The organism is Streptomyces gilvus, assembly GCF_022513565.1.
Classification (GTDB): Bacteria; Actinomycetota; Actinomycetes; order Streptomycetales; family Streptomycetaceae; genus Streptomyces; species Streptomyces gilvus.
Map to the genome: position 1 here is coordinate 572,230 of NZ_JAKWBE010000001.1, position 227,083 is coordinate 799,312.

Genomic DNA, 227,083 nt, shown 5'->3' on the forward strand with positions numbered 1-227,083 from the left:
ACTCCTCGACACCGGGGTCTTCGACGAGGACCGCTACTTCGACGTCTTCGTCGAGTACGCCAAGGCCGGCCCCGAGGACCTGCTGATCGAGATCGGCGTCCACAACCGCGGCCCCGACGAGGCGACCCTGCACCTGCTGCCGACCCTCTGGTTCCGGCACACCTGGTCCTGGGCGGGCGGAGACGCCGTACCGAGCCTGACCAAGACCCCGGACGGCATCCGCGCCGACCACGAGGAACTGGGCCCGCGCTGGCTCTACCACGACACCGACGCCACCGCCCTGTTCACCGAGAACGAGACCAACAACGAGCGCATCTTCGGCAGTCCGAACACCACGCCCTACGTCAAGGACGGCATCGACCGCTGTGTCGTCCACGGCGACACCGCTGCCGTCAACCCGGCACAGACCGGCACCAAGGCCGCTCTGCACACCGTCCTGACCGTCCCCGCCGGTGCCAGCGCGACCGTCCGGCTGCGCCTCAGCGACCGTGAACTCGCCGACCCCTTCGGCGACTTCGGCACGACGATGGACGCGCGGCGGACCGAGGCCGACGCCTTCTACGACAGCGTCCTGCCCGACACCATGGGCGAGGACGAGCGGCGGGTCGTGCGGCAGGCGCTCGCCGGGATGCTGTGGAGCAAGCAGTACTACTACCTGGACGTCGAGCGCTGGCTCGCCGAGCACGGCGTGGACCCCCTGGCCGCCGACCCCCGCCTGCGCAACAGCGCCTGGTACCACATGGTCAACGACGCGGTCATGTCGATGCCGGACACCTGGGAGTATCCCTGGTTCGCAGCCTGGGACCTCGCCTTCCACACCATCGCCCTGTCCATGGTCGACATCGGCTTCGCCAAGTCCCAGCTGGAACTGCTGCTGCGCCGCCTGTACCTGCATCCCAACGGCCAGATCCCCGCGTACGAGTGGAACTTCGGCGACGTCAACCCGCCCGTGCACGCCTGGGCGACCCTCTTCGTCTACGAACTGGAGAAGCACCGCACCGGGAACGCCGACCGCGCCTTCCTGGAGAACGCCTACCAGAAGCTGACGAAGAACTTCACCTGGTGGCTCAACCGCAAGGACGTCGACGGCAACAACGTCTTCCAGGGCGGCTTCCTCGGCCTGGACAACATCGGCGTGTTCGACCGCAGCGCCCCGCTGCCCACCGGCGGTCACATCGACCAGGCCGACGGCACCGCCTGGATGGCCCTGTACTGCCAGAACCTCCTGGAGATCGCCATCGAACTCGCCGTCGACAACCCGGTCTACGTCGAGCAGGCACAGATGCTGTTCGAGCACTTCGCCTGGATCGCCGTCGCCATGAACCGCATGGGCAAGGACAACACCAGCCTGTGGGACGAGGAGGACGGCTTCTTCTACGACGTGCTGCGCCTGCCCGACGGCAGCGCGCAGCCGATGAAGGTCCGCTCGCTGGTCGGTCTGATCCCGCTGGCGGCGACCAGTGTGATCGGCGGCCGGGCCCACCGGGGCTTCCCCGAACTGGTGCAGGGAGCACGGGAGTTCATCAAGCGGCACCCGGCCGTCGAGGCCTTCGTCGACCAGAACGTGCGGGCGGCGCCCGACGCGGACGGCCGCTACCTCTTCGCCCTGTTCGGCGAGGACCGGCTGCGCCGCATCCTGGCCCGGATGCTCGACGAGGAGGAGTTCCTCGGCCCGCACGGCATCCGGTCCCTCTCCCGCTGTCACGCGGCCCACCCGTACACCTTCGACGTGCACGGCGAGACCTACGGCGTCGGCTATCTGCCCGCCGAGTCGGACTCCGGCATGTTCGGCGGCAACTCCAACTGGCGCGGCCCGGTGTGGTTCCCGATGAACCTCCTGCTGATCCGCGCTCTGCTGAACCTGCACGCCTACCACGGGCCGGACTTCACCGTGGAGTGCCCGACCGGCTCCGGGCGGCAGATGAACCTCTACGAGGTCGCCCGCGAGATCTCCGACCGCCTCACCGCCACCTTCCTGCGCGGCGAGGACGGCCACCGGCCCGTGCACGGAGCGCAGCCCAAGTTCGCCAAGGATCCGCACTGGAAGGACCTGATTCTCTTCTACGAGTACTTCCACGGCGACAACGGCGCGGGCCTCGGCGCCTCCCACCAGACCGGCTGGACCGGGCTGGTCGCGGCCACCGCCACCGTGTTCCGCACGATCAGCGCCGACGACTGGCAGCGCGGCGGCCGCGACTCCCTGCGGCCGCGCCACGAACGGTTCACGACCGACGAGGGGGAGCCCTTCTCATGACGGTGATCCACGAGATCAACACCCTCGTCTGGCTGCGCGAGCTGAGCACCCGCTACGACCGTCCGGTCACCCTGGGCGACGTACCGGAGGAAGCCTGGGACGAGGTCACCGTGCCGGGCGTGGACACCGTGTGGCTGATGGGCGTGTGGGAGCGCAGCCCCGCCGGGCTCGCGATCGCCCTGCGCGACGAGTCCCTGCTCGCCTCCTTCCGCCGGGCGCTGCCCGACCTCACCGACGCGGACATCGCCGGATCGCCGTACTGCGTACGGAACTACGTCGTCGACGCCTCCCTCGGCGGACCGGACGGCCTCGCCGGGGCGCGCGCCCGACTCGCCGCGCGCGGCCTGCGGCTGATCCTCGACTACGTCCCCAACCACGTCGCCCCCGACCACCCCTGGCTCACCGAACGCCCGAACTGCCTGATCCGGGGGAGCGCGGACGACCTGGCCCGCTCGCCCGAGGCCTACCTCCAGGCCGCAGGGCAGATCTACGCCCGCGGCCGCGACCCCTACTTCGCGCCCTGGCCCGACGTCGTCCAGCTGGACGCCTTCAGCGACGACCTGCGCGCGGCGACCGTCGACACCCTCGTCTCCATCGGCGACCAGGCCGACGGCGTGCGCTGCGACATGGCGATGCTGCTGATGAACGACGTCTTCGCCAAGACCTGGGGCGATCGCGTCGGCCCGCCGCCCGCCGAGGACTTCTGGCCGTACGTCGTCCCGCGCGTCCGCGCCCGCCACCCGGACCTGCTGTTCGTCGCCGAGGCCTACTGGGACCTCGAATGGGCGCTCCAGCAGCAGGGCTTCGACCACTGCTACGACAAGCGCCTCTACGACCGCCTCCTGCACGAGGACGCCGACGCGGTCCGCGCCCACCTCCAGGCCGGCCTCGGCTACCAGCGCGGCCTGGTCCGCTTCCTGGAGAACCACGACGAACCCCGCGCCGCCGCCACCCTCCCCGGCGACCGGGAGCGCGCCGCGGCGGTCACCGTCGCCACCCTTCCGGGCGCCACCCTCTGGCACGAGGGCCAGTTCGAGGGCCGCACGGTCCGTCTTCCGGTGTTCCTCTCCCGCCGCCCCGAGGAGCCGGTCGACGAGCAACTGCGTGCCTTCTACGCCCGGTTGCTCCCGGCGGCCGCCGCCGTGCGCGACGGCGAGTGGCGCCTGCTCCCCGTCACCGGCTGGCCCGACAACGACACCCACCGCAACCTGCTCGCCTGGTCCTGGACCGGCCCCGGTACCCGCCACCTCGTCGTCGTCAACCACTCCGACGCCCCGGCTCAGGGCCGGGTCCCGCTGCCCTGGCCCGACCTGGCCGGAGCATCGCACCGGCTCACCGACCTGCTGACGGACGTGACGTACGACCGCGACGGCGACGCGCTGCTCGCCCCCGGGCTCTTCGTCGACCTGCCCGCCTGGCACTCCCACGTCCTGAGCGCGGCCTGACGGGGGGCCGTGATAGACAGCGACCATGATCTGCTCACGCACGACCGGCGGTGGCCTGTGACCGCCGGCATCGACACCCCGGACCACCGCGGCCGCACCGGCCTGGACCAGACCGGCCTCGACCTGACCGGAAACCCGCGCGTGAGGGTGCGCGAGGTGAAACTGCTCTCCAGCCACTGGTACGTGGAGCGGGCCACCACCTTCGACTTCCAGCACGCCGACGGCACCTGGAGCAGCCAGCAGCGCGAGACGCACGACCGCGGCAACGGAGCCACCATGCTCCTGTACGACACCGAGCGCGAAACCGTCCTGCTCACCCGGCAGTTCCGCTTCCCCGTCTATGTCAACGGCCACCCCGACGGCATGCTGATCGAGACCCCGGGCGGGCTGCTCGACGACGATGACGAGCACCCCGAACTCACCGCCCGCCGTGAGGTGGTGGAGGAGACCGGGCACACCATCGGCGAGGTCCAGCACGTCTTCGACGTCTACATGAGCCCCGGTTCGGTCACCGAGCGCGTCAGCTTCTTCGCCGCCGCCTACGGACCCTCGACCCACACCCACGCGGGCGGCGGCCTGGAGGAGGAGGGCGAGGACATCGAGATCGTCGAACTGCCCTTCCGGCGGGCCCTGGAGATGATCCGCACCGGCGAGATCAACGACGCCAAGACCATCATGCTGCTGCAGTGGGCCGCTCTCGAAGGGCCCTTCGCGAAGGGTTGACCTCAAGCGCACTTCAAGAGGAAGACTCCCGTTCGTACCCGGAAAACCCGGGCACGAACGGGAGGACACACCCATGAAGTACCGCACGATCGGAACCGACCCGGCGCACCGCCGCGAGGTCAGCGTCCTCGCGCTGGGCGCCATGCTGTTCGGCTCCCGCACCGACGAGAAGACGTCGTACGCCCTGCTCGACCGGTTCGTCGAGGCGGGCGGCACCTTCATCGACACCTCCGACAACTACGCCTTCTGGGAGGACGGCGGCCAGGGCGGCCAGAGCGAGGAACTCCTCGGCCGGTGGCGGCGCAGCCGCGGCGTCGGCGACGAGATCGTCATCGCGACCAAGCTCGGCGCCCGGCCCCTCGCTCCCGGCACCAGCTACGTCGACAACCCCGAGGGCCTGTCGGCGAAGGTCATCCGCGAGTCCGCCGAACGCAGCCGCGAACGGCTCGGCGTGGAGAAGCTGGACCTGCTGTACGCGCACATCGACGACCCGACGGTTCCGCAGCGCGAGACCGTCGAGGGCTTCGCCGAACTCGTCGCCGAGGGCACGGTCGGTCTGCTCGGGGTGAGCAACCAGGCCGTGTGGCGGGTGGAGCGGGCCCGGGCGATCGCCGCCGCGGCCGGGCTTCCCGGCTACCAGGTCCTGCAGTACCAGCACAGCTATCTGCGCCCCCGCACGGACGTGCCGAGCGACCTGTTCCCCGACGGCAGTCTCGGCGCCGTCGACCCGCAGCTGCTGAGCTATCTGCGGGCCGAACCCGGCCTGACCCTGGTCGCCTACTCACCGCTGCTGAAGGGTGCCTACGTCCGCCCGGAGCGGCTGCCGCACGACTACGACCACCCCGGCACCCCGCCCCGGCTCGCGGCCCTGCACCAGGTGGCCGAGGAGACCGGCGCGAGCGTCAACCAGGTCGTCCTCGCCTGGCAGCTGGCCTCGGACATCCCCACCGTCCCCCTGCCCGGCGCCTCCTCACTCGCCCAACTGGAGGAGAACCTCACCGCCGTCGACCTGGAACTGACGGCAGACCAGCGGTCCAGGCTGGACGCGGCGAACTGAACACGATCGGGCAGTGCGTGCCACTCGGCGGCGCCGCCGCGGTCGGTGACCCGGGCCTGCCGGGTATGCGTTGTACACGTGACAGACCCGAAAAATTCACTGAAGCTTTAGCCAAGGGTTATGAACGACCCGGGCGGATTTCCGGTCCATACGGTGGGGGCCGTTCTCGAGAGACGGGGGAATCTTGCTTATCAGGGGGACCGACCTGGTCGAACGGGGTGAGGGACAGCCGCAGGCCGTGTGGTGGTGGCGGGCACTGCTGTTCCTGTGGCGCACCCTGCGCCGCGAGTGGAACGGCATCATCGTCGACCCGGTACGGCAGCTGAGACGCCGCGGCCTGCCCGCGCTGTCGCTCGCCTTCCTCGCCGCCTTCGGCGTCATCTTCTTCCACGCGATCGCCCAGCACCCGGCCGGCGCGACCGCCGTACGGCTGCTCGGCGGCGTCTACGCCGACCTGCCGCTGTGGCTCGCACTGCTGCGCACACCCGTGTCGCTGTACGTGCCCGCCCTCGACCTGCCGGTGTGGGCGGGCATCACCCAGCTGTTCCTGGCCTTCGCCCTCGCCGAACTCGCCCTCGGCCGCGCCAGAACCCTCCTCATCTCCTACGTCACCACCCTGGCCGGCACCCTCACGGTCCGGGTGATGCTGGCGATCGGGCCGGGCTGGCACGGCATCGGCCTGCCGCCGGAGATCGGACAGGTCCTCGACACCGGCCCGTCCGCCGCCGTGGTCGGCCTGTTCACGTACATCTCCGTCGTCCGCCGCGCCCCCATCGTGTTCACGCTGACCGGCGGCTCGATGGTCTGGGAGTCGATCGCCGTGCCCAACCTGGCGGGCCGCGAGCATCTCATCGCGGTCGCGGCCGCCATCGTCCTGGCCCTGATCCACGAGCGTGGCCGCCTATGGCGGAACGGCGGACCGTCCTCCCCGGCCGCCCCCGGTTCCGTACCGGCCCGGTGCTCCACGGGCGGTCCCTCACTGCTGCCGTGAGGGCGGGCGAGGCGTCGGCCGGGAAGAGCCGGCCGCCGGCGCCGACGACCGTGGGGAGGGTGACGAGCCGGTACTCGTCGACCAGGTCCTCGGCCATCAGCACGCGGGCGACGCCGAGACCGCCCATGACGATCACGTCCCGCCGCTCCCGCTCGACGGCCGGCAGTACGCCACCAGCTCGCCCCGGTACGGCTCAAGGTCCATGGGGTTCATCATGGAGCCATGAGTGGACTCCCCACCGCACGCTCCGTCCGCAGCACCCCCGAAGGCCTCCTGTGGGAGCCGAGCGAGCGCCGGGTGCGAGGCCGCAAGGGCGACGTCACCGTCGTCGACAGCCGGCACCCCGTCCTCGTCTGGGAACCGTCCCTGCCCGTACCGCAGTACGCCTTCCCGCGCGCCGACGTACGCCAGGACCTGCTGCGCCCCGCGAAGAACCCCCGCACCGGCTCGCACACCGGATCGACGGTCTTCTACGACCTGGAGATCGACGGCGAACTGCTGGAGAACGCCGCCTGGACCTTCCCCTCCGCCGACCTCGCCGACCACATCGCCTTCGAGTGGTTCCGGCGCAGCGGCAAGGGCCTCGACCACTGGTACGAGGAGGAGGAAGAGATCTTCGTCCATCCACGGGACCCGCACAAACGCGTCGACGCCCTCGTCAGCGGCCGCCACGTCCAGGTCGAGGTCGACGGCACCGTCATGGCCGACACCCACCGGCCCGTGCTGCTCTTCGAGACCGGCCTGCCGACCCGCTACTACATCCCGCGCGAGGACGTCCGCATGGACCTGCTCACCCCCACCGACCACCACACCGGCTGCCCCTACAAGGGCACCGCCGAGTACTGGTCGTCACCCGGCGGCGCGAACCTCGTGTGGAGCTACCCGGAGCCGCTGCCCGCCGTGGGCGCGATCAAGGGCCTCTTGGCCTTCTTCAACGAGGCGGTCGACATCACCGTGGACGGGGAGCGGCTGGAGCGCCCCGTCACACCGTTCAGCGCGCTGTTCACACCGAGCAGCCCACGTGGGCCAGCGCCTGCCTGAGCAGCACCCCGTGGCCGCCCGGCATCTCGCTCTGCACCGCCTCCGACACGGCCTCCTGCGGGCTGAACCAGACCAGGTCCAGGGCGTCCTGCCGGGGCCGGCAGTCACCGGTCACCGGGACCACGTAGGCCAGTGACACCGCGTGCTGACGCGGGTCGTGGTACGGCGTGACGCCCTGGGTCGGGAAGTACTCGGCGACGGTGAACGGCTGCAGCGAGGCCGGGATCCGGGGCAGCGCCACCGGGCCGAGGTCCTTCTCCAGGTGGCGCATCAGGGCGTCCCGGACGCGCTCGTGGTGCAGCACCCGGCCGGAGACCAGGGTCCGGCTGACCGTCCCGTCCGGCCCGATGCGCAGCAGCAGGCCGACGCTGGTGACTTCGCCGCTGTCGTCGACGCGCACGGGCACGGCCTCGACGTACAGGATCGGCATCCTGGCACGCGCCATCTCCAGCTCGTCGGGGGAGAGCCAGCCGGGCGTGGTATCGGTCATGTCAGACATTGCTTGATCATACTTTCAGGAGGCGCCGGGCAGGCGGTATACCCGGCGTGCGTTGTGTGCTCCCGCCCACTCCGCCAGGCGCAGCGCGTCGGGCAGGTCCAGTTCGTCGTCGTCCACCCGTTCCTGGAGCAGACCGGCCAGGGCCCGGCGGAAGGACAGCGCGCCCAGACAGTGGAACTCGGCCACACCGTACGCGTCCGAGCTGTACAGGAGTTTGCGGAAGGGCGTGATCTCGAGGGCCTCTTCCAGCACGGCACGTGCCCGCGCCGGGCCGACGTGGTGCAGGGCGAGGCCCACGTCCAGGTACACCTGCTCGAAGACCGCCGCCAAGTGGGCGGCCTGGCGCTGGTAGGGCCAGCAGTGCAGCAGCAGCACCGGGATCGTGCCGGCGGTCAGGTGCAGCCAGTCGGTGAGGTGGGCGGGGTCCGAGCGGTGCAGCCGGATGTCGTTGTCGCCGAGACCGACGTGGAGTTGCAGCGGCAGGCCCAGGTCGACCGCGGTCCACAGCAGATGCCGTACGAGCACCGGGTCCGCCAGCCGTCCGGAACCGCTCGCGAGCAGGCGCCGGGCCGCCTCGGTGACCTCCGCGTCCGAGGGGCGGGCCGGGTCCAGGTCGAAGCCGGTGCGGTAGGCGGCCACCGACTTCACGCCGACCACGCCCGGCCGCCGTACCGCCTCCAGCGCGGCCACCCGGAAGCGGTCCGCGTACTCGCCTGGCTCGACGCCCTGGGCCGCCACCTCCTCGGCGACGTTCTCCAGCCGCACGATCTCGTACGCCGTCCCGCCCACGGGCTCCACCAGTTCGGCGGGGGTGGTGAGACGGTCCGGGGCGTACCCGGTGTCCACGCAGAACACCTCCGTCCCCGCGGCGGCCAGGAAGCGGCGGTGCACCTCGCCGGGGCCCAGCTCGACGCGCCGCGCGAGATAGGCGTCGGGCCGCGCGTGGCGCGGGAGGTCCAGCAGGGGAGCGCAGTGGCGGCGGATCGCGATGCCCACCGGACTGTCGAAGGTGGAGATCCCGGGCCAGGCCCCGCCCTCGGTGATCAGCGTCTCGAAGGCCTGCCGGTCCAGGTCGCCCGTGACCACGCCGTGGCAGTGGTGGTCCACCAACGGCAGCGCGTCGAGGGCTTCTTGGACGGGACCGGAGGGCATCTCAGTACTTCCAGCGGTAGGCGGCCGCCACCTGCTCGTCCTCGTAGCCCTCGACCGCGGCGATCTCCCCCTGGCGTACGGCGATCACGGCGTCCGCGAGGACCGGCCCGAGCGCGGCCCGCAGCCGTTCGTCCGTGCGGAACTCCTCCACCGCCTCCCGCAGCGAGGCCGGCAGCCGGCGCACACCCCGGGCCGCCGCCTCGGCCTCGCCGAGGTGGGCCGGGTCGCCGGTGATCTCCTCGGGGAGCGGCGCGAACGAGGTCACTCCGTCCAGGCCGGCCGCGATGACGCAGGTCAGGGCGAGGTAGGGGTTGGCGGCCAGGTCGACCGGCTTGACCTCCAGGTTGGCGGCCCGCTCGCGCAGACCCGCGGTGCCGGTGACGATCCGCACCGCTGCCTCACGGGTCTCGCGGCCCCAGGCCGTGAACACCCCCGCCCACTGCGAGGGTTTGAGGCGCAGATAGCTGGCGGGGCTCGGCGCGGTGACGGCGGTGAGCGCGGGGAGGTGGGCGAGGACGCCCGCCGCGAAGGACTCGGCCTCGGGGGTCATGCCGTGGCGGCCGTGACCGCCGGAGTGCAGGTTGACGCCGTCGCGCCACGCGGAGAGGTGGAGGTGGCCGCCGTTGCCGACGCCCTGAGCGAAGACCGCCGGGGCGAACGACACCACGAGCCCGTGGCGCCCGGCGACCGCCCGGATCGTCTGCCGCACCAGCACACTGCGGTCGGCGGCGGCCACCGGGTCGAGCGCGCCCACCGAGATCTCGAACTGCCCGGCCGCGTACTCCGGATGGAGCTGCTCCACGTCCACGTCCTGTGCCGCCAGCGCGGCCAGCAGATCGGCGCCGTAGTCGCTCAACTCGACCTGCCGGGCGGCCCCGTAGGCCGGCCCGTGCAGCGCCGGGACGAAGTCCCCGGTGGCGGACGGGCCTTGGCCGACGGCCCACTCGATCTCGATGCCCGCCTCGAAGGACAGCCCGTGCCGTTCGGCGGCCTCGGTGACCAGCCGGCGCAGGACCGTGCGCGAGCACCCCGGATGCGGCTCGCCCTCCTGCGTGATCCGGTCGACCGGCGCCCACGCCCAGCCGGGCTGCCCCGCCAGGACGACGAGGTGGTCGAGGTCGGGGTAGAGCCGCAGATCGCCGTCGGGGGAGCCGAGGACGTCCGTGGTGACGATGGAGTCGTTCGCCAGGAAGGTGTCGAACACCGGTGACATGCCGACGCCCCAGGCCGCGGCGGAGGCGAGCTTCGCCGTGGGGATCGTCTTCACCCGGCCGATGCCGGCCGTGTCGACGTAGGCCAGCACGACGCCGTGCACGCCCTGCCCGGACAGTTCACCGCTCAGGGCCCTGGCCCGGTCGACGTCGCCCGGGCGGCCGCCGGGGACGGGATCGGTGAGGGTGGTCATACGTCCTCCACGGTCGAGACGTCCGTCAGGGTTTCACGGCCACCGCGCCGTACTGCGGGACCGCGGCGGGGGAGTCCGCCTCGGCGCGCCACCGGGAGCAGGACACCAGGCCCGGCTCCAGCAGGTCGAGTCCCTCGAAGAAGGCGGCGATGTCGGTGCCGGTGCGGGCGGTGATGGGCGGGGTGGCGTTCTCGTTCCAGAACTTCATCGCCGGGATCTGGCCCTCGCCGCCGAGTTCCTCGTCGGTGGTCGGGTGGGTGAGGGCCAGGTAGCTGCCGGAGGGGACCGCGGCCATGATCTCCCGTGCGATCTCCCGCGCCTTCTCCACGTCCAGCACGAAGTTGAGGATGCCGAGCATCATCACGCCGACGGGCTTGGTGAAGTCCAGGGTGGCGGCGGCGCGTTCGACGATGACGGCGGGGTCGTGGACGTCGGCCTCGATGTAGTCGGTGACGCCCTCGGGGGTGCCGGTCAGCAGGGTGCGGGCGTGCGCGAGCACGATGGGGTCGTTGTCGACGTAGACGATGCGCGCGTCCGGGGCGATGCGCTGGGCGATCTGGTGGGTGTTGTCCGCGGTCGGCAGCCCGGTGCCGATGTCCAGGAACTGCCGTACCCCGCGCTCCTCGGCGAGGAACCGCACCGCCCGGCCCAGGAACCAGCGGTCCGCGCGGGCGATCTCCCGGATGACCGGGAACATCCCGGCGACCTGCTCGCCGACCTGCCGGTCGACCTCGTAGTTGTCCTTGCCGCCGATCCAGTAGTTCCACACCCGCGCGTTGTGCGCCACACCGGTGTTCAGCCTGGCCGACCCGCCCGAAGGGGTGTGGCTCTCACTCACGACTCAGCTCCTCCTCGCACCGCCCGCGGCTGTCGCCGCCATTGTGCCGCCCGGTGATCACACTGTCCCGGGATCGGCTGATCAGGCGTGCGGAATCGGCCAGTCGCCGTCCGTCAGCGGGTGCGGCCGGGGCCGGGGGCCGGGGTCTTGCCCGCCTTGACCTGCTTCAGCCGCTGGGCGCCCTCCCGGACGGCCAGTTCGAGGGAGTCGTGCGCGCCGCCGGTCAGACCGCCGGCGGTGACGGTGATGGCGTCGTTGCCCACGCGTACGGCGGCCACGTCCAGGGTGAGCGTGGCGGGTTCGCCGTTCGAGGTGCCCTGCACCGTCACGTTCAGGCCCTGCCGGGCGTCACCTTGGGTGGGTACCGAGGAGGTGGTCACCTGGACCGTCCGCTTGCCGCCCTTGGCGTCGGTCGCGGTGAACTGGTCGCACTTGACCGGCAGCGTCTTCATCCAGCCCAGGGCGGCGCTCAGACGGACGGGGTTGTAGGCGGCGACCTGGTACAGCAGCCGGGAGTCGCCCTGCTGGAACCCGGCCAGCGCCGAGGCGCCCGTCGGCTTGCCCAGCAGATCGTCGTCGTAGAGGGAGTCGAGCAGCCGCTGGCAGTCGGCGGCGTTGGTCTTCGCGGTCAGGAAGGCGGCGACGTCGACCTTGCCGACGAGGAGGGTGTCGCCCCAGTGCTCGGCGCCCTTGGCCGGGGTCCAGCCGCCCTCCAGGTCCGTCATGGTGATCAGCGCCGCCTCGGCGCCGGCCTGGGTGAGCCGGGCGGACGGCGTCGAGGTGGGCGCGGACGCCCGGGCGAGGGGCGAGGCGGCGAGGTCGGTGGGCGTGGCACCCCCGCCCGCGCCGTCGCCGCCGTCCGAGCAGGCCGCGGTGGTCAGCAGCGCGCCCACGGCCAGCGCGGAGGCGAGCACACGGACGGGCCGTGACGGACGTCGGATCATGACGGAGGCCTCCTGAGCAACAGACGGTTCACGCCCCAGCGCACCACCCCCCACCCCGACCCACCAGCGCACCGGTCCGGACGGGTGAGCACCGCCCCGCCGTCCGGCGGGGCACGGGGCTGGTGGAGCTGAGCGCTGCCCTCCGCCCACCGGTCCTGAGGCTGGAGGGTGAGTGCCGTCGAGGGCGCACCGGTCTGGGGGCGTGAGGGCCGCCCACATCCACCGACCGCGCGGCTGGGTGCCGCCCGTCTGTGCACCGGTCCGGGCGGGTCGGCGCCACCGTCGCCCATCGGGGTACCGGTCCCGGAGGCGTGCCGCCGCCCACTGCTGCTCGCCACCCGGTCCGGAGGGGTGAGGGCCGCCTTCCGCCCACCGGGTCTTGAGGCTGGGGGGTGAGTGCCGTCGACCGGCGCACCGGTCCGGGGATGTGAGGGCCGCCCGCTGGCCGCGCGGCTGGGTGCCGCCAGTGCGCACCCGTCCGGGCGGGTCGGCGCCACCCGTCGCCCATCGGGATACCGGTCCCGGAGGCGTGCCGCCGCCCACTGCTGCTCGCCACCCGGTCCGGAGGGGTGAGGGCCGCCTTCCGCCCACCGGGTCTTGAGGCTGGGGGTGAGCGCCGTCGACCGGCGCACCGGTCCGGAGCTGTGAGGGCCGCCCACACCCGCCGACCGCGCGGCTGGGTGCCGCCAGTGTGCACCCGTCCGGGCGGGTCGGCGCCACCGTCGCCCATCGGGGTACCGGTCCCGGAGGCATGGCGCCGCCCGTTGCTGCTCGCCATCCCGGTCCGGAGGGGTGAGGGCCGCCTTCCGCCCACCGGGTCTTGAGGCTGGGGGGTGAGTGCCGTCGACCGGCGCACCGGTCTGGAGCCGTGAGGGCCACCCTCCGCCCACCGGTCCTGAGGCCGGAGGGTGAGTGGCGTCGGCTGGCCCACCGGGGCTTGAGGCCGGAGGGTGAGTGCCGCCCGCCGTCTACCGGCGCACCTGCCCGCGCAGGTGACGCCGCCCACTGCCCACCGCCCGCCGACCGCGCGGCTGGGTGCCGCCCGCCGGCGTACCGGGTCGGGCGCGTGAGTGCCGGCCACCGCCTGCCGGCGCATCTGCCCGCGCAGGTGAGCGCCGCCCACGACTCGCCGGTCCCACTGCTGGGTGCCCCCACCGCCCGCCGGCGCACCGGTCCGGAGGGGTGGGTGTCGGGTGCTGCGACTCGAACGCTCCGTCCCGCGTGCCCGGACAGCCGGGTGCGATGACACTGGCCCCATGCCGACCCCTCCCACGGAGTGATGCGTGCTCCCCGGATTCCTCGCCCGCGTGGCCCAGTTGCTGGTCGGCCGCCAGGGGCGGTCGCTGCACCTGCGGGCGGCCGGTGGTGCGACGGTCGTGCTCGGGGTGGTGATGCTGGTCGGCTCCTGGGCCGTCGTCGTCGCCGAGGACGGCGCGCCCCGCGCCAACCTGAGGACGTATCCGCAGGCGCTGTGGTGGTCGATCGAGACGGCGACGACCGTCGGATACGGCGACTTCTACCCGGTGACCCTCGGCGGCCGGATCATCGCCGCCGTCGTGATGATCGTCGGCATCACGACGTACGGCATGGTCACCGCCGCCCTGGCCACCTGGTTCGTCGGCCGGGAACAGCAGCGGCGGCACCATCTCGCCCGTAGCGCCGAGGAGTTGGGCGAGGAGACCGCCCACGCCCTGCACGAACGCTTCGACCGGCTGGAGCGGTTGATGGCGGGCAAGGGCGAACGGGGCTGAAAGCGCCCGGACCACCCGCGCGTACCCCCGCCCTGTGACGGACGGGACACGTGAGGTAAGGTCCCTGCGGTTTACGGGCGGAGTCGTAAGGGGGCCACGGAGCCATGGAATCCCACCTGGTCGACATAGGCGGCGCGGCCTCGGGCGAGGCGCGGCTCGAGGAGCTCGCCCCACAGCCGCTGCTGACCCGGGACTACGAGACCCGGCCTGCGCTCGTCTACGAGCGACTGCGCGACCTGCACGGCCCGGTCGCGCCGGTCGACCTGCTGGGCGTGCCCGCCTGGCTGGTGCTCGGCTACCGCGAGTCGCTGCAGGTGCTCCAGGACGACGCCGCCTGGCCCAAGGGGCTGGAGAACTGGCGGGCCCGCTCCGAGGGCCGGGTGCCCGCCGACTGGCCGCTGGGCCCCTCCCTGGAGGTCAACCACGTCCTGATCCAGGGCGGCCCCGCCTACCCCGCCCTCCGCTCCGCCTGGGACACCGCCCTGCGCCCGTTCCAGGACCCGCGCCAGCCGCAGGCGAGGCGCCTCAGGAACGCCGTCACGGGCTACGCCGACGAGCTGATCAGCCTCCTCGCCCAGGGCGGCCGCACCGGCCACGCCGACCTCTCGGCGCAGTTCTCCCGCCCGCTGCCGCTGATGGCGGCGAGCCATCTGCTGGGCTTCCCCGGCTCCCAGGGCGACGACGCGCTGATGGACATGTGGCGCGTCCTCGACGCGGGACCGGACGCCGAACCCGCCCTGGAACGCCTGCTGGTGACGCTCGGCGAGCTCGCCGCCGCCAAGATCGAGAAGCCGGGCGACGACTTCCCCTCCCTCCTGGTCGCCGCCCACCCCGACCTCCCGGTCGACGCGCTGGCCCGGGAGCTGTTCATGCTGCTCGGCATGACCTCCGACCACGTCGGCATCCTCATCTCCAACACCGTCGTCGAGGTGATCTCCGGCGACCGGGAGGGCGGGGTGCGCAGCGCGCTGTCCGCCGGGATGGTCCGCGAGACCATGAACCGGGTCGTCATGCGCAAGCCGCCGCTGGTCAACTTCGTGCCGCGGTTCGCCGCCGAGGACACCCGGCTCGGCAACTACACGATCCGCGCCGGGGACCCCGTGTGGGTGTCCTCCGCCGCCGCGCACGCCGACCCGCTGTTCGCCGGGCAGATGACCACGGGCTCCAGCATCAGCAGCCGGGCCCATCTCTCCTGGGGCGCGGGCCGCCGCCAGTGTCCCGCCCGCGAGCTGGCCTCCACCATCGCGATGGCCGGCGTGAGCCGTGTCTTCGAACGCTTCGACCACCTGGAACTCGCCCTGCCGGTCGACCAACTCCCGTGGCGCTCCTCGCCGTTCATGCGCGGCCTGCGCTCCCTGCCGGTGCGGTACGAACTCGCCGGGCCGGTGCCGGCCCGCCCGCCGGTGCCGGTGACGGACGTCCCGGGTGCCCCGGACGTCCCCGACGCGCCTGCGGGGCCGGACCAGGCGGCCAAGCGGCGGTCCTCGCTGTGGCGGTACCTGGCCGGGCTGATCCGCTCGAACGGCTGATCCGCCGGGGCTCGTCAGGGCTGGGCATGGCCGTTCCACCAGGCCCAGGCCGCGATCTCGACCCGGTTCCGGAGCACAGCGCCGTACACGTACGCGTCGAGGTCGAAGGGTCAACGGAGCGGGTGCGGCCGAGGCCCCCAGGGCGACCGCGGCGGTCGCGCCCCCGGTCACTCCGACGACGACCTTGCTGCGCTGCATCACGTACTCCTGACGGCTGAGGGGCCGTGCCCCGACGGTGCGGACTCCACCCTCGGCCCTGGACGCCGGCGCGCACCTCGGCCGAAAGGCCACACCCCGTTGACCGAACGCCCGATCCCTGGTGCCGTGGGCGGCCGGGGCTGTTCAATGGTGCTGCACATTCCGCGCCGTGAGAGGAGCCGCCGTGTCCCCCGCCGCCGTGCCGCCCGTCGGGGCGCGCATCCGGCAGGCACGCCTGGCCAGGGGCGTCAGCCTGCGGGCCCTCGCGCGGGAGATCGGCGTCTCCGCCAGCCTCGTCTCCCAGATCGAGACCGGCAAGAGCCAGCCCTCCGTGAGCACGCTGTACGCCATCACCACCGCCCTGTCGATCTCCGTCGAGTCGCTCTTCGACGCGTACGAGGACCAGGGCGCCCTCGCCCCCGCGGCGACCGCGTCCGGCGCCCCCGCCACCGTCCTGCACGCCCTCGCCGCCTTCGCCGCCGACCCCGGCCGCCGCATCGGCCCCCTGGTCACCGGCGGTGAGCGCGAGACACTGGAGCTGGACTCGGGCGTGGTGTGGGAGCGCCTCGGCCATGTCCCCGGCACCGACGTCGACTTCCTGCAGGTGACCTACCGGCCGGGCGGTTCCTCCTCCAGCTCCGGCGGTCTGATGCGGCACGCCGGCACCGAGTACGGCTATCTCGTCTCCGGCGAGCTCGTCCTGACCCTCGGCTTCGACGAGCACACCCTGCGCCCCGGCGACGCCGTCTGCTTCGAGTCGACGACCCCGCACCGCTACCGCAATGATGGAGCTGAGCCGGCCGTCGGCGTCTGGTTCGTGTTCAGTCAGGGTGTTCAGTAACACTTGACAGTCGCGGACGGCGGTCGTCTACTCCCCAGTGGGGGTGGTCGCCATGGCGATCCGCACATATGGACCCAATGCCGTCGACTGGGAAGAGCGCGTCGACCTGGACCGGCTGCGCAAGCAGCGCCTGGCCCGGCTCCACGACACCCTGAACCGCTCCTCGCTGGGCGCGGTGCTCAGTTTCGACTTCGCCAACATCCGCTACATGACCGCCACGCACATCGGCACCTGGGCGATGGACAAGCTGATCCGCTTCGCCCTGCTGGTACGCGGCGGCGAACCGGTCGTCTGGGACTTCGGCTCCGCGGCCCGCCACCACCAGCTCTACAACCCGTGGCTGGACTACAGCGACGGCAAGGGCGGCCCGCCCACCGGCGCCCGCGCCGGGATCTCCACCCTGCGCGGAGCCTTCCACCCGGACGCCGGGATCGCCGAGGACGTGGCCCGCAAGATCGCCACCGAGCTGCGCGAGCACGGCCTCGCGGACGAACCGCTCGGCGTCGACGTCGCCGAGATGCCGGTCCTCACCGCCCTGCGCGCCGAGGGCATCGACGTCGTAGACGGTCAGCAGGTCTTCCTGGAGGCCCGCCGCACCAAGACCGGCGACGAGATCTCCCTGCTCACCCAGGCCTGCGCGATGGTCGACGCGGCCTACGAGGAGCTGTACGGGTATCTGAGGCCGGGCGTGCGCGAGAACGAGTGCGTGGGACTCGTGAGCAAGGTGCTGTACGACCTCGGCAGCGAGTACGTCGAGGGCGTCAACGCCATCTCCGGGGAACGCTGTTCACCCCACCCGCACGTCTACAGCGACCGCCTGGTCCGCCCCGGCGACCCCGCCTTCTTCGACATCCTGCACAGCCACCTCGGCTACCGCACCTGCTACTACCGCACCTTCGCCGTCGGCAGCGCCTCCCGCGCCCAACGCGACGCCTACGTCCGCTGCCGCGAGTTCATGGACGAGGCCATCGCCCTCGTCCGCCCCGGCGCGACCACCGCCGACATCGTCCGGGTCTGGCCGCGCGCCGAGGAGTTCGGCTTCGCCGACGAGACCGCCGCGTTCGCGCTGCAGTACGGCCACGGGGTCGGCCTGTCGATCTGGGAGAAGCCCATCTTCAGCCGGCTGGTCTCCCTCGACCACCCCGAAGTCCTCGAAGAGGGCATGGTGTTCGCCCTGGAGACCTACTGGCCGGCCGCCGACGGCTGGTCCGCGGCCCGGATCGAGGAGGAGCTGGTCGTCACCGCCGACGGCTGCGAGGTCATCACCAAGTTCCCGGCCGAGGAACTGCTCGTCGCGGGCCGCAAGTACTGGACGGTCGGCGGCGAGCTGAACACCCGGCGCGAGTCCCAGTCCCATCTCAACACCCGGGACCGCTGATGGAAGCGACGGAACTCCTCAGCCTGTACGAGCGGATGGCCCTCATCCGCCGCACGGAGAAGGCCGCGCACGACCTGTTCATGTCCGGCCTGGTCAAGGGCACCACCCATCTGGCCGCCGGGCACGAGGCGATCGCGGTCGGCGCGAGCGCCGCCCTGCGCCCCGACGACTACGTCTTCGCCACCTACCGCGGCCATCACCACGCCATGGCCCGCGGCGCCACGCCGGAGGAGTGCCTCGCCGAACTCATGAGCCGGGCGACGGGGCTGTGCGCGGCCAAGGGCGGCTCGATGCACCTCACCAAGGCGTCCGCGAACATGCTCGGCTCCTACGCCATCGTCGGCGCCCACCTCCCCATGGCCGTCGGCGCCGCCTGGTCGGCCCGGCTGCGGGGCACCGGACAGCTCGCGGTCGCCTTCTTCGGCGACGGCGCCACCAACATCGGCGCCTTCCACGAGGCGCTCAACCTGGCCGCCGTGTGGAAGCTGCCGGTGCTGTTCGTGTGCGAGAACAACCTGTACATGGAGTACACGCCGATCGCCGACGTCACCGCCGTGGCCCGCCCCGCCGCCGACCGGGCGCCCGCCTACGGCGTCCCCGGCGAGGTCGTCGACGGCAACGACGTCGTCGCCGTACGGGAGACCGTGGCCGCCCTCGCCGAGCGGGCCCGTGCGGGAGACGGGCCCGCGATCGTCGAGGCCGAGACCTACCGGCACTTCGGGCACAGCCGCGCCGACCCGGCCGCCTACCGGCCGGCCGAGGAGGTCGAACGCTGGCTCAAGCACGACCCGTTGGACCTGGCGCGCGGACGGCTCGCGGAGCTGGGCGTCGACGAGCAGACGCTCAGCGCCGCCGACGAACGCGCCCGTGACGCCGTACAGCGGGCGGTCGACGCGGCGAAGAACGCGCCGCCGCCGGATCCGCGGGAGGCGCTGACCGACGTGTGGGCGGACGGAGGTGCGGCATGGCGGACGTGATCACCTACCGGGAGGCCGTCGCCGAGGGCATCGCCCGTGAGATGCGCCGGGACCCGGCCGTGGTCTGCCTCGGGGAGGACATCGCCGAGGCGGGCGGGGTGTTCAAGACGACCGTCGGACTGCTGAAGGAGTTCGGGCCCGAGCGGGTGTGGGACACGCCGATCTCCGAACAGGCCATCGTGGGCGCGGCGATGGGTGCCGCGATGACCGGGATGCGGCCGGTCGCCGAGATCATGTTCTCCGACTTCCTGGCCTGTTGCTGGGACTACCTCGCCAACGAGATACCCAAGGTGCGGTATATGACGGGCGGTCAGGTCACGGTCCCGCTCGTCGTGCGCACCGCCAACGGCGGCGGCCTCGGCTTCGGCGCGCAGCACTCCCAGGCCACCGAGAACTGGGCGCTGACCGTCCCCGGCCTGAAGATCGCCGCCCCGGCCACCCCCGCGGACGTCGTCGGCATGATGGCGGCCGCGATCCGCAGCGACGACCCGGTCGTGTTCTTCGAGCACAAGGGGCTGCTGGCGAGCAAGGGCGCCCCGCCGCCGCCCGGCCATGTGGTGGAGCTGGGCCGCGCCGCCGTCGTCCGCGAGGGCGCCGACGTCACCCTGGTCGCCCTCGCCTCGATGGTGCCGGTGGCCCTGACCGCCGCCTCGCGGCTGGCCGCGGAGGGCATCGACGTCGAGGTCGTCGACCTGCGCAGTCTGATCCCGCTGGACACCGCGACCGTCCTCGCCTCCCTGGGAAGGACCTCGCGGCTGATGACCGTCGAGGAGAACCCGTACCAGGGCGGCTGGGGCGCGACCCTCGTGTCGGTCGTCGCCGACGAGGGGTTCGGACTGCTGGACGCGCCGGTGCGGCGGATCGCGGCGGAGTGCGTCCCGCTGCCGTTCGCGGACGCCCTGGAGGAGCAGGTCATCCCCACCGTAGACAAGGTCGTGGCGGCCGTGAGGAGCCTCGCCGCGTACTGAACACCCCTGAGGAGGAAGCGCGATGACCGATCGGACACTCCTTCGCGCCGGGCACGTCATCTCGATGGACCCCGCCGTCGGGGACCTGCCGCGGGGGGACGTCCTCGTCGAGGACGGCAGGATCGCCGCCGTACGGCCGGAGATCAGCGCCGACGCCGAGGTGCTCGACATGACCGGCAGGATCGTGATCCCCGGGTTCGTCGACACCCACCGTCACACCTGGGAGGCGCCGATCCGGGGAGTCGCCCCCGACGCCACCCTGGACGACTACTTCGTGGACATCCTCGACACCTTCGCCCCGCTCTACACCCCCGAGGACGTGTACGCGGGCAACCTCGCCGGCGCCCTGGAATGCCTCAACGCCGGGATCACCACCCTCGTCGACTGGTCCCACATCAACAACACCCCCGAGCACCCGGACGCCGCGGTCCAGGCCCTCACCGAGACCGGCATCCGCGCCCAGTACGCGTACGGCAGCGCCAACACCTCCCTCGCCGACTACTGGTTCGAGAGCAAGATCGCGATTCCCGGCGACGACGTCCGCCGGATCCGGGCCAAGTACTTCGCCTCCGACGAGGGTCTGCTCACCATGGCCCTGGCCACCCGCGGCCCCGGCTTCTGCCTGAACGACGTCGTCGCCTCCGAATGGGCCCTCGCCCGCGAACTGGACATCCCGATCACCGTGCACGTGGCGATGGGCCGCCTGGCCGGCCGCTTCGGCATGGTGAAGCAGCTGAACGACCTCGGTCTGCTCGGCCCGGACACCACCTACATCCACTGCTGCTACCTCCACGAGGACGAGTGGCGGATGGTCGCCGACAGCGGCGGCACGGTGTCCGTCGCGCCGCAGGTGGAGACCCAGATGGGGCACGGCTGGCCGCCCGTGATGAAGGCGATCGAGCACGGCCTGCGGCCCTCCCTGAGCATCGACGTCGTCACCACCGTCCCCGGCGACATGTTCACCCAGATCCGCGCGGCCTTCGGCGCCGAGCGGGCCCGGGTCAACGCGGACTGCTGGCAGGCCAACATGCCGGTTCCGAGCACTATGTTGACGGCACGTCAGATGCTGGAGATCGCGACCCTGAACGGCGCGCACGTCGCGGGACTGGAACACCGCACCGGTTCCCTGACCCCCGGCAAGCGCGCCGACGTCGTCGCCGTCGACGCCACCGCGCTGAACGTGGCGCCGGTGCACGACCCGGCCGCCGCGGTCACGCTGTCGGCCGACGTGTCCAACGTCGACCTGGTCATGGTCGACGGAGTGATCCGCAAGCGGGACAGGAAGCTGACGGCCGACGTCGCACGGGCCCGGCGCCTGGTCGAGGAGTCCCGTGACCGGCTGCTGGCCGCGAAGGAGGCGAAGAAGACGGCATGACACGGCACTTGGTGCGCCGGGCCGCCGACCTGCCCACGCCGCTCTTCGACCGGCTCGACCACCGGCGCACGACGCTGGTCGGCGAGGAGGACGGCAGCGTGCACACCGGCTTCGGGCTGAACGAACTGCGGCCCGGCGGCCGGGTGCGGGCCCATGTCCACTCCTACGAGGAGAGCTTCCACGTCCTCGACGGGACCGTGGTCCTCGACCTGCCCGAGGGCACGTACCTGCTGGAGGAGGGCGACTACGGCCTGCTGCCGACCGGCGTCCCGCACGCCTGGCGCGGCGCCGGGGACACCGTCGCCCGCTGGGCGGACATGCTGGCGCCGGTCCCACGGGCCCGCTACGGGTACGACACCCAGACGGTGCCCGAACTGCCCGCGCGCGACCCCGCCCGCATCGACGTGCGCGACCCGCGCACCCGCCTGTTCGGCCACTTCGAGCCCGCCCAGATGGACCCCGGAAAGCAGTCCCAGGACCTCCTCGCGGTCTCGGCGAGCATGCGCACCGCCCTGCTCGTCTACAGCGGCATCACCGTGAAGACGATGGTCGACAGCGACCTCGGCGCGGTCGCCTCGACCATGTTCATGGTCCAGTACGCCCCGGACGGGGTCGCCGGCACGCACGACCACCCCTTCGAGGAGACGTACTTCTTCCTGGAGGGGGAGGCCGAGGCGGTGTTCGACGGGGAGATCCACCGGCTCGGACCCGGCGACTGCGCCTGGGCGGGCGCCGGTTGTGTGCACGGCTTCTCCAACACCGGTTCCGGACCCCTGCGTTGGCTGGAGACCCAGGCGCCGCAGCCACCGCCCCGCCACTCGTACCGGTTCACCCGGGACTGGGAGTATCTGAGGGAGGCCCTGGAGTCATGAGCAGTGTGCTCGTCGTGGGCGGTACGTCGGGCATCGGCCGCGAGTTCGCCCGGGTCCGCGCGGAGCGGGGCGACGAGGTCGTCCTCACCGGCCGGGACGCCGAGCGGGCCGCCGCGGTCGCGAAGGAGACCGGCGCCCGCGGCCTCGCCCTCGACCTGTCCCGGCCGCGTGAGATCGCCGAGGCGCTGGCGGACGTCGGCCGCGTCGACCACCTGGTCCTCGCGGGCGTCTCCCGCGACGAGAACCGGGCCACCGACTACGACATCACCGCGGCCCTGCGCCTGGTCACCCTCAAACTCGTCGGCTACACCGAGGTCGTGCACGTGCTGCGGCCCCGGATGACCGACGACAGCGCCATCGTGATCTTCGGCGGACAGGCCAAGGAGCGCCCCTATCCGGGCGCGACGACGGTGGCCACGGTCAACGCGGGCGTACGGGGCCTGGTGAACACCCTCGCCGTCGAGCTGGCGCCCGTCCGGGTCAACGCGGTCCACCCCGGGGTGGTCGGCGACAGCCCGTACTGGAAGGCGAAACCCGAGGAGGTGCTGGCCGCGCTGCGCGCCAAGACCCCGACCGGGCGGCTCGCCACCATGGCGGACGTCGTGGACGCCGTCGACTTCCTGCTGCGCAACCGGTCCGTCAACGCGGTGGAGTTGAGCGTGGACGGGGGGTGGCTGCTCGGATGACCGAAACCCCGCCCACTGCCGACGCGACCCGCACCGCACCGACAGCCGACGTGCCCCGCACCGGACCGGCGGTCGCCGTGATCGGCACCGGCCGGATGGGCGCCGCCATGGCCGTCCGGCTGCGTGCGGCCGGCTTCCCGGTCACGGCGTACAACCGCACCCGCACCAAGGCCGAGGCCACCGGGGCGGCCGTCGCCGCCACACCCCGCGAGGCAGCCGCCGCCGCGGACGTCGTCCTCGTCTCGCTGGCCGACGACAGCGCCGTCACGCAGGCGTACGGCGGCCCCGACGGCATCGCCGCCGGTGTCCGTCCCGGCACGGTGGTCCTGGACACCAGCACCGTCGCGCCGGACACGGTCGCGGCGCTGGAGCCCCTGGTCGCGAAGGCGGGCGGAATCCTTCTGGACGCCCCCGTCTCCGGCAGTGTCAGCGTCGTCGAGCGGGGCGCGCTCACGGTCATGGTCGGCGGCGACATCGCGGCCCTGGCGCGGGCCCGGCCCGTGCTGGACGTGCTGGCATCCCATGTCGTCCCCCTCGGACCGGTCGGCACCGGTGCCGCGATGAAGCTGGCGGTCAACTCCCTTCTCATGGGCCTGAACCAGGCCCTCGCGGAGGCCCTCGTCCTGGCCGAGCGGGCGGGGGTGGACCGGGAGTCGGCGTACGAGGTGTTCGCCTCGGGCGCCGCCGGGGCGCCGTTCGTGCGCTACAAGAAGGACGCGTATCTGCGTCCGGACGGCACCCCGGTCGCCTTCACCCTCGACCTCGTCGCCAAGGACCTCGACCTGGCCCTCGCTCTCGCCGAGCGCGTGGGGGCGCGGGTGCAACAGGCCTCCGTCAACCGGCAGTTGGTGGGGGAGGCCGTCGAGAAGGGCTTCGGCGAGCGGGACCTGAGCGCGCTCGCCGAGTTCCTGCGCGGCGGCCTCAGCGCTTGAGGCCGACGCCGCCGTAGAGCGACACCGGGCCCTCGCCGTCCGGTGTCTCCTCCACCGCGAGCTCGGGGTGCCAGTCGACCAAGGACACGATCCCGGGGTCGACGACCTCAAGGCCCTTGAAGAATCCTGCGGTCTCGTCCTGGGACCGGGCCACCAGGGTCACCCCGCCCGCCGCGTACGCCTCGACGCCCCGTCGCACCTGCTCCGGCTCGAAGTCGGCGGTCAGGGCGGACAGCACCAGGAAGCTGCCCGGCGCGAGGGCGTCGACGAGGGTGCCCACCAGGTCGTAGGCGCCGTCCTCGTCCGCGACGAAGTGCATCAGGGCGATCAGGGACAGCGCGATGGGGCGGTCGAAGTCCAGGACGCGGGCCGCCCGTTCGAGGATCGCCGCCGGATCGCGGACATCGGCCTGGAGGTACTCCGTGACGCCCTCCGGAGTGCCGTGCAGCAGCGTCTCGGCGTGGGCGAGGACGATGGGGTCGTTGTCGACGTAGACGACCCGGGCGTCCGGCACGCTGCGCTGAGCGATCTGGTGGAGGTTGGGCCGGGTGGGGATGCCCGTGCCGATGTCGAGGTACTGGCGGATTCCCGACTCCTCGGCGAGCAGCCGCGTGGCCCGCCGCATGAACCGGCGGTTGGCCCGCGCGACCCGCGGCGCACCGCTGTCGATCGACATGATCCGCCGGCCCAGCTCCTCGTCGACCGGGTAGTGGTCCTTGCCGCCGAGGAACCAGTCGTAGACCCGGGCCGGGTGCGGCCTGGCGGTGTCGATGCGCCGGGCGGCCGGCTCGGTCCCCGTCACGTACTGCTCCTCTGCTCGCGTCGTCCGACAGTCCGACAGGACGTTCGAGCAGTCTGGCACGGTCACGCGGCGCGACGGAGACTGTCTTCGGCCACCTCCTTGTCCAGCGCGGCCCGCACCAACGCGGCCGCCAGAACGGCCGGTTGGGTGTCCCCGGCGAGCTTCACGAGCCGGTCGGGATTCTTCGGCAGCCCCAGCCGCTCCGCTCCGTCGAGCGCCTTGCGGTCCAGGTAGGGCCACGTCCGGCCACACCCGCTGGACCTCGCGCAGGAAGATGTCCGCGCCGGCCGGCCCGATCCCGGGTATCTCCTGCAGCAGCCGCCGCAGTTCACCGACGTCGCCGTCCGCCTCCTCGCGCATCCGGCGCAGATCACCGCCCCACCGGTCGAGCAACAGCCGTGCTCCGTCGTCGAGTTGGGTGGCCGTGCGCTCGTCGTAGCGCCGGTATCCGCCCCGGCCGAGCGCGTCGACGCGCTCCTGCCAGTCGGCCTCGGCGGTGCGCCGCGGATCGCGCAGCCCGGCCCGGGACAGCTCCCGGGCCGTGGCGAGCGCGATCGACCCGCGGATACGGGCGCTGAGCAGCAGCGCGAGGACCAACAGCCGGTACAGCGGCTGCGGGGTGTCCCGCAGCGTGATGCCCGCCTCCTCGGCGAACGTCCGCCCGTGCGCGCCCACCAGCTCCCGCACCAGACGCCGTTGGTCGGTCACGGCCTGAGCGGGTCGTGCCCGAGCGTCATCAGCAGGTGCCGGCGCCGGGTCTCCTCCGGCTCCGGCTCGTTCTCCACCTCGGCCTGCGCGGTCACCGTGTCCACCACCTCGTACATCACCTCGATGTCCTCCTCGGTGAGGTCGGTGCGCCGCTTCTGCAGGATCGCCAGAACGTGCCGGCCGGTGGGCGAGCCCGCGTGCTCGGGCAGCGGCTCGGTGCTCTCGTCGGCGTCGCTCACCCGCAGCCAGGCGGCGAGCTCCTGCGAGGTCATGTTCACCACGCGGTGGAAGTCCTCCCACAGCGCGTCGAGTTCGAGGGCGTCGGTCATCGCGTCCCCTTTCCGTGCGTACGTGCTCGGCCGCGCCCCGCTCAGTCCTCGCGGGGGAAGTTCTCGGCCTCGAACATCCACCGCTGCTTCTCCAGGTCGGCGGTGATGGCGATCAGCAGGTCCTGGGTGACCGGATCCGGCTCCTCGGTCGCGGCGATCCGCTCGCGCAGCCGCCCGATGGCCGCCTCCAGCGACTCCACCACCAGCCGCACGACCTCGGTGTCGCGCTGCCAGCCGTCCTTGGAGCCCGGCAGGGTGTAGGACGCGGCGATCGTCTCCGGCCGGCCGTCGGGCGGCAGGCCCAGCGCGGCGGACCGCTCCGCCACCGTGTCGGCGTACGTGCGTGCCATGTCCACGACCTCGTCGAGCTGCAGATGGATCGAACGGAAGCGCGGGCCCACGATGTTCCAGTGCGCCTGCTTGCCGATCAGTGAGAGCCCGAGGAGATCGACGAGTGTGCTCTGCAGCGCCTCACCGGCGACCTTGCGGGCCGGCTCGGGCAGCGTGCTCTTCACCACGGTCATACGGTGCTTCTCCTTCTGGCGTCGGTCGTGCCGGTACGGAGCAGTGCGACGCGTTCGGCCTCGTGGGTGCCGCCCCAGACCCCCGAGAGCGGCCCGCTGGCGAGCGCGTAGTCGAGGCACTCGACGGCGACCGGGCAGCGGGCGCAGACACGTTTGGCGGCGGCGATGTCCCGCAGCGCCGGTCCTTCGGTGCCGACGGGGAAGAACAGCTCGGGGTCCTCACCCACGCAGGCCGCCCTGCGCAACCACTCCATGCGGGCGCGGGTGCCCCGGGGCCCGCGCGGCAAACGCCACGCATGTCCGTCTCAGCCCTTGACCACACCGTCCAGGAAGCGGACGAGCTCCGCGAAGACCTCGGCCCTGTTCGTCTCGTGGAACACCTCGTGCCGGGCGCCCGGGAAGACCCGCTCGGTGAGGACGCCGCCGCTCAGCCGCTCCACCCCGACCCGGCTCCCGGCGAGCGGCACCAGCCGGTCGTCGTCGCCGTGCAGCCACAGCACCGGCAGCCGGCCGACGTCACCGCCCTCGGCCACCCGCCGGAGCGTCCGCGCGAACGCCTCCACGGTCGGCCGCTTCATCGGCCCGTGCCACACCAGCGGATCCGCCCCGTACGCCGCCCCGACCGCCGGGTCCCGGGAGAGCGCGGCCGGACTGATCGGCGTGTCCGGGATCTCGTCGAGCGCGAGCAGCCGCCCCGGCAGCGCCCAGGCCCCGATCACCGGCCCGGACAGCACGAGGGCGGCGAGCTCGTCGCCGTACCGCTGGGCGTACCGGGCGGCGATCAGCCCGCCCATCGAGTGCCCGACGAGCACGACGGGCAGCCCGGGGTACGCGGCCCGGGCCGGCTCGGCCACCGCGTGCAGGTCACCGACGACCTCCTCGAAGTCCTCGACCAGCACCCGCTCACCGTCCGACTTCCCGTGCCCGAGATGGTCGGGTCCGAAGACGGCGGCCCCGTGCCGCCCGAGCACCCCGGCCAGTTCCTCGTACCGCCCGATGTGCTCCCCGTAGCCGTGCGCGATCAGCGCCAGGTACCGCGGCCGCTCATGGGGCCACTCACGGGCGACGAGGGCGCCCCGGCTCCCGGCCAGGACGTGCTCGCGGGCATCGGCCATGTCTCCTCCAGCTGAAGGGGCGGGGAGTCCCGTCCTCGTCGGCGGCTCCCGGAACGTCGGGGCACCCGGAACGTGGGGTGCCAACCAGCGAGACGGTACTTACCGCACCGGTTGTCCGCACATAGCATCGGTTCCCGCATGAACACGATGACGCTCTGGCACATAACCGGCTGGGAGTTCGCCGCCCTCGCCTGCGCCGCCCTCCTCGTCGGCTTCTCCAAGACCGCCGTGAGCGGCGCCAACACGGTCAGCCTCGCCATCTTCGCCGCGGTGCTGCCCGCCCGCGCCTCCACCGGCGTCCTGCTGCCCATCCTGATCGTCGGCGACGTCCTGGCCGTCCTCACCTACCGCCGGCACGCCCACTGGCCGACCCTCTGGCGTCTGTTCCCGGCGGTCGCCGCGGGCGTGGTCGTGGGCACGCTGTTCCTGGTGTGGGCCGACGACCAGGTCGTACGGACGTCGATCGGCGCGATCCTGCTGCTCATGGCCGGGGTGACAGTGTGGCGGCGGCGCACGGCGCAGACCGAGGACGAACCGGACTCGGTGACCACCCGGACCGGCCGCCTCAAGGCCCGCTCCTACGGCGTCCTGGGCGGCTTCACCACGATGGTCGCCAACGCGGGCGGCCCGGTGATGTCGATGTACCTGCTCTCCGCCGGCTTCCGCAAGCTCGGCTTCCTCGGCACGTCGGCGTTCTTCTTCCTGATCGTCAACGTCTCCAAGGTTCCCTTCAGCGCCGGGCTCGGCCTGATCGACGGCCACTCGCTGCTCCTCGACGCCGCGCTCGCGGTGTTCGTCGTGCCCGGCGCGTTGCTCGGCAAATGGGCTGTGAACCGCATCAACCAGCGGCTTTTCGAGCAACTCGTGATCGCGGCGACGGTCATCGGCGGACTCCAGCTGCTCCTGCGCTGAGACGGGAATGCGACGGGGGCCGGTGCTGTTACACCGCATGTGATTGACATGCCTGGATCAAAGATTCGGGCGTGGGCGAAGGGAGGACCTCATGGCACGCAGTACCGCGCGCCCCGTCGTCAAGCTGAAGTCGACGGCCGGAACCGGTGTCACCTACGTGACCCGCAAGAACCGCAGGAACGACCCCGACCGGCTCGTCCTGCGCAAGTACGACCCGGTGGCCGGCGCGCACGTCGAGTTCCGCGAGGAGCGCTGAACCAGCCGGAGCGGGCCCGCACCGTCGGGCCCGCGGTCCCCGAGGAGGTAAACCCCGTGAAGCCCCGCATCCATCCCGAATCCCGGCTCGTGGTCTTCCGCGACCGCGCCGCGGACACGGCGTTCCTGACCCGCTCCACCGCCGACTCGTCCCGGACGATCGAGTGGGAGGACGGCAACACCTACCCCCTGATCGACGTCGAGATCTCGTCGGCGTCCCACCCCTTCTACACCGGCAGGGCGCGGGTCCTGGACAGCGCCGGCCGAGTCGAACGCTTCGAGCGCCGCTACGGCCGTACCGCCGCTGCCCGCGCCTGACGCGTCCGAGGAGCGACACGAGCACGAGGAGGACAGCCCCATGAAGGTGCGCAAGTCCCTGCGTTCCCTCAAGGCCAGGCCCGGCGCCCAGGTGGTGCGCCGACGCGGTGTGGTCTATGTGATCAACAAGAAGGATCCGCGCTTCAAGGCCCGCCAGGGCTGACGCGGACAGCTACGGCCGCCCGGGCACCCCTGCCCGGGCGGCCGTTCCTCGTCCCCCATCTCGTACGCTCCCTCCCATGTCCCCGCACGTCCTCGTCCTCGGCGGCACCACCGAGGCCCGCGAACTGGCCGCCGTCCTCGCGGCACGGCCCGGCGTCCGCGTCACCACCTCGCTCGCCGGGCGGGTGAGCCGGCCGGGCGCGCTGGCCGGGGACGTACGGGTCGGCGGGTTCGGCGGGGCCGAGGGGCTCGCCGAGTGGCTGCGGGAGCAGCGGGTGGACGCGCTGGTCGACGCCACGCACCCGTTCGCCGGGACGATCACCGCGAACGCCGCGCGGGCCGCGGCGGCCACCGGCGTGCCCGCCGTCGTGCTGCGCCGCCCGGGCTGGCGGCCCACCCCCGGCGACCACTGGCACCCGGTCCCGTCCCTGACCGCCGCCGCCGACCTGCTGCCCCGCCTCGGCAGCCGGATCTTCCTCACCACCGGACGCCTGGGCCTGGCGGCCTTCGCCCACCTGGGCGACCTGCACTTCGTCGTACGCTCGGTGGAACCGCCCGAGCCGCCCCTGCCGCCGCACACCGAAGTGCTGCTGGGGCGCGGCCCGTTCACGGTGGCCGACGAGACCGCGCTCCTTCGCGAGTACCTGATCGACGTCCTGGTCACGAAGGACAGCGGGGGAGCGGCGACGGCGGCGAAACTGACCGCCGCCCGCGAACTCGCCCTGCCCGTCGTGGTCGTAGAACGCCCACCGCTGCCGGACGGCGTCACTCCCGTACCCGACGTGGCCGCGGCCCTCGACCGGCTGGGCCTCAGCCTGTCGTGACGGACGCCCGCATACGGTCGATCACGCGCAGCACCTCGGCGCGGTTCTTGGCGCTCTTGATCCACGCGGGAAGCCGCGCGACCAGCGTCATCTTCCGCCCGGTGTCGTACCAGGGCGCTCGTTCCCGCAGGTCGGCGGCGACGAACCGCCTGATGAGATCCAGGTGTTCGAGGTTGTACGCCCACAGCTCACCGTGCCGGGTGTCGGCTCGCAGCCACAGCGGAGGCCGGTGACAGGTCCGGCTCGCGCGCGCCGACGGGCGGGAGGGGCCGATGTCGATCCGGGACAGGCCGCAGGACCGGCAGACCACACGCCGTTCCGGGTACGTCACCCCGCGGGCGTCGGGCGTGCGGCCCGGCCGCCGCCCGTAGTGGGCGACGCGGTCGCAGCGCGGGCAGCGGACGAGCAGCGACGCGCTGAAGTCGTACACCGTGCTGCGCGGGTCGTGGAACCGGACGGGTGAGGCGGACATGCGCCGTGTATGACCACCGCCGCGTCCGCGCGGCACGCGTTTTTCCGGGGCCGCCTTGAGACGGCCGACCCGCGCGCCGTGCCCCGAGACCGGACACGGTCGCGGGCAGCGCCGTGCCCACGCGCCTGTGCCGGACCGTCCGCTCGGGTGGGCCCCGCCTAGCGCTCCCCGGGATGTCTGCGCAGCAGATACGTGTCCATGATCCACCCCTTGCGCTCCCTGGCCTCGGCGCGCAGCCGCTCGATGCGCGGCGCGGCCTCGGCGATCGGGCCGGAGGCGAGGATCTCGTCGGGGGTGCCTATGTAGGCGCCCCAGTAGATGTCGATGTCCTGGTCCGCGTACTGGCGGAAGGTCTGGTGCGCGTCCAGCATCACCACGACGTCGTCCACCCCCTCGGGGAAGCCCTCGGCGAGCCGCCGTCCCGTGGTGATCTGGACGGGCCGGGCGACCCGGTTGAGCCCGGTCCGGTGCCGGGCGACCAGCGCCGAGACACTGCTGATGCCGGGCACGACGTCGAACGTGAAGTCGACCGCGCCCCGCTCCAGCACCTCCTCGAGGATCCCGATCGTGCTGTCGTACAGCGCGGGGTCCCCCCACACCAGGAACGCCCCGGTCTCCTCCTCGCCCAGCTCCTCGGCGATCAGCCGCTCGTAGATCCCGGCCCGGGCGCTGCGCCAGTCGCCGACGGCGGGGGAGTACGCCGCGCCGCCCGCCGTGCGGTCCCGCTCCGGGTCCCGCGCCTCGACCACCCGGTACGACGCGCCGTCCGGCAGGTGCGCCTCCAGCATGTCCCGGCGCAGCCGCGTCAGGTCGCTCTTCACCTCGCCCTTGTCCAGGACGAAGAACACGTCCGTGCCGCGCAGCGCCCGCACCGCCTGCAGGGTCAGCTGGTCGGGGTCGCCCGCGCCGATACCGATGACATGAATCTTTCGCACGCCCCGAGTCTGCCGCACGGCACTGACAACGCGGACACCGCGTCGGGTCGGGTGAGCAGGAAGGACGGCCGCCCGCCTCGGATCATCCCCGAAGGCCGGGGCATGCGCGTCGGCGCGTCATCCGCGAAGCTGGGGCCGACCGCGCGCGTCATCCGCGAAGCTGGGGCCGACCGCGCGCGGGTCGTTCGTGAAGCCGGGGCTGGGCGTTCGCGGTCGCCCTGAAGCCGGGGTCGGCCGGTGGGGGGTCAGCCCCGAGGTGGGGCCGGGCGTTCGCGGGCGAGCCCTGTGGTGGGGGCCGGGCGTTCGCGGGCGAGCCCTGAGGCCGGGGTACGTCGTTTGCGGGCGAGCCCTGAGGCCGGGGTAGGCCATTTGCGGGTCAGTCCCGAGGTGGGTTCGGCCGCTCAGGGGTTCTCCGCGAAGCCGGAGTCGGCCGCTCACCGGTCATCTGCGAAGTCGGAGTCGGCCTCACTGGTCATGCGCGAAGTCGGAGTCGGCTGTTCTCCGGTCATCCGCGAAGCCTCGGAGCCCGCTCCGCCGCGTCGATGATCTCGCCGCCCCGCTCGACTGCCTCCGCCAGCTCCCGGGCCCAGTCCGCCAGCGACGGTAGATCCATCCCGTACGGCACCGGCCGCCCCGCGTCCGCCGCCCACTCCTCCACGGCCTCGGCGCCGCGCCGCAGCAGTCGGGGACCGCCCGTGAGGTTGCCCCGGGCGGAGTGCGTGAGACCGACGGCGAGCTGGGCGAGCCCCCGCCACAGCTGCCGTTCCTCCTCCGGCCCCGACTTCCAGGCGTCCTCGAACACCTCGTGCGCGTGGAACGGCTTCCCCGCGTCCAGCAGCTCCTGCGCCTCGGCGACTGTTTGCAGCGGAGTCCGTACGACCCCCTCCGGCTGCCGCTCCACCCCGGCCGCGCCGTACGGCAAGGGCCGCCCCAGCCCGTCCCGGGGCCGGGCGTTGCGGGCCCGGCCCTCCCCGTCCCGGTCCCGTCCCGTCACCGACCGCCCTGCGGATGCGCTGCCCATACGCCGATTGTGCCGCGCCCGGCGGCCCGCTTCGGGGCTGCCCCCGTCGTGGGGTAAAGTGCTGTTCACGTGATCACGCGGTCCACCGCGCGGCACGCACCGGGACGTGGCGCAGCTTGGTAGCGCACTTGACTGGGGGTCAAGGGGTCGCAGGTTCAAATCCTGTCGTCCCGACGGTGCGAAGGGTCTTCGCAGGCGAGAGCCTGCGGGGGCCCTTTTCCGTATGGCCGGAGGAGAGCCAGGGCCGTCCGGACGCGGGACGCGGTGATCTCCGCCGTACCGCACCGCGCACTCGATTTGCGATCTTCATTGGATCACTCTTTGCTGGAATGGTCCGATCAAGCGGGACTGCTTGAACTCCCTCATCACCGCCCACGGCCCGTGGGCGTGCCGGTCTCATGAGCGCTGAACGGGCGCCCGGCCTCGTGGTCACGAGCAACTGTCGATACTCCCGGCCGCGCCGTGCGGTCGTGCAGGGCATGCGGAGGCCGAAGATGGAACAGGAACCCAAAGCCACCCCGCAGCAGTATGCCTCCGACGACGAGGAGCGGTTTCGGCTGCTGTTGAAGAACTCCGCGGACATGGTCTTCCGCCGGAGCATCGAGGGTGTCTTCCTGGAGGTGTCCTCTCCCGGCCAGGCACTGTTCGGCAGGCCGGCCGAGCAGATCGTGGGAACGCCGGTGGGCTCCTGGGTGCATCCGGGAGACATGGAGGAATTCGAGTGGTCCGAGCGGGATCTGCAACGCGACGGCCGAGTGGTGGTGTGTTTGCGGCTGCGTCATGCCGACCGGCACTGGATGTGGACGGAGACGACGTCCTGGGTGGTGCGGGACTCCGCGGGGGAGCCGCTGGAGGTGCGCGGTTTCATCCGTGAGGCGGAGGGCCAGCGGCGCAGGGCGGAGGCGCTGCGGCTGTTGCAGGAACAGGCGCGCTCGGTCATCGACACCGCTCGCGACGCCTTCGTCTCCATCGACGAGGACGGTCTGGTCATCGACTGGAACCAGAGCGCCGAGCGGTTGTTCGGCTTCAGCCACCGCGAGACGATGGGCCGTCCGCTGACGGAGACGATCATTCCCGAGCGGTACCGCGCCGCGCACGCGGCGGGCCTGCAGCGGGTTCTGGCGGGCGGGGAGGCCCATGTGCTGGGCCGGCGGATCGAGTTGAGCGCCCTGCACCGCGACGGACACGAGATCCCGATCGAACTGACGGTGTGGCGGCTGAAGTCGGCGAAGGCGCGCTGCTTCAACGCCTTCGTCCGGGACATCAGTGAGCGCAAGCACACCGAAGCCGCCCTGGCGGAGGCCCGCGACCAGGCGATCGCCGCATCCCAGGCCAAGTCGCAGTTCGTCGCCTCGATGAGCCACGAGATCCGCACCCCCATGAACGGGGTCATCGGACTGAGCAACCTGCTGCTGGGCACCACGCTCGACCCGGAGCAGCGCCGCTACGCGGAGGGCATCCAGGCGGCCGGCACGGCGCTGCTGTCGCTGATCAACGACATCCTGGACTTCTCCAAGCTCGAGGCCGGCAAGGTCGAGTTCGAGCAGGCCCCCTTCAGTCCCCAGGTGCTGGTGGAGGAGGTCATCTCGCTGGTGGCGCAGACCTCACAAGCCCATGGTCTGGAACTGATCAGCGACTGCCGTCCGGGACTGCCCGCCATGGTGCTCGGCGACGCCGGCCGACTGCGGCAGATCCTCCTCAACCTGGCTTCCAACGCGGTGAAGTTCACCGAATCCGGCGAGGTCGTGCTCCGCGTCCAACCGGCCCCGCCCCGGCCCCCCGCGGAGCACGCGCCGTGGCTGCGCTTCGAGGTGGCCGACACCGGCATCGGCATCGCCCAGGCGGATCAGGATCGGATGTTCGACGCCTTCTCCCAGGCGGACGCCTCCACCACCCGCCGCTATGGAGGCACCGGACTGGGCCTGGCCATCTGCCGCAGGCTCACCGAGGCCATGGGGGGCTCCATCGGCGTCACCAGCCGGCCCGGCGAGGGCAGCACCTTCTTCTTCACGGTGCCGGTACGCGCGCTCGACACCCCCGAGGAGCCCCCGGCCCCACCGCAGACCGACTCGCTGCGCGGGCTGCGGGTCCTCGTCGTCGACGACAACGAGACCAACCGGCTCATCCTCGACACCCAGTTGCGCAGGTGGGGCATGCAGCCGACCACGGTCGTCGGCGGCCCCCAGGCGCTGGTGGTCCTGCACGAGGCAGCGGCCGCCGGCCGCCCCTTCACCCTGGCCATTCTCGACATGCACATGCCTGACATGGACGGTCTGGAACTGGCTCGCCGGATCACCACCGACCACAACTTCGCCCGCATGCGGCTCATGCTGCTCACCTCCGGAAGCACGCTGTCCCCCGCCGAGCTGCAGGCCGCCGGGATCGCCCTCAGCCTGCCCAAGCCCGTCCGCGAAGCGCAGCTCCTGAAGGTCCTGGTCGAACTCGCCGGGCGGACCTTTCCGATGGCCACGCCGGCCGTTGCGGCGCCCGCCGCGGCCCCGACCGCTCACCGAGGTCATGTGCTGCTGGTCGAGGACAACGAGATCAACCAGATGGTCGCTCAAGGCATGCTCACCCGGCTCGGCTTCAGCGCGGACACCGCCACCGACGGCGTCGAGGCACTGCGCATGGTCGAGGAACACGGCTACCAGGCCGTGCTCATGGACTGTCAGATGCCCCACATGGACGGCTTCACCGCCACCCGGGAACTGCGCCGCAAAGAACGGGGCACCGGCTCTCACGTCCCGGTGATCGCCATGACCGCCGGCGCCCTCGCCGAGGACCGGGAACGGTGCACGGCCGCGGGCATGGACGACTACATCTCCAAACCCGTCAGCCCCGAGGAACTGGAACAGGTCCTCACCCGATGGGTCCGTCCCGACGATCAGGAACAGCCGGAACAGCCGGCACCGCCCGAGGAGGACCTGTACACCTCCATCGAGCAACGGCTGAACGAACTGCGCGGCGGCGGCACCGAGGCCGAGAACGGACTGGTGGCCCGGCTGGTGGACCACTTCCTCGCTCGGGCACCCGAGATGGTCGGCGGACTCTTCCACGCGCTCGACCGCCACGACACTCAGCAGATCGCGGACCAGGCCCACAGCCTCAGAGGCGCCGCGGGCAACATCGGGGCTCAATGCCTCGCCGACTGCTGCCGGGAGCTGGAAGAGCAGGCAAGGGCCGGCGACCCGGCCTCACTGGCAGACACCGCTCCCCGTCTCCAGGAAGCACTCGACCGTACGTGCCGCACCCTGGAGACGCTCCGCGACCACTCCCCCGGCCACAGACCTGGATAGGAGTGCCCGTGGGCAGAGTTCACCTCCGGTTGCCTTCCCGCCGCCATGCGTTGGTCTGGGCGTACGCGGCGGCGGGGAGCGCGGTGATCGTCACCTATCTCGTCATGTCCTCCGCGGAGCGGTATCTGCTGCCCGAACTCGTGTCCGGCTCGGTGGTCCTCGCGATCCTGGTGGGAGTGGCCAGGAACACGCCGCCCTCGGTCGTTCCGTGGTATCTCCTCGCGGCGGGCATGGTCCCGTACGCGGTCGCGGACACGATCTGGGGCCTGTATCAGACCCGTGGCGAGGAAGTTCCGTTCCCCGGCGTGGCCGACATCCTCTATCTGACCAGCTACGCGTTGTTCGCCGCGGGCCTGGTGACGCTGGCCCGGCAGCAGACGGGCCGGCTCCACTGGGCGGGGCTGCTGGACGCGGCGATCGTCACGCTGGGGTTCGGGATTCTGGTCTGGTCGTTCGTCCTCGCGCCGTACCTGCGCAGCGGGCTGTCCGCGTGGCAGCTGGTGTTCTCCCTCGCCTATCCCGTCGCCGACCTGGTGCTGTTGTCCATCACCGCGCGGCTGATGCTCACCACCGGCACGTACACACCGTCCTTCCTCCTGTGCATCGGATGGCTGCTGCTCCTGCTCGCCGCCGACGGCCTCTACTACGGGACGCTCGCGACGAACGGGACCGCGATCGCGGAGAGTGTGTCCGAAGTGGGGTGGATGGTCTCAAGTCTGCTGCTCGGAGCCGCCGCGCTGCACCCGTCCGTCGCCCGGCCCACACGGTTGGTGACCGACCAGGAGAGGCTGTGCAGCCGGCGCCTGTCGACCCTGGTCGCCCTCATCCTGATGGGGCCGCTGATCGTGCTGGTCGACGTCGGCGGCATCCGGGACCGGCCCGTGGACGTCACGGTGATCGTCAGCATGATGGCCTGTCTGTCCCTGCTGCTGGTGCTGCGCGCCGCGATCCTGGCCCAGCACGCCCACAGCAGAGCCGTCCAGGCGCGCACCCAGACCCTCGTCCTCGCGGCCTCACTGCGCGAGCAGGCGGAACTCCAGAAGCAGTTGAGCCATCAGGCGACCCACGACCCCTTGACGGGGCTGGCCAACCGGGCGCTCCTGAACGAACGCATGCAGGTCACTCTCGGCCGGTGCTCCGTCTTCTCCTCCGCCGGACTACTGATGCTCGATCTCGACGGTTTCAAGGAGGTCAACGACACGCTGGGGCACTCGGCCGGCGACGAACTGCTGATCGACGTCGCGCAGCGGCTGACGAGCAGGGTCCGTGACCAGGACATGGTGGCCCGACTCGGAGGGGACGAGTTCGCGCTCGTTCTGGAAGGAGTGGACGCGGAAGCACTGCGCGACTTCACCCTGCGGATCCTCGATGCCTTCCAGGACCCGTTCGTTCTCCCTTCCGGCCAGGCGGTCCGTGTGACGACGAGTATCGGCGCACGGAGAATCACCGGGCCGACCGCGCCCACGGAGGCGCTGCGGGACGCCGACACCGCCCTGTACCGGGCCAAGGCCGCGGGCAAGAACCAGGTCGCGTACTTCGAGGCCCCGCGGTCCCCCTCGCCCCGAGCGCAACATGCCCAAAGACGGAGCCGAGGACCCGGAGCCCCCGGGATCTGACCGATCGTGCCGTACAGGTCATATGTGGTGAGAATTTACAAAAGATCTTATTGTGTTGATGATCCATCTTTGTGGTGGGCTGAGTGCCGCGGCCCAGGCGCCCCCGGGAGGACCCATGGCTCGTGTCCTGATAGCCGACGACGACGCGGACATACGGGACCTGGTGGCGTTCAAGCTGACGCAGGGCGGTCACCAGGTCACGGTCGCGCCGGACGGTATGGCCGCTCTCAAGGCGGTGCGTGAGGAGCCGGTGGACCTGGCGCTGCTCGACATCCGGATGCCGGGGATGTCCGGCCTGGACGTCTGCCGGGAGCTGCGCGCGGCGCCCGAGACCGCGACACTCCCCGTCATCCTGATCACCGCCCGGTCCCAGGAGGGGGACGTTGAGGTGGGTTTCGCGGCGGGCGCCGACGACTACATCATCAAACCCTTCAGCCCGCGCGAGCTGTCCAGCCGGGTCACCGCGCTGCTCAACCGGGTGGAGCGGTGATCCCCCCCGGTGTCGTCAGGGCCGCGTTGCTCGGCTTGTCGGCCGTCTTCGTGGCACTGAGCCTGCTGATCGTCTGCATTCGCGGCGTGCGCGTCTACCGGCAGCGCAGACGCGAGCGGATCGCCGCACCCGTGCGTGGTCTCCTGCTGCAGCTGCTGTGCGCCGACGAGGACGACCAGAGCGAGCTGCTGCACCAGCTCACGCAGATCGACAAGCGGACGTGGAGGGCGCTGGAACCGAGCCTCACCGCACTGCTGGGCAAGGTCGCCGGAGGAGCCCGTACGACGCTGATCAGCCTCTACGAGCTGCGCGGAGCCGCCGGGGACGCCGTCGCCGCGCTGGGCAGTCACAGGGCGGCCCGGCGTGGGCGTGCCGCGCAGGTGCTCGGTCAGCTCGCCCACCGTCCCGCGGTGGCACCGCTGTGCCGACTGCTGGCCGATCGCGACCCGGAGGTTCGCCTGGCCGCCGCGCGGGCCCTGGGCCGCATCGGGGATTCCGCGGCCGTGCCTCATCTGCTGGAGTGCCTCCAGGGGCCACGGCCGGTACCGCCCGGTGTGGTCATGAGCGCGCTTGTCTCGCTGGGGCCCGAGTCCCAGCCACGGGTCTCGGCGGGGCTCCGGATGGAGCCCCTGGCCAGAGCCGTGGCGATCGAGGTCCTCGGGGCGACGGGCGCGGTCTCCCGTACCTCCGAGATCGCCCGCGCACTGCGCGAGGACCCCGAGATCGAAGTACAGATCAAGGCGGCACGCGCGCTCGGCCGACTGGGCATGCCCGAGGCACTGCAGCCGCTGCTGGCGGCGCTCGATCCCGATCGGCCGGTCTCCCTGCGCACGGTGAGTGCCGGGGCCCTCGGCAATCTGGGGGCCGTCGTCGCCGAGAGCCGGCTGGTGGAGCTGCTGGACGACCCGAACACCCATGTCGCGGCCACCGCGGCTCGCGCACTGCTGCGGCTCGGTCCGGTCGGACAGGGCGCGCTGCGCACGGCGGCCGATCACGCGGGCGGACGGGCCGCCGCCCAGGCCAGGGCCGCTCTCGCGGAGCTGGCCGTCGGCGGCGCACGCCACGGTGTCCGCGTGGAGGTGGCGCTGTGAGCCGAGTGGGTGCCGAGCCGTGGGCGACGCTGCTGGACGCACTGCACAGCCTGGTCGCCGTCTGCGACCACATCGTGATCATCTACTTCCTGAGCATCAACACGTGCTACCTGGTGTTGATCCTCGTCGCTCTCCGCGAGTTCCTCAGGAGGCAGGGACGGGCCCCCTTCGCCGGCTACGACGACGCCGTCACCAGCCCGTTCACCCCGCCCGTGTCGGTGATCATGCCCGCCCACAACGAGGCGGTCGGCATCGTCGAGGCGGTCCGCGCCATGCTGCTGCTGCACTACCCGGTCTTCGAGGTCGTCATCGTCGACGACGGCTCCACCGACGGCACGCTGGACGCCCTGCGGGAGGCCTTCGACCTCGCCGAGGTGGAGCACGTGATGCCCGACGACGTGCCCGTACGTGGCCGGATCACGTCGGTCCACCTGCCCAGGGGCGGCCCGGTGCCCCTCCTCGTGGCCCGCAAGGAGAACGGCGGCAAGGCCGACGCGCTCAACGTGGGGATCAACCTGGCGCGCTACCCCCTGGTGTGCATGGTGGACGCGGACTCGATCCTCGACTCGCAGGCGCTGCTCGCGGTGGCCAAGCCGTTCAGCGACGACCCGATGCGGGTGGTCGCCTCCGGCGGCGTGGTCGGCCTCGCCAACGGCTGCACCGTCGTGGGCGGACGGGTGGTCGAACCGCACGTACCTCGCGAGCTGCTCGGTCGCGTCCAGGTCGTCGAGTATCTGCGCGCCTTCTTCCTCGGACGCACCGGGTGGTCCAAGCTGGGCGGCCTGCTGATCATCGCGGGCGCCTTCGGTCTCTTCCGCAGGGACGTGGTGGTGGCGGCCGGAGGGATGGATCCGGACTGCATCGGCGAGGACGCCGAACTGGTCATCCGCCTCCACCGGCACCTGCGCGAGGAGGGCCGCGACTACCGCATCGTCTTCGTCACCGAGCCGATCTCCTGGAGCGAGGCACCCACGCAGCGGAGCGTCCTGGCTCATCAGCGCCGACGCTGGCACCGTGGCCTGACCGAGATCATGCTCAAGCACCGCCGCATGATCGGCAACCCCCGCTACGGCCGCATCGGCCTGCTGGCACTGCCCTTCCACGTACTCTTCGAACTGCTGGCGCCGGTCGTGGAGCTCGCCGGAGTCGTCCTGGTGCCGTTGGGCGTCCTGCTCGGCGCGGTGAACGCCGACTTCCTGTGGCGGTTCCTGCTCGCCGCCTACTTCTACGCCGTCGTGGTCAGCCTGGTCTCGGTCGCGGTGGAGGAGTCCGCCTTCCACCGGTTCACGCGGTGGCGGGACGTCTGGGGCAGCCTCGTCGGTGTGGTCGCCGAGAACATCGGATACCGCCAGATGACGGCCTGGTGGCGGCTGCGCGGCATGTGGGACGGGCTGCGTGGCTCTCCCCAGGTGTGGGGTTCCATGACCCGCGCCGGCTTCGCCTCTTCCGGTGAGGCGGAGGACAGCCAGGTGAAGGCGGGCGGAGGCGATCGTGCATGAGGATCGCTCACCTGCGGCGCGCTGACCGGGTGGCCGGTCGGCTCGGCCTGGCCTTCGGACTGCTGGCCCTTCTGGTCGCCCTGTGCGGGGCCGGTGCGATGACCGGCGCCCTGCTCCTGGAAGGCATCCAGCACCGGATCACCGACCGGCTGGATCCCACCGAGGACGACAACCTGCGTCTGCTCGACGCGGGCGTGAGCGCGCAGCGATCGATGCGCGGCTATCTGATCACCGGCGAGCAGAGCGAACTCGCCGCCTTCCGCGCGGCCCGCGCCAGGATCCCGCTGCTCCTCTCCGACATCCGGGCACACGACGTGGCGGACGAACGCGCCGTGGCGGCGCAGCAACGGCAGGTGGAGGCATATCTGCGGGTCGCCGAACGGCAGGCGCGCGCCGCCCCGAGGAGTGCTGGGGCCGCGGCGCTCACGCGCGAGGCAAGCCTGCGTTTCAACGCGTTCGAGCACGCCAACGGCACTCTGACCGACCAGTTGACAGCGGACGAGCAGCGCCAGCAAGAGCGGGCCGACACGGTGACGCGGGCCGGCCTCGCCGGTCTCGGCGCTCTGGTGGCCGTCGCGGTCGCCGGGGCCGTGTACACCTCGATGCGCACCACCCGCGCCCTGACCCGGCCGCTGCTGAGCACCGAGCGGACGCTCGGCCGGCTCGCCGCGGGAGAACACTCGGCCCGGGCGGAGGTGACGGGGCCGCGGGAGATCAGGGCGGTGGCGCGGTCGGTGAACGAACTCGCCGAGGAGGCCGACCGGTTGCGCGCGGTCGAGGAGGAGCGCAGGCAGCTGTCGGGGATGGCCCGGGAAGCCGGGATCCGGATCAGGGCCAAGCTGGACGTCGACCACGTGCTCGACGCGGCGTGCACAGGGGTCGGCGAGGGGCTGGACGCCGACCACGTCTTCGTCCTGCTCGCCGAGGAGGGCGGCGGCACGGTGCCCGTGGCGCGCGCCTGGAGCGCCTGCCGGGGCCTGCTGCCCGCGGGGGAGCAGCCCATCCCGCCCGTACCGCTCGAGGTGGTCCACGACCACTACCGGAGAGGCACGAGCTGGTGCCTGAACGGGCCGGCCGCCCTGCTGAGCGAGGGCGGGCCGCTGCCCGGCGGGCCGGGGTCCTTCGGCGCGAGCGGACTGCCTCCGCAGGCCCGGGCCGCCGCGAAGAAGCTGGGCCTGGCCTGCGTGGTGGTCATCCCGATCGGCGTCGGTGAACAGGCGATGGGCGCCCTCTTCCTCGCCCGCACCCGGCCGGAGCGCCCCTGGCGTCCGGTGGAGATCGAGATCGCCGAGTCGATGGCCGCCGGCGTCGGCAGGGCGCTGCACACCGCGCTGCTCTACGAGCAGGAGTCCCGTCTGGTGGAGAAGCTGCGCGCCCTGGACCAGGCCAAGAGCGACTTCCTGTCCACCGTCTCCCACGAGTTGCGCACTCCGCTGACGAGCATCGTGGGATGCGTCGAACTGCTGCAGGACGAGGACACCGGTCCGCTCACCCCGACCCAGGCGCACATGCTGGACGTCGTCGACCGCAACGCGCAGCGGCTGCGGGCGCTGATCGAGGACCTGCTCACCCTCTCCAGGATCGAGTCGGGAGTGTTCATCACCCGGAAGGCACCGGTCGACCTGCGCCGGCTGGTGGTCGCCGCGGCCGACGCGATCAGGCCGAGCGCCGAGGCCGCCTCGGTCTCACTGCGGACGCGGTGCCCGCAGCAGCCGCTGATCCTCGAGGCGGACGGTGAGCAGTTGGACCGGGTGCTGATGAACCTGCTGTCCAACGCAGTCAAGTTCACCCCCGACGGAGGGACGGTGACCGTATGCGCGGACGTCCAGGACGGAACGGTGGTTCTGAGCGTCAGCGACACCGGCATCGGCATCCCCGCGGCCGAGCAGGACAAGCTCTTCCAGCGGTTCTTCCGTGCCTCGAACGCCGCCGACGCCGCCATTCCGGGAACCGGGCTCGGACTGACCATCGTCCGGACGATCGTGGCGAACCACGGCGGCGGGACCGAGGTCCACTCCGAGGAAGGCCGGGGGACCACGATCACCGCTCGGCTGCCGCTCGTCGGCGGCGACCGCTCGGCCGACACCGACACCACCTGACCTACCAGCTGCGTTCCCTGCGGAGGGCTGCGTCCGCCAGCGCGCGGATGTGCACGCCCTGGAGGAAGAGGTCGTAGAACCACTCGGGTATGACCAGCATGGACAGCATGGCCGTGCGCCACCCACGCCCTTTCACGGTGATCGCACGTTCTATGGCGTAGAACCCCGTGAAGGCCAGCCAGAAGGGGGCGATCCTGACGCCGGCGCCCGTCGCGGCGAACCAGAGCACCGACCCGACGTAGAGCGCCGAGACCGCGGCCCCCAGGAACGCGACCAGCTGCCTGACCCAGCCTTCGAGGGTGTGGCGCGTAAGGCCGTAGTCGAAGAGGTTCTCGAGTGCTCCGCGCTTCCACCGCAGCCGCTGCTTGCCGAGATCCTTCCACGTCACCATGACCTCGGTGGTCATGGTGGCTCGGGACGGGGCGACGATGCGCCACCCCTGGTGCTTCAGCGCCAGCGTGAGCTCGTTGTCCTCCGTCAGCACCTTGGTGTCGTACACGCCGTCCGCCGCCGGCAAGCGTCCGTCGCCGCGAGCGTCCAGGACGTCCCGCAGGGCTTCCACCTTGAACAGACAGGCCGTGCCCGTCAGGCAGAGCACCTTGCCGCTCTTGCGTTTCGTGTCACGGGCGTATCGGGCGTACTCGTTCCGCTGGAAGACGCCGCACAGTCCGCCGCCCGCGCGTCCGCGGAAGTTCCCGCCCACGGCTCCGTACCCCTGCAGCAGCTTCTTGTGGGTCACTTCGATGAAGTGGGGATCGAGATACGTGTCGGCGTCCTGAACGAGCACCGCGTCCTCGTCCGAGAGCGTGGGCAGCAGCTTCGCCAGCGCTCCGTTGAGATTGCCGGCCTTCTTGTGCTTGTTGCCGACGGAATGCCAGACCTCGGCCCCGGCTGCACGGCCCATGCGTTCCAGTGCGTCGGTGTGCTCCTTGTCCCGGTGCGGGTCGAGGGTCACGACGATGCGGTCCGGAGGCCGCGTCTGGTTCCTCAGCGCCTCGAGGACATGGCCGAGAGAGTCCACCTCCCGATAGGCGGGCACGAGCGCGACCACCTTCGGCGGCGTCACTCCCGACAGTTCGCGGTCCTCGCTCCGGTTCATCGTGTCTGCCTTCCAGCCGATGTGACATGGCTCTGCGCCATGGAGCTCTGTATATTTACGGCGTATACATACACTTTCGGGTCGAATGGACGGGGTGTCAACACGAGCGGCGCTGAGGGGCGAGTCACCGGGAGGCACGGCATGGCCAGGAGAGGGCAGCGGCTGAGCCGTGAGCGGGTGGTCGCGGCGGCTTTGGCGCTGGTGGACCGTGAGGGGCTGGCGGCCTTGAGCATGCGCCGCCTCGGTGCCGAACTCGGCGTGGAGGCGATGGCGCTCTACCGGCACGCGGGGAGCAAGGACGCCCTCCTGGACGACCTGGTGGAAGTGCTCTACCTCGAACTGGAGCAGCGTCTGGCCCTCGCTGAGGAGGCCGGTGACGTGCCGGGGGTGCCGAGGTGGCGCTCCGAGCTCCATCGGATCGGACGGGCGACGTACGACGTCTGCCTGGCGCATCCCGGGGCGGTGCCGCTGCTCTCCGCCCGCATGCTGGCGGCTCCTCGGACCGGCCGGCCGCTCGTCGTCGTCAGAGGTCATGACAGGGTGCTCGCCCTGCTGGCCGAGGGCGGACTCGACGATGCCCGGGCGGCGGTGGCCTTCCGCGCCTTCACGGGATGGCTTCTGGGCTATGTGGCGGTGGAGTTGTGCCCTGCGTCGGACGGTCCCGACGAGCCCGATCCCGTGGTCCGGCTCGGCTTGCGGCACGTACCGCCCGACGAGGTGCCGGGGCTGCGGGTGGCCCTCGTGCTGGCCGAGCGGGGCGGGCCGGAGGGCCTGGCGGCCGGGCTGGACGCACTGCTCGACCACCTCGCCCGGCCCGGGGGGCAAGGGCCGGAATGATCGTCGCGCTCCTCGCTTGACGGGCTGTCCCTATGGGGCGAAGCTGTATGTATACGCCGTAAACAGGGTGCAGGGCGACTGAGACTTCGACGGGCGCCTTGTTGCCTGGCCCCAGCCCACTTGCGGCCCCGATTCCGCTCCAGACGCGGATTGGCATTGGCCGCATCGACTTTTGAAGGAGAAAACCATGGCGGACTACACGGGCGCCGGAACCGCGGCATCTGCCGGAGTGGGGGCAGGAGTTCTGCCCGTTACCGGCGGTGTGGACAGCATGTGGTTCTGGGTGGTGATGTTCGTGCTCGTCTCGGCAGGCTTCGCGGCGCTGAGGCTGGTTCCGCGAAAGAAGAACGACGACGATGCCTGACCGAGGGCGCACCCCGCCCGAGCGGATCGCCGGTCGCGGTGATCCCAGGAAACCGTGAGGCGTCTTTCATGCGGAAATTCATGCGCTTCGCTGGGATTGCGCTCATCCTCGCCGGTGTGCTTCTGGGAGGATTGAGGATTTCCCAGGATCGGCGGCAGACGCACGAGTACAGCCAGGCGCAGGGTGAAATGCGTCGCCAGCTCTCACAGGTGGTGCGAAAAGAGCCCCGCCCTCGTGAAGGGGAGCCTGTCGCGGTGCTCAGGATTCCGAAATTCGGGGCCGGATATCGTCCGGTCGTCGTCGAGGGCGTGTCGCAGCAGGATCTGGCAAAAGGACCCGGCCACTACACCGGGAGCGCGATGCCCGGCCAGATCGGCAACTTCGCGGTCGCCGGTCACAGAACAGGCTGGGGGCAGCCCTTCAACCGGCTGGGCGAGCTGAAACCCGGCGACTCGATCGTCGTCGAGTGGCGGGGACGGGACCTCACCTATCGCGTCACGGGGACGGAGAGGGTGAAGCGGACGCAGGTCGGCGTCGTCCTGCCCGTGCCCGACAGGCCCGGGGTGAAGCCGGACAAGGCGCTCATCACCCTCACCACCTGCACGGACCGCGATCCCGTCAGCCGCAGGTACCGGCTTGTCCTCGTTGTCCGGGGCGAACTGAGCGCGCGGTGACAACGCGTGCCGGTCCCTGGGCGTGTGGAGGACTGATCCCCGCTACGGGCGTGTGAAGCGGTCGAGCAGTGCGTCGAGGCCGTCGGCCAGCCCCTCGGGTCCCCCTCGTTCCGCGAGCGAGGGGGCGGTCTCCCGCAGCGTCGGCAACTCCTGCGGTGACAGGCGGTGCAGGCCGAGCCGGAAGGCGGGATCGGGTTCGTCCGGGTTGTCGACCATGGGCTGGAGCTCGACCGAGACATAGCCGAGGAGCCAGGCGGTGAAGGCGCGGAAGATGCCCGACGCGCGGGTCTCGTCGAATCCTGCCGCCCGCAGCAGGGCGAGCAACCGCTCGTGGTTGCGCAGCACGGCATTCGGCCGCTGCGCCAGGGGGACCGCCAGCATGCGCGTGGCGAGCAGAGGCACCGCTTGGGGATGGGCGAGGCACACGTCGTAGGTCGCCCGGGCGATCCGGCGCAGCTCGGCACGCCAGTCCGACGGGTCACCCGCCAAGGCCTCCGGCTCGGCCCCCAGCCGTTCCTCCAACTCGAGGTACAGCGCCTCGACCAGCCCGTCCAGGAGGGCGTCCTTGCTGGATGCGTACCGGTACAGAGCCATCGCCTCCACGCCGAGTTCGGCGCCCAGGCGGCGCATGCTCAGGGCCGAGAGCCCCTCCCGGTCGACCAGCTCCAGCGCGCTGGCCAGTACCCGTTCCCGGTTCAGCCGGCCGTAGCGGCCGCGGTCACTGGCGCGGCGCGCGGGGCTGCCCGCCGTGTCCTTGTCTCGTGCCGGGGCCTCTTCCTTGGCCATGCGTCGCCTCCAGAGCGTCCGATCGCGCAGTGCTCGTACTCGTGTTGACTCTATGCCCTCATGGATGCAGTCTGTATGTATACATCGTAAATGTACGCTCTCGGCGTACGGGGGAGCATCCTATGACTGTTCACAAGCTGCGGCCCCGGCAGGAGTCGATCGAGCGCGCTCGGCACGTTCTCGAACGTGCAGGCGAGCCGGATGTGCCCTTCGCCGTCACGCGGATCACCCCGGAGGCCCGACGGGCGGCGCAGCGTGTGCTCGCCTCCGGCTGGGTGACCACCGGACCCGAGACGCAACACTTCGAGCGCGAGTTCGCGACCTACGTCTCGGCCGCGCACGCTGTCGCGGTGAGTTCCTGCACCGCGGCGCTCGAACTGGCCCTGCGCGCCCTGCGACTGCCGGCAGGCGGCGCCGTGCTGGTCCCGGCCGTCACCTTCTGCGGTGTCGCCCAGGCCGTGCTGCACGCCGGACTGCGGCCCGTGCTGGTGGACGTCGATCCCGCCACCGGGATGCCGACGCCCGCGACCGTGGCCCGGGCGGCCCGTGCGTGCGGACGCTCTGACGCGATGATCGTCCTGCACTACGCGGGGGCCCCGGCCCCCGTCGCCGAGCTGGCGGATGCCGCCCGGCTGCCCCTCACGCACGTCATCGAGGACGCCGCGCACGCCCTGGGCACGTCGGTGGGCGACCGGGCCGTGGGCGGTCTGTCGCGGGCGACCTGCTTCAGCTTCTACGCCACCAAGAACCTGCCCATCGGCGAGGGCGGCATGGTCACCACCGACGACCCCGAGTTCGCCCAGCTGATCCGCCGCGCACGGCTGCACGGCATGTCCGCCGACGCCTGGCGCCGGAACCTGCCCGGCGGAAGCTGGCGGTACACCGTCGAGGAAGCCGGCCTGAAGGCCAACATGACCGACGTGCAGGCGGCCATCGGGCGGGCCCAGCTCCGGCACTTCGACAGCTGGCAGAAGCGGCGGCAGGCCCTGGCCGAGCGGTATGACGCGGCCCTGGAACCCGTCCCAGGACTCGCGCCGCTCCAGGCCACCACAGCGGGGCGACACGCGCGTCACCTCTACGTGGTGCGCGTGCTGGAAGAGTACGGAACCAGCCGCGACGAGCTGATCGAGCGACTCGCGGAACGTGGCATCGGCACCTCCGTGCACTTCATTCCCCTGCATCACATGCCGTACTTCCGGCAGACGGCGGTCATGCCGCCGGGCGGCCTCCCGGGTGCCGACGCACTGTTCCCACAGCTGCTGTCACTGCCCCTGTACCCGGCCCTCACCGACCGGCAGGTCGACCGGGTCTGCGCAGAGCTGGTCCGGTGGGCCGGGCCGTGTCGGCCGGCCGGCCTGCGCACCCTCGTGATCGGCGCCGGAGAAGCCGGACGGGAACTGGCCCGGGACCTGGCACACACCCCGCAGTTCGGGCTCGACCCGATCGGCTTCCTGGACGACGACCCGGTCAAACGCCGTGTCGCCGCCGTCGGGGAACTGCCCGTCCTCGGAGATCTGGACGACACCCGCACGGCCGTGCTCGAGCATCGCGTCGAGGCCGTCGTGGTCGCCATCCCCGACCTGGACCCGGATCGATTCCGCCGAGTCGCAGCGGCCGCCGAGACCGCCGGGGCCAGCGTGCGGTACCTGCCCTCGTTCGTCGCCGCGCTCCAGCGCGACGTGGTGGGCAGCGACATGCGCTCCCTGGACGTACGCGAGCTGATCGGCCGCGCCGAGATCCACGTGGTCGGCCCCGAGACACGTTCGGTGATCGCCGGGCAGCGGGTTCTCGTGACGGGCGCGGGAGGCTCGATCGGCAGCGAACTGTGCCACCAGGTGCGCGCGTTCGGCCCGAGCCGGCTGTTCCTGCTCGACCACGACGAGTCGAACCTCCACCGGCTGCAGCTCGAGCTCTACGGCGATGCCCTGCGGGCCGACGACGTGGTCGTCTCGGACATCCGGGACCGCGCACGCATCGACCAGGTCTTCCGCGAGCTGCGCCCCGACGTGGTCTTCCACGCGGCCGCCCACAAGCACCTCCCGCTGCTCGAACTCCACCCGGGAGAAGGTGTGAAGACGAACGTCCGCGGAACCGAGAACCTGGTGCGCGCCGCCGCGGCCGTCGGCACGGCGCGCTTCGTCCTGATCTCCGCCGACAAGGCCGCCGACCCGGTCTCGGTGCTCGGCGCGACCAAACGGCTGGCCGAGCTCGTCGTGCAGAACGGCCAGCAGGACGCCCCGCCGGGAACCCTGTTCACCGCCGTCCGCTTCGGCAGCGTCCTGGGCACCCGCGGCTCGCTGCTGTCGTTCGTGGCCCAGCAGTTGGGCGCAGGCTGCCCGGTGACGGTCACCGACCCCGAGGCGACCCGGTTCTTCATGACCGTGGAGGAGGCCGCCGGCCTGGTCCTGGAGGCGGCCCGTATGACACAGGGCGGCGAGGTGTTCGTCCTGGACATGAGCGGTCCGGTACGCGTCGTGGATCTGGTCCGTATGTTCGCCCGTTCCCTGCACTTCCCCGACGTCGATTTCCGGTACACCGGACTGAGGCCCGGCGAGAAGCTCAGCGAGACGCTGTTCGCCGCTCACGAACGGCACACGGCCACCTCCCATCCGCGCATCCTCGCCGCGACCCCCACCACCCGGAGCACACCGCTGGCGCAATACCTTCCCGCCCTCTACACCGCGGCGGAGTGCAGTGACGACGAGGGTGTGCGCCGTGTGCTCGCCGCCATCCTCCCGCAGTTCCGCGCCGCCGGGCGGGCCCACCCCGCGCACGCCGCGCTGGCCGATCCGTACCCGGACGACTTCTGATGTCCGCGCACCGCCGCTGGCCCGAATGGGCGCCGAGGCCGGTCACGAAGAGGCGCCGCCTCCTGCGCACGCTCCTGCTGCTCGGCCTCGCCGCCGTACTCGCGCTGGTCGGCCTGGGTGCCGGGACCGTCTGGTGGGGCACCAACCACTACGGCGACCAGGTCGCCCGTATCCCCCACGCCTTCCCGACGGGGCCACGTCCCGGAAAGGTGGCCTCGCACAACGGCGGAACGACCTTCCTGCTCGCGGGGGTCGACAGCCGCTCCAGGCGGCCGACCACCGGCAGCGACGCCACCACGCGGCTGTGGAGGTACGGCGCACAGCGGAGCGACACCATGATGCTGGTGCACCTGAGCGGCGACAAGCGCACTGTCCACGTGATGTCCATTCCGCGGGACAGCTGGGTGCCGATTCCGGGCCATGGCTCGGCGAAGGTCAACGCCGCGTTCTCCTGGGGCGGTCCGCCTCTCATGATCCAGACGGTGGAACGGCTGACCAGGACTCGCGTCGACCACTTCGGTGTCATCGACTGGCACGGCTTCAAAGCCCTCACGGACGCTGTCGGCGGCGTGCGCATCACCGTGCCGGCGGACTCCTACGACCCTGTGCTGCAACGGCACTTCGCCGCCGGTACCCACGTCATGCACGGCGACGAGGCGCTGGCGTACGTCCGGCAACGTCACGGTGTGCCCGGCGGCGAACTGGACCGGATCAAGCACCAGCAGCAGTTCCTGCGCAGCCTGGTCGGCGAGATGCGCGGAAAGGTCAGCCTCACCGACCCCTTCGGCACCGCCCGGATGCTCGACGCGGTCACACGCACGGTCAGCGTGGACGACCGGATGTCCAACGGTGATCTGCGCGACCTGGTGATCGGCCTGCGCCACCTGAACGAGTCCGACGCCCGGTTCACCACCGCGCCCATCGTCCATTCGGAGATGATCCGCGGGCAGTACGCCCTGATCCTCGACCGGGCAAAGCTGCGGGCCCGTTGGCAGGCGGTCGAGAAGGGTTCCTGATGACCCGTCGGCCGTCGCCCCGGTCGTCGGCGCGTTCCCGGTCCGGGACATGAAGACCGCGAGGCCGCGCCGAGTGAATTCCACCCGTTCGCCATGAACCGCTCTGCCGTGTTCACCCGCCGGACGCAACATCGTTGGCCGCTTCGAGCCGCTCACACCAGGCTGGGCCGGGACCGATACGCGCTGTATGCGCCTCCCCGCCCGAAGGACGTGAGAAGCAACCGTGCGAAGACGCCGACGACTGCGGTTTTCCTTTTTCCGATCCGTTCTCCGGTGTGCCGTCACCGCAACCCTCGCATTGGCCGGGCTCATCGCGCTCCCGGCCACGGCTCAGGCGGCAACGCCTGCCTTCGTCCAAGGCAAGGCGTTCTCCACCTCCAGCCGGGTCCCCTCCCTGTCGGTCGTGCTGCCTGGGCAGGTGGGGTCCGGGGACCTGCTCGTCGGCTGGTTCGCCGAGTACAACGCCCAGGGAACGGTGCATGTCTCGGACAACGTCAACGGCGCCTGGACCCGGGCGCCGGCATCGACCGCCTTCCAGAACGACACCGGCGACATCGCCCTCTACTACGTCCAGAACACCAAGCCGGCAGCGGGCGGGCTGACCGTCAGCGTGTCCGCAAGCGCCAACGCCTATTTCCAGGGTTCGCTCGCCGAGTACTCGGGCGTCGCGATCGCCGGACCACTGGACCAGATCGTGTCGAACCGAGGTGTGGGTACGGCTGTGGACACCGGGCCGACCGCCGCCGTACCCGCCGGGGAGCTGGTCTTCTCGGCACTCGTGACCGGCAACAGCCCGGGCAACGTCACTCCCGGGGCGAGCCAGGGCGTCAACTACACGCCGCGGGCACGCACGACCTCGGGATCGGCCTTCGAGCAGGACATCGCCTCGGCCGTAGCAGGACCGCAGAAGGGCACAGCCATCCTCGCCAACACGGCTGACTGGTATGCCGTGGTCGCGACCTTCCGCCCGGCTTCGTCGGAAACGCAGGCCCCCACCGTCCCCCAGGACCTGCATGCCACCAGCGTCGCCGCGACGAGTGTCAGCCTCACCTGGTCCCCGTCGACGGACGACGTGGCCGTGACCGGCTACACGGTGTACCGCAACGGCACTCCGATCGCGACTCCGGGGCCCAACACGACCTCGTACACCGACACGACCGTCGTGGGCGGGGCGACGTACAGCTACACGGTCGACGCCTTCGACGGCGCGGGGAACCACTCGGCCCAGTCCCCACCGGTCCAGGTGACGACCCCCGCCTCCGCGCCCGCGTTCGTCCAGGGAGCCGCCGACTCACCGGGGACGAGGACGACTTCGACGACACTCACGCTCCCCTCTCCGGTGGCGGCGGGCCATCTCCTCGTCGGGTGGTTCGCCCAGTACGACGCACCCGGGCAGGTTCAGGTGTCGGACAACGTCAACGGCGCCTGGACCCGGGCGCCCGCGTCCGAGCACTTCAACAACGGGGGCGGGGACCTCGCGCTGTACTACGTGCAGAACACGCGGGCGGCGGCTTCACTGACCGTCACCATGAGCGCCTCCGGCCCGACCTACCTGCCGAGCGTGGTCGCCGAGTACTCGGGCGTGGCCACCTCGAACGCTCTCGACCAGACGGCGGTCGGCCGGGGGAACGGCACCGCCGCGGACTCCGGTCCGACCGCCTCGGTCCCCGGCGGCGAGCTGGTCGTCGGCGCGATGATCACCGGTGGTCAACCGCTCACCGTCACCCCGGGCAGCAGTCAGGGGGTTCCCTTCACCCTGCAGGTGTACAACGGCAGCAGGTCGTGCACCATCGAGGGCATTCTCTCCGGTGCGCCCGGCCCGCAGAACGCACGCTTCGGCCTGGCCACCTCGACGGACTGGTACGCGGCCGCCGCGACCTTCCGGGCCGCCTGACACAGCCGGCTCGGCTCTCCGGCCCGCGCCGACGCGCGGGCCGGAGAGCCGTTCAGACCCGCGACACGCGCGAGACGCCGGCCTCGACGCGAGCTGAGCGACCGTCGGCGAAGCGAGGCAGGCCCACGCACAGCGCCCGCACCACCAGCCGCACGTCCGTCGCGAGCCGGCGATCGCGCAAGTAGGCAAGGTCCAGGGCGAGCTTGGTGTGCAACTGCCTCTCCACGTAGAGCTCCTCGGCATGGCCGGGAACGTCCAACTCGCCGCCGCGGTTGGCCACGTACAGCGCGCCCGGGCCGATGATGCCCGGCCGGTCGTCCAGCAGCCGCAGCTCGCCCCGGGTGTAGAACGGCAGGAAGCGCTCGACCTCCGGTCGCGGACCGACCAGTGTCATGTCACCGCGCAACAGGTTGACCAGCTGCGGGAGTTCGTCGAGGCGGCTGCGGCGCAGCCACCCCCCGACCCGCGTCACCCGGGGGTCCGTGCTGCCGCTCACCGCGGGCCCCGCGCGGTCGGCGCCGACGGACATCGAGCGGAACTTCAGGATGACGAAGGGCCGCAGCCCCCGGCCCGCGCGCCACTGCCGGTACACGACAGGCCCTCGGCTGGTGCACCGCACCAGAACGGCGACCAGCGTCATCGGCACGAGCAGCACCACCAGCAGTATCAGGGCCACAGAGATGTCCACCGCGCGACGCAGCCGGCTGTCCCCGCGTACCTGCGGCCCGGCCGGCTCCGGCCGGATCCACCCGGACACCATCATCACCACATCTCCCGCAGTACCTGGAAGGGTTCGGCTGCCGGGCGCCCGACCCGGCTGCCCCAGTACGCCGCGCGCTCCTGCAGGGCGCGCAGCGACCGGGGGTGCGGATGATCCCGCAACTCGGTCTCGTAGCAGCTCATCGCCTCGAGCTTGACCTGGAGCGTGCGCGTGACGTCCACGTAGAGCGACGGCGTGAACGCGTCGTCGGTCGACCACGCCCACTCGGTGGACGACGGCGTCTCGAACACGGCGAACCTGCGCAGCCCGGGCAGCACATACGGGCGGCAGGCCGTCCACGCGGCGCGGGCCACCACCCCGTGGTCGGAGTTCACGTCGCCCGGGAAGTGCGTGTAGACCAGGTCCGGGCGCAGCGCGTCCACCGCCGTCTCCACCTGCTGGACCACGTCGATCAGGGGCAGCGTGTCCAGCCGCTGGTCGGGCAGGGACCACAGGTCCAGCGAGGCCAGCCCCAGCACCTGCGCCGACCGCTGCGCCGACTTCGCGAGATCCTCGGCGAGCCCTTCGCGGTACCGGCTCGAGGCCCCCTCGGTGAGGACGATGCCGTGCACCGCGTCGCCGTCCCGGACGTGCCGGGCGAGAGTGCCGCCCGCCCCGAGGAGTTCGTCGTCGGGGTGTGCGGCCAGGACGAGTACGGTGCTCATCGCGCCACCCCCTCGGGCCGCGGACCCTCGCCGAGCACCCAGCGGGCCACTCCCTCGGGCACCGCCTCGAACCGGTCGCCGGGCCTCACACCGGTCCGCAGGGACCAGGGCGCCGCGGGGTGGGGCGGCTCCGAGGGGCCGCTCATCCTGGTGACCAGCACCCCGCCGGTGCGGGTGGCCACAAGAACACCGCGGCCCGGTTCCACGGCGAGCACCGAGCCCGGCGGCCCGCCGGGCTCGGCACCGCTGGGCGGGCGGGTACGCCAGATCATCACCCGCTCACCGTCCAGTACGCCGAACGCCCCTGGGTACGGCGTGGTCAGGGCCCGCACCCAGTCGTGCACCGCGGACGCCGGGCGGTTCCAGTCGATGATCCCCATGGCGGGAGTGCGGCGGGGCAGCACGTCTCCCTCGGCGGGATCCTGCGGGCGGCGCGGCGCGGTGCCGGTGAGCAGCGCCGGAAGATGCGCGAGCAGCATGTCGGCACCGGCCTGCGCGACCCGGTCGTACACCGTGCCGCAGGTGTCCTGCGGCCCGATGGCCACGGCGCGCTGGTCGACGATGTCGCCGGTGTCCACGCCGGGGTCGAGCATCATCATCGTGTTGCCGGTGACCTGCTCGCCGCGCAGGATCGCCCAGTTCACCGGGGCGCGACCGCGGTGGCGCGGCAGCAGGGAGGCGTGGAAGCCGACGCAGCCGTATCGCGGGACGGAGAGCAACTCGGGCCCGAGCAGCCGGGTCCAGCCGACGACGACCATCAGGTCCGGGTCCAGCGCCTGGATCCTCGCCACCGTCTCCGGCGTGTTGAGGTCGCTCTCGCGCAGCAGTGGGACCCCGGCGGCCCGGGCGGCCCCGGGCAGATCGGCGGCGCCCGACAGCCGGTGCCGGTTCTCGTCAGGCGGCGTGATCACGGCCGTGACGCGGACCAGCGGCGACCGAAGCAGGGCCGTCAGCGCCGCCTGCGCCTCGTGCACGGCGCCGATGAAGACGACGCGGCCGGGTCGGTGTACGGCGGAGGACCGATAGGACGGGTTGCGCATAGCGGCTCCTTCGGGTTCGGGTGCGCGGCCGGGCCACGAAACGGGTGAGGGTCACGAGTACTGCGGTGGTGACCAAGTACGCGATGCTGGACGCCACGGCCGCACCGACAGCCCCGTACCGGGGGATGAGCAGCCAGTCCAGTACGACGGTGACGGCGACACCGGCCCCCATGCCCAAGGAGTTCATCCCGGGTCGGCCGACGCCGAAGAGATAGGCCGTGGACACGGCTGCCGCGCCTTCGACGGCCAGTCCGGCCAGCAGGATGCAGGCAGGCACAACGGCGCTGTCGAACTTCTGCCCGTACAGCAGCGGCAGCGCGATCACCGCGGCTCCCACCATCAGCGGCACCAGCGCGGCGGTGAGCGCCGTGGCCCGCGGCAGGAGGCGGCGTACCTCGTCACCCGCGCGCCGCGCACCGTCGCGGGAGAACCGCGGATAGAGCACGTAGTGCATGGCGAGGGCGGGCAGTCGCATCAGTTCGGCGAACTTGGAGGCGACGGCGTACACACCGAGCACGGCGGGGCCGGACAGCGCGTCCACGATGACGAAGTCCAGCCGGAGGTTGACCAGCAGCAGCACGTTGCCCAGCTGGCCGCGGGCACCGTAGCGCAGAACCTCCCGGGCGAGCGGCCGCGACGGCCGGCCCCAGCGGTGTCCGAATCCGGTGCGCGCCAGCCTGCCCAGCGAGGTGACCGTGGCGGCCGTACCACCGACGAGGAGCCCGGCGACCACCGCGTCGGCGCCGCGCAGTCCGACCAGCAGGGCGGCGCCGTAGGCGGGCAGGAAGAGGAACTCCTCCGCCACGATGACCAGGTTGGCCCCCCGCATGTCGGCTCGTCCCTGACAGCAGGCCTTGCCCCACACGGTGAGCAGCTGGGTGACCACGGTGACTGCCAGCAGGGTGAGCTGCCACACCGGCACGGTGGGGAAGAGCGGGGCGAGCAGGGGCACCGCGGCCAGCCACAGCAGCGCACCGGCGGCCGACCCGGCCGCGGCGAGCAGTGCCAGCGTGGGCCGCAGACCTGGATCGTCGTGTCGCTCGCCCGCCAGGAAGTACGCACTCGCCAGCGGCAGTCCGCAGCTGACCACGACCCCGGTCAGCCAGGGCAGCACCCGCAGCAGGGCGTACTCGCCGAGCACCTCGGCCCCGGACAGCCGGGCGACCAGCAGGCTCGCGACGAAGACCACCGCCACGGCGCTCCCCTGGGCGACCAGGTTGCCGACCATGCTGCGGCGCCCCAGCGCCGCAGACCGCTGCGTGGTCTCGTGGTTCTGCCCGGCGGTCCCGGTCATGGCAGCTCCCCGTGGGCGCCGGGGCGGTCCGGGCCGTCCGGTTCGGGTGCGGAGGCCAGTACGGCCACCATCGCGAGCAGCACCCAGAGGAACCGGAAGTGCAGGACCTCGTAGTACGCGCCTGCCACGGCCAGGCCCGCGAGCCCCGCGACGAGTCCGGCAGGCCGGGGCACCTGGGCGGCGAAACGCGAGCCGGGCGGGGCGCGCAGGGCTCGGGCGGACCGCCAGGCCGCCGACAGCACCAGGGTCAGCAGGCCGATCACGCCGAGCGGGCCGCGCTCGACGAGGGCCGCGAGATAGTCGTCGTGGGCTTCCTTGGCGTACGCGAAGTTCTGGTCGGTCAGGAGCTGTTTCGTCGTGCCGGGCCCCGAGCCCGTCAGCCAGTGCTCCTGGTACAGCTGGAGACTCTCGTGCACCAGGGTGCCCCGCTGCTCGCTGCTCGCCCCGCTGCGGCCCACGGTGTTCACCAGCTCCGTCTGGTTGGACAGCTGGGCCGCGTTCTGCAAGTGGGCGAGTGGAGCAGCGGTGAGCGCACCGCCCACCGCGAGGGCGATGGCGAGCACCACCGCGACCCCGGCCACCACGCCGCCCTTGCGCCAGGCGGTGTGCGCGGCGACGAAGACGAGACCTACGCCCAGCATGACGACACCGCCGTTGGACTGGCTGAGCAGCAGGGCCCAGACCAGCATCACGTATCCGAGCCAGCGCAGCGGCCGGCGGCGCGGGCACCGGGTGGCGTACACCATGAAGAGCGAGACCACCCAGAACGTGGCGGCGTAGTTGGGGTCTCCCAGGGTGAACAGCTTCCGGTCGCCCTCGGTCGCGGAGATCCCCTCGATCGCGCGGATGTGCGCGAGGCTCCCGACCACCAGGACGGACGCCCAGACCACGGCCGAGTACGCGAACGTCGCGGTGAACAGGCGCAGGACGCCCGGCCGGCGCGCGAGGTTGTACAGCGCGACGCACCACGCCAGGAGCAGGATCTCCTTGCTCACGTTCATCAGCGAGGTGCCCGGGAGCGGCCCGGCGAGGCCCGCGAGAGCGCCGCTGAGCAGCATGAGGGCGCCGGCCAGTGTGTAGGGGGCGCCGAGCCGCCGGCCGCAGGTGGCCGCCCACAGGACGCTCATCAGCACGGTGGCCAAGGTGAACACGTCCACCGGTGAGCTGTTGCCGGGGCCCGCGGGGCGCAGGACCGGCTGGAACACAAGCGCGACGCAGGCGACGAGGGCCGTGGTGCGGGTGAGCGTCTCGTCCCTGGCGGTGGCCTTGGCCCGCTCGGGCACGAAATCGGCTGCGGTGACGGTGGCCATCAGGCCTCCTCCCTGGTCAGGCGAACGAACGCCTGGACCTGCGCATGGGCGAACTGCGGATCCGTCGCCTCGGCTGCGACGGCCGCCAGCTCCGCCAGTACGGCGTCCCGCCCGCATGCGGGGGGCAGGCCGAGCCGGCGCAGCGCCGCCGCGAGGAAGCCGCGAACGAGGCGCGGATACCAGCCCGTGCCGTCCAGGGCGTAGGCCAGGGCTGCCCCCGGCTGCCCGGCGACGAGTCCCGGATGCCCGGGGACCGGGTGGCCCGGCCTGGTGCGGCGGTCGAGGTATTCGCAGTAGGCCACGACGAACCGCGCGGGATCGGTGAGGGGATTGCCGGCCGTCCTGGCGTGCTCCCAGTCGACGACTCCGGAGACCCGGCCGCCTCGCAGCAGGATGTTGCCGGGCCAGAAGTCCCCGTGTACGGCGGTCAGCGGGGCCGTGTGCCGTCGCAGCCGGCGGCGCAGCGCGTGCAGTCGCGCCTTCGCCCGCTCACCGTCCAGGCGCAGGTCCAGGACCGCGGCCGCACCGGAGGCGAGATCCAGCGGGGCCCGCTCGCCGGCGGTGGCCGACTGCAGCGCTGCCAGCCAGTCCGCCGCCGCGGTGAAGTCGGCGCGCACCGGGGCGGGTCGTGCGGTGTGTCCTGGGCGGTGGTAGGCGACCAGCATCGGCACGCCCGGCATGGCCGTCGTCGCCAGCGCCGGCCGACCCAAGTGGTGCAGCAGGCTCACCGCGGCGGGCACGGTGGGTCGGGTTTCGCCCAGCGGGAGCGTTGCCATGGCCCGCAGCTGCTCGGCCTCGCGGATGAGGCCCGGCACGCCGCCGGCACCCGTCGGGACCTTCACGGCCAGCGCGGGCAGCTCCGCATCGGGCGGGAACAGCAGCAGGACGAGACGGGCGTCCGGATCGTGGCTGTGGTCCAGGAGCACGAGGGGACCGGCAGCGAGCAGGCGGCCCATGTCGCTCTGCGCGGTGCCCGTCGGCGTGGGCTCCTGACCCGGACCTGGAACCCGCAGCCGCGGCACACAGCGCCGTGCCCCCGGAACGGCCAGCGCCGCGCGGGCGGCCGGATACACCCACCCCGGCAGGGACGGTGGTACGGCCAGCAGTGACTCACGCACGTACGACAGCACCGGCGCCCGGTCCTCGGCGACCACGACGGGGTGCCGCCGCGACGGCAGAGTGACGTATCGCCGCCCCGGCGGCAGGAGTTCGCGCCACATCCGGTCCCGGGGCGGTGCCGTGGCGGTCATGACAGCACCGCGAAGGGCCTGAGCCGGGCGACCGGCCGCACCAGGCCGTTGCCCGAGAGGATGGCGACCGCCGCGTCGACCCCGGCGTCGTCGAGCTGGGGCACGTTGCGCGGGGTGGCCCGGTCGTAGGTGAAGCGCATGGTGTGCCGGTGGCGGGGATCCGGTCCGCTGCGGCCGCTGCGTTCGAACTCACTGATGATGCTGCCGGTTCCGTGGCATGCGGTGTAGAGGCTGCGGCCGGCCTGCGGCGCCGGGACGCACAGGAACGACGAGGTGCGGTTGGTGCCGGGAACCAGCAGGGGCTGACCGGTCTGCGCGAAGGCGGGGTGGCCTGCCATCAGCTCCGGGGTCCAGGCCCTCGCCGCGTTGTGCCGGTGCACGAACGCCGGTGCGCCGTCCACGAGTTCCTCGTAGACGGAGTTGTGCGGTGAGTCCACCACGAGCCGCAGGCCGGCCCCGAAGGCGACCCGGGCGAAGGACCGCAGCGCGGCGTACGTGGCCAGCCGGTAGGCGAAGCCGTAGTTCATGGACAGCCGCTGGGCGAGCAGGACCCGGCGTCCCTCGTCACCCTCGATCGGCACCGAGGGGCAGCCGTGCCGGAAGTACGCCGTGTAGCGCTGTCGGGCCTCGGGCAGGCCGCCGGGCCTGAGCAGATGCGACAGCGGTTTCTGCACCGCCATCTCCGCGCGCAGCAGCCGGGAGGCCGCCTGACGTCGTGCGTACAGCTCGCCGATCTGGCCGGTCAGCACACCGCCGCCGTTGTGGAACTGCAGGGTCACCTGCCCCTGGTGCACGCCGAGCCGGTCGGCGATCTCCGGCTCCAGCACTTCCTCGACCTCCTGGAGTTCCAGGAAGTGCGTGCTCGGGCCGATGCCGCCGAACCGGAGCCGGGCCAGCTGCACACAGATCCAGGGCAGTTCACGACGGGCGCGGCGGGCGCCGCCGTACTCCTCCACCGGCAGATGTCCGAACTCCTCGATCCGCTCGATGTCGGCCGCGTCGATGCCGAACCGCTCGGCGGCGAACGGCGCGCCCTCGACGGCGGCCCGCAGCACTTCGGAGCGGGACAGCTCGAACTTCCAGCGCGGCGGGTCGGGGTACCGCTGCCTGACCCGCCGGTAGAACTCCTCGACGGCGGCCCGTGAGGGCCGTGGCACGTCGAGGACGGCGAGTGCCATGCCGCAGTTCAGCGCCGCGTCGGTGAGGGAGGGCCTGATCGCTCCCCGGGTGGCCACCGCGATGCTCGACGGCATCTCCGACTTGCCCTTGTGGCAGAAGTCGGGCAGCACTACCGGCGCGGCCGCCAGATCCGCGGTCTCGGTGCCTCGGCGGACCCGGTCGAGCAGCGTCGGGTCCGCCGGGGCCTCGGCACTGTCGAACACGGTGAGGTCGGCACGGGACTTGTCGGCCGGGCCGGTGATGATGTCGACATGCACGGGGACTCCTCGGTTCAGGACAGTCGGACTGGTCGGGTGTACGCGGAGGTCAGCTCCTCGCCCAGCGCCTTGACGCTGAACGCGTCACCGATCCGGGTACGCGCCTCGGCGGCCAGCCGGGCCGCCTCCAGCGGGTGGTCCAGCAGATGAGCGATCGCGGGAGCGAGCAGATCGGGCCGCTGAGGGGGAACGAGCAACCCCGTCCGACCCGGAACGACCACGTCGGGGACGGCGTTGACGGCCGTGGCCACGACGGGGACGCCGGTGGCCATCGCCTCGACTATGGCCACCGGGAGCCCCTCGTAGCGGCTCGGCAGGGCGAAGACGTCGAACGCCGGCAGCAGGTCCGGGACATCGGAGCGCTCTCCGGTGAACACCATCGAGACCCGCTCGCGAATGGCCAACTCCCTGACCTTTTCCGCCAGTTCTCCGCCGCCGATCCACACCCCGGTCAGCCCGGGCCGGTTCAGTACCGCCAAGGCGCGGACGAACGTCTCGGGGTTCTTCTGGTAGGCGAGCCGCCCGACGGCACCCACCACCGGGCCGGGGCCGGCCAGGCCGAGTGCCTCGCGGGCCAGGGCGCGTGTGGCCGGTGTCCTGGCCGGTGCGTCGAGGTCCACCGGAACGCCGATGGTGCGTACGCGTTCGGGGGACACCAGGCCGCGACGCACCACCTCGACCGACACGGCCGTGCCCACGCACAGCGCCACGTCGGTGAAGCGGCCCATCCGCCGCTCGATCGCGATGTACGCGGCGCGTCGCGCAGCGGACTCGAACTCGTGGTAGGGCAGCCCGTGGAACGTGTGGACGACGCGGGGCACCCCCGTCCGGTGCGCCGCCAGCCGCCCGAGTGTTCCCGCCTTCGCGCTGTGCGTGTGGACGACGTCGAAGCCGCGACGCGCGAAGAGGCGGGTGAGCCGGTACAGCGCGCGCAGGTCGTCGCCGGGGGCGATGGGTGAGCGCAGCGCGGGCTCGACGACCGTTTCGATGCCGGACTCGGAGGCGAGGCCGAGCAGCCGGTCTCCGCTTCCGGTGATGATCGTCGTGCGGTGGGCGGCCGGGTCCAGGGCCTGCGCGCCGCGCAGGGCGACGATGCCGGCTCCCGCCTCGAACCGGGTGATCACGGTGGCCACGTGCAGCGCGGTCATGGCAGTGCCTCCGCCTTCTCGGGAGCCTCTGCGATGAGGCGGTACAGCGTGGCGAGCCCCTCCTCCGGCCGGTCGCCGAGCACGAGTTCGTGTGCCGGCAGCCGCCGGGCCATGGTCTGAGCCACGGCTTCGATCGGCGGATGGGCCGGCCCCTGGCCGGTGCCCAGCGCGAGGGTGGCCGCGAAGGGCCAGTAACGGCGCAGCTCTCCGGCCATGTACGTGCCGGCGACCAGGCTGCGGGCGGCGTCCGCGGCAGCCAGAGGGCGCACCGCAGGACGTCCGGAGATCCTTCTGCGCAGAACCACCAGCCGGTCCGGGAGCAGGGCGTCCACCCGTCCGGGCAAGGAGCGCTCGGTACGCCCGTGGGCCATGTGCCGGCCTCCGCCGCCTTCGATGCGCATGGGCTCCACGAGTCCGTGAACCGTCCGGCCGTCGGTGACGCACACGTTGTCGGAACACGTGTGCTCACCGGACGCCACGGCGCCCAGCAGCAGCGTCGACCTGCCCGTCCCGCCGGGTCCGGCCAGCAACGGCACGGATGCACCGACCGTCACGGCGGAGGCGTGCATCGGTACCCGTCCGCGGCAGCCGGCCCACCACAGCGCCGGATACTGCAGCAGCGCGGCCCGGGCCAGGAGGTGGAAGCGCGAGCGCAACAGGCGGGCGGCCACGTGCTCCCGCACGGGGGGACGCCACCGGGCCTCCACCCGCAGGTGGTCGGTGGCGACCAGCCGCAGGTCGAAGCCGCTGCCGCAGGCGTTGAACAGCACCACCACGCCGTTTCGGGCGTAGGCGCCACGGGTGAGCGGCGCCCAGCCGCGGGTGTCGAAGGGGGTGCGCTGCGGCTGCACGACGACGTGTACGTCACAGGGACGTCCGTCGGCCGGCTGCCAGCCACCGGCGCCGCCTTCGGTCAGCAGCCGGGAGAAGGGGGCCCGGTGGTGGCAGTCGAGCAGGAGCCGTTCCCCTGCCTGGACCAGCATGGCGCCCATCAGTCGCCGTCCGATCCCGTGAACTTGGCGGAGCGGTCCTGACGCCGTGGCCGGGCGGGGTCGCCCAGGACGCCGATGACAGGCCAGCCGGTCGTCGCCGCGAGGTTGCGCACCCGGCGCAGCTCCGTGTACGGCGGAAGCTCGGGCTCCACCGCGACCAGTACATGACCGGCGCCGTCGGCGATGTCGTTCACCTGGTGCAGCGCACGTACCCGAACCGGCGCGACCCTGGGCCGGTTCGCGGCGGCGACCCGGGTGAGGCGCTCCGTCACGACCGAGCCCTCGTGGACCTCCGAATCCGATCCGGCAGCCGAGGCCGCGAGCCGGCCGCCGTTGCTCCCGGCGGTGGCCTCGTGGTTCTGGGCGAGCGTCCCGGTGCCTGCCGTACGCGGACCGGCCGCTCGGCTGTGACGCAGCCCGGTACCCGCGGGATGGCTGTCGACCCGTGCGAGCCGCTGCTCCAGCTCTTCGGCGAGGCCGGCCAGACGCGCCTCGCCGCCGGGCCCGGTCAGCACCACGACTCGTGCCTCGGCGCGGGCCACGGCCCGCCCCAGTGCGAGAACGGTCTCGGCTTCGATCGCGGGACCGGTGCCGGCCTTGCGGGTCCTGCGGGTGGGCTCGGGAAGGCGGCCCAGCACCGGAGCGTCGAGTTCCCGGCCGAAAGCGTGCGGGCCGCCCACGCGCGGTCGTACCGCCTCCAGCAGGGTCGCCATCAGCAGTCCGGCCACCAGCCCGATCGCCCCTGCCAGGGCCAGGTCGTTGGCGGCCAGCCGGGGTGCCGGCGCCGCGTCACTGGCCGAGGACAGCAGCGAGCCCGTACGGTCGCCCAGACCCGCGGCCTGGGCGCCGCGCAGGGAGCCCTGGATGTCGAGGATCTGCTGGTCCAGGGAGCCGAGCTGGGCGGTGAGCCGTCCCGAGTCCGCCGCGTTCTTGGCGCTCGGCAGCTGTGAGGCCACGCGGACCCGTTGCGCCTGGAGCGCGTGCTCGCGGTCGGTCAGCTGGGTCACCAGCAGGTTTCCGGAGCCGTTGAGGAAGCTCACGAGCTGCTCCGACAGGGAGCCCGCGAGTTTCTCCGCCGTCCGTGGATTGCGGTCAGTGACCTTGACGGTGAACACGGAGGAGCCGCCGAGCCGGGAGACCGTGGTCTCACGGGCCACCTCGGTCCTGCCGCGGTCGGTGACGTGTACCTGCTTCAGAGCCGGGCCGATGACCGAACCGCTGGTGACGACGGCCTTCACACGGCTCAGCATGGCGTTGGCCTCGACGTCGGTCGTGGGCAGTGTGGCGGATGCCTGGACGCGTGCCTTGGAAACGTACATCCGTGCGTTGCCGGCTTCGAGTGCGCCCACGACGAGCATCGGCAGGAGGATGCAGACCGCCAGAAGCCGCCAGTGACCGCCGAGTACGCGGCGCAGAGCTTCGTTGAATTCCATCGCATATCCTCATTAAGATCGCGAACAGTTGCATAGTGGGACTACGGGGATCTTCAGTGCGGTTCAGTGCCCGGAGGAGACATGCCGATGGCCGGCCTCGACACCCGCCGCGGACAGCGGCGGAGACTCCGGGCGATCTTCTCGACCGGTCTTCTGCTGGCGGCCACGGTCTCGTGTGGCCACGAGAAGTCCGCACGGCCGTTCCTCTCCGTGGCGCTCAACACCACGGATCCGGTCACGGCGCGCTACGGCTACTCGCTGATCGACGTGACCCCGGAGCGGGTCTCGAAGATCACCAACGATCAGCGCGCCCTGGTCTGGCTCGGCGGGTACGACAAGGTGCGCTGCGTCTGGAACTGGAGTGACGCGGAGGTCCGGCAGCGTTTCTCGCGCTACGACCTGGCCCGCTCCTCCCGGATCGTCGGATACTTCGTGGCGGACGAGCCCAACACCGACCTCAACTGTCCCGGTGCCGCGGCCGACGTGCGTGAGCGGTCGGCGCTGGTACGCTCCCTCGACCCGGACCACCGCCGTTTCACGCTGGTGAACGTGGACGATCCGCGTCAGTTCGCGTCGTTCCGCGGCACGACGGACGTGATGAGCGTCGACGTGTATCCCTGCCTGGTCGGCAAGCCGTGCGACTGGGCGCTGATCCCGCGGGCCCTGCAGGCGTTGCGCAAGGCGGGGGTCACCCGTTACATGGGCATGCTCCAGGCGTTCTCGTACCAGCAGTGGCGCTGGCCGACGGCGGCCGAGCTGACCGGGATGATCGCGCAGTGGCAGCGCTCCGACTGGCAGGGGCAGCTGACGTTCTCGTGGCAGTACAAGGGCGGCAGACTGGCCGACCACCCGGAGTTGCTCCGTGTGCTGAAGAGACTCAACGACGCACCGCATGAGCTGTTTCCGCTTCCGTGATCTGTGTGGGAAAGCCGGGAAGCATCCAGGCAAGGAGCCGGCGGGTCTCCACGCGGTCGTTGCGCTCCGCGGCCGCGTACAGCTCGTCCAATGGGCGCAGCGCGGCGACGAGGGCCGACCGGGAGGACGGCGTGGCGGCGAGGATCCGCTGATGCGGGGTCCGGTCGTACGCCTCCTGCGTGGAGAACAGGGTTTCGCGCATCTTCTCTCCGGGCCGCAGGCCCGTGAAGTGGATCTCGGGGTCCGGCACGTTCATCGCGCGGGCGAACTCGCGGACCAGGTCGAGAATGCGTACCTCGTCGCCCATGTCCAGGACGAACACCTCGCCGCCCGCCGCCATCCGGGCCGCTTCCAGGACCAGCCCGACGGCCTCCTCCACGGTCATGAAGAACCGCGTCACGTCGGGGTGGGTGACCGTGAGTGCCCTGCCGGAGCCCAACTGTTCGGCCAGTACCGACAGCAGCGAGCCGCGGCTGCCCAGCACGTTGCCGAACCGTACGGCGGTCAGGACCGTCGAGCCGCCCGCGTGTGACTGGACGATGAGCTCAGCGAGCCGCTTGGTGGCGCCCAGTACCGAGACCGGGTCGGCGGCCTTGTCCGTGGAGATCAGCACGAACCGTTCGACCTCGGCGGCGAGCGCGGCCCGTACGAGGTTCTCCGTCCCCAGCACGTTCGACTTCACGCCCTCGCAGGGGTGGCGCTCCAGCAGCGGCAGGTGCTTGTGCGCGGCAGCGTGCAGGACCAGTTGGGGGCGGAGTTCGGCGAAGACCCGGTCGATGCGGGCGCGGTCGCGGATGTCCGATATGACGATGTCGTCGTCGCGCAGCGCCTGGCCGTGCAGCTCGAGGCCGAGCCGGTGCAGATGGGATTCGTCGTGGTCGAGCAGGAACAGGCGGCTCGGCTCGAAGCCGTGCACCTGGCGGCACAGCTCGCTGCCGATGGAACCGCCCGCCCCGGTCACCAGGACGCGCTTCCCGGTGATGATCGAGCCGGTCCGGTCACTGACCACCGGTATCTCGGAGCGGCCTGTCAGCCGGCGCACATCGAGCGCGCGCATGTCGCCGCCGACGACGTCCCGGCGCAGTGCCGCGACGAACGACGGCAGGTGTCGTACGCTCGCGCCGTTCGCCTCCGCCGCCAGGGCGACGTCCCGGAAGAGCTGGGCGGGCAGCCCGGGGATGGCGATCACGACGACCTCGACGCCGTGTCGCACGACGGCCGCCGCGGTGTCGTCGAGCCGGCCCACCACCTTCACCCCGTCGATGCCGCGCTTGGCCGGGTTGTCGTCGAGAAAGCCGACCGGCAGGAGCCCGAAGCGCGAGGTGCGCAGCAGATCGCGGGTCAGTGCCCGGCCGGCCTCTCCGGCGCCCACGACCAGCGTGCGCAAGCCTGCGGTTACCGATGCGGTCATCACGGACTCCTTCGGTGGGGCCTGGCCGTACGTTTACGACGTATACATACACACTTGACCCATTTTGGCCGACCGTCAAGTGGGTGGGCTGTTGACCCGGGTCGACGAAAGGGGGAAAGATGTAAGTGTACGTCGTAAATATACAACTCAGCCCGTCGGGGGTGATCCGGTCATGACGACGACCCGAGTGCACGTGGGTTCCTGGCTCCATGACCGGATCCACATCGACGAGATCTCGCCCGGAAGGCATGACCACGAGCGGGTCCGGCCATGAACGCGCCCATCGAGGACTACGCCCTCATCAGCGATCTCGAAACCGCGGCCATGGTCGGCAGGAACGGGTCCATCGACTGGCTCTGTCTGCCCCGTTTCGACTCACCGGCCTGCCTCGCTGCACTGCTGGGCGGTCAGGACAACGGCTTCTGGCGGGTGGCTCCGGTGGCCGCGCCAGGGATCTGCACCCGCCGCGCCTACCGGCCCGACACGCTCGTCCTGGACACGTGGTGGGAGACCCCGACCGGCACCGTGCGCGTCACGGACTTCATGCCGCCGCGGGCCCAACTGCCCTGTGTCGTCCGCGTGGTGGAGGCCCTGTCGGGCTGCGTGACCGTGCGCAGCGAACTGTGTCTGCGCTTTCATCACGGCCGTGTGCTGCCCTGGGCCAGGAGCGCCGACGACTGCACCGTCGCGGTGGCCGGACCGGACGCCGTGTGGCTGGGCACCGAAGGGCCCGTGGAGCTGCTCGAACGGGAGCCCTCCACGGTGGCCGAGGTGACCCTCGCGGCTGGTCGGCGTGTCGCCCTCACGCTGGTCTGGGCGCCCTCGCACCGGTCCCAGCCGCCCGCGCCGCTCGGCGTTCCGGCGCAGTCACTCGTCGACGAGACCGCCGACTACTGGCGCAGCTGGGTCTGCCGGTGTCGCTACCAGGGACCGTGGCGGGACGCCGTGGTGCGCTCCCTGATCACCCTGAAGGCGCTCACCTACGCGCCCACGGGCGGCATCGTCGCGGCGCCGACGACGTCACTGCCCGGCTGCATCGGAGGAGAGCGGAACTGGGACCACCGGTTCTGCTGGCTCAGGGACTCCACGCTCACTCTGTCCTGCCTCCTGCGCAGTGGCTACTCCGAGGAGGCGACGGCATGGCTGGACTGGCTGGTGCGGGCCATCGCGGGAGACCTCGCCGACCTGCAGACCGTCTACGGTGTCGGAGGCCAGCGGCTGCTGCCGGAGACCGTGGCCGACTGGCTGCCCGGTTACGAGGGGTCGCGGCCCGTGCGATTCGGGAACTCCGCCGTCGACCAGTTCCAGCTGGACGTCTACGGCGAGGTCCTGGACACGCTGTACCTGTCCCTGCGGGCCGGTATCGCCATGCCCGCGCACGTGTGGGACCTCGTGCAGGCCATGATGGGCTTCCTGCAGAGGCACTGGCGCGAGCCCGACCGGGGGCTGTGGCAGGTGCGGGGGGAGCGACGGCAGTTCGTCCACTCCAAGGTCATGGCCTGGGTGGCCGCGGACCGTGCCCTGCGCATGGCGGAGCTGCTCGGCCGAAACGGACCCTCAGCCGAGTGGCGGGCCATGCGGCAGGAGGTGCACCGCCAGGTGTGCCGGGACGGCTGGGACGCCGGGCAGCAGTCCTTCGTGCAGTCCTACGGCTCCACGGCCCTGGACGCCTCGGCGTTGTTGATCCCCCGGCTCGGCTTCCTGCCCGCACGGGACCCGCGGGTGCGCGGCACCGTACGGGCCATGCGGCGGCTGGACGACGGTGGATTCCTGCACCGTTACGCGCCCAACGGCCGAGGCACGCACGGGGTCGACGGACTGCGCGGCCGGGAGGGCACGTTCGTCGCGTGCTCCCTCTGGTACGCGGACGCTCTCGCCGCGACCGGCCACCCCGAACGGGCCCGACAGTCCTTCGAGCGTGTTCTCGGGGTCCGCAACGACGTCGGACTGCTCGCGGAACAGTGGGACCCGGTCGCGGGACGCCAACTGGGAAACGCGCCGCAGGCGTTCAGCCACATCGCCCTGATCGAGACGGCCTTCGCCCTGTCGGCGGCGCCGTCCCCGATTCCCGGCGGTCATCCGGCGTCGAGCCGTCGTCGCCCCGGCCCGTCCTCGGGCGGTCGGTCCGGAGCGGGCCGGCCCTCCTGACGGATGTCTCACGCCGAACCGTCCCGAGGATGCCGGCGTCCGTGCCCGTCGTGGGCGATCCTCCTGTCGGGAGCGGTACCGCTCCCGACGACCGGGCCGTCGGCGGCCGCGGCGGCCGTCATGCCAGGACCATCCCCGCGCGGACGGCGACCGTCCCGCCGCAGGACGACTTCTCCCTCCTCCACCGTCATCGGCTCCGCGAACAGGAAGCCCTGCCCGTACCGGCAGCCCATGGCGGACAGCAGATCGCGTTGGGCCGCCGCCTCGATGCCCTCCGCGACCACCTCCAGTTCGAGTGTGGCGGCCATACGCACGATCCCCTCGACGAGTTTGACCTGCCGGGGATCGTGCGGGATGTCGTCGATGAACGACTTGTCGATCTTGAGTATGTCCAGGGGGAAGTCGTGCAGATAGCGCAGTGAGGAGAATCCGGTGCCGAAGTCGTCCACGGCGATACGCACACCGAGGTTCCGCAGGCCCCGGATGACCCCGTCGATCTGGTCGTCCCGCTGCATGAGGACGGACTCGGTGAGCTCCAGCCGCAGTGATCCCGGCACCAGGCCCGGGGTGTCGAGAGCCCGGGCCACCTCGTCGAGGAAGCCGTCGTCGCGCCACTGGCGGCCCGACACGTTGACGCTGACGTAGGGCGGTGACGACGGCTCGATCCGGCGCTGCAGCCGGGCGATGTCGGCGGCAGCGCTGTGCAGCACCCAGGCCCCCAGCGATGTGATGTGGCCGGTCTCCTCGGCGAGGGGGATGAACTGCTCGGGCGGCACCACCCCGTACTGCTGGTGCGTCCAGCGAGCCAGCGCCTCGAAGCCGACCACGTGGCCCGAGACGATGTCCACGACCGGCTGGTAGCTCAAGGCGAACTCGTCCTGGGCGAGGGCGTCGTCCAGCCGCACCCGCAAGCCCTGGCGCTCCGTCATGCGCGTCCGCAGTTGTGGCTGGAAGCGACGCCACCGGCGCTTGCCGGCGGCCTTGGCCGCGTACAGGGCGAGGTCGGCGAGGGCCAGCAGTTCCTCGGGATCCCTGGTGTCCAGTGCGGTGGCCACACCCACGCTGGCGGAGACGCTGACCGAGTCGCCCGAAAGATGGAAGGGCCGGCTCAACGACTGGACCACCTGCGCGGCCAGCAGCTCGGCGTCCAGCGGCTGCTTGGCGTCCTCCATCAGCACCGCGAACTCGTCACCACCCAGTCGCGCCGCTGTGTCGGTACGGCGCAGCGTCTCCGTCAGACGCTCTCCGACCCCTCGCAGCAGCCGGTCGCCGGCCGAGTGACCCAGTGTGTCGTTCACGATCTTGAAATCGTCCAGGTCGATGAAGAGCAGACAGGTCAGTGCCGGCTCCCGTTGCCCGCGCAGCAGGGCGCGTCCGGTCCGCTCCAGCAACAGGGTCCGGTTGGGCAGTCCGGTGACCGAGTCGTGGAAGGCCCGTTGGGTCAGCTCGTGCTCCAGTTGGCGCTGTTCGGTCACGTCCCGCATGGTGACGATCAGTCCGCCGACGGTCTCGTCCGCCCGCAGATCGCGGCAGCGCACCTCCACCTCGATGTGCCCGCCGTCGCGCAGCACCCACCAGTGATCGTGACTCTGGTGCAGCTCGTCGCCGACCAGTGTCGCCAGGGTCTTGTCCACCCTGCCGCGGTCCTGGGGATCCACCAGGTCCCGCAGCCGCCTGCCGCGCAGGTCGGAGCTGCCGAGGACGGCCAGCGCGGAAGGGCTGGCGTAGCGAACGGTCGTGTCCTCGTTGACGATCAGGATGACGTCCGAGGCGTTGCGCACCAGCGTGCGGAAGTACGCCTCGCTCTCCCTGCGGACGATCTCGCCGCGCAGCGCGATACGGTCGACCGCCAGTCCCGCGTGCGAGGCCAGGATCTCCAGCGAGCCGCGTACGTCGAAGAGCCGGCGCTCCGGTCCCGCGGCCAGCAGTACGTCCGGGAGCTCGCCGCCGGCCGGATGGTCGGGGTGGACCACCGGGCACACCAGAGCGGTCGGCAGTCCGCCGAGCCGCCCGGCGATGTCCGGTCCGAGCCGGTCGACGGTGCTGATCAGGGCACCGCTTCGCGGACCGTCGGAATCAGTGCTCCGCGCCAGGAGACTGTGGAGTTCCTGGGCCCGCTCGGCGGGCAGGACCAGAGTGCGGTGCGGAACGTCAGGGCCGAGCAGCGCGGTGACCGCGGTGTCGCAGGCCCGCGCGATCTCCTGGGCTGTCATGGCGGCCACCAGCGAGGCGGTCGCCGTACGCAGTGTCTGTTCCCTCGCCATGGCTTGCCGGTGCGCCGCGATCATGCTCGCGAGCCGCAGCATGACCAGCAGGAAGAGCACCGCGGAGAGGGCGGCCGGCACCGTCGCGTCGTGCGAGCCGCCCCTCCGCCCCTCCAGGAGGAGCACGCTGGGGACGATCAGTGTGGCCAGGGTGAGCAGCACGAGCCGAGGCCACTGCGGACGAGGGGACTCCGGCAGGGGCGCCGGCTCGGTCAGCCGGACCATGGAGGGATGGAGGGCGGCCAGCCCCCAGGCCGTGTAGAGCACGAGCCGGCCGGAGTTCAGCAGTACGTCGGGGTGCCACGTGACGTTGAGCTGCAGAATCCCGTAGGCGATGTCCAGGCACAGGAGCGTGACGGTGCCCACGGCCACCAGTTGGAGGGCGCGGTTGCGGCTGGAGGTCACTCCGGGGGAGACGAGGCGGGTCAGTATGGCCAGGACCAGGACACCGCCCACGGGGTAGGCGATGCTGATCACGCGCTGCCGCCACGTGCTCGAGTCCTGGGTGGCGAGTGGCTGCACCAGATAGACCCAGACCGGCAGAGCCAGCCCGGTGGTGACGATCAGGGCGTCCAGCCGGCTGGGCAGGTCGCGGCCGACCCAGCGGTAATGGACGAGGCCCAGGAGCCCGGCGGCGCAGAGCGGGTACACCGCGAGGCAGAAGGCGTCCGCGACGGAGGGGAACGGGTTGGACGCCCGGTGGTACTGCCCCCGCAGGTTGTAGTAGGCGTCGCCGACAGTGAAGGCCAGCAGCCCGGCGGCGAGCATGAGCCACGGCCACCGGTGCGCGGGTCCGTGGACACGGATGCCGGCGAGGACGGCCGCGGTGCCGCACAGGCCGATCACGACACACAGCACGGTGTGCGTGGCGGGAAGAGAGACATAGAGGCAAGTGAGACCCACGACCGCGGTGAGGTACGCGGCCATCAGCCGCTGGGTCTGCAGCATCGGCGAGAGCCTCCGGGGGGCGGGTCCCGGGCCGGGAACAAGGAGTCGGCCGGGCCTACCGCGCGCAACGCGACAAACTGGTATTTAATCCAATGATCTTAGGCATAAAAGACAGAAGGTCGCATCTCGTCCCCGGCTCCGCGCCGAAATCAGCTTCCCTTCGTCATGGGGCGTCGGGCGGAACCCGCATAGCCATCCGGATTCAGCCGTTGGAACCGCCACGCGTCCCGGCACACGTCGTCGACGTTCCGCACGGCACGCCAGCCCCAGGCGCGGGTCACCGCGCTCGCGTCGGCGACGCGGGCTGCCACGTCGCCAGGGCGCCGGGGGGCGTCCTCGTACGGGATGGAGGTGCCGCTTGCATGGGAGAACGCGGCGATGACGTCGAGGACCGAGCTGCCTTTGCCCGTGCCCAGGTTGAACACGTGCATGCCGGGTGCGTCGTCGAGGTGGTCGAGGGCCACGCGGTGCGCCTCGACGGTGTCCATGACGTGGATGTAGTCGCGGATCGCGGTTCCGTCGTGCGTGGAGTAGTCGGTGCCGTACACCGGGAGCCGCTTCTGGCGGCCGAGCGCCACCTGGGCCACGTTCGGCAACAGATTGTCGGGCGTCCCGCGCGGACTCTCGCCGAGCAGGCCGCTCGGGTGAGCCCCGGCCACAGCGAAGTGACGCAGGCACAACACCGTGTATTCGGGACGGCGGCGGCAGACGTCGGCAAGGATCTGCTCGCAGATCCAGGCCGAGGTCGCGAACGGGTCGACCGGCCGGGCGGGGGTGGTCTCGTCGAGCGGCCCCGGGCCTGCGTCGCCGTACACCGAGCCGGAGGAGGAGAACACCAGTTGGTGCACTCCGTGCTCGTGCATGGTCCGCAGCAACGTGGTCGTGCCGCTGATGTTGGAGTCGTAGTACTCGACGGGCTTGTGCAGGGAGCCGCTGACGGATTTGACCGCGGCGAAATGTACGACCGCGTCCACGGTGTGCCGGTCGAAGACCCTCGACAGGGCGTGCCGGTCACGGATGTCCAGCTCGTAGAGGGCCCCGACGAAGCGGCCGGCGATCCTCTCCACCCGGGTGAAGACCTGCGGCGTGCTGTTGGAGTAGTCGTCGACCACTATCAGCTCGTAGCCGTGGTCGAGAAGCGCGACGCAGGTATGGCTTCCGATGAAGCCGCCCCCACCGGTGACCAGGACTGTCGACGGTGCACTCATGGGCGCTCAGCCTTCATCATCACCGTACATTTACGACGTATGCATACGAGTCTGCCGCTCCTGCTCCGGTGAGTCAAGGCGGGCAGGTCCGCGCCTCTTCGGCTTCACGCCCGCACCAGCAGCTGGAAGTCGAACGCGTACCGCGACGCCCGGTAGATGTGGGTGCCGTACTCGACGGGGCGGCCCGTGTCGTCGTATGCCGTGCGCTGCATGGTCAGCAGGGCGGCGCCCTCCTGCTCGTCGAGGCGGCCGGCCTCCTCGGCGGTGGCGCAGCGGGCGCCGATGGTCTGGCGGGCGCTGTGCAGGGTGATGCCGGCGGTGCGCATCATCCGGTACAGGCCGGTCGACTCCAGCCGATCGGTGTCGAGTTCCAGGAGGGTCGCCGGGAGGTAGTTGGACAGCACTGCGACCGGCTGGCCGTGCGTCAGGCGCAGCCGCTCCAGCGCGATCACCTCGCTGCCCTCGGCGACGCCGAGCGCGGCCGCCACGTCGGCGCGGGCCGCCTCGCGCTCGTTGCGCACCACCCGCGTGGTCGGGCCCTGGCCGGCCGCCTCCAGGTCGTCGTAGAGGCTGGAGAGCTCCAGCGGGCGCTTGACCTGGCTGTGCACCACCTGGGTGCCGACACCCCGGCGGCGCACCAGCAGGCCCTTGTCGACCAGGGACTGGATGGCCTGCCGGACCGTGGGTCTGGACAGGCCCAGGCGGGTCGACAGGTCGATCTCGTTGCCCAGAAGGTTGCCCGGGGCGAGCGCCCCGTGCTCGATCGCCGCTTCCAGCTGCTGCGCGAGCTGGTAGTACAGCGGCACCGGGCTGCCCCGGTCCAGCGTGAAGTCCAGGGACTGGAGCGCGGGAGCGGTCGCGGCACGGGTTGCGCCACGGGTCCTCGCCATGGGCGCACCTCCCTCCGATGAGCCTGACGTGATGTCAGGAGTGGCTGGGGAAACCGAGGTTGATGCCCGAGTCGGCCGGGTCCGGCCAGCGCGTGGTGATCACCTTGCCCTGGGTGTAGAAGGCGATGCCGTCGTTGCCGTAGACGTGCAGGTCGCCGAAGAGGGAGTCCTTCCAGCCGCCGAAGCTGTGGTAGCCGACGGGGACCGGGATCGGGACGTTCACGCCGACCATGCCCGCCTTGACCTCCAGCTGGAAGCGGCGGGCGGCGCCGCCGTCCCGGGTGAAGATCGCGGTGCCGTTGCCCCAGCGCGAGCCGTTGATCAGCTCGATGGCCTCGTCGTACGACTCCGCGCGCACCACGGCGAGCACGGGGCCGAAGATCTCGTCCCGGTAGGCGTCCGCCGTCAGCGGCACCTTGTCCAGCAGCGAGACGCCGAGGAAGAAGCCGTCCTCGTGGCCCTCGACGGTGTACCCGGTGCCGTCGACGACGACCTCCGCGCCCTGCTCGGCGGCCGAGGAGACGTACGAGGCCACCTTGTCGCGGTGCTCGCGGGTGATCAGCGGGCCCATCTCGGAGGACGGGTCGTCGCCGGGACCGATCTTCAGGCTCTTCGCGCGCTCGGCGATCTTCGCGACCAGTTCGTCGCCGGTGTCGCCGACCGCGACCACGACGGACACGGCCATGCAGCGCTCGCCCGCCGAGCCGTAGGCGGCGTTGATCGCCTGGTCGGCCGCGAAGTCCAGGTCGGCGTCGGGCAGGACCAGCATGTGGTTCTTGGCGCCGCCGAGGGCCTGCACGCGCTTGCCGTGCTCGACCGCCTTGAGCTGGATGTACTTGGCGATCGGCGTCGAGCCGACGAAGGACACCGCCTCGATGTCGGGGTGCTCCAGAAGACGGTCCACGGCCACCTTGTCGCCCTGCACGATGTTCAGCACGCCGTCCGGCAGGCCCGCCTCGGAAGCCAGCTCGGCGAGGCGGAAGGAGGCCGAGGGGTCCTTCTCGCTCGGCTTGAGCACGAAGGTGTTGCCGCACGCGATGGCGAGGGGGAACATCCACATCGGCACCATCGCCGGGAAGTTGAACGGCGTGATGCCCGCGACCACGCCGAGCGGCTGACGGATCGAGGCCACGTCGACCCGGGTCGAGACCTGCGTCGACAGCTCGCCCTTGAGCTGCACGCTGATCCCGCAGGCCAGTTCCACGATCTCCATGCCGCGCGCGACCTCCCCGAGCGCGTCGGAGTGCACCTTGCCGTGCTCGGCGGTGATCAGCGAGGCGATCTCGTCGCGGTGCGCGTCAAGCAGCTCCCGGTACTTGAACAGGATCGCGGTGCGCCTGGCCAGCGAGGAGCTGCCCCAGGTCTCGAACGCGGCCTTCGCGGAGGCGACGGCGGCGTCCACCTCGTCGACGGTCGCGAAGCCGACCTGCTTCTCCTGCGCGCCGGTCGCCGGGTTGTAGACGGCGCCGAAGCGGCCGGAGGCGGACTCGACCGGCTTGCCGCCGATCCAGTGGGTGATGGTCTTCATGGTGCAAGGGCCTTTCGCGGGGCGGGGGTTCAGAAGTGGCGGCGCTCAGAGGTGGCGGCGCTGGTCGGCGACCTGGCGGTCGTACTCCTCACGGGCCCGTACGGCGGCCTCGCGGGAGGCGGTCGCGGCGACCGGCACGTCCCACCAGGTCTCCGCCGGGGGAGCGGTCGGGGTGGCGGTGTCGGTCTCGACGTAGACGCAGGTCGGGCGGTCGGAGGCGCGGGCCGCGGCGAGCGCCTCGCGCAGTTCGCCGACCGTCTTGGCGCGCAGGACGTCCATGCCGAGGCTGCCCGCGTTGGCGGCCAGGTCGACGGGGAGCGGGGCGCCGGAGAAGGTGCCGTCGGCGGCCCGGTAGCGGTAGGCGGTGCCGAAGCGCTCGCCGCCGACGGACTCGGACAGGCCGCCGATGGAGGCGTAGCCGTGGTTCTGGATCAGGACGAGGTTGACCGGCAGGCCCTCCTGGACGGCGGTGACGATCTCCGTCGGCATCATCAGATAGGTGCCGTCGCCCACCAGGGACCAGACCGGGGTGTTCGGAGCGGCCTGCTGGACGCCGATGCCGGCCGGGATCTCGTAGCCCATGCAGGAGTAGCCGTACTCCAGGTGGTACTGGCGCCGGCTGCGGGCCCGCCACAGCTTGTGCAGGTCGCCCGGGAGCGAGCCGGCCGCGTTGATCACCACGTCCTCGTCGCCGACGACCGCGTCCAGGGCGCCGAGCACCTGGGTCTGGGTCGGGACGGCGCTGTCGTCGGCGGCGGTGAGAGCGGCCTCGACGACCTGCTCCCAGCGCTCCTTGCCGGCCCGGTACTCCTCCTCGTAAACCGAGTTCACACGATGACCGGCCAGTGCCTCCGTCAACGCCGTGAGTCCCGCGCGCGCATCGCAGACGAGTGTCCGGGCGGCCAGCTTGTGAGCGTCGAAGGCCGCGATGTTGAGGTTGACGAAGCGGACGTCCGGCCGCTGGAAGAGCGTGTTGGAGGCGGTCGTGAAGTCCGTGTACCTCGTCCCCACGCCGATCACCAGATCGGCCGTGCGCGCGATGCCGTCGCTGACCGCCGTGCCGGTGTGGCCGATGCCGCCGAGGTCGGCGGGGTGGTCGTGGCGCAGCGAGCCCTTGCCCGCCTGGGTCGAGGCGACCGGGATGCCGGTCGCGTCCACCAGCGCCTTCAGCGCGTCCTCGGCCCGGCTGTGGTGGACGCCGCCGCCCGCGACGATCAGCGGACGCTCGGCGCCCCGGATCGCCGCCACCGCCTCGGCCAGCTCCCGGGGATCGGGGGCGGGACGCCGTACGTGCCACACGCGCTCGGCGAAGAACTCCTCCGGCCAGTCGTACGCCTCGGCCTGCACGTCCTGGGGGAGGGCCAGGGTGACCGCGCCGGTCTCCACCGGGTCGGCGAGGACGCGCATGGCGTTCAGCGCGGAGGGGATCAGGGCCTCGGGGCGGGTGACGCGGTCGAAGTACCGGGAGACCGGGCGCAGGGTGTCGTTGACCGACAGGTCCGCCTCCACCGGGTGCTCCAACTGCTGCAGCAGCGGGTCGGCGACGCGGGTGGCGAAGTAGTCGCCGGGCAGGAGCAGGACCGGGAGGCGGTTGATGGTGGCGAGGGCGGCGCCCGTGACCAGGTTGGTGGCGCCGGGGCCGATGGAGGTGGTGACCGCCTGCGCGGAGAGCCGGTCCAGCTGGCGGGCGTAGCCCACGGCCGCGTGCACCATCGCCTGCTCGTTGCGGCCCTGGTGGAAGGGCATGGTGTCCTCGCCCGCCTCCAGGAGGGCCTGGCCGAGGCCGGCGACGTTGCCGTGGCCGAAGATGCCCCAGGTGCCGGCGATCAGCCGCTGTCGTACGCCGTCGCGCTCGGTGTACTGGGCGGACAGGAACCGCACCAGGGCCTGGGCGACGGTCAGGCGGCGGGTGGGGGTGCTCATCAGGACTTCTCCGGTGCCGTGTAGAGGGGGAGGCGGGGGTCGACCGGATGGTCGGCCCAGGTGTCGCGGATCCAGGCGTGATCGGGGTGGTCGCAGATCAGCCAGGCCCGCTCGGGCTCGGGGCCCGCCATGACGTTGAGGTAGTACATGTGGTGGCCGGGCACGGCCATGGACGGTCCGTGCCAGCCGTCGGGGATCAGCACGACGTCGCCGTCGCGCACCTCCGCCAGGACGTCGGTGCCGTGTCCGTGTCCGGAGGGGGAGACGCGCTGGTAGCCGAGGCCGGGGATGCCGTCGTGGTCCGCGAACTCGAAGTAGTAGACCTCTTCGAGGACGGACTCCTCGCCCGGCCGGTGCTCGTCGTGCTTGTGCGGCGGGAACGACGACCAGTTGCCGCCGGGGGTGATCACCTCGACGGCGATCAGCTTGTCGCACTCGAAGACGCCCGCCGCGCCGAAGTTGTTGACCTGACGGGAGGAGTTCCCGGTGCCGCGCAGCTCCACCGGCACGGAGGAGGCCGGCCCGTAGCGGGCGGGCAGCCGGCGGGCGCAGCGCGCACCGGTGAGCGCGAACCGTCCGCCGCCGGCGCTCGTGACGGTCGTACGGGCGTCCCGCGGCACATAGGCGAAGTCGCTGACCGCGCTGAACACGCTCTCGCGGCCGGTGAGTTCGAAGGTGTCGTGGCCGAAGTCGTCGTCGGAGGTCACCGTGCAGCCGCCGCTCAGCGCCAGCACGATCCACTCGCTCTCGCCGGTGTCGAAGGAGTGCGTGCCGCCCGGCGGCAGCTCCAGCACGCGCAGGCCGGAGTGGCCCCAGCCGGCCTTCTCGGGGGTGACGTCCACGACGTAGGGGCCGCCGAGGGCCTTTCCGGCGGGAAGGTGGTGGGTCATAGGGCACTCCTCGTCCGTGTCATGTCAGCCGCGATCACAGCAGCCCGACAGCCGTGTCCACCGCGTTCTCCACGCTGCCCTCCGCCGGGTAGAGCAGCGACCGGCCGACGACCATCCCCAGCACCGTCGGCAGCCTGAGCGCCTTGCGCCAGCGCTCGTAGGCGCTTTCCTGGTCCTCGCCCACCTCGCCGCCCAGCAGGACCACCGGCAGGGTGGAGGTCTCCAGGACCTCGCCCATGGCGTCCGGGTCCTCGGTGACGGGCAGCTTCAGCCAGGTGTAGGCGGAGGTGCCGCCGAGGCCCGAGGCGATGGCGATCGACTTCGTGACGGCCTCGGCGGACAGGTCGTTGCGGACCCTGCCGTCGATCCGGTGCGAGACGAACGGCTCGACGAACAGCGGCAGCCGGCGCTCCGCCATGGCGTCGATCGCGCGGGCGGTGGACTCCAGCGTGGTCAGCGAGCCCGGGTCGGCGTAGTCGATGCGCAGCAGCAGCTTGCCCGCGTCGAAGCGGAGGCGGGCGATGTCCTCGGGGCGGTGGCCGGTGAAGCGGTCGTCCAGTTCGAAGGCGGCGCCCGCGAGACCCCCGCGGTTCATGGAGCCCATGACAACCTTGTCGTCGAGCACGCCGAGCAGCAGCAGGTCCTCCAGGATGTCGGCGGTGGCCAGCACCCCGTCGACGCCCGGCCGGGACAGCGCCACGCACAGGCGCTCCAGGAGGTCCCGGCGGTCCGCCATGGCGAGTGCGCGGCCGCCGACGCCGAGGGCGCCGCGGGCCGGGTGGTCGGCGGCCACGATCATCAGGCGGCCGCTCGCGGCGAGGAGCGGCCGGCGCCTGCGCCGGGCGGCCGCCTCGGCGATCGCCTCGGGGTGCCGGGCCCGGACCGAGACGAGGTCGGGGATGCTGAGGGTCAAGGAAGGCTCCGTTCAGGCAACAGGGGCTCGCGCCAGCAGGTCTTCGACCTCGGCCTCGGTGGGCATCGCGGAGGAGCAGGCGAGGCGGGAGGCGACCAGGGCCCCGGCCGCACCCGCGTACCGCATGGTTTCGGCCAACTCCCAACCTGACAGCAGCCCGTGCACCAGCGCTCCGCCGAAGGCGTCACCCGCGCCGAGTCCGTTGGCCACCTCCACCGGGACCGGCGGGATCTCGGCGGTGGTGCCGTCGCGGTGCACCGCCAGCACGCCCTCGGGGCCCTGCTTGACGACGGCCAGCTCCACGCCGGCCGCGAGCAGCGCCTCGGCGCAGGCCCGCGGTTCGCGCACGCCGGTGGCGACCTCGCACTCGTCGAGGTTGCCGACCGCGACAGTGGCGTGCCGAAGGGCCTCCGCGTAGTAGGGCCGGGCTTCCGCGGGATCTGCCCAGAACATCGGCCGCCAGTCGAGGTCGAAGACGGTGATGCCGGTCCTGCCGCGGGCCTTCAGGGCGGCCAGCGTGGCGGAGCGGCTGGGCTCCTCGCTCAGGCCGGTGCCGGTGATCCAGAAGACGCGGGTCGACCGAATGGCGAAGAAGTCCAGGTCCCCGGTGTGTATCTCCAGGTCAGGGGCCTTAGGCTGCCGATAGAAGTAAAGAGGGAAGTCGTCCGGAGGAAAGATCTCGCAGAAGGTCACCGGTGTCGGGTACGCGGCGACGGGCGCGACCCAGCGGTCGTCGACGCCGAACTCCTTCAGCGCCTCGTGCAGAAAGGCGCCGAAGGGGTCGTCCCCGGTGCGGGTGATCACCGCGGTGGACCGGCCGAGCCGGGCGGCGGCGACCGCGACGTTCGCGGCCGAACCGCCGAGGAACTTGCCGAAGGTCTCGACCCGAGGCAGGGCCACACCCGACTGCAGGGGGTAGAGATCGACTCCGATACGGCCCATGGTGATCAGGTCGAAGGGCTGGGCTGACGCGGTCATGCGTGCTCCTCGGACGGGACTGGGGACGCGGGTCCCAAGGGGCCTGCCGCCTCCCAGGTGTAGGCCCCGGACGAGGGCGCTGTCAATAGTTTGTACTTACATTCGGACTAGCTCGTGAAATGATGTCTTAACAAAGTATTGACAGCGGGCGCTACCGGGGGTTTGATCCCGTCCCAACGCAACCGCCGCGTTTGCGGCGGACGACCCGAACATGCCAAGATCCCGGGCCCTGGATCTTCGTGATCCCTCTCCTTTCCCCCGAAAGCACAGTGAGGTGCCAGGAAAGATGGACCGCTCTTCTCACCCCCGCTCCCGCAGACTCGTGCCCATCGTCGCGGTGGCTGCGGCGGCTGCCCTGACCCTCGCCGGCTGCTCCAGCAGTTCCGGGGGCAAGAAGTCCGAGGACAACGGCGCGGCGGCCTCCGCCGGCAAGGCCAACACCCCCCGCATGACCGTCGCGCTGGTCACGCACCAGTCGCCCGGCGACACCTTCTGGGACATCGTCCGCAAGGGTGCCGAGGCGGCCGCGGCCAAGGACAACATCAAGCTGATCTACTCCGCCGACCCGAACGCGGGCAACCAGTCCAACCTGGTGCAGAACGCGATCGACCAGAAGGTGGACGGCATCGCGGTCACCCTCGCGAAGCCGGACGCCATGAAGGCCGTTGTGGGCAAGGCGAAGGCGGCCAACATACCCGTCGTGGGCCTCAATTCCGGTGTGAGCGACTGGAAGAAGCTCGGCCTGCTGGAGTTCTTCGGCCAGGACGAGACGGTGGCCGGTGAAGCCCTCGGCAACAGGCTGAACTCCGAGGGCGCCAAGAAGGCCGTGTGTGTCATCCAGGAGCAGGGCAACGTCGGCCTCACCCAGCGCTGCGACGGTGTGAAGAAGACGTTCACCGGCAAGACGGAGGTGCTGTACGTCAACGGCACCGACGCGCCGTCCGTGAAGTCGACGATCACCGCCAAGCTGAAGCAGGACAGCTCGATCGACTACGTGGTCGCGCTCGGCGCTCCCGTCGCGCTGATCGCCGTGCAGTCGGTTTCCGACGCAGGGAGCAAGGCGAAGATCGCGACCTTCGACCTCAACAAGGACCTCACCGGAGCCATCAGCAAGGGCACGATCCAGTTCGCGGTGGACCAGCAGCCCTACCTGCAGGGCTACCTGGCGATCGACTCGCTGTGGCTCTACAAGAACAACGGCAACTACAGCGGCGGCGGTGAGCAGCCTGTGCTGACCGGCCCGGCCTTCGTCGACAAGTCCAACGTCGCCCAGGTCGCGCAGTTCGCCGCGAAGGGCACCAGGTGACGAGCATGACCCAGCACGCCGAGCCGGCGGTGAAGACACCGCCGGCCCCCGGCCCCAAGGCGACCGACGGCCGTACGGCCGAACGTCCCCTGGCCGTACGCCTGTTGGCCCGGCCCGAGGTGGGTGTGTTCCTCGGTGCCGTGGCGGTCTACGTGTTCTTCCTGATCGCCGCCCCGCCGGTGCGCGAGGCCAGCGCCATGGCGAACATCCTCTACCAGTCCTCCACCCTCGGCATCGTGACCATCCCGGTCGCCCTGCTGATGATCGGCGGCGAGTTCGACCTGTCGTCCGGCGTCGGCGTGATCACCTCCGCGCTGACCGCGAGCATGACCGCCTACCAGCTGACCCTCAATGTCTGGGTCGGCGTGTTCGCCGCGCTGATCGTCTCCCTGGCCATCGGCTTCTTCAACGGCTGGATGGTCGTCAAGACCGGTCTGCCGAGCTTCCTGGTCACCCTGGGCACCTTCCTGATCCTCCAGGGCGTCAACCTCGCGGTGACCAAGCTGGTCACCGGCAACGTCGCCACCGACGACATCAGCAACATGGACGGCTTCAACCAGGCCAAGGACGTCTTCGCCTCCAGCTTCGACATCGGCGGCGTGCAGGTGAAGATCACCGTGTTCTGGTGGCTGCTGTTCGCGGCGATCGCCACCTGGGTGCTGCTGCGCACCAAGTACGGCAACTGGATCTTCGCCGTCGGCGGCAACAAGGACTCCGCCCGCGCCGTCGGCGTCCCCGTGGCCTTCACCAAGATCTCCCTGTTCATGCTGGTCGGCTTCGGCGCCTGGTTCGTCGGCATGCACCAGCTGTTCTCGTTCAACACCGTCCAGTCCGGCGAGGGCGTCGGCATCGAGCTGATCTACATCTCCGGCGCGGTGATCGGCGGCTGCCTGCTGACCGGCGGCTTCGGCTCCGCCATCGGCCCGGTCTTCGGCGCGTTCATGTTCGGCATGGTGCAGCAGGGCATCGTGTACGCCGGCTGGAACCCCGACTGGTTCAAGGCCTTCCTCGGCGTCATGCTGCTCGGCGCCGTCCTGATCAATCTGTGGGTCCAGCGCACCATGACCCGGAGGTGACCCGATGACAGACAACGGAACCGGAACCCACGGAGCGATCCTCGCGGACACCCCGCCGGAGGGCGGGGACGCCTCGATCGTCGAACTGCGCAACGCGGGCAAGTCCTACGGCAACATCCGCGCCCTGCACGGCGTCAGCCTCCAGGTCCACCCCAGCCGGGTCACCTGCGTGCTCGGCGACAACGGCGCCGGCAAGTCCACCCTCATCAAGATCATCTCCGGGCTGCACCAGCACACCGAGGGCGAGTTCCTCGTCGATGGCGCCCCCGTCCGCTTCTCCACCCCCCGCGAAGCACTCGACAGGGGCATCGCCACCGTCTACCAGGACCTCGCGGTCGTTCCCCTCATGCCGGTGTGGCGCAACTTCTTCCTCGGCTCCGAGATGACCCGCGGCCCCTGGCCCCTGCGCCGTCTCGACATCGCGAAGATGAAGCAGACCGCCGACCACGAACTGCGCGAGATGGGCATCGTCCTCGACGACCTCGAACAGCCCATCGGCACCCTGTCGGGCGGCCAGCGCCAGTGCGTGGCCATCGCCCGCGCCGTCTACTTCGGCGCCCGCGTCCTCATCCTCGACGAGCCCACCGCCGCCCTCGGCGTCAAGCAGTCCGGCGTGGTGCTGAAGTACATCGCCGCCGCCCGCGACCGCGGCCTCGGCGTCATCTTCATCACCCACAACCCCCACCACGCCTACATGGTCGGCGACCACTTCAGCGTGCTGCGCCTGGGCACCATGGAACTGTCCGCCTCCCGCGACCAGGTCAGCCTCGAAGAGCTCACCAACCACATGGCCGGCGGCGCCGAACTCGCGGCCCTCAAGCACGAGTTGAGCCAGGTCCGCGGCGTCGACGTCGAGGAGCTCCCCGAAGCGGGGGACCTCACCGCGCCCGTGGCGGCGGGTCCGGAAGGGAAGGCCTGACATGGCCGGCGCCCTGGACCGCATCCGGGTCGGCTCGGCCCCCGACTCCTGGGGCGTGTGGTTCCCGGACGACCCGCGGCAGGTGCCCTGGGAACGCTTCCTGGACGAGGTCGCCGAGGCCGGCTACCCGTGGATCGAGCTGGGTCCGTACGGCTATCTGCCGACCGACCCGGCCCGGCTCACCGAGGAGATCGCCAAGCGGGACCTGAAGGTGTCGGCCGGCACCGTCTTCACCGGCCTGCACCGCGGGCCCGCCGTCTGGGACGCCACCTGGGAGCACGTCAGCCAGGTCGCCGCGCTCACCCGGGCGATGGGCGCCCGGCACCTGGTCGTCATCCCGTCCTTCTGGCGGGACGACAAGACCGCCGAGATCCTCGAACCGCCGGAGCTGACCGGTGAGCAGTGGGCGTACCTGACCAAGGGCATGGAGCGGCTCGGGTACGAGGTGAAGGAGGCCTACGGTCTCGACATCGTCGTGCACCCGCACGCCGACACCCACGTCGACACCGAGGACCACGTCGAGCGCTTCCTCGACTCGACCGACTCCGAACTGGTCAACCTGTGCCTGGACACCGGGCACTACGCCTACTGCGGCGGCGACAGCGTCAAGCTGATCGAGACCTACGGCGAGCGGATCGGCTATCTGCACCTCAAGCAGGTCGACCCGGAGATCCTGGCCGGGGTGCGGGCCGAGGGCACCCCGTTCGGGCCCGCCGTGGCGCGGGGTGTGATGTGCGAACCCCCGTCCGGCGTCCCGGAGTTGGGGCCGGTGCTGGAGGCGGCGCAGAAGCTCGGCGTGGAGCTGTTCGCCATCGTCGAGCAGGACATGTACCCCTGCGAGCCGGACAAGCCGCTGCCCATCGCGGTGCGCACCCGCAACTTCCTGAGGTCCTGCGGCGCCTGACCACCCGGAGGGGGACGACCATGATCCGGCACGAGATGCTGCGCGTCGCCGTCATCGGCACCGGGAAGATGGGCGCCGACCATGTCCGCCGTATCCAGGACATCACCAGCGGGGCCCGGGTGAGTGCCGTCGTGGACGTCGATGCGGAACGCGCCAAGGCCGTCGCCGCCCGCGTCGACGGCTGCACCGCCCACACCGACCCGGCCGCGGCGATGGCGGCGGCCGACGTCGACGCCGTGCTCATCGCCTCCCCGGGGCCCGCCCACGAGGCGGCCCTGACGGCGGCGTTCGAGCGGGACCTGCCCGTGCTGTGCGAGAAGCCGCTCACCCCGGACGCGGCCTCCGCCCTGCGTGTCATGGAGGCCGAGCAGCGCCTCGGCCACCGCCGGGTCCAGGTCGGGTTCATGCGGCGCTACGACGCCGAGTACCAGCGGCTCAAGGCCCTCTTGGAGACAGGGCAGCTGGGCCGGCCGCTGCTGCTGCACAACCGGCACCGCAACGTCGCGAGCCCGCCCGGCTGGACCAGCGAGATGCTGATCAACGACTCCGTGGTGCACGAGATGGACGTGACCCGCTGGCTCCTGGACCAGGAGATCACCGCGGTCACGGTGCTGCGCCCCACCCCCTCCGCGAACGCCCCGGACGCGGTGCAGGACCCGCAGTTCGTGGTGTTCGAGACCGACGGCGGCGCTATCGTCGACGTCGAGATCTTCGTCAACTGCGGCTTCGGTTACCAGGTCCAGGCCGAGATGGTCTGCGAACGCGGCACCGCCCGCGTCGGCGACGGCCACGCCCTGGTCACGAACATGGCCGGCCGCTGGGGCGGCACCATCGCCCAGGACTTCGTCGAACGCTTCGCCGACGCCTACGACCGCGAGGTCCAGGCCTGGGTCGACGCCACCCGCCGCGGCGAGGTCACCGGTCCCGGCGTGTGGGACGGCTACGCCGTCGCGGCGGTGTGCGAGGCGGGCGTACGGTCCCTTCAGGACGGCGGCCGGGTGCCCGTGGAGCTGGTGGAACGCCCGCCGCTGTACCGGGTCAGCCGAGCGCGCGGGTGAACACGACCCGCGGCTGACCGGGCCCGTTGTACTCCTCCTCGACGCGCACGCCGAAGCCGAGGCTGCGGTGGAAGGCGATCGAGCCCTCGTTGCCCACCGACGTGATCGCCTTCAGCCGCACCGCGCCCTGCCGCCCCGCGGCCTCGGCGAACGCGTCGTACAACGCGCGTCCCAGGCCCGTGCCCCGGGCGTCGTCCCGCGTGGCGACCAGGTGCACGTACCCCGTGCCGCCGGGCGTGACGAAGCCGATCAGATACCCGAGGACGCCCTCGTCCGAGCGGGCCACCAGACAGGTCTCCCCGAACTCGTGCACCAGCGGCAGCAGATGGAGCGCCCGCAGGTCACGCCCGCCCCAGTACCGGGCGTGATCCGCCAGCACCTGCTGGATGTCGGAGATCCGGGCGGGCGTGACGACGGCACTCATCTCAGCCGCCGACGACGGTGCGCGGCCGCGGCTCGAACCCCGCCGCCCGGTAGCAGGCGTCGATCAACGTCATCGTCGCCACCGCGTCCTTTGGGCCCAGCGGCAACGGGGCGCCGCCGCGCACCCGCGCCGCGAACGCCTCCAGCTGGTAGGTGTACGAGGACCGGGTGCCCAGCCGCTCGGTCCGCTCGCCCCGCGCCGTACGGACCACCACCCGGTCGTCCAGCTGCGGCAGCACGAAGTTCGGGGCGCTCACCTCGCCCTCGGTGCCGATGATCCGGCAGCTCATCTCCAGCTCGTCGTACGCCATGTGACAACGGGCCGAGCCCGTCGCCCCGTTCGGGAACTCCAGCTCGGCGTCCAGCCACTCGTCGACACCGGGCGCCCCCGCCCGTTCGCCGCCCCGCGCGGAGACCAGACGCGGGGCGCCGCCCGCCCACGGGGCCAGCATCCGCACGGCGTGCAGGCTGTAGCAGCCCAGGTCCATCACGGCGCCGCCGGCCAGGGCGAGGGACCAGCGGGGGTCGGCGTCCGGGGGAGCGGGGATGGCGACCAGCGTCTCCACCGCGCGCAGCTCGCCGATCTCGCCGCTCTCCACGATCTCGTGCAGGCGCCGGGTGACCGGGTGGAAGAGGTAGTGGAAGGCCTCCATGAACACCGTGCCGGCCTTCGCCGCCGCCTCCCGCACCTCGGCGGCCTCCTCGGCGTTGCTCGCCGACGGCTTCTCGCTCAGGACGTGCTTGCCGGCCGCGAGGGCGGCGAGGTTCCACGGGCCGTGCAGACCGTTGGCGAGCGGGTTGTAGACGACCTCGACCTCGGGGTCGGCGAGCAGGTCGGCGTAGGAGTTGACGACCCGCTCCACGCCGTGCCCGGCGGCGAAGGCCTCGGCGCGGGACCGGTCGCGGGCGGCCACCGCGACGAGGCGGTGCCCGGCGGCGCGGGCCGGGTCGATCAGGGCGCGCTCGGTGATCCGCGCGGCGCCCAGGACGCCGATGCGCAGGGGCTTGGCGACCGCTTCACTCATGACGGGTGTTCCTCCTTGATCCGTTGCCGCGGGTTCAGTGTGCCGGGGGGAAGTGCCGGCGGGCGAGGTCCTGGGCGTGGGCCACGGTGGACTCGATCAGCTCGAAGGCGGGCAGACCGCCGACGTGGTACGTGTTGGCGCGGCCCTGCAGCGCCTCCAGCCGCTCCAGGACGCCGTCGGCGAGGTCGGCGCTGCCGAAGTGCGGCATGAACGCCCACGCGCACCGCAGATGCACCTCCGCCAGCCGCCCGCCGAGCCCGGCGACGTCCTCCGGCAGCAGCGCCAAGACGTCCTCGGGACGGCCGTAGGAGTAGAAGGTCCGTACGTCGCTGCCCGGGTAGCGGTGGTGGTACGAGACGCAGTGGCCCGTCGCCTCCCGGCTCGCGGTGTGCCGGCCGAGGAAGTAGAAGGCGTCCTCGGGCAGGCCCGGCGCGGAGGCGAGGGTGGTGTGGTAGGCGTTGGCGCGCACGCGTCCGGCGAGGTCGCGCTCCTCCTCGGTGGCGTCCAGGACCGGCAGGATCCGGTCCAGCGGGACGGCCAGCACCAGCGCGTCCGCCGACACCGGCCCGGAGTCGGTGTGCACCCGCACCCCCTCGGCACGGCGCTCGACCGACAGCACGCGCACCCCGCACCGCACGTCCTTCAGCTCGTCGGCGACCCGCTGCCACAGCGCGCCGAACCCGCCCACCACGGTGAACGCGCCCGCGTGGCCCAGGAGACGGGGCCTTTCGGACAACAGGCCGGTCATCTCGGCGTACTTGACGAAGTACAGCGCCGGCACGTCGTCGTCGAGGTAGCCGTACCCGGCGGCCGTGTACCCGGTGCCGAACGACTCGGCCATGGACCGCAGTCCGTGCTCGGCCAGCCATGCGCCGACCGGGGCGGCCAGGGCCCGCGCGGAGTGCGCGAGCCCGGGTTCGGCGATGTGCGGGAACTCCCGTGCGCGCAGGGCCCGGTAGCGCGGGAGGGCGTCGTCGCGCAGGAACGCCATGGACTGCCGGGCGGCCTCGCGTCCCTCGGCTTCGAGGACGCGGTAGCGGCTGGTGCGCTCGGTCTCGACGCCCAGCTCCGCCACCAGCTCCGCGGTCCGCTCGTACATGGGGGTGCAGATGTGGCCGCCGAGGTCGTAGGCGTGCCCGTCGACGTCGACGCTGCGGCACTTGCCGGCCACGGTGTCCTGTTCCTCCAGCACGGTCACGCGGTGCCCGGCGCGCTCCAGTTCCCGGGCGACGGCGAGGCCGCTCGGTCCGGCGCCGACGACCACCGCGCTGCGGTGGCGGGCGGTGCCTTCGTAGGGCGGGGACATCGGCTTCTGGCCGGCGTTCATGGTCGTCGCTCCTCGGTTGGGCGGGACGTGATCCGTCCCATGGTCATACGGGGAGAGACGCGATGATGTTCCGGGTGCCTGAGCCGGCCGGCACCCGGAACACCGCAGCCGGGGCGGTGCCCGTCAGCCGGCGCGGACCTCGGCGATCGTCACCGACCGGTGCTCCTGCAGGGACAGCGTGCAGGCGTCGGCGATCCAGCCGGCCTCCAGGGCGTCCGCGATCGTGCACGGCGAGGGGATCCTCCCGGCCACGACCTCGGTGAACGCGGTGAGTTCGGCGCGGTAGGCCTCGGTGAAGCGGTCCATGAAGAAGTCGTGCGGGGTGCCCGCCGGGAAGGTCACGCCGGGCTCGACCGAGCGCAGCGGGAGCTTGTCCTCCAGGCCCACCGCGATGGAGTCCTTGAAGCCGTGGATCTCCATGCGGACGTCGTAACCCCGGGCGTTGTGGCGGGAGTTGGACACCACGCAGATGGTGCCGTCGTCGAGAGTGAGGATCGCGCCGGTGGTGTCGGCGTCGCCCGCCTCCTTGATGTACTCGGCGCCCCGGTTGCCGCCGACGGCGTACACCTCGACGACCTCGCGGCCGGTCACCCAGCGGATGATGTCGAAGTCGTGCACGCTGCAGTCGCGGAAGATGCCGCCGGAGGCGGCGATGTAGGCGGCCGGCGGCGGCGCCGGGTCCAGCGTGGTCGAGCGCACGGTGTGCAGGGTGCCCAGCTCACCGCTCCGCACGGCGGCGCGGGCGGCGACGAAACCGGCGTCGAAGCGGCGGTTGTAGCCGATCTGGATCGGCACGTCCGTGCCCTCGACGGCCTTGAGGACCTGGACGCCCTCGGCCATGGTCCTGGCCACCGGCTTCTCGCAGAAGACGGGGATGCCGGCCTCGACGCCGGCCAGGATCAGCCCGGGGTGGGCGTCCGTCGCGGCCGCGACCACGATGCCGTCGACACCGGCGGCCAGCAGGGCCTGAGGCGAGTCCACGACCTCGCCGCCGAACCGCTCCGCGGCGGACTTGGCGGCGTCCGCGAACGGGTCGGTGAGGACGAGCGACTCGACCACGTCGAGCCCGGAGAGGGTCTCGGCGTGGAAGGCGCCGATACGGCCGAGGCCGAGAATGCCGATACGCATGGGGTGCAGCTCCTTGAGTGGTTCTCGCGAGCGGAGAGGAGGGGGGTCAGTCGAGGCCGCCGAGGACGTTCTGGTCCCAGTCGATCACCGATCCGGTGACCACGCCCGAGCGGTCCGACAGCAGGAAGACCACGAAGTCGGCGATCTCGTCGGGCTGGCCCAGCTTGCCCATCGGCAGCCTGGCCGCGGCCTGCTCGCGCCAGTCGTCGCCGGCGCCGTGGAAGGCCTTCTGCGTGGCGTCCTCGCCCTCGGTCGCCGTCCAGCCGATGTTCAGTCCGTTGATGCGGACCCGGTCGAAGCGGTGGGCGTGCGCGGCGTTGCGGGTCAGGCCGATCAGACCGGCCTTGGCGGCGACGTACGGGGCGAGGAAGGGCTGCCCGCCGTGCGCCGAGGAGGTGATGATGTTGACGACCGTGCCGGGCGCCTTGCGGGCGACCATGTCCGCGACGGCGGCCTGCATGGCGAAGAACGGCGCCTTCAGGTTGATCGCGATGTGCTGGTCGAACAGCTCCGGCGTGGTGTCGAGCAGCGTGCCCCGGGAGGTGAGCCCCGCGGAGTTGACCAGGCAGTCGATCCGCCCGTACGCGGCGACCACGTCCTCCACGGCGGCCTTGGCCTGCCCGGCGTCAGCGAGGTCGGCGCGGACGAACATCGCCTTGCCGCCGGCGCCCGTCAGCTCGGCGACCAGCGCCTCGCCGGGCTCCGGCCGCCGGCCGGCGACGGCCACGACCGCCCCCTCACGCACGGCGGCCCGCGCGATGGCGGCGCCCACTCCCTGGCTGCCGCCGTTGACGAGGACGACCTTGTCGTCGAGAAGTCCCATGGTGTCTGCGTTGTCCTTTCGGCTCACGTCAGCTGGTCCGCCGTTCGCTGCCCGCCCGCAGCTCGTCGCGCAGGGTCCGCGGGGTCCAGGCCTCGGCGAGGGCCCGGCGTACGACGTCCGCCTGCGAGGGCGGGGCGAGGCCGTCCACCGGTGGGTCGCTGTCGAGGTTGGTGGGGAAGGGGTAGCCCTCGGCGCTCGCGGCGATCACGTTCTCCAGCCAGGCCGCGTCGGCGCCGTCCGCTCTGCGCCGCAGCAGCACCGGGTAGACGGCGTTCGTCACCGCCTCCCGGTCCACGGTCTCCATCGCGCGCCCGAAGGCCGAGGAGACCTGGAGCAGGTTGGCCATGCGCCGCACGTCCGTGGTGCGGTTGGTGCCGGCGGCGTGGAACAGCGCCGGGTTGAAGAAGGCGGCGTCGCCCTTGGCGAGCGGGAGCTGGACGTGGTGCTCCTTGAAGTACGTCTGGAACTCCGGCCGCCGCCAGGCCAGGTAGCCGGGCTCGTAGGCCTGCGAGAAGGGCAGGTACAGCGTCGGCCCCGACTCCACCGGCATGTCGCGGTGGGCGACCGCGCCCTGCAGGGTGAGCACGGGGGAGAGGCGGTGCACATGCGCCGGATACGCCGCGGCGGCCTCGTCGGAGAGGAAGCCGAGGTGGTAGTCGCGGTGCGCGGTCTGCGCGAGACCGCCCGGGTTGACGACGTTGACCTGCGAGGTCACCTGATAGCCGGGGCCCAGCCAGGCCTGCGAGACCAGGGCGAGCACGGGGTTGGCGTAGTAGTCGGCGAACGCCGCCGGGTCGTAGAGCGCCGCCTTCTCCAGCGCGTTCCACACCCGCTCGTTCGCGCCGGGCCTGGCGAAGTGGTCGCCGGCCGTCAGGCCCGCCGCGTACTGCTCGCGGATCAGCGCCTCGAACACCTCGGTGAGCCGGTCGACCACCGCCGCGTCGGGGAACGCCCCCCGGAACACCACGACGCCGGGGCCGTCGGTCAGCGCCCTGACCAGCTCCTCCTGGATGTCCCGGCGCTCCCGGGCCGCCCCGAGGCGCCCGGCGTCGTACAGCAGGACGTTCCGCTCCACCCCTGAGGCGTGCGGGTAGTCGGCGGGGTCGGCCGTCCGCTCGACCAGCGCGCGGAAGGAGTCGAGGTCGCAGTCCTGCTCGGACAGCCAGGCACGGCGGTGTACGGCGGTGAAGGACATCTGCGTCCTCTCGGTGACAGGGGCGACTCAGCGCTGCCATTCTTGTCAGCACAAACCCGTCGAACAACCAGCAGGCGGCCATCAAAAACCCCTCAAGGAGACCCGAGGAGTCACCGCATGGGCCATCCCTTCCCGATCCGGGAGATCGCACGTCAGGCCGGCCTGAGCGAGGCCACGGTGGACCGGGTCCTCAACGCCCGGGGCGGGGTGCGTGAGTCCACCGTGCGGGAGGTCCGGCAGGCCATCGCCGACCTGGACCGCCAGCGCACCCAGGTCCGGCTGCTCGGCCGGACCTTCATGATCGACATAGTGATGCAGACCCCGGAGCGGTTCTCCACCGCCGTGCGCGCCGCCCTGGAGGCCGAACTGCCCTCGCTGCACCCCGCCGTCGTGCGCTCCCGCTTCCACTTCCGCGAGACCGGCCCGGTGGCGGAGCTGACGCGGATCCTGGACCGGATCGCCCGGCGCGGCTCGCAGGGCGTGATCCTCAAGGCGCCGGACGTCCCCGAGATCACCGCCGCCGTCGCCCGCCTCGCCGAGGCCGGCATCCCCGTCGTCACGCTCGTCACCGACCTGCCCGCGACCGCCCGCCTCGGCTATGTCGGCATCGACAACCGGGCGGCCGGCGCGACCGCCGCGTACCTGATGGGCCAGTGGCTCGGCGGCCGGCCCGGCAACGTCCTCACCAGCCTCAGCAGCGGCTTCTTCCGCAACGAGGAGGAGCGCGAGATGGGCTTCCGCAGCGTCATGCGCGCCCGTCACCCCGAGCGCGCGCTGGTCGAGATCGCCGAGGGCCAGGGCCTGGACGCCACTCAGTACGACCTCGTACGGGCCGCCCTGGAACGCGACCCGGACATCCGGGCCGTCTACTCCATCGGCGGCGGCAACATCGCCACCCTGCGCGCCTTCGAGGACCTGGGCCGCGAGTGCGCCGTGTTCGTCGCGCACGACCTCGACCACGACAACACCCTCCTGCTGCGCGAGCACCGCCTCTCCGCCGTCCTCCACCACGACCTGCGCCAGGACATGCGCGAGGCCTGCCACATCGTCATGCGCGCCCATGACGCCCTGCCGCCCGCCGGACCCACCCTGCCGTCCGCGATCCAGGTGGTCACCCCGTACAACCTGCCCCCGCAGGCGACGAGTTGAGGCCGCGCGTGACCACCGTGACCGAAGAGGTGGAGATCGAGGGAGTCCGGCTGCTCGCCACCCTCACCCCGGGCGGCGAGATCGGACTGCTCGCCCTGCACGGCAGCAACGAGGGCGGTACGGCCGAACTCGCGCGGTCGGTCGCGGACCGCTGCGGCGCCACCAGCCTGGTCTTCACCCAGCCCGGCGTGCGCCGGCCGGTGCACATCCCGTCCCCGCGCATGGCCGTGGAGCACTGCGCGCTCCTGGGGACCTTCCTGGACCACGTCTCGGTCACGGTCTCCCTGCACGGCCACATGCGCCCGGCGACGCCCCGCTCCGTCTTCCTCGGCGGCGGCAACCGGTCCGCGGCACGGCTGCTCGCCTCCGGGCTGAGCGCCCTGCGACCGGAGTTCGACCCGGTCACCGACCTCGACGAGATCCCGCGCTCGCTGCGCGGGCTGCACGCCCGCAATCCGGTGAACCTGACCCGCCGGGGCGGCGTCCAGGTCGAACTCCCGCTCTCCGCCCGGACCGTGCGCTCCGGCGGCTGGGACCCCGAGGTCCCCGACACGCCCCCGCACCACGTCGTGGACGCCCTCGTCAAGGGCGTACGGATGCTCACAGAGTGATGGCGTACACCTTGCGCACCGTCTCGTGCACGGCCCACCTCGTCCGGCCGCCCGCGCACAGGACGACCCTGTCCCCGGGCCCCACCGTCTGTGCGGTATCCGCCCAGGTGGAAGGACACATCGTCGCGACTGGCGGGCCGCACGGCGCCGGGTGATCGTGGAGGGCATGGCGCAGAGCACGGCGGCCGGCTCCGGGCCGCACCGGCACGACACCCGCGAGACGGTCCTGTTCGGCGGCGTGTACGGCTCCGTCCTGGCCTGCTCCATGGTCGCGGCCCTCTCCCAGTACGGCCACACCTCCCGCGCCAGCCGCCGCTACGACGCCCTGTGGCTGCTGGTGACCGCGCTGGCCTCCGCCCTCGCGCACGGCTACGCCCACTACATCGCCGAACGCGAACCGCACCGCCGCTGGGACGCCGTACGCGCCCTCGCCGAGGAATGGCCGCTGGTCACGGCCGTCCTGCCGACGGTGCTGCTGCTCGCGGGCGCCGGCTGGGGCTGGTGGCCGCCGAAGGGCGTGGAGAACGCGGCGTTCGTACTGAACATCGTGCTGCTGTTCACCCTCGGTCTGGTCACCGCCCGCTTCTCGCGCCGCACCTGGCCGGTGTCCGCCCTCACCGGCGTGGGGGACGCGTTGCTCGGCGTGGTCGTCGTCGTGGCCAACGCCGTCATCAAGTGACCCAGTTCACTGTAGGGTCGTCCCCCGTGGGGACGGACATCGACGGCGCCATCGAGAGCAGATCGGCAGACGGACGCTGGCAGATCGAGGCCGATCTGCTGGACCTCAGACCTCCGCGGGACTACGACGCCTGGGAGTGCCTGTTCGGCGTGCGCGGAACGGGCGACGTGGAGCGCCCGCTCTTCGCCGAGCGCGGGATCCCGGCCGACCTCTCGGAGGAGGTGCGGGAGGCGGCGGTCGGCGCCTACCAGTACAGCCACACCTACGCCACCTGGGCCGAGGTCCGCGCCGTCGACTGGGACGCGCCGCTCGCCGCCCGGCCCGCCTGGAACCGGGCGCTCAGACGCGGCCCGGAGGGCGACGAGATCGTACGGGTGACTCCCCGCCTGCGTGAGGCGGCCGCCGACACCTTCGGCGGGGACCTGCTGCTCGCCCCCGCGGAGTGGCCGCCCGGCAGCCAGGTGCGGCTGGGCGACGCGGTGTACCGGCCCGTCCTGCTCACGGCCCGGCTGCTCGCGCCGCCGAACGAGGGATGCTGGTCGCAGGTGTGGAGCGCGATGCGGGCCCTCGCGGCCGAGTACGGCGACGAACAGGTGCGGCTGGTCGTCTGGTTCGGCTGACCGTCAAGCGGAGCCTCGTCCAGGACCTCACACGGACGGGTGATCCTCGCACGGCTGCAGCTGCCCCACAACGCCGGACGGCCGCCGTTCCGTGCGGGAACGGCGGCCGTGGGTGCGGCGGTTGACGGAGGGTCAGGCCTTGGTGGTCACGGCCTCGGTCTGCTCGTCCGCCTCGGCCGCCGTCGGCGCCGCCGCCTGACGGCGGGGGATGAAGGTGGCGAGGAGGAAGGCGAGCAGGGCGGCTCCGGCGCCGATGGCCATGACGACCTTGAAGCCGTTCTCCGAGGGGAGGGCGTGCCCGCCGAAGTCGGTGGTCATCTGGGCCAGGATCACACCGGCGAGGGCGCTGGCGAAGCTGGTGCCCAGCGAACGCATCAGCGTGTTGAGGCTGGTGGCGGCACCGGTCTGCGACGGGTCGACCGCGCCCATGATCAGGGCGGGCAGGGCGCCGTAGGTGAAGCCGACGCCGGCGCCGATGATGCAGGAGACCAGGATGAGGTGCCAGACCTCGCTCATCAGGAGGATGTTCAGGGCGTAACCGGAGGCCACGATCAGCGCGCCGATCATCAGGGTGACCTTGGGGCCCTTGGCCCTGGTGACGGCCGCGGACGCGGCGGACATGGCCATCATGACCAGGCCCTGCGGGGCGAGCACCAGGCCGACCGTCAGCATGGACTTGCCGAGGCCGTAGCCCGTCTGGGTGGGCAGCTGGAGCAGCTGCGGCAGCACCAGGGACATCGCGAACATCGAGAAGCCGAGGGCGACGGAGGCCAGGTTGGTGAAGAGCACCTGGGGCCTGGCGGTGGTCCGCAGGTCGACCAGCGGGTGCGCGGCCCTGAGCTCGTAGAAGCCCCAGCCGGCCAGGATCACCACGGCCGCGGCGCCCAGACCCAGCGTGGTGCCGGAGGTCCAGCCCCAGTCACCGCCCTTGGAGACGGCCAGCAGCAGCGAGACCAGACCGGCTGACAGTCCGAGCGAGCCGACCAGGTCGAAGCGGCCGCCGGTACGCACCTTGGACTCGGGCACGATCAGCAGCACCAGCACGAGGGAGACGGCACCCAGCGCGGCCGAGGTCCAGAACAGGATGTGCCAGTCCCACTTGTCGGCGACGAACGCGGCGGCCGGCAGCCCCAGCGCGCCACCGACACCGAGCGAGGCGCTCATCAGCGCGGTGGAACCCGCCAGCCGGTCGGCCGGCAGCGCGTCGCGCATGATGCTGATGCCCAGCGGCACCACGGCCGCGGCGAGGCCCTGCAGGGTACGGCCGATGATCATCGGGACCAGTGAGTCGGCGAGGGCGCAGACCACGGAGCCGGACACCAGCAGCACGATGCTGACCATCAGCATGCGCCGCTTGCCGATCATGTCGCCGAGCCGGCCCATGACCGGGGTGGCCACGGCGGCGGCCAGCAGGGTGGCGGTGACGGCCCAGGCGGTGTTGGACGCCGAGGCGTGCAGCAGGGTGGGCAGCTCGGGGACGATCGGGATGACCAGGGTCTGCATCAGCGAGACGACGATGCCGGCCAGGGCCAGGACCGCCACCACGGCGTTCGGCTCCGGACCCGCGTCGGCGGGTCGGGTCAGGGCGTCGGACATGGCTTGGCCTCCGGACAAGGGTTTGCTTGACTTACGCAAGCATAGAGGGGTTGATTGAGTTAAGCAAGCTAATGCCTGAGGGTCGCCGCGAGCGGCAGGTCGGCGACGACCTCGAAGCCCCCGAAAGCCCGCGGCCCCGCCCGGAGCCGGCCCCCGACGGAACGGGCCCGCTCCCGCATCCCGAGCGCGTGCCGTAACCGTGGCCCGGGGGAGAGGGGAGCCCCGGTCGTCCGTCGTTGACGACCGTCACCGTCAGCCGGTTGGGCCCGTAGACGAGCCGTACCTCCGCCGCGCGGACGCCGCCCTCGCCGCCGACGTGCTCGCCAACGCCGAGTTCCAGGAACACCTCCTGGGCGCCCGCCCCACCGAGCAGATCCAGCTCGACTCGGGCCGGATCGCGGCCCGTTGGCTGACCTTCAGCAACAAGTCGTACGACGTCGTCTACACCGAGGACCGGACCGGCTCCACCGGCCGGCTGCACCACATCGCCTTCGCGACCGACACCCGCGAGGACATCCTGCGCGCCGCCGATCTCGCCATCGACACGGGCGTGTTCATCGAGACGGGACCGCACAAGCACGCCATCCAGCAGACGTTCTTCCTGTACGTCTACGAGCCCGGCGGCAACCGGATCGAGCTGTGCAACCCGCTCACCCGTCTCGTGCTCGCGCCCGACTGGCCGCTGATCACCTGGACCGAGGAGGAGCGGAAGAAGGGGCAGGCCTGGGGACTGCGGACCATCGAGTCCTTCCACACGCACGGCACACCGCCGGTCGGCTGAGCCTTGGGCAAGTCGGTGCTGACGGAGGCGGAGGGCGCTCGCGGCCGGCCGATTCTCGGGTTCGACGTCGGATCGAACCGTGTCGTGCTGTGTACCGGGGGCCAGAGATGCGGGCGGGCGGTAGGGGAGTCACGCTCGGGGTATGACGGAGCGATGGGACGTGCGGCGGGCGGGGCCCGTCGAGGCGGTGCACCGGGTGCTGATGATTCCGGGGGGCATGGCCTCGACCGGGTTCTACGCGGATGTGATGGCCGAGCCCGCGCTCGCCGGGCTGGGCCTGGTCGCCGTGACCATGCCGGGATTCGCCGGGACACGGGCGCCCGGGGACGTCAGGATGGAGTACTACGCGGAGCTGATGGCACGGTTCGCGGCCGACAACGACTGTGACGTGGTCGTCGGGCACAGCCTCGGGGCGAACGTGGCGATCGAGATGGCCGCGGCCGGACTGTTCAAGGGACCGCTGGTCCTGCTGTCGCCGACCTTCTCGCGTGCGGACGAGGCGACGTTCCTCACGGTGATGAACGGGCTGGGCCGCGTGCCGCTGCTCGGGGCGGCCTCTTGGACGGGCCTGGTCAAACTGATGCCCAAGGCGATGAAACGGGAACTGCCCCCGCACCGGGCCGAGGAACTCCTCGCGGACGTGGCCGCCAACGATCCCGCCGTCTGCCGCCGGATCGTACGGCGCTACTACGAGTACCTGGACCGCCACCCGGCACTGGTCCCACGGCTGTGCGAGGCCGCGGTCCCGGCGTGGGTCGTGCGCGGCGACCGCGACGAGATCGGCCTGAGCGACGAGGAGCGGACAGAACTGGAGGCCTGCCCGCACGTGCGGATCGTCACCGTGCCCGACGCCGGCCACATGCTCGTGGTCCAGCAGCCCGAGCGGGTCGCCGCCGTCATCGCGGAGGCGGCGGCCTAAGCGCCCGCCATGGCCTCCCGTATATGACGGGCGATCAGGTCATAGGTCTCCCGGGCCCGTTGGCCGTCCGAGCCGTCGTAACCGTGATCGACCCCCGGTACATCGAGGTACTCCAGCAACGCTCCCGCCGTCCGCAGCCGATCGGCGTACCGCGCGCCCTCCGCCTTGAGCAGGTCCAGCTCGGCCGTGATGACCACCGTCGGCGCGATCCCCTTCAGGTCGGCCGTGTCCGAGGAGTGCGCGGGAGACACCAGCCGGTCGGTGCGCGACGCCGGGTCAGGGACGTACGACGTGTCGAAGACGTCGGCCATCCAGGGCCGCAGCACCGGCTTGGCGGCGGCGCTGTGCTTCTCACGGGCGTTCGTCGCCAGATCCAGCGGCGGATAGTGCAGGACCTGCAGGGCGATGGACGGCCCGCCCTCCTCCAGCGCCTGCCGTGCCACCGCCGCCGCGAGGCCGCCCCCGGCGCTCTGTCCGCCGACGGTGAGCCGGGCACCGTCCCAGCCGTGCTCCGCGCCGTGCTCGGCGAGCCACCGCACGATCTCGTACGCCTGCCGGGGCGGCGCCGGGAAGGGATGCTGCGGGGCGACGGCGTAGTCGACGTTGACGACGGCCACGCCCGCCTCGACGGCGAGGAAGCGGCACAGCGGGTCGTCGATCTCCGTCAGCGCCACGACATATCCGCCGCCGTGGAAGTTGACGTGGACGGGCGGTGTCCCTTCGACGGCCGGCCGGTAGACCGTGGCGCGGGCGGGACCGATCGACGTGGGGACGGTCAGCTCGCTGACGGTACGCGGATACTCGGGGAACCTCGCGTGGGACGCGGCGGCGGACCCGCGTCCGCCGGATCGCCGGTCGGCCAGCCGGGTCAGGCGCTGCATGGTTCTGGCGGCGACGGCGGCCACCGAGGGCCGGGCCAACAGGGACATACCGGCTCCCTTCGAGGGCGTGCTTGAGGGAACCGATCATCAGGATTCCTGCTGATCGGTGGAGGGGAACATAGCACGCCGACGTGGGGCGGACGTGCTCGTGGGGGCCGGGCCGCCGTCCCGCCCGCAGCCGCTCAGGGGCCCTCGGTCGCCGAACCGTTCCCGTCGTCGTGTCCGGTGTCGTGTCCGGCGTCGCCCTCCGCGAGCAGTCGGTGCAGCAACTCCTCGTCCTCGCGCGAGAGTTCGGAGACGAAGCGGCTCAGCACGGCCTCGCGGTCGGAGCCGTGTTCCAGCAGCGCGTGCATCTGCTCGGCGGTGTGGGACGCCTCGTCGCGCACGGGCGCGTACGCGTAGCCCCGTCCCGCGCGGTGGCGGACCAGCATCCCCTTGTCGTACAGCCGCGACAGGATCGTCAGCACGGTGGTGTAGGCGAGGTCGCCGGGCAGCCGGTCAAGGACCTGCCGGGCGGTCAGCGCGCCGTCGGCCGCCCACAGCGCGGCCAGCACGCCGCTCTCCAGCTCGCCGCGGGCCCGCCTGCCGGATGCCTCGCTCTCCCGGTCGCGCACCGCACCTCACCGTCCTCGGTCGCCCGGCGCCTCAGCCTACCCGCCGGTCTACTACGACTTGTACGAGAATGTACGGTGCCGGGCCGTTCGCTGATCAGCGGGCGGTGGTGCGGACCCCGTCCAGGGCGATGGCGAGCACGCGGTCGCGCTGGGCGTCGTCGTCGAAGGCCGTCGCCGTGATCCCGGCGACCATCCGCAGCAGGTCGACGAAGTCCATGTCCTTGCGGGCCTCGCCGGCCGCCTGCGCCCGTTCGAACAGCGGTCCGCCGGCCCCGTGCATCGACTCCCGGCACGCCTGGAAGATCTCCGACTCGTCGTTGAGCGCCTCACGCACCGCCCGCTTGGTCACCATGTACTCGGTGAACCGCCGCAGCCATGTCGTCAGCGCCTCCCACGGCTCGAGCCCGGCGACCTCATCGGCGACCCGGCACAGTTCGTCGACCTCGTCCGCGTACACGCTCTCGAAGAGGGCCCGGCGGGTGGGGAAGTTGCGGTACAGCGTGCCGATGCCGACGCCCGCGCGGCGGGCGATGTCCTCCAGGGACGCGTCCGCCCCGTGGGCCGCGAACGCCTCGCGGGCCGCGTCCAGCAGGGCGTCGAAGTTGCGTGCGGCGTCCTTCCGGTGCGGTCGCCGCGACGCCACGATCTCGCCGACGGGGAACGTCACGGATGCCTCCTGAACATGACTCTGGACGTGACTGATACGGAGGGTTGCCTCCGTTACTTGAAGCGGAGGTGTGCCTCCGCTAGAGTGGAGGCGTACCTCCACTTTAGCAGTGCGGGTGCGCCCGCCGTGGATCCACACGGCCCGCGCATCCACCCACCACCTTTCCTTTCCTTTCCTTTCCGCGACCGCTCACCGCGGCCGTCGGCGTGCCCGCAGCCGCCCCACCGGCGCCGGGCCCGTACGACCGTGGCCAGAGAACCCCGGCCGCACCCCGTTCGTTCGGAGAGGCACGTCCATGCCCCGCAAGTCCACCCGTCTCACCTTCGCGGTCCTCGCGACCGGCGCCGGTGTGTTCTCCATGCTGCAGTCGCTGATCGCGCCGGCCCTGCCGACCGTCCAGCACGCGCTGCACACCTCGCAGTCCACCGCGACCTGGGTGATGACGGCCTACCTGCTGTCCGCCTCCGTCTTCACCCCGATCCTCGGCCGCGTCGGCGACCTGGTCGGCAAGAAGCGCACCCTCGTCTCCGTACTGCTCGTCGTCCTGGCCGGCTGTCTGCTGGCCGCGCTCGCCCCGACCATCGGCGTGCTGATCGTCGCCCGGGTCGTGCAGGGCGTCGGCGGCGCCCTGTTCCCGCTGTCCTTCGGCATCATCCGCGACGAGTTCGAGGCCTCCCGGGTCAGCGGCAGCATCAGCAACCTGTCCGCCGTCATCGCCGCGGGCGGCGGCATCGGCATCGTCGCGGCCGGACCGATCGTGTCCGCGCTCGACTACCGCTGGCTGTTCTGGATCCCCGTGGGCGTCGTCGCGGTCACCGCGCTGATCGCCCTGCGCTACGTCCCCGAGTCGCCCAACCGGGCCCAGGGCAACGTCAGTTGGCTCGGAGCCGGGCTGCTGTCGGCCTGGCTGGTGGCGCTGCTGCTGCCGCTGAGCCAGGCGAGCGTCTGGGGCTGGGGCTCGATCAGGGTCGTCGGCCTGTTCGCCGCCGCGGTCGTGCTGTTCACCGCCTGGCTGCTGTCCGAGGCCCGCTCCCGCACCCCGCTGATCGACCTGCGCGTGATGCGGCTGCCCGCCGTGTGGACCACCAACGCCGCGGCCCTGCTGTTCGGCGCCGGCATGTACGCGCTGTGGTCCTTCCTGCCCGGCTTCGTCCAGACGCCGAGCTCCGCGGGATACGGCTTCGGCGCGAGCGTCACGACGTCCGGACTGCTGATGCTGCCGATGCTGGTGGCCATGTTCTTCTCCGGCATCCTCAGCGGCCGGCTGGAGCCCGTCGTCGGTGCCAAGTCCCTCCTCGCGACCGGTGCCGCGCTCGGCGCCGTCGCCCTCGGCCTGCTCGCCGCCTGGCATGACGAGCAGTGGCAGATCGCCCTGGTCTCGGGCGTGTTCGGCCTCGGCATCGGCCTCGCCTTCGCCTCCATGGCCAACCTGATCGTCGGCAGCGTCCCGGCCTCCCAGACCGGCGCCGCGACCGGCATGAACGCCAACATCCGCACCATCGGCGGCTCCATCGGCGCGGCCGTGACCAGCGTCCTGGTCACCGGGCACCTCCAGCCCTCGGGCCTGCCGTACGCCTCCGGCTACACCCACGGCTTCGCCCTGCTGGCGGCGCTGTGCCTGGCGGCGGCCCTGGCCGCGCTGCTGGTGCCGACGGCACGCGCGGGCCGCCCCGGCCCCACGGCCCGGGCCGCCTCCGTCCCGGCGGAGGCCGAGGTCGAGGCCGAGGCCGAGCCGCGGACGGTCACGTCCGGCTCCGCGAGCTGACGCCCGGAGCCACGCCCACCGGGCCCGGCGGGAACACCGTCCCGCATACGGTAAAGTTGACCTGCCTGATCGCCCGGGTCACCGTGCGAGAGGCACCGGGACGTGGCGCAGCTTGGTAGCGCACTTGACTGGGGGTCAAGGGGTCGCAGGTTCAAATCCTGTCGTCCCGACGGTGTTCACCAGCGGGTCTGCCGGAAACGGCAGACCCGTCGCCGTGTACGCCGGTGCGCTCGCACGTGCGCCGTCCAGGTCTCCTCGCTCGATGCGGCTCTGCAGTTCCTCCAGGGCCCACCGCGGTCCGGCCTCGCCGCGCGCCGCGAACGCGCGCTCGCGTGGCCACACGACGACCGCGGCCCTCCTGTACCAGTGATCCAGGGGGAACTGGTCCCTGCCGTACACCAGCAGCGCGTGCGGCTCGGCCCGCAGCAGGGTGGTCGCCGGGAGAGCGAGCTCGACCCGGAAATGCTCCAGCGCGCCTCTCAGCAGCGTCGGCCAGGAGGGGCCGGCCAGGGTGTGGAGTGACCCCCGGGATTCCGACCCCCGTAAGAGGTCGCCGGGGGGCGGCGGGCAGCCCATGGGACGGGTCCTTCCGCCGGGAGACGGAGACGCACATCGGTCCGGCGGCAGGACGACCGGGGGAGCCGCGCCGTCTACGGTTCAGGCGTGAGCCAACACGGAGCGGAAACGGCCGGAGTAGCCTTTCCCGGCCAGGCGATCGACCGGCGAGCGGTCGATGCGATCCTCGACGCCAACGCGGAAACGGCGCTGGTCGAGGCGCTGTTCGGCAGACTGGGGGTGACACGGGCCGCGGAGATCGACTTCGCGGACACCCGGGCAGGACAGCCATGCACCTATGCCGCGGGCCTGCTCTCGGCGTGGGGCCGGTTCGGTGAGCACGCCGACAACCCGGTGACGCTGGGCCACAGTCTCGGCGAGATGACCGCCCTGGTCTACGCCGGCGCCATCGACCCTCTCGACGGCCTTGAGCTGATGTTCGAGCTGGGGCAGGTCGGCCATGAGCAGGACCGTATACGTCCGAGCAGACTCGTCGTCCTGATGGGACTGGACCCCAGCGAGGTGGACTGGGTGTGCCGGCTCGCGGCGGCCGACACCAGCGGAGTGCTCGAACCGTCCGGATTCAACGGGCCCGCCCAGACGATCCTGTGCGGTGACGCCAAGTCCGCGCAACTGGCGGGTGACCTGGCCAGGAACCGTGGCGCGGTGGTACGGCTGCTGCCGATCCGCGGCGCCTACCACTGCTCGCTCATGGCGGAGGTACTGCCCCGCTGGCGCTCGGCGGTGGAGCGGGTGCGGTACCGGGATCCCCGTATCCCCGTGGTGTCCAGCGTGGACGGCCGGCGCCGGGTCAGCGCGGACGGACTGGCGGATCTGCTGACCCGGTGGCTGCTGCTGCCGGTGCGATGGAGCGACGCCATCACCGCGGCCGGAGAGGCCGGTGCCCGTGCGCTGTGGGACGCGGGCCCGGGGGACATCCTCCGCAACGTGGCCCGTCGGGGTTCCGCACTGCCCTTCGTACGCCTCGAATCGCTGGAGGTGCCATGAGCGGCCCCATGCTGCTCGCCTGGTCGGCCCGCGACGAGCGGGCGGAACCGAGACTGAGACGGAAGATACTCGACGAACTCGCCCGGCACCCGGGACATTCCGAGCGGCTGGACCGACTGCTCGACGACCACCGGGATCCGGACCTCCCCGTGCGCGGGGTGGCGGTGGTCAATGGTGCGGATCCCACGGATCCCACGGATCCCACCGATCAGGCGCTCGCGGCGGTCCGCGACGCCGCCGTGCGCACGGTCGCCCGGCACGGGCCACCTCGGCCGGTCGCCCTGATGCTGGACGGCCATGGAGCCCAGCACGTCCGCATGGGCGCCCAACTGTACGGGGCCGAGCCCGAGTTCACGCGGTGGATGGATCATGTGTTCGCCGCCTTCGGCGCGCACGGCGGCGTGCTGCGGACCGACTGGCTGGCGGAGCACCCCGTCATCCCCGTCGACGCCGCCGAACGCGGACAGCCCCTGCTGTTCGCCCTGGGGTACGCGCTCGCCCGTACTGTCGAGAGCTGGGGTGTGCGGCCGGCCGCGCTCGTGGGCCACAGTGTCGGCGAGCTGGCCGCGGCAGCGGTCGCCGGGGTCATCGACCCGGCGGACGCCGCGTCACTGCTCGCGGCGCGCGGCGCCGCCTACCGCGACGCGGTACCGGGCGGGCTGCTGGCCGTGGCGGCTCCCGCCGGGCAGCTGACCAAGTTCCTCGACGGCGAGGTGTGCGTAGGTGTCGTCAACGGGCCGCATCAGACCATGCTCGCCGGTACCGAGGAGGGACTGGACAGCGTGGCACCACGCCTGAAGGCGGCCGGGTACACCGCTATCCGGGCGCGGATCCCGTTGCCGTTCCACTCCCCGCTGCTCGCGCCGCTCGCCGAGACATCGCAGGCGGCTCTGGCAAGGACGGTGCTCCGGCCGCCAGGGACCGACGTCTACTCCACGATCACCGCGCGCCGGCTGCGGCCGGAAGAGGCCACCGACCCCGCCTTCTGGTCGGCGCAGGTGTGCCGCCCCGTGCTGTTCGGGCCGGCCCTCGACGCGCTGTTGAGCGAGCGGGACGTCCTCCTGATCGAGGCGGGCCCGGGCCGCATGCTGACGAACCTGGCACGGCGTCACGCCGCTGTCGTGGAAGGGCGCAGCGCCGTCGCCGCCATGCTGCCGCAGCGCCAGGGCGGGCCCGGCGCGGACCGCCGTGCGCTCTTGGACGCCGCGGCGGCCTGCTGGCTGGAGGGGCACCCCCTCGACTGGCGTGCCGTGTCCGTTCGGGGGGACGTCTCCCACTCCGGTAGGAGGCAGGGAGCCGTCCCGCCGACGGGCGACAGCCGTGACGTGCCCGCCTAGTGTCTTCCCTGTTCCGCGGTGGACCGGAAGTCGGGAGTACGACGACCGGACCCCCGGCCGCGGATGACAGTCCTGGGCCGACGCCCGGTGGATCTCGTGCACTTGGAATCCGGTTCCCGACTCGCCGGATCCCGCCTCAGCACCACTCGTCACCACGCTTCTCATCACCACGCGTCTCAGGAGGAGACATGCAGCGTTATGCCGTCACGTTCCGTGTTCGTCCCGGTACGGAGGAGGACGTCGCCGACCTGCTGGCCAGCTACGACCCGCCCAACCCGGAGATCGACGCCGAGACCCGGCTGCTGAGCACCTCGGTGTTCATGAAGGACCAGCAGATCGTGCGGATGATCGAGTTCGAGGGTGACTTCCGCAAGGTGATGGCCCACCTCTCGCAGGACCCCAGCATCCAGTACGTGGAGCGGGAGCTGGACAAGTACCTGGTCGACGAGGACCGCCGGGACATGTCCAACCCGCAGGGCGCCAAAGAGTTCTTCACCCGCGCGCTGATGCGGACCGTCACCACGCGCGTCCCCGAGGGCTACGGCACGGTGAAGCCGGCATGAGCGACTCACGCGTATTCCTGGTCACCGGTCCCACCGGGGACATGGGGGAGGCGGTGACGGCTCGGCTGGCCGCCTCCGGTCACCGGCTGATGCTGGCCGCCCGCAACGAGGCCCGACTGAAGGAGATCGCCGAGTCCGCGGATGCGGGCGACCGGATCGCCACCGTCGTAGCGGACACGACGGAGCCGCTGCGGGCCCGGCAGGCCGTCTCCGAGACGATCGACCGGTTCGGCCGTATCGACGGACTGGTCCATCTCGTCGGCGGGTTCCACATAGGCCCCGTCATGCTCACCGACCTCGACGCCTACCAGCGCATGTACCGGGCCAACGTGCTGTCCGCGGTGGCGGCCACGCAGGCGGTGCTGCCGCAGCTGGAGGGCGGCGGCCATCTGGTCTTCCTGAGCTCGGTGCTCGCGAGCGAGCCCTTCCCGGGCTTCGGTGCGTACGCCGCCGGCAAGGCCGCGCTCCAGGCCTGGGTGAAGTCCCTGTCCCACGAGGTCAAGGGCCGGGGCGTGCACGCGCACACGGTCGTGATGACGATGGCCGACACCCAGCGGGCGCGCGCACAACGGCCGCACATGAACTTCGAGCAGGCGACCAAGCCGACCGCCGTCGCCGACGTCATCGACTTCCTGGTCGGCCCGGGCGCCGACGGCATGTACGGGGCGACGGTGCCGGTCCTCGGCAAGCTGGAGTTCACCACCTCCCTGATGGCGGCCCCGCCCGGGGCGCCGAAGCTCGACCGGCTGTGAGTGCCGATGTTCATCGACATTCACGGACATCTCAGCCCGCCCGGTGAGAAGGGCGGCGGCCCGCCGAGTCTGCGTGACCCGGAGGCCGTCATCGCCCGAAAACGGGCGCTGGGCATCGAGCTCACCGTGATCGGCAGCCCGGTGGGGGCAGGCGTGATGCTGCCCCTGCCGGACATCGACAACTACCGGCAGACCGCGGACCAGGTACGGGCCCACAACGAACTCATGGCCGAACTGGTCGACCGTCACCCGCAGTCCCTGCGCACCTACGCCTACCTTGACCCGACCGGCGACGAGCGCATGCTGACCCAGGCACAGGAACTGCTCAAGGACTGGCGGTTCGTGGGCTTCGTCGTCAACTCCAGCATCAACGACGAGTATCTGAGCTCACCGCGCGCCGAGCAGTTCTTCGCCATGGCGAGCGAACTGGCCGTGCCCGTACTGCTGCACCCGCCGGCCCGGCCCGTCGGCGCCGCGAGCCTCGGCGACTTCGGCATGGTGGAGCACGTCGGACGGTTCAACGACGTCACCGCCGGACTGGCCGCCCTGCTGCGCGCCGGCGCGCCGCAGAAGTACCCCGGCCTGGTGCTGGTGGCGGCCGCGGGCGGCGGGGCTGTCGCCCAACTCGCCGAGAAACTCGATCTCGCCGCCGTACCGCGAGGCGGCGGCGAGCCCGAGTTCCTCCCCAGCGAGGGACTGCGCCGGATCCACGTCGACACCTCCTGCCCCAGCCCGCACAACCTCGCGGCCAACCTGGCGGTGCTCGGCGCGGACCGGGTCCTGTTCGGTACCGACGCACCGCCTCTGATGGAGGCGCTCGAACCCACGCTGCGCCTGGTGACCGGGGCCGGCCTGTCCGCCGCGGATCTGGACCGCGTCACCCGCCTCAACGCCCTGGAGCTGTACGGCCTGCAGTCCTCGCCCACGCCGGTTTCGTGACCGGATGAACCGGAGAACAGGAGTCGCGGAATGGACAGTGATCCGAATGGACAGTGATCTGAAAGGCAAACGCGTGCTCGTGACCGGCGGCACGCGCGGCATAGGCCGCTCCATCGTTCTGGCCTTCGCCGCGCGGGGCGCCACCGTGCACACCTGCGGCCGCACCGACGGCGAGGCGGCCGCGGCCCTGCGCACTGACCTTGGGCAGTACGGCGGCGAGCACGTCGTCCACGCCGCCGACGTGGCCGACCCCGCCCAGTGCCGCTCGCTCGTCACGGCCGCGACCGAGGCGCTCGGCGGCCTCGACGTCCTCGTCAACAACGCGGGCGTCGTTAGCCACCGCACCCTCGACGAACTCGACGGGGACGAGTGGAGCCGCGTCCTCGACACCAACCTGCGCGGCACCTTTGAGGTGACCCGGGCGGCGCTGCCCGCGTTGGGCGAGGGCGGCTCGGTCATCAACATCGCCTCTGCCGTGGCCATGATCGGCATGGTCGCGCGCACCCACTACACCGCGTCCAAGGCGGCGGTCTACGGCTTCACTCGCTCCCTGTGCAAGGAGGCCGGGCCGCGCGGCATCCGGGCCAACGTGGTGGCCCCGGGGATCATCGAGACCGACCAGGCGGCGGGGCTGACCGGAGAGGTGCGCAAGCGGTACGAGGCGCTGGCCGCCCTGGGCCGCCTGGGCACCCCGGAGGACGTCGCCGACGTGGTGCTGTTCCTCGCCGGCGACGGCGCCCGGTTCGTCTCCGGCCAGACGATCGTCGTCGACGGAGGCATCTGATGGGCGACGCGCGCACGGTGCGCGCTGTGCTGACGATGACGGTGTCGCCGCAGGCCGCCGACGCCTTCGAGCGGGAATGGGCGGCCGTCGCCGCCTGGATCCAGCACCAGTCCGGCTGCCTGCGCCAGACCCTGTGCCGCCGGCCCGGCACCGAGGAGATCACCTATGTGATCACCTCCGACTGGTCCGACCGCGCCACCTACCACCGTTTCGAGACCAGCGAACGACAGGACACCGCGACCGCGGGACTGCGCGCCATGCGCACCACGGCGCGCATGGACGTCCTCGACATCGTCGAACACAAGGAGGCCTCATGAGTGTCTACGTCATGGTGTCCGCGCGTATCAAGCCCGGTACCTCGCAGGAGTTCGAGCGGGCCTTCGAGGAGGTGCGCGCCAAGGTCGGCGGCACCCCGGGCCACCTCGGCGAGCAGCTGCTGCGGCACAGCGAGGACCCCGAGCGCTACACCCTGCTCGGGCACTGGGAGAGCACCGAGAAGTTCCTCGCCTGGGAGGACGCCCCCATCCACCGGGAGAACACCGTCCCGCTGCGCCCGTTCTGGGCGGGCGCCGTCGAGCGCGTTATCCACGAGGTCGCCGTCGACCGCGCGAGTACCGAGGCCAGGCCGTGATATCCGGCGACAGCGGTACGACGACGGTCCCGGCCGGGCGCCGGGCCGTCGTCACCGGCGCCGCCGGGTTTATCGGATCCCACCTGTGCGAGGCGCTGCTGGCGGCCGGCTGGCTGGTGACCGGCGTCGACCACCTGTGCGGCCACCCGGCCGAGGTGACCGCCCGCAACCTCCGTACGCTGCGCCCCGACCCGCGGTTCGTGCTGGTCCGCGCCGATCTGGCCACCGCCGAGCTGGAACCCCTGCTGTACGGCACGGACACGGTGTTCCACCTGGCCGCGCGGCCGGGAGTGCGGGCCTCGTGGGGCGAGGACTTCGCCGAGTACGCCGACAGCAACGTCCTGGGCACCCACCGCCTGCTCGACGCGGCGGGGCGCGCGGGTGTCCGGCGCGCGGTGATCTCGTCGTCCTCCAGTGTCTACGGCGGCGCGGAGGACGGCGCGACGGCGGAATCGAGGCTGCCGGCCCCGCTGTCGCCGTACGGCGCGACCAAGCTGATGACCGAACAGCTCGCACTGGCCCACGCCCGCCGGCCGGGCGCGGTCACCAGCGTGGTGGCCCTGCGCTACTTCACGGTGTACGGGCCCAGGCAGCGCGAGGAGATGGCCATCACCCGGATGATCGAGTCCGCGCTCACGGGCCGGCCGTTCACCGTGTACGGGGACGGGCTGCAGCGCCGCGACTTCACCTTCGTGTCCGACGCGGTGCGGGCGAACCTGCTCGCAGCCGAGGTGGACGCACGGGCCGTCGCCGTCAACACCGGCAGCGGTAAGACCGTCACCGTGCTGGAGCTCATCCGGCTCATCGGCGAGGTGGTGGGACGGCCCGTACGGTACGAGCACGGGCCGGCCGCCGACGGGGACGCGCGCAGCACCCATGCCGACCTGACCGCGGCGGCGGAACTGCTCGCCTACGCGCCCACCGTCGATCTGCGCACCGGGCTGCGTCACCAGGCCGAGTGGATGCGCTCGGCCGCCGGGCCGCGTGCGCTGCAGCCGGTAGGCGGGTGACGCCGTATGCTCCCCGCGCTGCGCAACCGCAACTACCGCATGTGGCTGATAGGGCTGTCCGTCGCGAACATCGGCACCTGGATGCAGCGGACGGCCCAGGACTGGCTGGTCCTCGAACTCACCGGCAAGTCCGGGACCGCCCTGGGCACGGTCACCGGCCTGCAGTTCCTGCCCATCCTGCTGGTGGGACCGGTGGGCGGCATGCTCGCCGACCGGCTCCCCCGGCGCAGACTGCTGCTGTGGACGCAGCTGGTGGCGGGGGCGTGCGGGGTCGCGCTGGGCGCCCTCGTCCTCGGCGGGGCGGTGCACACCTGGCACGTCTACCTGATCGCCCTGCTCCTGGGGCTCGTCAACGCGGTGTTCCAGCCCACCGTGCAGGCCTTCGTACTGGAGCTTGTGACCCGCGAGGAGGTGCCCAGTGTGGTCGGCCTGTCCGGCGGTTCCTTCCACGCCGCCAGGCTGGTCGGCCCCGGGCTGGCCGGTGCGCTGATCGCCGCCACGGGCACCGGGCCGGTGTTCCTCATCGCCGCCGCCACGGTGCTCTCGCCCGTCACCGCACTGTTGCGGATGGACCCAGCCGGACTCCACGAGGTCCCGGCCGAACGGAGCGGACTGTCGATGATCGTCGACGGGCTGCGCTACGCGGTACGGGATCCGGGGATCCGGCTGGTCCTCGGCGTCACCGCGTTCGTGGGGACCCTGTCGGCGAACACACAGATCACCAACGCCCTCATGGCGACCAAGGAATTCGGCCGCGGAGCACAGGAGTACGGCCTGCTGGGCTCGGTGGTCGCCATCGGCTCGCTGGCCGGAGCGGCGCTGGCGGCACGCCGCAAGACGGTGCCGCTCTGGTTCGTCGCGGCCAGCGCGCCCGCGTTCGCCGCGGCGAACCTGGTGTCCGGCCTCATGCCGGGCTATGTGTGGTTCGCCGTGGCGCTGGTACCGGTGGGCGTCGCACAGCTGACGTTCATCACCGCCGCCAACTCCAGCTTGCAACTGCGGTCGGCCCCGGAGATGCGCGGGCGCGTCATGGCGCTGTTCATGATGCTCACCATGGGCACCACCACCATCGGCGCCCCGCTGGTGGGCTGGCTCGCGCAGGCATGGGGGGCACGCGCCGCGCTCGTCGGCATCAACCTCGCCGCCCTGCTGGGCGCGGCCTTCGTACTCCTGCTGCACCGGCCCGCCATGAGGTCCCTGCGGGCCGAGGAACACAAGGACGGACACAGGGAGGTCGAGGTGGGGATGACATGAACCCCGGCACGGCACAAGAGACAGGATGCGTGATCGCCGGGGGCGGACCGGCCGGGGTCGTGCTCGGCTGGCTGCTGGCCCGCGCTGGCGTCGAGGTGGTGGTACTGGAGAAGTACGCCGACTTCCGCCGCGACTTCCGCGGGGACACCGTGCACGCGTCCACCCTGCAGATCATGGACGACCTGGGGGTCGGCGACGAGTTCCTGGCCATCCCGCACCAGCGCGAGTCGTCGGTGCTCGCGGTGACCGACGACGGCGAGATGCCCCTCGCCGACTTCTCCGACCTGCGCACCAAGTACCCGTTCATCGCCTACATGCCCCAGTGGGACCTCCTCGACTTCGTCACGTCGCAGGCCCGCCAATACCCCTGGTTCCGTATCGAGATGAACGCGCGGGCGACCGGCCTGATCGAAGCGGACGGCCGGATCACCGGGGTGCGCTACGTGCAGAACGGCACCGAACGCGAACTGCGCGCTCCGCTGACGGTTGCCGCCGACGGGCGGCACTCGGTGCTGCGCGCGGACGCGGGCCTGCCGGTGCGAGAGTTCGGCACGCCGATGGATCTGCTGTGGTTCCGGCTGACGAGGAAGGACACCGACCCCGCCCGCACCTTCGCCCGGCTGAGCCGGGGCAGCATGGTGGCGATGATCCACCGCGGCGACTACTGGCAGGCCGCCTACGTCATTCCCAAGGGAACCGCCGAAGCCTGGTCCGACGCCGCCCGCCTCGACCAGTTCCGCCGGCGGATCGAGACGCTCATCCCGTGGCTCGGCGGCCGTACCACGGAGATCACCTCCTGGGACGACGTGCACGAACTGGACGTACGGCTGGACCGTGCGGAGCGGTGGTACCGCGACGGGTTCCTCGCCATCGGCGACGCGGCCCATGCGATGTCCGTGGTCGGCGGCGTCGGCATCAACCTTGCCGTCCAGGACGCGGTCGCCGCGGCGCGCATCCTCGCCCCGGCACTGATCACCGGCCGGGTCGACAAGCGCCTGCTCGCGCGCGTGCAGAAACGCCGGTCGCTGCCGACCGCGCTGACCCAGCGGCTGCAGCGGACCATCCAGGACCGCTTCCTGACGCCGCTGCTCGCGGGGCAGACCGAGGGCCGGCCGCCGGCCATCCTGCGCGCGCTGTTCCGGCTCGGTCCGCTGCAGCGTGCCAAGGCACGGATCGTCGCGGTGGGGTTCCGCCCGGAGCGGGCGACCGGACTTCCCCAGGTGAAGAAGGAGGTGTACGGCGGTGGCTGACACCCAGGCCGTCGCACGGCCCCCGCTCTCCGTCCGCCTCGGCCGCCTCGCCCTGCGCCAGGGGACGCTGGTGGTCCTGCCCGTGGCCGGGGCCCTGCTGTTGCTGCTGCACGCCCGGTCCGTGGGGACGGTCGGCGGCATCACGCAGTCGACCGCCGCGAGCGGTCCCGATCCGATACCCAAGCTGCTGATGGTCCTGCCGGTGATCCTGCTGGCGTGCCGGGCGTGCGCGGTGCTGTTCGCCCTGATCGGGCAGCCCCAGGTGGTCGGCGAGATCTTCGCCGGCTTCCTGCTGGGCCCGTCGCTGCTGGGCTTCGTCTGGCCCGCCGCGTACTCCTGGCTGTTCCCGGCCTACCTGGCACCGGCGCTGAACGTCCTGGCCCAGGTGGGGCTCGTGCTGTTCATGTTCCTCGTCGGGTACGAACTGGACGTCGGGCTGCTGCGCGGCCGCAGTGAGGCCCTGATGACGGTCAGCCAGGCGAGCATGGCGATCCCCTTCGCCGGCGGTGTCCTGCTCGCGACCGCGATGTACGGGTCGCTGGCGCCGCCCGGCGTGTCCCTGCTGACGTTCGCGCTGTTCATCGCCGTCTCCATGAGCGTGACCGCGTTCCCGGTGCTGGCCAGTGTGCTGGTCGAACGAGGCCTGGACCGGACCCTGCTCGGGGCGATGGCGCTGGCGTGCGCTGCCCTGAACGACGTCGCGGCCTGGTGCCTGCTGGCCGTGGTCGTGGCCATCGCGACCAGTGCCTCGCTCGGCGGGGTGGCCGTCACCCTGGCGCTTCTGTTGGCGTACGTCCTGGTGATGTCCCTGTTCGTCCGGCCGCTGCTGGTCCGCCTGGTCCGCGCCGGCCTGCCACAGGGCGTGCTGCTGCCTGTCATCCTGTCGGCGGTGCTGCTCTCGGCCCTGGCCACGGAGGAGATCGGAGTGCATCCGATCTTCGGCGCGTTCCTGCTCGGCGTGGTGACACCGCGTGGTGAGCAGGACGTGAACCGGGCGATGACACCCGTGCACACCTTCACCACGACGCTGCTGCTGCCGCTGTTCTTCGTCTCCACTGGGCTGCGCACCAGGTTCGGACTGCTCGGCTCGGACCCGCGCCTGTGGGGCTGGTGCCTGCTGGCCCTCGGCGTGGCGGTCATGGGTAAGGGCGTGGGCAGCACCGTCGCGGCCCGCGCGGCCGGCGTCGACCGGCGGTCCGCGCTGTCCCTCGGCGCGCTGCTGAACTGCCGCGGACTGACCGAACTCGTGGTGCTGAGCATGGGGTTGGACCTAGGCGTGATCGACTCGACGGTGTTCGCGATGCTCGTGATGATGACGCTGGTGTCCACCGTGATGACGGCACCCGCGCTCAGCCTGATCGAACGCATGGTGCGGGCCCCCGAGGGATCCCCAGGATCCGCACGCGCCGCGACCTGACCGGCCGGGGGGTCCTTCGGGACCCCCCGGCCGCGTCTCAGGCGAGCTCGCGGTAGCCGCCCCCATGGAACAGCAGCGGCCGGCCGGAGCCGAGGGGATGGGCGGCGACGACCCGACCCAGGACGATGTCGTGGTCGCCGGTCGGCAGCACCTGGTGCGTCAGGCACTCCAACACCGCGTGCGCTCCGCCCAGCACCGGTGACCGGGTCACGCCCGGACGCCAGCGCACCGCGCCGAACCGGTCGTACCCCGGCCGGGCGAACTGCCGGGACAGCTCTTCCTGGCCCTCCGCCAGCACGTTCACCGCGAACGCGGTGGCAGCCGAGAAGGGCTCGTGCAGTTGCGACTGGTGCCGGACACAAAACAGCACGACCGGCGGGGTGAGGGAGACCGAGCAGAACGAGTTGACCGTCATGCCGAGCGGTCCCCGACCGGTCGGCACAGTGATCACCGCGACACCCGTGGCGAATTGTCCGAGGACGGTACGGAGATGGTCGCCGTCCACTTCGGAATCTAGCGCGAACATATCTGTAGTCATATCGCCAGGATAGCTGGGAAATCCCACCGGAGCCTCATCCGGAGAGGGCTTAAGAACTCTCCTCCATACGGGGGAGATATTCCCGCCGCAGTGCCATGGCGGGCGGATGCGGCCGGAGGAAGTGAACCCGGAAAAGGCTCTCTAGAATCACCGGTGAATCCGGAAGGAAAAGGGGGCGAGATGCGAATTCTCTTCACGTGCGTACCGGGAGCCGCGCATTTCCACGCGATGCTGCCGCTGGTCCGTGCGGCGCACACGGCAGGACACACGGTCGCCGTGGCGACCGCCGAAACGTTCGGCGCGGCCTTCACCCGCGAGGGCATCGAACTGCTGCCGTCGGGGGTGGACTGGTCCCAGTCCGACCCCACGTCCCTGCCGCAGTTCCATCAGAGCTCCGGACCCCCGATCAGGGCGTTCGCCGAGGTTGCCGGCATGGGCATGGTCGACGACCTGGTGGCCCACGCCCGCACCTTCGAGCCGGACCTGATGGTGTGGGACGCCATGGAGTTCGGCGGCTGGGTCGCGGCCGAACTGCTCGGCCTGCCGCAGGCCGCCGCCGCCTCAGCGATGGGCACCCCGCGCCCCGTGATGCAGGCGATGGCCGGGGACGCGATCGCGGCCCTGGCCGCCAAGTACCGGCTGCCCGAGGATCCGCAGCTGCACCGCATGTTCAGCCACCTCTACCTGCACCGCAAGCCGCGCACCCTGGACCTGCCCTACGGAGAGCGGCTCGCCCAGGAGTTCCGCTACCGGCCCGACATGTTCGACGCACCGGCACCCCCCGCTCCCGACTGGCTCAAAGCGGCCGACGGGCCGCCGCTCGTCCACCTGTCCCTGGGCACGACCTTCGTCGGCACCCCGGGCGCCCGCGCCGTGCACCGGACCGTGCTGGAGGCGCTGGCCGACGAGCCGGTGCGGCTCGTGGTCTCCACGGGCCGGGGCGCGGACCCGGCGGAGTACGGCAGCGTGCCGTCCAACACCCGGCTGGTCCCCTACGTCGATCACCGTGCCCTGCTGCCCCGCTGCGCCGTGTTCCTCAGCCACGGCAGCTTCAGCTCGATCCTCGTCGCCATCGCCGCTGCCGTGCCGTTGTGCTTCCTGCCGATGGGCGCCGACCAGCCGGTGGTCAGCATGCACCTGGCCAATCTGGGACTCGGCGTGAACCTCGCAAACGTGTACACCCCACCGGCACCGTCGCTGGACCCCGCCACCCTCACCCCGGACGCGGTGCGCAAGGCCGTACGCACCGTGATCGACGACCCCGGGTACGCCGAGGCGGCCTCCCTGGTGCGCGACGACTTCCGCCGACTGCCGCCCGTCTCCGCGGTGGTCGAACGCCTGGAGGCACTGGCCGGCGGGTGAGGGCGGGTGCGGAGAAATCCCCCCGCTTTTTCTGCGCACCATCGCCCTGTCTCCGTCCAACGGGGGAAGGAAACCGTCCTCCGTCGGACACGGGGATTCATCACCGGGGCGGGCGACGGCAGCGGGACGGGAAATTACGTTGTGAATCCAGAGACTGAGAGTCGGACCGAGGGGGTCTCATGCCAGACCGTGCGCTCATTGTCGCCCGGATGCAGCCGGAGAACGCCGAGCACATCGCCCAGCTGTTCGCAGAATCCGATTCCGGCCAGTTGCCGAATCTGCTCGGCGTGCGGCGCAGGCACCTGTTCGGGTACCGGGATCTCTACTTCCACTACGTCGAATTCGAAGGGGACCACCGATCGGCGCTGCGCGACGCCGCCGGCCGGGAGGACTTCCAGGAACTCAGCCGCCGGCTGCGGCCGTTGGTCGACCCCTACGACCCGGACTCCTGGAAGAGCCCCGGCGACGCCCTCGCCGTCGAGTTCTACCACTGGACCCCGGACGGCGGGGGACGCCGATGACCACCACCGCCGAACCGCCCGTCGTCCTCCCGGTTGACGAGCCGAAATGGGCCCGGTGCCGGGGCTGCGGCAGGCCCGCCTACCTGCCACGGCTGCGCCGGGATCTGGGAGTGTGCCGCGAGTGCGGACACCACGGCCGACTGCGCGCCGCTGAGCGCCTCGACCAGCTGCTGGACCCCGGTTCGTTCACTCCGTCCGGCACCAGCTACCGCAGCGTGGACGTGCTCGGCTTCACCGACTCACGGCCCTACGGGGAACGGCTGCGCGCCGCCCGGGAGCGGACGGGGCTCGACGACGCCGTGCTCAGCGGCACCGGCGAGATCGCGGGCCGGCCCGTTCTGGTCGCCGTCATGGACTTCGCCTTCATGGGCGGCAGCATGGGCGCCGCCGTCGGGGAGGCCGTCACCACGGCCGCCGAGCGAGCCCTCGACCTGAGGATCCCGCTGCTGGTGGTCACCGCCTCGGGCGGGGCCCGGATGCAGGAGGGGGCCGTCTCCCTGATGCAGATGGCCAAGACCAGCTACGCCTTCGCCCGGCTGCGCCGCCACGGCGTGCCCAGCATCTGCCTGCTGACCGATCCCACGTACGGCGGGGTCACCGCGTCCTTCGCCACGCTGGGTGACATCCTCGTCGCGGAGTCGGGTGCGGCCGTCGGCTTCGCCGGTCCCGAGGTGATCGCCAAGGCGACCGGGAAGCGGTTGCCCGACGGGTTCCAGCGCGCGGAGTACCTTCTCGAACACGGCATGCTCGACCGCGTCGAGCCGCGGACAGGGCTGCGCGGACTGCTCGGTCGGCTGCTGGCCCTGCTGGCCGGAGACCCGGCGACGGACGACGCCGGGGCGGCCCCGGCGGACGCGGAGCCGCTGACCGACCCCGAGGCCCTGGCCGCCCGGCCCGCCTGGGACACCGTGCGCACTGCACGCGACCCGCGACGGCCCACCACGCTGGATCACATCGGCATGATCGCCGACGACTTCGTGGAACTGCACGGTGACCGCCTCTACGCCGACGACCCATCCGTGGTCGGCGGCCTGGCGGCCGTGGGCGGACACACCGTCATGCTGATCGGCCATCAGAAGGGCCACGACACCCAGGAACTGGTCCGCCGCAACTTCGGTATGCCCCAGCCCGAGGGCTACCGCAAGGCCCTGCGACTGATGCAACTGGCCGACCGGCTCGGCATCCCGGTCGTCACCCTCGTCGACACCCAGGGCGCCTATCCGGGGCTTGGCGCCGAGGAACGCGGACAGGCCTGGGCGATCGCCGAGTCGATCCTCGGCATGGCCGAACTGACCGTTCCCGTCGTCTCGGTGATCCTCGGCGAGGGCGGCAGCGGCGGTGCGCTGGCCCTCGCCGTGGCCGACCGGGTGCTCATGCTGGAGAACGCCTGCTACTCCGTCATCAGCCCGGAGAGCTGCTCGACGATCCTCTTCGGCGACCCCTCGCACGCGGCCCCGGTCGCCGAGGCGCTCCGGCTGACCGCGCCCGAACTGCTGCGGCTCGGCGTGGTGGACGCCGTACTGCCCGAGCCTCCCGGCGGGGCGCAGGCGGCGCCGGCCGTCATGGCGGCGACCCTGCGGCACGCCATCGTCCAGGCCCTCGACGAGCCGCCCGCCGCCCGGCCCGGCGAGCCGGGACGGTCGCGGTACGAGAGGTTCCGGAGGCTCGGCACTCCGCATACGGACACAGGGGATCACGATGACTGACCGGGCGGGGACGACCGACAGGACCGGAGCGAACGGCGCGGCGGCAACCAGGATCATGCTGCCCGACACCGCTCAGGACCGCGACGAGCAGCGGCTGAGGCTGCTGCGCGAGGAGATCGGCAAGCTGGTCCGCGACCTGCCCGGCACGCTCACCGCGGTGACCGGACGTGTCGGCGAGGCGCAGCTGGAGGTCGCCTGGACCACGGCCGCAGCCGCGCCGTCGGCCGCCCCCGGGGCGCCGACCGAGCCGGCCCTGCCCGCCGAGCCGCAGCCCGTGACGGGCCGGGCCGTCACGGCCCCGCTGGTCGGGACGTTCTACCGGGCCCCCGAGCCCGGCGCCCGGCCGTTCGTCGAGGCCGGCGACCGGGTCGTGGCCGGCCAGACGATCGGAATCGTCGAGGCGATGAAGCTGATGAACCACGTCGCCTCCGAGTGGGACGGCGTGGTGACCGAGATCCTGGCCGAGGACGCGATGGCCGTGGAGTACGGACAGGTACTCCTGCGCATCGAGCCGGACGAGACCTGAGACAGGGCTGGGGGTGTCATGTTCCGTAAGATCCTGATCGCCAACCGGGGCGAGATCGCGCTGCGCATCGCCCGTGCCTGCCGGGAGCTGGGCGTGGCCAGCGCCGCCGTGTACTCCACGGCGGACGCGCGGTCCGCGGTGGTGCGGTACGCGGACGAGGCCGTGCACATCGGCCCGCCACCGGCCAAGCGCAGCTACCTCGACGTGCCCAACGTCATCGAGGCGGCCCTGAAGTGCGAGGCCGACGCGATCCATCCCGGATACGGATTCCTGTCCGAGGACGCCGACTTCGCCGAGGTGTGCCGGGACAACGGCATCACCTTCATCGGCCCGCCCCCCGAGGTCATGCACCGCATCGCCGACAAGGCGACGGTGCGCGGTCTGATGGCCGGGGCGGGGCTGCCGGTGCTGCCGGGCTCCGATGGCGCCGTCGCCACCCTCGCCGAGGCCCGGGAGATCGGCGACGCGATCGGCTTCCCGCTCGTGATCAAGGCGGCTGCGGGCGGCGGCGGACGCGGGATCATGGTCGTACACGAGCCGGACGACCTGCCTGCGGTCTTCCGGGAGACCCGCGCGACGGCCCAGGCCCTGTTCGGCGACCCGAACGTCTACGTGGAGCGGTATCTGCCCGCGGCGGCCCATGTCGAGGCGCAGATCCTGTGCGACGGCCGGGGCACCGTCCTGCACCTGGGCGAGCGCGACTGCTCACTGCAGCGGCGCCGGCAGAAACTGGTCGAGGAGACGCCCTCGCCCCGGCTGTCCGCCGGGCAGCGCGAGGAGATCGGCCGGTACGCCGTCGCCGCCGCCCGCGCGGTGGGCTACAGCGGCGCCGGAACCGTGGAGTTCCTCGCCGACGAGGCCGGCCGACTGACCTTCATGGAGATCAACGGCCGTATCCAGGTCGAGCATCCGGTCACCGAGATGGCCACGGGCATCGACATCGTCGCCGAGCAGATCCGGGTCGCGGCCGGGGATCCGCTCAGCCTCACCCAGGACGACACCGTGGTGCGTGGGGTAGCGATCGAGTGTCGGATCAACGCCGAGGACCCGGTGCAGGGGTTCAGACCGACCCCCGGGACGCTGGCCGTGTTCCGGCCGCCCGCCGGGCCGTTCATCCGGACCGACTCCGGCTTCGCCGAGGGCGACACCGTCCCCGCCCACTACGACTCGCTGCTGGCCAAGGTGATCGCCTGGGCGCCCACGCGCGAGCAGGCCGTCGCCCGTCTCACCCGCGCGCTGGAGGAGTTCCAGGTGGAGAGCGGGCAGGTGGCCACCACCATCCCCCTCGTACGCGATCTGCTGGCCCAGCCGGAGTTCCTGGCGGGGACGCACTCGACGCTGTTCGTGGACCGGTTCCTGGCCCGGGCGGAGGACGCGCGATGAGCCGACTGGGACTCACGGCCCTGCTCCCCACCTGCCGCGACGGCCGCAACGTGGTGCTGGTGCTGCCGGTGGAGCGGCTGTGCGAGACCACGGTGCGCAGCGCTGCTGCGTACACCCGGGGCCGGGGCGGGATCCTCACGTTCGCCCTGATCATGCCGTGGCCGCCACCGATGAGCGCCGGCGCGGTGGCGCTGCCCTACGGCGAGCTGTGGTTCGACTACGAGCTGCGCACCGACATGGAGCTGTCGCAGATCCTGTACGACACCGATGTGGCGTGGACCCTGGCCCCGGTGTTCCACGTGCCGCGCGACATCCCGAACCTGGCCGGATCCGTCGGCGCCGGCGTCGTACTGATACCGGACAGCGGCCGTTCGGGCTGGTTCTCCACCGCCCGGCGCAGGGCGCGCCGGCTCGCCGCCGAGGTGTCGCGGCTCACCGGTGCCGCGGTGCACTCCGTGCCGGTCCCGTGGCACGAGCCGGTCATCCCGAAGGACTCGCCCGTCTGATCCCGTGGCACACCCCGGTGCTCCGCCGTGGGGCGGAAAGGAAACCGGCCGCGCGGAGGAGAAGGAATTCCGCCGCACGGAGGAGGTGGAATTCCATCAGGCGAAGGAAGCGCCCGAACTCGTTTGTGCAGTAATTTCTTGTCCAGAGAAAGGGGAGGGTTGATGTCGTCCAGTGGCCCCACGAAAAACGAATCTGATTTCGACGTGGTGATTCTGGGATCGGGAATCGCCGGTTCCACGCTCGGGGCCATTCTGGCCCGCAATGGAGCGTCGGTCCTGCTGATCGACGCCGGCACCCATCCGCGGTTCGCGGTGGGCGAGTCCACCACCCCGCACACCCTGGTGCTGTTCAAGCTGCTGGCCCGCCGCTACGGCGTACCGGAACTGGAGATGCTCACCTCCTACGAGAGCTGCATCCAGGAGATGGGCACCTCCAACGGCATCAAGCGCCACTTCGGGTTCATGGTGCACCACGAGGGACAGGAGCCCGACCCGCGTGAGGTGAACCAGTTCAACGCCCCCGCGAAGCTGAACCAGACGAGCCATCTGTTCCGGCAGGACAGCGATGCCTACCTGTTCTACGCCGCGGTGCGCTACGGCTGCACCGCCATGCAGGGCTACTGGGTGACCGACGTGGAGCTCGGCGACGACCAGGTGACGGTCGTCGGCCAGGACGGCAGGCGGCACACCGCGCGCTACCTCGTGGACGCCAGCGGGTTCCGCTCGCCGCTCGCGCAGAAGCTGGGGCTGCGGGAGGAGCCGGCCCGGTTCAAGCACCACTCCCGTTCCCTGTTCACCCACATGGTGGGCGTGAAGACCACCGACGAATGCCTGCGCATCCCGCTGGAGGAGATGCCCCCGGTGCCGTGGTTCCAGGGCACCATGCACCACATGTTCGAGCGCGGCTGGTTCTGGGTCATTCCCTTCAACAACGAGCCGCGCTCCCGCAACCAGCTTGTCAGCGTCGGTCTCACCTTCGACGAGCGCCGCTACCCGAAGGCCGCCGATCTGACGCCCGGCGAGGAATTCGCCCGGCACGCGGCCCGTTTTCCGGCGGTGGAACGGATATTCGCCGACGCCCGCCCGGTACGGGAATGGGTGTCGACCAACCGGCTGCAGTATTCCTCGTCGCAGACCGTCGGCCACCGCTGGTGCCTGATGTCGCACGCGGCGGGATTCCTCGACCCGCTCTTCTCCCGCGGAATATCCAACACGGCGGAGGTCATCAACTCACTGGCCTGGCGGCTGCTCGCCGCGCTGAAGGACGACGACTTCTCGACGGACCGGTTCGAGTTCGTGGAACGGCTGGAGCAGGGCCTGCTCGACTTCAACGACGCGATGGTGAACAGCTCCTTCGTCTCGTTCGACAACTACGAACTGTGGAACGCCGTGTTCCGCGTATGGGCGTACGGCGGAGTCCCGGGCAACCTACGCCTGGAACGGCTCATCGACGCCTACGAACGGACCGGCGACGACAGCGTCTTCAACACGCTGGAAGACGGCCCGAACATCGGCCTGTGGTGGCCGGACCAGCCCGACTACCGCGAGCTGTTCGACCACATGGTCCGGCTCTGCGACCAGGTCGACGCGGGCACGCTCGACGCGACGGAGGCCGGCCGCGACCTGATGGACCGCATCGCCACGGCCGACTTCGTCGCCCCGGGCTTCGGCTTCCGCGAACGCGACGCGCGGTTCGTCACCCCGACCAAACAGATGCTCAAGGACATGATGCGGTGGATCGCCACCGACGCCCCGCAGAACATGCGGCACCTGGCCCAGGGCGCGAGCTTCGGGCCGCCTGGGGCCCATTGAGGGCGGGCCTCGGCGGCCTGCCGGCGCGGTGGGCCCCGACGGCCCGCTGAGCGCGGTGGGCCGGGCGCCTGGTCCCGGGGGCGCCAGGGCTGCGGTGCGCCCGGTTCGGAGGTGCCACGGTCCGCGGTGCGCCTGGACCGGGGAGCGCTTCGGCTTGGGGAATGTCCCGGACTGCGGGGGCGCGCCTCGGCCGCGGAGAGCCTCGCTCCGGGGAGCCCTTCGGGTCGGGGGCGCCATGGACCGCGGTGTGCGCCTGGTCCGGGGAGCGTCTCGGTCCGGCGCCCCTCGGCTCGGCGAGCGTCCGGACTGCGGGGCGCCTCGGCCCTTGGAGCGCCCGCCCCGCGGAGCGCCCCCGGTCCGCTCCCGCCCTGCCGTGACCCGCGCCTTCCGGGCCCACGGCCTGTTCCACGGCCTGAATCATGACCCGTTCCGCAGGCAGATCCATCGCTGCAGCGAAAACTGACCAACCGCCAGTTCTGGCCAGGCCCCCTGTCAGACCCGCAGCACGACCCCACCCCGTTTCCGCCGAAGGAGAACCACCCATGGATGTCCCCGTTTCCGACCAGGACATGATCGGCATATTGCTTGCCGTCGGCGCCGACCGTTCCATCACCGTCGCCGACCTCGACAGCACCTTCGAGCAGCTCGAACTGGACTCGCTCGCGCGGGCCGAGTTCGCCGCCAAGCTGAAGGAGCGCACCGGCGTCGACGCCGAGGAGCAGACCACCGCGGACGCCACGCCCAACGCGGTGCGCCTGACCGCCGGCGGTGACACTTCCGTCACCACAGGACGGTGAACCGAAGCATGCCCGGACACACGGACAACGAGATCGTCGTCGACGCGCCCCTCGACTTCGTCTGGGAGATCACCAACGACGTACGGTCATGGCCGGACCTGTTCACCGAGTACTCCGCCGTCGAGGTGCTGGAATCCGGCCCCGACACGGTCACCTTCCGGCTGACGATGCACCCGGACGACGACGGGAACGTCTGGTCGTGGGTGTCGCGTCGCGAGACGGATCGCGCCTCCCGCACCGCGCGGTCCCAGCGGATCGAGACCGGCTTCTTCGAGTACATGCACCTGCGCTGGGTCTACGAGCCGACCGAGGACGGACGGACCCGGATGCGCTGGCAGCAGGACTTCACGATGAAGCCGCAGGCACCCATCGACGACGCGGCCATGCAGGAGCGTCTGAACCGCAACACTGCGGTCCAGATGAAGGCAGTCAAACACGCCCTCGAGGCGCGCCGTTGCCGCGTCGTCGGCGTCGACGACGTACCGGCCAACCGCCGGCGCGGCGCGGACCTGCGCACCCAGCTGTCGCCTGCCACCGTCGGCACGAGTTGCGGGTTCTCCGGGACCGTGCGGCTGGAGCCCGGCGAGGTGATCACCGAGCACTACCACCCGTACTCGGAGGAGTTCATCCACGTGGTGGACGGGGAACTCAGGGTCGACCTGGGTGAGGAGCGCCGGACCCTCGGTGCCGACCAGGCGGTGTTCGTGCCCAGGAACGCCCGGCACCGCATCGTCAACGAGTCGGACGCCGTGGTCCGCGTGGTGTTCTTCCTCGGCCCGCTCGCGCCCAGGCCCGACCTCGGTCACGTCGACACCGAGACCTTGGCCGAGTGGCAGGCAGGGGCCGCGGTATGACCGGCAACGGCGCCCGTCGCCCGCGAAGAGTCGTCGTCACCGGCATCGGCGCCGTGGCGCCCGGCGGCAACACCCGTGAGGACTTCTGGGCCAGGATCGTCAGCGGAAAGCCGGCGACCCGCCGGGTGACGTTCTTCGACGCCTCCGAGTACCGCTCCCAGGTCGCGGCCGAGGCCGACTTCGACCCGGTCGCGGCGGGCCTGACCCCGCAGGAGATCCGGCGCAACGACCGCTACGGACAGTTCGCTCTCGTGGCCGGGTCCGAGGCGGTGTCCGACGCCGGCCTGGATACCGGTACCTGGGACGGCGACCGCGCCGGCGTGCTCCTCGGCAGCGCCGTCGGCGCCACCATGAGGCTGGAGGACGAGTACGTCGTCCTCAGCGACCACGGCCGCCGGTGGGAGGTCGACGGGCGGTACGCGATGCCGTTCATGTACTCGGTCTTCGTGCCCTCCGCCGTCGCCACCGAAGTGGCCATCAGATTCGGCGCCCACGGCCCGTCGGCGGTGGTGTCGACGGGCTGCACCTCGGGTATCGACGCCATCGGCCTCGCCGCCCAGCAGATCGAAGAGGGCACCGTGGACGTGATGCTCTGCGGCGGCAGCGAATCGCCCATCTCACCGATCTCGTACGCCTGTTTCGACGCCATCCGGGCCACCAGCCCGCGCAACGACGACCCCGAGGGCGCTTCCCGGCCCTTCGACGCCGACCGGCAGGGATTCGTCATGGGCGAGGGCTGCGCGGTGCTCGTCCTGGAGGAGCTGGAGCACGCCAGGCGGCGCGGGGCCCGCGTCTACTGCGAGGTCACCGGCTATTCGAGCCACGCCAACGCCTACCACATGACCGGCCTGCACCCCGACGGGGTGGAGATGAGCCGGGCCATCGACGAGGCGATGGCACAGGCCCGGCTGAACCCCGAGGACATCGGGTACATCAACGCGCACGGCTCGGGCACCAAGCAGAACGACCGGCATGAGACCGGCGCGTTCAAGCGCAGCCTGAACGGAGCGGCGTACCGCATCCCCATCAGCTCCATCAAGTCGATGATCGGTCACTCGCTCGGGGCCATCGGCGCCCTGGAGATGGCCGCGTGCGCGCTGGTGATCGATCGGGACGCCATCCCGCCGACCGCGAACCTGACCACGCGGGACCCCGAGTGCGACCTCGACTACACGCCGCTGACCGCACGCGAGGCGCATGTCGACCACGTCCTGTCCGTCGGCAGCGGCTTCGGCGGCTTCCAGTCCGCGATGGTCTTCTCCCGTCTGAAGGAGCTGTGACGCACATGCCAGCGACGACCGAAGACCGCCGCCGGGCGGTGATCACCGGCATCGGAGTGGTGGCGCCGACGGGCCTCGGCGTCGCCGAGCACTGGAAAACCACCCTGGCGGGCCAGTGCCGGATCGCGCCGTTCACCCGCTACCCGGACACCTCGCCGATCCGGCTGGCCGGCCAGGTCGAGGACTTCGACCCGGCCGAGCTCATCAGCAACAAGTTCCTTGTACAGACCGATCGTTGGACCTGGTTCGCCCTCGCCGCGGCCGACTACGCCCTCGCCGACTCGGGGCTCGACCCGGCCACCCTGGACCCGTTCGAGGTGTCCGTGGTGACCGCGAGCGCCTCCGGCGGCAACGAGTTCGGGCAGCGGGAGATCGAGGCCCTGTGGGCCCGTCACCCGTCCGCCGTCAGCGCCTACCAGTCCATCGCCTGGTTCTACGCGGCCAGCACCGGCCAGATCTCCATCCGCCACGGCCTCAAGGGCAGTTGCGGCGTCCTCGTCGCGGACAGCGCCGGCGGCCTCGACGTGCTGGCGCAGGCCCGTCGGAACATCGAGCGCGGCGGAGTCGCCGTCGTGGCCGGCGGCACCGAGGCACCGCTCACCCCGTACGCGCTGGTCTGTCAGAACGACCTCGGCCGCTTCAGCCGGGCGTCCGAACCGGCCGCCGGCTACCGGCCGTTCGACTCCGCGGCGGCGGGCTATGTCCCCGGCGAGGGCGGCGCCGTGCTGGTCGTCGAGGAACTGGCGGCGGCCAGGGCACGGTCGGCCTCCGTCTACGCCGAGGTGCTGGGACATGCGGCCACGCACGACGCGTACCACCACTACGACCCCGCACCGGACGGGCGACAGCTCGCCCGGGCGATGTCCGAGGCGATCGGCAGGTCGGGACTGACGCCCGAGGACATCGACGTGGTCTTCGCGGACGCCGCGGGCGTCGCCGACGCCGACGCCGCCGAGGTGCGGGCCCTGCACACCGTCTTCGGCGACCGGGCGGCGGACGTCCTCGTCACCGCGCCGAAGTCCATGGTCGGACGGCTCTACTCGGGCGGCCCACCGCTGGACGTGGCTTGGGCCTGCCTCGCCCTCACCCACGGAGTCGTACCGCCCACTGTGCACCTCGACCCCGCGTCCGCCGGGCACGGCCTGAACTTCGTGGTCGAGCCGGTGCGTCCGGCACGGCTGCGCACGGCCCTCGTTGTGGCCCGCGGCGTCGGGGGCTTCAACAGCGCGCTGGTCCTCGCCGCACCCGGCCCCGCCGAGGGCCCGTCACCCGTGCACACCGAGGAACGATGAGGAGGAGTGTTCCGATGGCCGACGTCATCACCGCGCCCTTGCCGGAACTCGACCCCGACGGCGTGTTCGCCCGGCGAAGCGGTCACGAGCAGGTGGTGTACTGCCAGGACGAGAGCAGCGGACTGCGGGCCATCATCGCCGTGTACTCCACGGCGCTCGGCCCGGCACTGGGCGGCACCCGGTTCTACCCCTACCGCGACGAGACGGCCGCGCTCGGCGACGTTCTGCGGTTGTCCCGGGCGATGGCCTACAAGAGCGCCGTCGCCGGACTGGATCTGGGCGGCGGCAAGGCCGTCATCATCGGGGATCCCGCGCGCGTCAAGACGGAGGCGCTGCTGCGCGCCTACGGCAGGTTCGTGCAGGCCCTCGGCGGCCGGTACGTGACCGCGTGCGACATCGGCACCACCGAACGGGACATGGACGTCGTGGCCCGTGAGTCGCAGTATGTCACCGGGCGCAGCCGGGAGGCCGGCGGGGCCGGCGACTCCTCCGAACTCACCGCGTACGGGGTGGTGCAGGCCATGCTGGCCGCCGCCGAGCACGCCTGGGGCGAGGCGGACCTGACCGGCCGGCGGATCGGCGTCGAGGGCGTGGGCAAGGTGGGCCGGCGCCTGGTCGGCCATCTTGTCGAGGCCGGCGCCTCGGTGCTGGTCGCGGACCCCGACCGCGCCTCCGTGTCCGCCGTACTCGCCAGATATCCGCAGGTGACCGCGGCGGCCGACGAGCACGCGCTGCGCCGCGCGGAGATCGACCTCTACGCCCCCTGCGCGCTGGGCGGATGCCTCGACGAGTCCACTGTTTCGGAGCTGCACGCCGAGATCGTCTGCGGCGGTGCCAACAACCAGCTCGCCACCGAACGGGCGCAGAAGCTCCTGTCCGACCGCCGGATCCTGTACATCCCCGACTACGTGGCCAACGCCGGCGGCCTGATCCAGGTGGCCGACGAGATCGGCGGTTTCGCGTTCGGCCGGGCGAAGGCGCGGGCGGCCCGGATCTTCGACACCACCCGCGCGGTGCTCGGCCGGGCGGGCGCCGACGGCATCCCCCCGGCGGTCGCCGCGGACCGGCTGGCACAGCAGCGCATGTCCGAGATCGCCGCCCTGCGGTCGATCCATCTCACTGCCTGACAGCGACGAGGACACGGGAGGAGACGACGATGTGGAGCTCACTGCTGACGTTCCTGGGCCTGCTGGGCACCGGAATCCAGGCGGGCGCACTGCTCATGGTCCTCTACGGGGTGTGCCCGACCTTTCGGCAGCTCTCCGTACCGGAATGGATGCCGTTGCACGTCTCGCTGGACCGCAGCATCGAGCGGTACATGCCCGCCATCAACCTGACGACGGGCGGGGCGACCCTGCTGCTGCTGTTCACCGCACAGGACCCGGCCGTGCGCCTGCTGCGAGGGCTCGCACTGGCCTGCAACATCGCGCTGGCGCTGATGTCCGAACTGGTCAACGTCCGCATCAACAAGGCGATCGCGCGGCGCGTGGCCGCGGCGGCACCGGCCGCGCCGTCCGCCACCGGCGGCATCCTCACCGGCTCGCGGCCCGACGAGGCGGATGAGCGGCAGCTCATCGCGGTCCGCGAGCGCTGGATCCACTGGCACCAGTGGCGAACCGTCGACATCGTCCTCGGGTTCGCCCTGCTGGTGGTGGGCGTCCTGGTTGCGTCCGGCTGAATTCGGACGCGGCCCGCGAAATCCGCGGCATCCTTCGCCCCGACGGGCTCGCCCTCGGCCGGACGGCCGCAGCCCGGGCGACCACAGCGGGTCCGGTCCGCCGGGAGAGCCCGCCCACGGACCTGGGGGAACGGTCCCGTAAAGCCTCCCGCTGATCTGGAGAACCCGCCCCCAGACCCCGGAGCGCCCGCCCGCCGCCCCGGGAAACAGCCCCGAAGACCCCTCCCACACCCAAAAAGTTGGAGTACGCGTGAGAATCACCGTCATCGGATGCGGCTACCTGGGGGCCACCCACGCGGCCTGCATGGCCGACCTCGGGCACGAGGTGCTCGGCGTGGACGTCGACCAGGAGAAGACGGCCGCACTCGCGGAGGGACGGCCGCCCTTCTTCGAACCCGGCCTCGCGCGGATCCTGGAACGCGGCGTCGGCACGGGCCGACTGCGGTTCACCGATTCGTACGCCGATGCGGCCGAGTTCGGGGAGCTGCACTTCCTGGCCGTCGGCACCCCCCAGCGGCCCGACGGACGTGCGGACCTGCGGCAGCTGACCTCGGCGGTGGGCGAGCTCGCCCCCCACCTGCGGCGCCCCTGTGTGGTGGTGGGGAAGTCGACGGTTCCGGTGGGTACGGCCGAGGCGCTGACCGGCATGCTCCGGCAGCTGGCACCGGTGGGCGGGGCGGCCTCGCTCGCCTGGAGCCCGGAGTTCCTGCGGGAGGGCCACGCCGTCGAGGACACGTTGCGCCCCGACCGCCTGGTGATCGGACGGGCCGAGGGCGACACACGCTCGGCCGCGGCCCTGCGCGAGGTGTACCGTGCGCTCGTCCTCGCCGGGGTGCCGACCGTGGAGACCGACCTGGCCACCGCGGAACTCATCAAGACCGCGGCCAACTCCTTCCTCGCCACGAAGATCTCCTTCATCAACGCCATGGCGGAGGTCTGCGAGGCCGTCGGTGCGGACGTGGGGCAGCTCGCGGACGCGCTCGCCCACGACTCGCGCATCGGCGGGCAGTTCCTGCAACCCGGCCTCGGCTTCGGTGGGGGATGCCTGCCCAAGGACATCCGCGGCTTCGCTGCCCGTGCCGAGGAGCTCGGGGCCGGCCGGGCGCTGGCCTTCCTGCGCGAGGTGGACGGCATCAACGTCCGGCGGCGCGAGCGGCTGGTCGAGCTCACCGTGCGGGCCTGCGGCGGCACGCTGGACGGCCGCAGGATCGGCGTGTGGGGCGCGGCCTTCAAGCCGGGCACCGACGACATCCGGGACTCGCCCGCCCTCGCGGTCGCGGCGGCCCTGCGCGAGCGCGGCGCCGAGGTCGTCGTATACGACCCCAGGGCCCTCGACAACGCGCGCAAAACCTTTCCGGGCCTGGAGTATGCGGAGTCGGCGACGGCCGCGGCCGAGGGGACGGACGCGCTGCTCCACCTCACCGAATGGCGGGAGTTCGGCGCGGTCGACCCCGCCCCGCTGGCCGCACGCGTCCGGGCGGCGCGGCTCGTGGACGGCAGGCCGGGCCTGGACCTGGACCGCTGGCGCGGCGCGGGCTGGACCTGCGACGTGCTCGGCCGCGGAGAGCCCCGTCCGGAGACGGCAGTACCGAGCCCGGACGGAAAGACGGAAGTTGACGTGTAGGAACGCTATATGTACCGTCGCTACTGATCGATCGGCCCATCGGCCCGTCGTACGCACGGGCCTACGGCCTCGCACCGGGAGAGGAAGACAATGGGGGCTCTTGGACTCGCGCGGCTGGAATTCGCGATCACGGTGGTCTTCCACTACTTGCTCGTCGCCCTGACACTCGGCCTGGTCCTGCTCGTCGCCATCACCTACACCCGATGGGTGCGCACCGGTGACCCGGTCTTCGAGCGCATGACCCGCTTCTGGGGACTGCTGTACGTGGTCAACTACGCGGTCGGCATCGGCGCCGGCCTCGCGATGGAGTTCCAGCTGGGCATGAACTGGTCCGGCCTTGAGGACGCGGCCTCCGGGGTGTTCGGCGCCCCGCTGGCGGTGGAGACCGTGGTGGCCTTCTTCGCCGAATCGACCTTCCTCGCCCTGTGGATCTTCGGCAGGCACCGGCTGCCGAAGAAGACGCATCTCACGGTGCTGTGGCTGGTCGTGGCCTCCGCCTACATGTCGGCTGTCTGGGCGCTGATCGCCAACGGCTTCCTGCACCACCCCGTCGGCTACCGGAAGCACGGCCCGGTACTGGAACTCACCAGCCCCCTCGCCCTGCTCACCAATTCCAACGCCTGGATAGCGATCGGCCACATCGTCGGCGCCGCCGTCCTGACCGGCGGATTCTTCATGCTCGGCGTCACCGCCTACCTGCAGCGGCGCGGGCGCGCCGAGCGAGAGTTCCTGCGCAGGTCGTTCCGCACCGGAGCACACGCGGCCTGCTGGGGCGCCGTCATCACGGCCGGCCTCGGTGCGCTCCAGCTCGAGGTGGTCACCAAGAGCCAGCCGGTCAAGTTCGCCGCGTTCATCGACTCACAGGAGAAACTCGCCGTGTACGCGGCGCAGTTGAAAAAGCAGTTCGGGCAGGTCGACATGCCGCCGGCAACGCTGGTGCGCTACGCGGCGCTGACCATGATGGTGATCGGCCTGATCGCCCTCATCGTCGGAACCTGGTCCCTGATCGCCGTCCGCAAGGACCGCATCCTGGCCTCCCGCGTCCTGACCTGGCTGCTGATCCCGATGATGGCCCTGCCCTTCGTGGCCAACAGCGCCGGCTGGGTCTTCCGCGAGGTCGGCCGGCAGCCGTACACGGTCTACCAGCTGCTCAGCACCGAGGAGGCACTGACGCCGTCGCTCACCGTCGCCGAACTCACCGTCTCCCTGGCTGTGTTCGTCACCGTGGTGGCCGTACTGCTGGTCCTCGACTGGGTCCTGCTGGCCCGTATCGCCCGGCGCGGACCGGCCGAGGACACCGGTCTGTGGACCGGCAGCATGGCGGGCGACCTGCCGTCCGACCCGCAGGACGACCGCGACGTCGCTGTACTGGTCTGAGTACCGAAAGAGGAGAGACAGGCAATGGGATACGCCACGCTGTGGCTGTGCGCCTTCGGGGTGCTGTTCACCGGTTACCTCGTGCTCGCCGGCATCGACTACGGAGTCGGGCTCGTGCTGCCGCACGTGGCGCGCGAGGACGGCGAACGCAGGCTCGCACTCAACGCGGTGGGCCCGTTCTTCCTCGGCAACGAGGTGTGGCTGCTGGTCGCCGTCGGCACGATGATCGGCACGCTGCCCGGCCTGGAATCACGCCTGCTGACCGGCGCCTACCCGCTGGCGATCGTCGCGATGGTGGGCGTGGTCGTGGTGAACGTGTCCGTGCAGCTGCGCAGCCGCAGTACGGGCTCGGGGGCGCGTTCCTTCTGGGACGCAGTGGTCTTCGGCGGTGCGGCGGCCGCGGCCTTCGGCTGGGGCGCGCTGCTCGCCGCGCTCGCCGGCGGCGTCGACCTGGACGCCGCCGGGTCCGTGACGGGCTCGGCGGGTTCGGTGACGCCGCTCTCCCTGCTCGGCGGGGTGACCGCGATGGTGCTGTTCGCCGCGCACGGGGCCGTGTTCCTCACCGCGCGCGCCTACGGGGCGGTGGCGGAGCGGGCCCGGCGCGCGGTGCCGGTGCTGTCCGCCGCGGCCGGTCTGCTTCTCCTCGCCACCCTGGTCGTCGCCATGTCCGGCGGCCTTCCCGACGGGGCCTTCCGGCATCCCGTGTTCGCGGTCGTGGCGCTGTTGGGTGTCCTGGCCGTACTGGCGGTGGCGGTGTGGTGCACGAGCCGCGCCGCCGCCTGGCAGGCGTTCGCCGCGTCCGCGACGGCCGTTGCCCTGGCTCCGGTGGCGGTCGTCGCGGGCAAGTACCCGGCACTGATCACTCCGCGAGGGTCCGGTCTCCGCGCCCCGGCGACCGAGGAGCTGGCCGGCTCCAGCACGTCCCTGGCCCTGATCACCTGGACCGCAGGTCCGGTGCTGCTCCTGGTCATCGCCGTCCAGGCCTACGCGTGGTGGATCTTCCGAGGCCGCATGACAAGCCGCTCCCCGGTCTTCTACTAGAGGCATCCGCTGAAGCGCGCCCCATAGGGGCGCGGGGCTGTACCGATATGCGGCTCCGCCGCGTGGGTACGACCAGCCACCACGCACCCGCAGACGACGCACCACACCCGGAGGAACCTGGCAATGAGCAGCCGAGGAGGAGGGGGCGGCGGCCCGTTCGACATCCAACGCATCCGCCGCGTGTCGGCACTACGCCGCTTCCTCGTGCTGCGCACCGCAAGCGCCCTGGCCGGCGCCGTACTCACGGTCGCCCAGGTGCTGGTCGTCGCCCGCGCGATCACCGGCGGGCCCGTGAGCCGCGCCCTGCTCGCGACGGCCGCAGCGGTCCTGGCCGGCCGCTGCACGCTCGCCTGGTCGGACCGGTGGTCGGCAGAAACAGCCGCCGCCCGTTGGAAACGGCAGCTGCGGCTCGACGCCACCCAGGCCGTACGCGAGGCGGGCGTGCGGGGCGACATGTCGGCGGGCTCGCTGACCACCCTGCTCACTCACGGGGTCGACTCCGTCGACGGCTATGTCACCGGTCCGCTCGCGGCGCTGCCGGACGCGATGGTGAGCCCCCTGGTGATCCTCGCCGCGCTCTTCGTCCTCGACTGGCCCTCGGCACTGGTCGTACTGGTCACCCTTCCCTTCGTGCCGGCGCTGCTGGCGCTCGTCGGTCTGTACACCCAGGCCCGGGCCCGGCACCGGCTGCAGGCCATGCTGCGGCTGGGCACCCAGTTCAGCGAGGCCGTCTCCGGGCTCGTGACGCTTCGTCTGCTCGGGCGGCAGGAGCATACGGCCGTACAGGTGCGTACGTCCGCGGAGGAGCACGGGCGGATCACCATGAGGGTGCTGCGGCTGGCCTTCCTGTCGTCGTTCGTGCTGGAGACGCTCACCTCGCTGTCGGTGGCGCTGATCGCGGTCCCGGTCGGCTTCCGGCTCCTGGACGGCGCCATGAGCCTCGAGTCGGGCCTGGCCGTCCTGCTCCTGACCCCCGAGGCGTACCGGGCGCTGCGCGTCCTCGGCACCCAGTTCCACGCCGCGCAGGACACACACGCGGTCCTCGACCAACTGGAGGGTCTGTCCCGCGACGCAGCGCGGCCCGCACCCGCGCCCGCCCGCACACGCCCCCCGGGACCCGCCCCGGACCCGGCGGACGGAACGCTCACGCTGCACGACCTGGCGGTGGGCTACGACAGTCCCGTGCTCACCGGGGTCTCCATGGAGCTGCTGCCGGGCCGCAGGTACGTCCTGACCGGCCCGAGCGGCGCGGGGAAGAGCACCCTGCTGCGGACCGTGGCGGGGGTGCTGCCACCGCTGGCCGGTCACATCCGTTCGGGAGCCGTGAACCTCGGCGACGTCGACCCGGATTCCTGGACACGTCGGCTGGCGATGGTGCCTCAGCGCCCACACCTCTTCCACGGCACGGTCGCCGACAACCTGCGCGTCGCACGGCCCGACGCCGCACGGGACCGCATGTGGCACGCACTCGAACAGGCCGGAGCCGCGGACTTCGTACGCCGGCTGCCGGACGGCCTGGACGCGCCGGTCGGAGACCGCGCCGCCCGGCTGTCCGCAGGGGAGCGGCAGCGGCTCGCCCTAGCGCGCGCCCTTCTGCGCGAGCCCTCTTTCCTGCTGCTGGACGAGCCGACGGCGCGCCTGGACGGCGAGTCCGAGGAACGGGTGCTGGGCGCTCTGCAGCGGCTGGCGGGTTCCGTCACCCTCCTCGTCGTCACCCACCGGCCGGCGGTGGCCGAGGCGGCCGACGCACTGATCGAGGTCGGCGGCGGCCGGGCCGTGTTGGCCGGGGACACGTCCCGGACGGGAGCGAGATGACCACGGCCGATGGAACGCGGCTGAGCACGGCCTCCGCCCCGGAGCCCCGCGACATCGGCGCCGCCACGACGGGTACCGCCTCGGGCGCCGGGCACGGAGCGCTGCTCGCCCGGCTGGCGCTGGCCACCGGGGCCGCGGCCGCCTACGAGGCCTCGCTCGTGGCCCTGACCGCCACGGCGACCTGGCTGCTGTGCCGCGCGGCCGGACAACCGCCGCTGAGTGTCCTGGCTGTCGCGGTGGTGCTGGTCCGGGCGCTCGCCATCGGCCGTGGCGCCTTCCGCTACGCCGAGCGGCTGGCCGGGCACGATGCGGTGCTGGCGCTCATGGCCCGGCTGCGCGGACGCTTCTTCGAGCGGCTGGTGCCTCTGGCCCCCGGCAGGCTGCCTGGGTACCGGACGGGCGACCTGCTGGCGCGGCTCGCCTCCGACGTGGACGCGGTACAGGAATTGCTGCTGCGAGTGGCGCTTCCGGCCGTCGCCGTGCTGTCGGTGGGGACAGCGGGCACGGTGTGGGCGATGTACCTGCTGCCGTCCGCCGGTCCGGTGCTGGCGGCGGGCCTTGTGCTGGCAGGTGTGGTCCTGCCGACCGTGGCCGCCTTCGTCATGTACCGGACCGACGTGGCGCTCGCCGCCGCCAGGGCCGATCTGGCGGCCCGTACGGTGGACCTCGTCGAAGGGCTGGAGGACCTCCTGCTGAACGGCGGGCAGGAGACCGCGCAGCGATGGGGCCGGACGGCCGCCGATGCCGTCGCGGCGCTCGAACGCGGCAGGGCCCGGTGGCTGGCGGCCCTGACCGCGGCCGGTCTCCTCGTCCAGCTGACGACCTGTGCGGCGGTCGGCTGGACGGCATGGCATGGCGGACTGGACCGGGTCATGGCCACGGTGCTGGTCCTCACCAGCCTGACCCTGCTGGAGGAGGCACTTCAGCTGCGCGCGGCGGGGGAACGCCTTGGCACCCTGACCGGCGCGGCGCGCAGGGTGGCCGAGGTGTTCCGGCTTGAGGTCACTGACGAACCCGCACAGCCGGTCCCCGCGCCCCCGCCTCCGGTGTCGCTCACGTTGACCGACGTGAGCGTCACCTACCCCGGAGCGGCGGCGCCCGCGCTGTCCGGGGTGACCCTTTCGGTGCCGGCCGGTGCGCGAGTGGCGCTGGTCGGTCCCAGCGGATCGGGCAAGAGCACGGTGCTCGCGCTCGCCCTGCGGCTGATCCGGGCCGACCGGGGCCGGGTCGCCGTCTGCGGGGTGGACATCGGGGGGCTCGGCGGCGCCGGACTGCGGCCGGGACTCGTGGGCGGCCTGGTCCAGGAGGCGACCCTGTTCACCGGCTCCGTCCGCGCCAATCTGCTGCTCGCCGACCCGCAGGCCACGGACGAGCGGCTGATGGAGGTACTCGCGCGCGTCGGTGCCGAGGATTGGGTGCGCCGGCTGCCCGACGGGCTGGGCACCTGGATCGGGCAGCGCGGCGATCGGCTGTCCGGAGGCGAACGCCAGCGTCTGCTGCTGGCACTCGCGCTGTTGTCGGATCCGGCGCTCCTCGTGCTCGACGAACCGACCGAGTCCCTGGACCGCGCCACCGCGGACGCCGTGCTCGCCGACACGCTGGCGGCGACCGCGGGCCGTGCGGGCCGGACGGTGCTGATGGTCAGCCATCGCCTGCACGGACTCGAGGAGTTCGATGAGATCATCGTGCTGGAAGGCGGCAGGATCACCCAGCGGGGTCCGCACTCCGGCCTCGTGGCCGAACCGGGCCACTACCGGGATCGGTGGCACGCCGAGACGGAGAAAGGCTTTTGACCGCTCACCGCGGCTGGGTAAGCTGAGCCGAGTGGCGCAGCAGATGCTGACCTTGTCACATATACTGCCGGTTTGGTGGGACGGGGTGGGGGACATCGACCGGACCTGGACGATCGACGTCTATCTGGCTCAACTCGACGGCCGCTTGCGCGGACCGCGCGCATGGCGGCGGCGCGTTCTCGACGAGGTTCGGGACGGCCTGCTCTGCGAAGTCGAGGGCGGCCGCTCCGAGCCGGAGGCCGTCAGCCGCTGGGGCCCGGTCGGCCTGGTGGCGGCCGAGTTCAACGAGTGCGGGCGGATCGTGCGCTGTCGCAGGATGGCCCGAATGATCCTCCGCGGGGTCCCTTTCCTCGCCGTTGGCTGGCTCCTGGCGGTCGTACTCAGCCCGGACCCCTGGGCCGGAGAGCCCGGGTTGATCCGCTGGGTGGCCCCCGCCCTCTTCGCCTCGGTGGCGGCGACCGTGGCGGGTTCGTTCTGGCTCCTGCGCCGGGCGCCGACCGCACGACGGCCGATGGACGGCGTGGCCGGCGTCGCGACGGGCGTGGTGCTGGCCGTGATGTGCCTGTGTGTTTTGCTGGTCTACCGCCTGGATGCCTCGCACGGACACATGTTTTGGCCTGCGGTCTGCTTTTCCGGCACATTGACCGTCGGATTGCTGATCGGAGTGTTTTTTGAGGCCCGCCGACTAATGACGGAGATGCTGCCCCCGATTGGTGGTTGACATCATCCCATCGCCAGATGGCGGTCATGTTAACAAGTGGTCGCGGTCGTCTGCGGCCGGTCGAAGAGAGGTTCCAGAGGAATAGGATCGGCCGCCCGAACCGGAAGACGTCTTCAGGGTAAAGGGAATCCGGTAAACCGCGAGGAAATCGGAGATCAGGTCGGTTCTTCGCTGAGCACGACCGAGCGCATGGTCGCAATGATCTCCCGCCAATTGGCCCGCGTCTCGCGCAGGGCACTCTCGCCCGCCGGGGTGATCTCGTAGACGCGGCGGCGGCGACCGGCCGAACTGTCCCAGCTGCTGCTGATCAGATCCGCGTTCTCCAGCCGGTGCAAGGCTGGATAGACGGTGCCGGACGGCAGGTTCACCGTGCCGTTGCTGCGTTCGCGCAGTGCCGCGATGATGGCGTACCCGTGCATCGGTGCGTTGTTGAGAACAGCGAGCAGCATGCCGTCCAGGCTGCCCTTCAACTCCTCCGCTCTCATGTGAAGGGATCCTACACGTCGGCTGATGTGCTGTCCATGTTCGAAATGGCGGACTGATCGACCGCAGGAGGTTGGATTCCCCCGCCGTTCGGAGGAGGTTATAGATCCATTGGTGGATAGCGGAGGCGAGTTGTCGAAAGTACACTGACGTCTGGAAAATGTCGTGATCGTTCGTCACTGCGGGGGTTTCCTTGGAAACAGTGATCTCCATGCCGCTTTTCCAGCTGGTTCCGTTGCTCTTTCTGTCTCTGGCGCTGGGACTCCTCGCCGGGCGCTTAGCCGACCGCCTCCCCGGGCACCACCGATTCATGGTGACGCTCTGTGGCACCGTATTCATCGCGACCATGCCGCTGCTCATGCTGCTGCTCGCCGAACACTGGTCCGTCGGCACGTACGCGGTCGGCGCCGCCCTGCTCTGCCTGCCCGGTGCGGTGGTCTTCGTGACGGTCCTTCTCCGGTGGAAGGACCGGCTGCGACCGGGCGCCAGGCCCATGCCTGCCGTGGCGCTGGAGCGAGCGCCCTTTCCCGGCCGCCCGCCCGGGTACGCGGAGCTGGCGAGCCGGCTGCACGACACCGTCGGGCAGGGTTTGACGGCTATCGCCATGCAGGCCGGGGGCGCCGACGAGAACGACCACCGGTTGCGAGTGATCGGCGAGACCGCCGCCCACACGATGGTGGAACTCCGCAGGGCCATGGGACACCTCCGCGGCGAGGAGCACAGACTCGGATCCGCCGACGAGTGCCTCGTCGACGTGGTGAACCACCTGCGCCGGACCGGCCTGGCCGTCGTGTTCCGCAGCCGCGGCACCGACGAACACCTGCCGGCGCCACTGCGGGCCGTCGTCATACGGGTGGCCCGTGAGTCGCTGACCAACGCCCTGAAGTATGCCCCCGGATCGACCGTGCTGGTGGAGTTCCGCGTCGACCGCTGGGTCCGGCTGCGTGTGTGGTCGCACCACCGTCCGCCCCTGCCCCTCGGCCGGGCTCACCACGTCGGCACGCCGGCACCCGACCCGACACCGTGGTCGGGCGGACAGGGGAGCCGCTCGATGCAGCGCCTCGTCGCAGAGCACGGTGGCTGCCTGACGACCGGCGCCGGCGAAGGCGGCTTCACCGTACTGGTCCACCTCCCGCTCTCCCGTAGCGCCGGCGCCCCCGTGGCGTCGACGACAGGCTGACCGCGTATCCGCTCACCGGTCGCCCGTCATTCCGACGTCATTCCGATCCCACCCCATATGACGGGACTGCAGTCGTGGAACAGATTGATGTACTGATAGTCGATGATCACCCGCTGGTGCGTGACGGCATCCGCATGGCCATCACCGGCCAACCGGACATCAACGTCACAGGAGAGGCGGACAGCGGCCTCCATGCCGTGTACACGGTGCGCAAGGCGAAGCCGGACGTCGTGCTGATGGACGTATCGATGCCGCCCGGCATCAGCGGGATCGAGGCCAGCCGGATGCTGCTGCTCGACCCGGTCACCGTGGACACGAGGATCGTGATCCTCAGCGTGCACGTGGACGAGGACACGCTCTTCGAAGCACTGCGCTGCGGAGTGAGCGGTTTCCTCCTCAAGGACTCGCCGCCCGAGAGGATCCTCGAGGGCATCCGTACGGTGGCCAGTGGCGGCTCCGTCCTCTCACCCGGGCTCATATCCACCGTCATAGCCGAGTTCGCGCGAAGACCGACGGTCACACGCTCTCAGGAAGATGGGCTGGAACGCCTCACCTCCCGGGAGTTCGACGTTTTCAAGCTCCTGGTCTGTGGCTACCACAACGAGGAGATCGCGAAGCTCCTCGTGGTCGCGGAGAGCACGGTGAAGTCGCACGTCCAGCGGCTCTACGAGAAGTTCGGGGTGCGTGACCGGGTGCAACTGGTGATCTATGCCTATGAGCACGGCCTGATCAGCCTGGGGCAGTCCGCGTGGCAGAAGCGGTCCGACCGCAGCTCCGATGCCGCCGGGTCGGCCCCCGTCGGCGTACTCCCGCGGGAGTAACCCCACGGTCGGTGCATCCGCGGGAGTAAGGGCGCTTTACGACGTCGGCTCGATGTGCCGGCGCAGGGAGGGCGGGAGCCTGGATGCCATGGACACGCTACGACCCGGACCGCGACTGCGGCCGCGGAAGCCGACCGTGACCCGGCGGCCCGAGAATTCCCGCTCCCGTCTCTGGATCCCATGGGCCGTGATCGGCCTGTGGGTGGCGCTGGTGGCGCTGGCCCTGCCGTTGGCCGGAAAGCTGGGCGGGGCAACCACCGACCAGCAGGTCGACTATCTGCCGGCCAGCGCCCAGTCGACCCAGGTGGCCCGGATCCTGGACTCGATGCCCGGCGGCGGAACCACCGACCTGGTGCTGGTCTACCAGCGGGCCGGCGGCCTGACCGCGGCCGACCAGGCGGTGGCCCGGAACCGGGCCACCGCCCTGGACCGGCAGTTGGACCTCGTCGGCACGACGCCCCGGACGATCCTGGGCAAGGACAGCCGTACGCTGATGATCCCGGTGTCGGTCGCCCAGAATGCCGGCGACGGCAAGAAGGTGGTCGCCGACGTTCGGGCCCAGCTGGCGCAGGACCGGCACGGCGGGCTCAGCGTCAAGGTCGGCGGCTCGGGCGCGCTCGCCGCCGACATGGACGACACCTACGGTTCGATCGACGGCCTGCTGCTCGTCGTCACGGTCGCCGTGGTGGCCGTACTGCTGATCGCCACCTACCGCAGTCCGCTGCTGTGGCTTCTCCCCCTGGTGTGCACCGGGGTAGCGGCCGTCACCGCGATGGCCGTGGCCTATCTGCTGACCCAGGCCTCCGGACTGACCGTCAACACGATGAGCAGCGCCGTCATGACTGTGCTCGTCTTCGGTGCGGGCACCGACTACGCGCTGCTGCTCATCGCCCGCTACCGCGAAGAACTGCACACCACCGAGCACACGTACCAGGCCATGCTCCACGCGTTGCGGCGCACCGGGCCGGCGGTGGCGACCTCGGCGGGAACCGTGGTCGCCGGCCTGACCGTGCTGCTGCTGGCCGACATGAACAGCACCCGCGCCATCGGCCCGACCGGCGCGGTCGGGGTGCTCTGCGCACTCGCCGCGATGACCACGCTGCTGCCCGCGGTCCTGGTGCTGCTCGGGCGGCGGATGTTCTGGCCGCTGGTCCCGGCCTACGGCACTGAGCCGTCCGCCCGGCACGGCATGTACCACCGGATCGGCGCGCTGGTCACGCGTCGGCGGGTGGTGACCCTGGTGACCGGACTGGTGGTGCTGGGCGCACTCGCGCTCGGCACGCTGAACCTCTCCGGGCGGCTGCGGCAGGAGGACGCCTTCACCCAGCGGCCCGAATCGGTGACCGCCATGCGGGAACTGGCCGACGCGTTCCCCGGACAGAGCAGCCAGCCGATCACGGTCCTCGCGCACACGGCGGACGCGAGGTCGGTGGCCGCCCTGGCACGGAGCACGCCGGGCGTGGCCGAGGTGACGACGGGCCGCAGGGCACGCGGCTGGACGGAGCTCGGCGTCAACGCGGCCGGCCAGCCGGAGAGCCGTGCGGAGACCGCGACCATCGAGCGGCTGCGTACCGCGCTGGGCGACCGGGCCCTGGTGGGCGGTGAGAGCGCGCAGCGCATCGACACCGATGACACCACCGCACGCGACCAGACCGTGGTGATCCCGCTGGTGCTGGCCGCCGTCTTCCTGCTGCTCGCCCTGCTGCTGCGCAGCCTGGTGGCCCCCCTGGTGCTGCTGGGCGCGGTGGTGCTGGTCTGGGTGGCCGCGCTGGGCCTGGGCGGACTGGTCTTCGGACCGCTCTTCGGCTTCAACGGCAACGACCCCTCCCTGCCGCAGCTCAGCTTCGTCTTCCTCGTCGCGCTCGGCGTCGACTACGGCATCTTCCTGCTCCATCGGATGCGAGAGGAACGCGCGGTGCTGCCGGCCCTCACCGCCACGGGCGGTGTCATCGCCTCGGCGGGCGTGGTGCTGGCCGCCACCTTCAGTGTCCTGACCGTGCTGCCGCTGGTGTCGATGGTGGAGCTGGGCTTCGTGATCGCGGCGGGTGTCCTTCTGGACACGTTCCTCGTGCGGTCGTTCCTGGTGCCGGCCGCTGCGCTGCTGCTGGGCCGCCGCCTGTGGTGGCCAGGCACGGAGGCCGCCCCGGCCCCGGTCGCGGCGGAGCCGGAGCAGCACGCCGTGCCGGCCGAACGGGAACATGACACGAGGGGATGACCGTGGCGTCGGCTTCGGCACCGGTCCGTCGGGTGAGGTGGGCGCCGACAGGCCCCAGGAAAGGAAGGCGTGACGCGATGTCGGCCACTGTGAACCCTCGGCGTGTCCCGTCCCTCACCAGGTCGGAGATCCTGGTTCCGCTCGCGGTACTGGTGGTGCAGTCGGTGCTGGCCGCCGTACTGGACGGGTCCAACGGAACACGGCCGGACGCCGTCGGCTTCCTGCTCCTGACTTCCGGTGCGCTACTCCTGGCCTGGCGGCAGCGCGCCCCGATGGGGACGACGTTGGCGGTCGTCGCCGTGCTGGCCGTCTACCACACGGCGGACTACAACCACCTCGCCGCGGTACCGGCCAGTCTGGTGGCGCTGTACGCGCTGGCCCTGTGCGGTCCCCAGTGGCGGACGTACACGACCGTCGCCGCGGCCATCGGACTCATGGTGGGCATCATGCTGGCGAAGTCCCACTCGAACACGGCATGGGACATTCTGCGCAACGGGGGCTGGATCCTGGCTGTCGTGGTGATCGGGGACGCGGTGCGGATCCACCGCCAGTACGTCGCTGCCATCGTCCAGCGCGCGGAGCGCGCCGAACGGACGCGTGAGGAAGAGGCCGCCCGACGTGTGGCGGAGGAACGCATGCGCATCGCGCGCGACCTCCACGACCTGCTCGCCCACAGCATCACCCTGGTCGGCGTGCAGGCATCGGTTGCCGCGCACGTGCTGGTCGAGGATCCCGAACTACTGGATCGGCAGGGCCTGGCCAAGGCGTTGCAGACCATCTCCGACACCTGCCGGGAGGCCCGCGCGGAGCTGCGCACCACCCTGCGCGTGCTGCGTGACGACGAGCCGGACGGCGAGCGCGAGCCGGTACCGGGCCTGGACGGGCTGCCCGCCCTGGCCCGGGCGGCGGAGGCGGCCGGCGCTCTGGTCGGCCTCGACTACACCGCCCCGCCGCAGGTGCCGGCGCCCGTCGGGGTGGCCGCCTATCGCATCGTGCAGGAGGCGCTCACCAACGCCGTGCGGCATGCGCCCGGCTGCCGGGTCCGGGTGCGGCTGATCGCCGACGCCCGGCGGCTACGGGTGACCGTGGAGGACGACGGGCCCCGCCTCGGGCGGGTATCCGCGGACACCACCTCCACCATGGGGTACGGACTGGTGGGCATGCGTGAGCGGGCCCGCAGCGTCGCCGGCACTCTGACGGCCGGGCCCAGCCCGCACGGACGCGGCTTCGCCGTCGAGGCCGAACTGCCGTTCAGTCAGGGCCTGGAGGCCGGCGGATGAACGACGACGCTCCGATCCGTGTCCTGCTCGCCGACGACCAGGCCCTGGTGCGCGGCGCGTTCGCGCTGCTCATCGGGTCTGCCCCCGACATGGAGGTGGTCGGGGAGGCCGCCACCGGCCGCGAGGCGTACGAACTGGCGCGCAGCGCACGCGCCGACGTGGTCGTCATGGACATCCGCATGCCCGAGACGGACGGCATCGAGGGGACTCGCCTCATCGCCGCCGACGAGGACATGGCGGGCGTGCGGGTCCTGGTGCTGACCACCTACGACACCGACGAGCACATCATGGCCGCGCTGCGAGCCGGAGCCAGCGGATTCATGGTCAAGGACACCCTCCCGGCCGACCTGCTGCGGGCCGTGCGCACGGTGGCCGCCGGCGACGCGCTGCTTTCCCCGGGGCCGACCGCCCGTGTCATCGGCCGTATCCTGCGTCTGCCCCAGGCGGCTCCGATACCGGACGGCTGCTTCGACGCGGAACGCCTCGCCTCGCTGTCTCCCCGCGAGCGCGAAGTCCTCACCCTGGTGGCCCGGGGCCTGAACAACACGGAGATCGCCCATGCCCTGTATCTGAGCCCGCTCACCGCGAAGACGCATGTGAGCCGCATCATGAGCCGGCTCGGCGCCCGCGATCGGGCCCAGCTGGTCATCATCGGCTACGAAACCGGCCTCGTCGTCCCAGGCGCCCGGACCTGACCGTGGATGCTGTTGGTCATTCCGGGCCTCCATGACACGGTCTGTCGGCCCTGTGAGGTTGGTCCTGTTTCCTTCTGGTTTGTTGCGCGGTCGGCAGAGGAGGAGCCGTGGGTCTGGGGCGGAGCGGCTCAGACCCGGCAGGACATCTTGGAGACGGTGCGCGAGCTTTTCATCGGGCAAGGCTGTGCACAGGTGACGAGGCACATGGCTCGCTCGGCCGACCTCGCGACCAAGGCGCCGTACGCGAGCGTGGGCACCAAGACGGAGTTCCCGCACGCCCTCTTGGCCACGGATGTGGCGAACCGCGGACAACCGGGCTCTGTGAGGAGGCACTCTGGAGCGAGTACCCGCCTCCGCGGTCGCATGCCTGCGCACGGGAACCCTCGGCAACATCGAATGCTGCGCGTCGTCCATCGACGTGCTCTGCTCCTCCGCGGCGAGCGACGCCATTGCGCTGGAGGCACGGGACCATGTTGTCAGGCAGTACCGCCGCGCGCTTCGCGAAGCCGCGGAGGACCTGGTCGCCATCGGCGTGGTGGCTCCACATGCCTCGCCTATGCCGGAGCAGGATCCTCGAGCATGTCCACAGCGTGGCATCGAGCAAGCGCTCCGCGGCGTCGGGTTCAGGGGCTCTGCAACTGGGGGTCAAGGGGTCGCATAGGTTCAAATCCTGTCGTCCCGACGGTGATGCACAGCGGGTCTGCCGATGACGGCAGGCCCGCTGTTTTTTCGATCCCCGCACGGGTCTGCCCGGAAAACGCTTGGACCGGATGGGTTTGTTCTTGGGACACTCCCATGCCTGACCTGCCCGCACTCGCGACCACTCAGGATCGGAATGGGATTAACCGATGCTCGCGCGGCCGCGCCGCGCAGGGGCTCCGTGCTCCTCGCCCTTCGTTACTACGGACGGGAGCTGTCCCGGCTGCGCCGGATGACGGTGCCCGCGCTGCTGCTGCCCGCCCTCGGCAACATCGGCCTCAACTACCTCGCGCCGCTGGTCGTCGCCAAGCTCGTCGCCCGTATCTCCGACGACCGCGGCATCGGGCTCGGCGCGACCCTGCCGTACGTTCTCGTCTTCGCCGGTGTGATGCTGCTCGCGGAGGGGGTGTGGCGTGTCGGGCTGCACTGCCTCAACCGGCTGGACGCCCTCGGCGTCGAGCACCTCTACGTCCTCGGCATGGACGAACTGTTCGCCAAGGACGCGGCGTTCTTCCACGACAACTTCGCCGGCGCGCTGACCAAGAGGGTGCTCAGCTTCGCCTCCCGCTTCGAGGAGTTCGCCGACACCCTCACCTTCAACATCGTGGGCAGCCTCGTACCGCTGCTGTTCGGCTCGGTGGTGCTGTGGCGCTACGAACCGTGGCTCGTCGTCGGGCTGCTGGTGATGATCGCGGTGACGGCGCTGGGCGTCGCGCCGCTCATCCGGCGCCGTCAGGCCATCGTCGACCAGCGCGAGGAGGCGATCGCCCGGGTGTCGGGCCATGTCGCCGACAGCCTGATGAACATGGAGACGGTCCGCGCCTTCGCCGCCGAGCGGCGCGAGGCCGCCGAGCACCGCAGGCGGGTCGCCCACTCGCGCCGGCTCATGCTCAGGTCGTGGGACTACGGCAATCTGCGCATCGACACCCTGGTCGCGCCGATGTCCGTCCTGACCAATGTGCTGGGCCTGTTGCTCGCGGTCGCGCTCGGCGGGGGCGGACACGGCGTGGAGGCGGTCGTGGTCGCCTTCACGTACTACACCAACGCCACCAAGATCATGTTCGACTTCAACCAGATCTACCGCCGGCTGGAGAGCTCGATGACGGAGGCCGCGCAGTTCACCGAGCTGCTGCTGGTCCCGCCCACCGTCCTCGACCCGGCGTCCCCCGAGCCGCTGCTGCCGGGACCGGCCGACGTCCGCTTCGAACGGGTGGACTTCACCCACGGCGGCGGCGAACCGCTCTTCAAGGGCCTCGACCTGGCCGTGCCCAACGGCACGAAGATCGGGCTGGTCGGCCGTTCCGGCGGGGGCAAGACCACGCTGACCCGGCTGCTGCTGCGGATGATGGACATCGACGCGGGCCGCATCCTGATCGGCGGCCAGGACATCAGCCGGATGCGGCAGGCTGACCTGCGCGGCCTGATCGCGTACGTGCCGCAGGACCCGGCGATGTTCCACCGCACCCTGCGGGAGAACATCGCCTTCGCCCGGCCGGACGCCACCGACGCCGAGATCCGCCGCGCGGCCCGGGCGGCGCACGTCACGGAGTTCGCCGACGCGCTGCCGGACGGCTTCGACACCATGGTCGGCGAACGGGGCGTGAAGCTCTCCGGAGGCCAGCGCCAACGCGTCGCGCTGGCCCGGGCGATCCTGCGGGACGCCCCGATCCTGCTCCTCGACGAGGCGACCAGCGCGCTGGACTCCGAGAGCGAGATCCTCGTCCAGGAAGCGCTGTGGCGGCTGATGGAGGGGCGGACCGCGCTGGTGGTCGCGCACCGGCTGAGCACCGTCGCCGGCATGGACCAGCTCGTCGTCCTGGACCGCGGCCGGATCGTCGAGCAGGGCACCCACCAGGAACTCCTCGCCTCCGCCGGCGCCTACGCCAAGCTCTGGCAGCACCAGTCCGGCGGCTTCCTGACGGACGACAGCCCGGCGGGCGCCGACCTGCACTGAACCCGGTCCGGGCGGCACCCCGCCCGCCGGGCACCCCGGCCGCACTGCGACGACCCCGGTCGTTCTGACCTCACCACGGACCGGGAGGCGGCCGTCCATGGCGACGACGTCCGCCGTCTTCCGGGCGCACGGCTGCCGGCCCGCATCGGCTCGCGGCTGCTGTCTGAACTCCGTCGGCCGGCCGGCGGCTTGGTGGGCGATGACGGTCCGGCCGGTGCCGAACGGACAGCGCCGGGCAGGTCCACCAAGCTTGTCGACACCGCTCATCTCCGCTGACCTCACCGGGAAAGTCCACCGGGGCGTCCGCGATGCGGGACGCCCCTCTTGACGTGGTTCGCGGTCGGATCGACACTCACTGAGGGAATCCTAGTGAATAGGTAGGGAAACATGAGGCGCCTTGAACCGGTCACCGTCCGCGTGGTCCGTTCGCCTCTTCTGACCTCCCGCCGCCACATCGATCTGCTGCGCGTCTGCAGCGCGATCAGGCCCCAGGGCTGAGCCGCGGCCCTTCCCGCGTCGGAACCGGCCCCCTCGGGGGTGCCCCCCTCCGGCGCTCACGGGTGAGCCCTGTTCCCAGGACCGCCGCCCCATTCCCGCCCGACGTCGCTTCCGCCGCACGTACGTCCGCGCCCGCTCCCGGGGAGAGTCATGACCATCGCACCCCTGGCCGCCCACGCCACCGACCGACCCGCGCCCGCCTTCCGGGGGCGCATCGGCCGGGACGCGCGCAGCGGCCACTACGCCGTTCCGGGCCGCTACCGGCTCCATCTGTCGACCGCCTGTCCCGACGGCCTGCGCATCGCCGTCACCCACAGACTGCTCGGCCTGGACACCGTCTGTCCGGTGACCCACCTGCCCGCCGTGCCCGACTGCCCCGACGGCGGCCACTCGGCCCTGCGGCCGCTGTACGAGGCCAGCGCCCACCGCTACCGCGGACCAGCCGTGGGACCGGTGCTGAGCGACGACTGGTCCGGACGGATCGTCAGCACCCACGCCCCGGACATCATCCGCGACCTCGCCCGCCGTTTCTCCACCACCGGGACCTCCCTCCACCCGTGCGGCGCCGAGTCGGAGATCGAGGCCGTGGAGCGGATGTGCCGGGAGGGGATCGAGGAGGCGGCACAGCGAGCCGGGTCGGCCGGCGAGGACGCGGTGGTATGTGACACAGCACTGACCACCCTGCTCGACACCCTCGGCGCCCTCGACCGCTGGCTCACCGGCCGCACCTACCTGATCCGCGACGAAGTCACCGCGGCCGACGTCGAGTTGTGGGCCGCGCTGGTCCAGCTCGACACCGTGCACCGCAACCACCTGGACGTTGTCGCCGTCCAGCGCATCGCCGACCATCCCACCCTGTGGGCCTACGCCCGCCGGCTCGCCGCCCACCCGGCGTTCGGCGGCCACCTCGACCTCGACGGCATCGAACGCCGTCACCGCGCCCACTGCCAGGGCCTGGAGGCCGCCGGAGCGGCCGTGCGGATCCTGGACTGGGCGGCCCACACCAGCCGTTAGCCGTTCCACCTGGTGGACCGGCGTTGACATTCGTTCGGGCAGTTGTCTTAACTTACGGCTCAGAACGGTCATGAGCGTCAGCGACAAGCCCTGGCTAGCTGACCGGCAACCCTCGCTCCGCGGTGGGGTGCCCCAGGTGACGACCGGACCGGATGACGTTTCGGTAAGCGCGAGGCCCACCAGGGCCGGAACAGTGACGGTGACGCCATGTACGCAGCTCCCAGGACGGCGACGCGCCGCCCCCAGGGCTGCGTACGGCCGTACCCGAACCCTCTCGTCGCCGATCGCACCGTCGATCTGCTCCGCGTGAACAGCGCACTGTGTACCGCATCGGGCCGTGCCCGCTGTCGGGGCTGACCTCTCCCCGCAGCCCCCGCATCCCCTGACGAACACCGCGACGCGGTGTGCCGTCGTCCTTCCCGCCCCCGGTACCCCGCTGTCGCGTCCGCCGCCGCATGCCGCCGCGCCGTCCGGGGTGTCCGACCCAGCCGGAGCCCACCATGAGTGAACCCCCTGGCGCCACCGCAACCCTCGCGCCGACCTCCGCCGCCGACGAACCGTCAAAAACCCTCACCGCCCAGCGAGTTCTGCCGCTGCGGCGCCCCGGACGCTGGATCGCCACCGCGGTCGTGCTCGTCCTGGTCGCCCAGTTCGTGCACGGGCTGGTGACCAACCCGTTCTACCAGTGGGACCGCTGGGGCTACTGGTTCCTGCGCCCCACCATCCTCGACGGCCTGGTGATCACCCTCGAAGTCACCGCCTACAGCGCGGTGTTGGGCCTCCTCGGCGGCATCCTGCTCGCCCTGGCCCGGCTGTCGAGGAGTCCGGTGCTGCGCGCGGTCAGCTGGACGTACATCTGGGCCCTGCGCTCCGTCCCGCTCATCGTGGTGCTGATCTTCCTCTACAACTTCAGCGCCCTGTACAAGACGTTGAGCGTCGGCATTCCCTTCGGCCCGTCCTTCTTCTCCTTCGACGAGTCGAGACTCGCCACCGACATGGTCGTCGCCGTCGTCGGCCTCAGCCTCAACGAGGCCGCCTACGCGGCCGAGGTCGTCCGCGGCGGCATCCTCTCCGTCGACCAGGGCCAGCACGAGGCGGCCGCCGCCCTCGGACTGCCGAAGAGCTACCAGTTCCGGAAGATCGTCTTTCCGCAGGCGCTGCGCTCGATCATCCCGAACTACGTCAACCAGCTCATCGGCCTGATCAAGGGCACCTCGCTGGTCTTCTACGTCTCCCTGCTCGACCTGTTCGGCTCCGCGCAGACCATGGGCTCCACCTACCCCGGCGACATCGTGCCGCTGCTGCTGGTCGTCACCGTCTGGTACCTGATCCTGACCAGCGTCGTCTCCGTCATCCAGTTCTACGTCGAGCGGCACTACGCCCGCGGTGCCACCCGCAGCCTGCCGCCGACACCGCTGCAGAAGCTCCGCACCGGGCTCACCGACCTGCGGGCCCGCATCCGCCGGGAGGCCGCCGTATGACCGCCAAGACGCTCGGAGCCCTGGCGGACGTCGAGGCCGCCACCGTCGAGGTCCACGACGTGCACAAGTGGTACGGCACCCACCGGGTGCTGGACGGCGTCGACCTGACCGTCCGCCCCGGCGAGGTCACCGTGATCCTCGGCCCCTCCGGTTCCGGCAAGTCCACCCTGTTGCGGGTCATCAACCACCTGGAGAAGCCCGAGATCGGCTACGTCAGCATCAACGGCGAACCGATCGGCGTGAAGCGGCAGGGCGAGAGGCTCAAGGAGCTGAGCGAGCGCGCCATCCTCACCCAGCGCGGACGGATCGGCTTCGTCTTCCAGAACTTCAACCTCTTCCCCCACCTCACCGTCCTGGACAACGTGGCCGCCGCCCCGGTCGCCACCGGCAGACTCGGCAGGACCGAGGCCCAGGAGCTGGCCCGCGAGTTGCTCGGCCGGGTCGGTCTCGCCGACAAGACCGCCGCCTACCCCCGCCAGCTGTCCGGCGGCCAGCAGCAGCGCGTCGCCATCGCCCGCGCCCTCGCGCTGCGCCCCGGCGTCATCCTCTTCGACGAGCCCACCTCCGCCCTCGACCCCGAACTCGTCGGCGAGGTGCTCGCCGTCATCAAGGACCTGGCGACCAGCGGCACCACCCTCGTCATCGTCACCCACGAGATCGGCTTCGCCCGCGAGATCGCCGACCGGGTCGTCTTCATCGACGGCGGCCGGATCGTCGAGCAGGGCCCGCCCTCCGAGGTCCTCGACAACCCGCGGCACGAGCGGACCAGGGACTTCCTCAGCAAGGTCCTCTGACCCGCCGGACCCGCCGCACCCCTCAGACCTCCCCCCACGCCTCTCTCATCACCTCCAGCGACAAGGAACGGCCATGCCCACCCAGTTCACCCGACGCAGCCTGATACGCGGCATCACCGCGGCGACCGCCGTCGCCTCCCTGGCCACCGGGCTCGCCGCCTGCGGTGGCAACAGCGACGCGGCCACCTCCACCCAGGCCGCCGCCAAGACCGGCGAGGTCGTCGTCGGCCAGGTCTCCAACGGCGCCGCCCAGCAGACCTCCATCAAGGTCTCCGAGGTCAAGTCCATCAGCGCCGAACTGCCCGCCGCCGTCAAGAAGAGCGGCAAGCTGGAGATCGGCATCGGCGCCCTGCCGGCCGGCTTCCCGCCGCTGGCCTACGTGGGCAGCGACCAGAAGACCCTCACCGGCGCCGAACCCGACTTCGGCCGCCTGGTCGCCGCGGTCCTCGGCCTCCAGCCGGAGGTGAAGAACTCCACCTGGGAGAACCTCTTCGTCGGCATCGACAGCGGCAAGGTCGACGTGGCCTTCTCCAACGTCACCGACACCGAGGAGCGCAAGAAGAAGTACGAGTTCGCCTCCTACCGGCAGGACAACCTCGCCTTCACCGTGCCGAAGAAGAGCACCTGGAACTTCGACGGCACCTACGAGAACCTCGCCGGCAAGACGGTCTCCGTGGGCTCCGGCACCAACCAGGAGAAGATCCTCCTGGAGTGGAAGGCCAAGCTGGCCAAGGAGGGCAAGAAGCTCACCGTCAAGTACTTCCAGGACAGCAACAGCGTCTACCTGGCCCTGTCCAGCGGCAAGATCGACGCCTACTTCGGGCCCAACCCCGGCATCGCGTACCACAACCGCCAGGTCGCGAACACGCCCAACGCCACGCGGACGGCGGGCACTTACTCCGGTGCGGGCGCGAGCCTGCAGGGTCTGATCGCGGCCACCGCGAAGAAGGGCAGCGGCCTGGCCAAGCCGCTCGCGGACGCCATCAACTACCTGATCAAGAACGGTCAGTACGCCGAGTGGCTCAAGGCCTACAACCTCTCCAACGAGGCCGTCGCCAAGTCCGAGGTCAACCCGCCCGGACTGCCGCTCGACAACTCCTGACCGCCGCGCCCCGGGGACTCCGCCGCCGCCCCGCGGCGGAGTCCCCGCACCGGACCCCCCGAGCCGCACACCGGAGACCGCCACACCATGTCCGTCATCACCCTCGACGCCCACTCCTCGCACCTCCTGGACAACCCCGCCTGGGCCGCGCTCACCGGCCCGCACGCCCGCTTCGCCGAGCGTGTCGGCCACGCCGTCCGCTACCGGCCGGACGTGGCCCCTTTCCACGCCCTCTCCGACGAGGACGACCCGCGCGCCTGGGCCGACCTCGCCGCACTCGTCGGCCCCGGCGGCACCGCCGCGGTACGGGGCGTGACCGAGGCGGCGGAGGGCTGGGAGGTCGTACGCACCGGGCACGGCGTCCAGCTCGTCGACACCCACCTGCGCGCCGAGCCCGACCCCGAGGCCGTACGACTCGGGCCCGACGACGTGCCCGAGATCCTCGACCTGGTCGCCCGCACCGAGCCGGGCCCCTATCTGCCCCGCACCGTCGAACTGGGCACCTACCTCGGCATCCGCCACGAGGGCCGGCTGATCGCCCTGGCCGGCGAGCGGCTGCACCCGCCGGGCTGGACGGAGATCAGCGCCGTGTGCACCGACCCCGCCCACCGCGGCCGGGGCCTGGCCACCCGTCTGGTCCGCGCCGTCGCCGCCGGCATCAAGGAGCGCGGCGAACGCCCCTTCCTGCACGCCGCGGCCACCAACGTGAACGCGATCCGGCTGTACGAGTCGATCGGGTTCACCCTGCGCCGCCGTACCGTCTTCTCGCTCGTCCGGCACACCGGGGCCGCCGCGCTGGAAGAAACGGCATAGCCGTGCCGTTGTCCTTGTCGAGCGTGATGTGTCAAGCGTGACGTGTCGAGCGTGATGTACCGAGCGGAGGTGGTCCGAGTGACACGTGTCCTGCGTGCCGTCCGCCTCCACTCCCGGCCCCACATCGACCTCCAGCGCGTGGCCGGCTCCCTCTGTAGCTCCTGACCCCGTTTCCCCAGCCGCCGTGCGCCCCGACTCCCGCGGGCCGGCGATCGCGTACGGACCTCCAGGAAGGCACCCTCGTGTCCGCAACTCCCGCTTCTCCTCTGCACCTCGCCGTCGCCCTCGACGGCACCGGCTGGCATCCCGCCTCCTGGCGTGAGCAAGTCGCCCGTCCCCGGGACCTGTTCACCGCCGGCTACTGGGCCGACCTGGTCGCCGAGGCCGAACGCGGCCTGCTCGACTTCGTCACCTTCGAGGACGGCCTGGGCCTGCAGTCCTCCAACTACGGCGAACCGGACGGTCGCACCGACCAGGTGCGCGGCCGCCTCGACGCCGTACTCACCGCCTCCCGCATCGCACCCCTGACCCGGCACATCGGTCTGGTCCCGACCGTGATCGCCACCCACACGGAGCCGTTCCACATCTCCAAGGCGATCGCCACCCTCGACTACGTCAGCACCGGCCGCGCGGGTCTGCGGGTGCAGATCTCCGCCCGGCCGCACGAGGCCGACCACTTCGGCCGCCGCACCTTCCCGCCGATCAGCCTGGAGGAGCTGCGGACCCCGGCCGGACAGGAGCGGCTGACCGACCTCTTCGACGAGGCCGCCGACCACGTCGAGGTCGTGCGCCGGCTCTGGGACAGCTGGGAGGACGACGCCGAGATCCGTGACGTCGCCACCGGCCGCTTCGTCGACCGCGACAAGCTGCACTACATCGACTTCGAGGGCAGGCACTTCAGCGTCAAGGGCCCCTCCATCACCCCGCGCCCGCCGCAGGGCCAGCCGCTGGTCACCGCCCTCGCCCACCAGAGCGTGCCCTACCGGCTGGTGGCCCGCCAGGCCGACGTCGGCTACGTCACCCCGCAGGACGCCGGGGACGCACGGGCGATCGTCGCCGAGATCCGCGCCGAGCAGGAAGCGGCCGGACGCGCCGGTGAACTCGTGCACGTCTTCGGCGACTTGGTGGTCTTCCTGGACGACGAGCAGGCCGCCGCGGAGGACCGCCGCGCACGTCTCGACGCCCTCGCGGGGGAGCCGTACACCAGCGACGCCCGTGTCTTCGCCGGTACGCCCGCCCAACTCGCTGATTTGTTGGAGGAGTTCGCGGCGGAGGGCCTGACGGGATTCCGGCTGCGGCCCGCCGTCGCCGGGCACGACCTGCCCGCCGTCACCCGCGGCCTGGTCCCCGAACTCCAGCGCCGGGGCCTGTTCCGCACCGCCTACGAGGCCGACACCCTGCGCGGCCTGCTGGGCCTCGCCCGCCCCGCCAACCGCTACGCCGCCGCCTGAGCCGGAAGGAACCGCAAAGATCATGAGCAAGCCGCTGAAGCAGATCCATCTGGCCGCGCACTTCCCGGGCGTCAACAACACCACCGTGTGGAGCGACCCGCGGGCCGGCAGCCACATCGAGTTCAGCTCCTTCGCGCACTTCGCGCGGACCGCCGAACGAGCGAAGTTCGACTTCCTGTTCCTCGCCGAGGGCCTGCGCCTGCGCGAACAGGGCGGGAAGATCTACGACTTGGACGTGGTCGGCCGCCCCGACACCTTCACCGTCCTCGCCGCTCTCGCCGCCGTCACCGAGCACCTCGGGCTGACCGGCACCATCAACTCCACCTTCAACGAGCCCTACGAGGTGGCCCGCCAGTTCGCCAGCCTCGACCACCTCTCCGGCGGCCGCTCCGCCTGGAACGTCGTCACTTCCTGGGACGCCTTCACCGGCGAGAACTTCCGCCGCGGCGGCTTCCTCCCGCAGACGGAGCGCTACTCCCGCGCCAAGGAGTTCCTGGCCACCGCGAACGAACTCTTCGACTCCTGGCACGGCGACGAGATCGTCGCCGACCAGGCCACCGGCGTCTTCCTGCGGGACGCGAAGGCCGGCTCCTTCGTGCACACGGGTCAGCACTTCGACATCCACGGCCAGTTCAACGTCCCGCGCTCCCCGCAGGGCCGTCCCGTCATCTTCCAGGCCGGTGACTCCGAGGAGGGCCGCGAGTTCGCCGCCTCCTCCGCCGACGCCATCTTCAGCCGGTACGCCACCCTGACCGATGGCCAGGCCTTCTACACGGACGTCAAGAACCGTCTCGCCAAGTACGGCCGCCGCCATGACCAGTTGCTGATCCTGCCCGCCGCCTCCTTCGCGCTCGCCGACACCGACGCCGAGGCGGAGGAACTCGCCAGGGAGGTGCGCCGCCAGCAGGTCAGCGGGGCCACCGCCATCAAGCACCTGGAGTTCGTCTGGAACCGGGACCTGTCCTCCTACGACCCGGAGGGCCCGCTGCCCGACATCGACCCGGACGTCAGCGACGACCACATCTCCAAGGGCCGCGCCCAGGTGCGGATGTACCGCGACCCGCTGGCCACCGCCCGCGAGTGGCGCGAACTGGCCGCCGCCAACAACTGGTCCATCCGCGACCTGGTCATCAACACCGGCACCCGGCAGACCTTCGTCGGTTCCCCGGCGACCATCGCCAGGACCATCAACGACTACGTCCAGGCCGACGCCAGCGACGGGTTCATCCTCGTCCCGCACATCACCCCCGGCGGCCTGGACGACTTCGCCGACAAGGTCGTCCCGCTGCTGCAGGAACAGGGCGTCTTCCGCACCGAGTACGAGGGTCCCACCCTGCGCCACCACCTCGGGCTCGCACACCCCGACGCCGTCGACGACCGGGTGGCCTCGTGAGAGGCGGTCAGCAGCCGGTGCCGGCCGGGACGAACCGCACGGGCGCGTGGTCCCCGGCGTCCAGCACCTGACCGTAGGTCTGCCGGTCGACCTCGTACCAGACGTCGTCCTGCGTCCTGACGCCGTCGACGTCGTCCAGGCTCACGCACCACCGCTCCTGGCGGACGACCCGCCGGTACCTCTCCGTGCCCTTCCGGACCTGCGTACAGCTCTGGTAGTGCTCGGTGGTGTACCAGACGCGGGTCGTCCGGTGGGTGCCGCTGCCCGACCGTGAGGTGTGCCGGACCTGCCTGGTGGCGGGCCGGCACCTCCGGACGAGATGGGGGCGGGTGGCGTAGACGGTCTTCCGGGAGACGTGGCGGACGGTGTCCTTCAGGCCCCGGACGCCGTCCGGGCTCGCCTGGGCCGCCTTGGCGGCACCGCTCTGCCCGGAGTCGCCGGACCCGCCCCCGCACGCCGCGAGCCCCGCCACGAGCAGTGCCGTCACTCCGGCGACCAGCAGCCGACGCGCGTCGATCATCTCTCCCCCTGAGGCCGGCGGTCAGCGTAGTCGATCCCTGGCCTGAACCTCCCCCTTTGCGATTCTCGGTAAGGACTCGGCAAGAGATCGGTATGACGACCGGCCCCGCACCGGCCGCCGTCCGCCCGGCCCTCCACGCACGGCGTAGAGTCCCTGGCCGGGTCTGGTCGGATGCCGTGGAGGGAGTGCGCGATGTCGAGCCCACCGGAGCTCACCGTGGGACGGCTGCTGTCCTCATGGCAACTCGACGTGCCCGCCCTGCTGGTCGTGGCCCTGCTCGGCGGTCTGTACGGCTGGGGCGTACTGCGGTTGCGGAGGCGGGGCGAGCACTGGCCGGCGGCGCGACTCGCCGCGTTCGTGCTGCTCGGCCTCGGCACGCTCGTCGTGGCCACGATGTCGGCCCTCGCCGTGTACGACCACGTGCTGTTCTGGCCGGCGGCGGTGCAGAACATCCTCCTGGACCTGGTCGCACCGCTCGGCCTGGCGCTCGGCGACCCGCTGCGCCTGGCCGTCGACGCCCTGCCCGAGCCGTCCGCCGCTCGCCTGCGGCGCGCGATGACCGGGCGCGTGGTCCGCCTGCTCACCTTCCCGCTGGTCAGCACCGCCCTCGTGCTGGTCACCGAACTGACGGTGTACTTCACGCCGTACTTCGAGACCGCCCTGCGCGACAACTGGCTGCACCAGCTGATGTACCTCCACCTGCTGCTCGCCGGCAGCCTGTTCGTCGTGCCGGTGCTCACCCGCGAGGAGACGCTGCCCGCGTGGTGCACCCACCCCGTGCGGGCGGCGCTGGTCTTCCTCGACGGGATCGTCGACGCCGTACCGGGCATCGTGGTGATGACCCACGGCACCCTCATCGCCGGCGCCTGGTACCTGCACCACGCCCCGGCCTGGTCACCCGACGTCCAGCAGGACCAGCAGGTCGGCGGCGGCGCGATGATCAGCATCGCCGAACTCGTGGCGCTGCCCTTCCTCCTCGCGATCCTCGTCCAGTGGTTCCGCACGGAACGCGCCGAGACGGTGGCACTGGACCGCCGCCTGGCCACGGAGCTGATCCCGGCGGCGCCCACCGAGTCGGCCGACCCGTCGCCGGATCTCGTACGCCCCTGGTGGGAGACCGAGAACAGCGCGGTCGCCGAACGCATCCGCCAGCAACGGCCCTGACCCCCGCGGGCGGGCCACCGCCCAGGCCGATCACTCCGCCCAGTCGAGCTGATGCTCCGGCGTGCCCAACACCCTCCCTCGCCGCCTCCTGCCCTTCGGCCCGGACGCCGAGGTCCTCGAACCCGCATCCGTCCGAAGCCGGTTGGCCGAGACGGCCCGTGCCACGGCGGCCCGCTGCCCTGCTGGCCTCCCGTGACCGCCACCCAATGACGATGTGGGCCGGAGGCACATCTCCCTCCCCCGAAGGTGATGTGCCTCCGACCTTCCCCCGGCGCCGGACAGTGGTCCAGCTACCGCGTGGGGCGGGTCGTGTGCCGTCACCAGCACATGACCGCTGTTTCCCCCGGACCCCACGCGGAGTACAGACGGACTCGGACGTAGTAGCGGCGGCCCTTGACGAGGCGGGCCCTGATCGTGGCGTTGTGCGGTTCCCCGCCGTCGTCCCGGCCGGCGAGGTAGCGGGGTTCACCGTCCCGCTCCTCGAAGACCACCAGGACGGTGTCGCTCGCGCCGAACGCGCCCACGGTGTACTCGCGGGTCTCCGGCGGATCGATCGAGAAGTCGGCCTGCTCGCCCGGCCCGAGACCCAGCGGCACGGACCGGAACGGCACCAGGGCCGGCGGTTGCCGCGTGCCGGTGGGCGGGTACCAGCGCAGGGCGAACTCCTTGTCGGCCGGCGACAGCGTGCCCGGCGGGTGCAGACCGCCGCGGAACTGCTCCGGCTCCAGGATCAGCCCGTCCGGGAACGGATACTCCATGATCGACTGCGGGTCCCAGACGGAGCCGTTGGCCTCGTCCGGGTCCAGCTTGCGCAGGATGTTGAAGTACGTCCGGTCCCGGCCCCAGAAGTTCGGCGGGCCCGCGAGATCCGCGTACACGGCCTCGTCGTCCCAGTGGATGCCGGCGAACGGGCTCTGGTGCTCGTGCAGCATCCCCAGCGCGTGTCCGATCTCGTGCAGCGCCGTCCCGCGCTCCCCGGGCGCGGTCAGGTCCCAGCCGAAGTTCATGGTCCGCTCGTGCTGCCCGGCCCGCAACGCGTCCCGGCCCACCGCCGACCAGGAGCCGTCACCGAGCTGGAAGCCGATCCGCAGTTCGGCCTCCGAGCGGTCGCCGACCTCGGTGAAGGTGATGCCGATGCCGAGGTCCCGCCACTCCTGGAAGCACGCGCGCACCACGTCCCGCTGCCGCGAGGTGCCGACCCACGACACCCGGCGCACCGACCCGGTCCCGGGTACGGGAATGACCGACGCGTCGTTGTCGCCGTCGAAGAAGCAGTAGTGCAGGACCGTGCCGTTGACCCACATCCGGTGTCCCGAGACGAGCGCACTGAGCCGCTCGGCGGTCAGCCCCGGGGTGAAGGCGGGGGCCGACTGCGGCGCGAGGCTGCAGTAGCGTCCGGTCATGCCGAACAGACTGCCGTGAGCAGGGTCACAGGCGCCTGAGTCGGGGTCTACTCAAGTCACCCTGTATCAGGGTTGAGTACCCGCGCTCATACTCCCGTGACGACCTTCGAACGCGACGCGAAGACCCTCGAACTGCCCTGGCGGTTCACCGGGCGCGAGGACGAGCTTGAGCTGATCCGCCGCGCCCTCACCGCCGGCCACCTCGGCATCGTGGTCACCGGCCCGGCGGGCTGCGGCAAGACCCGGCTGGTCACCGAGGCGGTCCGGGGCAGCGACCGGGCCCGCGCGGCCGGCACGCCCGGGACCCGGCACATCCCCTTCGCCGCGTTCGCCCACCTGCTGCCCGAGACGGTCTCCCTGCACCGCGCGGTCCAACTCCTATCCGGCGTACGGCTGCTGCTGATCGACGACGCCCATCTCCTGGACGACGCCTCGGCCGCCCTCGTCCACCAGCTCGCCGTGCACGGCCGTACCCGGCTGATCGTCGTCGCCGCGGACGACGTCCCCTGCCCCGGTGCCGTCTCCCGCCTGTGGACCGGCGAGCTGCTGCCCCGCCTCGCCCTGGAACCGCTGCCCCGTGAGGACACCGAGCAACTCCTCGCGGCCGGCGTCGGCGGCCCCCTGGAGCCACTGACCCTCAACCGCCTGCTGCACCTGTCCCGGGGCGATCCGCGTCTGCTCCGCGACCTGGCCGACGCCCTGCGCGAACGCGGCCTGCTCACCCGCTGCCCGGAGACGGACCAGTGGACCTGGCGCGGCCCGCTCCCGCTGACGGCGACCGTCCGCGAGCGCGGCGCGCGGCTGCTGGACCACCCCCAGGGCGGGGCTCTCACCCGGCTGGCCTTCTCGGAGCCTCTGCCGCTCGCGGTGGACGACTTCGACCTCGGAGAGCTCGGGGACCTCGAAGCCCTGGAGGCCGATCATCTGATCCGCATCGACGACGACGGCGCCGTGCGCCTCGCCCGCCCTCTGCACGGCCCGGTGCTGCGGGCCGCGGCAGGCAGGCTGCGGGCCAGGCGCCTGGCCCGAACGCCGGAGCAGTGCGCGCCGGCGCTCGCCGCGGAGCGGGCGGCGTTGACGCGGGGGATCGAACAGACCGATGTGCGCGCGCTGCCGGCACCCGTGGGGGAGTGGCTCGCCCAGGAGGGCGTGCCGGTGCCGGCCGGCCACGCGGCCGTACGCGCGCGGTTCTCGCGGCTTCGGGGGGAGCTGCGGGAGGCGGCGGCCTGGGCGAGGGAGGGACTGCGGGAGGCGCCGGGCGACGTTTCCTGCCGTACCGAACTCGCCCTGGCCGCCGCGCAGTCGGGGGACACGGCCACCGCCGAGCGGGCCCTGGCGGGCCTGCCGGCCCTGGACGGGGCCGCCGCCTGGCTGGCGGTGGCCAGGGGGGACGTGGAGGGGGCGGCCCTTGAGGCGTTCGGCGCTGAGGACGCCTACGGCCTCTACGACGCCGTCCGGCTCGGCGTCCCGGAGAAGGTCGCCGACCGCCTTCCGGCCGGTGGGGTGTTCGCCCTGCACGCGCAGGCGCTGGCGCAGGCCGACGGACCGGGACTCGACCGCGCGGCCGAGGTGCTGGAGGAGCGCGGCTTCCTGCTCTTCGCCGCGGAGGCGCGGGCCCAGGCGGTACGGGCCCACCGCGACCCGCACGCCGCGCGCACGTCACGCACGCGTGCCGTCGCCCTGGCCCGCCGCTGCCAGGGGGCGCGCACCCCGGCCCTGTCCGGCCTGGTCCTGGGCGAACTGACCGCCCGTCAGCGGCAGATCGTCGCACTCGCGGCGGCGGGCCTGAGCAACCGTCAGATCGCCGAGCGCCTGACCCTGTCCGTCCGCACGGTCGGCAACCACCTCTACGGCGCCTACGCCCGCCTCGGCGCGAACGACCGCTCGGCCCTTCCCTGGCTCATGGACCTCCCCGACACGGAGACGGCCTGAGCCCCCCGAACAGGCGGTCTGACCCCCGGTATTCGGGGGAGGGGTCAGGCCGCCCCCTCATGCCCCGGCACGTCGTCAGGAGTACGTCCAGCGCCAGGCGTTGGACCGGTACTCGCAGGTGATCGATTCACCGCCCGCCGTCGTCGTGACGGCGCCGTGGTCACTGTTGCGGCAGAACTGCCCGGCCGAGTAGCAGTTCCCCGCGTTGGACACGATGGAGCACGTACCCGTGCTGCCCTGATCCCCGCCGCCCGTGTCGGCGGACTTGACGGTGGTGGCGGTCCTGGTGACGGTGACCGTGGGAGCGGGCTTCGCCTTGGCGGTGACGGTCTCGGTGACCGTGGGCGCGGGTTCGGGGGCGGCCGTCACGGTCGCGGTGACGGTCGTCGCCGGCTTGACCTTGGCCACTACGGGCTGCTGGCCGCCGTCCCCGGCGGAGGTCACGAGCGCACCCGCCAGCAACAGCCCCGCGCCGCCGAACCAGACCCGCTTGCGCTTGCGGAGCGGACGGGTGTCGGGCGGGCGGGGCGCCGGCGGTATGGGTGCGGTGTACGGGTTGGTCATCTCGTCCCCCTGGTTGTTCGGGTGGAGTGACCGTAGGGCCCGCACGGCTTTGTGTGTAGGTGATGTGCGGGATCGGTGATCCAACCGTGATCGGTGTTTAAGTCTGGTCCTCGCCGTCGTTGGCCGCGTACGGGTGTACCTGGCGGTCGTCGTTGAACGGGATGAACCAGTCGTTCACTCCGAGGCCGTCCGTGGCCGGCTCGTACAGCCACTCGTGGTCGACGTCCTCGCACACGGTGGCGGTGAAGAACTCCAGGGCCGTGCCGACCTCCTCGGTGAGCAGGCCGTGCAGGTCGGCCGTCACCTCGGCCTGGGCGAGCAGGAACTTCATCAGCAACTCCTCGGCGACACAGCTCAGTTCGCCGAAGTGCGGCTGGGCGAGGCGTCCGGTCAGGGTGATCGCCGTGACGATCAGGCGGCGCGCGAACAGGACCGTGTACTGGAGGGCGAACCGCGACGGCAGGTCGTCGAGGATCATGAACGGCGCGTCGCTCTCGGCGACGGTCGGGCCCTCCTCCTCCAGTCCCGCCAGGTCCGTGAACAGCTGGTCGACGAGGAGGTCGACGGCGTGGACGACGGCCCCGGCCGCGACCTCCGCCGCCTCACGGCCGACGGTTCCCTTCTCGTCGGCGCAACCGAAGGCCGACAGCGGGAAGGCCCGCAGGCTCGGGGCGAGCGAGCGCAGTCGGACGCGCATCTCCTCGATCTCGGCCTCGTCCAGCCGGGACGGCGCGGCAGCGGGTCCGAACTCCGCGTGCCGACGCGCGCGTTCGGCGGGGTCGGCCGGCGGCGCGTCGGGGCCGTCGGCCGCGTCGAGGCTCTCCTGCAGCAGATCGGGGTGCAGATCCACCTCGCACCGCGTGATCTCCCAGTCCGCCAGCAACTCACTGCGCTCCAGCAGCTCCGCCACGACCTCACGCGCCGCGTCCTCGGCGAACTCCAGCGCCGGCGCGTCGACGAAGAGCTTCAGCAGGGCTCCTTCGGGATGGACGGCGATGAGGTCGTCCGTCAGATCGACCTCCATCCCGTCGGGACCCTCGATAGCCTCGATCGAGTCGAGGCCCTTGCGCAGCAGGAAGATCACGCCCTCGCGCTGCAGGGCGTCGAGTTCCTGGGCACCCCGAGCGAGGTGCACGTCCACAGTCACCGCATATGTCACACGATCATGGTGCCTGAGCCGCCGCGTCCACGGCAGAGGAACCCCCACCCAACCCCCGCCCTCCTCATGCCGCCCCGAACGCCGTGAACGCCCACCCCGTCGCCTGGTGCAGCGCGTCGTCCGGCAGCGCGGCCCGCGCGTCGCGCAGCGCCTCCGCCAGGGACAGCCCGTCGGCGAGCCCCTTGTGCAGCGCGAGCATCAGCGGCACCACCGCGTGGTCGTTGACCGGCGCGCTGCTCGCCACCACCCCGGCCGTGCCCAGCGGCAGCAGCGCGGTGACCAGACCGAGCAGTTCGTCGGCGCCCACCGCGGCGAGCCGTGCGGTGTCGCAGCTGGAGAGGATGATCCGGTACGGGCTGCGGTCCAGCCGCTCGAAGTCATGGACGATCAGCGGCCCGTCGGCCATCCGCAGCGAGGAGAACAGCGGACTGTCGGCGCGGAACGTGCCGTGCGCGGCGATGTGCGCGAGCGCGGCCCCGTCCAGCTCCGCCAACACCCTCGGCACGCGCGCGTCCTCGTGCTCCAGCAGCGTCGGCCTGCCGTACCGGTCGGCGAGTTCGGGCACCTCCGCCCCACCGGTCGCCAGCCCCGGCCCGCGCACCAGCACATGACGGTCGCGCGGCGGCGGCTCGGTCTCCCGCGCCCGCAGCCAGCCGCTCGCCGACGGCGACACACTGAGCACCCGTTCCCGCAGCGCCGGCAGCAGCGCCCAGGGCACACGGTGCAGCCGGCCCGGCGGTACGACCACGACGGGCCCGGAGCCCAGATGCGCCGCGGCCGGGCCGAGCAGCAGCTCCTCCAGGCGCCGCCCCATGGCCTCCACCAGCGGCAGCCGCGCGTCCGCGCCGGGGTGGGCCAGCCGCCGCAGCCCCGCCTGCACGTGCTCCGCCTCGGCCTCGGCGTCCGCGAGCAGCCCCGCCTCGAACCGCCGTACCCGCCCGTCCCCGCACAGCAGCACCTGCACCCGGCCGTCCAGCACGGCGAGCTCCACCAGCCGGGTCCCGCCCAGCCGGTCCAGCAGCCGGGCGGGGTCGAAGCGGTCCTCGGCGCCGGGCCTGGCGCCGCGCATGTGCAGGGTGCGGGCGCGGATCTCCCGTTCCAGGCGCCGCTGTTCGCGCTCCAGGGCCGGAACGGGACGGCCGCCGCCGCGGGCCTCCTCCGCGCGCGCGGCGATCTCCCGGAAGGCGGTCAGCCGGCCGAGCAGCTCCGGATCGGCCGGCGGCCGGGCCGGTGGCGTGGACAGGGCGGTGGCCCGCCAGCGCTCGCTCCACATCAGCAGCCGGCGCGGCTCGCCGGAGTCCAGGCTGACCCGCTGGGCCAGCGCGGCCAGTTCCGCGCCCTGCGCGGTGGCGCGGGCCCGCAGCTCCGAGGCGCCCAGCGTCATCCGGTGGTCGTCGAGCACGTCGAGCCCGCGCCGGCACGCCTCCAGGACGCCCCGCCGGGAACCGGCGACCCGGGCCCGCAGCGCCTGCGCCGCCCATCCGGTCATCCGGGCCAGCGGCGGCCCGCTGTGCCGGCTGCGCGCGGCGACGGCCAGATGCCGTTCCGCGTCCTGCGTCCAGTCCAACGACAGCGCGATACGGCCCGCCAGCAGGGAGGCCTCGGGAGCGGCCGGCGCGCCGAAGGAGGCGAGCCGTTCGGCGACCGCGGCCGCCTCCGCGACCAGGCGTCCCGAGGCCCGCCCGGCGGCCAACCGTGCCTCGATCAGCACCAGCCGGGCATGCGTCTCCCACCAGGGCCGACGCTGCCCGGCGAACAGCCGCACGGCCAGCGCGGCGCGCGCGATCGCGGTGTTGGCGTCACCCGCGAGGCGGGCCGCCCGGGCGGCGACCAGCAGCAGCTCCGCCTTGCGGGTGGACTGCCCGCCGATGCCGTCGATCGCCCCGATCGCCGCGTCTGCCACGGCGAGCGCCTCCGGGGCGAGTCCGGCCGCCATCAGCACCTCGCAGCGCCGGATGGAGAGCATGAACGACGGCGTGCCGAGCTTGGCGTACCGCTCGTCGGCCTCGTCCAGCAGCCGCAGCGCGACCGGCACGTCACCCTGCCGGAAGGCGGCGAGACCCCGGCTCTCCACGACGTCCGCCTTGTCGTGGTCCTGGCCGGTGGTGTCCCACAGCGCCTCGGCCGCCGCGAAGTCGGCGTCCGCCCGGTCCACGGCGCCGAGCGCCAGATGCACGGTGGCCCGCAGGGTCAGCGCCCGCGCCGTCCAGATGACGTCGTCGACCTGCCGCAGCACGGGAATCGCCCGCCGTACGTCCTCCAGCGCCTCGCGGTGGCGGCCCAGCACCCAGGAGGCGTAGGCCCGGCGGAAGAGCACCCGCGCGCGGGTGTGCCCGCTGCTGACGGCGACACCCCGCTCCAGCGCCTCCAGACCCTGCCGGGTGCGGCCCGCGTGGATCAGCGCGACGCCGAGCGCGGCCAGGACGTCGGCCTCCCGGTCCGGGGACTGTGCGCGCACGGCGAGATCGCGGGCGCGGCGCAAATGATGCAGGGCAAGCCTGAGGTCGCCCCAGTCCCGCTGCCAGATCCCGATCGCCTGGTGCGCCACGGAGGCGTGCCACGGCGACGGGTCGTCCTCCAGCACGCCCCGGGCCCGCGCCAGGGCCTCGTTCGGGGCGGCGAACACCATCGGCAGCAGTTCGAGAACCGAGTCGCTTCCCGCTGTCACCCCACGGATGGTAGTGGCCCTGGTTGCACCCGACACCGGTTTGGCGCTGTATCAGCTGTATCAATGAACGGCTCGGCGACTCTGACTGACGACAGTCGCCTCAAGGGGGAGGACACGCCATGGCACCACAGCGATTCCACGAACAGTTCGACCAGATCCAGCGTTCCATGCCCGACGTCCCCCTGGCGCTGGGGCCGGACGACGCGGCGGAGTTCATCTACGAGAAGGGCGTGGTCCTCGCCCGGGACGGCGAGGAGGCGCGGCTCGTCGAGGACACCGTGCGCGACCACTTCACGGCCGCCACCGGCCTCAGCGGCGACCAGGTGCGCCGGGCGGGCCCGCAGACCAACCGCTCGGGCGTCACCCGCATCCAGGTCGGCGACCCCGGCCACGGCGACCGGCGCGGCGACCGGGCCGTGGCGCACGCCCTGCGCTCGATGCGCGAGCACGAGGGCCGCGCCGGACGCCGGCTGGTCAGCCGCAACCACGTGGTGTCCATCGCGGTCAACTCCTGCCCGGGCGACGAGCCCGTGCCCTCGCCGCTCACCCAGGGCACCAACCCGGTCTCCAGCGAGCTGCCCCACGACCCCGACAGCGCCGTCGGCGTCCTGGTCGTCGACAACGGCCTCACGCACGACTACGGGCTGGTCCCGCTGCTCGCCCATGTCCAGGGCGACCTGTACGGCACCGAGACCGACAGCGCGGGCAACCTGCTGCAGTACGTCGGCCACGGCACGTTCATCGCCGGACTCGTGGCGGCCGTGGCGCCCAACACCGACATCACCGTCCGCAGCACCCTCAACGACGCAGGTGCCGTCCTGGAGTCCGAGTTCGGCCAGCGGCTGTTCGACGCGGTCGACGCGAACGGCTGGCCGGACATCATCAGCCTCTCCGCCGGCACCTCCAACGGCCGCACCGACGGCCTGCTGGGCGTGGAGAGCTTCATGCAGGCACTGCGCGAGCAGCGCACCCTGCTGGTCGCGGCGGCCGGCAACAACTCCAGCGCCACCCCCTTCTGGCCCGCCGCCTACGCCTCTCTGCCCGACTACCAGGACTCCGTGCTGTCGGTCGGCGCCCTGCGCAGCGACGGCGAGTTCGGCGCGTGCTTCACCAACCACGGCGCTTGGGTCAACGCGTACGCCCCCGGCGAGCGCCTCACCAGCACCCTGACCGGCTTCGACGCGCCCGTGCCGTACGTGTACCAGCACACGACGTACGACGCCTGCCGCTACGGCTTCACCTACGCCTGCACCTGTCAGTACCCGCGCCACACCGGAGTGCTCAGCGAGACCGGCGCGGCCACACCCGGCAAGGCCGACCAGGTGATGTTCGAGGGCTACGCGCACTGGAGCGGCACCTCCTTCGCCACCCCGGTGGCCGCGGGGCTCGTCGCCGCCTACATGACCGCCAACAAGGAGAGCGACCCGCGCGTGGCCCGTACCCAGTTGCTGGCCGGGAACACCACGTACGCGGAAGTGCGCGGGGCGCACGCTCCGGCGCTGCTCCCGGCGGGTTGGCGCCCCTCGCCGGTCACGCTGCTCGCCGCACCCGCATGAGGTGCGGAACCTCCCCCTCCACGGCGTACGATGACAGGCCGTACACGAGGAGTGGGGCCGTGGAACGAGGAGAAGTCGGCGCGCAGGTCAGGTCCGCCGTCGACGGCGACGCTGCGGCCTGGAAGGCACTCGTGGAGGGGCTGAGCCCACTGGTGTGGTCCGTCGTGCGCTCGCACCGGCTGTCCGACGCCGACGCGCACGAGGTGTACCAGACCGTGTGGTTCCGCTTCGCCCAGCACCTGGGGCGCATCCGGGAACCCGACAAGGCCGGGTCCTGGCTGGCGAGCACCGCGCGGCACGAGTGCCTGAAGGTGCTCAAGAGCATGCGGCGGCTCACTCCGACGGACGATCCCCAGCTGCTCGACCGGGTCAGCGAGGACCGTACGCCCGAGCAGTCGTTGCTCGATCTGGAGGAGGCCGACGCCCAGACCGAGCGCATCCGGCACCTGTGGCAGGAGTTCGAGGAACTGGGCGAGCGGTGCAGGCAGTTGCTGCGGGTCCTGATGGCCTCGCCGCCGCCCAGCTACCAGGAGGTGTCCGCGGCCCTCGGGATCGCCGTGGGCAGCATCGGCCCGCTGCGCCAGCGCTGTCTGCGGCGCCTGCGGGCGCGACTCGAGGCACGGGGGGCGGTGTGAGGGACATGGGTGACATGAGTGATGTGAACGGCGAGGAATCGTTCGACGGAGGGGAGTCGTTCGACGGCGAGGACCTCGGACTCGATCTGCTGGAGGAGGAGTTGCGCCGGGGCGCGGCGATCCTCGACCCGCTCCCGGCCGAGCTGCGGCGGATCGCGGTGGAGGCCTTCGTCCTGCACGACCTCGACGCCCGGATCGCCGAGCTGACGTTCGACTCCGTGGTCGACGCCATCCCGGTGCGGGGAGCCGTGGACGTGCCGCGCATGCTGACCTTCCACGCGGGCGGGCTGACCGTCGACGTGGAGCTGAGCGCCCAGGGCCTGATGGGGCAGGTGCTGCCGCCGCAGACCGCCCGGGTCGAGGTGCTCAGGGGCCTGCGGGCCACGGCGCCCCTGACGACCGACGACATGGGCCGCTTCGTGTACGGGGAGTCCCCGGCCGGCCCGTTCGCCCTGCGGCTGCGCACCGACGAGGGAGTCCTCGTCACGGACTGGCTCACGGTCTGACGAACGCCCCGGACCCTGCCCTCACCACGTCACGGGCAGGGTCTCGACCAGGGTGGCCAGTGCGGAGGCCAGCCGGTCGAGGCCGGGGCCCGCCGGTCCGCCCGGCTCGGCCATGTAGGTGTCCCGCCGGATCTCCACCATCAGCGCGCCGACCCGGGCGTCCCTCCCGTAGAACTCCAGCGGTACGTACGTCCCGCTGAACGGGCTGTCCAGCCCCGTCTCCCCGCACGACGCGAACGCCTCCCGCGCGGCCGTCACAAGCCCGGGCGGCGTGTGGAAGGAGTCGGTGCCGAGACAGACCGGCGGTCGCGGTCCGGCGCCGTGCAGTTCGTACGGCAGCGCGCGGCTGGGGTAGGAGTGCACGTCGACTACGACGGCCCGTCCGGTCCTCGCCAGCCGGTCGGCCACGGCGTCCGTCATGGCCCGCGCGTACGGCCTGAAGTAGCGGTCGACGAGCGGGGCGGGGTCGTTGTCGGCGGGCCGCAGCGCCTCCCGGTGCGTGGTGCGCGTGTAGACCGCGCCCATCCCGACGGCACGCATCTCCTCCCGCTCGTCCGGGAAGCGTTCCGGGTCGACGACCAGCCGCGAGAGCCGGTTCACGAACCGCCAGGGGGCCTTGCCCGTCAACCGCGCCGCCGCCTCGGCCAGTTCCGCCGTGTGCGCGTCCGTGATGTGGTCCAGCTCCCGCTCCAGCGCCGCGTCGTCCAGCACGATGCCCGCGCGCACCTCGGCCGGTATCTCCCGCGCGGAGTGCGGCACATGGAGGATCACGGGGGAGTCGGCGGCACCGGGCAGGAGGTCGAACGGGGCGGTGGGGTCGGGCACGGGCTGCTCCAGCGGGACGGCGGGCGTTGTCAGTGGGGCGTGGCAGCATCAAAGGTGCCACATCGACCAGCACGAACCCGGGGGAGCACCCATGCCCATCAGCAACGAGAAGGCCGCGTCGCGTCGGTTCCTGGAGGTCCTGTACGAGGACGACCACTTCCCGGACCACGTCCTCGACAAGGGCCGGGCGGTGCTGGTGGCCCTGTGCGAACGCGTCGAGGCCGAGCGGCCCGCCGACCTGGCCGCGCTGTACGCCCTGACGCAGGCGGCCACCGAGGAGTTCAACGCGCTGGAGGCCGAGTTCGAGGCGGCGGGCAGCGAGATCGAGACCGTGGCCCGGGAGGAGATGGGCGGCGACTTCTGGTTCATCGCCCAGGCCTACGGCTTCGACGACGCGGACGTGGAGGAACTGATCGCGACGCGTGAGTGGTGACACGGGTGACCCCACACGAGCTCTCGCGCGCCGACGCCCGCCGTATCGCCGTACGCGCTCAACTGCTGGACACCGCCCGGCCGGTCGGTCTGCTCGACGTGGTGCGGCAGCTGACCCTGCTGCAGGTCGACCCGATCGCGGCCGTCGCGCCCAACGCCGACCTGGTGGCGTGGAGCAGACTGGGCTCCTCGTACGCGCCGGCCGATCTGACCGGCGCGCTGGAGCGGAGATCACTGCTGGAGCTGCAGGCGATGGTCCGGCCCGCAGAGGACCTCGCGCTGTACCGCGCGGAGATGGCCGAGTGGCCCGAGCGGGGGACACCCTCGTCGTGGCGGGAGTACCACAGGACGTGGGTGGCGGCCAACGACGCGTGTCGGCGGGACATCCTCGAGCGGCTCGGCGCCGAGGGCCCCTTGCCCTCACGCGCCCTTCCGGACACCTGCGTCAAGCCCTGGAGGTCCAGCGGCTGGACCAACAACCGCAACGTCACCAAGCTGCTGGAGCTGATGGTGCAGCGTGGTGAGGTCGCCGTCGCCGGCCGCGGCGGGGGCGACCGGCTGTGGGACCTGGCCGACCGGGTCTACCCCGGTACTCCGCCGGTGCCCGTGGCTCAGGCCCTGCGGATCCGTGACGAGCGGCGGCTGCGTGCCCTGGGGATCGCCCGGGCCCGCGGACCGGAATGCCCGGTCGAACCGGCGGACGTGGGGGAGGCCGGGGAGCTGGCCGTCGTCGAGGGCGTGCGCGGCGGGTGGCGTGTGGATCCGGCCCAGTTGGACCGGCCGTTCGAAGGGCGGACCGCTCTGCTGTCCCCCTTCGACCGGCTCGTCCACGACCGCAGACGCACCCTCGAACTCTTCGAGTACGAGTACCAGCTGGAGATGTACAAGCCGGCCTCCAAGCGCCGCTGGGGCTACTTCGCCCTGCCGGTCCTCCACGGCGACCGGCTGGTGGGCAAACTCGACGCCGCAGCCGACCGCAGGGCCGGGGTGTTCCGGGTGCACGCGATCCACGAGGACGTTCCGTTCACCGGGGTCATGACCGAGGACATCGATCGCGAGATCGAGGACCTGGCCCGGTGGCTCGGACTGGAACTCAGTCGGTGAGCAGGGTGCGGACCAGCGCCGCGACCTGTGCCGTCTCGATCAGGAACCCGTCGTGCCCGTACGGCGACTCGATGATCCGCAGCCGGTCCGCGAACGGGATCAGCGCGGCCGGCTCGCGCTGCTGGGCGAGCGGATAGAGGCGGTCGGAGTCGACGCCGGCGACCAGGGTGGGGGCGGTGATCCGGCCGAGAGCGGCCCATAGGCCACCGCGGCCGGCGTCGTGGGCGTTCATCGCCTCCGACAGCACGACATGGCTGCCCGCGTCGAAGCGCCGTGTCAGTTTGGCGGCGTGGTGGTCGAGATGCTGGAGACGATGTGGTCGGCCGAGCTCGCCAGCGTCAGGAGGGCCAGCGTCTCGGCGGCCTGTCCGGAGGACAGCGCCACGGCGGCGACCCCGCCCTCCAGCGCGGCGATCCGCTGCTCGAAGACGTCCTGGGTGGGGTTGTGGATGCGGGTGTAGATGTTGCCGGGCTCGGCGAGCGAGAACAGGTCGGCGGCGTGCCGGGTGTCGCGGAAGACGAAGGAGGTCGTCTGGCAGATCGGCGTCGCCCGGGCGCCCGTCGTCGGGTCGGGTCGGCCCCGGCGTGGATCTGCTTGGTCTCGAAGGACCAGGCCGAGGCGTCGGGACCGGAAGGCGCTTCCTCGGGCGTGTGTCCGGCGGTGCCGGAGTCGATGGGCTGGCTCATGGCGGTGCTCCTCGTACAAAGGGCGTGGCGAATAGCGCGTGCGGGCACGCGTCGGCACAGCCGGGAAGGAGAGGGAGGCGGCCGGAGGGGAGCGTCAGCTCACGGCACGACAGGAAGTGGTGGTGACACGCACGTAGTCCACGTGGCGTCGGGTCACGAGCACCGTCATGCGACGAGGGAACCACACGAGGTCACGGCGGAACAGCGGCGCGTTCCGCCCGACATACAGACTTCACGAACGACGAACTCGGCCACCTCGCGCGACGCGCGGAGATGGCCGAGTGGCAGGGAGAGAGCAGGGGGAGAAAGGGGTCCGGGTGGGCGGTCAGGCGGCGCCGCTGACCCCGGGGGCGACGAAGCGGCGGTGCAGGGGCGAGAACCGCGTCTCGGGCTCGCCGGTGATCCCGGCTTCCTTGACGGCGGCGGCCAGCCGCTCGGTGAAGAACCGCTCGAAGTCCGCCTGGGCGTTCCACACGTCGGTGACGCACATGGTGTCCCCGTCGAACCAGGCGGCGTGCAGGACGGCGCCCTCCGGTACCTGTTCCTCCCAGCGCACGGTGTTCCGTACGGTGTCGTACTGCTCGGGTGTGACTCCCGGCCAGCGCATGGACAACACGACAGCCATGGCGATGCCTCCTTCGTTCGGTTCCCCCTGTTCAGTACACCGGCAGGGGGCGCCGTCCGCTCGTCGCGCTGGGCCGCCCGTGACATGGCACTGCCCCGGCCGGGCAATGCCGGCCGGGGCAGGGAAGCCGCGCAGGGCCTGTCGGGCCCCTCGGGTCAGCTCAGGGAGGCCAGGGCCTCGTTCCAGGTGGCCGACGGGCGCATGACCGCGGCGGCCTTCGCCGGGTCGGGCTGGTAGTAGCCGCCGATGTCCGCCGGGTTGCCCTGGACGGCGTTCAGCTCCTCGACGATCTTCTGCTCGCCCGCGGCGAGCGTATCGGCGAGCGGCTGGAAGGCCTTGGCGAGCTCGGCGTCGTCGGTCTGCTGCGCCAGCTCCTGCGCCCAGTAGAGGGACAGGTAGAAGTGGCTGCCGCGGTTGTCGATGCCGCCGACGCGCCGGGTCGGGGACTTGTCCTCGTTGAGGAAGGTCGCCGTGGCGCGGTCGAGGGTGTCGGCCAGGACCTTGGCGCGGGCGTTGCCGGTGGCCGTGGCGTACTGCTCGAAGGAGGGCACCAGCGCGAAGAACTCACCGAGGGAGTCCCAGCGCAGGTAGTTCTCCTTGACCAGCTGCTGGACGTGCTTGGGCGCGGAGCCGCCGGCGCCCGTCTCGAACAGGCCGCCGCCCGCCATCAGCGGGACGACCGACAGCATCTTGGCGCTGGTGCCCAGCTCCAGGATGGGGAAGAGGTCGGTGAGGTAGTCACGCAGGACGTTGCCGGTGACCGAGATGGTGTTCTCACCGCGGCGGATGCGCTCCACCGACAGCTTGGTGGCCTCGACGGGGGCGAGGATGCGGATGTCCAGGCCCTCGGTGTCGTGCTCCGGCAGGTAGGCGTTGATCTTGGCGATCAGGTTGGCGTCGTGCGCGCGGGTCTCGTCCAGCCAGAAGACGGCCGGGTCGCCGGTGGCGCGGGCGCGGGTGACGGCCAGCTTCACCCAGTCCTTGATCGGCGCGTCCTTGGTCTGGCAGGCGCGGAAGATGTCGCCCGCGGCGACCGGCTGCTCGATCAGGACGTTGCCGGTCTGGTCGACCAGACGGACCGTGCCGGCCGCCTTGATCTCGAAGGTCTTGTCGTGGGAGCCGTACTCCTCGGCCTTCTGGGCCATCAGACCGACGTTCGGGACCGAGCCCATCGTCGACGGGTCGTAGGCGCCGTTGGCGCGGCAGTCGTCGATCGCGGCCTGGTAGACGCCGGCGTAGGAGGAGTCCGGCAGCACCGCGAGGGTGTCGGCCTCCTGGCCGTCCGGGCCCCACATGTGGCCGGAGGTGCGGATCATGGCCGGCATCGAGGCGTCGACGATGACGTCGGACGGCACGTGCAGGTTGGTGATGCCCTTGTCGGAGTCGACCATCGCCAGGGCTGGGCCCTCGGCGAGCTCGGCGTCGAAGGAGGCCTTGATCGCGTCGCCCTCGGGCAGCGCCTCCAGGCCCTTGAGGATGCCGCCGAGACCGTCGTTCGGGGACAGACCGGCCGCGGCCAGCGTCGCGCCGTACTGCTCGAAGGTCTTCGGGAAGAACGCGCGCACCACGTGACCGAAGATGATCGGGTCGGAGACCTTCATCATGGTGGCCTTCAGGTGCACCGAGAACAGCACGTCCTCGGCCTTGGCGCGGGCGATCTGCGCGGTGAGGAACTCGCGCAGCGCGGCCACATGCAGCACGGACGCGTCGACGACCTCGCCCTCGAGGACCGGTACCGACTCGCGCAGCACGGTGGTGGTGCCGTCCTCGCCGGCCAGCTCGATCCGCAGCGAGCCGGCCTCGGAGATCACGACGGACTTCTCCGTCGAGCGGAAGTCGTTCTCGCCCATGGTCGCCACGTTGGTCTTGGACTCGGAGGTCCAGGCGCCCATGCGGTGCGGGTGGGTCTTGGCGTAGTTCTTGACCGAGGCGGGGGCGCGGCGGTCGGAGTTGCCCTCGCGCAGGACCGGGTTCACGGCGGAGCCCTTGATCTTGTCGTAGCGGGCCTGGATCTCCCGCTCCTCGTCGGTCTTCGGGTCGTCCGGGTAGTTCGGCAGCGCGTAGCCCTGGGCCTGCAGCTCGGCGATGGCGGCCTTCAGCTGCGGGATGGACGCCGAGATGTTCGGCAGCTTGATGATGTTGGCCGCGGGCGTCTTGGCCAGCTCGCCCAGCTCGTGCAGGGCGTCCGGGATGCGCTGGTCCTCGGCCAGGTACTCCGGGAACACGGCGATGATGCGCCCGGCCAGCGAGATGTCCCGCGTCTCCACGGAGACACCCGCCTGCGAGGCGTACGCCTGGACCACCGGCAGGAAGGAATACGTCGCCAGGGCCGGGGCCTCGTCAGTGTGCGTATAGATGATGGTCGAGTCAGTCACCGGGTGCTCCGCTCCACGTCTGCAACATTGCTCGACATCAAGATATCTCGTGATCGGGGCCGACTCGACAGGGGTCCGTGCAACCAACGCGTCGCATCCCGGGTCATGGATGTGGATCGTGCAGCTGATCACATCCGATCGTCGACGGCCGGAGCCGCCCGACCGGCGGCCCGACCGGCCGTCCGAGCGGCACCCCGGCGCCCGAGCCCCTCGGCCACCCTGTAGGTCACTCCAGGTGGGCGACGTTCGCCTCGTCCATCTCCTGCGGGCCGCGCTGCTGCGGGATCGACACCGATCCCTGCTGCAGCGCCACCGTGCGCGTCGGCGCCGGGATGCGGATGCCCTCCTCGCGGTACCGCCGGTGCAGTTGCTTGATGAACTCGTGCTTGACGCGGAACTGGTCGCTGAACTCGCCCACGCCCAGGATCACCGTGAAGCCGATCCGGGAGTCGCCGAAGGTGTGGAAGCGGATCGCCGGCTCGTGCTCGGGGACGGCCCCGCTGACCTCGGTCATCACGTCGGAGACCACCTCCAGCGTGACCCGCTCGACGTGCTCCAGATCACTGTCGTACCCGACCCCCACCTGGACCAGGATGGTCAACTGCTGCTCGGGGCGCATGAAGTTGGTCATGTTCGCCTTGGCCAGCTGCCCGTTGGGGATGACGACCAGGTTGTTGGAGAGGGCGCGGACCGTGGTCTGGCGCCAGTTGATGTCCTCGACGTAGCCTTCCTCGCCGCTGCTGAGCCGGATGTAGTCGCCGGGCTGCACCGTCTTGGACGCCAGGATGTGGACGCCCGCGAAGAGGTTGGCGAGGGTGTCCTGCAGGGCCAGCGCGACCGCCAGACCGCCGACGCCGAGGGCGGTGAGCATCGGCGCTATGGAGATGCCGAGCGTCTGCAGCACCACCAGGAAGCCGAGTGCCAGCACCAGGACCCGGGTGATGTTCACGAAGATCGTGGCCGAACCGGCGACCCCGGAACGGGACTGGGTGACGGTCCGCACCAGACCGGCGATGACCCGGGCCGCCGTCAGCGTCACGACGAGGATGAGGACGACGGTCAGCGACTGGTTGACGTGTTTCTGGACGGTCCTCGTCAGCGGGAGCACCCCGCCGGCGGAGGCCGCGCCGCCCAGGAACGCCGCCCATGGCACCACCGTCCGCAGCGCGTCCACGATGACGTCGTCACCGCTCCAGCGGGTCCGGTCGGCGTGCTTGCCCAGCCACCGCATCAGCATGCGCAGCAGGAACGCCGCCAACAGCCCCGCCACCAGCGCGATCGAGGCGATGACCAGATCGTCCACGGTGAGCGCTCGGTTCACCGACTACCTCCAAGTCCAGGATGTGCAACCGCTCATCCTGCCTTATCCGGCAGAGGAGTTCGCCCCGCGCGAAGGGCCGTACCGTACGGATCCGGACAGACCGTCGCCGTACGGCCCGACGCTCAGATCACCTTCAGGCGCACCAGCGCGCCCAGGGTCAGTGCCCCCGGCACCAGGGGCAGCCACACCGTGATGATCCGGTAGGCCAGGACGACCGCCGTCGCCATGGCCGCCGGTGCGCCCGCCGCGACCAGGGCCACGATCAGCGCCGCCTCCACCGAGCCGAGGCCGCCCGGGGTCGGCACCAGGGCCACCGCGACCGTCGCCGCGAGGTAGGCCGCCGCCATGTGCACGGGCGGCACGGGCAGGCCCAGGGACATGCCGACCAGCACGAGTCCCGCCGCCTGCAGCGAGGGGAAGGCGAGCGAGCCGCCCCACAGGGCGAGGGCGCGGCACGGGCGGGCGTGCACCGAGCGCAGTTCGCCCAGCGCGGTCCGCAGGAAGGCCAGGACGGCGGTGAGCAGCCGCCGTACGAGAGCGAGGACCGTCACCGCGGCGACCGCGACCGCGCCGAAGGTCAGCAGCAGGGGAGCCGCCGAGCCGGGCGGGAGCAGATCGCCGAAGCGCAGCGCGTCGGGGAACGCGACCAGCAGGACGACCAGCAGAGCCACCCGGGTGACCGACTCGGCCAGCAGGTACACGGCGAGCGCGGCCGAGGAACGGGCCAGCGGGATGCCGCACACCGTCATGAAACGCAGATTGACCGCCCCCGCGCCGAGGCCGGTCGGCAGCAGATGGTTGGCCGAGCCCGCCGCGAACTGCGTCGCGAGCAGCCGCCGCCTGGGCAGCCGGTCGACGACCGCGCCCTGCCGGGTGAACGCGGCCGCCACCCAGGTCAGACACGTGACGCCGACCGCGGCCAGCAGCCACGGCCACTCGGCCGACCGCAGATGGCCGAAGCCCTCCACGAGCACGTCCCGGTGCCGCACGGCGACGAAGGTGACCAGCAGGAGCGGAAGGAGGCACAGGATCTGGCGGACCGGGACGCGACGGGGGAACCCACCCGGAGTGAGTGAGCTTTGGGGAAGTTGAACCGCAGTCACATCCGGAGAGGGTTTCCGCACCGCGCCAACTGCGGGTTGCGGAATCGCGGACAGCGTCTTACGGACGGGAAGCGGCTGGGGAGGCAGGGCCATGGGGTCCTTCGGGGCAGGGGACGATGCGACGGAAGTGTTGACCTCAACAACGCTCGAGGTTCTAGGTTCTCTCCCATGAGCATGGAGACCACAGCGTGGACACAGCTGCACAGTGTCATGACAGCCCAGCAGGAACGGCGACCCGTGGCGCGCGCCACGCTGCGCCGCATCGCGGCGTTCGCCCGGCCGCACCGCGCCCGTATCGCGCAGTTCGTGCTCCTCGGGGTGGTGACGGCCCTGCTCGCCGTGGCGACCCCCGTGCTCGCCGGACATGTCGTCGACGCGATCGTGTCGCGGGGTGACCAGGGCACGGTCGTCCGCCTCGCGCTGCTCATCGCGCTGATCGCGCTGGCCGAGGCGGCGCTGGGCATCCTCGGCAGAAGACTCTCGGCGACGCTCGGGGAGGGACTCATCCTCGATCTGCGCACGGCTGTGTTCGATCATGTGCAGCGGATGCCGGTCGCGTTCTTCACACGCACTCGTACGGGAGCGCTGGTCTCCCGACTCAACAACGACGTCATCGGCGCCCAGCGCGCGTTCAGCAACACCCTGTCCGGGGTGGTCAGCAACCTCGTCACGCTGGTGCTCACGCTCGCCGTCATGGTCACCCTGTCCTGGCAGATCACCCTGCTCGCGCTGGTCCTGCTCCCGCTGTTCGTCGTCCCCGCCCGGCGCATGGGCAGCCGGATGGCGCGGATGCAGCGCGAGGCGGCGACCCTGAACGCGGCGATGGGCACCCGGATGACCGAGCGCTTCTCCGCGCCGGGCGCCACCCTGGTCAAGCTGTTCGGGCGTCCGGAGGAGGAGTCGGCCCAGTTCGCGGCGCGCGCCCGTCGTGTGGCCGACATCGGGGTGCGCACGGCCACGGCCCAGTCGGTGTTCATGACCGCGCTGACCCTGGTCTCCTCCCTGGCCCTCGCCCTGGTCTACGGCCTCGGCGGCTGGTTCGCCCTGCGCGGCACCCTGGAGCCGGGCGCCGTCGTCTCCCTGGCCCTGCTGCTGACCCGGATGTACGCCCCGCTCACCGCGCTGGCCGGCGCCCGCGTCGAGGTGATGAGCGCGCTGGTCAGCTTCGAGCGCGTCTTCGAGGTGCTCGACCTCCAGCCGCTCATCGAGGACAAGCCGGACGCCCGCGACGTCCCCGAGGGCCCGGTCGCCGTCGAGTTCGACGACGTCCGCTTCGGCTATCCCTCCGCCGACAAGGTCTCCCTCGCCTCCCTGGAGGAGGTCGCCTCCCTCGACACCCGCGGCGGCGACGAGGTCCTGCACGGCATCTCCTTCCGCGCCGAACCCGGCCGCACCGTCGCCCTCGTCGGCTCCTCCGGCGCCGGCAAGTCGACCATCGCGCAGCTGCTGCCGCGGCTGTACGACGTCGACGGGGGCGCCGTACGCGTCGGCGGGGTCGACGTGCGCGACCTGAGCGCCGGCTCCCTGCGCGCGACCCTCGGCATGGTCACCCAGGACGGCCACCTCTTCCACGACACCGTCCGCGCCAACCTCCTCCTCGCCCGCCCCGAGGCGACCGAGCCCGAGCTGTGGGAGGCGCTGCGCCGCTCCCGCCTCGACGACCTGGTGCGCTCCCTGCCCGACGGCCTGGACACCGTCGTCGGCGAACGCGGCTACCGCCTCTCCGGCGGCGAGCGCCAGCGCATGACCATCGCCCGCCTCCTGCTGGCCCGGCAGCGGGTCGTGATCCTCGACGAGGCCACCGCGCACCTCGACAACACCTCCGAGGCCGCGGTCCAGGAGGCCCTGGCCGAGGCCCTGGAGGGCCGCACCGCTGTCGTGATCGCCCACCGCCTCTCCACCGTGCGCTCGGCGGACCTGATCCTGGTCGTCGAGGGCGGACGGGTCGTGGAACGCGGCACCCACGAGGAACTGCTGGCGGCGCAGGGACGCTACGCGGAGCTGTACCGGACGCAGTTCGAGGCACGGGACGCCGTACCGGTGTCCGTCGAGGAGGGCGGCGCGGCCGCGTGAACCCCGCTCCGGGAGCCTGGAGTGCCGCGGGGGATCCGTTTACCTCGGCTTGGCAGGGGCTGGCATAGAGTCGGATTCCGGTGCCTTTGACCAGGGGGACGGAAGGCGGGGGAGATGCGTCGCAGCTGCCGGAGAGGCGCGTGACCGGCCGGACGGAACCCGCGGTGCTGCCCCGGTCGCTGCGGGCGTGGCTCGGGGTGACAGCGGTCGCCGCCGCGGTGGTGGTCGGTGTGCTCGGGGCCCTGTTCGCCGGGCACACCGAGCCCGGCAGGGTGGACAGATGGTTCGTCCTGCCGACGGAGGACAGCGTCCAGGGGCCCTGGCGGGACGTCGCCCTGGTCTTTGACTTCCTGGGGGAGCCCGCCGGATCCACGCTGCTGGTCGGGGCCATCGTGCTGTGCTGCCTGCTGCTGCGGCGGCCCCGCGGCGCGGCCCTCTTCGCCGTCGGAGCCGTCGTGGCCGTGGGCACGACGACCCTGCTCAAGCACGTGGTGGGACGCACCATCCACGGACCCGGCAACCTGTCCTTCCCGAGCGGGCACACCACCTTCTTCACCGCGCTCGCCCTCGTCCTCGCGCTGCTCGCGACCGGCCGCCTCGGCCTCGGCAGGACGGCCGGCATGTCACTCGTGCTCGCCGTGTCGCTGGCCGGGGGCGCGGTCATGGGATGGGCGGAGGTGGCCCTGGGCGCGCACTACCCGACCGACGCCCTCGGCGGCTGGTGCACCGCGCTGGCGGTGGTCCCGGCGACCGCGTGGCTGCTCGACCGGCTCGCCGACCGGATGGCCGGCCGCCCGGCCGAGCGGATGGCGGACGCCGGCCGGCGGGAGCCCCGCTGACGTCACATCACGTCACGATCACCTCACGCCAGGCGGCGGAAGACGGGCTTCACCGGTCGTCCGCCCAGCCAGGGGGTCGGATCGCCGGCGTCCAGTGCCTTGCGGTACACCGCACAGGCCTGGGCCACCACGTCGACGGTGTGCTCGATGTCCTCGTCGCTGAGCGCGCTGCTCACCACGAACGACGGGGCCAGCACCCCGCCCGCGAGGAGCCGGCGCAGGAACAGGGTGCGGTACTCCTGCGACGGCCGGCCGTTCTCGTCGAGGGTGGCGAAGACCAGGTTGCTGGCCCGGCCCCGGACGACGACGTGCTCGCCGACGCCCATGCCGGCCGCGGCCTCGCGGACACCGGCGGCCAGCCGCTCGCCGAGGGCGTGCAGCCGCGCGGTGACGCCCTCCTCGGTGTAGACGGTCTGCACGGCCATCGCGGCCGCCAGGGAGTGCGTCTCGGCTCCGTGCGTGGTGGACAGCAGGAACACGCGCTCGCCGGCGTGGCGCAGCCCGCCCCGCTCCATCAGCTCCCGGCGTCCGGCCAGCGCGGAGACGGCGAACCCGTTGCCCAGCGCCTTGCCGAAGGTGGAGAGGTCGGGGACGACGCCGTAGAGGCTCTGCGCGCCCGCCTCCGACCAGCGGAAGCCGGTGATCATCTCGTCGAAGACCAGGACGCAGCCGTGCCGGTGGGCGAGTTCGCGCAGGCCGGCGAGGTAGCCGGGCGGCGGCTCGGTGTGGGTGGCGGGTTCGAGGATCAGACAGGCGATCTCGCCCTCGTACCGGTCGAGCAGTTCCCCGGTGGCGGTCAGGTCGCCGTAGGGGAACGTCACCGTGAGCTCGTTGGTCTGCGCGGGGATGCCGGCGGACATCGGCGTGGTGCCGATGAACCAGTCGTCGACGGAGAAGAAGGGATGGTCGGCGCAGATGGCCACCCGCGGGCGTCCGGTGGCGGCGCGGGCGAGGCGCACCGCGGCGGTGGTGGCGTCGGAGCCGTTCTTCGCGAACTTCACCATCTCCGCGGTCGGTACCGTGGCCAGGAAGCGTTCCGCGGCCTCGAGTTCCACGACGGACGGCCGGACGAAGTTGCTGCCGCGGTCGATCTCCCGCCGCACCGCCTCGGTCACCCGGGGGTGGGCGTGGCCGAGGCTGACCGAGCGCAGGCCGGAGCCGTACTCGACGTAGCGGTTGCCGTCGACGTCCCACACATGGGCGCCGCGGCCGTGGCTGATGACCGGGGCCAGGTCCTGCGGGTACTGGTCGTCGCCCTTGGCGTAGGTGTGCGCGCCGCCGGGGACCAGGGCGTGCAGTCGCTCGTTGGCCGTCCGCGACCGGGGCAGGTCGACGTCGGTGGTCCGCTCGGTGTGTTCGGTGTGCAAGCCGGCTTCACCCTTCCATGCGCTTCAGGACCTCGGCGAGGCTCGGCGCCTCCCGGTCCCGCTGGGACGTCGACGTGACCGGCAGGGGCCAGGGAATGGCGAGTTCCGGGTCGTCGAAGGCGATCGTCACGTCCTCGGAGGGATCGTGCTCTCGGTCGATACGGTAAGAGGTGTCCGCGACGTCGGTAAGAGCCTGGAAGCCGTGAGCGCATCCCGCGGGGATGTAAACGGTCTTCTGCGTCTCACCGGACAGCTCGAAAAAGGCCCGGCCGAGGTACGTCGGCGAGTCGGGCCGCAGGTCCACGACGACGTCGAAGATCTGCCCGTACGAGCACCGCACCAGTTTGGCCTCGCCGGCGCCGGAACGCAGGTGCAGGCCGCGCAGCACGCCCCGGACCGAGCGGGAGACGCTGTCCTGGACGAAGGCGTTCGGGTCGAGGCCCACCGAGCGGACCACCTCGGCGTCGAACGTGCGGCAGAAGAAGCCGCGTTCGTCCGCGTACGGCGTCGGCTCGAACAGGTGGGCGCCGGCGATCTCGGGGACTTCGGTCGCTCTCATGAGGCCTTCCGCAGGGCGTGGGCGTGGGTCTTCGCCGGGAACAGGGTCTTCGTCAGGGTGGTGAACTGCTCGGCGAGTTGCCGCGCGGCGACCCGGTTGCGGTCGGTGAGGGTCCGCCGTACCTCCGCCGCGTGCTTCTCCAGGTCCCGGAACTGCTCCAGCAGCCGGTCGGCGTCGACCTCGCGCGCCGGGTGGCAGTACGCGCCGAGGCCCATGCGGTCCATGAGCGCGTTGCTCTTCGCCGCATAGCACAGGGCCAGCACGGGCGTTTTGGTCTTCAGCGCGCAGATCAGGTTGTGGTAGCGGACGGCCACCACGGTGTCGGCGGCCGCCATCTCGTTCATCAGGTCGGCCAGGGAGGCCGGTTCGGCCGCGGTGACCAGCGGTGAGTCGACGGCGTCGAGGATGGCGGCGACCACCGACAGATCGCACTGGTCGCCGGTGAGGAGCCGGACCGGTCTGCCCTCCTCGACGAGCGCGCGCACGAACGTGATCGTCCCGTCGAGGTAGCGCCGGTATATCTCCTCGGCCCGGTCGCGGTCGTCGTTGCCGCCGTGGAAGTCCATCACGCCGAGGCAGACGGGACCCGGCGCGGCGGTGGGCGCGCTCGACGGCGGTGCGGGCAGGGAGAACGCGAGATCGGGGTAGACCTCGTCGCGCGAGGTGTCCACACCCATCGCGCGCATCGCGTCGCGGGACTGCTCGTCCCGGTAGGACCGGTAGGCGGCGAGCCGTGCCGACCAGCGCACCAGGGCCCGGGTGGGCCGGCTCCCGATCCCGGCGGCGCCGACGCTGACCAGCGCGACCCGGGTGCCCAGCAGCCGCCCGCTCGCGCAGAGCAGGAACAGCGAGTACGGGAAGCCCCACGGCCGCAGCGGCAGGGTGGCCTCCAGGACGCCCATGCCCGGCACGATGACCACGTCGTGCCGGCGCACCCAGGCGGCGGTGCGGTAGGCGTCGACGAGTTTGCCGACTCCCTTCGACACGATCGAGCTCGCACGGGACGCGGTCCGGTACTCCGCGCGGTTCCAGTGCAGCCGTGTCGCGGGGATCCCGAACCTGGCGGTCACCGCCTCGGGCCCGCCGCACAGCGCGTCCACGCTCGCGTCCGGATGCTCGGCGCGGAGGTAGCCGAGTACGGCCTCCAGCGACCCGTCGTTGCCGAGGTTGCCGGAGCCGAGCAGGCCGAACACCCCGACGCGCACCGGGGTCTCGTCCGCCGAGGTCATGCCCGCCTCCCCTCACGGCCGGCGACGAGGTCGTCCACCGAGACGGTCAGCTTGGCCGGGTCGACCGGGGCGCGGTCCTCGACCCGCTCACCGGCGCCCGGCCGGACCCGGCTGGTCGTCCAGGCGGCCAGGTGGCGGTAGCACTCGCGCCGGTCGGCCGGGGACAGCGGCGCCCGGTGGACCGCCGAGACGAAGCCCCAGACGTACTCGGCGAGCAGCCGGGGCGTCGGATGCAGCACCCCCGCCCGGCGCGGGTCCAGGTTGACGCACCGGGAGCGCTTGGAGGGGTTGGCGCGCTCGGCGCGGGTGGGGTGGTCGCGGCGGAAGTACAGCAGTTCCGGCACCTGGTGGAAGCGGCCGTGCAGGGCGATCTCGGCGACGAAGGTGCGGTCCGCGTGGTGGTAGCTGTCCATGGGCCTCACCCGGCGCAGCGCGTCGGCCCGGATCACGCCGTAGAAGTCGTCGCCGCCGGGCTCGAACAGCATGCTGCGGAAGCGGTCGGGCGCGTGCGGCGAGGCGGTGTCGAGCGTGTACTCGTAGGGGACCTTCACCTGGCCGTCGCCGTCGATGACCGCCTGGTCGGCGTGGGCGAGGATGACGTCCGGCCGCTCGTCCAGCGCCTCGACGCAGCGCCGCAGCAGGTCCCGGGCGTAGAGGTCGTCGTGCGAGGCCCACTTGAACAGCTCGCCCCGGCACTCGGTGAACACGTAGTTGTGGTTCGGGGTGGCGCCGACGTTCCTGGGCAGCCGGATGTAGCGGACGCGCGAGTCCTGCGCGAGGTACTTGCGGCAGATCTCCTCGGTCCCGTCGGTCGAGGCGTTGTCCGAGATGACCAGCTCGAAGTCCTCGTAGGTCTGGCCGAGCAGCGCGTCGAGCGACTCGGCCAGGTACTCCTCGCCGTTGTAGACGGGCAGGCCGATGCTCAGTCTGGGGCGGTCGGTCATGAGGTCCTCACTTCGGGAACGGAGTCGTGACGGCGCTCGCGCAGGGCGGACCGCAGCTGCAGCCACCACACGGCCGAGCCGCTGACGGTCGCGGCGGCGACGCCCCAGGCCGAGCCGACCGTGCCGGCGAGGGCGGCCCCGCCGAGTCCGCCGCTCACGTAGCAGACGGAGGCGAACAGCTGGGAGCGCAGGCTGCGCCGGGCGGCGCCGAGGGCGCGCAGCCCGGCCGCCGCGCCGGTGCCGAGGCCCGCGCCCGCCACACTGAAGGTGATCGGCACGATGAGATGCGAGGAGGAGTGCCAGACGGTGCCGAGCACCAGGTCGCCGAGCCGGTTCGGCAACAGCAGCAACGAGCCGCCCCACAGCAGCGCGGCGACGGCCTGTCCGCCGCCCAGCAGAAGGCAGAAACGGCCGAGGCGGTGGGGGGACTGCCGCAGCACCCGTGCCGCCTCCGGGACGGTGACCAGGGACAGTCCCATCAATACGGCGAGGAAGGGGCCCATCAGGAGCTCGGCGCCCCGCACCGCGCCCACCGCGCCGACCCCGACGATCGCACCGAGCCCGTAGGCCCGCAGCTGGCTGGCGCCGCTGAGGCTGACGTTCTCCACCAGGTACCGGTAGCCGAGATCGCGCTGCTCGCGCAGCCACCCGCGCGCCTCGGTCATCCGGGGCCGGATGCCGGACTGGAGGCAGCCGTACGCGGCGGCCACCGCGGCGGACGCGCCCCAGGCCAGGACGAAGGCGCCCACGGTGTCCACATGGGCCGCCGCGACCATCGCCGGGACGAGCGCCACGCACCACACGACATCGTTGACGAAGGCCTTGCGCCCGTTGCCCGCGGCGAAGAACGCGAACCGCCAGGCGTCCTGCAGCAGCAGTCCCGGCAGCATGACGCCCAGGCAGGCGAAGGCGGCCCCCAGCCGGCCGCCGAGAGCCAGTCCCGCCACCAGGGACACCACGCCGATGGAGGTGCCGACGCCGAGCGCGGTGCCCGTCGACCGGGCCACCGCCCCACGCCAGGACGCCTCCGGCACACCGCTGAAGCGCACCACCAGCGGGTCGGTGGACAGGCCGCGCGAGACGTTCAGCACCACGCCGTAGGTCACCCAGGCGAGGCTGAACACGCCGAACGCGGTCACCCCCAGCGAGCGGGCCACGTAGATGCCCACCGCGAAGTTGCTGATGCTCGAGGCCGCCTGGTCGGCCAGTCCCCAGGACAGCCGGCCGACGAGGGCCCGCCTGGCGGATCCGGCGCGTGGCGCCACTGTCTGCGGATTCTCCCCCTCGACGGGCATCGACGTCATGTCTTGATCAGCCCTGCCTCGTGCAGGGCGTCCGCCGCGGCGGCGACGGCGCCGAACGGCAGCCCCGACCGCTCGGCGACGTCCAGCAGGGCGTGCTCGCCGTCGGAGAGGTTGAGCACCCAGAGCATGGCCATCTGGGCCTGCTTGGTGTCGCTGCGCCCGCCGAGCGCGTCGTACAGCCCGCGCCGCCCCAACTGCGGTTCTCCGTAGGGGCTGAGGTTGAGGTACCGCCGGTTGCGGTCCAGGACGGCGAACGCCTCGCGGCACACCGCGAGGGTGTCCGCCATCGCCTCCGCGGAGACGAAGTCCAGGTTGTCCGCCGAGGTGTGGTACTCGGGGTAGCCCGCGTACGGGGTCCGGGTGAGCGAGCCGACGCCGAGGTTGAACCCGGGTGAGCAGTACTGCCGCTCGTCGTAGCCGTACGGGGTGAACTCCGTGATGCGGTGCGGCCGTTCGGAGGCGGTCAGGACGTACCGCAGCACCCGGTCGATCTCCGCGTCGCCGCGCCTGCTCCGCTTGTACGTGAGCGAGCCCGGGTCGCCGGCGCAGGCCAGCACCAGGCCGTGCTTGACCCGCTCGACCCTCTCGGCGTTGCGGGCCAGCCAGGTGATCGCGCCGATGGTGCCGGGCGCGAAGATGAACCGGTAGGTGTAGTACGGCGTCTGCTCGGCCAGCTCCCGGGCCAGGAACACCGCCACCGCCACGCCGGCCATGTTGTCGTTGGCCAGCGCCGGATGGCAGACGTGACAGGAGACGATCACCTCCTCGGCGACCTGACCGGGCACCACGTGCTCGGCGTAGGTGAGATGGCCGTCGGCGAGCGTGGAGTCGATGCGCACCTCGTACTCGCCGTCCGGCATCGCGTCCAGGGTGTCCTGGGCCAGGCAGAAGCCCCACTCCGGCTTGTAGTAGCTGGTGCGGTACGGCACCCAGGACGGCTGGTCGGGCAGGGTGTGCAGGTGTTCGCGCAGCTCGGACAGGGGCATGGTCCTCGCCACCGGCACGCTGTAGCCGAGCACGTGCAGGCTGGACGCGGCGAAGTCGACGACCCGGTTGCCCTCCGGGTCGGCGATGTAGGCGTCCCGGATGTTCCACTCCTGCGGCACCGTCCAGTCCAGCACCTGGGTTCCGGTCGGCACCTCGTGCACCTGGAGCGGGATGTACTCGCCGACGATGTCGAGGGTGGCGCGCACTCCGTCGCCGGTGATGCTCCGGCAGAGCGGGTACAGCCGCTCCACCAGGGCGTACATCTCCTCGCCTTGCTCGGTCACCGGCGCCACCGCAGGGTGTCGTCGACCGTCCCGGCGTCGGAGGCCGCGCGCAGCACCGCGAGGCGGGTGAAGCGCTGCTGGAAGGCCTCCTGGGTCAGGCCGTGCGCGCGGTAGGCGTCGGCGAGTTCGAGCGCGCCCCGCTTGACCGTCCACTCGCAGTCGAAGCCGGGGATCGCGGCGCGGAACCGGGAGAAGTCCACCCGGTAGGAGCGCGGGTCGGCGCCGGTCTCGCCGGTGATGACGACCTTGGAACCGGGCACCGCCTCGGCGACCTGCTCGGCGATCTCGGCGACCGTGACGTTGTTGGTCTCGCTGCCGATGTTGAACGCCCGGTCGTGCACCGCCTCGCGCGGCGCGGTCAGCGCGGCGGTGAAGGCCCGCGCGATGTCGGCGGCGTGCACCAGCGGGCGCCAGGGCGTGCCGTCGGACATCACCAGCACCTCGCTGGTCAGCAGCGCGTGCCCGACCAGGTTGTTCAGCACGATGTCGGCACGCAGCCGGGGCGAGAAGCCGAACGCCGTGGCGTTGCGCATGTAGACGGGGGTGAAGTCGTCGTCGGCGAGCTCGTGCAGGTCGTCCTCGACCCGCACCTTGGACTCCGCGTACGGCGTCACCGGGCGCAGGGGGGCGTCCTCGCCCACCAGGTCCCCGCCGCCGGCGGCACCGTAGACCGAGCAGGTCGACGCGTACAGGAAGCGCCCCACCCCGGCCTCGCGGGCCAGCCGGGCCAGGTGGACGGAGGCGTGGTGGTTGATGTCGTAGGTGAGTTCCGGCGCCAGCGATCCCAGGGGGTCGTTGGACAGGGCGGCCAGGTGGATCACGGCGTCGACGCCGGCCACGTGCTCGGCCGTGACGTCGCGCAGGTCCACCCGGTGGCCCTGCGGGTCGTCGGGCCTCGGGCCCAGCACACAGTCGGCGAACAGGCCGGAGTCGAGGCCGACGACCTCGTGTCCGGCGGCGGCGAGGACCGGGGCCATGACGGTTCCCAGGTATCCCTGGTGTCCGGTCAGCAGTACGCGCATGGTTCAACCCCCCAGGTTGAGCTTGAGTTTGGTGACGGCGAACGCTTCGGCGTATCGCTCGTGGCATTCGATGCCGCGGATCCGCGCGAGGCCGAGGAAGGCCTCCCGGTCGTACCAGGGCCGGTGGCGCTGCGAGGCGTAGTGCTCCTGCAGCAGCCGCACCTTCTCCTCGGCGATCTCCGCGGGCAGCGGCTGGTACGCCGCCATCCGGCCGAGGTCGCCGTCCCACTTGACGATCTCGTAGCCGAGCACCAGGTGGTCGCGGAAGGCGGTGGGGATCAGTTGCGCCAGGCCGCGGTGGTCCTGGTGGGCGTCGTCGGTGCGCGGGGCCAGGACCAGGTCCGGGTCGCTCCGCTCGCGCAGTTCCTCGACGGCGGCCTTGGCCTCCTCCCAGTGCGCGGGCAGCCGGCCGTCCGGCAGCTTGTGCACGGTCAGCCTGAGGTCGGCGTCCGGGCAGAACGCGGCGAGCGCGGCCTGCTCCTCCTGCTCGCGCTCGCTGCCGCCGCCGGAAAGCACCAGCGCGTCGACGCGGATGCCCGGCTGCGCACGGCACAGCGTCAGCAGGGTGCCGCCGGCGCCGATGGCGATGTCGTCGCAGTGCGCGCCCACCGCGACGATCCGCCGCGGACGCCCGGCCCCGAGCCCGATCACGCGCTCATCCCGGCGCTGTCCCGCTCCCACACGGCCCACGGGCGGTCGCCGCGGGCGTAGGCGGCGTCGAGCGCGGCACGCTCCTTCACGGTGTCGGTCGGCTTCCAGAAGCCGCGGTGCTGGTGCGCCACCAGCCGCCCGCGCTTGGCGAGTTGGGCGCATCCGTCGGCGACCAGGTCACCGTTCTCGGGTATGTGGTCGAAGACCTCCTGGCGGAGCACGAAATAGCCGCCGTTCTCCCACAGGGGCAGGTCGCTCACCGCGGTGATGCCCCCCACCAGGCCGTCCTCGCCGAGCTCCACGCAGTGGAACGAGGACTGCGGCGGCACCACCATCATCGACGCGCCGGCGTCGCGGGCGGCGAACCGGTCGATCATCTCGTCCAGCGGGGCGTCGGTGAGCACGTCGGCGTAGTTGGCGAGGAACATCTCGTCGCCGTCGAGGTGGTGGCGCACCCGGCGCAGCCGCTCGCCGATGGGCGACTCGATGCCGGTCTGCACGAAGGTGATCGTCCAGTCCGAGATGTCGGTGGACAGCAGCTCGGTCCGCCCGCCGCGCAGCACGAAGTCGTTGGAGGCGGTCTCCTCGTAGGTGAGGAAGAACTTCTTGATGTGGTCCGCCCCGTACCCGAGGCACAGGATGAACTCGGTGTGCCCGAAGTGCGCGTAGTAGCGCATGACGTGCCAGATCAGCGGTCTGGGACCGACCATCGCCATCGGCTTGGGCACGTCGTCGGAGGTTCCGTTGCGCATCCGCATCCCGTAACCGCCGCAGAACAGAACGACCTTCATGACGTCACCTCGACAACGCTCAGTTCCGGGATGGGGAAGACCAGCCGGCCGCCCCAGTCGTGGACGTAGGACAGCTGCTCGACCAGCTCGGCCCGCAGGTTCCAGGGGAGGACGAGCACGTAGTCCGGCTTGTCGACGGCTATCTGCTCGGGCGGCAGGATCGGGATGCGGGTGCCCGGAGTGAACCTGCCGTGCTTGTAGGGGTTGCGGTCGACCGTGTACGCGAGCAGGTCGGGCCGGATGCCGCAGTGGTTGAGCAGGGTGTTGCCCTTGCCCGGGGCGCCGTAGCCGACGACCGTCTCGCCGCGCTCGGCGGCCTCGATGAGGAACTTGAGCAGGTCCCGGCGCACCTTGGCCACGCGGTGGGAGAACTCGGTGTATCCCGACAGCTCCTGCAGCCCGGCGGCCTTCTCCCGGGCCAGCACGTCGGCGACCCGCTGCGTGGGCTCGCCGGCCACCTCGGCGGGCCGCGCCCACAGCCGGATGGAGCCGCCGTGCGTGGGCAGCAACTCGACGTCCACCAGCGTCAGTCCGCCGCTCGCCAGCGCCCGGATCGCGGAGGCGACCGTGTAGTACTGGAAGTGCTCGTGGTAGATCGTGTCGTACTGGTTCTCCTCGATCAGGGTCAGCAGGTGCTGCACCTCGACGGAGACCCAGCCGTCGTCGGCGACCAGGGCGCGCAGCCCCTGGGTGAAGCCGACCACGTCGGGGATGTGCGCGTACACGTTGTTGGCCACGACCAGGTCGGCCGGGCCGTGCTCCTTGCGGACGGCCGCGCCGGTCTCCGGGCTGAGGAACTCCGTGAGCGTGGGCACGCCCGCCTCACGGGCCGTGGCCCCGACGTTCACCGACGGCTCGATGCCCAGGCAGCGGATCCCCCGGTCCACCACATGCCTCAGCAGGTATCCGTCGTTGCTCGCGACCTCGACCACGAAGGCGTCGGCGCCGAGCCCGAGGCGCTCCACGGCGCCGGCGACGAACGTGCGCGCGTGCTCCACCCAGGAGGTCGAGTACGACGAGAAGTACGCGTACTCCTTGAACGTCTCCTCCGGCGTGATCAGCGGCGGGATCTGAGCGAGCCAGCAGTCGGTGCAGACCCGCAGATGCAGCGGGTACGCCGGTTCGGGCTGGTCGAGTCGGTCCGCGGAGAGGAAGCTCTCGCACGGTGGCGTCGCCCCGAGGTCGACGACGCTCGCCGTCGCCTCCGAGCCGCACAGTCGGCATCGTGTCATTGGCTGTTCCCATCCCCCCTGCTCGCACGGGTCTCCCCGGCGCGAGTCTGTGCTGACCGGCCCGCGATCGCGGTGCGGTACTCCTCCAGCAGGCGCTCCAGCCCGACAGCCGGGCTGAAGCCCTGTTCGTAACGGAGCCGGGCCGCGCGGCCCATCTCCGAGCCCAGGGCCGGTTCGGCCGCGATCCGGCGTATGCCGGACGCGAGCGAGGCGGAATCGCCCGGCTCGTGCAGCAGCCCCGTCACACCGTCGTCGACGAGTTCGACGAAGGCGCCGTGCCCGGCGGCGACGACCGGGACCCCGGCCGCCATGGCCTCCACGACCACCAGGCCGAACGCCTCCAGCCAGGTCGAGGGGGCCACCACGGCGACCGAGCGCGCGACGGCCTTCCGGCACTCCGCCGGGTCCAGCAGGCCGACGTGGTGCACGTCGTCGCGGCCGGCCGCCCAGGCGGTCACCTCCGGCTCCAGCGGCCCGGTGCCGGCGATCACGAGCGGCACGCCCACACCGCCGCCCGCCGCGAGTTCGTCCCACGCGGCCATGAGCAGCCGTACGCCCTTGGCCTCCGCGAGCCGGCCCAGATAGAGCACATGCTCCCCGGGGCCCGTCCGGCGAACGTCCGGGTCCGGCACGAAGTTGTGCTTCACCGCCAGCCGTTCGGCCGGCATGCCGGCCCGCGCCAGGACCTCGCGCTGCGCCGCGGAGATGCACAGGAAGCGCTCCACGCCGGTCCACCACCGGCGCCGGTTGACCGACAGGCTGAGCGCGAGCGGCACCGTCGCGAGCCGGGAGCCCCGGTAGCAGCCGTGGCGGACGGCGGGCAGCGGTGTCGCCCCGACGCACTCGGTGCAGGGCCTGCCGTCCCGCTGCAGGGTGCCGGGCGGGCAGATCTGGGTGTAGTTGTGCAGCGTGGCGACGGCGGGCACGCCCGCGTCGGCGCAGGCGGCGAGCACCGCCGGCGACAGCAGCGGGAAGACGTTGTGGACGTGCACCACGTCCGGGCGCTCGGCGCGCAGCCGGGCGGCGAGTTCGGTGCGGACCGCCGGGTTCCACGGCACCCGCACCGGCACCGCGACCTTGGCGAGAAGGGACATGGCGCCGATGTCGTCGCTGCGCCGCTCGAACACCTCGACCCGGTGGCCGGCCGCCCGCAGCAGCTCCACCTCCTGGTCGACGACCCTGTTCTCGCCGCTCGGCTGCGCCGAGGCGTAACGGTTGTGCACCACGAGGACGTGCATGCTCACCTCACCTCCGTTCTGCGGTCCCGGCGCGGGACGGCTCGTCGGGCGACCTCGGGCAGCTCGAGGGGCGGGGTCTCGGCCGGCGTCATCAACAGCGAGGCGGCCAGGGCCAGATGCAGCAGATAGGGCGAGGCGTCGCCCAGACCGGCCTCGGTGTACGAGGCGAGCGCGCAGTAGCTGATCAGGAAGATCGCGCAGGCCCGCTGCAGCGACGGGGGCCGCAGCAGCGCGACGCCGCCCAGCACGAGGAGGAACACCGCGACGAGACCGACGCCGATCAGGCCCTGCTCGTTGTAGACGGCCAGCCAGCTGTCGTCGATCGGCAGTCCGCCGAAGGACTTGTCGCCCAGGCCCACGCCGAACAGCTGCTCCCCGGTGGTCCGGGGGGCCGCCAGCAGGGCGTCCCAGACCTTGGCCCGGCCGGTGAGGCTGGAGAAGTTCTCCTTGCTCTGTCCGCGCAGGAACCACTTCTGGAGCAGGGAGGCGAAGCCCACCGCGGCCACCGTGGCGATCACCACCGCCCAGCTGAAGAAGCGGCGGGCCGCGGTGCTGGTGAGCAGGAGCGAGCCGATCGCCAGCGCCAGCCCGACCAGCAGACCGAGCGTCGCGGTGCGGGTGTGGGTCAGTCCGAGCAGGACCAGGGACGGCACGATGACCAGCGCCGCGCTCTTCCTGTCCGTCCTGCCGCCCATGAGGAGCAGCACGGTCAGCCCGATGATCACCGCCGCGTACTGGCCGATCTGCGGCGGGGTGAGCGGCCACAGCGCGCCGACCAGCCGCCCGCCGTAGAGGTCGGGCAGGGCCGCGCTCGGGGAGACGACCAGACCGGCGGCCACCGACCCGAGCACCGCGAAGTACATCCGGATGTGGTGCCGGACGAACGTCATGCCGTCGTCCCACCAGCGGGTGAGCAGCCACAGCGTGCCGACGAACAGAGCCAGCCGGAAGCACCGGAACAGCGCGCCGAACCCGGACTCCAGATGCGCGCTGGAGATCACGCTCGTCACCAGCAGGAGGGTGAGCACGAACACGTACGCACTGGGCCGCACGCGCACCCGGGGGTTGACCAGGAGCGCCAGCGCGAACGCGGCGACCAGCGCGCCCATGGTGACCATCTGGATGAGGGAGCGGGGCAGCGGGACGATGGTCTTCGCCCCGGCGGAGCCGAGGGTGTTGAGGATCAGCAGTCCCCAGACCGTCCCGATGATCTTCGGTGTGCGCTCGGTCTCCATCTCAGCCACCGTCCCCTGCGCGGAAGGTGCTGCCCGCGTCCTGCCGGTAGGGCGTGCCCTGCCACTGCCCGAGGTCGAGCACCCGGCTCGGGTCGTAGGCGACGAACGTCCACGGGCCGACGTAGACGTTGTCGTGCCAGCGGTTATGCTGCTTGGTGGTGATGGCCTCGGCCACCGCCTCGCCCTTGTACGGCGACCAGTCGGGGTAGGTGCCGTAGTTGGACAGCACCGCCATGCGACCGCACTTGTCCGTGCACTTGACGACGGACTTGTCCAGCACGAAGCGGTTGTCGTGGATGTTCACCCGCTGGGTCTTCCACCGGCAGTCCGAGTACAGCGGGGCCTTGGCGATCGCCGGCTGGACGCAGCGCTTGACGTTCTTCACCAGCAGCGTGCAGTCGCCGGAGGAGGTGTTGGCGGGGCTGTTGCAGAACCGGTCGGCGTTCTCCCACAGGGTGATCCCGGACCAGTTGTTCTCCAGCACGTTCCCGTAGATCTCGATCTGGTCGGTGCGGGCCTTGATCCGTGGTTCGCCGCCGGACTCCGACAGGTAGACGGTGGCGAAGGGGAAGGTGTCGCCGCGGTCGGCCGCCGCACGGCCCTCGACCCAGTTGTTCCGCCGGATCGTGTTGTTGCGGATGATCGCGTTGTAGCTGATCTCGTAGATCAGCGCGGCACCGTCGTTGGCCTCGATCACGTTGTTCTCGATGAGGAAGTCGTTGTTGTTGGTGTCCGCCCACAACCCCGTTCCACGGTTGTCGTGGACCCAGTTGCCGCGCACGTCGGCGCCGTCGACCGCCCAGAACTTGATGCCTCCGGTGCAGCCGCAGCCCTGCTGCCGCCGCTCCCAGTCGCCGGTGTTGTTGCCCACGATCTCGTTGCCCTCGACCACCAGGTCCGTGATGCGGCCGGATCCCTTGTACGCGTTCATGCCGTACTGGCCGTTGTCGCGCAGGCAGTTGGCGCGGACCTGCTGGCGGGCGCCGGCCATCAGCCCGGCGCCGGAGTTGTTCTGGATCGTCGAGTGCTCGATCACCCAGCCGTCGGCGGAGTCGTGGTTGACCACGCCCTCGTTCTGCGGGGCGACGAAGCCCTGCACGGTCAGGTGGTCGATGGTGACGTCGCGGGCGGAACCGGAGAACGCGTACGCGTTCTTCTTCCGGCCGTCCAGCACCGCGCCCGGCGCTCCGACGTAGCGGTCCCCGTCCTTGGGCACGACCTGGGCGTAGCGGTCCGGGTCGAGCCGGTGCGTGCCCGGCCGGAGCCAGAACGTGGTGTGCGCCGGACTGCTCTTGGTCTTCGCCGCGAGGTCGCCGACCACCGCGGGGTCGACCGTCACCGCGCCCGCGGGCGCCTTGGCCGGCCCGGTTCCGGGACGGTCGCAGACCCGGGCCACGGGCTGGGACCGCGCCCCGGACGTGGTGGGCACGGCGGTCGGCTTCTCACGCGTCGCGTGCCGCGTGCCGTCACAGCCGCTCACCAGCAGCAGGGCCAGCACCAGCGGTGCCACCGCCGGTGCCCAGGGCCGCGTCCTGATCCTCACGCGCCCCCCTGGCCGCGGAACCCGAGCACGGTGGTGAAGCCCTCCGTGCCGTCGGTGAAGCCGGAACCGACCAGCGTGGTGGCGGGTTCCCTGCGTCCGAAGCCCGTCGAGTACCAGCCCAGCACGGGATCCGTCTCACCGCGGTGCGCCCGCCAGGACAGCTGCCCGGGCAGCTCGAGCACCGCGGAACGGTCCTCGCCGTCCTTGGTCCAGGTGAGCCGCGCCCGGTCGCCCTCCAGGTCCGCGGTGATCGCCGGACCGAGGTGGAACGCCAGGCGTACGGCCCGGCGCGGGCCGCGGACCTCGTCGATCACCCGCAACTCCCGGCTCGCGGGCGTCAGTTCCACCCGGCGGCGGTGCACGGAGCCCTCGTAGCCGTCGTGCTCGGCGGACCAGGAGGCCGTGTCCTCGTTGGCGGCGTCCACGCTCAGGACCCGGGTCTCGGCGTGCCGCGTCCACAGGAACGGGCCGCCGGAGACGGACTGGTCGGCGCCGTCCAGCTCCAGCGTGTTGTGGCCGAGGGTGGAGCGGAAGTACCGCCGCCACTCGGGCTGCCCGTGGTAGCAGTACGTCCCCGGGTCGGCGAGCACGTCGACACCGTCGTGCCGGACCTCCACGGACAACGCGTCCGCGTGGGCGTGCGCGGCGATGGAGAGGAAGCCGTGCGGACCGCCGTCGCAGCGGCACCAGATCTCCTCCGGCCCGCGCAGGATCGTCATGCCGGCGTCCGCGAAGTGCGCCGGCCGCTTTGCCGGGCGGCGCGCGGACGGTTCCGCGCGCTTGACGAGCGCCGCGAGCAGCGGGGTGCGTACGTCGGTGCCGGTCACCGTCGGCCACCAGGGAAGCCGGCCGAACACGGCGTCGCCGGTGGCCAGCAGAGAGCCCCAGCGGTCGGTGCCCGCGCCGTCCACGACCAGGCCGTGCCCGTCGTCCGCGTCGCCCTGACGCGGCGGCCGCAGCCGGTTGTCCACGATCGCCGCGAGCGCGTCCGTCATCCGCAGCAGCACCAGGCGGACCGACGCGGGGACCGGCACACCGGCCGCGTCCGCCTCCGCCACGGCGGCCAGGCCGAGTTCGAGGACGAGCCCGTGGTACTCGGTGGCCAGCTCCCGGTTGATGCCGGAGAGGTAGGTGTTGCCGCGCAGGTGCCGGTCCAGCGACCGCAGCGCGTCGATCCGCCAACGCGCCGACTCGGGGAACCAGTCGAAGGCGCACGCGGCGGCGAACTGCCCGGCGGTCTCGGCGATGACGTGGTTGTTCGCCGAGGAGCCCCGGCTGGGGAAGCCGGCCAGCCAGCGCTGGTGGTGCCAGATCTGCCGCACCGCCACCGGGTTGTCCTCGAACAGCCCGGCCGTGCCGGACCAGCCGTCCAGCAGCCGGCGGATCCACACCCAGGACAGCAGCCGGATGCCCAGCTCGATGCCGCTGATCCAGTGGACGCCGCGCAGCGGCGGGTTGACCTCCCACCAGGACCGCAGGTGCGCGGCCACGCGCTCGGCGTACCGCTCGTCCCCGGTGGCCGCGTAGGCGGCGGCGAGCTGGGTGAGGTACTGGTGCCGGGACGGCTCCCAGATCTGCTTGATGTCCCCGACCGTGTCCTCGCTGCGGTACGGCACGTCGAAGGCGTAGCCCGCCGGGGCCCGGCGCCCGGTCTTGGGGTCGAACCACCAGTCCGGGTCGGTCAGGTCGTCGCGGACCACGCCGAAGAACTCGGCGTGACCCTCCATGAGCCGGTCCGCGTCGGCGACGAGACGTTTCACGGCGTCGGGAGGCAGCGCGGCGAGCGTCCCGGCCGGCAGGACGGCGGTGAAGCGCGCGCCGGTGACGCCGGGGCCCTCGGGCGGCGCCGCACGCCACCGCCGCCGGCGCACCGCGTCGCCCACCCGGCCTGCGACCTCCTGCGGTCCCATCCGGGACAGCCGCCGCAGGTACCAGCCCGCGCTCATGGTCACAGCGCCCTCGCCAGCGTCACGGGGGCGCCGCTCGCCAGACCGGTCTGCACCGCGAGGGTGGCCGCCGTGGTGGCGACCAGGGACTCGAGCGGCACCGGCATCGGCCCGCCGGTCCGCACGGCCTTGACGAACGCGGCCAGTTCGGCGTTCTGGCCCTTGTCCCGGGCCTTGGGCAGCCGCGAACTCACCCACCGCTTCTGGCCATACACCGAGGCCCGCACGAAGTCGTCGAGCCGCAGCGCGCGCCCGTCCGCGATCAGGTCCAGCGACTCCTTCGGGAAGGCGGACGGACCGGAGGTTACATAGCTGATCGTGGCGGTGGACCCGTCCGGGTAACGCAGCACGATCTGCAGGTCCTCGTTGCCGGACGGGGCGGTCGCGTACACCGACACCGGGTCGGCGTCGAGCAGCCAGCTCGCCGTGTCGATGAAGTGCCCGCCCTCGCCCACGAACCGCGAGCCCTCGGAGCCCTGCCGGAGGTACCAGCTGCCGTGGTCGAGACGTCCGGCATTGACCAGGTAGCGGAGGTTGGCCGGGCCGGTCCGGGCGCCGAAGCGCTTCCTGGCCTCGTGCAGCAGCGGCGCGAACCGGCGGTTGAAGCCCACCTGCAGCCGGTCGTTGCCGGACTCCTCCACCGCCGCGAGCACACCGGCCAGCTCGTCCTCGGTGAGGGCGAGGGGCTTCTCCACGAACACGGTCTTGCCGGCGAGGAGCGCCTTGCGGGTCAGGTCTGCGTGCGAGCTGTGCCGGGTGACGACGAACACCGCGTCGACGGACTTGTCGCCGAGCACGGCGTCGAGGTCGGTGGTCGCCTCGGCGAAGCCGAACTTCCGCTGCGCGTTGGCCGCCGACAGCGCCGTCGTGGTGACGACCGTAGACAGCTCCACGCCCTCGCGCTGTGCCAGGTGCGGCAGCAGCATCGACGTCGCGTAGTTGCCCGCGCCGACGAACGCGAGCCGTACGGGCGACTTGGCGAGCCGGGCCGGAGCGGGCCGCACCTTCACCGCGGGCACGGCCACCGACACGGCAGCCGGCTGAGCCGCTTCCTCCGCCTCCGCCGTGTGCTCGGGGTAGCGGAACAGCACGGCCACGGCCTTGAGTTCGCCGTCCTTGAGACGCCCGTAGGTCTCGACGGCGTCGTCGAAGTCGGCGATGTGGGAGATCAGGGGTTCCACGTCGACGCGGCCGCGAGCCATGAGGTCGAGGAAGCACGACAGGTTGCGGCGCTCGGTCCAGCGCACGTAGCCGATCGGGTAGTCGCGCCCCTCCAGCTCGTACGACGGGTCGTAGCGCCCGGGGCCGTACGAACGCGAGAACCGGACGTCGAGTTCCTTCTCGTAGTACGCGTTCCACGGCAGGTCCAGGCGGCACTTGCCGATGTCGACGACCCGGCCGCGGTCCCGGCAGAGCTTGGCGGCCAGCTCGACGGGCTGGTTGCTGCCGCCGCCGGCGGCCAGGTACACCTGGTCCACGCCGTGACCGTCGGTGAGTTCGGCGACGGCGTGCTCCACGGCCGTGGACCCCGGGTCGCCGCAGGCCGCCGCGCCCAGGCGCTCGGCGAGTTCGCAGCGCGAGGGGTCGGGGTCGGCGCCGACGACGCGGACCCCGGCGGCGGTCAGGAGCTGCACCACCAGCTGCCCGATCAGCCCGAGCCCGATGACCAGCGCCACCTCGCCGAGTTGCGGCTCGCCCTGGCGGACGCCCTGCAGCGCGATCGACCCGACGGTGCCGAAGGCCGCGTGCCGCGGGGCGAGGCCGTCGGGGACGGGGGAGTAGAGGTTCTTCGGCACCCAGTTCAGCTCGGCGTGCAGCGCGTGCTCGTTGCCCGCGCAGGCCACCAGGTCGCCGACCTTCACGTCGTCGACGCCGGCGCCGACCTGCTCGACGACCCCGCACAGCGAGTAGCCCAGCGGCGTGTAGGAGTCCAGCTTGCCCATCACCTTGCGGTACGTGGCGGGCACGCCGTTGGTGGCCACGCTCTGCATGACCTTGGCCACCTGGTCGGGACGGGAGCGGGCCTTGCCCAGCATCGACATGCCGGCCTCGGACACCTTCATCAGCTCGGTGCCCGTGGAGATCAGCGAGAAGGCGCTGCGGACCAGCACACCGCCCGGCTTGCAGCCCGGCACCGGCACGTCGAGCACCGCCAGCTCGCCGCTCTTGTAGTTCTGTACAACCTGTTTCACCGGAACTCCCCTGATTCCTAAGCCGTTTGCCGAGTGCTCTGGCCGGACCCAGAGGTCGCGTCGCGATACCAGTACTCGAGGGTCAGCACATGCCACAGATGCTTGGAGAAGTCCTGCTGCCCGGCGGCGTCCTCGGCGACCATCCGCCGCAGCGCGTCGCGGCGCAGGAACCCGGAGCGCACGAGCTCGCCGTCGTTGACCACCTCGCGCACCAGCGGCGCCAGATCCCGGCTCATCCAGGCGCGCAGCGGGGCGCTGAACAGGCCCTTGGGCCGGTAGACGATCTCCCGGGGCAGGATCGAGGTGGCCGCCTCCTTCAGGACCGCCTTGCCCTGCCGTCCGGCGATCTTGCGGTCGCCGGGCACGGTGAACGCCGCCTTGACGACCTCGACGTCCACGTACGGCACCCGCACCTCGGTCGACGCGGCCATGCTGGAGCGGTCCGTGTAGGTGAGGTTCAGGCCCGGCAGGAACATCCGGGAGTCGCCCAGGCACATGCGGTTGACGAAGTCGTCGAGCTCGTTGTCGGCGTAGACGTCCGCGTGTTCGGTCAGCACGTCGTCGACCGTGCCGGCGAGGTCCGGATCGATCAGGGCGAGCAGGTCGTCCTGGTCGTACATGGTGTAGCTGCGCCGGAACGCGGTCTCCTCCGGCAGGTCGGCGAAGGACAGGAACCGCTTGGCGAAGCGCACCGACCTCAGACCCCGGCGGGAGGTGGCGACCGGCAGCCGGTTCACGGTCGCGGAGACACCGCGCCGCAGCGGCCGCGGGACGCGCTGGTAGCGCAGGGCGAGCAGGTTGGCCAGGTGCTTGCGGTACCCGGCGAACAGCTCGTCGGCGCCCATCCCGGAGAGCATCACCTTGACCCCGGCCTCCCGGGCGGCCGTGCAGATCAGGAACGTGTTGATCGCGGCGGGGTCGCCGATCGGCTCGTCCAGGTGGTACGTCATCTGCGGCAGCAGGTCGAGGACGTTCGGGGCGATCTCGATCTCGTGCAGGTCCACGCCGAACCGCTCGGCCACCTGCCGGGCGTAGCGCAGGTCGTCCGGCATCGCCTCGAACCTGGCGTCCTCGGCGCGGAACCCGATCGTGTAGGCGGAGATCCCGGGCTGGTGGCGGGCCGCCAGCGCGGTCAGATAGCTGGAGTCGAGGCCACCCGACAGGAAGGTCGCGACGGGCACGTCGGACAGCAGATGGCGCCGCGTCGACTCCTCGACGATCGCGGCCAGGTCCGGCTGCTCGCCGGCCCGGGCCCGCTCCTGTCCCTCGGCGGCGACGTCCTTGAGGTTCCAGAACCGGCCCCGCTCGACGCTGCCGTCGGGCCGGCACCTCAGCCAGCTCCCCGGCGGCAGCTTCTCCGCCTCTCGGAACGCACACCGTGAGTCGGGCACCCAGTAGTACAGCAGCGAGGCCACCAGCGCCGCCTGGTCGACCTCCAGCGATCCGCCGGTCGCGCCGGCGAGCGCCTTGAGCTCGGAGGCGAACGCCAGACCCTCGCCGCGCCGCAGCAGGAACAGCGGCTTGATGCCCAACTGGTCGCGGACGAGCACCAGTTCACCCGTCCGCTCGTCGAAGATCCCGAACGCGAACATGCCGCGCAGCCGGGGCAGACAGTCGGTGCCCCAGCGCCGCCACGCCTCCAGCAGCACCTCGGTGTCGGAGGTGCCGCGGAAACGCACCCCGGCGGCCTCCAGTTCGGCGCGCAGCTCGGGCGCGTTGTACAGCTCGCCGTTGTACGTCAGGGCGAGACCGCCCGAGACCATCGGCTGGGCGCCGGTCTCGGACAGGTCGATGATGGACAGCCGGCGGTGCCCGAGCTGCACCTCGCCGTCACCGGCTCGGTGGCCGTAGCGGCCGGCCCCGTCCGGGCCGCGGTGGGCGAGGGTCTCGGTGAGCCGGTCGGTGACGATCTTCCCGTCCGGCCACCGGTACGTGCCTGCGATGCCACACATGTCCTACCGCGCCTCCTGCTCGCTGTCCGGGACCCGTGCGGCCCACATCGGCTGGCGGTCCGTCCGGTTCCGGCCGTCCCCCACCGCCTGAACGGAGTGGGAGGTGCCCCCACCGTTCTGCCGGGCGGACCGGTCGTTGTGACCGCGCAGCGCGGTGTGCAGTCCGTCCCACAGCGTGCCGTCGGTGCGGTCGCGCGGATCGGGGTCGATCAGCACCACGCCGATGACGGCGATGCGCTGGTCGGCGAGCTGCCGCGCCACGGTGTGCAGCCAGGCGGCGTTGCCGTGTCCGGCCCGTACGACGAGCACGGTCTGCGTGCCGAGGTACTGCAGATCGGTCCACGCCGTGCCGGGCGCCACCGAGCCGACGCCGACCGCGCGCTCCTCGGGCGGCCGGGCCCCGGCACGCTCGCCGGTGACCACGGCCGGGTCTCCCGGCTTGTGGCGGCGCTCGGACAGCTGCGAGCCGGGCAGACCGTCGATGACGACGACCGGCCCCTGCGCCGCCAGTGACCTCGCGAGGTCCAGGGCGATCTCGGTCGTGGTGCGCGCACAGCCCAGTTCCAGCAGCGACACCCCGTCCTCGGAGCCGCGCACGGTGCGCGCCAGGGACCCGGTGAGGCGTTCGCGTGCCGTCTTGTTGCGCCTGCGCCGCCAGAGCCTGGGCGACCGGGCGGGCAGCTCCGCGATGACGGAGGCGCCGAGGTTCGCGGCGATCTCCCGGCGCAGCACGGGCCGGTCCGCCACCACCACGCCGACCGCGGACACCGCGAGCCCGAGGACGAGACCGAGGACGAGTCCGATCGCGGCGTCGGTGGCGGCGGCCTTGGGCAGGGAGTTCCGCACCGCGTGCGGGGCGTCCACGATCTGGGTGCCGGCGATGAGCTGGGGCGTGCCGACGCTGGCCTCCGCGGCCCGCTCGCCGAAGTCGGTGATCTTCGAGGTGAGGTCGGCCCGGCGGGCGAAGAGCGACTCCATGTCCGCCGAGGTCTTGGCGCCGCTCGCCGTCGATCCGTCCCCGATCGCCTTGTTGACCTGGGCGAGTTCGTCCCGCAGCCGGTCACGCTGGTTGAGCAGGGCCTTGGCCTCGGCGTTCGAGGTCTCCTGGATCCGCCGCACGTGGTCCGCGACGAACGCGTCGGCGAGCGCCTTGGCGCGGGCCTTGGCGTCGGCGTCGTCGGCGCCGGTCACGGTGATCTGCAGCAGGTTGTTGGTCAGACCGGCGCCGCTGTAGTCCTTCATGAAGGCCTCCGGTGTCTCCGGGGACTTCAGGGCCTTCAGGGCGGCATCGGCGATCCGTGTGGTCTGCAGCAGCGCCACGTCGGTGCGGATCAGGGTTCCGGGGTCGTTCGGCTGGTCCTCCTCGTGCGCGACCAGCACCTTGGTCACCGCGCTCGGGGCCGGTGGCATCAGGACGGCCACCGCGGCCCCGAGCACCAGGCCGACCAGGGCCATGGCGCTCCACAGGCGCCGGCGCCTGCGCACCGCCACCACCAGTGACTGCAGATCGAGGAGCGGGGCGGCGGCCGTCTTCTCCGACGGCGTGTTCGTCGTCACGCTGAACCTCCCGTTCCGTGGCCGGGCACCGCGAGCGTCAGGGTGGCGTCGTCCGGGAGCTGGCCGCCCGAGCGCGTGGGGCGGGCCAGGACCAGGCCGGCGACGACGATGCCCACGACCTCGCGCCGGGCGTCCGCGCACGCCTCGGCGATCCCGGCGAGTTCCTCCGCGGTCCAGCTGCCGGCGCTGAGGACGACCAGGGCGCCGGACTCGGCATCCCGGTCCGGCACGATCGGCCGGTCCACCGAGACCTCCGCCACGCGCAGTTGCAGACCGTTCTTGGCCTCGGCGGCGAGCTGCCCCGCGGCCCGGCGGGCGGTCTCGTCGCCCTCCGGTACGAGGACCAGCACCTTCTGGGCTCCCGGCAGCCGTTCCTTCAGGCGGGCGCACACCCGCCGGTAGCGGAGCCGGCCGGCGGCCTGGTCGCCGGACTTCTGCGGGGCGGGCATGTCCCACCGCGCGTCCATGCCGAGGACGCGGCCAAGGCGGCCGCGTGCGCCCCCGCCCTTGTGCCGGTGCGCCGTCTGTTCCGTGGGCACGTCGACGGTGCCGAGGAGCGTCGAGCCCAGCGCCGCGGCGATCTCCGGTTCGGTGCGCAGCCGGCGGTTCATCCGTATCGCGACGAGATGGCCGATCAGCGCGATCAGGAAGAACAGCAGCGCCCCACCGGCGATGAGCTGCACCCGCGTGGGCGGCGCCTCACCGGTCGGGCGGGGGGCCGCCCCCATGACGACCATGCCCGCCTTGGTGTTCGACGGGTCGGCCTGGTCGAGCTTCTGCATGGCCTCCTCCAGCGAGGTGCGCAGCTGCTCGAGCTCGGTGCGGGCCTGCACGCTCTCCACGGTCTGTCCCGAACCGGCCGCCTTGGCCAGTTCGGTGATGCGGCGGTTGGTGTCCGCGACCTGCTTGCGCAGGGCCGCGGTCCCCGAGGCCGCCGTGGAGTCGGCGCTGCCGCCCGCGACCCCGTCGGCGAAGGCGACGAACTGCTGGGCCACCTGGTCGGACAGCCGCTGTGCGCGCGCCGGGGTGTCGGACGTGCCGGAGATCTCGATGATGTTCCCGTCGGCCGCCTTGGCGGTCACCTGGTCCTGCAGCGTCCTGCCGCTGACGCCGGACCAGTGCAGGGCGGCGGCGGTGCGGTCGAGGACCGCCGAACTGGTGGCGATGTCCACCTGGGTCAGCAGCTCGCGTTCCTCCCACTGCCCCGGCAGCAGGACCGGTGCCGACGCCGTGTACCGCGGCGGGAACACCACCAGGGAGGTGCCGTAGCCGATGAGGGCGCCCACCACGGCGAGGGCGGCGAGAAGCCGCCACCGCCGGCGGAATATCCGCCCGATCGTGACTAGGCGGATCGTGTCTTCGTTCAACGCCGCTGCCTCTTCCTTGTGCGGACCGCATCGCCCGCCGACTGGGTGCTTCGATCGCGGCTCGCGGCGGCGTAGGCGGCGAGGAGCGACGCTTGCGAGTTGCGCCACGACAGCGGACCGCTGATCCGCTCCTGGCCGATGCCGCCCATCCGGGCCCGCTTCTCCGGGTCGTCCAGCAACTCCGTGATCAGCTTGGCGAACTGGGCCTCGTCGTTGGCGGGCGCGTAGACGGCGGCGTCACCGGCGGAGACGCGCGCCTCCTTCAGGTCGAAGGAGACGATCGCCCGGCCCATCGCCATGTACTCCAGGACCTTGTTCATGGTCGACACGTCGTTGAGCGGGTTGCGCGGGTCGGGGGAGAGGCACACGTCCGCGGTGGACAGGTAGCGCACCAGGTCGGCGTCCGGGATGCGTCCGGTGAACTGCACCTGTTCGGTGAGTCCGAGCTCCCGGGACAGCTCCACCATCGCGTCGAAGGCGTCGCCGGAGCCGACGAACACCGCGTGCCAGTCGGTCCGCCCGCACTCGTCGCGCAGCTTCGCCAGGGCGCGCAGGGCGTAGTCGACCCCGTCCTGCGGGCCCATCACGCCGAGGTAGCACAGCAGATGGGGCTTGCCGCGCTTCAACTCCGGCTCGGGCGGCACCGGTTGGAACCGCTCGATCTGGGGCGCGCTGCGCACCACGAAGACATCCTCCGGGCGCTTGCCGCCGCGGCGGACCGCGACGTCCCGGTAACTCTCGTTGGTGGCCAGCACGATGTCCGCGGTCCGGTAGGTCCGTCTCTCCAGCGCGCACACCGCGCGGTAGAGCAGGTCCTTTCCGCGGTCGAACCGGGAGAGGTACAGCTCGGGCACCAGGTCGTGCTGGTCGAAGACGAACCGCGCGCCGCGCCGCTTCAGCCACAGCGCGGGCAGGAAGAGCAGGTCCGGCGGGTTGCAGGCGTGGACGACGTCGACCGGACCGACCTTGCGGGCGAGCCGGGCCGTGTGCCACAGCGCCGATCCGTACTCCCGCAGATAGCCGGCCGGTCCTCCGGTGGCCGCGCGCAACGGGTAGCGGTGGATCCGCACCCCGTCGATCTCGGCCTCGGCCTCGGTGTCTCGTTTGCTGCCCTGCGGGCAGATGACGTGCACCTCCCAGCCGGCGTCGCGCAGCGTCGTGCACTCCTGCCACACCCGCCGGTCGAACGGCACCGACAGGTTCTCCACCAGAATCAGCGCGCGCGGGCTCGGCCCGTCACCGCCGACTGCGTTACCAAGCAAGGCCCATGTATCCCGGTTCGGTCCGGCGCACGTCGGCGTCGGGAAGGCGGATGAGGTCGACGATCAGCGGACCGTCGCCGTGGGGGAGCGCCGACAGCACGGCCGGGTCCTTGGTCCCGACCAGGCACACCTCGGCGTGGTCGAGGACCTCGTCGACGGAGTCGGCGAGCAGCTGCGCGAGGTGCGGCAGCCGGGTCTCGATGTACTCGCGGTTGGCGCCGATCAGCCGGGACAGGCTCACGTTGGCGTCGTGGATCTTCAGGTCGTAGCCCTTGCCGTGGAGCCTCTCGGCCAGCTCGACGAGCGGGCTCTCGCGCAGGTCGTCGGTGCCGGGCTTGAAGGACAGCCCGAACAGGCCCACCCGGCGCTTGCCGGTGCGCTCGACCATGTCGACCGCGCGCTGCAGATGATCGGAGTTGGAGGGCAGCACATGGGAGAGGATCGGCACCGACACGTCGGCCCGCTGCGCCGCGTACACCAGACCGCGCAGGTCCTTGGGCAGGCAGGAGCCGCCGAAGGCGAAGCCGGGGCGCAGGTAGGCGGGACTGATGTTCAGCTTGCGGTCGGCCAGGAACACGTCCATCACCTGGTGCGAGTCCACCCCGAGCGCCTGGCACACCGCGCCCAGCTCGTTCGCGAAGCCGATCTTGAGGCCGTGGAAGGCGTTGTCCGCGTACTTGATCGCCTCGGCAGTCGGGACCGGCACCCGGAACACCTCGCCGGGCAGGCCCTCGTACAGCGCCAGCACCGCGTCGCCGCTCGCCGTGTCGAGCTCGCCGACGACGGTCTTGGGCGGGTCGAAGAAGTCCCGCACGCTCGTGCCCTCGCGCAGGAACTCCGGGTTGACGGCGACCCCGACGTCCACCCCGGCCGTGCCGCCGACGGACTTCTCCAGGATCGGCACCAGCAGGTTCAGACAGGTGCCCGGGAGCATGGTGGAGCGGAACACGACGGTGTGCCGCCCGCCCCGCTCGGCCAGCGCCGCGCCGATCTGCTCGGTGACACGCTCCAGGTACGTGGTGCACAGACTGCCGTTGGGCTCCGACGGCGTGCCCACACAGACCAGCGAGATCTCGCTGTCCATGATCGCCTCGCGGACGTCGGTGGTGGCGCGCAGCGCCCCGGTCCGTACGACCTCGGCGGTCAGTTCGCCGATCCGCTCCTCGACCACCGGGGCCTTGCCGTCGTTGACCAGGTCGACCTTCACCTGGCTCACGTCCACCCCGACGACCTCGTGCCCCATGTCGGCCAGGCACGCGGCCGACACGCAGCCCACGTAGCCGAGCCCGAAAACGCTGACCTTCATGACCCGTTCCTCCCCCCAGGCAGGCCCTTGTGGCCTGCGTTCGGCACACCGGCCGGATGACGCTCCCCGCGCATCAGTAGGCCCCCTGCCCGTGCAGCACCGCACGCAGCGTCTTCCACAAGATCACGGTGTCCAGGGCCAGCGACCAGTCCTCCACGTACCGCAGGTCGAGGCGGACCGCCTCCTCCCACGGCAGGTCGCTGCGCCCGCTGATCTGCCACAGGCCGGTGAGTCCGGGCTTGACCAGCAGCCGTCGCCGGATGTCCGGGCCGTAGGCGGCGGACTCCTCCGGCAGCGGTGGCCTGGGACCGACGAGCGACATCGATCCGGTGAGTACGTTGAACAGCTGCGGGAGTTCGTCGATCGAGTACCGGCGCAGCACCGATCCCACCCGGGTGACCCGCGGATCCCGGCGGACCTTGAACAGCAGCCCCGCGCCCTCGTTGAGCTCGGCCAGTTCGGCACGTGCCGCGTGGGCCCCGGTGACCATGGTGCGGAACTTGAGGATGGTGAACTCGCGGCCGTCCTTGCCGACCCGGCGCTGGCGGTAGAACGCCCCACCCCGGCTGTCCAGGACCACGAGCAGTGCCACGAGCGCCATCAGCGGTGAGAACAGCAGCAGCAGAATCGTTGCGCCAACGCGGTCGACGACTGCTTTGACCGCCCGGCGGCCCCCGGTGAAGGCCGGCATGCTGACCCGCAGCAGCGGAATCCCGAGCACCGCGTCGACGTGCAGCCGCGGGCCGGCCACCTCCATCAGCACCGGGGCCACGACCATCTCGGCGTCGCTGCCCTCGAGGTTCCAGGCCAGCCGTTGCAGCCGGTCCGGTGACCAGTGGGCGTCGGGCGTGACCGCGACGACGCGGTAGCCGTCGCGGCGCACGCGCTGCGCCACGTCCGACAGTTGGCCGACGATCGGCACCCCGTCCAGGTGGCCGCCGTCGATCTCGGAACCGTCCGTCGTGCACACCCCGTCCACCCGCCAACCGAGGTGCGGGAACTTGCGGGTGCGAGTGATCAGGTCGTGCACGGTGGCTGGGCTCCCGGCGGCGAGCACCGGTCTCAGGCACCGGCCCTCCTTGCGCTGTTTGTGCAGCCAGAGGCGCAGCAGATAGCGTGCGATCATGGTGACGACCGCGATCGCGGGGATCGCGACGAAGATCCAGAGCTTGATGTTGCGCGAGGTCAGGGCTATCCCGCCGAGCGCCAGGACGACGGTCGCCGCGAACAGCGAGCGGCCGAGCCGGCGGAACTCCTCGGCGCCCTGGCCGAGCACGGCGGGGGCCCACGCCCGGCCCACCGCGAGCGCTCCCAGCACCAGCAGTTCGGTGCCGAAGGCGAGAATCCCCCATTTCTCATGCCAGTTGGCTGCGTCCCGGGCCCCGAAGAACTCGCCTATCGCCGTCACCACGACGAACGTGGCGGCGGTGTCGCTGGTGATCACGGCTCGGCGGTACCGCTGCTCCCAGGCCGCCGCGGGCTGTCCGATTGTCCCGTTCGGCACCTGCTGGCGCGCGGGCGGAAACGAGTTGACTACTCCCCCTTGACGCACAGAACCCCCCAGGTTCCGCAGTGGTTCGACGTGTTCGCCCAACACTGTTCCTCCCCCCGGGAGGCCCCCACCCCCCGTGCTGTTCCTCCCCTAGGAGGCCCCCGCCCCCTCTACGCACGGCATCCGGCTGTTTCGGCGCTACTCGAGCAACTCGCCTTCGCGGCAGCGCAGTCGCATGCCCTGCCGGCCTCTCGAAGCGCGCTGGAACCCCCTGACACCTCGGCAGCTCTCCGAACCCAAGCCCCCCGGGTTCCGAGCAACGATCACCCCTACGTCCGGCGCCGAGGACACGCTGACGGCTTTCCGCAGCCCGGACCAATGGACCCACTGACGGTCGCCTCGTGTCCGAGCCGCCGAAGCAAGGTCAATCTAGACCATGAGAACCGGTGTGAAGAGAGGATGTGTGTAATTTGTGTTGAACATTTGAGCCTTGTTTTTTTCGGTGGTGACCGGGCCGGGGTGGCCTGATGTCACCGTGTGCTCAAGCGAACACGAGCGGCGGCTGACCGGACGCGTGACTCGTTGTACTCTCCGAAGACCGCCCTTGACCTGCGGTGAGCAGGCAGGGAGCAGACAGATCGGGAGTTTCTCCATGTTCCGTACCATGTTCAAGTCCAAGATCCATCGCGCCACGGTCACCCAGGCCGACCTGCACTACGTGGGATCGGTGACCATCGACGCCGAACTGCTCGACGCGGCCGACCTGTTGCCCGGCGAGCTCGTGCACATCGTCGACATCACCAACGGCGCGCGTCTGGAGACGTACGTCATCGAGGGCGAGCGCGGCTCGGGCGTGATCGGGATCAACGGCGCCGCCGCCCATCTCGTCCACCCCGGCGACCTGGTGATCATCATCAGTTACGCTCAGCTGGACGACGCCGAGGCACGTGCCTTCGAACCGCGGGTGGTGCACGTGGACCGCGACAACCGCATCGTGGCCCTGGGCGCCGACCCGTCCGAGCCGGTTCCGGGCTCGGACCAGGAGCGCAGCCCGCAGGCCGTACCGGCCTGATCAGCGATCACTCGTCCTTCGGACCAGGAGCGTGCCCATGAGCGACATCGAGATCCGCGACGACCGGGCGGCGGGCCGCCTGGAGGCGACCGGTGACGGGACGGACGGCGAAGTCGTCGGCCACATCGAGTACTTCGTCCTCGAATCGCCGGGGCGTGCCCTGGTCCCCGTCCACACGATCGTGGAGCCGGCCCACGAGGGGAAGGGCATCGCGGGCCTGCTCGCCCGCGAGCTGTACGCCATCGCCGAACGCGAGGGCGTCGTGGTCGCCCCCCTGTGCCCGTACGTCGTCAAGTGGGCCGAGCGCCACCCCGACCAGGCCCCGGCGGCCGACCCCGAGCTGCTGCGCGCGGCGAAGGACTGGCTGCGCGCGCACCCGGGCCGGTTCTGAACGGCATGCTCGCCCTTCTGCACACCTCGCCCGCCCACGTCCCCGTCTTCGAGGCACTGCGCGACGAGCACCACCCCGGTCTCGCACTGCGGCACCTGGTCGACGAGGAGCTGCTGGCCCGGGCCCGCCGCGAGGGCCCACAGGCGGTGGCGGACGAGGTGCGGGCGGCCGTGGACAGGGCGGTCGCCGACGGGGCCCGGGCCGTGCTGTGCACCTGCTCGACCATCGGCGGCGTCGCGGAGGCGGCGGGGGCCGGTGCCGGGGTGCCGGTCCTGCGCTCGGACCGGCCGATGGCGGCCGCCGCCGTGGCGGCCGGACCGCGGATCGTCGTCCTCGCCACCGTCGAGAGCACGTTCGGTCCGACGGTGGCCCTGATCGAGGAGGAGGCGGCGCGTTCCGGCCGTACCGCCGAGGTGCGGACACGGCTGGTCGAGGGCGCCTGGGACCGCTTCGCGGCGGGCGACACCGAGGGCTGCGCGACGCTCGTCGCCGCCGAGGCCGACCGCGTCACCGAGGCCGACGCGATCGTCCTGGCCCAGGGCTCGATGGCCCCCGCCGAGCACATGGCGACCACCCCGGTCCCGATCCTGTCCAGCCCCCGCCGGGGCCTGGCGGCGGGTGCGCGGGCGGTCGGCGGCCGACGGGTCCAGGGCGCCTGACGAGGGCGCGCACCGGTGGCCGAGCAGGGCCGGTGGCGGGTGTCGAACTCGGGGACCGGCGGGCGGTGACGGGCGTAGTCGGTGATGGGGAGCCGGTGCTGCTTCGCGGGCGACAGCCTGGCGCGCGGTGCGCCGGTGGCGGGTGACGAGCTCGGGGACCGGCGGGCGGTGACGGGCGTAGTCGGTGATGGGGAGCCGGTGCTGCTTCGCGGGCGACAGCCTGGCGCGCGGTGCGCCGGTGGCGGGTGTCGAACTCGGGGACCGGCGGGCGTAGTCGGGATGAGGAGCCGTGCACCGCGGGCGACGGCCTCACGCGCCGTGCGCCGCCGGCGGCTTGTCGGCCGCGGATCCGGACCACGCCGAGCCTGCAGGGCACCTGGGACGGCGCCTCGGGGAGCCGCGTCGAAGCGGGAGCCCGGCGACCGGGGCCAGTCGGCCTGGTGGGGTAGCTCGGGAGAGTGAGTGGGGAGACGTGCGTCGGGTACGCGGGGAAGAGTCCAGACCCGACGTCGACCCACTGGCCGGAGGGCGCCATGACCGAGCCGTACCCCGACCCCACTCCGCCCACCCCCGGGCCGGGCCCGGACCCGCGCCCCCCTGACCCGTACCCCTCCCCGGTCCCCACCCCCCAGCCGCCCCCGGGGCCGGAACCCACCCCGCCCCCGCAGCCGCCTTCCCCACCGACCCCCGCCCCGCCCCCGGACCCGTCCCCGGTCCCCCCGGGCCCGGAACCGGTACCGAGCCCGGAGCCGGGACCGCCGTTGACCTGAACCGGCGGCCCGCACGCGGCGGGTGTCGCGCGCGAAACGACGGCGGGCGGCCGCTCGGGCCGCCCGCCGCCTCGTGCCGTCCTCCGTTGCGCGGTGACCTCCGTTACGCGGTGACCTCCGAGCGGTCCCCGCCCCACAGCGTGTGGAACGAGCCGTCCTGGTCGGTGCGGCGGTAGGTGTGCGCGCCGAAGAAGTCGCGCTGGCCCTGGGTGAGGGCCGCGGGCAGGCGCTCGGCGCGCAGGGCGTCGTAGTAGGCGAGGGCCGCGGCGAAGCCCGGGGTCGGGACGCCCTGGCGGGTCGCCGCGACCAGCACCTCGCGCCAGTCGTCCTGGGCGGCCGCGATCTCCTGCGCGAAGGTCTCGTCCGACAGCAGGCTCGGCAGGTCCGCGCGGGCGTCGTAGGCGGCGCGGATACGGTCGAGGAAGGCCGCCCGGATGATGCAGCCGCCGCGCCAGATCGCCGAGACCGCACCCAGGTCGATGTCCCAGTCGTACTCCTCGCGGGCCGCCGCGATCTCATGGAAGCCCTGGGTGTAGGAGACGATCTTCGAGGCGTACAGCGCCTGTTCGACCCGGTCCGCGAAGGCCGCCGCCTCCGACTCGCCGAGCGTCTGCGCCTTCGGGCCGGCCAGACCGCGCGAGGCCTCGCGCAGCGCCGCGTGGCCGGACAGCGAGCGGGCGAAGACCGCCTCCGCGATGCCCGACACCGGCACGCCCAGGTCCAGGGCGATCTGGACCGTCCAGCGGCCCGTGCCCTTCTGCTCGGCCTGGTCGACGACCACGTCCACGAACGGCTTGCCCGTCGCGGCGTCCACGTGGGACAGCACCTCGGCCGTGATCTCGATGAGGTAGGAGTCGAGCCGCCCGGTGTTCCAGGTGCGGAAGATCTCCGCGATCTGCGCGGGGGAGTAGCCGGCGACGTCGCGCAGCAGCTGGTAGGCCTCGCCGATGAGCTGCATGTCGGCGTACTCGATGCCGTTGTGGACCATCTTCACGAAGTGCCCGGCGCCGTCGGGACCGACGTGGGTCACACAGGGAGCGCCGTCCTTGGCCTTCGCGGAGATCTTCTCCAGCATCGGGCCCAGCGAGTCGTACGACTCCTTCGGGCCGCCCGGCATGATGCTCGGGCCGTTCAGCGCGCCCTCCTCGCCGCCGGAGACGCCCATGCCCACGAAGTGGATGCCCTGCTCGCGCAGTTCGCGCTCGCGGCGCCGGGTGTCCGCGAAGTGCGCGTTGCCGCCGTCGATGATCATGTCGCCGGGCTCCAGGAGCGGCGCGAACTCATGGATCACCGCGTCGGTGGGCTCGCCCGCCTTGACCATGATGACCAGCCGCCGCGGCCGCTCCAGCGCCGCCACGAACTCCTTGGCGGTCTCGGCCGCGATGAAGTCGCCCTCGTTCCCGAACTCCTCCACCAGGGCGTGCGTACGCGCCGCCGTCCGGTTGTGCAGAGCGACCGTGTAGCCGTTGCGCGCGAAGTTGCGGGCGAGATTGCGGCCCATGACCGCGAGTCCCGTGACGCCGATCTGGGCTGTGTTGCTCATTCGGTTGGCTCCTTGAGGATCCGGTATCGGTGGTGCCGTTCGTGCCCGTCAGTATCGCCCCACCGACCATCCTGACGTGCCGGTACGCCGAGCGCATGTCCGCCTCGCCCGGTGTGCCGCAGGCAGATACGCACGACCGGCCCCGCCTGTCTCAGCCACGGTGCAACTGCTGCTCATTCCTGATTCCTTGCGGGACAGGGCGGCCGATTGCCGTCTTGTCATGGCCTGTTGGGCACGCTTACTTTTGGCCCTCCTGACGCATGTCGAGGGGGATCTCCATGGCCGTACGCGGCCGGCACCGCCGGTATCAGCCGAACAGGATCAACCGAGCCTCACTCACCGTCACCGCCTCCAGCGCGGGCATGGCGATCCCGCTGATCGGCGCCGGCACCGCGCACGCCGCCGACATGTCCACCTGGAACAAGGTCGCCGCCTGCGAGTCCTCCGGCAACTGGAGCATCAACACCGGCAACGGCTTCTACGGGGGGCTCCAGTTCACCCGGTCCACCTGGGAGGCCTACGGCGGCACGGCGTACGCCGGGCGGGCGGATCTGGCCACCAAGGACCAGCAGATAGCCGTCGCGGAGAAGGTGCTTCGGGGACAGGGGCCCCGTGCCTGGCCCGTGTGCTCGGTCGAGGCCGGGCTGACGCGCGGCGGGGACGCGCCAAACCTGCACACCGAGGGCACGTCCACGCACCGGACGTCCACCGAGCAGACGCCGACCAGGAAGAAGACGTCCGTGCGGGACGTTCAGCCGCACTCCACGCCCCAGTCGAGGGCGGGCACGGCCGAGATGTACACCGTGGTGCGCGGCGACAGCCTCTCCGAGATCGCGGACACGCAGCACGTACGCGGCGGTTGGCGCGGCCTGTACGCCGCGAACCGCCGGACCATCGGCTCCGACCCCGATCTCATCCTGCCGGGGCAGCGGCTCGACCTGCGGGCCAAGGCGCCCACCACGCACACCGCGTCGACGAAGCCGTCGACGAAGCCGTCGACGAAGAAGGCCGCCGAGGCGACCGAGGAGAAGAAGACCACCACCCGCCACCACTCCCTGATCGCCCCGGTGGGCGGGCCGATCGGCACCGGCTACCACGTGGCCGGCTCCTCGTGGTCGAAGGGCTACCACACCGGCGTCGACTTCCCCGTCCCCACCGGCACCTCGGTGCGGTCGGTCGCGGCGGGCCAGGTCGTCACCGCCGGCTGGGGCGGCTCGTACGGCTACCAGGTGGTGATCCGGCACGCGGACGGCCGCTACACCCAGTACGGCCATCTGTCGGCGATCTCCGTGCGGGCCGGGCAGAGTGTGAGCGAGGGCCAGCGCATCGGCCGCTCGGGGGCCACCGGCAACGCCACGGGCCCGCATCTGCACTTCGAGGTGCGGACGGGGCCCGGTTTCGGTTCGGACGTCGACCCTCTGCGGTATCTGAGGGCCGGCGGCGTCAGGATCTGACCCGCACCCGGTGCCGGTCCACGTCCGGCGCCGGGACGTACGAGCCGCCGTAGAAGGGGCCGTAGAAGCGGTAGCGGGCCGGGTCGGGCGTCTCATCGTCGTTCTCGACGTAGGCCACCGCCAGGAACGTGGGGCCCACCTGGGCGGGGACCACGATCCCTTCGGGGAGTCCGGCCACGGGCTCCCCGGGGAGCTCGGCGGGCGCCGGCCCGGTGACGGTCCGCTCGGGCAGGGCCGGCGCCGACTCCTCGGCGGCGGTGCGGGCGATGCGCTCCGTCGTCAGCAGGATCAGGCCGCCCGCCGCCACCACACCGCAGCTCAGCGCGAGAGCGGTGCCGGTGCTGCCGTAGCGGAAGGTCTCGCCGAACATCGTGATGCCGACCGCGGCCGCTATCACCGGGTTGACGACGGTGAGCGTGGCCAGCGGGGCGGCGAGGCCCGCGCCCCGGTAGGAGGCCTGCGACAGCAGCAGTCCGGCCGTGGCGAAGACGCCGATCACGGCGAGGGAGGGCACGTCCGAGAGCGTCACACCGCCGGTCCAGTCGACCGCGACGACCTTGGTGAAGACCGAGGACATGCCGAAGGCTATGCCGGACGCGGTGGCGAGCAGCATGCTGCGCACCGCCGGGTGCCGGTGGGCGGCCCGGCCCGCGACCATGAGGGCGACGACCGCGCCGCCGGTGACCGTGGCCACCGCCACGCGCTGCGCCGTGTCCAGCGACTGCTCGTCGGACGCGCCGACCAGGGACAGCAGACCGGCGAGGCCCACGGTCGCCATGATCGCGCCCCGCCAGGCGGTGGAACCGGCCTTGCGGCCCACGAACAGCGCCGCCATCGGCAGCGCCAGCACGATGGTCAGGGCGCCGAGCGGCTGCACCAGGCTGAGCGGGCCGTAGGCCAGCGCCGCCACGTGCAGCAGACCGCCGAGGCCGTTCAGCGCCACCGCGGCCCACCAGCCGGGCCGGCGCAGCGGCGCGTACTGCTCGCCGGGGGAGGACACCGCCACGCGCTCCTGCACGATCGCCCCGCCGGCGTAGGCGACAGCGGAGACGAGGGAGAGGATCACGGACAACGCGAGGGCGCTCATGAGCAGCTGCTCCTCTGCGTGAGGCGGGGGCGGTTGCCCCTGCGCGGCGAACGGTCGGCCTTCATAGCGAACACGATGCCTTGTCGATCTGTTCCCGTCGTCGTCCCTGAGCACCCAATGGGTCCTACTGCCGATGGAGTACGAAACGGGCACTGTCCTCCCCAGGGTGGGTGACCCTGGGTGGAGACCCCCTGGGAGGAACCCCTGGGGACCTTGGTACTACTGCTGTTCGTGGACCCGGAGCCCGACCTCGACCCCGATCTCGCCGCGCTCGAAGCGCTGGGCGGCTTCTTCGTCCTGCGCGTGGGCGCGGGACCGGCGACGCCGCTTCCCAGTCTCGCGCAGACGTACGAAAACCGCCCTTCGGAGGTTTACGGAAATACGCTGACTTTCCGGGTGGAGAGGGTCGCCGCCGCACTGCGCGCCCCGGAGCCGCGGATCGCCGCCTCCGTGGCCCAGCAGGGGCTCGCCGCCCGGCTCTGGTCGGTCACCCTCGGCTGCGCGGCCCGCTACGGCCGCGTCCCCGACCTCGCCCCCGGGCTGCTGCGCTGGGACCCCGGCGCGAGCGCCCCCGACGACCTCTGGCTCTGCGAGGTCCGCCCCCGGCCCGCCGACCCCGCGACGATCGCGGACGTCGTCCTGCACGGCCACCTCGACCCCCTCGCCACGGCCCTGCGCGCCCACCACCGCGTCGCCCCCGGCCTGCTGTGGGGCAACGCGGCCTCCGCACTGGCCGGAACCGCACGCCAACTGGACCACTGGGCCCGCTCGCGAGGCGACGGGGAAGCCGCCGCCCGCACCCGCTCCCTCACCGCCGCGCTCCTCGCCCACCCCCTTCTGGCCGGCGCCCTCACCGACACCCTCCGGCGCCGCAGCTGCTGCCTCTACTACCGGGTGCCCGGCGGGGGAGTGTGCGGTGACTGTTGCTTCACACGAGCCCCGCGCTCTTCCGCGCGCGGCTCATCTGGGTGACCATGAAGGAACCGGTCGCCGAAACAGGGAGTTGCGGGTGCGAGTCGGACTGCTGACCCGGGAGTACCCGCCGGACGTGTACGGCGGCGCGGGGGTCCATGTCGAGTTCCTCGCCCGGGAGTTGAGCTCCCTGGTCGACCTCGAGGTGCACTGCTGGGGCGAGGGCCGCGGGGTGGGCGTCGTACGCCACCGCTCCTGGGCCGCCCTGGACACCGCCAACGACGCGCTGCGCACCTTCTCCGTGGACCTCGCCATGGCCGCCGGCCTCGAAGGCCGCGAGCTGGTGCACTCCCACACCTGGTACGCCAACCTCGGCGGCCACCTCGCCAAGATGCTGTACGGCGTCCCGCACGTGATGACCGCCCACTCGCTGGAGCCGCTGCGCCCCTGGAAGGCCGAGCAGCTCGGCGGCGGTTACGCGCTCTCCAGCTGGGCCGAGCGGACCGCGATCGAGAGCGCGGACGCCGTGATCGCCGTGTCCGGGGCCATGCGCGAGGACATCCTCACCTGCTACCCGACGCTGGATCCGGCCAAGGTCCACATCGTGCACAACGGCATCGACACCACGCTCTACCGCCCCGACCACGGCACCGACGTGCTCGACCGGATCGGCCTGGACCGCACCCGGCCCTTCATCCTGTTCGTCGGCCGGATCACCCGCCAGAAGGGCGTGCCGCACCTGCTGCGGGCCGTGCGGGACATCGATCCGGCCGCGCAGGTCGTGCTGTGCGCGGGGGCGCCGGACACACCGGAGATCGACCAGGAGTTCCGTGATCTCTACCAGGAGCTGAGCCGGGTCCGCGCGGGCGTGCACTGGATCCCGCAGATGCTGCCGCGGCCGGAGGTGATCCAGCTGCTCACCCATGCGGCGGTGTTCGTCTGCCCGTCGGTGTACGAGCCCCTCGGCATCGTGAACCTGGAGGCGATGGCCTGCGGCACGCCCGTGGTGGCCTCCCGGGTGGGCGGCATCCCCGAGGTCGTGGACGACGGCCGTACCGGGGTACTCGTCGCGGTGGACGACGACTTCGAGGCGAGCCTCGCGCGGGCACTGGATGCCGTGATCGGCGATCCTGAGGGTGCCCGGCGGATGGGTGAGGCCGGGCGGGTGCGCGCGGTGGAGGAGTTCGGCTGGGACGCCGTCGCCCGCCGTACCGTCGGGCTTTACGAAGAGATCCTCAAACAGGAATAGAACGGCCGGGAGTTCCCTGGAGTTCTTCGAACAGGCTTACTCCGCCTCGCCCAGGGGCAGGCATGGATCAACCACGGTGAGGGGAGCGGCCATGCGTCGTGGCGGACCTTCGGTGCTCGGCATCGTCCTTGCGGGCGGAGAAGGCAAACGCCTGATGCCCCTGACAGCCGACCGCGCGAAACCAGCGGTCACCTTCGGCGGGACGTACCGTCTCGTCGATTTCGTCCTGTCCAACCTCGTCAACGGCGACATCCTGCGCGTCTGTGTGCTGACGCAGTACAAGTCGCACTCGCTGGACCGGCACATCACCACCACCTGGCGGATGTCCAGTCTGCTCGGCAACTACGTGACCCCGGTCCCGGCCCAGCAGCGGCTCGGCCCGCGCTGGTACCTGGGCAGCGCGGACGCGATCCTGCAGTCGCTGAACCTGATCTACGACGAGCGGCCCGAGTACGTGGTGGTGTTCGGCGCCGACCACGTCTACCGGATGGACCCGCGCCAGATGCTCGCCCAGCACATCGAGAGCGGGGCGGGCGTCACGGTGGCCGGTATCCGGGTGCCGCGCTCGGAGTCCTCGCAGTTCGGGGTGATCACCCCGGGCTCGGACGGGCTGACGGTGGAGCGCTTCCTGGAGAAGCCCGCCGACCCGCCGGGCCTCGCGGACGACCCGGAGTGCGTGTTCGCCTCCATGGGCAACTACATCTTCACCACCAAGGCGCTGATCGAGGCACTGCAGCGGGACGCCGAGGACGAGCACTCCGTGCACGACATGGGCGGCTCGATCCTGCCCCAGCTCACCGAGCGGGGCGAGGCCCAGCTGTACGACTTCAGCGCCAACCACGTGCCCGGCGAGACCACCCGGGACCGCGGCTACTGGCGGGACGTGGGCACCCTGGACGCGTACTACGACGCCCACATGGACCTGATCGCCGAGCGGCCCGCCTTCAACCTCTACAACCGGCAGTGGCCCATCTACACCCACTCCAACCAGCTCTCCCCGGCCCGGTTCAACGCGGGCGGCATCGCCAGCGAGTCCATCATCAGCGCCGGCTGCCTGATCCGCGGCCAGGTCACCCGCTCCGTGCTGTCGCCGGGTGTCCTGGTGGACCCGGGCGCGGTGGTGCAGGGCTCGGTGCTGCACGACAACGTCCACATCGGGCGCGGTGCCATCGTGCGCGGTGCGGTCCTGGACAAGAACGTCGAGGTGCCGCCGGGCGCGACGATCGGCGTCAACCCGGAACGGGACGCGGAGCTGTACACCGTCTCCAAGGGCGGGGTGATCGCCCTCGGGAAGGGGCAGGTGGTGTCGTAGCGGGCGGGAGGGTCAGCCGGAGGACTCCCGCATCGCCTGGAAGTTCTTCATGATGGCCTCGCTGGTGGGCCGCACCTCCCGGGTCGGGCTGAACTGCAGGGCCTCGGTGCCCGGTGCGGTGTGCACGGGAACATGCCCGGGTGGCGCGTAGTACGCGTCACCCTCGCCGTAGACCTCGTCGCGGTCCGTGTAGTGGAAGGTCAGCTGCCCCTTGAAGACGTAGCCCCAGTGCGGGCACTGGCACTGGTCGTCGGGCAGCCCCCGGAGCAACGGTGTGTGGTCGACGTTCTCGCGGAAGGTGATGAAGTCCACCGTGTAGTCGTCCAGCTCCTCGGACCGGTCCAGCACGATTCCGAAGTCGCCGCCCTGGGAGGCCGTCTCCCTGGATACCTTCGACATCTGTCTCGCCTTCTTCCCGCGGAGATCGACCCCTTGTCCCATTCTCCGCCGGTCTCGCGGCCCGGCCACCGGGGCACGGTCTTGTCATGTCCCTGGACGCGATGCGGAATCCGTGTTGTCATGCCAACTGCTGTCCATGACAACGTTGTTATGGAGGTTTCCGTGCACCTGGCACGCCTCAGAGACCGACTCGCGTTACTTCTGGCCCTCGCGCTCGGCATCGCCGGGCTCGCCGCCGTCCCGGCCGCGACCGCCGCCGTCGACCCGGTGGAGGTCCACGGCCTGAAGGGCGAGTACTACACCCAATCCGCGCCCGGCGCTTTCGACTTCCACGAGCTCAGGGCGACCGGCTTCGACCCGAACCTCGACTTCGACAACCTCGAGCCGCGCCTGGCGTTCACCACCGGGCAGTCCGACGACGTCAGCGTCCGCTGGACCGGAAAGATCGTCCCGGAGAGGACCGGTCCGCACACCTTCTCGATCATCGGCGACAACGGCTTCCGCCTCTGGATCGGCGGGCAGCTCGTCATCGACCACTGGGTGGACGACTGGGACACCGAACAGACCGCAGAGCCGGTCGACTTGACGGCCGGACGGGCCTACGACATCAAGGTCGAGTACTTCGAGCACTACGGCGGCTCCAACCTCCACCTGCGCTGGACCGAGCCCGGCGGCACCAAGGCGCCCGTCCCGCAGTCCGCGTTCCGGCTGCCCGACGGCTTCGACTACGACGGCGCCGTCGCCACCACCGTCCTCGTCACCGGCCGCACCCTGAGGCTCGACTTCGCCCAGCCCCTCGCCGCACCCCCGGCCGGCCTCACCGGCCACCTCCAGGCGGTGATCGGCGGCGCCAAGTGGCCTTTGGGAACCGCCCAGTTGGACCCCGCCGACAGCCGGGCGCTCCTGATCCCGCTGACGCAGCCTGTCGTCGGCAACAAGACCGGCACGGCCCGCGGCACCGCCGACGTCCGCTACGACGGCGAGGGCGGACTCACCCGCGCGGACGGCAACGTTGTCAAGGCGTTCTGGTCCAGCGGCCCCAACCGCTCCACCCATGAACTGCGCACGAGATGGGCCGACCAGGTGGGCCCGGACAACGCCCATCCCGAATACCCGCGACCGCAGCTGACCCGCGCCGACTGGCGCAATCTGAACGGGCGTTGGCAGTTCGCCGCGGCGACGGCGGGGGAGCGGCCGCCGGTCGGCAGGAACCTCGCCGAGCACATCCTCGTCCCGTACCCCGTCGAGTCCCAGCTCTCCGGCCTGGAACGGCACGAGGACCGCATGTGGTACCGCCGCACCTTCACCGTCCCCGCCGGCTGGCGGATCGGCTCGGGCAAGCGGCTGCGGCTCAACTTCGGGGCCGTCGACTGGCGGGCCGAGGTCTACGTCAACGGCACCAAGGTCACCGAACACCAGGGCGGCTACGACAAGTTCAGCGCCGACATCACCGACGCGCTGAAGCCGGGCCGCACCCAGGAACTGATCGTCGGCGTGTACGACCCCACCGACGCGGCCGACGGCGAGAACCCGCCGCTCGGCAAGCAGCGCCTGGACCCGAGCGGCATCTGGTACACACCGACCTCGGGCATCTGGCAGACGGTGTGGATGGAACCGGTCACGCCCGACCACGTGGACGCGCTGAAGCTCGTCCCCGACGTCGCGAAGAGCCGGCTGACGGTGGAGGCGCGGGGCGTGCGCGCCGGCGTACCGATCACGGCGACGGCGTACGACGGCAGGCGCGCGGTCGCCACGGCACGCGGCCGTACCGGCGGCCCGCTCACGCTCACCCTCGACAAACCGCGTCTGTGGTCGCCCGACGATCCCTTCCTCTACGGCCTGAAGGTCACCGTCGGCGCCGACCGCGTCGGCAGCTACTTCGGGATGCGCTCGATCTCCGTCGAGAGGGTGAACGGCGTCCCGCGCACCCTCCTCAACGGCGAGCCGGTCTTCATGATGGCCACTCTCGACCAGGGCTTCTGGCCCGACGGCCTCTACACCGCCCCGACCGACGAGGCCCTGGCGTACGACCTGAAGGTGCACAAGCGGCTCGGCTTCAACGCCGTGCGCAAGCACATCAAGGTCGAGCCGGACCGCTGGTTCTACTGGGCCGACCGGCTGGGCCTGATGGTGTGGCAGGACATGCCCGCGATGACGGCCGGGGTGGACCCGTCGCCCGCCGCCCGCGCCGAGTTCGAGCGGGAGATGAAGCAGATCATCGACGAGCACGTCAGCAGCCCGTCGGTGGTCATGTGGGTCACCTTCAACGAGGGCTGGGGCCAGTACGACATGGCCCGCATCGCCGACCAGGCCAAGGCCTGGGACCCGTCCCGGCTGGTCAACTCCATGTCGGGGCTGAACCTCGGGGCCGACGGCGGCACCGGCGACATCATGGACGAGCACGGCTATCCCAGCCCCGCCCTGCCACCCCGCCCGGACGGCCGACGCGCCCTGGTCAGCGGCGAGTACGGCGGCCTGGGACTGGCAGTGCCCGGTCACGCCTGGTCCGTGCAGCAGTCGTACGTCGACGTCGACCCGGCGACCTACACCGACGACTACCTCGCCAAGCTCACCGAGGTGCGCGCCCTCGCCTGCAAGGGCGGCAACGGCGCGGTCTACACGCAGATCTCGGACGTCGAGGGCGAGCTGAACGGCCTGCTCACCTACGACCGCGAGGCGCTCAAGCCGGACGCCCGGCGTGTGCGCGCCGCACAGCGGGCCCTGATCAGCGACGCTTCCCGGGCGGTCCCCGCCGGGTGCCCCTCGACCACCTGACCCCTCACCCTTTCGTGACTCCTCACCCTTCCGTGACCCTTCACCCCTTCCGGAGGACCCCCGACATGAGATGGACCCGGCGCCTGCGCCTGTGCACGGCGGGGGTGGTGGCGGCGTCCGCGCTGTTCGCCGCTCCCGTCACCGCCCGGGCCGCAGAGCCGAGCGACGCTCAACTGACCGGCCTGGTCAACCCGTTCATCGGCACCGAGAACGAGGGCAACACCTACCCCGGTGCCGCCGTGCCCTTCGGCATGGTGCAGTTCTCACCCGACACCGGCCACAACACCGGCTACGACTACTCCCAGAACCACATCCGCGGCTTCTCCCTGGTGCATCTGTCGGGCGTCGGCTGCGGCCTCGGCGGCGACCTGCCGGTCCTGCCCACCACCGGTGACGTCACCGAGACCGACTACGCCCGGTACGCGGCCGAGTTCAGCCACGACGACGAGACGGCGAGCCCCGGCTACTACGAGGTCGGCCTGAGGACCGGCATCAGGGCCGAGCTGACGGCGACCCGGCGCACCGGCGTGCAGCGCTACACCTTCCCGGCCACCGAGAGGGCCAACGTCCTGCTCAACGCGGCCCAGTCGCTGCACACCGGCGTCTCCTCCAAGGTCGAGATCCTCGACAACCGCACCGTGCGCACCGCCATCACGGGCCGCGGCTTCTGCCAGGACACCAAGCCCTACACCGTCTACACGATCACCCGCTTCGACCGGCCCTTCACCGCGTACGGCACCTGGGACGGCCCGACCGTGACCGCGGGCGCGACGACCGGCCGGGGCGGCGCCTACGTCCGCTTCGACACGACGAAGGACCGCACCGTCGAGGCGACCACCGCCCTGTCCTACGTCGACGCGCACGGCGCGGCCGTCAACCTCCGCGCCGAGGGCGGACGTTCCTTCGACGCCGTACGCCACGGAGCGCAGCGGGCCTGGGAGGACCGGCTCGACGACGTACGCGTCAAGGGCGGCGACGACAGCCTGCGGCGGACCTTCTACTCGTCCCTGTACCGGTCCTTCCTCGCGCCCAACGTCGGCAGCGACGCCGACGGCCGCTACACCGGCTGGGACCAGCGGATCCACCGCGCCGACGGCTTCACCTACTACCAGAACTGGTCCCTGTGGGACACCTACCGCACGCAGTCCCAGCTGCTGTCCCTGCTCGCGCCGCGCGAGGCCCGGGACATGGCGGTCTCGGTCATCAGGATCTCCGAGGAGAGCGGCTGGCTGCCCAAGTGGGGCTACGGCACGGTCGAGACGAACATCATGACCGGCGACCCGGTCACCCCCTTCCTGACCAACGCCTACCAGCAGGGACTGCTCAAGGGGCCGGGAGGATACGAGGAGCGGGCCTACCGGGCGCTGAAGCGCAACGCCGACGGGGTGCCGCCCGCGGACTCCCCGGCGGTCGGACGGGAGGCGAACAAGGAGTACATCGCCGAGGGCTTCGCCCCGTACATCAAGGGCCGGCCGCACGTGAAGCCCGGCGACTCGGACTACGACCACGGGGCCTCGGCCACCCTGGAGTACGCCCTGTCGGACGCGATGCTCGCCCGGATGGCCCGCGACCTCGGCCATCCGGCGGACGCGGCCCGCTATGCCGCCCGCGCCCAGAGCTACCGGAACGTCTTCGACCCCTCGACCGGCTTCTTCCGCGCCCGTGACGCCTCCGGCGCCTTCACCGGCCCGGCCGACCCGGCGCAGAGCGAGGGCTTCCACGAGGGCACGTCCTGGCAGTACCAGTGGCTGGTGCCGCAGGACCTGCCCGGGATGGTCTCCCTGATCGGCGGCGAGCAGGCGGCCAACGCCCGGCTGGACTCCTTCTTCGCCTACGACCAGCTGCTCGCCGACCCGGCGAGGACGGCCCGCGAGGTGTGGGTCAACGGGCCCTACGACTACTACAACGCCGACAAGTACAACCCGCAGAACGAGCCCGACCTCATCGCCCCGTACACGTATCTGTCGACCGGTCAGCCCTGGAAGACCACCGACGTCGTGCACGCGGCGCTGACCCTGTTCACCGACACCCCGACCGGCATGACCGGGAACGACGACCTCGGCACCATGTCCGCCTGGAACGTGCTGTCGTCGATCGGGATCTTCCCGGTGCAGCCCGGCTACGACACCTGGGGCCTGTCCACGCCGGTCTTCGACCGGGTCGACCTGACCCTGGACCGGCGCTACTACCCGCACGGCGCCCTGACCGTCACCGCACCCGGCACCTCCGGCACCGACCGCTACATCCAGTCGGCCCGCGCGGACGGAAAGACGTACGACCGGACCTACCTGACGACTGGTGGGCTGCGCTCCCTGCGCTCGCTGTCGTTCACGGTCGGCCCGCACCCGTCTGAGTGGGGTACCTCGGCCCAGGCGGCGCCCCCCGCCCTGAAGTAACCACAGGTGTCTCATGAGTCCCGCCCCTCCCCAAGGGGCGGGACTTAATCCGTTGTTAACTGTGCGTAGCTTGATCGTACTTGACCGTAATCGCTTGTCGGAGGTTGACTGCTGGCTCACCCTTCGTCGACGCGAGGCAAGCCATTGACTTCTGACCTGCTCGCTCCTCTCGACCTGGCGTTCTGGAACATCGAGTCCGCCGAGCACCCCATGCACCTCGGTGCCCTCGGGGTCTTCTCGGCCCACTCCCCGACCGCGGGCGCCCATGCCGCCGACCTGCTCGCCGCCCGGGCCGCGGCGGTGCCCGGGCTGCGGATGCGGATCAGGGACGTATGGCAGCCCTTCTCCTTCCGGCCGCTGGCCTTCGGCGGGGCCACCCGCGAACCCGACCCCCGCTTCGACCCCCTGCACCACGTCCGGCTGCACGCCCCCACCGCCGACTTCCACGCGGTGGCGGGCCGGCTGCTGGAGCGTCCGCTGGAGCGCGGCCGGCCGCCCTGGGAGGCCCATGTGCTGCCCGGGGAGGACGGGGTCTCCTTCGCCGTGCTCTTCAAGTTCCACCACGCCCTGGCCGACGGGCTGCGGGCGCTGACGCTCGCCGCCGCCGTCCTGGACCCCATGGACCTGCCCGAGCGCAGGCCGCGCCCCCAGGAGCCCCGCCGCGGTCTCCTGCCCGACGTGCGCAGACTGCCGGAGCTCGTGAGGGGCGCCGTGTCCGACGCCGGGCGAGCGCTCGACATCGGCGCGTCCCTCGCCGTGTCCGGACTGGGCGTGCGCTCCTCCTCGGCGCTGGCCGCCGAGCCCACCGGCACGCGCCGCACCGCCGGTGTCGTGATCGACCTCGACGACGTGCACCGCGTCCGCAAGTCCGAGGGCGGCACCGTCAACGACGTGCTCATCGCGGTCGTCGCGGGCGCCCTGCGCCGCTGGCTCGACGAGCGCGGCGACGGCAGCGAGGGCGTCCGGCCGCGCGCCCTGATCCCGGTCTCCAGGCGCCGCCCGCGCACCGCCACCCCGCAGGGCAACCGGCTCTCCGGCTACGTGATACGGCTCCCGGTCGACGACCCCGACCCGCTCGGCCGGCTCGGCACGGTGCGCACGGCGATGGACCGGAACAAGGACGCCGGGCCCAACCGGGGCGCGGGCGCCGTCGCGCTGCTCGCCGACCATGTGCCGCCGCTGGGCCTCAGGCTCGGCGGCCCGCTGGCCGGCCAGGCCGCCCGGCTCTGGTTCGACATCCTGGTCACCAGCGTCCCGCTGCCCAGCATCGGACTGAAGCTCGGCGGCAACCCGGTCACCGAGGTCTACCCGCTCGCCCCGCTGGCCCGCGGCCAGGCCCTGGCGGTCGCCGTCTCCACCTACCGCGGCCACGTCCACTACGGCCTCGTCGCCGACGCCAAGGCGGTACCGGACCTCGACCGCCTGGCCGCGGCTCTCACCGCGGAGGTCGAGACCCTCATCACGGCGTGCGGTTCCTGATCAGGCCGCGTTTGGAGGACCGGGGCGGCGCTCCGTAAAATCCACCCTTCGACAGCGGGTGCGATCGGAGCGCCGCTCGGTGATCAGGGAAACGGCAGCGCGATGACGGTGACACAGGACGGCCCGGCGGCCACGGACGAGGTCGTGTACGGGCCCGGCATCGACCCCGAGCGGCTCGCCGTCTGCCTCAGCGTGCTGGAGGAGCTCGACAGGCTGGAGGTCGACCACCCCGACGCGATCGCCGTGCGCCGGGCCACCGCCGGCATCTACCGCACGGTGAAGCAGCGCCGCCGCCAGGAGCGCCGGGCCGCCAAGACCGCGCACGACAAGGCGGTCACCGAGGCCACCGCGACCGGCTCCGCCCAGCGCATCGACGACGAGACCGAGGGCATCCTGCCGTCCTCGGCCACCGAGGAGGGCAGGATCGCGGGGATACTCCAGCGCCCGCGCTCCTGCTACACCTGCAAGACCCGGTTCGTCGAGGTCGACTACTTCTACCACCAGCTCTGTCCCGACTGCGCCCGGCTCAACCGCGGCAAGCGCGACGCCCGCGCCGACCTCACCGGCAAGCGGGCCCTGCTCACCGGCGGCCGCGCCAAGATCGGCATGTACATCGCGCTGCGCCTGCTGCGCGACGGCGCGCACACCACGATCACCACCCGTTTCCCCAAGGACGCCATCCGCCGCTTCAAGGCCATGGACGACTCGGCGCAGTGGCTGCACCGCCTGGAGGTCGTCGGCATCGACCTGCGCGACCCGGCGCAGGCCGTGGCCCTGGCCGACCAGGTCGCCGAGAACGGCCCGCTGGACATCCTGATCAACAACGCGACCCAGACCGTGCGCCGCCTGCCCACCGCGTACGCGGCCCTGCTCGACGGCGAGAGCGCCCCGCTGCCCGCCGGGGAGCTGCCCGCCCACCACGTCATCGGCGCCTTCAACTCCGGCGCGGTCGACGGCCTCGCCGCACTGCCCCTCGGCACCAGCGGCCTCGACGCCCAGAAGGTCGCCGACCTCGCCCTGGTCGCCGGCAACGCCAGCGTCGCCCGGCACCTCGACGGCACCGCCATCGACGCCGGCGGCCTGGTCCCGGACGTCGTCGAGACCAACACCTGGGTGCAGACGATCGAGCAGATCTCCCCGGTGGAGCTGCTCGAGACGCAGCTGTGCAACTACACGGCGCCGTTCATCCTGATCAGCAAGCTGCGCCCGGCGATGGCCGAGGCCGCGCGCCGGGCCCCCGGCAAGCGGGCCTACATCGTGAACGTGTCCGCGATGGAGGGCGTCTTCGGCCGCGGCTACAAGGGCGCGGGCCATCCGAACACCAACGCCGCCAAGGCCGCCATGAACATGGTGACCCGGACCAGCGGCCAGGAGATGTTCGAGACCGACGGCATCCTGATGACCTCGGTCGACACCGGCTGGATCACCGACGAGCGGCCCCACTACGACAAGCTGCGCCTGGCCGAGGAGGGCTTCCACGCACCGCTCGACCTGGTCGACGGGGCCGCGCGGGTCTACGATCCGATTGTGCGCGGCGAACAGGGCGAGGACCTGTACGGCGTCTTCCTGAAGGACTACGCGCCCGGTAAGTGGTGATCCGCGAGCGTGCGTGTGGCCCGGCGCCCACCGGGAACCCGCCCCTGGTGACAACCGCGTCAGGGAGTGACCATGAGCAGTCCACACGGTGTTGATCCGCGAGCGCACGACGACCCGCGCAATCGGTATCCGACCGACGAACAGTTCTACGGCAACGACCGCCCCGACAACGCCGAACTGCCCGAGGACCGGCCGCGCGGCTCCGGCGGCGGCGAAGCGAGCCCGGTGAGGCACCGCGGCACGTGGGCCACGGTCGCACTCGTCGCCTGCATCGTCCTGGTGATCCTCCTGGGTATCGCGCTGTTCCCGTGAGGGAGCCACAGCCACCGTCATGAGCGAGGTGGTGCGTATGAGCGAAGCCGGTCGTGGACGGCGTACTCCGGCCCGGAGTGCGCCGTCCTGACGCGAGTGCCCCCGTCCACCAGCAGATCGGCGCCGGTGATCCAGTCGGCCGCGTCCGAGGCCAGCCACACCACGGCCCGCGCGATGTCGTCCGGCTCGCCGATCCGCCCGAGCGGCAGCCCGGCGGCCAGCCGCTCCTCGCCCGGCTCCCACACGAACCGGGCCATCTCGGTGCGCACCAGACCGGGGGAGACCGCGTTGACCCGCACCTTCGGCGCCAGTTCGCCCGCGAGCTGCCGGGTGAGGTGCAGCAGGGCCGCCTTGCTGGTGCCGTAGGCCCCGACGTTCGGCCCCACGTGCTCCGCCCCCTCCGTGCAGACGTTGACGACCGCGCCGCCGTGCTCCCGCATCCACGCCCGCCAGGCCCCCTGCACCAGCCTGAGCGGAGCCTCGACGTTCACCGTGAAGGCGGCGGCCCACGCGTCGGGGTCGGCGTCCATGAGCGGCCCGTACGGCTGGTTCGTCGCCGCGTTGTTCACCACGACGTCGATCCGGCCGAACGCGCTCATGGCGGCCTCGACGACCTCCCGCAGATGCCCCGGATCGGCCACGCTGCCGCTCACGCCGATGCCGTCCAGCTCGGCGGCCGCGCGCCGCACCTCCTCCGCGTCCCGCGCGGTCACGCACACCCGCGCCCCGGCGGCGGCCAGCCGCTCGGCCACCGCCCGCCCGATGCCGCGCGTCCCACCGGTGACGACGGCGGCCCTGCCCTTCAGCCCGTCCTGCGCGTACGACGACGTCATCGCCGTACCGTCTCATGACGGACCGTCAGTCGACAGCCCCGAGACGGGAGTTGCGCGCGGCGACGAGTTCCAGGACCGTGCGCCAGTCCTCCAGGACCCCGGCGTCCAGGCCCGCGGTCCGGCTCTCCTCGTCCGCCAGCCGCAGCCTGAGGAGGTCGTCGTCGTGGGCGGGACCGCGCCGGCGTACGAGACGGTAGACCCGCTCGCCCAGCAGGGGCCGTACGGCCTCGGCGGCGCGCTCGGTGCCGAGGCGTTCGTCGCCGGGGCAGATCAGCTGTCCGATGTCCTGCACCAGGCCCGCCACCTGGAGTTCCTTGTCGGCGGGCCGGCTGCGGCGCAGCAGCGCGGCGGTGCGCAGCGCGTGCTGGTGCCGGCAGGCGTGCAGCAGATCCATCAGCTCTTCGACACTGCGCAGCTCCATGCGTCAGTCCTCCCGCCGGACAAGCCGTTGCCGTCCGTCAGCAGATCATGGCCGTGTTTCGATTCGGCCAACGGGACTTGAACTGCGTGGCCACTTCAGTGCGGTCCGTGATGGCCGTCCTGCTGCGTCTGAGGGTCCTGGTGCGTGTGATGCCCGTGCGTGTGATGCTCCTGAGGCTCGTGATGCGCGGGTGCTGAGTGCTCGCGGTGCCCGTCGCCGTGCTCGTGCCCGTGCTGCGCGTCGGCGTCGCCGGGTGCCCCGCCCATCATCCGCAGCATCGCGGCCCCTGCCGTGCGGGCGAAGCGCCACACCAGCACCGCCGCGAGCAGCAGGAAGACGATGTTGAGCCAGGTCGTGTAGTTCCAGGAGACGCCCTCGTCGGGGATCTTCGCGCTGCTCTGGTCCGGGACGAGGCCGAGGCCGCCGAAGACGAGCTCCACCACGTAACCGGCGAGGACCGTCGCCGCATAGAAGGTCGCCAGCAGGAAGGCCGTCATGCGCGGCCCGTAGTACTTCCGGTAGATGTTCAGGATCGGCAGGATCAGCAGGTCGGCGAAGATGAACGCGACCACCCCGCCGAAGCTGATGCCGCCCTTCCACAGCACCACCGCCAGCGGCACGTTCCCGATGGAGCAGACGAACGAGGCGATCGCCACCAGCGGGCCCAGCAGCGGGCCGACGATCTTCGCGGCGAGGGGATGGCCCTCCAGGAAGAAGGACTGCCAGAAGGAGTCGGGCACCCAGGCCGCGATCGCCCCCGCGATGAGCAGCCCCACCACCAGGTCCCGCAGGATCGCCGCCCACTCCATGACGAACACGTGGGAGACGGAGGTGAACCCGTTCCGGGACAGCAGCCGCCGTGCGAACGACCCCTCGCCGCCCACCGACATGTCCATCCCGGCATGGCCCTCCATGGATCCGGCGATCCCGCGCTCGGCCTGCTCGCGGGCCTGGCGCAGCAGACGCTCACGCAGGAAGATCCGGAACAGCACGGCGAGCAGGACGATCATCACCGGGCCGCCGGTGAACTCCGCCAGGGTGAACTGCCAGCCCATCAACAGGGCCAGGATCACGCCCAGTTCGACGACCAGGTTGGTCGAGGCGATCTCGAAGGCCATCGCCGCGGTGAAGTCCGCGCCCTTGCGGAACAGGGAGCGGGCGAGCGCGACCGCCGCGTAGGAACAGGACGAGGAGGCGGCGCCCAGGCCCGCGGCGAGGGTCAGGGTGCGGGGCCGGTCGTCGCCGAGCAGCCGGACGATCGTGGCGCGGCGCACGACCGCCTGGACGACGGCGGACAGCGCGAAGCCCAGCACCAGGGCCCAGGTGATCTCCCAGGTCATCGATCCGGTGATGGACAGCGCGTGGAGGATCGCGTCCATGAGGTCCCAGCCCTTCGGTGTGACACCAGTCCACGCGACTGTACCCCCTGGGGGTATGAATATGTCCACCGAGATGTCATGGGGGAAGGCGTTCTCCCGTCACCGCGGAGAAGGCGTGCACGTCGTCGCCGTGGACGCTCACCCGCAGCCGCGCGCCCCTGCCGTGCGTGGGCCGGCCGGGGAGACGGACGACGACGTGCCCCAGGTTCCCCGCGGACGCGTGGACGAACACGGCGGCGCCGGTGTCCTCGACGGACTCGACCACCAGGTCCAGGGCGGGGCTCGACTCGTCCTCGGCCGAGAGCACCCGGAAGCCCTCGGGCCGGACGCCGAGCACCATCGCGTCCGCCCCCTCGGCTGCGGCCGCCCGCAGGGTCGTCCGGGGAAGCGGCACCTCCAGACCGTCGAGCCGCACCCCGTGCCCGGACAGCGGCAGCCGGAACAGGTTCATCGCGGGCGAGCCGACGAAGCCGCCCACGAAGGTGTTGGCCGGGCGCGCGAAGACGTCCCTGGGTCTGCCCACCTGCTGCAGCACCCCGTTCCTGAGCACCGCCAGCCGGTCGCCCATGGCCATCGCCTCGATCTGGTCGTGGGTGACATAGAGCGTGGTGATGCCGAGGTGGTGCTGCATCCGGACGATCTGCGTACGGGTCTCCACCCGCAGTCGGGCGTCGAGGTTGGACAGCGGCTCGTCCATCAGATACGCCCGCGGGTCCCGTACCAGCGCCCGCCCCGTCGCCACCCGCTGCCGCTCGCCGCCCGACAGGGTCCTCGGCCGGCGCCCGAGGTAGTCCTCGATGTCGAGCACGGAGGCCGCGAACCGCACCCGCTGCCGGGCGTGGAGCCTCGGCATGTGGGCGACGCGCAGGGCGAAGCCGATGTTGTCGGCAGCCGACAAATGCGGGTACAGCGCGTAGTTCTGGAACACCATCGCGATGTCGCGGTCTCCCGGCGGAAGATGGGTGACGTCCCGGACGCCGATGTGGATGGATCCCGAGTCGACGTCCTCCAGCCCGGCGAGCAGACGCAGACAGGTCGACTTTCCGCACCCGGAGGGTCCGAGCAGCACCATGAACTCACCGTCCTCGATCTCGAGGTCGAGCGAGTCGACGGCCGGCCGGCCGCCCGACGGAAAGCGCCGGGTGACCTTGTCGAAGGTGACGGACGCCATGACGGCCCCCTCCCGGAAGGTCTTGCGACCAAGAATGGAACGGGCGTTGGCGTTCGGCACGCCCTTGGGCCGAACGAGTGACAGGAAGGAACGGAGCAAACAGGGCGACTTGCAACGGTAACGCCAAGTTTTCAGGCCCCATAGAGCGGGGGGCCGCTCATTTGGTTAATCTGGAGCCGACGGACAGCACCACCGGGTCCCACCCACACCCATGTCCGTCCCGGGGCGGGCCGGCAGACAAGGGCCTGTTCTCACACGAGTTACCGGCGCCACCGCGTCCGAACTGCTTTCGACTCACACCCGAGCGGGC

The 227,083-nt window shown here is 71.7% G+C and carries 199 protein-coding genes, 2 tRNA genes, 5 pseudogenes and 1 riboswitch (1 of these 207 cut by a window edge); of the genes and pseudogenes, 117 read left to right on the top strand and 89 right to left on the bottom strand.

Translation table 11 applies throughout. From position 1 onward, the window contains the following. The 5 genes from MKW14_RS02595 to MKW14_RS02615 form a co-directional block, all read left to right on the top strand. Positions 1 to 2,254, top strand: partial view of an MGH1-like glycoside hydrolase domain-containing protein gene (locus MKW14_RS02595; RefSeq protein WP_240858489.1) — the 3' portion only. Its footprint begins 479 nt before the window's first position; the window shows 2,254 of its 2,733 coding nt (coding positions 480-2,733); its start codon lies beyond the left edge, outside the window; its stop codon occupies positions 2,252 to 2,254. Further along, the gene (locus MKW14_RS02600) at positions 2,251 to 3,699 is read left to right on the top strand and encodes an alpha-amylase family glycosyl hydrolase (RefSeq protein ID WP_240858491.1); all 1,449 of its coding nucleotides are present in this window, start codon (positions 2,251 to 2,253) and stop codon (positions 3,697 to 3,699) included. The genes MKW14_RS02595 and MKW14_RS02600 overlap by 4 nt, the downstream gene beginning before the upstream one ends. 57 nt (positions 3,700 to 3,756) lie before the next feature. Further along, positions 3,757 to 4,422, top strand: a complete 666-nt coding sequence (locus tag MKW14_RS02605; protein WP_240858929.1) for an NUDIX domain-containing protein — start codon at positions 3,757 to 3,759, stop codon at positions 4,420 to 4,422. 73 nt (positions 4,423 to 4,495) lie between these two features. Beyond that, entirely contained in the window at positions 4,496 to 5,479 is a 984-nt protein-coding gene (locus tag MKW14_RS02610) for an aldo/keto reductase (RefSeq protein ID WP_240858492.1), read from the top strand. Between the two features lie 184 nt (positions 5,480 to 5,663). After that, on the top strand, positions 5,664 to 6,470 hold the full coding sequence (locus MKW14_RS02615) for a hypothetical protein (RefSeq protein ID WP_374116524.1): 807 nt from the start codon (positions 5,664 to 5,666) through the stop codon (positions 6,468 to 6,470). Positions 6,471 to 6,483: 13 nt separating this feature from the next. On the opposite strand, the pseudogene MKW14_RS40805 reads toward MKW14_RS02615, so the two are convergent. After that, positions 6,484 to 6,636, bottom strand: a pseudogene (locus MKW14_RS40805) (dihydrofolate reductase family protein); the annotation flags it as partial. 56 nt (positions 6,637 to 6,692) lie between these two features. Here MKW14_RS40805 and MKW14_RS02625 point away from each other — a divergent pair. Continuing rightward, positions 6,693 to 7,511: a DUF427 domain-containing protein gene (locus MKW14_RS02625; RefSeq protein WP_240858493.1), complete on the top strand. Its 819-nt coding sequence runs from the start codon at positions 6,693 to 6,695 to the stop codon at positions 7,509 to 7,511. Here MKW14_RS02625 and MKW14_RS02630 read toward each other — a convergent pair. The 5 genes from MKW14_RS02630 to MKW14_RS02650 form a co-directional block, all read right to left on the bottom strand. Next, the gene (locus MKW14_RS02630; protein ID WP_240858494.1) at positions 7,474 to 8,010 is read right to left on the bottom strand and encodes an NUDIX hydrolase family protein; all 537 of its coding nucleotides are present in this window, start codon (positions 8,008 to 8,010) and stop codon (positions 7,474 to 7,476) included. The two genes, MKW14_RS02625 and MKW14_RS02630, sit on opposite strands and share 38 nt — an antisense overlap. A gap of 15 nt (positions 8,011 to 8,025) precedes the next feature. After that, positions 8,026 to 9,162: an amidohydrolase family protein gene (locus MKW14_RS02635; protein WP_240858495.1), complete on the bottom strand. Its 1,137-nt coding sequence runs from the start codon at positions 9,160 to 9,162 to the stop codon at positions 8,026 to 8,028. A gap of 1 nt (position 9,163) precedes the next feature. After that, the gene (locus tag MKW14_RS02640; protein ID WP_240858496.1) at positions 9,164 to 10,567 is read right to left on the bottom strand and encodes a glutamine synthetase family protein; all 1,404 of its coding nucleotides are present in this window, start codon (positions 10,565 to 10,567) and stop codon (positions 9,164 to 9,166) included. Positions 10,568 to 10,592: 25 nt separating this feature from the next. Further along, positions 10,593 to 11,405: an SAM-dependent methyltransferase gene (locus MKW14_RS02645; RefSeq protein WP_240858498.1), complete on the bottom strand. Its 813-nt coding sequence runs from the start codon at positions 11,403 to 11,405 to the stop codon at positions 10,593 to 10,595. 113 nt (positions 11,406 to 11,518) lie between these two features. After that, positions 11,519 to 12,349, bottom strand: coding sequence for a hypothetical protein (locus MKW14_RS02650; RefSeq protein WP_240858499.1), 831 nt, complete (start codon positions 12,347 to 12,349; stop codon positions 11,519 to 11,521). 1,283 nt (positions 12,350 to 13,632) lie between these two features. On the opposite strand from MKW14_RS02650, the gene MKW14_RS02655 reads away from it, so the two are divergent. The 10 genes from MKW14_RS02655 to MKW14_RS02700 all read left to right on the top strand — a co-directional run bounded on the left by MKW14_RS02655 (position 13,633) and on the right by MKW14_RS02700 (position 23,856). Next, positions 13,633 to 14,100: a potassium channel family protein gene (locus MKW14_RS02655; RefSeq protein ID WP_240858500.1), complete on the top strand. Its 468-nt coding sequence runs from the start codon at positions 13,633 to 13,635 to the stop codon at positions 14,098 to 14,100. A gap of 104 nt (positions 14,101 to 14,204) precedes the next feature. Next, positions 14,205 to 15,629: a cytochrome P450 family protein gene (locus tag MKW14_RS02660; protein WP_240858501.1), complete on the top strand. Its 1,425-nt coding sequence runs from the start codon at positions 14,205 to 14,207 to the stop codon at positions 15,627 to 15,629. Between the two features lie 382 nt (positions 15,630 to 16,011). Next, complete coding sequence (locus MKW14_RS02665; RefSeq protein WP_240858502.1) at positions 16,012 to 16,668, top strand: helix-turn-helix domain-containing protein; 657 nt, start codon at positions 16,012 to 16,014, stop codon at positions 16,666 to 16,668. Between the two features lie 52 nt (positions 16,669 to 16,720). Next, complete coding sequence (locus MKW14_RS02670) at positions 16,721 to 18,046, top strand: M24 family metallopeptidase (RefSeq protein WP_240858504.1); 1,326 nt, start codon at positions 16,721 to 16,723, stop codon at positions 18,044 to 18,046. Further along, positions 18,046 to 19,023, top strand: a complete 978-nt coding sequence (locus MKW14_RS02675) for a thiamine pyrophosphate-dependent dehydrogenase E1 component subunit alpha (RefSeq protein WP_240858505.1) — start codon at positions 18,046 to 18,048, stop codon at positions 19,021 to 19,023. Before MKW14_RS02670 ends, MKW14_RS02675 begins: the two co-directional genes overlap by 1 nt. Then, the gene (locus MKW14_RS02680) at positions 19,011 to 19,991 is read left to right on the top strand and encodes an alpha-ketoacid dehydrogenase subunit beta (RefSeq protein ID WP_240858506.1); all 981 of its coding nucleotides are present in this window, start codon (positions 19,011 to 19,013) and stop codon (positions 19,989 to 19,991) included. Before MKW14_RS02675 ends, MKW14_RS02680 begins: the two co-directional genes overlap by 13 nt. Before the next feature lie 22 nt (positions 19,992 to 20,013). Then, positions 20,014 to 21,366: an amidohydrolase family protein gene (locus MKW14_RS02685; RefSeq protein WP_240858507.1), complete on the top strand. Its 1,353-nt coding sequence runs from the start codon at positions 20,014 to 20,016 to the stop codon at positions 21,364 to 21,366. Beyond that, positions 21,363 to 22,238: a cupin domain-containing protein gene (locus tag MKW14_RS02690; RefSeq protein ID WP_240858508.1), complete on the top strand. Its 876-nt coding sequence runs from the start codon at positions 21,363 to 21,365 to the stop codon at positions 22,236 to 22,238. Before MKW14_RS02685 ends, MKW14_RS02690 begins: the two co-directional genes overlap by 4 nt. Then, the gene (locus MKW14_RS02695; protein ID WP_240858509.1) at positions 22,235 to 22,924 is read left to right on the top strand and encodes an SDR family NAD(P)-dependent oxidoreductase; all 690 of its coding nucleotides are present in this window, start codon (positions 22,235 to 22,237) and stop codon (positions 22,922 to 22,924) included. The genes MKW14_RS02690 and MKW14_RS02695 overlap by 4 nt, the downstream gene beginning before the upstream one ends. Further along, positions 22,921 to 23,856, top strand: a complete 936-nt coding sequence (locus tag MKW14_RS02700) for an NAD(P)-dependent oxidoreductase (RefSeq protein ID WP_240858510.1) — start codon at positions 22,921 to 22,923, stop codon at positions 23,854 to 23,856. The genes MKW14_RS02695 and MKW14_RS02700 overlap by 4 nt, the downstream gene beginning before the upstream one ends. On the opposite strand, the gene MKW14_RS02705 is transcribed toward MKW14_RS02700, so the two are convergent. The 6 genes and pseudogenes from MKW14_RS02705 to MKW14_RS02730 all read right to left on the bottom strand — a co-directional run bounded on the left by MKW14_RS02705 (position 23,846) and on the right by MKW14_RS02730 (position 27,334). Further along, positions 23,846 to 24,658, bottom strand: a complete 813-nt coding sequence (locus MKW14_RS02705; RefSeq protein WP_240858511.1) for an SAM-dependent methyltransferase — start codon at positions 24,656 to 24,658, stop codon at positions 23,846 to 23,848. The two genes, MKW14_RS02700 and MKW14_RS02705, sit on opposite strands and share 11 nt — an antisense overlap. Before the next feature lie 62 nt (positions 24,659 to 24,720). Beyond that, positions 24,721 to 25,366 (bottom strand): annotated as a pseudogene (locus MKW14_RS02710) (endonuclease). Then, positions 25,363 to 25,695 carry a DUF3140 domain-containing protein gene (locus tag MKW14_RS02715; protein WP_240858512.1) on the bottom strand — a complete coding sequence of 111 codons (333 nt, stop codon included), beginning with the start codon at positions 25,693 to 25,695 and terminating at the stop codon, positions 25,363 to 25,365. Before MKW14_RS02715 ends, MKW14_RS02710 begins: the two are co-directional and overlap by 4 nt. Positions 25,696 to 25,736: 41 nt before the next feature. Further along, positions 25,737 to 26,219: a Dps family protein gene (locus MKW14_RS02720; protein ID WP_240858513.1), complete on the bottom strand. Its 483-nt coding sequence runs from the start codon at positions 26,217 to 26,219 to the stop codon at positions 25,737 to 25,739. After that, complete coding sequence (locus MKW14_RS02725; RefSeq protein ID WP_240858514.1) at positions 26,216 to 26,473, bottom strand: WhiB family transcriptional regulator; 258 nt, start codon at positions 26,471 to 26,473, stop codon at positions 26,216 to 26,218. Before MKW14_RS02725 ends, MKW14_RS02720 begins: the two co-directional genes overlap by 4 nt. A gap of 51 nt (positions 26,474 to 26,524) precedes the next feature. After that, a complete protein-coding gene (locus tag MKW14_RS02730) occupies positions 26,525 to 27,334 on the bottom strand; it encodes an alpha/beta hydrolase (RefSeq protein ID WP_240858515.1) in 810 nt (269 codons plus the stop codon). Between the two features lie 138 nt (positions 27,335 to 27,472). Between MKW14_RS02730 and MKW14_RS02735 the strand changes: the two genes are divergently transcribed. The 5 genes from MKW14_RS02735 to MKW14_RS02755 all read left to right on the top strand — a co-directional run bounded on the left by MKW14_RS02735 (position 27,473) and on the right by MKW14_RS02755 (position 29,805). Then, positions 27,473 to 28,246 (top strand): sulfite exporter TauE/SafE family protein, encoded by a 774-nt coding sequence (locus MKW14_RS02735; RefSeq protein ID WP_240858516.1) that lies wholly within the window; start codon positions 27,473 to 27,475, stop codon positions 28,244 to 28,246. A gap of 91 nt (positions 28,247 to 28,337) precedes the next feature. Beyond that, complete coding sequence (gene rpmG, locus MKW14_RS02740) at positions 28,338 to 28,502, top strand: 50S ribosomal protein L33 (protein ID WP_133048041.1); 165 nt, start codon at positions 28,338 to 28,340, stop codon at positions 28,500 to 28,502. A 56-nt stretch (positions 28,503 to 28,558) separates the two neighbouring features. Continuing rightward, positions 28,559 to 28,819 (top strand): type B 50S ribosomal protein L31, encoded by a 261-nt coding sequence (locus tag MKW14_RS02745; RefSeq protein ID WP_240858517.1) that lies wholly within the window; start codon positions 28,559 to 28,561, stop codon positions 28,817 to 28,819. Positions 28,820 to 28,859: 40 nt separating this feature from the next. After that, positions 28,860 to 28,982 carry a type B 50S ribosomal protein L36 gene (gene ykgO, locus MKW14_RS02750; RefSeq protein WP_240858519.1) on the top strand — a complete coding sequence of 41 codons (123 nt, stop codon included), beginning with the start codon at positions 28,860 to 28,862 and terminating at the stop codon, positions 28,980 to 28,982. Between the two features lie 76 nt (positions 28,983 to 29,058). After that, on the top strand, positions 29,059 to 29,805 hold the full coding sequence (locus MKW14_RS02755) for a cobalt-precorrin-6A reductase (protein WP_240858520.1): 747 nt from the start codon (positions 29,059 to 29,061) through the stop codon (positions 29,803 to 29,805). On the opposite strand, the gene MKW14_RS02760 is transcribed toward MKW14_RS02755, so the two are convergent. The 3 genes from MKW14_RS02760 to MKW14_RS02770 all read right to left on the bottom strand — a co-directional run bounded on the left by MKW14_RS02760 (position 29,792) and on the right by MKW14_RS02770 (position 32,233). Further along, a complete protein-coding gene (locus MKW14_RS02760) occupies positions 29,792 to 30,277 on the bottom strand; it encodes a hypothetical protein (RefSeq protein ID WP_240858521.1) in 486 nt (161 codons plus the stop codon). The genes MKW14_RS02755 and MKW14_RS02760 overlap by 14 nt on opposite strands. A 158-nt stretch (positions 30,278 to 30,435) precedes the next feature. Then, positions 30,436 to 31,212 (bottom strand): precorrin-6A synthase (deacetylating), encoded by a 777-nt coding sequence (gene cobF, locus MKW14_RS02765; protein WP_240858522.1) that lies wholly within the window; start codon positions 31,210 to 31,212, stop codon positions 30,436 to 30,438. 505 nt (positions 31,213 to 31,717) lie between these two features. Next, the gene (locus MKW14_RS02770) at positions 31,718 to 32,233 is read right to left on the bottom strand and encodes a DUF309 domain-containing protein (RefSeq protein ID WP_240858523.1); all 516 of its coding nucleotides are present in this window, start codon (positions 32,231 to 32,233) and stop codon (positions 31,718 to 31,720) included. Between the two features lie 100 nt (positions 32,234 to 32,333). Here MKW14_RS02770 and MKW14_RS02775 point away from each other — a divergent pair. The 7 genes from MKW14_RS02775 to MKW14_RS02805 all read left to right on the top strand — a co-directional run bounded on the left by MKW14_RS02775 (position 32,334) and on the right by MKW14_RS02805 (position 42,324). Next, positions 32,334 to 32,407: transfer RNA gene (locus MKW14_RS02775), tRNA-Pro, on the top strand. 320 nt (positions 32,408 to 32,727) lie between these two features. Continuing rightward, a complete protein-coding gene (locus tag MKW14_RS02780) occupies positions 32,728 to 35,529 on the top strand; it encodes a response regulator (RefSeq protein ID WP_240858524.1) in 2,802 nt (933 codons plus the stop codon). Between the two features lie 8 nt (positions 35,530 to 35,537). After that, a complete protein-coding gene (locus tag MKW14_RS41205; RefSeq protein ID WP_240858525.1) occupies positions 35,538 to 37,145 on the top strand; it encodes a GGDEF domain-containing protein in 1,608 nt (535 codons plus the stop codon). A 115-nt stretch (positions 37,146 to 37,260) separates the two neighbouring features. Further along, entirely contained in the window at positions 37,261 to 37,635 is a 375-nt protein-coding gene (locus MKW14_RS02790) for a response regulator transcription factor (protein ID WP_240858526.1), read from the top strand. Then, complete coding sequence (locus MKW14_RS02795) at positions 37,632 to 38,726, top strand: HEAT repeat domain-containing protein (protein ID WP_240858527.1); 1,095 nt, start codon at positions 37,632 to 37,634, stop codon at positions 38,724 to 38,726. The genes MKW14_RS02790 and MKW14_RS02795 overlap by 4 nt, the downstream gene beginning before the upstream one ends. Beyond that, positions 38,723 to 40,225 carry a glycosyltransferase family 2 protein gene (locus tag MKW14_RS02800; protein WP_240858528.1) on the top strand — a complete coding sequence of 501 codons (1,503 nt, stop codon included), beginning with the start codon at positions 38,723 to 38,725 and terminating at the stop codon, positions 40,223 to 40,225. Before MKW14_RS02795 ends, MKW14_RS02800 begins: the two co-directional genes overlap by 4 nt. After that, positions 40,222 to 42,324: an ATP-binding protein gene (locus MKW14_RS02805; protein ID WP_240858529.1), complete on the top strand. Its 2,103-nt coding sequence runs from the start codon at positions 40,222 to 40,224 to the stop codon at positions 42,322 to 42,324. The genes MKW14_RS02800 and MKW14_RS02805 overlap by 4 nt, the downstream gene beginning before the upstream one ends. Position 42,325: 1 nt before the next feature. On the opposite strand, the gene MKW14_RS02810 is transcribed toward MKW14_RS02805, so the two are convergent. Then, positions 42,326 to 43,423 (bottom strand): glycosyltransferase family 2 protein, encoded by a 1,098-nt coding sequence (locus MKW14_RS02810; protein WP_240858530.1) that lies wholly within the window; start codon positions 43,421 to 43,423, stop codon positions 42,326 to 42,328. A gap of 141 nt (positions 43,424 to 43,564) precedes the next feature. Here MKW14_RS02810 and MKW14_RS02815 point away from each other — a divergent pair, with 141 nt between their 5' ends. The 3 genes from MKW14_RS02815 to MKW14_RS02825 all read left to right on the top strand — a co-directional run bounded on the left by MKW14_RS02815 (position 43,565) and on the right by MKW14_RS02825 (position 45,298). Continuing rightward, on the top strand, positions 43,565 to 44,260 hold the full coding sequence (locus MKW14_RS02815) for a TetR/AcrR family transcriptional regulator (protein WP_240858531.1): 696 nt from the start codon (positions 43,565 to 43,567) through the stop codon (positions 44,258 to 44,260). A gap of 187 nt (positions 44,261 to 44,447) precedes the next feature. Continuing rightward, entirely contained in the window at positions 44,448 to 44,624 is a 177-nt protein-coding gene (locus MKW14_RS02820; RefSeq protein ID WP_240858532.1) for a hypothetical protein, read from the top strand. 68 nt (positions 44,625 to 44,692) lie between these two features. After that, positions 44,693 to 45,298: a class E sortase gene (locus tag MKW14_RS02825; protein WP_240858533.1), complete on the top strand. Its 606-nt coding sequence runs from the start codon at positions 44,693 to 44,695 to the stop codon at positions 45,296 to 45,298. A gap of 42 nt (positions 45,299 to 45,340) precedes the next feature. On the opposite strand, the gene MKW14_RS02830 is transcribed toward MKW14_RS02825, so the two are convergent. Continuing rightward, positions 45,341 to 46,084: a TetR/AcrR family transcriptional regulator gene (locus MKW14_RS02830; protein WP_240858534.1), complete on the bottom strand. Its 744-nt coding sequence runs from the start codon at positions 46,082 to 46,084 to the stop codon at positions 45,341 to 45,343. A gap of 122 nt (positions 46,085 to 46,206) precedes the next feature. Here MKW14_RS02830 and MKW14_RS02835 point away from each other — a divergent pair, with 122 nt between their 5' ends. From MKW14_RS02835 to MKW14_RS02845, 3 genes are all read left to right on the top strand, one after another. Next, positions 46,207 to 48,894, top strand: a complete 2,688-nt coding sequence (locus MKW14_RS02835; protein ID WP_240858535.1) for a DegT/DnrJ/EryC1/StrS family aminotransferase — start codon at positions 46,207 to 46,209, stop codon at positions 48,892 to 48,894. After that, positions 48,894 to 49,910 carry an LCP family protein gene (locus tag MKW14_RS02840; RefSeq protein WP_240858537.1) on the top strand — a complete coding sequence of 339 codons (1,017 nt, stop codon included), beginning with the start codon at positions 48,894 to 48,896 and terminating at the stop codon, positions 49,908 to 49,910. The genes MKW14_RS02835 and MKW14_RS02840 overlap by 1 nt, the downstream gene beginning before the upstream one ends. Positions 49,911 to 50,208: 298 nt before the next feature. Continuing rightward, positions 50,209 to 51,804: a fibronectin type III domain-containing protein gene (locus MKW14_RS02845; protein ID WP_240858538.1), complete on the top strand. Its 1,596-nt coding sequence runs from the start codon at positions 50,209 to 50,211 to the stop codon at positions 51,802 to 51,804. A 52-nt stretch (positions 51,805 to 51,856) separates the two neighbouring features. Here the strand turns inward: MKW14_RS02845 and MKW14_RS02850 are convergent, their stop codons facing one another. The 10 genes from MKW14_RS02850 to MKW14_RS02895 are packed head-to-tail and all read right to left on the bottom strand — an operon-like array spanning position 51,857 to position 63,132. After that, positions 51,857 to 52,567: a sugar transferase gene (locus MKW14_RS02850; protein ID WP_240858539.1), complete on the bottom strand. Its 711-nt coding sequence runs from the start codon at positions 52,565 to 52,567 to the stop codon at positions 51,857 to 51,859. Continuing rightward, positions 52,567 to 53,229, bottom strand: coding sequence for a PIG-L deacetylase family protein (locus tag MKW14_RS02855; RefSeq protein ID WP_240858540.1), 663 nt, complete (start codon positions 53,227 to 53,229; stop codon positions 52,567 to 52,569). Before MKW14_RS02855 ends, MKW14_RS02850 begins: the two co-directional genes overlap by 1 nt. Further along, a complete protein-coding gene (locus tag MKW14_RS02860; RefSeq protein WP_240858541.1) occupies positions 53,226 to 54,203 on the bottom strand; it encodes a methionyl-tRNA formyltransferase in 978 nt (325 codons plus the stop codon). The genes MKW14_RS02855 and MKW14_RS02860 overlap by 4 nt, the downstream gene beginning before the upstream one ends. After that, the gene (locus tag MKW14_RS02865; protein ID WP_240858543.1) at positions 54,124 to 55,563 is read right to left on the bottom strand and encodes an oligosaccharide flippase family protein; all 1,440 of its coding nucleotides are present in this window, start codon (positions 55,561 to 55,563) and stop codon (positions 54,124 to 54,126) included. Before MKW14_RS02865 ends, MKW14_RS02860 begins: the two co-directional genes overlap by 80 nt. After that, on the bottom strand, positions 55,560 to 56,873 hold the full coding sequence (locus MKW14_RS02870; RefSeq protein WP_240858544.1) for an O-antigen ligase family protein: 1,314 nt from the start codon (positions 56,871 to 56,873) through the stop codon (positions 55,560 to 55,562). The genes MKW14_RS02865 and MKW14_RS02870 overlap by 4 nt, the downstream gene beginning before the upstream one ends. Further along, a complete protein-coding gene (locus tag MKW14_RS02875) occupies positions 56,873 to 58,123 on the bottom strand; it encodes a phosphotransferase family protein (RefSeq protein ID WP_240858545.1) in 1,251 nt (416 codons plus the stop codon). Before MKW14_RS02875 ends, MKW14_RS02870 begins: the two co-directional genes overlap by 1 nt. Beyond that, positions 58,120 to 59,559, bottom strand: a complete 1,440-nt coding sequence (locus MKW14_RS02880; RefSeq protein WP_240858546.1) for an RtcB family protein — start codon at positions 59,557 to 59,559, stop codon at positions 58,120 to 58,122. Before MKW14_RS02880 ends, MKW14_RS02875 begins: the two co-directional genes overlap by 4 nt. A 14-nt stretch (positions 59,560 to 59,573) precedes the next feature. Continuing rightward, complete coding sequence (locus MKW14_RS02885) at positions 59,574 to 60,707, bottom strand: glycosyltransferase (RefSeq protein ID WP_240858547.1); 1,134 nt, start codon at positions 60,705 to 60,707, stop codon at positions 59,574 to 59,576. Beyond that, on the bottom strand, positions 60,704 to 61,690 hold the full coding sequence (locus MKW14_RS02890; protein WP_240858549.1) for a hypothetical protein: 987 nt from the start codon (positions 61,688 to 61,690) through the stop codon (positions 60,704 to 60,706). Before MKW14_RS02890 ends, MKW14_RS02885 begins: the two co-directional genes overlap by 4 nt. Before the next feature lie 8 nt (positions 61,691 to 61,698). After that, complete coding sequence (locus MKW14_RS02895) at positions 61,699 to 63,132, bottom strand: GumC domain-containing protein (protein ID WP_240858551.1); 1,434 nt, start codon at positions 63,130 to 63,132, stop codon at positions 61,699 to 61,701. Between the two features lie 87 nt (positions 63,133 to 63,219). Between MKW14_RS02895 and MKW14_RS02900 the strand changes: the two genes are divergently transcribed. Then, a complete protein-coding gene (locus MKW14_RS02900; RefSeq protein WP_240858553.1) occupies positions 63,220 to 64,047 on the top strand; it encodes a hypothetical protein in 828 nt (275 codons plus the stop codon). On the opposite strand, the gene MKW14_RS02905 is transcribed toward MKW14_RS02900, so the two are convergent. Further along, on the bottom strand, positions 64,010 to 65,458 hold the full coding sequence (locus MKW14_RS02905) for a polysaccharide biosynthesis protein (RefSeq protein ID WP_240858554.1): 1,449 nt from the start codon (positions 65,456 to 65,458) through the stop codon (positions 64,010 to 64,012). The two genes, MKW14_RS02900 and MKW14_RS02905, sit on opposite strands and share 38 nt — an antisense overlap. 270 nt (positions 65,459 to 65,728) lie before the next feature. Here MKW14_RS02905 and MKW14_RS02910 point away from each other — a divergent pair, with 270 nt between their 5' ends. Beyond that, positions 65,729 to 67,606: a glycoside hydrolase family 15 protein gene (locus MKW14_RS02910; RefSeq protein ID WP_240858555.1), complete on the top strand. Its 1,878-nt coding sequence runs from the start codon at positions 65,729 to 65,731 to the stop codon at positions 67,604 to 67,606. A gap of 8 nt (positions 67,607 to 67,614) precedes the next feature. Here MKW14_RS02910 and MKW14_RS02915 read toward each other — a convergent pair whose 3' ends face one another. The 8 genes from MKW14_RS02915 to iolC form a co-directional block, all read right to left on the bottom strand. Continuing rightward, entirely contained in the window at positions 67,615 to 70,818 is a 3,204-nt protein-coding gene (locus MKW14_RS02915; protein ID WP_240858557.1) for a putative bifunctional diguanylate cyclase/phosphodiesterase, read from the bottom strand. Positions 70,819 to 70,967: 149 nt separating this feature from the next. Continuing rightward, a complete protein-coding gene (gene galE, locus MKW14_RS02920) occupies positions 70,968 to 72,026 on the bottom strand; it encodes a UDP-glucose 4-epimerase GalE (protein ID WP_240858558.1) in 1,059 nt (352 codons plus the stop codon). A gap of 104 nt (positions 72,027 to 72,130) precedes the next feature. Further along, on the bottom strand, positions 72,131 to 72,916 hold the full coding sequence (locus tag MKW14_RS02925) for a GntR family transcriptional regulator (protein WP_240858559.1): 786 nt from the start codon (positions 72,914 to 72,916) through the stop codon (positions 72,131 to 72,133). 34 nt (positions 72,917 to 72,950) lie between these two features. After that, positions 72,951 to 74,444: a CoA-acylating methylmalonate-semialdehyde dehydrogenase gene (locus MKW14_RS02930; protein ID WP_240858560.1), complete on the bottom strand. Its 1,494-nt coding sequence runs from the start codon at positions 74,442 to 74,444 to the stop codon at positions 72,951 to 72,953. 45 nt (positions 74,445 to 74,489) lie between these two features. Continuing rightward, complete coding sequence (iolD, locus tag MKW14_RS02935) at positions 74,490 to 76,367, bottom strand: 3D-(3,5/4)-trihydroxycyclohexane-1,2-dione acylhydrolase (decyclizing) (protein ID WP_240858561.1); 1,878 nt, start codon at positions 76,365 to 76,367, stop codon at positions 74,490 to 74,492. Next, the gene (gene iolB / locus MKW14_RS02940) at positions 76,367 to 77,257 is read right to left on the bottom strand and encodes a 5-deoxy-glucuronate isomerase (RefSeq protein ID WP_240858562.1); all 891 of its coding nucleotides are present in this window, start codon (positions 77,255 to 77,257) and stop codon (positions 76,367 to 76,369) included. The genes iolD and iolB overlap by 1 nt, the downstream gene beginning before the upstream one ends. Before the next feature lie 34 nt (positions 77,258 to 77,291). Beyond that, a complete protein-coding gene (locus MKW14_RS02945; RefSeq protein ID WP_240858564.1) occupies positions 77,292 to 78,170 on the bottom strand; it encodes a Cgl0159 family (beta/alpha)8-fold protein in 879 nt (292 codons plus the stop codon). A gap of 12 nt (positions 78,171 to 78,182) precedes the next feature. After that, positions 78,183 to 79,148, bottom strand: coding sequence for a 5-dehydro-2-deoxygluconokinase (gene iolC / locus MKW14_RS02950; RefSeq protein WP_240858565.1), 966 nt, complete (start codon positions 79,146 to 79,148; stop codon positions 78,183 to 78,185). A gap of 286 nt (positions 79,149 to 79,434) precedes the next feature. Between iolC and MKW14_RS02955 the strand changes: the two genes are divergently transcribed. The 5 genes from MKW14_RS02955 to MKW14_RS02975 are packed head-to-tail and all read left to right on the top strand — an operon-like array spanning position 79,435 to position 84,411. Beyond that, positions 79,435 to 80,454, top strand: a complete 1,020-nt coding sequence (locus tag MKW14_RS02955) for a sugar ABC transporter substrate-binding protein (protein WP_240858566.1) — start codon at positions 79,435 to 79,437, stop codon at positions 80,452 to 80,454. 5 nt (positions 80,455 to 80,459) lie between these two features. Further along, on the top strand, positions 80,460 to 81,530 hold the full coding sequence (locus tag MKW14_RS02960) for an ABC transporter permease (RefSeq protein ID WP_240858567.1): 1,071 nt from the start codon (positions 80,460 to 80,462) through the stop codon (positions 81,528 to 81,530). A gap of 4 nt (positions 81,531 to 81,534) precedes the next feature. Next, complete coding sequence (locus tag MKW14_RS02965; protein ID WP_240858568.1) at positions 81,535 to 82,449, top strand: ATP-binding cassette domain-containing protein; 915 nt, start codon at positions 81,535 to 81,537, stop codon at positions 82,447 to 82,449. Between the two features lies 1 nt (position 82,450). Then, positions 82,451 to 83,353 (top strand): sugar phosphate isomerase/epimerase family protein, encoded by a 903-nt coding sequence (locus MKW14_RS02970; protein WP_240858569.1) that lies wholly within the window; start codon positions 82,451 to 82,453, stop codon positions 83,351 to 83,353. Between the two features lie 20 nt (positions 83,354 to 83,373). Then, on the top strand, positions 83,374 to 84,411 hold the full coding sequence (locus tag MKW14_RS02975) for a Gfo/Idh/MocA family protein (protein WP_240858570.1): 1,038 nt from the start codon (positions 83,374 to 83,376) through the stop codon (positions 84,409 to 84,411). On the opposite strand, the gene MKW14_RS02980 is transcribed toward MKW14_RS02975, so the two are convergent. From MKW14_RS02980 to MKW14_RS03005, 6 genes are all read right to left on the bottom strand, one after another. Continuing rightward, positions 84,392 to 84,835: a GNAT family N-acetyltransferase gene (locus MKW14_RS02980; protein WP_240858571.1), complete on the bottom strand. Its 444-nt coding sequence runs from the start codon at positions 84,833 to 84,835 to the stop codon at positions 84,392 to 84,394. The genes MKW14_RS02975 and MKW14_RS02980 overlap by 20 nt on opposite strands. A 1-nt stretch (position 84,836) precedes the next feature. Then, positions 84,837 to 85,859, bottom strand: a complete 1,023-nt coding sequence (locus MKW14_RS02985; RefSeq protein ID WP_240858572.1) for a Gfo/Idh/MocA family protein — start codon at positions 85,857 to 85,859, stop codon at positions 84,837 to 84,839. 34 nt (positions 85,860 to 85,893) lie between these two features. After that, the gene (locus MKW14_RS02990; RefSeq protein WP_240858573.1) at positions 85,894 to 87,186 is read right to left on the bottom strand and encodes a protoporphyrinogen/coproporphyrinogen oxidase; all 1,293 of its coding nucleotides are present in this window, start codon (positions 87,184 to 87,186) and stop codon (positions 85,894 to 85,896) included. A 123-nt stretch (positions 87,187 to 87,309) separates the two neighbouring features. Beyond that, on the bottom strand, positions 87,310 to 88,314 hold the full coding sequence (locus MKW14_RS02995; protein ID WP_240858575.1) for a Gfo/Idh/MocA family protein: 1,005 nt from the start codon (positions 88,312 to 88,314) through the stop codon (positions 87,310 to 87,312). A gap of 46 nt (positions 88,315 to 88,360) precedes the next feature. Further along, on the bottom strand, positions 88,361 to 89,137 hold the full coding sequence (locus MKW14_RS03000) for an SDR family oxidoreductase (protein ID WP_240858576.1): 777 nt from the start codon (positions 89,135 to 89,137) through the stop codon (positions 88,361 to 88,363). A 28-nt stretch (positions 89,138 to 89,165) separates the two neighbouring features. Continuing rightward, positions 89,166 to 90,332 carry a phytanoyl-CoA dioxygenase family protein gene (locus tag MKW14_RS03005; protein ID WP_240858577.1) on the bottom strand — a complete coding sequence of 389 codons (1,167 nt, stop codon included), beginning with the start codon at positions 90,330 to 90,332 and terminating at the stop codon, positions 89,166 to 89,168. Between the two features lie 117 nt (positions 90,333 to 90,449). Here MKW14_RS03005 and MKW14_RS03010 point away from each other — a divergent pair, with 117 nt between their 5' ends. The 4 genes from MKW14_RS03010 to MKW14_RS03030 all read left to right on the top strand — a co-directional run bounded on the left by MKW14_RS03010 (position 90,450) and on the right by MKW14_RS03030 (position 93,391). Further along, on the top strand, positions 90,450 to 91,481 hold the full coding sequence (locus MKW14_RS03010; RefSeq protein ID WP_240858578.1) for a LacI family DNA-binding transcriptional regulator: 1,032 nt from the start codon (positions 90,450 to 90,452) through the stop codon (positions 91,479 to 91,481). Between the two features lie 8 nt (positions 91,482 to 91,489). Then, positions 91,490 to 92,092: a poly-gamma-glutamate hydrolase family protein gene (locus MKW14_RS03015; protein ID WP_240858580.1), complete on the top strand. Its 603-nt coding sequence runs from the start codon at positions 91,490 to 91,492 to the stop codon at positions 92,090 to 92,092. Between the two features lie 166 nt (positions 92,093 to 92,258). Continuing rightward, entirely contained in the window at positions 92,259 to 92,771 is a 513-nt protein-coding gene (locus MKW14_RS03025) for a hypothetical protein (RefSeq protein WP_240858582.1), read from the top strand. 26 nt (positions 92,772 to 92,797) lie between these two features. Continuing rightward, on the top strand, positions 92,798 to 93,391 hold the full coding sequence (locus tag MKW14_RS03030) for a hypothetical protein (RefSeq protein ID WP_240858583.1): 594 nt from the start codon (positions 92,798 to 92,800) through the stop codon (positions 93,389 to 93,391). Positions 93,392 to 93,523: 132 nt separating this feature from the next. On the opposite strand, the gene MKW14_RS03035 is transcribed toward MKW14_RS03030, so the two are convergent. Continuing rightward, positions 93,524 to 94,987, bottom strand: a complete 1,464-nt coding sequence (locus MKW14_RS03035) for an MFS transporter (RefSeq protein ID WP_240858584.1) — start codon at positions 94,985 to 94,987, stop codon at positions 93,524 to 93,526. A 304-nt stretch (positions 94,988 to 95,291) separates the two neighbouring features. On the opposite strand from MKW14_RS03035, the pseudogene MKW14_RS03040 reads away from it, so the two are divergent. Beyond that, positions 95,292 to 95,768: pseudogene (locus MKW14_RS03040) on the top strand (VOC family protein); the annotation flags it as partial. Positions 95,769 to 95,910: 142 nt separating this feature from the next. Continuing rightward, a complete protein-coding gene (locus tag MKW14_RS03045; protein WP_240858585.1) occupies positions 95,911 to 96,687 on the top strand; it encodes an alpha/beta fold hydrolase in 777 nt (258 codons plus the stop codon). On the opposite strand, the gene MKW14_RS03050 is transcribed toward MKW14_RS03045, so the two are convergent. From MKW14_RS03050 to MKW14_RS03060, 3 genes are all read right to left on the bottom strand, one after another. Further along, the gene (locus tag MKW14_RS03050) at positions 96,684 to 97,616 is read right to left on the bottom strand and encodes an alpha/beta hydrolase (protein ID WP_240858586.1); all 933 of its coding nucleotides are present in this window, start codon (positions 97,614 to 97,616) and stop codon (positions 96,684 to 96,686) included. The genes MKW14_RS03045 and MKW14_RS03050 overlap by 4 nt on opposite strands. Before the next feature lie 134 nt (positions 97,617 to 97,750). Further along, positions 97,751 to 98,182, bottom strand: coding sequence for a BlaI/MecI/CopY family transcriptional regulator (locus MKW14_RS03055; RefSeq protein ID WP_240858587.1), 432 nt, complete (start codon positions 98,180 to 98,182; stop codon positions 97,751 to 97,753). Positions 98,183 to 98,276: 94 nt separating this feature from the next. Beyond that, positions 98,277 to 98,849, bottom strand: a complete 573-nt coding sequence (locus MKW14_RS03060; protein ID WP_240858588.1) for a TetR/AcrR family transcriptional regulator — start codon at positions 98,847 to 98,849, stop codon at positions 98,277 to 98,279. A gap of 295 nt (positions 98,850 to 99,144) precedes the next feature. Here MKW14_RS03060 and MKW14_RS03065 point away from each other — a divergent pair, with 295 nt between their 5' ends. After that, positions 99,145 to 100,614 (top strand): MFS transporter, encoded by a 1,470-nt coding sequence (locus tag MKW14_RS03065; protein ID WP_240858590.1) that lies wholly within the window; start codon positions 99,145 to 99,147, stop codon positions 100,612 to 100,614. A gap of 96 nt (positions 100,615 to 100,710) precedes the next feature. Then, a tRNA-Pro gene (locus MKW14_RS03070) sits at positions 100,711 to 100,784 on the top strand. Here the strand turns inward: MKW14_RS03070 and MKW14_RS03075 are convergent. Continuing rightward, positions 100,750 to 101,190: a hypothetical protein gene (locus MKW14_RS03075; RefSeq protein WP_240858591.1), complete on the bottom strand. Its 441-nt coding sequence runs from the start codon at positions 101,188 to 101,190 to the stop codon at positions 100,750 to 100,752. The two genes, MKW14_RS03070 and MKW14_RS03075, sit on opposite strands and share 35 nt — an antisense overlap. Before the next feature lie 87 nt (positions 101,191 to 101,277). On the opposite strand from MKW14_RS03075, the gene MKW14_RS03080 reads away from it, so the two are divergent. From MKW14_RS03080 to MKW14_RS03135, 12 genes are all read left to right on the top strand, one after another. Next, positions 101,278 to 102,177: an ACP S-malonyltransferase gene (locus MKW14_RS03080; protein WP_240858592.1), complete on the top strand. Its 900-nt coding sequence runs from the start codon at positions 101,278 to 101,280 to the stop codon at positions 102,175 to 102,177. Continuing rightward, complete coding sequence (locus tag MKW14_RS03085) at positions 102,174 to 103,514, top strand: acyltransferase domain-containing protein (protein ID WP_240858593.1); 1,341 nt, start codon at positions 102,174 to 102,176, stop codon at positions 103,512 to 103,514. Before MKW14_RS03080 ends, MKW14_RS03085 begins: the two co-directional genes overlap by 4 nt. 188 nt (positions 103,515 to 103,702) lie before the next feature. After that, positions 103,703 to 104,077: a TcmI family type II polyketide cyclase gene (locus MKW14_RS03090; protein WP_240858594.1), complete on the top strand. Its 375-nt coding sequence runs from the start codon at positions 103,703 to 103,705 to the stop codon at positions 104,075 to 104,077. Then, positions 104,074 to 104,829, top strand: a complete 756-nt coding sequence (locus MKW14_RS03095; protein ID WP_240858596.1) for an SDR family oxidoreductase — start codon at positions 104,074 to 104,076, stop codon at positions 104,827 to 104,829. The genes MKW14_RS03090 and MKW14_RS03095 overlap by 4 nt, the downstream gene beginning before the upstream one ends. 6 nt (positions 104,830 to 104,835) lie before the next feature. Further along, a complete protein-coding gene (locus MKW14_RS03100; protein ID WP_240858597.1) occupies positions 104,836 to 105,768 on the top strand; it encodes an amidohydrolase family protein in 933 nt (310 codons plus the stop codon). Between the two features lie 46 nt (positions 105,769 to 105,814). Further along, on the top strand, positions 105,815 to 106,552 hold the full coding sequence (locus tag MKW14_RS03105; RefSeq protein ID WP_240858598.1) for an SDR family NAD(P)-dependent oxidoreductase: 738 nt from the start codon (positions 105,815 to 105,817) through the stop codon (positions 106,550 to 106,552). Further along, on the top strand, positions 106,552 to 106,869 hold the full coding sequence (locus tag MKW14_RS03110; RefSeq protein WP_240858599.1) for an antibiotic biosynthesis monooxygenase family protein: 318 nt from the start codon (positions 106,552 to 106,554) through the stop codon (positions 106,867 to 106,869). Before MKW14_RS03105 ends, MKW14_RS03110 begins: the two co-directional genes overlap by 1 nt. Continuing rightward, positions 106,866 to 107,183, top strand: coding sequence for an antibiotic biosynthesis monooxygenase family protein (locus MKW14_RS03115; protein ID WP_240858600.1), 318 nt, complete (start codon positions 106,866 to 106,868; stop codon positions 107,181 to 107,183). The genes MKW14_RS03110 and MKW14_RS03115 overlap by 4 nt, the downstream gene beginning before the upstream one ends. Next, on the top strand, positions 107,180 to 108,193 hold the full coding sequence (locus MKW14_RS03120) for an NAD-dependent epimerase/dehydratase family protein (RefSeq protein WP_240858601.1): 1,014 nt from the start codon (positions 107,180 to 107,182) through the stop codon (positions 108,191 to 108,193). Before MKW14_RS03115 ends, MKW14_RS03120 begins: the two co-directional genes overlap by 4 nt. Before the next feature lie 6 nt (positions 108,194 to 108,199). Then, complete coding sequence (locus MKW14_RS03125; RefSeq protein ID WP_240858602.1) at positions 108,200 to 109,447, top strand: MFS transporter; 1,248 nt, start codon at positions 108,200 to 108,202, stop codon at positions 109,445 to 109,447. Next, complete coding sequence (locus MKW14_RS03130; protein ID WP_240858604.1) at positions 109,444 to 110,697, top strand: FAD-dependent oxidoreductase; 1,254 nt, start codon at positions 109,444 to 109,446, stop codon at positions 110,695 to 110,697. Before MKW14_RS03125 ends, MKW14_RS03130 begins: the two co-directional genes overlap by 4 nt. Continuing rightward, positions 110,690 to 112,114 (top strand): cation:proton antiporter, encoded by a 1,425-nt coding sequence (locus tag MKW14_RS03135; RefSeq protein ID WP_240858605.1) that lies wholly within the window; start codon positions 110,690 to 110,692, stop codon positions 112,112 to 112,114. Before MKW14_RS03130 ends, MKW14_RS03135 begins: the two co-directional genes overlap by 8 nt. A 37-nt stretch (positions 112,115 to 112,151) precedes the next feature. Here the strand turns inward: MKW14_RS03135 and MKW14_RS03140 are convergent, their stop codons facing one another. Continuing rightward, positions 112,152 to 112,652 (bottom strand): flavin reductase family protein, encoded by a 501-nt coding sequence (locus tag MKW14_RS03140; RefSeq protein WP_308314571.1) that lies wholly within the window; start codon positions 112,650 to 112,652, stop codon positions 112,152 to 112,154. A gap of 180 nt (positions 112,653 to 112,832) precedes the next feature. Between MKW14_RS03140 and MKW14_RS03145 the strand changes: the two genes are divergently transcribed. The 19 genes from MKW14_RS03145 (at position 112,833) to MKW14_RS03235 (ending at position 134,740) form a co-directional block, all read left to right on the top strand. Next, positions 112,833 to 114,014: a glycosyltransferase gene (locus MKW14_RS03145; protein WP_240858607.1), complete on the top strand. Its 1,182-nt coding sequence runs from the start codon at positions 112,833 to 112,835 to the stop codon at positions 114,012 to 114,014. 179 nt (positions 114,015 to 114,193) lie between these two features. Beyond that, a complete protein-coding gene (locus tag MKW14_RS03150) occupies positions 114,194 to 114,535 on the top strand; it encodes a TcmI family type II polyketide cyclase (RefSeq protein WP_240858608.1) in 342 nt (113 codons plus the stop codon). After that, positions 114,532 to 116,241, top strand: a complete 1,710-nt coding sequence (locus MKW14_RS03155; RefSeq protein WP_240858609.1) for an acetyl-CoA carboxylase carboxyltransferase subunit alpha — start codon at positions 114,532 to 114,534, stop codon at positions 116,239 to 116,241. Before MKW14_RS03150 ends, MKW14_RS03155 begins: the two co-directional genes overlap by 4 nt. Then, complete coding sequence (locus MKW14_RS03160; protein ID WP_240858610.1) at positions 116,234 to 116,767, top strand: acetyl-CoA carboxylase biotin carboxyl carrier protein; 534 nt, start codon at positions 116,234 to 116,236, stop codon at positions 116,765 to 116,767. The genes MKW14_RS03155 and MKW14_RS03160 overlap by 8 nt, the downstream gene beginning before the upstream one ends. An 18-nt stretch (positions 116,768 to 116,785) precedes the next feature. After that, positions 116,786 to 118,150: an acetyl-CoA carboxylase biotin carboxylase subunit gene (locus tag MKW14_RS03165; RefSeq protein WP_240858612.1), complete on the top strand. Its 1,365-nt coding sequence runs from the start codon at positions 116,786 to 116,788 to the stop codon at positions 118,148 to 118,150. Next, positions 118,147 to 118,656, top strand: coding sequence for a hypothetical protein (locus MKW14_RS03170; RefSeq protein WP_240858613.1), 510 nt, complete (start codon positions 118,147 to 118,149; stop codon positions 118,654 to 118,656). Before MKW14_RS03165 ends, MKW14_RS03170 begins: the two co-directional genes overlap by 4 nt. A 204-nt stretch (positions 118,657 to 118,860) precedes the next feature. Then, positions 118,861 to 120,468, top strand: a complete 1,608-nt coding sequence (locus tag MKW14_RS03175) for an NAD(P)/FAD-dependent oxidoreductase (protein ID WP_240858614.1) — start codon at positions 118,861 to 118,863, stop codon at positions 120,466 to 120,468. Positions 120,469 to 121,010: 542 nt separating this feature from the next. Continuing rightward, positions 121,011 to 121,265 (top strand): acyl carrier protein, encoded by a 255-nt coding sequence (locus MKW14_RS03180; RefSeq protein WP_240858616.1) that lies wholly within the window; start codon positions 121,011 to 121,013, stop codon positions 121,263 to 121,265. Positions 121,266 to 121,273: 8 nt separating this feature from the next. After that, positions 121,274 to 122,119: a cupin domain-containing protein gene (locus MKW14_RS03185; RefSeq protein ID WP_240858617.1), complete on the top strand. Its 846-nt coding sequence runs from the start codon at positions 121,274 to 121,276 to the stop codon at positions 122,117 to 122,119. Next, complete coding sequence (locus MKW14_RS03190) at positions 122,116 to 123,399, top strand: beta-ketoacyl-[acyl-carrier-protein] synthase family protein (RefSeq protein WP_240858618.1); 1,284 nt, start codon at positions 122,116 to 122,118, stop codon at positions 123,397 to 123,399. The genes MKW14_RS03185 and MKW14_RS03190 overlap by 4 nt, the downstream gene beginning before the upstream one ends. Before the next feature lie 5 nt (positions 123,400 to 123,404). Further along, positions 123,405 to 124,691 (top strand): beta-ketoacyl synthase N-terminal-like domain-containing protein, encoded by a 1,287-nt coding sequence (locus MKW14_RS03195; RefSeq protein ID WP_240858619.1) that lies wholly within the window; start codon positions 123,405 to 123,407, stop codon positions 124,689 to 124,691. A gap of 14 nt (positions 124,692 to 124,705) precedes the next feature. Beyond that, the gene (locus MKW14_RS03200; RefSeq protein ID WP_240858620.1) at positions 124,706 to 125,818 is read left to right on the top strand and encodes a Glu/Leu/Phe/Val family dehydrogenase; all 1,113 of its coding nucleotides are present in this window, start codon (positions 124,706 to 124,708) and stop codon (positions 125,816 to 125,818) included. 29 nt (positions 125,819 to 125,847) lie between these two features. Beyond that, complete coding sequence (locus MKW14_RS03205) at positions 125,848 to 126,369, top strand: anthrone oxygenase family protein (RefSeq protein WP_240858622.1); 522 nt, start codon at positions 125,848 to 125,850, stop codon at positions 126,367 to 126,369. A gap of 250 nt (positions 126,370 to 126,619) precedes the next feature. Next, positions 126,620 to 127,993 (top strand): UDP-glucose dehydrogenase family protein, encoded by a 1,374-nt coding sequence (locus tag MKW14_RS03210; protein ID WP_308314572.1) that lies wholly within the window; start codon positions 126,620 to 126,622, stop codon positions 127,991 to 127,993. Positions 127,994 to 128,083: 90 nt separating this feature from the next. Beyond that, complete coding sequence (locus MKW14_RS03215) at positions 128,084 to 129,370, top strand: cytochrome ubiquinol oxidase subunit I (protein WP_240858623.1); 1,287 nt, start codon at positions 128,084 to 128,086, stop codon at positions 129,368 to 129,370. Between the two features lie 24 nt (positions 129,371 to 129,394). Then, positions 129,395 to 130,411, top strand: coding sequence for a cytochrome d ubiquinol oxidase subunit II (locus MKW14_RS03220; RefSeq protein ID WP_240858624.1), 1,017 nt, complete (start codon positions 129,395 to 129,397; stop codon positions 130,409 to 130,411). A 123-nt stretch (positions 130,412 to 130,534) separates the two neighbouring features. Then, complete coding sequence (gene cydD, locus MKW14_RS03225; RefSeq protein ID WP_240858625.1) at positions 130,535 to 132,226, top strand: thiol reductant ABC exporter subunit CydD; 1,692 nt, start codon at positions 130,535 to 130,537, stop codon at positions 132,224 to 132,226. After that, positions 132,223 to 134,019, top strand: a complete 1,797-nt coding sequence (gene cydC, locus MKW14_RS03230; protein WP_240858626.1) for a thiol reductant ABC exporter subunit CydC — start codon at positions 132,223 to 132,225, stop codon at positions 134,017 to 134,019. Before cydD ends, cydC begins: the two co-directional genes overlap by 4 nt. A 31-nt stretch (positions 134,020 to 134,050) precedes the next feature. Further along, on the top strand, positions 134,051 to 134,740 hold the full coding sequence (locus MKW14_RS03235) for a hypothetical protein (protein WP_240858628.1): 690 nt from the start codon (positions 134,051 to 134,053) through the stop codon (positions 134,738 to 134,740). A gap of 155 nt (positions 134,741 to 134,895) precedes the next feature. On the opposite strand, the gene MKW14_RS03240 is transcribed toward MKW14_RS03235, so the two are convergent. After that, positions 134,896 to 135,225: a PadR family transcriptional regulator gene (locus tag MKW14_RS03240; protein WP_240858630.1), complete on the bottom strand. Its 330-nt coding sequence runs from the start codon at positions 135,223 to 135,225 to the stop codon at positions 134,896 to 134,898. Between the two features lie 308 nt (positions 135,226 to 135,533). On the opposite strand from MKW14_RS03240, the gene MKW14_RS03245 reads away from it, so the two are divergent. The 15 genes from MKW14_RS03245 (at position 135,534) to MKW14_RS03305 (ending at position 152,613) form a co-directional block, all read left to right on the top strand. Next, a complete protein-coding gene (locus MKW14_RS03245; protein ID WP_240858631.1) occupies positions 135,534 to 136,403 on the top strand; it encodes a sensor histidine kinase in 870 nt (289 codons plus the stop codon). Between the two features lie 74 nt (positions 136,404 to 136,477). Continuing rightward, positions 136,478 to 137,224 (top strand): response regulator, encoded by a 747-nt coding sequence (locus MKW14_RS03250; RefSeq protein ID WP_308314573.1) that lies wholly within the window; start codon positions 136,478 to 136,480, stop codon positions 137,222 to 137,224. 88 nt (positions 137,225 to 137,312) lie between these two features. Continuing rightward, positions 137,313 to 139,439, top strand: a complete 2,127-nt coding sequence (locus tag MKW14_RS03255) for an MMPL family transporter (RefSeq protein ID WP_240858633.1) — start codon at positions 137,313 to 137,315, stop codon at positions 139,437 to 139,439. A 77-nt stretch (positions 139,440 to 139,516) separates the two neighbouring features. Then, complete coding sequence (locus tag MKW14_RS03260; RefSeq protein ID WP_240858634.1) at positions 139,517 to 140,719, top strand: sensor histidine kinase; 1,203 nt, start codon at positions 139,517 to 139,519, stop codon at positions 140,717 to 140,719. After that, positions 140,716 to 141,414, top strand: coding sequence for a response regulator transcription factor (locus tag MKW14_RS03265; RefSeq protein ID WP_240858636.1), 699 nt, complete (start codon positions 140,716 to 140,718; stop codon positions 141,412 to 141,414). The genes MKW14_RS03260 and MKW14_RS03265 overlap by 4 nt, the downstream gene beginning before the upstream one ends. 835 nt (positions 141,415 to 142,249) lie before the next feature. Further along, positions 142,250 to 144,067 carry an ABC transporter ATP-binding protein gene (locus tag MKW14_RS03270; RefSeq protein ID WP_240858638.1) on the top strand — a complete coding sequence of 606 codons (1,818 nt, stop codon included), beginning with the start codon at positions 142,250 to 142,252 and terminating at the stop codon, positions 144,065 to 144,067. A 387-nt stretch (positions 144,068 to 144,454) separates the two neighbouring features. Continuing rightward, complete coding sequence (locus tag MKW14_RS41475; RefSeq protein ID WP_355756035.1) at positions 144,455 to 144,565, top strand: putative leader peptide; 111 nt, start codon at positions 144,455 to 144,457, stop codon at positions 144,563 to 144,565. A 150-nt stretch (positions 144,566 to 144,715) separates the two neighbouring features. Further along, positions 144,716 to 145,579, top strand: a complete 864-nt coding sequence (locus MKW14_RS03275; RefSeq protein WP_240858639.1) for a glutathione S-transferase C-terminal domain-containing protein — start codon at positions 144,716 to 144,718, stop codon at positions 145,577 to 145,579. 66 nt (positions 145,580 to 145,645) lie between these two features. Beyond that, positions 145,646 to 145,755: riboswitch (SAM riboswitch) on the top strand. A 324-nt stretch (positions 145,756 to 146,079) separates the two neighbouring features. Then, a complete protein-coding gene (locus MKW14_RS03280; RefSeq protein ID WP_240858640.1) occupies positions 146,080 to 147,060 on the top strand; it encodes an amino acid ABC transporter permease in 981 nt (326 codons plus the stop codon). After that, positions 147,057 to 147,854, top strand: a complete 798-nt coding sequence (locus MKW14_RS03285) for an amino acid ABC transporter ATP-binding protein (RefSeq protein ID WP_240858641.1) — start codon at positions 147,057 to 147,059, stop codon at positions 147,852 to 147,854. The genes MKW14_RS03280 and MKW14_RS03285 overlap by 4 nt, the downstream gene beginning before the upstream one ends. A gap of 73 nt (positions 147,855 to 147,927) precedes the next feature. Continuing rightward, a complete protein-coding gene (locus tag MKW14_RS03290) occupies positions 147,928 to 148,956 on the top strand; it encodes a transporter substrate-binding domain-containing protein (RefSeq protein ID WP_240858644.1) in 1,029 nt (342 codons plus the stop codon). A gap of 87 nt (positions 148,957 to 149,043) precedes the next feature. Beyond that, positions 149,044 to 149,769, top strand: a complete 726-nt coding sequence (locus tag MKW14_RS03295; RefSeq protein ID WP_240858646.1) for a GNAT family N-acetyltransferase — start codon at positions 149,044 to 149,046, stop codon at positions 149,767 to 149,769. Between the two features lie 54 nt (positions 149,770 to 149,823). Beyond that, positions 149,824 to 149,934: a putative leader peptide gene (locus MKW14_RS41480; RefSeq protein ID WP_374116530.1), complete on the top strand. Its 111-nt coding sequence runs from the start codon at positions 149,824 to 149,826 to the stop codon at positions 149,932 to 149,934. Positions 149,935 to 150,011: 77 nt separating this feature from the next. Continuing rightward, complete coding sequence (locus MKW14_RS03300; RefSeq protein WP_240858647.1) at positions 150,012 to 151,220, top strand: LLM class flavin-dependent oxidoreductase; 1,209 nt, start codon at positions 150,012 to 150,014, stop codon at positions 151,218 to 151,220. A 22-nt stretch (positions 151,221 to 151,242) separates the two neighbouring features. Then, positions 151,243 to 152,613 (top strand): NtaA/DmoA family FMN-dependent monooxygenase, encoded by a 1,371-nt coding sequence (locus MKW14_RS03305; RefSeq protein ID WP_240858648.1) that lies wholly within the window; start codon positions 151,243 to 151,245, stop codon positions 152,611 to 152,613. A gap of 7 nt (positions 152,614 to 152,620) precedes the next feature. On the opposite strand, the gene MKW14_RS03310 is transcribed toward MKW14_RS03305, so the two are convergent. Then, positions 152,621 to 153,133: a hypothetical protein gene (locus tag MKW14_RS03310; protein WP_240858649.1), complete on the bottom strand. Its 513-nt coding sequence runs from the start codon at positions 153,131 to 153,133 to the stop codon at positions 152,621 to 152,623. A gap of 192 nt (positions 153,134 to 153,325) precedes the next feature. On the opposite strand from MKW14_RS03310, the gene MKW14_RS03315 reads away from it, so the two are divergent. Next, positions 153,326 to 154,297 carry a cytochrome c oxidase assembly protein gene (locus MKW14_RS03315; RefSeq protein ID WP_240858651.1) on the top strand — a complete coding sequence of 324 codons (972 nt, stop codon included), beginning with the start codon at positions 153,326 to 153,328 and terminating at the stop codon, positions 154,295 to 154,297. Between the two features lie 61 nt (positions 154,298 to 154,358). Beyond that, entirely contained in the window at positions 154,359 to 154,493 is a 135-nt protein-coding gene (locus MKW14_RS03320) for a WCX domain-containing protein (RefSeq protein ID WP_240858652.1), read from the top strand. 121 nt (positions 154,494 to 154,614) lie between these two features. Here the strand turns inward: MKW14_RS03320 and absR1 are convergent, their stop codons facing one another. Then, complete coding sequence (gene absR1, locus MKW14_RS03325; RefSeq protein WP_240858653.1) at positions 154,615 to 155,700, bottom strand: beta-glucuronidase AbsR1; 1,086 nt, start codon at positions 155,698 to 155,700, stop codon at positions 154,615 to 154,617. Between the two features lie 96 nt (positions 155,701 to 155,796). Between absR1 and MKW14_RS03330 the strand changes: the two genes are divergently transcribed. Then, positions 155,797 to 157,632 carry a LuxR family transcriptional regulator AbsR2 gene (locus MKW14_RS03330; protein WP_240858654.1) on the top strand — a complete coding sequence of 612 codons (1,836 nt, stop codon included), beginning with the start codon at positions 155,797 to 155,799 and terminating at the stop codon, positions 157,630 to 157,632. Positions 157,633 to 157,707: 75 nt separating this feature from the next. Here the strand turns inward: MKW14_RS03330 and MKW14_RS03335 are convergent, their stop codons facing one another. The 3 genes from MKW14_RS03335 to MKW14_RS03345 form a co-directional block, all read right to left on the bottom strand. Next, positions 157,708 to 158,196 (bottom strand): hypothetical protein, encoded by a 489-nt coding sequence (locus tag MKW14_RS03335; RefSeq protein ID WP_240858656.1) that lies wholly within the window; start codon positions 158,194 to 158,196, stop codon positions 157,708 to 157,710. Between the two features lie 97 nt (positions 158,197 to 158,293). Continuing rightward, a complete protein-coding gene (locus tag MKW14_RS03340; protein ID WP_240858657.1) occupies positions 158,294 to 159,355 on the bottom strand; it encodes a hypothetical protein in 1,062 nt (353 codons plus the stop codon). Positions 159,356 to 159,419: 64 nt separating this feature from the next. Beyond that, positions 159,420 to 161,984 carry a CHAT domain-containing protein gene (locus MKW14_RS03345; RefSeq protein ID WP_240858933.1) on the bottom strand — a complete coding sequence of 855 codons (2,565 nt, stop codon included), beginning with the start codon at positions 161,982 to 161,984 and terminating at the stop codon, positions 159,420 to 159,422. Between the two features lie 158 nt (positions 161,985 to 162,142). Here MKW14_RS03345 and MKW14_RS03350 point away from each other — a divergent pair, with 158 nt between their 5' ends. From MKW14_RS03350 to MKW14_RS03360, 3 genes are read left to right on the top strand one after another with little or no spacing between them, the layout of a single operon-like run. Next, positions 162,143 to 163,579, top strand: a complete 1,437-nt coding sequence (locus MKW14_RS03350; protein ID WP_240858658.1) for a S8/S53 family peptidase — start codon at positions 162,143 to 162,145, stop codon at positions 163,577 to 163,579. Between the two features lie 59 nt (positions 163,580 to 163,638). Then, positions 163,639 to 164,214 (top strand): RNA polymerase sigma factor, encoded by a 576-nt coding sequence (locus tag MKW14_RS03355; RefSeq protein ID WP_240858661.1) that lies wholly within the window; start codon positions 163,639 to 163,641, stop codon positions 164,212 to 164,214. Between the two features lie 14 nt (positions 164,215 to 164,228). Continuing rightward, a complete protein-coding gene (locus tag MKW14_RS03360; RefSeq protein ID WP_240858662.1) occupies positions 164,229 to 164,720 on the top strand; it encodes a hypothetical protein in 492 nt (163 codons plus the stop codon). A gap of 21 nt (positions 164,721 to 164,741) precedes the next feature. On the opposite strand, the gene MKW14_RS03365 is transcribed toward MKW14_RS03360, so the two are convergent. After that, positions 164,742 to 165,545, bottom strand: coding sequence for an N-formylglutamate amidohydrolase (locus tag MKW14_RS03365; RefSeq protein WP_240858663.1), 804 nt, complete (start codon positions 165,543 to 165,545; stop codon positions 164,742 to 164,744). Between the two features lie 91 nt (positions 165,546 to 165,636). On the opposite strand from MKW14_RS03365, the gene MKW14_RS03370 reads away from it, so the two are divergent. Both MKW14_RS03370 and MKW14_RS03375 read left to right on the top strand, forming a co-directional pair. Next, positions 165,637 to 165,978: a DUF5713 family protein gene (locus tag MKW14_RS03370; RefSeq protein ID WP_240858666.1), complete on the top strand. Its 342-nt coding sequence runs from the start codon at positions 165,637 to 165,639 to the stop codon at positions 165,976 to 165,978. Positions 165,979 to 165,983: 5 nt separating this feature from the next. Continuing rightward, positions 165,984 to 167,081: a DNA glycosylase AlkZ-like family protein gene (locus tag MKW14_RS03375; protein ID WP_240858667.1), complete on the top strand. Its 1,098-nt coding sequence runs from the start codon at positions 165,984 to 165,986 to the stop codon at positions 167,079 to 167,081. Here MKW14_RS03375 and MKW14_RS03380 read toward each other — a convergent pair. From MKW14_RS03380 to MKW14_RS03405, 6 genes and pseudogenes are all read right to left on the bottom strand, one after another. Further along, a pseudogene (locus MKW14_RS03380) lies at positions 167,071 to 167,385 on the bottom strand (homoserine O-acetyltransferase); the annotation flags it as partial. The gene MKW14_RS03375 and the pseudogene MKW14_RS03380 overlap by 11 nt on opposite strands. Continuing rightward, positions 167,379 to 167,767, bottom strand: a pseudogene (locus MKW14_RS03385) (PLP-dependent transferase); the annotation flags it as partial. The pseudogenes MKW14_RS03385 and MKW14_RS03380, both read right to left, overlap by 7 nt. A gap of 325 nt (positions 167,768 to 168,092) precedes the next feature. Further along, positions 168,093 to 168,392, bottom strand: a complete 300-nt coding sequence (locus MKW14_RS03390) for a hypothetical protein (RefSeq protein WP_240858668.1) — start codon at positions 168,390 to 168,392, stop codon at positions 168,093 to 168,095. A gap of 155 nt (positions 168,393 to 168,547) precedes the next feature. Continuing rightward, a complete protein-coding gene (locus tag MKW14_RS03395) occupies positions 168,548 to 170,767 on the bottom strand; it encodes an NADP-dependent isocitrate dehydrogenase (protein WP_240858669.1) in 2,220 nt (739 codons plus the stop codon). A gap of 226 nt (positions 170,768 to 170,993) precedes the next feature. After that, entirely contained in the window at positions 170,994 to 172,088 is a 1,095-nt protein-coding gene (locus MKW14_RS03400; protein ID WP_240858672.1) for a mechanosensitive ion channel family protein, read from the bottom strand. Positions 172,089 to 172,210: 122 nt separating this feature from the next. Further along, complete coding sequence (locus MKW14_RS03405; RefSeq protein ID WP_374116525.1) at positions 172,211 to 173,191, bottom strand: lysylphosphatidylglycerol synthase transmembrane domain-containing protein; 981 nt, start codon at positions 173,189 to 173,191, stop codon at positions 172,211 to 172,213. Positions 173,192 to 173,365: 174 nt separating this feature from the next. Here MKW14_RS03405 and MKW14_RS03410 point away from each other — a divergent pair, with 174 nt between their 5' ends. Together MKW14_RS03410 and MKW14_RS03415 are read left to right on the top strand one after the other, a co-directional pair. Next, entirely contained in the window at positions 173,366 to 175,264 is a 1,899-nt protein-coding gene (locus MKW14_RS03410) for an ABC transporter ATP-binding protein (protein ID WP_240858934.1), read from the top strand. A 140-nt stretch (positions 175,265 to 175,404) separates the two neighbouring features. Further along, positions 175,405 to 176,103 carry a phosphatase PAP2 family protein gene (locus MKW14_RS03415; RefSeq protein WP_240858675.1) on the top strand — a complete coding sequence of 233 codons (699 nt, stop codon included), beginning with the start codon at positions 175,405 to 175,407 and terminating at the stop codon, positions 176,101 to 176,103. Between the two features lie 23 nt (positions 176,104 to 176,126). On the opposite strand, the gene MKW14_RS03420 is transcribed toward MKW14_RS03415, so the two are convergent. From MKW14_RS03420 to MKW14_RS03520, 21 genes are all read right to left on the bottom strand, one after another. Then, the gene (locus MKW14_RS03420; RefSeq protein WP_240858677.1) at positions 176,127 to 177,470 is read right to left on the bottom strand and encodes a glutamate-1-semialdehyde 2,1-aminomutase; all 1,344 of its coding nucleotides are present in this window, start codon (positions 177,468 to 177,470) and stop codon (positions 176,127 to 176,129) included. 7 nt (positions 177,471 to 177,477) lie between these two features. Next, positions 177,478 to 178,029, bottom strand: a complete 552-nt coding sequence (gene rfbC / locus MKW14_RS03425; protein ID WP_240858678.1) for a dTDP-4-dehydrorhamnose 3,5-epimerase — start codon at positions 178,027 to 178,029, stop codon at positions 177,478 to 177,480. After that, positions 178,026 to 179,258, bottom strand: a complete 1,233-nt coding sequence (locus tag MKW14_RS03430) for a polysaccharide pyruvyl transferase family protein (RefSeq protein WP_240858679.1) — start codon at positions 179,256 to 179,258, stop codon at positions 178,026 to 178,028. Before MKW14_RS03430 ends, rfbC begins: the two co-directional genes overlap by 4 nt. Beyond that, positions 179,255 to 180,202: a glycosyltransferase family 2 protein gene (locus tag MKW14_RS03435; protein ID WP_240858680.1), complete on the bottom strand. Its 948-nt coding sequence runs from the start codon at positions 180,200 to 180,202 to the stop codon at positions 179,255 to 179,257. The genes MKW14_RS03430 and MKW14_RS03435 overlap by 4 nt, the downstream gene beginning before the upstream one ends. Further along, positions 180,199 to 181,506 (bottom strand): MATE family efflux transporter, encoded by a 1,308-nt coding sequence (locus MKW14_RS03440; RefSeq protein ID WP_240858681.1) that lies wholly within the window; start codon positions 181,504 to 181,506, stop codon positions 180,199 to 180,201. Before MKW14_RS03440 ends, MKW14_RS03435 begins: the two co-directional genes overlap by 4 nt. After that, a complete protein-coding gene (locus MKW14_RS03445) occupies positions 181,503 to 182,786 on the bottom strand; it encodes a DUF4910 domain-containing protein (RefSeq protein ID WP_240858683.1) in 1,284 nt (427 codons plus the stop codon). The genes MKW14_RS03440 and MKW14_RS03445 overlap by 4 nt, the downstream gene beginning before the upstream one ends. Beyond that, entirely contained in the window at positions 182,774 to 183,799 is a 1,026-nt protein-coding gene (locus MKW14_RS03450; RefSeq protein WP_240858684.1) for an NAD-dependent epimerase/dehydratase family protein, read from the bottom strand. Before MKW14_RS03450 ends, MKW14_RS03445 begins: the two co-directional genes overlap by 13 nt. 3 nt (positions 183,800 to 183,802) lie before the next feature. Beyond that, the gene (locus tag MKW14_RS03455) at positions 183,803 to 184,450 is read right to left on the bottom strand and encodes a PIG-L deacetylase family protein (protein ID WP_240858686.1); all 648 of its coding nucleotides are present in this window, start codon (positions 184,448 to 184,450) and stop codon (positions 183,803 to 183,805) included. After that, complete coding sequence (locus MKW14_RS03460; RefSeq protein ID WP_240858688.1) at positions 184,447 to 185,241, bottom strand: sugar phosphate nucleotidyltransferase; 795 nt, start codon at positions 185,239 to 185,241, stop codon at positions 184,447 to 184,449. The genes MKW14_RS03455 and MKW14_RS03460 overlap by 4 nt, the downstream gene beginning before the upstream one ends. Continuing rightward, on the bottom strand, positions 185,238 to 186,473 hold the full coding sequence (locus tag MKW14_RS03465) for a class I SAM-dependent methyltransferase (RefSeq protein ID WP_240858690.1): 1,236 nt from the start codon (positions 186,471 to 186,473) through the stop codon (positions 185,238 to 185,240). The genes MKW14_RS03460 and MKW14_RS03465 overlap by 4 nt, the downstream gene beginning before the upstream one ends. After that, on the bottom strand, positions 186,470 to 187,711 hold the full coding sequence (locus MKW14_RS03470) for a glycosyltransferase (RefSeq protein WP_240858935.1): 1,242 nt from the start codon (positions 187,709 to 187,711) through the stop codon (positions 186,470 to 186,472). The genes MKW14_RS03465 and MKW14_RS03470 overlap by 4 nt, the downstream gene beginning before the upstream one ends. A gap of 2 nt (positions 187,712 to 187,713) precedes the next feature. Next, positions 187,714 to 188,946 (bottom strand): O-antigen ligase domain-containing protein, encoded by a 1,233-nt coding sequence (locus tag MKW14_RS03475; protein WP_240858692.1) that lies wholly within the window; start codon positions 188,944 to 188,946, stop codon positions 187,714 to 187,716. 1 nt (position 188,947) lies between these two features. Continuing rightward, a complete protein-coding gene (locus tag MKW14_RS03480; RefSeq protein WP_240858694.1) occupies positions 188,948 to 190,489 on the bottom strand; it encodes a right-handed parallel beta-helix repeat-containing protein in 1,542 nt (513 codons plus the stop codon). After that, a complete protein-coding gene (locus tag MKW14_RS03485) occupies positions 190,486 to 192,441 on the bottom strand; it encodes a heparinase II/III family protein (RefSeq protein WP_240858696.1) in 1,956 nt (651 codons plus the stop codon). The genes MKW14_RS03480 and MKW14_RS03485 overlap by 4 nt, the downstream gene beginning before the upstream one ends. Next, positions 192,438 to 194,627, bottom strand: coding sequence for a bi-domain-containing oxidoreductase (locus MKW14_RS03490; protein ID WP_240858697.1), 2,190 nt, complete (start codon positions 194,625 to 194,627; stop codon positions 192,438 to 192,440). The genes MKW14_RS03485 and MKW14_RS03490 overlap by 4 nt, the downstream gene beginning before the upstream one ends. Before the next feature lie 17 nt (positions 194,628 to 194,644). Next, positions 194,645 to 196,579 carry an asparagine synthase (glutamine-hydrolyzing) gene (gene asnB, locus MKW14_RS03495; RefSeq protein ID WP_240858698.1) on the bottom strand — a complete coding sequence of 645 codons (1,935 nt, stop codon included), beginning with the start codon at positions 196,577 to 196,579 and terminating at the stop codon, positions 194,645 to 194,647. A gap of 3 nt (positions 196,580 to 196,582) precedes the next feature. Then, complete coding sequence (locus tag MKW14_RS03500; RefSeq protein WP_240858699.1) at positions 196,583 to 198,136, bottom strand: Wzz/FepE/Etk N-terminal domain-containing protein; 1,554 nt, start codon at positions 198,134 to 198,136, stop codon at positions 196,583 to 196,585. Continuing rightward, positions 198,133 to 199,503: a Wzz/FepE/Etk N-terminal domain-containing protein gene (locus MKW14_RS03505; RefSeq protein ID WP_240858700.1), complete on the bottom strand. Its 1,371-nt coding sequence runs from the start codon at positions 199,501 to 199,503 to the stop codon at positions 198,133 to 198,135. Before MKW14_RS03505 ends, MKW14_RS03500 begins: the two co-directional genes overlap by 4 nt. Beyond that, entirely contained in the window at positions 199,500 to 200,765 is a 1,266-nt protein-coding gene (locus MKW14_RS03510) for a glycosyltransferase family 4 protein (RefSeq protein WP_240858701.1), read from the bottom strand. Before MKW14_RS03510 ends, MKW14_RS03505 begins: the two co-directional genes overlap by 4 nt. Next, the gene (locus tag MKW14_RS03515; protein WP_240858702.1) at positions 200,755 to 202,071 is read right to left on the bottom strand and encodes a nucleotide sugar dehydrogenase; all 1,317 of its coding nucleotides are present in this window, start codon (positions 202,069 to 202,071) and stop codon (positions 200,755 to 200,757) included. Before MKW14_RS03515 ends, MKW14_RS03510 begins: the two co-directional genes overlap by 11 nt. 73 nt (positions 202,072 to 202,144) lie before the next feature. Further along, positions 202,145 to 203,623, bottom strand: a complete 1,479-nt coding sequence (locus MKW14_RS03520; protein WP_240858705.1) for a sugar transferase — start codon at positions 203,621 to 203,623, stop codon at positions 202,145 to 202,147. 592 nt (positions 203,624 to 204,215) lie between these two features. Between MKW14_RS03520 and panD the strand changes: the two genes are divergently transcribed. Genes panD through MKW14_RS03535 form a run of 3 tightly spaced genes read left to right on the top strand, consistent with a single transcriptional unit; the run spans position 204,216 to position 205,685 of the window. Next, the gene (gene panD / locus MKW14_RS03525) at positions 204,216 to 204,635 is read left to right on the top strand and encodes an aspartate 1-decarboxylase (RefSeq protein ID WP_208786001.1); all 420 of its coding nucleotides are present in this window, start codon (positions 204,216 to 204,218) and stop codon (positions 204,633 to 204,635) included. Positions 204,636 to 204,672: 37 nt separating this feature from the next. Then, positions 204,673 to 205,026, top strand: coding sequence for a GNAT family N-acetyltransferase (locus MKW14_RS03530; protein WP_240858706.1), 354 nt, complete (start codon positions 204,673 to 204,675; stop codon positions 205,024 to 205,026). A 5-nt stretch (positions 205,027 to 205,031) separates the two neighbouring features. After that, positions 205,032 to 205,685, top strand: coding sequence for an aspartate/glutamate racemase family protein (locus MKW14_RS03535; protein WP_240858707.1), 654 nt, complete (start codon positions 205,032 to 205,034; stop codon positions 205,683 to 205,685). 873 nt (positions 205,686 to 206,558) lie between these two features. On the opposite strand, the gene gnd is transcribed toward MKW14_RS03535, so the two are convergent. Then, on the bottom strand, positions 206,559 to 207,998 hold the full coding sequence (gene gnd / locus MKW14_RS03540; RefSeq protein WP_240858708.1) for an NADP-dependent phosphogluconate dehydrogenase: 1,440 nt from the start codon (positions 207,996 to 207,998) through the stop codon (positions 206,559 to 206,561). Positions 207,999 to 208,276: 278 nt separating this feature from the next. Here gnd and MKW14_RS03545 point away from each other — a divergent pair, with 278 nt between their 5' ends. Next, on the top strand, positions 208,277 to 209,452 hold the full coding sequence (locus tag MKW14_RS03545; protein ID WP_240858710.1) for a transglycosylase family protein: 1,176 nt from the start codon (positions 208,277 to 208,279) through the stop codon (positions 209,450 to 209,452). Here the strand turns inward: MKW14_RS03545 and MKW14_RS03550 are convergent. Next, the gene (locus MKW14_RS03550; protein WP_240858711.1) at positions 209,442 to 210,539 is read right to left on the bottom strand and encodes a DMT family transporter; all 1,098 of its coding nucleotides are present in this window, start codon (positions 210,537 to 210,539) and stop codon (positions 209,442 to 209,444) included. The two genes, MKW14_RS03545 and MKW14_RS03550, sit on opposite strands and share 11 nt — an antisense overlap. Positions 210,540 to 210,752: 213 nt before the next feature. Between MKW14_RS03550 and MKW14_RS03555 the strand changes: the two genes are divergently transcribed. The 3 genes from MKW14_RS03555 to glgC all read left to right on the top strand — a co-directional run bounded on the left by MKW14_RS03555 (position 210,753) and on the right by glgC (position 214,012). After that, positions 210,753 to 211,511 (top strand): (2Fe-2S)-binding protein, encoded by a 759-nt coding sequence (locus tag MKW14_RS03555; protein WP_240858712.1) that lies wholly within the window; start codon positions 210,753 to 210,755, stop codon positions 211,509 to 211,511. 37 nt (positions 211,512 to 211,548) lie between these two features. After that, entirely contained in the window at positions 211,549 to 212,700 is a 1,152-nt protein-coding gene (glgA, locus tag MKW14_RS03560) for a glycogen synthase (RefSeq protein ID WP_240858713.1), read from the top strand. 91 nt (positions 212,701 to 212,791) lie between these two features. Further along, entirely contained in the window at positions 212,792 to 214,012 is a 1,221-nt protein-coding gene (glgC, locus tag MKW14_RS03565; protein WP_240858714.1) for a glucose-1-phosphate adenylyltransferase, read from the top strand. 12 nt (positions 214,013 to 214,024) lie between these two features. On the opposite strand, the gene MKW14_RS03570 is transcribed toward glgC, so the two are convergent. Next, positions 214,025 to 214,411 (bottom strand): cupin domain-containing protein, encoded by a 387-nt coding sequence (locus MKW14_RS03570; protein ID WP_240858715.1) that lies wholly within the window; start codon positions 214,409 to 214,411, stop codon positions 214,025 to 214,027. Positions 214,412 to 214,573: 162 nt separating this feature from the next. On the opposite strand from MKW14_RS03570, the gene MKW14_RS03575 reads away from it, so the two are divergent. From MKW14_RS03575 to MKW14_RS03595, 5 genes are all read left to right on the top strand, one after another. Further along, entirely contained in the window at positions 214,574 to 217,186 is a 2,613-nt protein-coding gene (locus MKW14_RS03575) for a PA14 domain-containing protein (protein ID WP_240858716.1), read from the top strand. Between the two features lie 65 nt (positions 217,187 to 217,251). Then, positions 217,252 to 219,582 (top strand): GH92 family glycosyl hydrolase, encoded by a 2,331-nt coding sequence (locus tag MKW14_RS03580; RefSeq protein WP_240858718.1) that lies wholly within the window; start codon positions 217,252 to 217,254, stop codon positions 219,580 to 219,582. A 144-nt stretch (positions 219,583 to 219,726) separates the two neighbouring features. Further along, on the top strand, positions 219,727 to 221,061 hold the full coding sequence (locus MKW14_RS03585) for a wax ester/triacylglycerol synthase family O-acyltransferase (RefSeq protein ID WP_240858720.1): 1,335 nt from the start codon (positions 219,727 to 219,729) through the stop codon (positions 221,059 to 221,061). Positions 221,062 to 221,163: 102 nt separating this feature from the next. Then, positions 221,164 to 222,657 carry an SDR family NAD(P)-dependent oxidoreductase gene (locus MKW14_RS03590; RefSeq protein ID WP_240858722.1) on the top strand — a complete coding sequence of 498 codons (1,494 nt, stop codon included), beginning with the start codon at positions 221,164 to 221,166 and terminating at the stop codon, positions 222,655 to 222,657. Positions 222,658 to 222,729: 72 nt separating this feature from the next. Continuing rightward, positions 222,730 to 222,969, top strand: coding sequence for a hypothetical protein (locus tag MKW14_RS03595; RefSeq protein WP_240858723.1), 240 nt, complete (start codon positions 222,730 to 222,732; stop codon positions 222,967 to 222,969). A 17-nt stretch (positions 222,970 to 222,986) separates the two neighbouring features. Here MKW14_RS03595 and MKW14_RS03600 read toward each other — a convergent pair whose 3' ends face one another. From MKW14_RS03600 to MKW14_RS03615, 4 genes are all read right to left on the bottom strand, one after another. Beyond that, a complete protein-coding gene (locus MKW14_RS03600; RefSeq protein WP_240858725.1) occupies positions 222,987 to 223,802 on the bottom strand; it encodes an SDR family oxidoreductase in 816 nt (271 codons plus the stop codon). Positions 223,803 to 223,827: 25 nt separating this feature from the next. After that, on the bottom strand, positions 223,828 to 224,223 hold the full coding sequence (locus tag MKW14_RS03605; protein ID WP_240858726.1) for a hypothetical protein: 396 nt from the start codon (positions 224,221 to 224,223) through the stop codon (positions 223,828 to 223,830). A 95-nt stretch (positions 224,224 to 224,318) separates the two neighbouring features. Next, positions 224,319 to 225,602, bottom strand: coding sequence for a permease (locus tag MKW14_RS03610; RefSeq protein WP_240858727.1), 1,284 nt, complete (start codon positions 225,600 to 225,602; stop codon positions 224,319 to 224,321). Positions 225,603 to 225,678: 76 nt separating this feature from the next. Further along, positions 225,679 to 226,773, bottom strand: a complete 1,095-nt coding sequence (locus tag MKW14_RS03615) for an ABC transporter ATP-binding protein (protein ID WP_240858729.1) — start codon at positions 226,771 to 226,773, stop codon at positions 225,679 to 225,681. Positions 226,774 to 227,083: the final 310 nt, after the last annotated feature.

Excerpts from the sequence above, each read along its gene's own strand:
- MKW14_RS03190 (WP_240858618.1), top strand. The coding sequence starts at position 122,116 with ATGACCGGCAACGGCGCCCGTCGCCCGCGAAGAGTCGTCGTCACCGGC.
- MKW14_RS03130 (WP_240858604.1), top strand. The coding sequence starts at position 109,444 with ATGAACCCCGGCACGGCACAAGAGACAGGATGCGTGATCGCCGGGGGC.
- MKW14_RS02985 (WP_240858572.1), bottom strand. The coding sequence starts at position 85,859 with ATGAGTGAAGCGGTCGCCAAGCCCCTGCGCATCGGCGTCCTGGGCGCC.
- MKW14_RS02875 (WP_240858545.1), bottom strand. The coding sequence starts at position 58,123 with ATGACCGCCACGGCACCGCCCCGGGACCGGATGTGGCGCGAACTCCTG.
- MKW14_RS03260 (WP_240858634.1), top strand. The coding sequence starts at position 139,517 with ATGTCGGCCACTGTGAACCCTCGGCGTGTCCCGTCCCTCACCAGGTCG.
- MKW14_RS02850 (WP_240858539.1), bottom strand. The coding sequence starts at position 52,567 with ATGATGGTGTCCGGGTGGATCCGGCCGGAGCCGGCCGGGCCGCAGGTA.
- MKW14_RS02725 (WP_240858514.1), bottom strand. The coding sequence starts at position 26,473 with ATGGAGTGGTTGCGCAGGGCGGCCTGCGTGGGTGAGGACCCCGAGCTG.
- iolC (WP_240858565.1), bottom strand. The coding sequence starts at position 79,148 with ATGACCGCGTCAGCCCAGCCCTTCGACCTGATCACCATGGGCCGTATC.
- MKW14_RS02895 (WP_240858551.1), bottom strand. The coding sequence starts at position 63,132 with ATGGAATTCAACGAAGCTCTGCGCCGCGTACTCGGCGGTCACTGGCGG.
- rfbC (WP_240858678.1), bottom strand. The coding sequence starts at position 178,029 with ATGAGAGCGACCGAAGTCCCCGAGATCGCCGGCGCCCACCTGTTCGAG.
- MKW14_RS03450 (WP_240858684.1), bottom strand. The coding sequence starts at position 183,799 with ATGCGCGTACTGCTGACCGGACACCAGGGATACCTGGGAACCGTCATG.
- MKW14_RS02650 (WP_240858499.1), bottom strand. The coding sequence starts at position 12,349 with ATGATCCGACGTCCGTCACGGCCCGTCCGTGTGCTCGCCTCCGCGCTG.
- MKW14_RS03160 (WP_240858610.1), top strand. The coding sequence starts at position 116,234 with ATGACTGACCGGGCGGGGACGACCGACAGGACCGGAGCGAACGGCGCG.
- MKW14_RS03265 (WP_240858636.1), top strand. The coding sequence starts at position 140,716 with ATGAACGACGACGCTCCGATCCGTGTCCTGCTCGCCGACGACCAGGCC.
- MKW14_RS02790 (WP_240858526.1), top strand. The coding sequence starts at position 37,261 with ATGGCTCGTGTCCTGATAGCCGACGACGACGCGGACATACGGGACCTG.
- MKW14_RS03180 (WP_240858616.1), top strand. The coding sequence starts at position 121,011 with ATGGATGTCCCCGTTTCCGACCAGGACATGATCGGCATATTGCTTGCC.
- panD (WP_208786001.1), top strand. The coding sequence starts at position 204,216 with ATGTTCCGTACCATGTTCAAGTCCAAGATCCATCGCGCCACGGTCACC.
- MKW14_RS03410 (WP_240858934.1), top strand. The coding sequence starts at position 173,366 with ATGGAGACCACAGCGTGGACACAGCTGCACAGTGTCATGACAGCCCAG.
- MKW14_RS02915 (WP_240858557.1), bottom strand. The coding sequence starts at position 70,818 with ATGCTGCAGACCCAGCGGCTGATGGCCGCGTACCTCACCGCGGTCGTG.
- MKW14_RS03580 (WP_240858718.1), top strand. The coding sequence starts at position 217,252 with ATGAGATGGACCCGGCGCCTGCGCCTGTGCACGGCGGGGGTGGTGGCG.
- iolB (WP_240858562.1), bottom strand. The coding sequence starts at position 77,257 with ATGACCCACCACCTTCCCGCCGGAAAGGCCCTCGGCGGCCCCTACGTC.
- iolD (WP_240858561.1), bottom strand. The coding sequence starts at position 76,367 with ATGAGCACCCCCACCCGCCGCCTGACCGTCGCCCAGGCCCTGGTGCGG.
- MKW14_RS02970 (WP_240858569.1), top strand. The coding sequence starts at position 82,451 with ATGGCCGGCGCCCTGGACCGCATCCGGGTCGGCTCGGCCCCCGACTCC.
- MKW14_RS02975 (WP_240858570.1), top strand. The coding sequence starts at position 83,374 with ATGATCCGGCACGAGATGCTGCGCGTCGCCGTCATCGGCACCGGGAAG.
- MKW14_RS02695 (WP_240858509.1), top strand. The coding sequence starts at position 22,235 with ATGAGCAGTGTGCTCGTCGTGGGCGGTACGTCGGGCATCGGCCGCGAG.
- MKW14_RS03110 (WP_240858599.1), top strand. The coding sequence starts at position 106,552 with ATGGGCGACGCGCGCACGGTGCGCGCTGTGCTGACGATGACGGTGTCG.
- MKW14_RS02720 (WP_240858513.1), bottom strand. The coding sequence starts at position 26,219 with ATGACCGTGGTGAAGAGCACGCTGCCCGAGCCGGCCCGCAAGGTCGCC.
- MKW14_RS02965 (WP_240858568.1), top strand. The coding sequence starts at position 81,535 with ATGACAGACAACGGAACCGGAACCCACGGAGCGATCCTCGCGGACACC.
- MKW14_RS02700 (WP_240858510.1), top strand. The coding sequence starts at position 22,921 with ATGACCGAAACCCCGCCCACTGCCGACGCGACCCGCACCGCACCGACA.
- MKW14_RS02600 (WP_240858491.1), top strand. The coding sequence starts at position 2,251 with ATGACGGTGATCCACGAGATCAACACCCTCGTCTGGCTGCGCGAGCTG.
- MKW14_RS03435 (WP_240858680.1), bottom strand. The coding sequence starts at position 180,202 with ATGACCGACCGCCCCAGACTGAGCATCGGCCTGCCCGTCTACAACGGC.
- MKW14_RS03245 (WP_240858631.1), top strand. The coding sequence starts at position 135,534 with ATGGTGACGCTCTGTGGCACCGTATTCATCGCGACCATGCCGCTGCTC.
- MKW14_RS03290 (WP_240858644.1), top strand. The coding sequence starts at position 147,928 with ATGCCCACCCAGTTCACCCGACGCAGCCTGATACGCGGCATCACCGCG.
- MKW14_RS03215 (WP_240858623.1), top strand. The coding sequence starts at position 128,084 with ATGGGGGCTCTTGGACTCGCGCGGCTGGAATTCGCGATCACGGTGGTC.
- MKW14_RS03185 (WP_240858617.1), top strand. The coding sequence starts at position 121,274 with ATGCCCGGACACACGGACAACGAGATCGTCGTCGACGCGCCCCTCGAC.
- MKW14_RS03195 (WP_240858619.1), top strand. The coding sequence starts at position 123,405 with ATGCCAGCGACGACCGAAGACCGCCGCCGGGCGGTGATCACCGGCATC.
- MKW14_RS03005 (WP_240858577.1), bottom strand. The coding sequence starts at position 90,332 with ATGTCCTTCACCGCCGTACACCGCCGTGCCTGGCTGTCCGAGCAGGAC.
- MKW14_RS03275 (WP_240858639.1), top strand. The coding sequence starts at position 144,716 with ATGACCATCGCACCCCTGGCCGCCCACGCCACCGACCGACCCGCGCCC.
- MKW14_RS03535 (WP_240858707.1), top strand. The coding sequence starts at position 205,032 with ATGCTCGCCCTTCTGCACACCTCGCCCGCCCACGTCCCCGTCTTCGAG.
- MKW14_RS03240 (WP_240858630.1), bottom strand. The coding sequence starts at position 135,225 with ATGAGAGCGGAGGAGTTGAAGGGCAGCCTGGACGGCATGCTGCTCGCT.
- MKW14_RS03280 (WP_240858640.1), top strand. The coding sequence starts at position 146,080 with ATGAGTGAACCCCCTGGCGCCACCGCAACCCTCGCGCCGACCTCCGCC.
- MKW14_RS03155 (WP_240858609.1), top strand. The coding sequence starts at position 114,532 with ATGACCACCACCGCCGAACCGCCCGTCGTCCTCCCGGTTGACGAGCCG.
- MKW14_RS02825 (WP_240858533.1), top strand. The coding sequence starts at position 44,693 with ATGCGGAAATTCATGCGCTTCGCTGGGATTGCGCTCATCCTCGCCGGT.
- MKW14_RS02955 (WP_240858566.1), top strand. The coding sequence starts at position 79,435 with ATGGACCGCTCTTCTCACCCCCGCTCCCGCAGACTCGTGCCCATCGTC.
- MKW14_RS03145 (WP_240858607.1), top strand. The coding sequence starts at position 112,833 with ATGCGAATTCTCTTCACGTGCGTACCGGGAGCCGCGCATTTCCACGCG.
- MKW14_RS02885 (WP_240858547.1), bottom strand. The coding sequence starts at position 60,707 with ATGACCGCGCTGCACGTGGCCACCGTGATCACCCGGTTCGAGGCGGGA.
- MKW14_RS03605 (WP_240858726.1), bottom strand. The coding sequence starts at position 224,223 with ATGGAGCTGCGCAGTGTCGAAGAGCTGATGGATCTGCTGCACGCCTGC.
- MKW14_RS03460 (WP_240858688.1), bottom strand. The coding sequence starts at position 185,241 with ATGAAGGTCGTTCTGTTCTGCGGCGGTTACGGGATGCGGATGCGCAAC.
- MKW14_RS03570 (WP_240858715.1), bottom strand. The coding sequence starts at position 214,411 with ATGTCGAAGGTATCCAGGGAGACGGCCTCCCAGGGCGGCGACTTCGGA.
- MKW14_RS03440 (WP_240858681.1), bottom strand. The coding sequence starts at position 181,506 with ATGACGTCGATGCCCGTCGAGGGGGAGAATCCGCAGACAGTGGCGCCA.
- MKW14_RS03285 (WP_240858641.1), top strand. The coding sequence starts at position 147,057 with ATGACCGCCAAGACGCTCGGAGCCCTGGCGGACGTCGAGGCCGCCACC.
- MKW14_RS02865 (WP_240858543.1), bottom strand. The coding sequence starts at position 55,563 with ATGACCGGGACCGCCGGGCAGAACCACGAGACCACGCAGCGGTCTGCG.
- MKW14_RS03205 (WP_240858622.1), top strand. The coding sequence starts at position 125,848 with ATGTGGAGCTCACTGCTGACGTTCCTGGGCCTGCTGGGCACCGGAATC.
- MKW14_RS03090 (WP_240858594.1), top strand. The coding sequence starts at position 103,703 with ATGCAGCGTTATGCCGTCACGTTCCGTGTTCGTCCCGGTACGGAGGAG.
- MKW14_RS02730 (WP_240858515.1), bottom strand. The coding sequence starts at position 27,334 with ATGGCCGATGCCCGCGAGCACGTCCTGGCCGGGAGCCGGGGCGCCCTC.
- MKW14_RS02810 (WP_240858530.1), bottom strand. The coding sequence starts at position 43,423 with ATGAACCGGAGCGAGGACCGCGAACTGTCGGGAGTGACGCCGCCGAAG.
- MKW14_RS03335 (WP_240858656.1), bottom strand. The coding sequence starts at position 158,196 with ATGACCAACCCGTACACCGCACCCATACCGCCGGCGCCCCGCCCGCCC.
- MKW14_RS02830 (WP_240858534.1), bottom strand. The coding sequence starts at position 46,084 with ATGGCCAAGGAAGAGGCCCCGGCACGAGACAAGGACACGGCGGGCAGC.
- MKW14_RS02670 (WP_240858504.1), top strand. The coding sequence starts at position 16,721 with ATGGCGATCCGCACATATGGACCCAATGCCGTCGACTGGGAAGAGCGC.
- MKW14_RS03045 (WP_240858585.1), top strand. The coding sequence starts at position 95,911 with ATGACGGAGCGATGGGACGTGCGGCGGGCGGGGCCCGTCGAGGCGGTG.
- MKW14_RS03100 (WP_240858597.1), top strand. The coding sequence starts at position 104,836 with ATGTTCATCGACATTCACGGACATCTCAGCCCGCCCGGTGAGAAGGGC.
- MKW14_RS03530 (WP_240858706.1), top strand. The coding sequence starts at position 204,673 with ATGAGCGACATCGAGATCCGCGACGACCGGGCGGCGGGCCGCCTGGAG.
- gnd (WP_240858708.1), bottom strand. The coding sequence starts at position 207,998 with ATGAGCAACACAGCCCAGATCGGCGTCACGGGACTCGCGGTCATGGGC.
- MKW14_RS02815 (WP_240858531.1), top strand. The coding sequence starts at position 43,565 with ATGGCCAGGAGAGGGCAGCGGCTGAGCCGTGAGCGGGTGGTCGCGGCG.
- glgC (WP_240858714.1), top strand. The coding sequence starts at position 212,792 with ATGCGTCGTGGCGGACCTTCGGTGCTCGGCATCGTCCTTGCGGGCGGA.
- MKW14_RS03075 (WP_240858591.1), bottom strand. The coding sequence starts at position 101,190 with ATGGGCTGCCCGCCGCCCCCCGGCGACCTCTTACGGGGGTCGGAATCC.
- MKW14_RS03310 (WP_240858649.1), bottom strand. The coding sequence starts at position 153,133 with ATGATCGACGCGCGTCGGCTGCTGGTCGCCGGAGTGACGGCACTGCTC.
- MKW14_RS02900 (WP_240858553.1), top strand. The coding sequence starts at position 63,220 with ATGGCCGGCCTCGACACCCGCCGCGGACAGCGGCGGAGACTCCGGGCG.
- MKW14_RS02990 (WP_240858573.1), bottom strand. The coding sequence starts at position 87,186 with ATGAACGCCGGCCAGAAGCCGATGTCCCCGCCCTACGAAGGCACCGCC.
- MKW14_RS03370 (WP_240858666.1), top strand. The coding sequence starts at position 165,637 with ATGCCCATCAGCAACGAGAAGGCCGCGTCGCGTCGGTTCCTGGAGGTC.
- MKW14_RS02735 (WP_240858516.1), top strand. The coding sequence starts at position 27,473 with ATGAACACGATGACGCTCTGGCACATAACCGGCTGGGAGTTCGCCGCC.
- MKW14_RS02660 (WP_240858501.1), top strand. The coding sequence starts at position 14,205 with ATGGAATCCCACCTGGTCGACATAGGCGGCGCGGCCTCGGGCGAGGCG.
- MKW14_RS03295 (WP_240858646.1), top strand. The coding sequence starts at position 149,044 with ATGTCCGTCATCACCCTCGACGCCCACTCCTCGCACCTCCTGGACAAC.
- MKW14_RS03140 (WP_308314571.1), bottom strand. The coding sequence starts at position 112,652 with ATGACTACAGATATGTTCGCGCTAGATTCCGAAGTGGACGGCGACCAT.
- MKW14_RS41480 (WP_374116530.1), top strand. The coding sequence starts at position 149,824 with ATGTACCGAGCGGAGGTGGTCCGAGTGACACGTGTCCTGCGTGCCGTC.
- galE (WP_240858558.1), bottom strand. The coding sequence starts at position 72,026 with ATGAGTGCACCGTCGACAGTCCTGGTCACCGGTGGGGGCGGCTTCATC.
- MKW14_RS03220 (WP_240858624.1), top strand. The coding sequence starts at position 129,395 with ATGGGATACGCCACGCTGTGGCTGTGCGCCTTCGGGGTGCTGTTCACC.
- MKW14_RS02960 (WP_240858567.1), top strand. The coding sequence starts at position 80,460 with ATGACCCAGCACGCCGAGCCGGCGGTGAAGACACCGCCGGCCCCCGGC.
- MKW14_RS03255 (WP_240858633.1), top strand. The coding sequence starts at position 137,313 with ATGGACACGCTACGACCCGGACCGCGACTGCGGCCGCGGAAGCCGACC.
- MKW14_RS02980 (WP_240858571.1), bottom strand. The coding sequence starts at position 84,835 with ATGAGTGCCGTCGTCACGCCCGCCCGGATCTCCGACATCCAGCAGGTG.
- MKW14_RS03465 (WP_240858690.1), bottom strand. The coding sequence starts at position 186,473 with ATGACACGATGCCGACTGTGCGGCTCGGAGGCGACGGCGAGCGTCGTC.
- MKW14_RS03270 (WP_240858638.1), top strand. The coding sequence starts at position 142,250 with ATGGGATTAACCGATGCTCGCGCGGCCGCGCCGCGCAGGGGCTCCGTG.
- MKW14_RS03600 (WP_240858725.1), bottom strand. The coding sequence starts at position 223,802 with ATGACGTCGTCGTACGCGCAGGACGGGCTGAAGGGCAGGGCCGCCGTC.
- MKW14_RS03345 (WP_240858933.1), bottom strand. The coding sequence starts at position 161,984 with ATGGTGTTCGCCGCCCCGAACGAGGCCCTGGCGCGGGCCCGGGGCGTG.
- MKW14_RS02635 (WP_240858495.1), bottom strand. The coding sequence starts at position 9,162 with ATGCCCTCCGGTCCCGTCCAAGAAGCCCTCGACGCGCTGCCGTTGGTG.
- MKW14_RS03470 (WP_240858935.1), bottom strand. The coding sequence starts at position 187,711 with ATGCACGTCCTCGTGGTGCACAACCGTTACGCCTCGGCGCAGCCGAGC.
- MKW14_RS03105 (WP_240858598.1), top strand. The coding sequence starts at position 105,815 with ATGGACAGTGATCTGAAAGGCAAACGCGTGCTCGTGACCGGCGGCACG.
- MKW14_RS03315 (WP_240858651.1), top strand. The coding sequence starts at position 153,326 with ATGTCGAGCCCACCGGAGCTCACCGTGGGACGGCTGCTGTCCTCATGG.
- cydC (WP_240858626.1), top strand. The coding sequence starts at position 132,223 with ATGACCACGGCCGATGGAACGCGGCTGAGCACGGCCTCCGCCCCGGAG.
- MKW14_RS02640 (WP_240858496.1), bottom strand. The coding sequence starts at position 10,567 with ATGACCACCCTCACCGATCCCGTCCCCGGCGGCCGCCCGGGCGACGTC.
- MKW14_RS03010 (WP_240858578.1), top strand. The coding sequence starts at position 90,450 with ATGGGCCATCCCTTCCCGATCCGGGAGATCGCACGTCAGGCCGGCCTG.
- MKW14_RS03085 (WP_240858593.1), top strand. The coding sequence starts at position 102,174 with ATGAGCGGCCCCATGCTGCTCGCCTGGTCGGCCCGCGACGAGCGGGCG.
- MKW14_RS02870 (WP_240858544.1), bottom strand. The coding sequence starts at position 56,873 with ATGGCCACCGTCACCGCAGCCGATTTCGTGCCCGAGCGGGCCAAGGCC.
- MKW14_RS02755 (WP_240858520.1), top strand. The coding sequence starts at position 29,059 with ATGTCCCCGCACGTCCTCGTCCTCGGCGGCACCACCGAGGCCCGCGAA.
- rpmG (WP_133048041.1), top strand. The coding sequence starts at position 28,338 with ATGGCACGCAGTACCGCGCGCCCCGTCGTCAAGCTGAAGTCGACGGCC.
- MKW14_RS03615 (WP_240858729.1), bottom strand. The coding sequence starts at position 226,773 with ATGGCGTCCGTCACCTTCGACAAGGTCACCCGGCGCTTTCCGTCGGGC.
- MKW14_RS02770 (WP_240858523.1), bottom strand. The coding sequence starts at position 32,233 with ATGGGCAGCGCATCCGCAGGGCGGTCGGTGACGGGACGGGACCGGGAC.
- MKW14_RS03515 (WP_240858702.1), bottom strand. The coding sequence starts at position 202,071 with ATGAAGGTCAGCGTTTTCGGGCTCGGCTACGTGGGCTGCGTGTCGGCC.
- MKW14_RS02675 (WP_240858505.1), top strand. The coding sequence starts at position 18,046 with ATGGAAGCGACGGAACTCCTCAGCCTGTACGAGCGGATGGCCCTCATC.
- MKW14_RS02680 (WP_240858506.1), top strand. The coding sequence starts at position 19,011 with ATGGCGGACGTGATCACCTACCGGGAGGCCGTCGCCGAGGGCATCGCC.
- MKW14_RS03165 (WP_240858612.1), top strand. The coding sequence starts at position 116,786 with ATGTTCCGTAAGATCCTGATCGCCAACCGGGGCGAGATCGCGCTGCGC.
- MKW14_RS03595 (WP_240858723.1), top strand. The coding sequence starts at position 222,730 with ATGAGCAGTCCACACGGTGTTGATCCGCGAGCGCACGACGACCCGCGC.
- MKW14_RS03200 (WP_240858620.1), top strand. The coding sequence starts at position 124,706 with ATGGCCGACGTCATCACCGCGCCCTTGCCGGAACTCGACCCCGACGGC.
- MKW14_RS03350 (WP_240858658.1), top strand. The coding sequence starts at position 162,143 with ATGGCACCACAGCGATTCCACGAACAGTTCGACCAGATCCAGCGTTCC.
- MKW14_RS03095 (WP_240858596.1), top strand. The coding sequence starts at position 104,074 with ATGAGCGACTCACGCGTATTCCTGGTCACCGGTCCCACCGGGGACATG.
- MKW14_RS03305 (WP_240858648.1), top strand. The coding sequence starts at position 151,243 with ATGAGCAAGCCGCTGAAGCAGATCCATCTGGCCGCGCACTTCCCGGGC.
- MKW14_RS03590 (WP_240858722.1), top strand. The coding sequence starts at position 221,164 with ATGACGGTGACACAGGACGGCCCGGCGGCCACGGACGAGGTCGTGTAC.
- MKW14_RS02995 (WP_240858575.1), bottom strand. The coding sequence starts at position 88,314 with ATGCGTATCGGCATTCTCGGCCTCGGCCGTATCGGCGCCTTCCACGCC.
- MKW14_RS03610 (WP_240858727.1), bottom strand. The coding sequence starts at position 225,602 with ATGGACGCGATCCTCCACGCGCTGTCCATCACCGGATCGATGACCTGG.
- MKW14_RS02820 (WP_240858532.1), top strand. The coding sequence starts at position 44,448 with ATGGCGGACTACACGGGCGCCGGAACCGCGGCATCTGCCGGAGTGGGG.
- MKW14_RS02760 (WP_240858521.1), bottom strand. The coding sequence starts at position 30,277 with ATGTCCGCCTCACCCGTCCGGTTCCACGACCCGCGCAGCACGGTGTAC.
- MKW14_RS02840 (WP_240858537.1), top strand. The coding sequence starts at position 48,894 with ATGTCCGCGCACCGCCGCTGGCCCGAATGGGCGCCGAGGCCGGTCACG.
- MKW14_RS03035 (WP_240858584.1), bottom strand. The coding sequence starts at position 94,987 with ATGTCCGACGCCCTGACCCGACCCGCCGACGCGGGTCCGGAGCCGAAC.
- MKW14_RS02685 (WP_240858507.1), top strand. The coding sequence starts at position 20,014 with ATGACCGATCGGACACTCCTTCGCGCCGGGCACGTCATCTCGATGGAC.
- MKW14_RS03025 (WP_240858582.1), top strand. The coding sequence starts at position 92,259 with ATGGCGCAGAGCACGGCGGCCGGCTCCGGGCCGCACCGGCACGACACC.
- MKW14_RS02625 (WP_240858493.1), top strand. The coding sequence starts at position 6,693 with ATGAGTGGACTCCCCACCGCACGCTCCGTCCGCAGCACCCCCGAAGGC.
- MKW14_RS02630 (WP_240858494.1), bottom strand. The coding sequence starts at position 8,010 with ATGTCTGACATGACCGATACCACGCCCGGCTGGCTCTCCCCCGACGAG.
- MKW14_RS02925 (WP_240858559.1), bottom strand. The coding sequence starts at position 72,916 with ATGGCGAGGACCCGTGGCGCAACCCGTGCCGCGACCGCTCCCGCGCTC.
- MKW14_RS03360 (WP_240858662.1), top strand. The coding sequence starts at position 164,229 with ATGAGTGATGTGAACGGCGAGGAATCGTTCGACGGAGGGGAGTCGTTC.
- ykgO (WP_240858519.1), top strand. The coding sequence starts at position 28,860 with ATGAAGGTGCGCAAGTCCCTGCGTTCCCTCAAGGCCAGGCCCGGCGCC.
- MKW14_RS03150 (WP_240858608.1), top strand. The coding sequence starts at position 114,194 with ATGCCAGACCGTGCGCTCATTGTCGCCCGGATGCAGCCGGAGAACGCC.
- MKW14_RS03550 (WP_240858711.1), bottom strand. The coding sequence starts at position 210,539 with ATGAGCGCCCTCGCGTTGTCCGTGATCCTCTCCCTCGTCTCCGCTGTC.
- asnB (WP_240858698.1), bottom strand. The coding sequence starts at position 196,579 with ATGTGTGGCATCGCAGGCACGTACCGGTGGCCGGACGGGAAGATCGTC.
- MKW14_RS02715 (WP_240858512.1), bottom strand. The coding sequence starts at position 25,695 with ATGACCGACGCCCTCGAACTCGACGCGCTGTGGGAGGACTTCCACCGC.
- MKW14_RS03125 (WP_240858602.1), top strand. The coding sequence starts at position 108,200 with ATGCTCCCCGCGCTGCGCAACCGCAACTACCGCATGTGGCTGATAGGG.
- MKW14_RS03000 (WP_240858576.1), bottom strand. The coding sequence starts at position 89,137 with ATGGGACTTCTCGACGACAAGGTCGTCCTCGTCAACGGCGGCAGCCAG.
- MKW14_RS02855 (WP_240858540.1), bottom strand. The coding sequence starts at position 53,229 with ATGAGCACCGTACTCGTCCTGGCCGCACACCCCGACGACGAACTCCTC.
- MKW14_RS03475 (WP_240858692.1), bottom strand. The coding sequence starts at position 188,946 with ATGGAGACCGAGCGCACACCGAAGATCATCGGGACGGTCTGGGGACTG.
- cydD (WP_240858625.1), top strand. The coding sequence starts at position 130,535 with ATGAGCAGCCGAGGAGGAGGGGGCGGCGGCCCGTTCGACATCCAACGC.
- MKW14_RS03170 (WP_240858613.1), top strand. The coding sequence starts at position 118,147 with ATGAGCCGACTGGGACTCACGGCCCTGCTCCCCACCTGCCGCGACGGC.
- MKW14_RS03065 (WP_240858590.1), top strand. The coding sequence starts at position 99,145 with ATGCCCCGCAAGTCCACCCGTCTCACCTTCGCGGTCCTCGCGACCGGC.
- MKW14_RS02690 (WP_240858508.1), top strand. The coding sequence starts at position 21,363 with ATGACACGGCACTTGGTGCGCCGGGCCGCCGACCTGCCCACGCCGCTC.
- MKW14_RS03545 (WP_240858710.1), top strand. The coding sequence starts at position 208,277 with ATGGCCGTACGCGGCCGGCACCGCCGGTATCAGCCGAACAGGATCAAC.
- MKW14_RS03430 (WP_240858679.1), bottom strand. The coding sequence starts at position 179,258 with ATGACCTCGGCGGACGAGACCCCGGTGCGCGTCGGGGTGTTCGGCCTG.
- MKW14_RS41475 (WP_355756035.1), top strand. The coding sequence starts at position 144,455 with ATGAGGCGCCTTGAACCGGTCACCGTCCGCGTGGTCCGTTCGCCTCTT.
- MKW14_RS02835 (WP_240858535.1), top strand. The coding sequence starts at position 46,207 with ATGACTGTTCACAAGCTGCGGCCCCGGCAGGAGTCGATCGAGCGCGCT.
- MKW14_RS03390 (WP_240858668.1), bottom strand. The coding sequence starts at position 168,392 with ATGGCTGTCGTGTTGTCCATGCGCTGGCCGGGAGTCACACCCGAGCAG.
- MKW14_RS02905 (WP_240858554.1), bottom strand. The coding sequence starts at position 65,458 with ATGACCGCATCGGTAACCGCAGGCTTGCGCACGCTGGTCGTGGGCGCC.
- MKW14_RS02890 (WP_240858549.1), bottom strand. The coding sequence starts at position 61,690 with ATGCTGGTCCAGGCAGGGGAACGGCTCCTGCTCGACTGCCACCACCGG.
- MKW14_RS03050 (WP_240858586.1), bottom strand. The coding sequence starts at position 97,616 with ATGTCCCTGTTGGCCCGGCCCTCGGTGGCCGCCGTCGCCGCCAGAACC.
- MKW14_RS02805 (WP_240858529.1), top strand. The coding sequence starts at position 40,222 with ATGAGGATCGCTCACCTGCGGCGCGCTGACCGGGTGGCCGGTCGGCTC.
- MKW14_RS02780 (WP_240858524.1), top strand. The coding sequence starts at position 32,728 with ATGGAACAGGAACCCAAAGCCACCCCGCAGCAGTATGCCTCCGACGAC.
- MKW14_RS02930 (WP_240858560.1), bottom strand. The coding sequence starts at position 74,444 with ATGAAGACCATCACCCACTGGATCGGCGGCAAGCCGGTCGAGTCCGCC.
- MKW14_RS03115 (WP_240858600.1), top strand. The coding sequence starts at position 106,866 with ATGAGTGTCTACGTCATGGTGTCCGCGCGTATCAAGCCCGGTACCTCG.
- MKW14_RS02610 (WP_240858492.1), top strand. The coding sequence starts at position 4,496 with ATGAAGTACCGCACGATCGGAACCGACCCGGCGCACCGCCGCGAGGTC.
- absR1 (WP_240858653.1), bottom strand. The coding sequence starts at position 155,700 with ATGACCGGACGCTACTGCAGCCTCGCGCCGCAGTCGGCCCCCGCCTTC.
- MKW14_RS02910 (WP_240858555.1), top strand. The coding sequence starts at position 65,729 with ATGAACGCGCCCATCGAGGACTACGCCCTCATCAGCGATCTCGAAACC.